The organism is Bradyrhizobium sp. ORS 278 (assembly GCF_000026145.1).
Taxonomy (GTDB): domain Bacteria; phylum Pseudomonadota; class Alphaproteobacteria; order Rhizobiales; family Xanthobacteraceae; genus Bradyrhizobium.
Genome location: NC_009445.1, coordinates 6,416,843 through 6,647,528, shown reverse-complemented (window position 1 = coordinate 6,647,528; position 230,686 = coordinate 6,416,843). Strand labels below are relative to the sequence as shown.

At 64.9% G+C, this 230,686-nt stretch carries 182 protein-coding genes, 1 tRNA gene and 3 pseudogenes (2 of these 186 cut by a window edge); 93 read left to right on the top strand and 93 right to left on the bottom strand.

Features of this window, described 5'->3' with window-relative positions; all coding sequences use genetic code 11:
* On the bottom strand, positions 1-1,113 hold the 5' portion of the coding sequence (locus BRADO_RS29680; protein ID WP_012029904.1) for an ImmA/IrrE family metallo-endopeptidase. 60 nt of this gene lie to the left of the window's left edge; 1,113 of the gene's 1,173 nt are visible here — the first part of the coding sequence; its start codon is at positions 1,111-1,113; the stop codon falls past the left edge of the window.
* Positions 1,114-1,626: 513 nt separating this feature from the next.
* Here BRADO_RS29680 and BRADO_RS29675 point away from each other — a divergent pair.
* A complete protein-coding gene (locus BRADO_RS29675) occupies positions 1,627-2,517 on the top strand; it encodes an ArdC family protein (protein ID WP_041757831.1) in 891 nt (296 codons plus the stop codon).
* A 49-nt stretch (positions 2,518-2,566) separates the two neighbouring features.
* Here the strand turns inward: BRADO_RS29675 and BRADO_RS29670 are convergent, their stop codons facing one another.
* Together BRADO_RS29670 and BRADO_RS29665 are read right to left on the bottom strand one after the other, a co-directional pair.
* Complete coding sequence (locus BRADO_RS29670) at positions 2,567-3,346, bottom strand: carbon-nitrogen hydrolase family protein (RefSeq protein WP_083794987.1); 780 nt, start codon at positions 3,344-3,346, stop codon at positions 2,567-2,569.
* A 313-nt stretch (positions 3,347-3,659) separates the two neighbouring features.
* A complete protein-coding gene (locus BRADO_RS29665; protein ID WP_050781054.1) occupies positions 3,660-4,238 on the bottom strand; it encodes an ankyrin repeat domain-containing protein in 579 nt (192 codons plus the stop codon).
* 342 nt (positions 4,239-4,580) lie between these two features.
* Between BRADO_RS29665 and BRADO_RS29660 the strand changes: the two genes are divergently transcribed.
* A complete protein-coding gene (locus BRADO_RS29660; RefSeq protein ID WP_012029900.1) occupies positions 4,581-5,057 on the top strand; it encodes a hypothetical protein in 477 nt (158 codons plus the stop codon).
* Positions 5,058-5,142: 85 nt separating this feature from the next.
* Here BRADO_RS29660 and BRADO_RS29655 read toward each other — a convergent pair whose 3' ends face one another.
* The 6 genes from BRADO_RS29655 to BRADO_RS35210 form a co-directional block, all read right to left on the bottom strand.
* The gene (locus tag BRADO_RS29655) at positions 5,143-6,615 is read right to left on the bottom strand and encodes an FtsK/SpoIIIE domain-containing protein (RefSeq protein WP_012029899.1); all 1,473 of its coding nucleotides are present in this window, start codon (positions 6,613-6,615) and stop codon (positions 5,143-5,145) included.
* The gene (locus BRADO_RS29650; RefSeq protein WP_012029898.1) at positions 6,612-6,848 is read right to left on the bottom strand and encodes a hypothetical protein; all 237 of its coding nucleotides are present in this window, start codon (positions 6,846-6,848) and stop codon (positions 6,612-6,614) included. The genes BRADO_RS29655 and BRADO_RS29650 overlap by 4 nt, the downstream gene beginning before the upstream one ends.
* A gap of 57 nt (positions 6,849-6,905) precedes the next feature.
* On the bottom strand, positions 6,906-7,130 hold the full coding sequence (locus BRADO_RS29645; RefSeq protein WP_041757130.1) for a hypothetical protein: 225 nt from the start codon (positions 7,128-7,130) through the stop codon (positions 6,906-6,908).
* 63 nt (positions 7,131-7,193) lie between these two features.
* Positions 7,194-7,529, bottom strand: coding sequence for a hypothetical protein (locus BRADO_RS29640; protein ID WP_157872631.1), 336 nt, complete (start codon positions 7,527-7,529; stop codon positions 7,194-7,196).
* A 69-nt stretch (positions 7,530-7,598) separates the two neighbouring features.
* Entirely contained in the window at positions 7,599-8,816 is a 1,218-nt protein-coding gene (locus BRADO_RS34510) for a protein rep (protein ID WP_012029895.1), read from the bottom strand.
* Between the two features lie 12 nt (positions 8,817-8,828).
* Entirely contained in the window at positions 8,829-9,206 is a 378-nt protein-coding gene (locus BRADO_RS35210) for a hypothetical protein (RefSeq protein WP_157872630.1), read from the bottom strand.
* A gap of 282 nt (positions 9,207-9,488) precedes the next feature.
* On the opposite strand from BRADO_RS35210, the gene BRADO_RS29620 reads away from it, so the two are divergent.
* Complete coding sequence (locus tag BRADO_RS29620) at positions 9,489-10,208, top strand: hypothetical protein (RefSeq protein WP_041757126.1); 720 nt, start codon at positions 9,489-9,491, stop codon at positions 10,206-10,208.
* A gap of 33 nt (positions 10,209-10,241) precedes the next feature.
* Here BRADO_RS29620 and BRADO_RS29615 read toward each other — a convergent pair whose 3' ends face one another.
* From BRADO_RS29615 to BRADO_RS29605, 3 genes are all read right to left on the bottom strand, one after another.
* Positions 10,242-10,529, bottom strand: a complete 288-nt coding sequence (locus BRADO_RS29615) for a hypothetical protein (protein ID WP_157872629.1) — start codon at positions 10,527-10,529, stop codon at positions 10,242-10,244.
* Positions 10,530-10,856: 327 nt separating this feature from the next.
* Complete coding sequence (locus BRADO_RS33390; RefSeq protein WP_012029891.1) at positions 10,857-12,134, bottom strand: M48 family metalloprotease; 1,278 nt, start codon at positions 12,132-12,134, stop codon at positions 10,857-10,859.
* A 9-nt stretch (positions 12,135-12,143) separates the two neighbouring features.
* Positions 12,144-13,760, bottom strand: a complete 1,617-nt coding sequence (locus BRADO_RS29605) for a type IV secretory system conjugative DNA transfer family protein (protein ID WP_012029890.1) — start codon at positions 13,758-13,760, stop codon at positions 12,144-12,146.
* Positions 13,761-13,892: 132 nt separating this feature from the next.
* On the opposite strand from BRADO_RS29605, the gene BRADO_RS29600 reads away from it, so the two are divergent.
* A complete protein-coding gene (locus tag BRADO_RS29600) occupies positions 13,893-14,207 on the top strand; it encodes a hypothetical protein (protein ID WP_157872628.1) in 315 nt (104 codons plus the stop codon).
* A gap of 21 nt (positions 14,208-14,228) precedes the next feature.
* Positions 14,229-14,753 carry a hypothetical protein gene (locus tag BRADO_RS35205; RefSeq protein WP_157872627.1) on the top strand — a complete coding sequence of 175 codons (525 nt, stop codon included), beginning with the start codon at positions 14,229-14,231 and terminating at the stop codon, positions 14,751-14,753.
* Positions 14,754-15,372: 619 nt separating this feature from the next.
* Here the strand turns inward: BRADO_RS35205 and BRADO_RS29590 are convergent.
* Positions 15,373-16,461: a phosphatase PAP2 family protein gene (locus BRADO_RS29590; protein ID WP_041757825.1), complete on the bottom strand. Its 1,089-nt coding sequence runs from the start codon at positions 16,459-16,461 to the stop codon at positions 15,373-15,375.
* 791 nt (positions 16,462-17,252) lie between these two features.
* Between BRADO_RS29590 and BRADO_RS29585 the strand changes: the two genes are divergently transcribed.
* On the top strand, positions 17,253-18,785 hold the full coding sequence (locus tag BRADO_RS29585) for a hypothetical protein (protein WP_012029886.1): 1,533 nt from the start codon (positions 17,253-17,255) through the stop codon (positions 18,783-18,785).
* Positions 18,786-19,015: 230 nt separating this feature from the next.
* Here the strand turns inward: BRADO_RS29585 and BRADO_RS29580 are convergent, their stop codons facing one another.
* The 6 genes from BRADO_RS29580 to BRADO_RS29555 form a co-directional block, all read right to left on the bottom strand.
* Complete coding sequence (locus tag BRADO_RS29580; RefSeq protein ID WP_012029885.1) at positions 19,016-20,296, bottom strand: acyltransferase; 1,281 nt, start codon at positions 20,294-20,296, stop codon at positions 19,016-19,018.
* A gap of 433 nt (positions 20,297-20,729) precedes the next feature.
* Positions 20,730-22,196 carry a serine hydrolase gene (locus tag BRADO_RS29575; RefSeq protein WP_012029883.1) on the bottom strand — a complete coding sequence of 489 codons (1,467 nt, stop codon included), beginning with the start codon at positions 22,194-22,196 and terminating at the stop codon, positions 20,730-20,732.
* Positions 22,197-22,344: 148 nt separating this feature from the next.
* Positions 22,345-23,166: an enoyl-ACP reductase FabI gene (gene fabI, locus BRADO_RS29570; RefSeq protein ID WP_012029882.1), complete on the bottom strand. Its 822-nt coding sequence runs from the start codon at positions 23,164-23,166 to the stop codon at positions 22,345-22,347.
* A gap of 12 nt (positions 23,167-23,178) precedes the next feature.
* The gene (locus tag BRADO_RS29565) at positions 23,179-25,533 is read right to left on the bottom strand and encodes a DUF3141 domain-containing protein (RefSeq protein WP_012029881.1); all 2,355 of its coding nucleotides are present in this window, start codon (positions 25,531-25,533) and stop codon (positions 23,179-23,181) included.
* Positions 25,534-25,548: 15 nt separating this feature from the next.
* The gene (locus tag BRADO_RS29560; RefSeq protein ID WP_012029880.1) at positions 25,549-26,772 is read right to left on the bottom strand and encodes an acetate/propionate family kinase; all 1,224 of its coding nucleotides are present in this window, start codon (positions 26,770-26,772) and stop codon (positions 25,549-25,551) included.
* Positions 26,773-26,775: 3 nt separating this feature from the next.
* A complete protein-coding gene (locus tag BRADO_RS29555) occupies positions 26,776-28,197 on the bottom strand; it encodes a bifunctional enoyl-CoA hydratase/phosphate acetyltransferase (RefSeq protein ID WP_012029879.1) in 1,422 nt (473 codons plus the stop codon).
* Positions 28,198-28,419: 222 nt separating this feature from the next.
* On the opposite strand from BRADO_RS29555, the gene BRADO_RS29550 reads away from it, so the two are divergent.
* From BRADO_RS29550 to BRADO_RS29540, 3 genes are read left to right on the top strand one after another with little or no spacing between them, the layout of a single operon-like run.
* Positions 28,420-30,048 carry an inorganic phosphate transporter gene (locus BRADO_RS29550; protein ID WP_012029878.1) on the top strand — a complete coding sequence of 543 codons (1,629 nt, stop codon included), beginning with the start codon at positions 28,420-28,422 and terminating at the stop codon, positions 30,046-30,048.
* A 2-nt stretch (positions 30,049-30,050) separates the two neighbouring features.
* Entirely contained in the window at positions 30,051-31,058 is a 1,008-nt protein-coding gene (locus tag BRADO_RS29545) for a transporter (RefSeq protein ID WP_012029877.1), read from the top strand.
* Positions 31,059-31,086: 28 nt separating this feature from the next.
* Positions 31,087-32,427 (top strand): carbohydrate porin, encoded by a 1,341-nt coding sequence (locus BRADO_RS29540; RefSeq protein ID WP_041757123.1) that lies wholly within the window; start codon positions 31,087-31,089, stop codon positions 32,425-32,427.
* Between the two features lie 124 nt (positions 32,428-32,551).
* On the opposite strand, the gene BRADO_RS29535 is transcribed toward BRADO_RS29540, so the two are convergent.
* On the bottom strand, positions 32,552-34,168 hold the full coding sequence (locus tag BRADO_RS29535) for an NAD(P)/FAD-dependent oxidoreductase (protein WP_012029875.1): 1,617 nt from the start codon (positions 34,166-34,168) through the stop codon (positions 32,552-32,554).
* A gap of 184 nt (positions 34,169-34,352) precedes the next feature.
* On the opposite strand from BRADO_RS29535, the pseudogene BRADO_RS35545 reads away from it, so the two are divergent.
* The 3 genes and pseudogenes from BRADO_RS35545 to BRADO_RS29520 all read left to right on the top strand — a co-directional run.
* A pseudogene (locus BRADO_RS35545) lies at positions 34,353-34,579 on the top strand (IS5/IS1182 family transposase); the annotation flags it as partial.
* Between the two features lie 713 nt (positions 34,580-35,292).
* Complete coding sequence (locus BRADO_RS29525) at positions 35,293-37,218, top strand: hypothetical protein (RefSeq protein WP_012029873.1); 1,926 nt, start codon at positions 35,293-35,295, stop codon at positions 37,216-37,218.
* A gap of 11 nt (positions 37,219-37,229) precedes the next feature.
* A complete protein-coding gene (locus BRADO_RS29520) occupies positions 37,230-38,810 on the top strand; it encodes a PEP/pyruvate-binding domain-containing protein (RefSeq protein ID WP_041757121.1) in 1,581 nt (526 codons plus the stop codon).
* Positions 38,811-38,862: 52 nt separating this feature from the next.
* Here BRADO_RS29520 and BRADO_RS35320 read toward each other — a convergent pair whose 3' ends face one another.
* The 4 genes from BRADO_RS35320 to gspD form a co-directional block, all read right to left on the bottom strand.
* On the bottom strand, positions 38,863-39,981 hold the full coding sequence (locus tag BRADO_RS35320) for a hypothetical protein (RefSeq protein ID WP_041757119.1): 1,119 nt from the start codon (positions 39,979-39,981) through the stop codon (positions 38,863-38,865).
* Between the two features lie 235 nt (positions 39,982-40,216).
* Complete coding sequence (locus BRADO_RS29510; RefSeq protein WP_012029870.1) at positions 40,217-42,082, bottom strand: alkaline phosphatase family protein; 1,866 nt, start codon at positions 42,080-42,082, stop codon at positions 40,217-40,219.
* Positions 42,083-42,343: 261 nt separating this feature from the next.
* Positions 42,344-42,889, bottom strand: coding sequence for a tetratricopeptide repeat protein (locus BRADO_RS29505; protein ID WP_050781053.1), 546 nt, complete (start codon positions 42,887-42,889; stop codon positions 42,344-42,346).
* On the bottom strand, positions 42,861-45,167 hold the full coding sequence (gspD, locus tag BRADO_RS29500; RefSeq protein WP_012029868.1) for a type II secretion system secretin GspD: 2,307 nt from the start codon (positions 45,165-45,167) through the stop codon (positions 42,861-42,863). Before gspD ends, BRADO_RS29505 begins: the two co-directional genes overlap by 29 nt.
* A 251-nt stretch (positions 45,168-45,418) precedes the next feature.
* Here gspD and BRADO_RS29495 point away from each other — a divergent pair, with 251 nt between their 5' ends.
* The 10 genes from BRADO_RS29495 to BRADO_RS29450 are packed head-to-tail and all read left to right on the top strand — an operon-like array spanning position 45,419 to position 53,561.
* On the top strand, positions 45,419-47,071 hold the full coding sequence (locus BRADO_RS29495; RefSeq protein WP_012029867.1) for a GspE/PulE family protein: 1,653 nt from the start codon (positions 45,419-45,421) through the stop codon (positions 47,069-47,071).
* 8 nt (positions 47,072-47,079) lie between these two features.
* Complete coding sequence (locus tag BRADO_RS29490) at positions 47,080-48,288, top strand: type II secretion system F family protein (RefSeq protein WP_012029866.1); 1,209 nt, start codon at positions 47,080-47,082, stop codon at positions 48,286-48,288.
* A gap of 20 nt (positions 48,289-48,308) precedes the next feature.
* Complete coding sequence (gene gspG / locus BRADO_RS29485) at positions 48,309-48,785, top strand: type II secretion system major pseudopilin GspG (protein ID WP_012029865.1); 477 nt, start codon at positions 48,309-48,311, stop codon at positions 48,783-48,785.
* Positions 48,778-49,239 (top strand): prepilin-type N-terminal cleavage/methylation domain-containing protein, encoded by a 462-nt coding sequence (locus BRADO_RS29480; protein WP_012029864.1) that lies wholly within the window; start codon positions 48,778-48,780, stop codon positions 49,237-49,239. Before gspG ends, BRADO_RS29480 begins: the two co-directional genes overlap by 8 nt.
* A 4-nt stretch (positions 49,240-49,243) precedes the next feature.
* Complete coding sequence (locus BRADO_RS29475) at positions 49,244-49,651, top strand: prepilin-type N-terminal cleavage/methylation domain-containing protein (RefSeq protein WP_012029863.1); 408 nt, start codon at positions 49,244-49,246, stop codon at positions 49,649-49,651.
* Positions 49,648-50,367: a type II secretion system protein J gene (locus tag BRADO_RS29470; protein ID WP_012029862.1), complete on the top strand. Its 720-nt coding sequence runs from the start codon at positions 49,648-49,650 to the stop codon at positions 50,365-50,367. Before BRADO_RS29475 ends, BRADO_RS29470 begins: the two co-directional genes overlap by 4 nt.
* On the top strand, positions 50,367-51,311 hold the full coding sequence (locus BRADO_RS29465; protein ID WP_012029861.1) for a general secretion pathway protein GspK: 945 nt from the start codon (positions 50,367-50,369) through the stop codon (positions 51,309-51,311). The genes BRADO_RS29470 and BRADO_RS29465 overlap by 1 nt, the downstream gene beginning before the upstream one ends.
* On the top strand, positions 51,308-52,384 hold the full coding sequence (locus BRADO_RS29460; RefSeq protein ID WP_012029860.1) for a PilN domain-containing protein: 1,077 nt from the start codon (positions 51,308-51,310) through the stop codon (positions 52,382-52,384). The genes BRADO_RS29465 and BRADO_RS29460 overlap by 4 nt, the downstream gene beginning before the upstream one ends.
* Positions 52,381-52,938 carry a type II secretion system protein GspM gene (gene gspM, locus BRADO_RS29455; RefSeq protein WP_012029859.1) on the top strand — a complete coding sequence of 186 codons (558 nt, stop codon included), beginning with the start codon at positions 52,381-52,383 and terminating at the stop codon, positions 52,936-52,938. The genes BRADO_RS29460 and gspM overlap by 4 nt, the downstream gene beginning before the upstream one ends.
* Complete coding sequence (locus BRADO_RS29450) at positions 52,938-53,561, top strand: hypothetical protein (RefSeq protein ID WP_041757118.1); 624 nt, start codon at positions 52,938-52,940, stop codon at positions 53,559-53,561. The genes gspM and BRADO_RS29450 overlap by 1 nt, the downstream gene beginning before the upstream one ends.
* Positions 53,562-53,576: 15 nt before the next feature.
* On the opposite strand, the gene BRADO_RS29445 is transcribed toward BRADO_RS29450, so the two are convergent.
* From BRADO_RS29445 to BRADO_RS29425, 5 genes are read right to left on the bottom strand one after another with little or no spacing between them, the layout of a single operon-like run.
* Positions 53,577-54,068 (bottom strand): A24 family peptidase, encoded by a 492-nt coding sequence (locus BRADO_RS29445; protein WP_050781052.1) that lies wholly within the window; start codon positions 54,066-54,068, stop codon positions 53,577-53,579.
* 44 nt (positions 54,069-54,112) lie between these two features.
* A complete protein-coding gene (locus BRADO_RS29440) occupies positions 54,113-54,733 on the bottom strand; it encodes a HupE/UreJ family protein (RefSeq protein ID WP_012029856.1) in 621 nt (206 codons plus the stop codon).
* Positions 54,730-55,341 (bottom strand): HupE/UreJ family protein, encoded by a 612-nt coding sequence (locus BRADO_RS29435; RefSeq protein WP_012029855.1) that lies wholly within the window; start codon positions 55,339-55,341, stop codon positions 54,730-54,732. Before BRADO_RS29435 ends, BRADO_RS29440 begins: the two co-directional genes overlap by 4 nt.
* Before the next feature lie 17 nt (positions 55,342-55,358).
* Positions 55,359-56,339 carry a HupE/UreJ family protein gene (locus BRADO_RS29430; protein WP_012029854.1) on the bottom strand — a complete coding sequence of 327 codons (981 nt, stop codon included), beginning with the start codon at positions 56,337-56,339 and terminating at the stop codon, positions 55,359-55,361.
* A complete protein-coding gene (locus BRADO_RS29425; protein ID WP_041757117.1) occupies positions 56,336-57,229 on the bottom strand; it encodes a peptidyl-prolyl cis-trans isomerase in 894 nt (297 codons plus the stop codon). Before BRADO_RS29425 ends, BRADO_RS29430 begins: the two co-directional genes overlap by 4 nt.
* Before the next feature lie 277 nt (positions 57,230-57,506).
* On the opposite strand from BRADO_RS29425, the gene BRADO_RS29420 reads away from it, so the two are divergent.
* The 3 genes from BRADO_RS29420 (at position 57,507) to BRADO_RS29410 (ending at position 60,669) form a co-directional block, all read left to right on the top strand.
* On the top strand, positions 57,507-59,528 hold the full coding sequence (locus BRADO_RS29420; RefSeq protein WP_012029852.1) for a hypothetical protein: 2,022 nt from the start codon (positions 57,507-57,509) through the stop codon (positions 59,526-59,528).
* A gap of 111 nt (positions 59,529-59,639) precedes the next feature.
* On the top strand, positions 59,640-59,969 hold the full coding sequence (locus tag BRADO_RS29415) for a hypothetical protein (protein ID WP_012029851.1): 330 nt from the start codon (positions 59,640-59,642) through the stop codon (positions 59,967-59,969).
* 76 nt (positions 59,970-60,045) lie between these two features.
* Positions 60,046-60,669 (top strand): 2OG-Fe(II) oxygenase family protein, encoded by a 624-nt coding sequence (locus BRADO_RS29410; protein ID WP_041757815.1) that lies wholly within the window; start codon positions 60,046-60,048, stop codon positions 60,667-60,669.
* Between the two features lie 6 nt (positions 60,670-60,675).
* On the opposite strand, the gene BRADO_RS29405 is transcribed toward BRADO_RS29410, so the two are convergent.
* From BRADO_RS29405 to BRADO_RS29360, 10 genes are all read right to left on the bottom strand, one after another.
* Complete coding sequence (locus tag BRADO_RS29405) at positions 60,676-63,291, bottom strand: spermidine synthase (RefSeq protein ID WP_012029849.1); 2,616 nt, start codon at positions 63,289-63,291, stop codon at positions 60,676-60,678.
* 228 nt (positions 63,292-63,519) lie between these two features.
* Positions 63,520-65,232: a jacalin-like lectin gene (locus BRADO_RS29400; protein WP_012029848.1), complete on the bottom strand. Its 1,713-nt coding sequence runs from the start codon at positions 65,230-65,232 to the stop codon at positions 63,520-63,522.
* 670 nt (positions 65,233-65,902) lie between these two features.
* Positions 65,903-67,600 (bottom strand): GMC family oxidoreductase, encoded by a 1,698-nt coding sequence (locus tag BRADO_RS29395; protein ID WP_012029847.1) that lies wholly within the window; start codon positions 67,598-67,600, stop codon positions 65,903-65,905.
* On the bottom strand, positions 67,590-68,255 hold the full coding sequence (locus BRADO_RS29390; RefSeq protein WP_012029846.1) for a gluconate 2-dehydrogenase subunit 3 family protein: 666 nt from the start codon (positions 68,253-68,255) through the stop codon (positions 67,590-67,592). The genes BRADO_RS29395 and BRADO_RS29390 overlap by 11 nt, the downstream gene beginning before the upstream one ends.
* Positions 68,248-69,213: a hypothetical protein gene (locus BRADO_RS29385; protein ID WP_012029845.1), complete on the bottom strand. Its 966-nt coding sequence runs from the start codon at positions 69,211-69,213 to the stop codon at positions 68,248-68,250. The genes BRADO_RS29390 and BRADO_RS29385 overlap by 8 nt, the downstream gene beginning before the upstream one ends.
* Positions 69,210-70,316: an enolase C-terminal domain-like protein gene (locus tag BRADO_RS29380; protein WP_012029844.1), complete on the bottom strand. Its 1,107-nt coding sequence runs from the start codon at positions 70,314-70,316 to the stop codon at positions 69,210-69,212. The genes BRADO_RS29385 and BRADO_RS29380 overlap by 4 nt, the downstream gene beginning before the upstream one ends.
* Positions 70,316-72,091 carry a thiamine pyrophosphate-requiring protein gene (locus BRADO_RS29375; protein ID WP_012029843.1) on the bottom strand — a complete coding sequence of 592 codons (1,776 nt, stop codon included), beginning with the start codon at positions 72,089-72,091 and terminating at the stop codon, positions 70,316-70,318. Before BRADO_RS29375 ends, BRADO_RS29380 begins: the two co-directional genes overlap by 1 nt.
* Positions 72,092-72,322: 231 nt before the next feature.
* A complete protein-coding gene (locus tag BRADO_RS29370) occupies positions 72,323-72,805 on the bottom strand; it encodes a hypothetical protein (protein ID WP_012029842.1) in 483 nt (160 codons plus the stop codon).
* A 149-nt stretch (positions 72,806-72,954) separates the two neighbouring features.
* Entirely contained in the window at positions 72,955-73,443 is a 489-nt protein-coding gene (locus BRADO_RS29365; RefSeq protein WP_012029841.1) for a DUF427 domain-containing protein, read from the bottom strand.
* Between the two features lie 321 nt (positions 73,444-73,764).
* Complete coding sequence (locus tag BRADO_RS29360) at positions 73,765-74,568, bottom strand: hypothetical protein (protein ID WP_012029840.1); 804 nt, start codon at positions 74,566-74,568, stop codon at positions 73,765-73,767.
* A 125-nt stretch (positions 74,569-74,693) separates the two neighbouring features.
* Between BRADO_RS29360 and BRADO_RS29355 the strand changes: the two genes are divergently transcribed.
* From BRADO_RS29355 to BRADO_RS29325, 7 genes are all read left to right on the top strand, one after another.
* The gene (locus tag BRADO_RS29355; protein ID WP_012029839.1) at positions 74,694-75,806 is read left to right on the top strand and encodes a ring-opening amidohydrolase; all 1,113 of its coding nucleotides are present in this window, start codon (positions 74,694-74,696) and stop codon (positions 75,804-75,806) included.
* A 215-nt stretch (positions 75,807-76,021) separates the two neighbouring features.
* Positions 76,022-78,415 carry a TonB-dependent siderophore receptor gene (locus tag BRADO_RS29350; RefSeq protein WP_012029838.1) on the top strand — a complete coding sequence of 798 codons (2,394 nt, stop codon included), beginning with the start codon at positions 76,022-76,024 and terminating at the stop codon, positions 78,413-78,415.
* Positions 78,416-78,815: 400 nt separating this feature from the next.
* Positions 78,816-81,356, top strand: coding sequence for a TonB-dependent siderophore receptor (locus BRADO_RS29345; RefSeq protein WP_012029837.1), 2,541 nt, complete (start codon positions 78,816-78,818; stop codon positions 81,354-81,356).
* 52 nt (positions 81,357-81,408) lie between these two features.
* Entirely contained in the window at positions 81,409-82,098 is a 690-nt protein-coding gene (locus tag BRADO_RS29340; RefSeq protein WP_012029836.1) for a Fe2+-dependent dioxygenase, read from the top strand.
* A gap of 467 nt (positions 82,099-82,565) precedes the next feature.
* Positions 82,566-83,783, top strand: a complete 1,218-nt coding sequence (gene exbB, locus BRADO_RS29335) for a tonB-system energizer ExbB (protein ID WP_041757115.1) — start codon at positions 82,566-82,568, stop codon at positions 83,781-83,783.
* Between the two features lie 6 nt (positions 83,784-83,789).
* Positions 83,790-84,239, top strand: coding sequence for a TonB system transport protein ExbD (exbD, locus tag BRADO_RS29330; protein ID WP_012029834.1), 450 nt, complete (start codon positions 83,790-83,792; stop codon positions 84,237-84,239).
* A gap of 26 nt (positions 84,240-84,265) precedes the next feature.
* The gene (locus BRADO_RS29325) at positions 84,266-85,054 is read left to right on the top strand and encodes an energy transducer TonB (RefSeq protein WP_012029833.1); all 789 of its coding nucleotides are present in this window, start codon (positions 84,266-84,268) and stop codon (positions 85,052-85,054) included.
* A 260-nt stretch (positions 85,055-85,314) separates the two neighbouring features.
* Here BRADO_RS29325 and BRADO_RS29320 read toward each other — a convergent pair whose 3' ends face one another.
* The 7 genes from BRADO_RS29320 to BRADO_RS29290 all read right to left on the bottom strand — a co-directional run bounded on the left by BRADO_RS29320 (position 85,315) and on the right by BRADO_RS29290 (position 97,706).
* On the bottom strand, positions 85,315-87,180 hold the full coding sequence (locus BRADO_RS29320; protein ID WP_012029832.1) for an outer membrane beta-barrel protein: 1,866 nt from the start codon (positions 87,178-87,180) through the stop codon (positions 85,315-85,317).
* 85 nt (positions 87,181-87,265) lie between these two features.
* Positions 87,266-87,607: a cupredoxin domain-containing protein gene (locus BRADO_RS29315; protein WP_012029831.1), complete on the bottom strand. Its 342-nt coding sequence runs from the start codon at positions 87,605-87,607 to the stop codon at positions 87,266-87,268.
* A 688-nt stretch (positions 87,608-88,295) separates the two neighbouring features.
* Positions 88,296-89,066, bottom strand: coding sequence for a cytochrome b/b6 domain-containing protein (locus BRADO_RS29310; protein ID WP_012029830.1), 771 nt, complete (start codon positions 89,064-89,066; stop codon positions 88,296-88,298).
* Between the two features lie 43 nt (positions 89,067-89,109).
* Positions 89,110-89,394: a PepSY domain-containing protein gene (locus tag BRADO_RS29305; RefSeq protein WP_012029829.1), complete on the bottom strand. Its 285-nt coding sequence runs from the start codon at positions 89,392-89,394 to the stop codon at positions 89,110-89,112.
* Positions 89,395-90,378: 984 nt separating this feature from the next.
* Entirely contained in the window at positions 90,379-90,990 is a 612-nt protein-coding gene (locus BRADO_RS29300; RefSeq protein WP_012029828.1) for a DUF4399 domain-containing protein, read from the bottom strand.
* A gap of 9 nt (positions 90,991-90,999) precedes the next feature.
* A complete protein-coding gene (locus BRADO_RS29295; RefSeq protein WP_012029827.1) occupies positions 91,000-92,457 on the bottom strand; it encodes a formylglycine-generating enzyme family protein in 1,458 nt (485 codons plus the stop codon).
* Positions 92,458-92,489: 32 nt separating this feature from the next.
* Positions 92,490-97,706, bottom strand: coding sequence for an ATPase AAA (locus BRADO_RS29290; RefSeq protein ID WP_012029826.1), 5,217 nt, complete (start codon positions 97,704-97,706; stop codon positions 92,490-92,492).
* Positions 97,707-98,491: 785 nt separating this feature from the next.
* On the opposite strand from BRADO_RS29290, the gene BRADO_RS29285 reads away from it, so the two are divergent.
* Together BRADO_RS29285 and BRADO_RS29280 are read left to right on the top strand one after the other, a co-directional pair.
* Positions 98,492-99,493: a multidrug transporter gene (locus tag BRADO_RS29285; protein WP_041757111.1), complete on the top strand. Its 1,002-nt coding sequence runs from the start codon at positions 98,492-98,494 to the stop codon at positions 99,491-99,493.
* A complete protein-coding gene (locus BRADO_RS29280) occupies positions 99,486-102,659 on the top strand; it encodes an efflux RND transporter permease subunit (protein ID WP_012029824.1) in 3,174 nt (1,057 codons plus the stop codon). The genes BRADO_RS29285 and BRADO_RS29280 overlap by 8 nt, the downstream gene beginning before the upstream one ends.
* A 655-nt stretch (positions 102,660-103,314) precedes the next feature.
* On the opposite strand, the gene BRADO_RS29275 is transcribed toward BRADO_RS29280, so the two are convergent.
* The 5 genes from BRADO_RS29275 to BRADO_RS29255 all read right to left on the bottom strand — a co-directional run bounded on the left by BRADO_RS29275 (position 103,315) and on the right by BRADO_RS29255 (position 107,264).
* Positions 103,315-103,725, bottom strand: coding sequence for a hypothetical protein (locus BRADO_RS29275; RefSeq protein ID WP_012029823.1), 411 nt, complete (start codon positions 103,723-103,725; stop codon positions 103,315-103,317).
* A 128-nt stretch (positions 103,726-103,853) separates the two neighbouring features.
* Positions 103,854-104,507: a membrane protein gene (locus BRADO_RS29270; RefSeq protein ID WP_012029822.1), complete on the bottom strand. Its 654-nt coding sequence runs from the start codon at positions 104,505-104,507 to the stop codon at positions 103,854-103,856.
* 346 nt (positions 104,508-104,853) lie between these two features.
* Positions 104,854-105,048 (bottom strand): DUF2783 domain-containing protein, encoded by a 195-nt coding sequence (locus BRADO_RS29265; RefSeq protein ID WP_012029821.1) that lies wholly within the window; start codon positions 105,046-105,048, stop codon positions 104,854-104,856.
* Positions 105,045-106,682 (bottom strand): FAD-dependent oxidoreductase, encoded by a 1,638-nt coding sequence (locus BRADO_RS29260; RefSeq protein WP_012029820.1) that lies wholly within the window; start codon positions 106,680-106,682, stop codon positions 105,045-105,047. Before BRADO_RS29260 ends, BRADO_RS29265 begins: the two co-directional genes overlap by 4 nt.
* A gap of 39 nt (positions 106,683-106,721) precedes the next feature.
* Positions 106,722-107,264 carry a VOC family protein gene (locus BRADO_RS29255; protein WP_012029819.1) on the bottom strand — a complete coding sequence of 181 codons (543 nt, stop codon included), beginning with the start codon at positions 107,262-107,264 and terminating at the stop codon, positions 106,722-106,724.
* A 130-nt stretch (positions 107,265-107,394) separates the two neighbouring features.
* On the opposite strand from BRADO_RS29255, the gene BRADO_RS29250 reads away from it, so the two are divergent.
* Both BRADO_RS29250 and htpG read left to right on the top strand, forming a co-directional pair.
* Positions 107,395-107,889, top strand: coding sequence for a MarR family winged helix-turn-helix transcriptional regulator (locus BRADO_RS29250; protein WP_012029818.1), 495 nt, complete (start codon positions 107,395-107,397; stop codon positions 107,887-107,889).
* Positions 107,890-108,169: 280 nt separating this feature from the next.
* On the top strand, positions 108,170-110,038 hold the full coding sequence (htpG, locus tag BRADO_RS29245; RefSeq protein ID WP_012029817.1) for a molecular chaperone HtpG: 1,869 nt from the start codon (positions 108,170-108,172) through the stop codon (positions 110,036-110,038).
* Positions 110,039-110,062: 24 nt separating this feature from the next.
* Here htpG and BRADO_RS29240 read toward each other — a convergent pair whose 3' ends face one another.
* Entirely contained in the window at positions 110,063-111,052 is a 990-nt protein-coding gene (locus tag BRADO_RS29240; RefSeq protein WP_012029816.1) for a tripartite tricarboxylate transporter substrate binding protein, read from the bottom strand.
* A 177-nt stretch (positions 111,053-111,229) separates the two neighbouring features.
* Here BRADO_RS29240 and BRADO_RS29235 point away from each other — a divergent pair, with 177 nt between their 5' ends.
* The 6 genes from BRADO_RS29235 to BRADO_RS29210 all read left to right on the top strand — a co-directional run bounded on the left by BRADO_RS29235 (position 111,230) and on the right by BRADO_RS29210 (position 118,663).
* Entirely contained in the window at positions 111,230-113,032 is a 1,803-nt protein-coding gene (locus tag BRADO_RS29235; RefSeq protein WP_012029815.1) for a long-chain-acyl-CoA synthetase, read from the top strand.
* A 126-nt stretch (positions 113,033-113,158) separates the two neighbouring features.
* Positions 113,159-113,404, top strand: a complete 246-nt coding sequence (locus tag BRADO_RS29230; RefSeq protein ID WP_006611415.1) for an acyl carrier protein — start codon at positions 113,159-113,161, stop codon at positions 113,402-113,404.
* On the top strand, positions 113,391-114,779 hold the full coding sequence (locus BRADO_RS29225; RefSeq protein ID WP_012029814.1) for a class I adenylate-forming enzyme family protein: 1,389 nt from the start codon (positions 113,391-113,393) through the stop codon (positions 114,777-114,779). The genes BRADO_RS29230 and BRADO_RS29225 overlap by 14 nt, the downstream gene beginning before the upstream one ends.
* A complete protein-coding gene (locus BRADO_RS29220; protein WP_012029813.1) occupies positions 114,772-115,503 on the top strand; it encodes an SDR family NAD(P)-dependent oxidoreductase in 732 nt (243 codons plus the stop codon). The genes BRADO_RS29225 and BRADO_RS29220 overlap by 8 nt, the downstream gene beginning before the upstream one ends.
* A 91-nt stretch (positions 115,504-115,594) precedes the next feature.
* Positions 115,595-117,889: a heavy metal translocating P-type ATPase gene (locus BRADO_RS29215; protein ID WP_012029812.1), complete on the top strand. Its 2,295-nt coding sequence runs from the start codon at positions 115,595-115,597 to the stop codon at positions 117,887-117,889.
* Positions 117,890-118,003: 114 nt separating this feature from the next.
* Positions 118,004-118,663, top strand: a complete 660-nt coding sequence (locus BRADO_RS29210) for a Crp/Fnr family transcriptional regulator (protein WP_012029811.1) — start codon at positions 118,004-118,006, stop codon at positions 118,661-118,663.
* A 50-nt stretch (positions 118,664-118,713) separates the two neighbouring features.
* Here BRADO_RS29210 and BRADO_RS29205 read toward each other — a convergent pair whose 3' ends face one another.
* A complete protein-coding gene (locus tag BRADO_RS29205; RefSeq protein ID WP_012029810.1) occupies positions 118,714-119,355 on the bottom strand; it encodes a c-type cytochrome in 642 nt (213 codons plus the stop codon).
* Between the two features lie 56 nt (positions 119,356-119,411).
* Between BRADO_RS29205 and BRADO_RS29200 the strand changes: the two genes are divergently transcribed.
* The 4 genes from BRADO_RS29200 to BRADO_RS29185 all read left to right on the top strand — a co-directional run bounded on the left by BRADO_RS29200 (position 119,412) and on the right by BRADO_RS29185 (position 123,319).
* Positions 119,412-121,142, top strand: a complete 1,731-nt coding sequence (locus tag BRADO_RS29200) for a cytochrome C (protein ID WP_244422917.1) — start codon at positions 119,412-119,414, stop codon at positions 121,140-121,142.
* 30 nt (positions 121,143-121,172) lie between these two features.
* Entirely contained in the window at positions 121,173-121,976 is an 804-nt protein-coding gene (locus BRADO_RS29195; RefSeq protein ID WP_012029808.1) for an outer membrane protein, read from the top strand.
* 51 nt (positions 121,977-122,027) lie between these two features.
* Positions 122,028-122,666, top strand: a complete 639-nt coding sequence (locus BRADO_RS29190; protein WP_012029807.1) for a c-type cytochrome — start codon at positions 122,028-122,030, stop codon at positions 122,664-122,666.
* 89 nt (positions 122,667-122,755) lie between these two features.
* A complete protein-coding gene (locus BRADO_RS29185; RefSeq protein ID WP_244422916.1) occupies positions 122,756-123,319 on the top strand; it encodes a cytochrome c in 564 nt (187 codons plus the stop codon).
* A gap of 81 nt (positions 123,320-123,400) precedes the next feature.
* On the opposite strand, the gene BRADO_RS29180 is transcribed toward BRADO_RS29185, so the two are convergent.
* Complete coding sequence (locus BRADO_RS29180; protein WP_012029805.1) at positions 123,401-123,808, bottom strand: hypothetical protein; 408 nt, start codon at positions 123,806-123,808, stop codon at positions 123,401-123,403.
* Positions 123,809-123,963: 155 nt separating this feature from the next.
* On the opposite strand from BRADO_RS29180, the gene BRADO_RS29175 reads away from it, so the two are divergent.
* Positions 123,964-124,680 (top strand): MgtC/SapB family protein, encoded by a 717-nt coding sequence (locus BRADO_RS29175; RefSeq protein ID WP_012029804.1) that lies wholly within the window; start codon positions 123,964-123,966, stop codon positions 124,678-124,680.
* Positions 124,681-124,696: 16 nt separating this feature from the next.
* Here BRADO_RS29175 and BRADO_RS29170 read toward each other — a convergent pair whose 3' ends face one another.
* Entirely contained in the window at positions 124,697-125,497 is an 801-nt protein-coding gene (locus BRADO_RS29170) for a hypothetical protein (protein WP_244422915.1), read from the bottom strand.
* Between the two features lie 145 nt (positions 125,498-125,642).
* Positions 125,643-126,446, bottom strand: a complete 804-nt coding sequence (locus BRADO_RS29165; protein ID WP_012029802.1) for an RMD1 family protein — start codon at positions 126,444-126,446, stop codon at positions 125,643-125,645.
* Between the two features lie 148 nt (positions 126,447-126,594).
* Between BRADO_RS29165 and BRADO_RS29160 the strand changes: the two genes are divergently transcribed.
* Complete coding sequence (locus tag BRADO_RS29160; RefSeq protein ID WP_012029801.1) at positions 126,595-127,743, top strand: DUF3095 domain-containing protein; 1,149 nt, start codon at positions 126,595-126,597, stop codon at positions 127,741-127,743.
* Between the two features lie 8 nt (positions 127,744-127,751).
* Here BRADO_RS29160 and BRADO_RS29155 read toward each other — a convergent pair whose 3' ends face one another.
* Both BRADO_RS29155 and BRADO_RS29150 read right to left on the bottom strand, forming a co-directional pair.
* Positions 127,752-128,186, bottom strand: a complete 435-nt coding sequence (locus BRADO_RS29155; protein ID WP_012029800.1) for a DUF2147 domain-containing protein — start codon at positions 128,184-128,186, stop codon at positions 127,752-127,754.
* 1,009 nt (positions 128,187-129,195) lie between these two features.
* Positions 129,196-129,729, bottom strand: coding sequence for a GNAT family N-acetyltransferase (locus tag BRADO_RS29150; protein WP_012029799.1), 534 nt, complete (start codon positions 129,727-129,729; stop codon positions 129,196-129,198).
* A 105-nt stretch (positions 129,730-129,834) separates the two neighbouring features.
* Between BRADO_RS29150 and BRADO_RS29145 the strand changes: the two genes are divergently transcribed.
* From BRADO_RS29145 to BRADO_RS29105, 9 genes are all read left to right on the top strand, one after another.
* Positions 129,835-130,434 (top strand): superoxide dismutase, encoded by a 600-nt coding sequence (locus tag BRADO_RS29145; protein WP_008961504.1) that lies wholly within the window; start codon positions 129,835-129,837, stop codon positions 130,432-130,434.
* A gap of 206 nt (positions 130,435-130,640) precedes the next feature.
* Positions 130,641-131,027, top strand: a complete 387-nt coding sequence (gene crcB / locus BRADO_RS29140) for a fluoride efflux transporter CrcB (protein WP_041757109.1) — start codon at positions 130,641-130,643, stop codon at positions 131,025-131,027.
* A 289-nt stretch (positions 131,028-131,316) separates the two neighbouring features.
* A complete protein-coding gene (locus BRADO_RS29135) occupies positions 131,317-131,538 on the top strand; it encodes a hypothetical protein (RefSeq protein ID WP_041757107.1) in 222 nt (73 codons plus the stop codon).
* Positions 131,538-132,296, top strand: a complete 759-nt coding sequence (locus BRADO_RS29130; protein WP_012029797.1) for a metal ABC transporter ATP-binding protein — start codon at positions 131,538-131,540, stop codon at positions 132,294-132,296. The genes BRADO_RS29135 and BRADO_RS29130 overlap by 1 nt, the downstream gene beginning before the upstream one ends.
* Positions 132,296-133,165 carry a metal ABC transporter permease gene (locus BRADO_RS29125; protein ID WP_041757105.1) on the top strand — a complete coding sequence of 290 codons (870 nt, stop codon included), beginning with the start codon at positions 132,296-132,298 and terminating at the stop codon, positions 133,163-133,165. The genes BRADO_RS29130 and BRADO_RS29125 overlap by 1 nt, the downstream gene beginning before the upstream one ends.
* Positions 133,166-133,173: 8 nt before the next feature.
* Positions 133,174-134,043 (top strand): metal ABC transporter substrate-binding protein, encoded by an 870-nt coding sequence (locus tag BRADO_RS29120; RefSeq protein WP_012029795.1) that lies wholly within the window; start codon positions 133,174-133,176, stop codon positions 134,041-134,043.
* Between the two features lie 70 nt (positions 134,044-134,113).
* Positions 134,114-135,154 (top strand): GTP-binding protein, encoded by a 1,041-nt coding sequence (locus BRADO_RS29115; RefSeq protein WP_173363519.1) that lies wholly within the window; start codon positions 134,114-134,116, stop codon positions 135,152-135,154.
* Positions 135,154-136,173, top strand: coding sequence for a WD40 repeat domain-containing protein (locus BRADO_RS29110; protein ID WP_012029793.1), 1,020 nt, complete (start codon positions 135,154-135,156; stop codon positions 136,171-136,173). The genes BRADO_RS29115 and BRADO_RS29110 overlap by 1 nt, the downstream gene beginning before the upstream one ends.
* 146 nt (positions 136,174-136,319) lie before the next feature.
* Entirely contained in the window at positions 136,320-136,628 is a 309-nt protein-coding gene (locus tag BRADO_RS29105; RefSeq protein ID WP_012029792.1) for a hypothetical protein, read from the top strand.
* A gap of 339 nt (positions 136,629-136,967) precedes the next feature.
* On the opposite strand, the gene BRADO_RS29100 is transcribed toward BRADO_RS29105, so the two are convergent.
* The 6 genes from BRADO_RS29100 to BRADO_RS29080 all read right to left on the bottom strand — a co-directional run bounded on the left by BRADO_RS29100 (position 136,968) and on the right by BRADO_RS29080 (position 141,943).
* Positions 136,968-138,392, bottom strand: a complete 1,425-nt coding sequence (locus BRADO_RS29100; RefSeq protein ID WP_012029791.1) for a homospermidine synthase — start codon at positions 138,390-138,392, stop codon at positions 136,968-136,970.
* 68 nt (positions 138,393-138,460) lie between these two features.
* Positions 138,461-138,850: a RidA family protein gene (locus BRADO_RS29095; protein WP_012029790.1), complete on the bottom strand. Its 390-nt coding sequence runs from the start codon at positions 138,848-138,850 to the stop codon at positions 138,461-138,463.
* Positions 138,851-138,946: 96 nt separating this feature from the next.
* Positions 138,947-139,108 carry a hypothetical protein gene (locus tag BRADO_RS35540; RefSeq protein ID WP_173363518.1) on the bottom strand — a complete coding sequence of 54 codons (162 nt, stop codon included), beginning with the start codon at positions 139,106-139,108 and terminating at the stop codon, positions 138,947-138,949.
* A complete protein-coding gene (locus BRADO_RS29090) occupies positions 139,096-139,686 on the bottom strand; it encodes a GNAT family N-acetyltransferase (RefSeq protein ID WP_012029788.1) in 591 nt (196 codons plus the stop codon). The genes BRADO_RS35540 and BRADO_RS29090 overlap by 13 nt, the downstream gene beginning before the upstream one ends.
* A 177-nt stretch (positions 139,687-139,863) precedes the next feature.
* Positions 139,864-141,006, bottom strand: a complete 1,143-nt coding sequence (locus tag BRADO_RS29085; protein ID WP_012029787.1) for a type III PLP-dependent enzyme — start codon at positions 141,004-141,006, stop codon at positions 139,864-139,866.
* A 676-nt stretch (positions 141,007-141,682) separates the two neighbouring features.
* Entirely contained in the window at positions 141,683-141,943 is a 261-nt protein-coding gene (locus BRADO_RS29080; protein WP_012029786.1) for a hypothetical protein, read from the bottom strand.
* Between the two features lie 125 nt (positions 141,944-142,068).
* On the opposite strand from BRADO_RS29080, the gene BRADO_RS29075 reads away from it, so the two are divergent.
* The 3 genes from BRADO_RS29075 to BRADO_RS29065 are packed head-to-tail and all read left to right on the top strand — an operon-like array spanning position 142,069 to position 145,995.
* A complete protein-coding gene (locus BRADO_RS29075; RefSeq protein ID WP_012029785.1) occupies positions 142,069-144,150 on the top strand; it encodes a M3 family metallopeptidase in 2,082 nt (693 codons plus the stop codon).
* Between the two features lie 10 nt (positions 144,151-144,160).
* Positions 144,161-144,790, top strand: a complete 630-nt coding sequence (locus tag BRADO_RS29070; RefSeq protein WP_012029784.1) for a DUF1007 family protein — start codon at positions 144,161-144,163, stop codon at positions 144,788-144,790.
* Positions 144,787-145,995, top strand: a complete 1,209-nt coding sequence (locus BRADO_RS29065) for a nickel/cobalt transporter (protein ID WP_012029783.1) — start codon at positions 144,787-144,789, stop codon at positions 145,993-145,995. Before BRADO_RS29070 ends, BRADO_RS29065 begins: the two co-directional genes overlap by 4 nt.
* A 374-nt stretch (positions 145,996-146,369) precedes the next feature.
* On the opposite strand, the gene BRADO_RS29060 is transcribed toward BRADO_RS29065, so the two are convergent.
* A complete protein-coding gene (locus tag BRADO_RS29060; protein WP_244422914.1) occupies positions 146,370-147,296 on the bottom strand; it encodes a LysR family transcriptional regulator in 927 nt (308 codons plus the stop codon).
* Between the two features lie 102 nt (positions 147,297-147,398).
* Here BRADO_RS29060 and BRADO_RS29055 point away from each other — a divergent pair, with 102 nt between their 5' ends.
* Positions 147,399-147,860 (top strand): nuclear transport factor 2 family protein, encoded by a 462-nt coding sequence (locus BRADO_RS29055; protein WP_012029781.1) that lies wholly within the window; start codon positions 147,399-147,401, stop codon positions 147,858-147,860.
* Positions 147,861-147,885: 25 nt separating this feature from the next.
* The gene (locus BRADO_RS29050) at positions 147,886-148,563 is read left to right on the top strand and encodes an SDR family oxidoreductase (protein WP_012029780.1); all 678 of its coding nucleotides are present in this window, start codon (positions 147,886-147,888) and stop codon (positions 148,561-148,563) included.
* Positions 148,564-148,919: 356 nt separating this feature from the next.
* On the opposite strand, the gene shc is transcribed toward BRADO_RS29050, so the two are convergent.
* Positions 148,920-150,974: a squalene--hopene cyclase gene (shc, locus tag BRADO_RS29045; protein ID WP_012029779.1), complete on the bottom strand. Its 2,055-nt coding sequence runs from the start codon at positions 150,972-150,974 to the stop codon at positions 148,920-148,922.
* Between the two features lie 209 nt (positions 150,975-151,183).
* Entirely contained in the window at positions 151,184-151,591 is a 408-nt protein-coding gene (locus BRADO_RS29040; RefSeq protein ID WP_012029778.1) for an MAPEG family protein, read from the bottom strand.
* Between the two features lie 95 nt (positions 151,592-151,686).
* Here BRADO_RS29040 and hemH point away from each other — a divergent pair, with 95 nt between their 5' ends.
* The 3 genes from hemH (at position 151,687) to BRADO_RS29025 (ending at position 154,440) form a co-directional block, all read left to right on the top strand.
* Complete coding sequence (gene hemH, locus BRADO_RS29035) at positions 151,687-152,784, top strand: ferrochelatase (RefSeq protein WP_012029777.1); 1,098 nt, start codon at positions 151,687-151,689, stop codon at positions 152,782-152,784.
* 188 nt (positions 152,785-152,972) lie between these two features.
* Positions 152,973-153,977: an SPFH domain-containing protein gene (locus BRADO_RS29030; protein ID WP_012029776.1), complete on the top strand. Its 1,005-nt coding sequence runs from the start codon at positions 152,973-152,975 to the stop codon at positions 153,975-153,977.
* A gap of 16 nt (positions 153,978-153,993) precedes the next feature.
* Positions 153,994-154,440, top strand: a complete 447-nt coding sequence (locus BRADO_RS29025; protein WP_012029775.1) for an NfeD family protein — start codon at positions 153,994-153,996, stop codon at positions 154,438-154,440.
* A 140-nt stretch (positions 154,441-154,580) separates the two neighbouring features.
* Here the strand turns inward: BRADO_RS29025 and BRADO_RS29020 are convergent, their stop codons facing one another.
* Positions 154,581-156,287, bottom strand: coding sequence for an outer membrane beta-barrel protein (locus BRADO_RS29020; protein WP_012029774.1), 1,707 nt, complete (start codon positions 156,285-156,287; stop codon positions 154,581-154,583).
* A gap of 186 nt (positions 156,288-156,473) precedes the next feature.
* On the opposite strand from BRADO_RS29020, the gene BRADO_RS29015 reads away from it, so the two are divergent.
* Positions 156,474-157,475 carry an SIS domain-containing protein gene (locus BRADO_RS29015; RefSeq protein ID WP_012029773.1) on the top strand — a complete coding sequence of 334 codons (1,002 nt, stop codon included), beginning with the start codon at positions 156,474-156,476 and terminating at the stop codon, positions 157,473-157,475.
* A 5-nt stretch (positions 157,476-157,480) separates the two neighbouring features.
* Here the strand turns inward: BRADO_RS29015 and BRADO_RS29010 are convergent, their stop codons facing one another.
* Positions 157,481-158,035 carry a carboxymuconolactone decarboxylase family protein gene (locus BRADO_RS29010; protein ID WP_012029772.1) on the bottom strand — a complete coding sequence of 185 codons (555 nt, stop codon included), beginning with the start codon at positions 158,033-158,035 and terminating at the stop codon, positions 157,481-157,483.
* A gap of 89 nt (positions 158,036-158,124) precedes the next feature.
* Between BRADO_RS29010 and BRADO_RS29005 the strand changes: the two genes are divergently transcribed.
* From BRADO_RS29005 to BRADO_RS28995, 3 genes are all read left to right on the top strand, one after another.
* Entirely contained in the window at positions 158,125-158,451 is a 327-nt protein-coding gene (locus BRADO_RS29005; protein WP_012029771.1) for a helix-turn-helix domain-containing protein, read from the top strand.
* 89 nt (positions 158,452-158,540) lie between these two features.
* Positions 158,541-159,356 (top strand): arylamine N-acetyltransferase, encoded by an 816-nt coding sequence (locus tag BRADO_RS29000; RefSeq protein ID WP_012029770.1) that lies wholly within the window; start codon positions 158,541-158,543, stop codon positions 159,354-159,356.
* 17 nt (positions 159,357-159,373) lie between these two features.
* A complete protein-coding gene (locus BRADO_RS28995; RefSeq protein ID WP_012029769.1) occupies positions 159,374-160,189 on the top strand; it encodes an arylamine N-acetyltransferase in 816 nt (271 codons plus the stop codon).
* A gap of 468 nt (positions 160,190-160,657) precedes the next feature.
* Here the strand turns inward: BRADO_RS28995 and BRADO_RS28990 are convergent, their stop codons facing one another.
* From BRADO_RS28990 to gltB, 3 genes are all read right to left on the bottom strand, one after another.
* The gene (locus BRADO_RS28990) at positions 160,658-162,106 is read right to left on the bottom strand and encodes a glutamate synthase subunit beta (RefSeq protein WP_012029768.1); all 1,449 of its coding nucleotides are present in this window, start codon (positions 162,104-162,106) and stop codon (positions 160,658-160,660) included.
* Between the two features lie 6 nt (positions 162,107-162,112).
* Complete coding sequence (locus BRADO_RS28985; RefSeq protein ID WP_041757102.1) at positions 162,113-162,418, bottom strand: hypothetical protein; 306 nt, start codon at positions 162,416-162,418, stop codon at positions 162,113-162,115.
* Between the two features lie 109 nt (positions 162,419-162,527).
* Positions 162,528-167,264, bottom strand: coding sequence for a glutamate synthase large subunit (gene gltB / locus BRADO_RS28980; RefSeq protein WP_012029767.1), 4,737 nt, complete (start codon positions 167,262-167,264; stop codon positions 162,528-162,530).
* A 573-nt stretch (positions 167,265-167,837) separates the two neighbouring features.
* Here gltB and BRADO_RS28975 point away from each other — a divergent pair.
* Positions 167,838-168,866 carry a hypothetical protein gene (locus BRADO_RS28975; protein ID WP_012029766.1) on the top strand — a complete coding sequence of 343 codons (1,029 nt, stop codon included), beginning with the start codon at positions 167,838-167,840 and terminating at the stop codon, positions 168,864-168,866.
* A 312-nt stretch (positions 168,867-169,178) separates the two neighbouring features.
* Here the strand turns inward: BRADO_RS28975 and BRADO_RS28970 are convergent, their stop codons facing one another.
* A complete protein-coding gene (locus tag BRADO_RS28970; RefSeq protein ID WP_012029765.1) occupies positions 169,179-169,655 on the bottom strand; it encodes an Hsp20 family protein in 477 nt (158 codons plus the stop codon).
* 192 nt (positions 169,656-169,847) lie between these two features.
* Between BRADO_RS28970 and BRADO_RS28965 the strand changes: the two genes are divergently transcribed.
* Positions 169,848-170,795, top strand: coding sequence for an alpha/beta fold hydrolase (locus tag BRADO_RS28965; protein ID WP_012029764.1), 948 nt, complete (start codon positions 169,848-169,850; stop codon positions 170,793-170,795).
* Between the two features lie 30 nt (positions 170,796-170,825).
* On the opposite strand, the gene BRADO_RS28960 is transcribed toward BRADO_RS28965, so the two are convergent.
* Positions 170,826-172,028, bottom strand: a complete 1,203-nt coding sequence (locus tag BRADO_RS28960) for an ABC transporter substrate-binding protein (RefSeq protein ID WP_012029763.1) — start codon at positions 172,026-172,028, stop codon at positions 170,826-170,828.
* Between the two features lie 148 nt (positions 172,029-172,176).
* Here BRADO_RS28960 and BRADO_RS28955 point away from each other — a divergent pair, with 148 nt between their 5' ends.
* The 3 genes from BRADO_RS28955 to BRADO_RS28945 all read left to right on the top strand — a co-directional run bounded on the left by BRADO_RS28955 (position 172,177) and on the right by BRADO_RS28945 (position 174,357).
* A complete protein-coding gene (locus BRADO_RS28955) occupies positions 172,177-172,851 on the top strand; it encodes a GntR family transcriptional regulator (RefSeq protein WP_041757806.1) in 675 nt (224 codons plus the stop codon).
* Positions 172,852-172,920: 69 nt separating this feature from the next.
* On the top strand, positions 172,921-173,334 hold the full coding sequence (locus BRADO_RS28950; RefSeq protein ID WP_244422912.1) for an immunity 53 family protein: 414 nt from the start codon (positions 172,921-172,923) through the stop codon (positions 173,332-173,334).
* Between the two features lie 147 nt (positions 173,335-173,481).
* A complete protein-coding gene (locus BRADO_RS28945) occupies positions 173,482-174,357 on the top strand; it encodes a protein-L-isoaspartate O-methyltransferase (protein ID WP_012029760.1) in 876 nt (291 codons plus the stop codon).
* 69 nt (positions 174,358-174,426) lie between these two features.
* On the opposite strand, the gene BRADO_RS28940 is transcribed toward BRADO_RS28945, so the two are convergent.
* Together BRADO_RS28940 and BRADO_RS28935 are read right to left on the bottom strand one after the other, a co-directional pair.
* Positions 174,427-175,986, bottom strand: a complete 1,560-nt coding sequence (locus tag BRADO_RS28940) for a TadE/TadG family type IV pilus assembly protein (RefSeq protein WP_012029759.1) — start codon at positions 175,984-175,986, stop codon at positions 174,427-174,429.
* A 273-nt stretch (positions 175,987-176,259) separates the two neighbouring features.
* The gene (locus tag BRADO_RS28935) at positions 176,260-177,945 is read right to left on the bottom strand and encodes a sensor histidine kinase (RefSeq protein ID WP_371259374.1); all 1,686 of its coding nucleotides are present in this window, start codon (positions 177,943-177,945) and stop codon (positions 176,260-176,262) included.
* A gap of 803 nt (positions 177,946-178,748) precedes the next feature.
* Between BRADO_RS28935 and BRADO_RS35535 the strand changes: the two genes are divergently transcribed.
* Entirely contained in the window at positions 178,749-178,898 is a 150-nt protein-coding gene (locus tag BRADO_RS35535) for a hypothetical protein (RefSeq protein ID WP_012029757.1), read from the top strand.
* 394 nt (positions 178,899-179,292) lie between these two features.
* Here BRADO_RS35535 and BRADO_RS28930 read toward each other — a convergent pair whose 3' ends face one another.
* Positions 179,293-180,180 carry a LysR family transcriptional regulator gene (locus BRADO_RS28930; RefSeq protein WP_012029756.1) on the bottom strand — a complete coding sequence of 296 codons (888 nt, stop codon included), beginning with the start codon at positions 180,178-180,180 and terminating at the stop codon, positions 179,293-179,295.
* A gap of 115 nt (positions 180,181-180,295) precedes the next feature.
* Between BRADO_RS28930 and BRADO_RS28925 the strand changes: the two genes are divergently transcribed.
* On the top strand, positions 180,296-181,882 hold the full coding sequence (locus BRADO_RS28925) for an NADH-quinone oxidoreductase subunit L (protein WP_012029755.1): 1,587 nt from the start codon (positions 180,296-180,298) through the stop codon (positions 181,880-181,882).
* A gap of 13 nt (positions 181,883-181,895) precedes the next feature.
* Complete coding sequence (locus BRADO_RS28920) at positions 181,896-184,418, top strand: YbcC family protein (protein ID WP_012029754.1); 2,523 nt, start codon at positions 181,896-181,898, stop codon at positions 184,416-184,418.
* Between the two features lie 47 nt (positions 184,419-184,465).
* On the opposite strand, the gene BRADO_RS28915 is transcribed toward BRADO_RS28920, so the two are convergent.
* The 3 genes from BRADO_RS28915 to BRADO_RS28905 form a co-directional block, all read right to left on the bottom strand.
* Positions 184,466-187,273: a di-heme-cytochrome C peroxidase gene (locus tag BRADO_RS28915; RefSeq protein ID WP_012029753.1), complete on the bottom strand. Its 2,808-nt coding sequence runs from the start codon at positions 187,271-187,273 to the stop codon at positions 184,466-184,468.
* 157 nt (positions 187,274-187,430) lie between these two features.
* Positions 187,431-189,239, bottom strand: a complete 1,809-nt coding sequence (locus tag BRADO_RS28910) for an adenylate/guanylate cyclase domain-containing protein (protein ID WP_012029752.1) — start codon at positions 189,237-189,239, stop codon at positions 187,431-187,433.
* 115 nt (positions 189,240-189,354) lie between these two features.
* Positions 189,355-191,100, bottom strand: coding sequence for an adenylate/guanylate cyclase domain-containing protein (locus BRADO_RS28905; protein WP_012029751.1), 1,746 nt, complete (start codon positions 191,098-191,100; stop codon positions 189,355-189,357).
* A gap of 163 nt (positions 191,101-191,263) precedes the next feature.
* Between BRADO_RS28905 and BRADO_RS28900 the strand changes: the two genes are divergently transcribed.
* The gene (locus tag BRADO_RS28900) at positions 191,264-191,899 is read left to right on the top strand and encodes a LysE family translocator (RefSeq protein WP_012029750.1); all 636 of its coding nucleotides are present in this window, start codon (positions 191,264-191,266) and stop codon (positions 191,897-191,899) included.
* Here the strand turns inward: BRADO_RS28900 and BRADO_RS28895 are convergent.
* Positions 191,885-192,658, bottom strand: a complete 774-nt coding sequence (locus BRADO_RS28895; RefSeq protein WP_012029749.1) for a sulfite exporter TauE/SafE family protein — start codon at positions 192,656-192,658, stop codon at positions 191,885-191,887. The two genes, BRADO_RS28900 and BRADO_RS28895, sit on opposite strands and share 15 nt — an antisense overlap.
* Before the next feature lie 85 nt (positions 192,659-192,743).
* Between BRADO_RS28895 and BRADO_RS28890 the strand changes: the two genes are divergently transcribed.
* Positions 192,744-193,634, top strand: a complete 891-nt coding sequence (locus BRADO_RS28890) for a LysR substrate-binding domain-containing protein (RefSeq protein WP_012029748.1) — start codon at positions 192,744-192,746, stop codon at positions 193,632-193,634.
* 4 nt (positions 193,635-193,638) lie between these two features.
* Here BRADO_RS28890 and BRADO_RS28885 read toward each other — a convergent pair whose 3' ends face one another.
* From BRADO_RS28885 to BRADO_RS28875, 3 genes are all read right to left on the bottom strand, one after another.
* Positions 193,639-195,609: a HAMP domain-containing methyl-accepting chemotaxis protein gene (locus BRADO_RS28885; RefSeq protein WP_041757802.1), complete on the bottom strand. Its 1,971-nt coding sequence runs from the start codon at positions 195,607-195,609 to the stop codon at positions 193,639-193,641.
* Between the two features lie 130 nt (positions 195,610-195,739).
* Positions 195,740-196,522 carry a histidinol-phosphatase gene (hisN, locus tag BRADO_RS28880; protein ID WP_012029746.1) on the bottom strand — a complete coding sequence of 261 codons (783 nt, stop codon included), beginning with the start codon at positions 196,520-196,522 and terminating at the stop codon, positions 195,740-195,742.
* A gap of 487 nt (positions 196,523-197,009) precedes the next feature.
* Complete coding sequence (locus tag BRADO_RS28875) at positions 197,010-197,894, bottom strand: N-formylglutamate amidohydrolase (protein WP_012029745.1); 885 nt, start codon at positions 197,892-197,894, stop codon at positions 197,010-197,012.
* A 361-nt stretch (positions 197,895-198,255) separates the two neighbouring features.
* On the opposite strand from BRADO_RS28875, the gene cpdR reads away from it, so the two are divergent.
* Both cpdR and BRADO_RS28865 read left to right on the top strand, forming a co-directional pair.
* The gene (gene cpdR / locus BRADO_RS28870; RefSeq protein ID WP_006610087.1) at positions 198,256-198,615 is read left to right on the top strand and encodes a cell cycle two-component system response regulator CpdR; all 360 of its coding nucleotides are present in this window, start codon (positions 198,256-198,258) and stop codon (positions 198,613-198,615) included.
* Between the two features lie 164 nt (positions 198,616-198,779).
* Positions 198,780-198,854: transfer RNA gene (locus tag BRADO_RS28865), tRNA-Val, on the top strand.
* A 209-nt stretch (positions 198,855-199,063) separates the two neighbouring features.
* On the opposite strand, the pseudogene BRADO_RS36045 reads toward BRADO_RS28865, so the two are convergent.
* A pseudogene (locus BRADO_RS36045) lies at positions 199,064-199,462 on the bottom strand (integrase); the annotation flags it as partial.
* On the opposite strand from BRADO_RS36045, the gene BRADO_RS35840 reads away from it, so the two are divergent.
* A complete protein-coding gene (locus tag BRADO_RS35840; protein WP_244422911.1) occupies positions 199,346-199,831 on the top strand; it encodes a hypothetical protein in 486 nt (161 codons plus the stop codon). The pseudogene BRADO_RS36045 and the gene BRADO_RS35840 overlap by 117 nt on opposite strands.
* A gap of 245 nt (positions 199,832-200,076) precedes the next feature.
* Here BRADO_RS35840 and BRADO_RS28860 read toward each other — a convergent pair whose 3' ends face one another.
* From BRADO_RS28860 to traA, 3 genes are all read right to left on the bottom strand, one after another.
* Entirely contained in the window at positions 200,077-200,262 is a 186-nt protein-coding gene (locus tag BRADO_RS28860; protein ID WP_157872624.1) for a hypothetical protein, read from the bottom strand.
* Positions 200,263-200,560: 298 nt separating this feature from the next.
* A complete protein-coding gene (locus BRADO_RS34485; protein WP_012029743.1) occupies positions 200,561-200,776 on the bottom strand; it encodes an AlpA family transcriptional regulator in 216 nt (71 codons plus the stop codon).
* Positions 200,777-200,903: 127 nt separating this feature from the next.
* The gene (gene traA / locus BRADO_RS28850; RefSeq protein ID WP_012029742.1) at positions 200,904-203,915 is read right to left on the bottom strand and encodes a Ti-type conjugative transfer relaxase TraA; all 3,012 of its coding nucleotides are present in this window, start codon (positions 203,913-203,915) and stop codon (positions 200,904-200,906) included.
* A 171-nt stretch (positions 203,916-204,086) separates the two neighbouring features.
* Here traA and BRADO_RS28845 point away from each other — a divergent pair, with 171 nt between their 5' ends.
* The 9 genes and pseudogenes from BRADO_RS28845 to BRADO_RS34470 all read left to right on the top strand — a co-directional run bounded on the left by BRADO_RS28845 (position 204,087) and on the right by BRADO_RS34470 (position 222,902).
* Positions 204,087-204,413: a conjugal transfer protein TraD gene (locus tag BRADO_RS28845; RefSeq protein WP_041757801.1), complete on the top strand. Its 327-nt coding sequence runs from the start codon at positions 204,087-204,089 to the stop codon at positions 204,411-204,413.
* Position 204,414: 1 nt separating this feature from the next.
* A complete protein-coding gene (locus tag BRADO_RS28840; RefSeq protein WP_012029740.1) occupies positions 204,415-204,678 on the top strand; it encodes a conjugal transfer protein TraD in 264 nt (87 codons plus the stop codon).
* A 102-nt stretch (positions 204,679-204,780) separates the two neighbouring features.
* Positions 204,781-205,941 (top strand): annotated as a pseudogene (locus BRADO_RS34480) (transposase).
* A 375-nt stretch (positions 205,942-206,316) separates the two neighbouring features.
* On the top strand, positions 206,317-208,443 hold the full coding sequence (locus BRADO_RS28830) for a type I secretion system permease/ATPase (RefSeq protein ID WP_012029736.1): 2,127 nt from the start codon (positions 206,317-206,319) through the stop codon (positions 208,441-208,443).
* Positions 208,430-209,884 carry an HlyD family type I secretion periplasmic adaptor subunit gene (locus BRADO_RS28825; protein WP_041757094.1) on the top strand — a complete coding sequence of 485 codons (1,455 nt, stop codon included), beginning with the start codon at positions 208,430-208,432 and terminating at the stop codon, positions 209,882-209,884. The genes BRADO_RS28830 and BRADO_RS28825 overlap by 14 nt, the downstream gene beginning before the upstream one ends.
* A gap of 105 nt (positions 209,885-209,989) precedes the next feature.
* Positions 209,990-210,283 carry a helix-turn-helix transcriptional regulator gene (locus tag BRADO_RS34475; RefSeq protein WP_083794985.1) on the top strand — a complete coding sequence of 98 codons (294 nt, stop codon included), beginning with the start codon at positions 209,990-209,992 and terminating at the stop codon, positions 210,281-210,283.
* Positions 210,284-211,221: 938 nt separating this feature from the next.
* On the top strand, positions 211,222-211,998 hold the full coding sequence (locus tag BRADO_RS35195) for a hypothetical protein (protein ID WP_157872623.1): 777 nt from the start codon (positions 211,222-211,224) through the stop codon (positions 211,996-211,998).
* On the top strand, positions 211,995-221,582 hold the full coding sequence (locus BRADO_RS28820; RefSeq protein ID WP_162093067.1) for an AIDA repeat-containing protein: 9,588 nt from the start codon (positions 211,995-211,997) through the stop codon (positions 221,580-221,582). The genes BRADO_RS35195 and BRADO_RS28820 overlap by 4 nt, the downstream gene beginning before the upstream one ends.
* Before the next feature lie 12 nt (positions 221,583-221,594).
* On the top strand, positions 221,595-222,902 hold the full coding sequence (locus BRADO_RS34470; RefSeq protein ID WP_012029731.1) for an autotransporter strand-loop-strand O-heptosyltransferase: 1,308 nt from the start codon (positions 221,595-221,597) through the stop codon (positions 222,900-222,902).
* 1,556 nt (positions 222,903-224,458) lie between these two features.
* Here the strand turns inward: BRADO_RS34470 and BRADO_RS28815 are convergent.
* From BRADO_RS28815 to BRADO_RS28795, 5 genes are all read right to left on the bottom strand, one after another.
* Positions 224,459-224,929: a GNAT family N-acetyltransferase gene (locus BRADO_RS28815; RefSeq protein WP_012029729.1), complete on the bottom strand. Its 471-nt coding sequence runs from the start codon at positions 224,927-224,929 to the stop codon at positions 224,459-224,461.
* 151 nt (positions 224,930-225,080) lie between these two features.
* Positions 225,081-226,274: a LanC-like protein gene (locus BRADO_RS28810; RefSeq protein ID WP_012029728.1), complete on the bottom strand. Its 1,194-nt coding sequence runs from the start codon at positions 226,272-226,274 to the stop codon at positions 225,081-225,083.
* Positions 226,275-226,419: 145 nt separating this feature from the next.
* Positions 226,420-226,899 (bottom strand): N-acetyltransferase, encoded by a 480-nt coding sequence (locus BRADO_RS28805; protein WP_012029727.1) that lies wholly within the window; start codon positions 226,897-226,899, stop codon positions 226,420-226,422.
* 75 nt (positions 226,900-226,974) lie between these two features.
* Complete coding sequence (locus tag BRADO_RS28800) at positions 226,975-227,871, bottom strand: NAD(P)-dependent oxidoreductase (RefSeq protein WP_012029726.1); 897 nt, start codon at positions 227,869-227,871, stop codon at positions 226,975-226,977.
* A gap of 64 nt (positions 227,872-227,935) precedes the next feature.
* Positions 227,936-228,580, bottom strand: a complete 645-nt coding sequence (locus BRADO_RS28795) for an FMN-dependent NADH-azoreductase (RefSeq protein ID WP_012029725.1) — start codon at positions 228,578-228,580, stop codon at positions 227,936-227,938.
* A gap of 2 nt (positions 228,581-228,582) precedes the next feature.
* Here BRADO_RS28795 and BRADO_RS28790 point away from each other — a divergent pair, with 2 nt between their 5' ends.
* On the top strand, positions 228,583-229,605 hold the full coding sequence (locus BRADO_RS28790; RefSeq protein ID WP_244422910.1) for a LysR family transcriptional regulator: 1,023 nt from the start codon (positions 228,583-228,585) through the stop codon (positions 229,603-229,605).
* Between the two features lie 312 nt (positions 229,606-229,917).
* On the top strand, positions 229,918-230,686 hold the 5' portion of the coding sequence (locus tag BRADO_RS28785) for a TAXI family TRAP transporter solute-binding subunit (protein ID WP_012029723.1). Its footprint extends 635 nt past the window's final position; the window shows 769 of its 1,404 coding nt (coding positions 1-769); it begins with the start codon at positions 229,918-229,920; its stop codon lies off the right edge, out of view.

Genomic DNA, 230,686 nt, shown 5'->3' with positions numbered 1-230,686 from the left:
CAGAAGACCTGCGACATCGCGCAGCGTAAAGTAGCGATCGTGATAGCCTTGAAAGATAAGCTGGGTGAACGTCCTGCCGAGCTGACTAAGCACAACATGGTGGTACTTTGGCCCACCTTCGGAAGGCTCCTTCTGCTCATCGAGTTGCGCATAGATCTTCTGGAAATCGACGCGCTTGCTGTCATAGAAGGCCTGGGTCGTTCGCCCCAGCGTCAGCAGCCGTCGCAGTACAGCTTCCTGACTGACGCCGAAGCGCAGAGCTAAAGCGTCCAATTCGTCGTCCCGCCAACTCTTCTGGCTGCCTTTCTGCGCAACTAGTTGTTCTCGAAGCAGCCAGTCGCGCGGCATAAGGGCAGCGGCCGCGACCGCGTTGCAGAATTTCTCGACGTCGGGGTGAGGCGCGTCGTTTCTGTCGCCGCCCATGTTGCTCACGCCGCTTTGCCTTAGGGCCAAGTGACAGAACTCGTGCAGAAGCGTGAACACGCGGCCATTGCTCCGATCCTTGCCATTGATAAGGATCACCGGCATTTTCTGTTCGGCCAGAGCCGTGCCACGCATCTCACGGATCTTTAGCCGGGGCACCACGAACACGAGAATGTCCTTGGCTTCTATAGCCGTTCGCCAGCCATCGAACGCCTTGCGGCCGAAACGCTGTTGCTTGGCTTCGGTCACGCCAACGTATTCTCGGATCTCCTGGCCGAGCATTTCAACATCGGTCTTCAGCGTGGCCTTCAACTCGAAGGGCCGGGCCGGCTCGCCAAGTTCGTCGCGGACGGTGAGCGCGATTTCACGGCGCTCCCGAGCCTGTCGAATGGCGTAAGTAAGCTGCGGAGAAAAGCCGCTGTCGACGCCAGGTAGCCGCCGAAAGTCCTGTATCGGCTGCCAACCCTTAGGGGGGGTTTTTAGGTAGAACAGGCTGACCGGGCGCTTATAGAGATCCGCAATCTCCAGCAGCTTGGCGAAGGTCGGTGTCTCATCCCCTTTTTCAAGGGCGCTCAGGCGGTCTTCTTCGATGTGAAGACGACGAGCGGCTTCGTCCGGGCTGATCCCGGCTTGTTCCCGCGCCCATGCGAGCATGGCCGGGTTGATCAAGGCCTTCGCGCTCTTAGCCATCTTCTACGTCCCCCGAAGGAGATTCTAACCCGGCCGTCAACCGATCGGCACAACTTTCAGCAAAGTCGGCCTAAAAATTCGTTCAGGTGATGCGAAGGGTCCACGGCCGGAAAAATGCGAAAGGCCCCGATCTTCACCGAGGCCCAGCGCCTAATCGAGCATTCCCGATCCGGGGCTCAAGATAAGCCATCGGATGCGCAGGTCAATGGCTGTAAGATGGCCTCGGTCCCGATCCGAAAGCGTTTGCAACGCATAGTCCACAGCACTGGCTATAGCCACAGTTGCCGTTGCAATCTCAGCTGATCATGGGGCATTACCCGGCAAAGCGGGGCCTGCGGCCCCCAGGCTGTCAAGGCCAGGCCCTGCGGGCGGAATACGCCGGCCGGGTAGTCGGTCGCTTCGCGTCCTCCGGCCCGCACCAACCCGGCGCATTCCGGCCTGTGACAGCCAACCCCCGCTCATCGGCGCTCGCCTAGTTCCGGTTGCATGCGCAACCGGACAGGAGAAGCGAAGGTGAAGAAGGACGTTTATCAAAAGATCACCGATACGATCGTCACATTCTTAGAGCAGGGCGTGCGGCCCTGGCAGAAGCCCTGGAGTGCGCCTCATGGCGAGGGGCGGATCACCCGTCCCCTGCGAGCCAACGGCCTGCCGTACCAGGGGATCAACGTGCTGATGCTGTGGTCTGCCGCGTTGGAAATGGGCTACGGCTCGGCAACCTGGATGACGTTCCGCCAAGCGCTGGCGGTGGGTGGCAACGTCCGCAAGGGCGAAACCGGCACCTTGGTGGTCTACGCCGACCGCATCATCCGGACGGAAACCAACGAGCAGGGCGAAGAAGCCGAGCACGCCATTCCCTTCATGAACGGCTACACCGTGTTCAACGTCGAGCAGATTGATGGTTTGCCCGACCAGTACCGCGACGCTCCGCAAGCGCCCCTGCGCCCGGTTGAGCGGATCGAGCTTGCCGAGGCGTTCTTCAAGGCTGCGGCTGTTGACGTGGTGCATGGCGGCGGTAAGGCGTTCTACAGCCCGTTGGTCGACCGCGTGCACATGCCTGCCATTGAGTTCTTCCGCGATGCGTTGAGCTATTACGCGGTGCTCGGACACGAGAGCATCCACTGGACCCGGCATCCCTCGCGGCTCGCCCGGGAATTCGGGCGCAAACGGTTCGGCGATGAAGGATACGCCATGGAGGAGCTCGTCGCCGAGCTTGGCGCGGCGTTCCTGCTGGCGGATCTCGGCCTCACCCCGGAAGTCCGGGAGGATCACGCCGCCTACGTCGCCAGCTGGATCAAGGTGCTCAAGGACGACAAGCGCGCGATCTTCACGGCAGCTTCGCACGCCCAGCGCGCGGCGGACTTCCTGCATGGGCTTCAACCGAACGAGGCCAGGGCCGCTTAGCGGGCCTTTGAAAGAGGATTTTACGATTTTGGAAAGACAGATACTGGTCCTACGGTCCTTTCTTGTTCTCGCGGACAGAAGCCCGCCAAGGACGGGCCTTTGTCAAAGCAATTTCGTATTTCGAACGGTCCAGCGTCCCGTAGACAAGATCCTGCTCCAGCGTTGATTGGCCGAACACGTAGCCGTCTGGCCCGATCAAGCTGCAAGGTAGTCTAGGGCGACAGGCGGCAGGAGTGGATACGCTCATCCAGATGTTATTGGTTGCTGCGTGGGCCTGGGCAGTCACTGCGAAGATCGGGTCCTCGGCGTAGGCTGAGAAAAGTACGCCATCGACCCCCAGCCTTCCATATTCCATGAACAGTTCCGGAAAATGGATTTCGATGCAGAGCGCACAACCGAATCGGAAGCCATCGACCTCGAACACGATTGGGTCCGAACCGGGCGTGTACCAGCTGATTGATTCTGCGTGGGAGATTAGCCGCTTATCATAGCGACCGATAATGATGCCATTTTCGGAAATAACATACAAAGAGTTATGCGGCCACAGTGGTGCTATGCGCTGGTGGTTGGCTCCGACAACGACCCAGATCCCGAGCTTTCTTGCATTCGCGGCGATTGCGTCCAACTCGGCCTGGAGGATAGACCAGTCCACCTGATCCCAATGTTGGATTTGAGCCTTTACGTAGCCGGACAAAGCACCTTCGGGAAAATGTACAAGGCGCGCGCCTAGATCTGCCGCCTTCGTCATGCAATCGCGTATATGAGCGCCATTGACTCTGACGTCGGACGTGATGGCGCTTGATACAGCGGCGATCGTGAGCGTTGTCATGGAATTATTGGGGATCGTTTGCGTTGTTCTCAGAGAGGATGATGAGTCATCGCCCGCAGATCGGCAAGTTTATTGTCGGGAACCTTCCCTATGCTCCGAATCGGGACGTTAGGTTCTAGCGTCGAGTTCCTGTGGCCGACGCTACTTTAGGTCTCAGTGAGCGGCCGGTCAAATTGTCTACGAATCTGTTCTCGCAGAGGAATTGCGGACTGCGCCGCCTATCTTCTGCATGATTTTACGATTTTGTGAGTTTGCGATTTTACGACGAAAGAACGGCCCCGCGAGGGGCCGTCCAGGTGTTCGAGCGGAAGAGTCAGGCCGTAGGCTGCTTCGCCGCCTTGAGCAGGTTGACGATGTCGGTGTGACCCACGAAGGCCGCCAACGTCAGCGCGGTTCTGCCGTCGCTGTCCTGGAGGTCGATCGCCGCTCCCTTGGCGAGCAGCGCCTCCGCGATCGCGATGTGTCCGCGATAAGCCGCCCAGATCAGCGCGGTGAAGCCGTCGCTGTCCTGGAGATTGATCGCCGCACCCTTGGCGAGCAGAGCTTCCACGGTGGCGGTGTGTTTGTAGTAAGCCGCCCAGATCAGCGCGGTGAAGCCGTTGTTGCTCTGGAGGTCGATCGCCGCTCCCTTGGCAAGTAGGGCTTCCACAACGGCGGTGTGGCCATTGTGCGTGGCCAGCATCAGCGCGGTTTCGCCGTACTTGTCTTGGAGATCGATTGCGGCGCCCTTGGCGAGCAGAGCTTCCACGGTGGCGGTGCGGCCGTTAAGGGCCGCCAGCATCAGCGCGGTGGTGCCGTACTTGTCTTGGAGATCGATCGCCACACCCTCGCTGAGCAAGGATTCGACCATGGCTGTGTCGCCCTCGCGAGCGGCATTGAGTAGCTCGTTCATAGTAAATTCCCCGTGGATAGGCCTCCGTCACGCCCGGAGGCGGTGACGAGAGACCGATCGCCCAGGGGCGAAACGGCAGGTGTGGATGAATCTATTGTGGGACGGTTGGGGTCTTTTACAAGCACTAACGATGAAAAAGCCCCGCATCCAATCGGGGCTCTCGACTTCGGTTGCTCGCAATCGAAGCCGTGCCTGCATACTAGCTTGAGCGGAAACGGCCGCCAAGTCCCAGTCAAAAACGCCGAGGTATCAAGGAAATTGCAGCTCCGCCCGTGCGCTTGCGCGCCCGGTCGGTCGCTGCATTGGCCAACCAAGAAGAACCAATGACAGAAAGTGTGACCCATGGACATCCAAACATGGAAAACGACCCTCATCATCAAGACCGATGAGCAGACCATTCAAGACCTGCGCGAATGGTTTGCCGAGCGTGACGCCGACAACCCGCAACCCCGCAGAAACGATGACCTGCTGGCCAAGTACCTGCGCAATGTGCTGACCAGTAACAACGACTGGGACGGCGTGAGCCTCGGCATCGACGTTCGCCGTCCTCATCCCCTGCGCTTGCCCTGGCAGCGGGGCTATGAACCTGACCCACCATCCCCCGAGGCCGTACGGGCTGGCCGAGACGCTGCACGCCGCCGACAATTCGCGGTCGATTGCTTCGCGCTCTTAGTGTTGCTCATTGTCGGGGCTACCGCCTTTGCTGCCTACCACTCGCGCACCCCTGAGACCGCCGCGTTGCCTTCCAGCTATATTGCCCGGGACGGTTCGACCCCCGTTCACCGGACCAGCCTTGCCCTTGGGGGACAAATCCCATGATTTGTTTCTTAGGTATGTACGAAAGGGGCGTCGGCTGCGCGCGGCGCGCTGGCGCGCGCCGTGCTCACCTCCGCCCTCGACGATGTCAGAAAAGATCCGCGAGATCGACGCCAGGCGCAATTTGGGCCTTGAGCAGCCGGGTCAGACCCCGGCTGGCGTCATAGTAGTAGAATTCGCCGGTCGGCAGCTCGGTGGGCCGTACGGGCAGCCGCTCCAGGTCGTCCAGCATCGAGGCCGCGAGTTGGCTCGTCGCCGCCCGCAGGCAGATCCGGCAGCTCAGGTTGTTTCTCACGGCCGCGTCCATGGCGTCCGTCGTCGGCCGTTGCAGGGCACAGACCATGACGATTCCCAGCGCCCTCGCTCGCCGGGAAATGCTCGCCAGGTTCGCCGCAAGGCGTCTGGCTTCTGCCTTGGCTTCCTTGGTGTCGGCCGCGTCGATCTCGGTCTGGATTTCCGCATATTCGTCGATCACCAGGAACGTACGGCGTTGCCGCCAGAACTCGATGCCGTTCTCGCGCATATAGTTCTGCCGCTGCACCATCAGTGCCATCACCTGGTCAATGACCCTGATGACGTCGGCCATCTCATAGATCACCTCGACCTTGGGGCTGATGCGATACCTGTTGAACGATACGCCCCCCTTGAGATCGATCAGCACCAGCCGTTCAACCTGGTCGGACTGCACCAGTTGATGGAGCAGCGCATGGAGCAGCACGGTCTTGCCGGCGCCCGAGACGCCACTGAGCAAGATGTGCTGGAGGTGCGCCAGCGGCACCACGAAATCGACGCCATCCTTGATGCGCGTGCCGAAGACAATTCCGCCAGGCTGCGGTGCCAGCGGAATCGGCCGGGAGAGCTTCAGGACACGCGCCTGCTCGGCAGCCTCCCGTGCCTGGCTTTCTCGATCGCGTGCAGCGCTCTCGATCGCCCATTGCGCCTCGCGTGCAGCTTTCTCGCGCGCTTGCTGCGCGGCCGCGATCTCCTGCTCTGCTTTGCGCAGCGCCTGGAGGCGAGACTTATCGGCCTGGCCGATCTCCCGTTCGGCCGTCGTCAGCGCCTCCTTGCGCTTGGCGGCATCGGCATCTGGTTGAGATGCTTCTTTAGCCCAGTCGCGGGACAGCTTCGCCTCGCGGCCGGCGCGCAGCTCGCGGAGAACGCGCTCCTTGTCGGCCTCCAGGTCACCAAACCACTTGGTCTCGGCCAACGTCGCCGCCTCGCGCAGAATCGTCTGCTTTCTCTCATGCTCGGTCACGCCGGCGTACGCTTTCACGGCGAAGGTCCTCGTCGCCTCGCGCGCGAAGCGGCCGAGCATGAGCTTCATGGCGAAATCGGCGTAAACCTCGCTGTGCCCGGATCGCACCAGGTACGCCTGCCGCGACCCCTTCGGAATATAATATTCGAAAGGCACGCCCCACATCTCGAAGGGCTCCGGCCCGAAGGCGAACTCCGCTGGGCGGGGTGGCGGGTCCCAATACACGGTAGGCACCCCGAATCCCCATCTCGCGACATCGTAAATCCTACTGTCGTACACCTGCTCGCCGCGGCTGAAGGCGCTCATTCTGCGGCCCTCCTTAACGCCGCAAGGCGCTCTTGCCGCGCGGCCACATGCATGTCGTGTTGTTCGTGGCCGGCTGCGTCGCCGTCATCGCCGGATCGGTCGGCGAGCGGTTGCCTGGGCAATTCGGCAACCGCTCGCGCCCAGATCAGCACGTCATCCAACGCCACGAACGCGGGGCCGCACATATAGCCGGTCTCGTACGCCGCCAGCCTTTTCTCCGCATTGTCGTTCATGATTTTGTCTCCCCTGCCAATGAGGCCAAGGCCGCGCGGCATTGCGCGGCCTTGCATTCACGCCCCGCATGTCGGACAGGCACGGACCTGCATGGCCGAAAGATCGGCGATACACCGCCGCTTCCAGGCGTCGCGCTTCGCTGGGTCGATCGGCGCCACTAGGAGAGCGCGCTCCCCCGGCGGTCGACCGATCTGGTCGTAGAACGCGCACACCGCGCTGACGTCGAGGGTCTCCCAGTTGATCGCGGCGAACTTCGCCGCCGCAACATCCGCATCACTCATGGTTTCATCTCCTGAGATCGAGAGAACCGGGCCGGGCGCCATTGCCCGACCCGCTGTATGCGCTTAGCTCAGAGCGGTCGCGGTCGACGGCTTGCGCGCCGGCTCAGCCGTGCGGCTGTCGACCGGCTTGGCGTGCAGGATCTCCCGGGTGGCGCGGTAGTACATCGTGCCCTCGTACGAGGAGATATCCGCCACCAGCTCGACCGGCTTACCGTCGGCGTAGTTGGCGGGATCGGCGCCCTCAGGCAGGCGCACCTGCAAGACCTCAATGCCATTCTTGGCATTGCGCTTGACCAGCTGCACCGAGTGGCCGACAATCTGGCCCCGCTCGTTGCGGCTCTCGCGGACGCCACGGCTCGTGCCGCGGACGACGATATCAGCATCAGTAAAGTCAGACATGTCAGTCTCCATGTGGATGGTGAGAGGGAAACGCAACGCAACTAACGCAACCGAACTCGAGATCCATGCTCACGGCCCCATTGCGAATCCCTCCTTGCGTTTGTGTTGACCGGGCTCGTCGAACGAGCGACCGACGAGAAAGTAATCGCCGTGCCGCCCGCGACCGCGCCACTCGTAGAACTCGGTGCAGATGAAGGCGCCGAGATCTTCGGTGGTCTGATCAAGCTCGTCGCCGCGAGGGTCGTCCGTGAAATCCAGCTCTTCGTCGGTTTCGAGATTGCGCGACAGAGCGACCAGGCGGCGGCCTTTGACGGCGTCTGCCAGCGCCATCACCGGCACGTTGAACATCGGCTCTAGCGGCGCGCCCTTGGCTTTGCGATACAGCTCAGGCCGTTGCCGGCCGACCGCGTACGGCATGCCGTTGTCCCAGTAGACCAGCGTGCCGGGCTTGGTGGTGTACTTGGCGATCTCACGGAGGGGCTTGAGTCCCGCCTCGGAAAGCGGGGACGACACCCCTTTCGCGACACGGACATCAACGATAGGCGTGTACGCGCAGCGCAGCGCTTTGCGGAACAGCTTGCTCCATCGGTCATGGTCGATGAAGGTCTTGCTGCCCTTGGCAAAGTAGGACTTCGGCACCAGCAGAAGCCAATGGGCATGAGGGTGCCACAGCTGTGTCACCGCGTTGCGGGTGAATTCAATGACCCTGACGTAGGCGGCGACCGCCCGCTTGACCGGGGCAAAGGTCATGAGCCGTGAACAGGCTGCGATCAGCTGGCCCGTGCGGTAGCGCAGTTCATGCGACGGGCAGCTCTCCATGGTGGTGGTAAGCATGATGCCCACCATTCCCTCTTTGCGTCGCAGGTAGCGCTCCAATGCCTGTGCGACGCGTCGATAGGTCCGCCGCTGGCGTGCCAATTGCGCGGTCGGGCACAGAGGGTGCTTGCATTCATTGGGGCCGCGTACCCGGCGACCCTTCTCGTACTTATCGATGATGAGGTTGGTGCAGCAGTTTCGGAGCAGGCCGGCGTCTTCGTCGCGGCCGGCTTCCTTCAGGCTCTCGGCGATTGCGAGCTTTTCCTGCTGAAGGCGTTGGAAGTCGCGCCGTCCGACCTTGCCAAGTCGTTTGCCGACGTCGGGCAGATTGTCCCGATCCCGTAAATCTACGGGCGGGTCGATCTGCTCACAGATGAAATCCGGTCGAGCATCGAGGCCGAGCAGAACTTGGCTGCTCGCAGCTCCCATCCATTCGTGCTGGAGCGGGTCGATGCTGGGCTCGGAGAGCATCGCTCGGCTCCCCTATCTGGCGGCCCGTGCGCTCCTTGATTCTCGTTTCTCGTAATCCTTGTTCAGGACAGGGAATGTCTTGTGCAGGATCAGCTGGCCGTTTGACAGCATGTAGCGCCAGCCATACCGCTCGAATTTTCCGGTCTCCGGGTTACGGCAGAACGCCTGATAGTAGGCGACGGGGTTGCCGTTGCTCCACTTCTCCATTCGCTGAAACCGGCCTTCACGCGGACCAGCGGATGATTGATGGATGGGACGAAATTCCCTTAGCAAGGCTTCTTCGGTGGGATCGATCGCGGTATCTGGAGTAGAGACCGCGGGCCACTCAAGGATTTCGCTTTTGATTTCAAGGGCGAGGAAATGCAGCAGCAAATGGCTGAAGTCTGTCATGGAGGGCTCCGCGTCAGGCGCTTTTCATGGGCTTCGAGAGGGTCGAGCCTCGAAGGTTTGCGGAGAAAGCCATTTGATGCGGGTAGAAGTGAAGATGCCACAAGGTGTTACAGCTGGCGTCCTGCTGCGTGCCTCAGGTAGTGCCGTGGTTAGTGCAGTAGGGTGTGCGTGGTGGTGACATAGAGGTATTACAACGTGGCTTTTGGTGCTGTAATCGATGGCGTGGCAGGTCAGGGGGGCTTAATGGCAGAAGGGAAAGGTAGACGTTCGGACGAGAACAGAATGGTCATTTACGCAAAGCAGCCGTACCGCAAGAAAGTCGACGAGCTGGCGGAGCCGCTTGGCATCCCCATAGACCCCGTCAAAATGGGCCACCGAAGCGAAGTAGTTCGGACGGCGGTAGATCATCTCTACGAGAAGCTATTCCCAGCTCAGGGAAAGTCGTCGCTTCCGTACGGCTTATCCGGATTGCTGTATCCGGCGAACGGCCGAAACTACAATCCCGAACTTGCAAGTGCGGAACATCTCACACTTGTATTTAACGACATGAAAATGTGGTTGCCCAGACACCTGGAAACTCTTCGTGGCCGACTGCAAGAGGGGCGTCGCACGGACATTTTCGTGCTTCACCCGCAGAATCCATTCATCAAACCGATTGCGGACGTGAGCACGAAGAACACTGAGGTCCAACAAGCCGAGATCGGAGATTCCATTCGGCTTCTATGTGACGGGATATGGGACAACTTGAAGAATCTCCGCATCTACGGACATCGACGCTTCAATACCTATTCGGCAGTGATGACCGAGAAGAAGGTCATGGCCATCTACTACCCGATTGAAAAGCGCTACAACGCCGGTTTCGTTCATGTGTATGAAAGGGGCGTCGGGGAAGATGAGTCGTTGTACATCTATAAGCAGTTCGAGGAAGACCTCGCAGAACTTGCCCGTGACTGCGAAAAGAACGTTGAATCATTCAATTTGATAGAGCTTTTCAGGCCATAGAAACGACGAGTGCCCCGCAAAGCGGGGCATCCGTCATGTTTCGACGATGGTAGGTTCCTCCTCGCTCATCAGATCCCGCAGAGCAGGCGGGATACGAGCTGCCGCCTTTCCATCGGCAGAGAACTCCAGAACCCTGAAGTGCTGTGCGAACACCGCACGGACCGAAGCGATGACCGCCTCGCAGCACGCGATCTCGCTGGCAAGGAAAGTCTGCTCTCCGTTCGGAAAGTGTTGCGCACCGTCGGCAACGGCCTGCTTGAGTTCGGCTGCCTGGCGATGAGCAAGTCCGGCAATCGCCAGATACGACGACAGTTCTCCCATGGTCATCTCTCTGATTGTGCCTTCCGTCACGCCGGAAGGCGTGAACGGGGGCCGTACCTCAGAGGAGGAAACGGGATGCGTGATGATGCCAGTATGGGCCAACAAACGTGTTTTACAAGTCGACCGACGTCGGCGGTACCGATTCGAATCTGGCGCGACAAACCGGAATTCGCCGGCACTTCGGCTTAACGGCCGTGGTTCTAGCCCCGAATGGTATACCCGCCCCGAGCTCCGCGGCGAGCGGAACATGGCGGCCCGCCGTTAGTCGACAACCTGCTTGACGCGCAGCATCGGCATCCAGAACGTCCTGGGCGCGGGGTGCGACCTTTAGCCTGTAGGCAGTTTCTTGAGTGGCATTGCCCTCAAGTGTGTTCCGGCCTCCAGTGCCGCACACCGCCTGTCCATCGTAGGATGGGTCGAGAACAGGCTGGAGAATTTCAGGCCGTTCCTGAACATCATGTAGGCGTACTCGTTCTCGACCGCCGTCGGCACATCCTCGATCTTGCTGAGCCTGCGCAAGGCGCTGATCATCGCCTCGGGTGACGAGACCGAAGCGCCTATCGCGTCTGCATAGTACTCGCGGGACCGAGATAGTCCCTTGACCATCACCTCTGAACCTATCGCGAAGGTGAACCTCGCGAGGTTGCTGAACAGGTGCACGAGCGGTGCTGCCCTCGCATTCTGGCGCGCCGCAATGGATACCCCGATTGTTCCAATCATGCCCAGGATGGTACCAAACATACGTTGATAGCCTTCCGCAAACTGCATCCGGCGCATGTCGCCGGATGCAATGTGGCCGAGTTCATGCCCGATGACGGCGTCCAGCTCTTCAGGTGATAGTTTCTTCACGAGGGGAACGCCAAGGACCACCGCTGCGTCTTCTGGCTTCGAGCCAGCCGCGTAGGCGTTCACTGCGTTCATCACGCCCACGGTTGGAGGCGGCAGGTCGAGCTTGGCCGCCAACGCGTGGACGCGCTGCGTCAACCAGTGGTCATTTGCCAGGTGTTGGACGCCAGCCGTCTTCCCGACCATGGCGCGTGCGGAAGCATTGAACCGGCTTCCCCACAATAGCCCGAGAAAGCCAAGTGCGAGCCCGATATAGAGGGGGATGGATCCTGCACTGTAGAACGCATAACCCAAACGGGGCGTTTGCATTTTAGGGCCCTGGAAGACCAGCAGTGCGACCCAGACGAGTATGTAAGCCGAGATGATAAGTGAGAATGTCATCGCGATCGGGGTTAGCCACCACGGCCGCCGTAGCTTGCGACCATCGACCTCAGCCACAGAAGCCCCGCTGGCGTTCTCGCCTTGGCCGGTAAACATTCTTACGATCAGTCGTATTGCTCCGGCAGCAATGCCGGCCTGCATCAATGCCAGCACCAAGTTGAACAGCGCCGGCAAGAACCTGCCATCGATCAAGAGTAAGGGATTGACGCTTATTCGCTGCAGCACGACCAGAACTTGAGGGTTGGGGTACAAGACGCTAGCAGATGCCCAAAAATCAAACGAGAAAGACAAAATCCAAATGTAACGGATGGCGCTGACCACGAGATAGCGCTTGGCCAACGTCGCCCAATCATTGGGAAAAAAATATTCGAAACGCATGGTTCGATCCTATTTATTGAGGAATGCCCCGGTTCGTGCCCGGCATGTCTCGCTCTTATCGAATGCGGTGAGATGAACCTTGAACGGGCGAGGCCCACGCGCATGGACAATCCCGATGCGCTCACCCTTCCCGCTCCAGTCAGACAGCAGCGCCATGACTTCGTCCGGCGTCAGCAAAGGGCGCCCGACAAATTGCACGGACTCGCCTGAAGAGTAGCTCGTGTTGCCATCGTTTTCAAAGTAGCTGCCGCGACCGGCAGAGGTATTGTTGCCGGCATTGGTCGATCGGTAGGCTACTGTCGTGGTGCCAAGATATTTCCCGACGAGTTCAGCCGTAAACGGGTCGTCGATGCCGAAGAATTGCTTGATCGAGGTGTTCAAGAACGGCCGCCAGCTATTCCTTGGGTAGTGTTCCTCAAGCGAGGCAACGTCCTGCAGGAAGAACCAGAGCCGTACGCCTGCCCCTGCGTGGGTACGGATTGCGTCCCGGAATTCTGGAAAAGGCCCGAGCTGCAGAAATTCGTCGAGCGCGAACAGCACTGGAATGTCTGGGGTCCGCGTGTTGCGGAGCATGGCATCCAGCGCCGACTTGAGGACGACGCGCAACCATGGTGAGTAGGGACCAATGAGGTCAAACGGTACATCCAGGTAAACCGTCGCTGGACTGTCCTTCAGGTCCTCAAAATTGAAGTCGTGCAATTTCAGGCAGGCAAGAAGCTCTTCGTCATCCCACAGCGAAAGCTTGCTATGCAGCGTATCGCGGATGTTCGGCAGCCCCCGATCCTCGGACTTGCCAAGCACATTGGTTGCAGCGGCGGCAATGCTGCTGCGCTTGGAATTGGCCATGCGCTCGGCCAGATGCTTGAATTGACCGATCGGCAGGTTGCAGGCCTGGATTACTGCCGCAAGCGTGCGGCGTTCAGGTGGCGCTTCGTCCAGCACGTACATGATGAGTGCAGTCAGGAAGGCCACTGCGTCCTCAATAAAGAACTCCGCTGCGTTCGCATCGCGTGGGAACATCAGTTGCGCCAGCGCTCTCGCGTCCGCTTGTGTCCGGATACGGGTCAGCGGATTGAAACCATGCTGCGGGAAATTGGCTGTTTTCGGATTGTCGCCCCTGTCGAACGGAGCGATCCGGTAAACCGGTCCGACGTTCGCCGCCCGCCATGCGGATGTCTGCTCGTAGAGCTCCGACTTGGGGTCTATGACAACGACGCTGCCCTTGTATCGCAGCAGGTTTGGAATGAGCGTCGTTACCGCTTTACCCGAGCGGGTAGGCGCGACCGTGAGGAGATGGCCTGCGTCGTCCCAGTGTACGAAACGCACCACGCCAGTCTCGTCCTTCATAGCACCCAGCAAGATCGATGATGGATTGTCGAATGCCTCTCGTCCTTTCAGGAACTTCGTAAGCTCACTCGGTGAGGCCCAAGCTGCGGATCCGTGTAACGGTGGTGGATTGCGCAGCAGTTCTTCCTGCTCTTCGCGCTGCCGTCGATGATGCTCTTCCGCTTCCCTACGCTGTTGACGCTGATGATGAGCGTTGATGGCCTTGTTGACCGCTTTTTGCGTGCTCGAAAAGACGCTCCACGCTCGCTTCATGTCCCCGAAGGGATCGAAACTACTCATGAAATGCCCCCGCTGAAAGCCAATAAACTAGAGGTGGAATCGTTCGAAAACAATCGCTTTGAAGGTATGAGCCACGCAAAAATCTTGGACTACACACTTGCGGTTGTAGCATTCCCGCACCAGACTAGCTGTATGACCAAGGTCTTGCTCGGTCCGGTTTTCAAAGTCCAACAACTGGACGCGGCGGGCATTGACGAATTGATGGCCGAAATCAAAGAGATTGAGGCCGACATGCCCCGTCGTCGTGCGCTGTACGAAAAATGGAAGCGACGCTTCGAGAATATGGACAGGTACTCCGATATGCCAGCCGATGTCCGTTCTGGTACCGTCAAGGCATATGAGGGGTATCGGAGACTGCTTTTCACCGGTGAGCGCCTGAGGGCCACGCTCTACGCCGAATTGTTGAACCAAGAGAGCTATCAGCCCACCTATCACCACAAGAACTAGCCCCGCTCATTGGAGCTACAAATGACGCTGGATCAGCAAGTCAAGGCACTTGAAGAGCGGCTGCAGCAGCTATCAGCCTCAGACTCGCGGCTGAAAGGCGATATCGCCGCAGCAGAAATGGCTCTCTTGAAGAATGATCCCGAGCGGCGCCGGCTCCTTGAATACATTGGTGACCTCCAAGATGAGCGGGTCGATATCTCGTACGAAATGGGACGGGTAGCCGTGCGCCTGGAGGACCTGCGCGCCCGCCAGGTCGACCAGGAGCCGGAGGTTGAGGTGGAGAAGTCTGGCCGTTGGCACGATGAGAAGGAAGCGATAAGCGCCGCTCGCGTACCAGAGGAAGTCAGAACTCGTAGCCAACCGCAGCTGAACCGTACCAGCGAACTCGATTGGCTTTCCCAAAAGCCTGGCACTCGTGAAGCTGAGCCAGCCAAGACCCCTAAATTTGGCGATCGCGTCAGAGACGACGATTTGGATTGGCTACGCGAAGACCTAGAAGCGACCCCAGAGCGGGTATCCGAAAAGGTACGCGACAGAAGCAGATAGAATTAGAAGTGAATAGCGCACTTTTTCACTGGAGCGTCGACCGCCGACGCAAATCACCTACATTCCGGTCAAACTAGGCTGCGCGATGCCATGGCTACTTAGACATGACCGAAATCACCAGCGGCGGCAGTCTCTGGGAGTGGCTGTTGCGGGTCCCCGCAACCACTGAGACCGACACTCCCGCAGCCGCCTCGGCTGTGGGAGTTTTGGTTCTTGCCCCCTTGTCCTTTCGAGCCGCTGTGCACTGGAAGGGGATGCCGAGTTCCCCGAGGCATCGATCAGCCGTCGCTTGCTCCTCGGCGGAGCACGAGACGATCGATCAGCTACGGGAGAACATGTGGCTTCTGCTCAGTCATCCGGACGGTTCAAAGCGTCTGTGAGATAGACGACCTTCTTCGCGGAAAGTTGCGAAGCCCTCGGCCGCTTGCCATGCGTATCAGCGGGAGCATTGACATTCACGCAACGCTAACGTCTCGCCAGGTTGATCGACGCGGTCGCCCGATCGACGAGGACTTAGGCCTTGTCGCCGTCGCGCCTGCAGGCCGACCAGTCTCGACCAACTCATCGAGATGAGACTGGCATACGGGAGCACGCATCTCCGATAGCTCCGGGCTGCGCGTCAAGCTCGCTGATGCTGGTGAAAGCCGCGCAGTGTCTTCAGAAACGCACTGCACCCTTCGGCGGGGCGCTGATCCAACGCTTTGAGTGTATCCGCACGTTGTGCGACGAAGCGGGCGACGAGAATTGACACGAGCGCGATTACAATACCTGCGATGATGTCTATGAGGAAATGCCCGCCGCCGACCGGCGTCGAAAGTAACATGGTCCCGTTGAGTATGACATTGAAAGGGCGAAGCCAGCGCAGTGGCCATAGTGCCCATCCGTATAGGACGACGGCTGCCGCGTGAAAGCTTGGAAAGGTGACGATACCCACAAGTTGGCTGATGTCGAGCAGACGCAACGTCCCATCGCGAACAAGAGGCATGTCGCGCGCGGTATCGTAATAGGCCTGTGGAAGAAGATTGGGGTAGTCGGAAGGGGTCAGTCCCAACGCGTAATAGACGCCGACTGCTGGAACGATCAGCGTCATACAGCAGGTCAGCGCGGCTGTGAGGCTGATTGCAAGATTGAATTCGGCAATTCTGCGACAGTGGCCCAACAAAGGGAGTGCCACAACGATGACCACGATCGACCATGCGATCGATCGATAGCCGAAGCCGAGAACCGTGATCAACCAGGGGCGATCGTTGACAAAGGACAGGTAGTGGCGGAAGTCGAAACCGAGTGACTGGTCAATCGCGAGCAGATTTGCGTCCTGCAGCGGCAGGCCGGCCGCGGTGACGATGTAAGACAACGAGGCGAGCACGCTGAATGCGAGGACTGTCTGAGCCAGCCCAGTGAGGAACGAGAAGAGCCAGGGCTTGGCGCGGGCGCCTGAGTGTGCCTTCGCGTATCCGATGCAACCATATACGAGCGTCACGCACAGAAGCGCAATGTAACCCTGCGATCGAACGCGGAAATCCGTCAGCAGCAAGCAGAGCCCAAAAGTCATCCATAGGCCGGCCAGGACCAACCAGTTGAGACGAAAAACGCTCCATGCCGCTGCAGTCTCGCTGCTGTTCTGAGGCTTGACCGGGATGGCCCTGGCCAAGACCAGCCAGAAGCTTCCGAAATCGGGCAACAGTCCACCTTTGGCGGTTTCCGACATGGTCGTCCGCTCTCGCATTTCCACGTATTTCTACTGGTTTCTGTCGGTGCCTTGTTACGGCGTTCAGCGTTCGAAAATCAACCTCGGCGAGCGAAATACATAGATACCGTGAGATGATGCTTAAGCAAATATAACGCGGGCGGCGTCGAGGGTTTCGGCTCGACTTGTTGAAGCGTGGTGTCCACTGACGTTCGACGTCGTTCTCGGAACGCCATCTCATCGTATGCCGCGGTCTTCGCTGGGTAATCTGACGCGTAATCGCGAACGAGAGTTTTTGGAAGCTGGTCTGTACCGATCGCTGTTGAGGTGTTCGGTGCGCGAGCGCGGCGCGATTCCAGAGAGCGGTGGCATTCGGATGAATTAGGGCGGCCGATCGGCGAAACGATGGACAGGCCGGATAGACTGCGATTCGCGGGGTTTGTGATGCGCGAAATCAGGCTTGGCTGTCAGCAATAGGAAGCCGCTGTCCGACTTTCTTCTACCGACGGATGATCACGCGGTGGGAGTGTGTTCGTTGAACATCACAGATCCAATTGAAGCTGTCTCGTAGGCGCGTGATCGGGGCATATCTAGCAGATCTGACAGTGTACCAAACTCGACGGAGAGTTGTGCAGCTTTCTACGGCTGGACGGCCTCGCAATCAGCAAAAAGGAGCGAGAACCCGAACTCCTACAGTTGCCGTCCGCACCTGATCGTCAGCTGCCCGCGTAAACCAGAGATTGTCACGGACATCATAAGCAATCTGTTAATGGTGTCCAGGTAAGGTCCCGTAGATTTACGGGATAGCATCAATGACCCTGCACCTGGCTGAAGAACACGCGGGCCTTCGAACGCTCCGGGCCGTCGCATATCCACAAATGTCGTGCTGGATATTGGTCATCGTCGTTTTCGGCACGGGCATCATCCTCCGCCATCTCACGGCAGGTAATAGCGATGTGAGCTGGCTGCTGATCGCCGGTGAACGCTGGCTCGACGGTCAGCGCCTCTATTCGGAAATACTGGAGACCAACCCGCCGATGGCGGTTTTGGTCTATGTGCCTGCTCTCCTCATCGCTCGCCAGCTGGGTCTCTCGCCGGAGATCGTTCTCGACAGTCTGGTGTTCTTCGCAATCGCGGCCTCGCTCGCTGCCAGTCTACTGATCCTGCGCCCGTCGATCGAGCTATCCCGCTATCAGGCATGGGGGCTGGCGATCGCAGCGATCATGGCACTCGCCTTGTTGCCGCTGCAGTCCTTCGGGCAGCGCGAGCATATCGCCGTGATCGAGCTGATGCCGTTCATCGCACTCCTGGCCGTGCGGCTCCATCGTGAGTTGCCGCCCCGATGGGCGACCTGGGTTGCCGGTGCCGGTCTTGGCTTGGCCCTGTGCTTCAAGCCTCACTTCGCTTTGGTCGCTGCTGGTGGCGTGGGTTTCGTTGCAGCTTACCTGAGATCCCCGCGTACGCTGCTGTCACCCGAGAACCTCGTGGCAGCTGCCGTCGTGTCAATCTATGGCGTCTGCACCGTACTGCTCTTCCCCGAATACATCACGGACATGCTGCCGCTGGTCCGCGATGTGTATTCGATCGGATTGCCGCTCAGCCTGATGCTGATGAAACCGGCACCTGCGCTCTGGGGCCTGATCCTGACTTTGACACTCGTCCGGAAGCGCGGCCGGGAGCTCGATCCCGTGCTTCTGCTGCTGATCACGACATCGGTCGCCTTTTTCGTCGTCTACCTCCTGCAGCGTAAAGGCTGGCCCTACCATTCTTACCCGATGCTCGCCTTTGCCTGGCTGAGTCTTGGCTTTGCCATGAGCTCGCCGGCTGCGGCCTCGTTGGTCTCGCCCTTGGGATTCGCGAGAGGCATCCTGGCGATGGCGCTCGTTGTACCGACGGTCTCCTGGTTCAATCACGCACTCGATGCCAGCTTCCTGCAACCGGCCATCGCCAGGATCGGAATCGAACACCCGACAGTGCTGGCCATCTCCGGCAATGGCGGTCTCGCCCACCCCCTCACTCGAAGAGTTGGCGGCATCTGGGCCTCTCGCCAGCAGAGCTTGCTGGTTGCGAGCTATGAGGACTATGCACGCGAAAGCGGCATGTTCAGTTCGCAGTCGCTTACGATCGTCGATGATTACGCGCAGCGGGAACGAAGATGGATGATCGAGGACTTTCGACGGGTGCGTCCCGACATCGTGCTCGTCGACAATATGACAGGTCCGTGGAGAAAATGGCTGCATGAAAGTCCCGAACTCGACGCGCTGCTGATGGATTATCGCCTGACGGAGACGATCCGGGACGTCGAAGTCTATGTCAGGCAAGTCAAGATCGATCCGCATGAGTAGTTTGGAGACATCCGCGCTGCGGGTCGACCGTCGGCTCCGTCTCTGGTGACGCCATCTGCTGAGTCGGAAGGACCGCCGAAGTCAGCTTCGATGCTGCCATATGAGAATCTTGGCTATTTAACGGTTTCGGGTCACCTGCGATGACGGTCGAACTGCGATCTACTCTGTCGCCGCCATGGCATGGGTGAATGCAAAGCTCAGGTCATGTCCGGTGAGATTTGAGGTTCCGGCTAGGCCCGTGCCTCACTGATCGGCAAACTCAATTGCTGTTGTAGGCGTGAGATACGTATCCGGGACGATAGCCAAATCGCGCACCGATCGACCGGCCGGAATGCATAGCTGACTGCGGCACTCGCTGCTAGGCCTAGCAAGATGGCAGGGATCCTTGCCGACTCGGTGCTCCAGATCTCGCTCAATGCCACGAAGGCTGTCGATGAAAGGCCACATAAAACAGGCCAATGAACAAGATAGAGCGGGAACGAGAATTTCGACAGCCCGACGAGTCGCGGATGGCCCAGGAAATCCCGGCAGGCTTGATGATCCATGATGCCGATCAGGATCAATATGGCGCCGAACGCCTTGTGCTGCATCGGAGGAAACTGCCCTGGAAACAACCATACCGTATCCAGAGAGCACAAACGAATAAGCCAGGCCGGCTGCCACACCTCGGCGATCACGCATAAGAATAATCCAGTGAGGATAAAGATGGTCGCTATTGGCCTTCGTTGAGACGCCGGCCTGTCGGCGTAACGGACCGAAGCGAGCAGATGCCCGACGAAAAAGCATATATAGGCGCTCCGTATCGTGTAGAGCGTTCCCAGGATCGCAATCGCAAGCCAAATCCGTGGCGCCTGCCGGGCGCACCGGCAGAGGACGAGAATCATGACTGATCCATAAAACTCAGTGCTGAGCGTCCAGAACGGTGCAACAAAAGACTCGTTCAACCTGTTCTGCCATGGAGCGAGAAGCCCGATGCCCGGGACATCGCGATAGCCCAGAAAAAGCGCGTTGAAGACTCCGTCTTTCAAGAGAGACAACATTGAGACATCGATATTCCATTGTTTGCTCAGCCAAGCGTTGTCGGTGAGCAAACCGGCTTGCACATTGGCCTTGCCAAACAGCAGGATGACGCTCGCGGCAAACACCGTGGCGGCCAATGCTGGCAATCCGAGGCGGACGGCTCGCGCAGCCATCTGCCGCGGCATGGAGCAGGGATCGCGCTGGAACGATCGGGTCAAGACGTAGCCGCTCAAGCAGAAGAAAATGTAGACTGCCGAAGTGCCGTCGTAGAGGAAACTGAGCGGGGAGCCGTGAATAGCAGCTGCCAAGCGCGAGGCGGGTGAGGGCGCGACCAGGTCCGGCAAGAACCCCGAAGCGAAGTGCAGCAGCAGGACCTGAATAGCAGCAAATGCCCGTATGGAGTCGAGATAAGCGGTTCTCTCACCGATGATCACCTGGGAGAAAGGCGTGACGGCTCGCAAGCGGCTTTTTTCGCGCAGGGATTCATGCATGCGGCCAATTTAGCGATGAACACTTAAGATAGTGATTGTGTCGAGTGTTCAATTAAAGATGCAACTATGGCGAGCACTTCTGACTGATGCAAAAATTCGGAATGATAGTCGATTGGACCGCGCAGAAGTCGGTGCAAAGCTCGGATGGAGGGTGGGCTGACGACGTAGTCGGCGTCAGTATGCGAAACCTGATTGTGCAGCAGAAGAGATGGTCAACATGCGTCCTTGTCACTTGCGGAACGCTGCCGCGGAAGGTCCGACGCACCGATTTCGTTGCTGACTTGCCGTTTGCCTTGTGTCTGGCCCCGGCAAGATGGGCGTAGATCGGTATCGCAGACAATGTCGGTATCGGGGTTACGACTCACCGGCCGATCGCTCCGGAGATCCAAACCGGAATGCCTGCGCGTTCTGGTTTGGTTGGTGACGCGGCGATCTACTCCACCCGCATATCGAATTCCATCAGCCCATCGGGGCCGAACAACTGGACTGCGGCATCCTTGAGCACGACGTCGTAACAACGCTCGCGGGCGAGTTGCGCGTCGCCATCATCGAGGGAACGACAGAACCGGGCCCCATCGTCGACTCTCCAATTGCCATGCCAGCGCTCATGACGGTCGGCGCCGGTGACCATGGACAATGTGCCGTCGGCATGGAGCTCCCAGGCATAAGCGCCATCTTTCAAGGATGAGCCTGTACGCAGGCTCTTGCCGGACATCGCCGTCTTCAGCCCGGAAACATCTGGTCGTGCCCCATCGGCGCGCGCGATGCTGGCGTCCGGACCGACGTCTCGGTCGCCGGCCGCCGAAAGGATCAGCCAAAGCAACCGGGCGATTTGTCGGAACGTCGGCTCCCGCTTGCGCGGCCCGACCGGTTCGAGCGCGGGATCGCTGTTGATCCGGTGCACGATGACGAGATCGAGGCTCGGGATGACGAAGGCATATTGCCCTTCAGCGCCCATCGCCGCGTAGGTGCCGGCCGGCACCTGGACCGCCGGAGCGCCGGAGAGGTGATGCGGAAATCCGACCCACCACAGATAACCGTATCCGAGGCCGCGCGCGAACTCCGTATACGCGTCCGAATAGGCGCGCGTGCTCTCACGCACCCAGGCCGCGGGAATGACCTGGCGGTCCCCCCATCTGCCGTCATGCAGATAGAGCAGCGCAAAACGGGCCAGATCACGCGCGCTCATCCGGATCGGATAGGCCGCATGGTTGGATGCGGCGCCGCGAACGTAGCTGCCGTCGCTGGGCTGATAGTCCTGCATCCCGATGGGGCGCGCGATCTGCAGGTTGAACGCATCGAAGATCGACTGCGCGGTGGCCTTCTCGTAGATCGTGCCGAGCGCATTGAAGTCCCAATTATTGTAGTACCAGAAGGTGCCCGGCGCATGGCTGAAGCGCGGTGGCCGCCGCCGTGCCATGCCCGGCGTCTCGTAAAGCGCCGCGTGATAGACGCCGGAACGTGCCTTGATCAGGTCCGCGACCGTGGCTGACTTCTCCTCCTCGCTCAGGCCAGGCGAGTTGTCGTCGATGCCGAGGGTCGCCAACGTCGCATTGAGGTCGATCCGGTGGTCGCTGACGGCGATACCGATCAGCGCGCTGAGCAGGCTCTTGCGCGCCGAATGCAGATTGCTCTTGGTGGCGATATCGCCCCATTCGGCGACGATGCGGCCATGCTGGATGATCATCACGGCGGCGGTCGGCGCGATCTTCAACGACCACGCCTTGGCCGCCGTAAGCTGATCGACGGACCAGCCCGCATCCTCCGGCGTCGTGGTCTCGAAATGGGCTGCCGGAAACCGCGCGACAATGGCACCGGGTCCCTCCGCCCGGCTCGTGGCCGGAGCAGCCATTGCAATCGCAACGAACAGCCAGGGAGCTGTCTTCACCCAGCGCCACATCGAATCCCCCCTGACAGTGATGCTACCTCATTACCGCAATCGCGGCTTGTTCGGGAGACCTGAAATCGCAAGCCGATCGAATGACCGGCAGCCGGACCGGAGAGATCGGTTGGAGACGGTCGCGCGGCGTTCCGTCCGAGCGACTTTCTCACGCCATGTTGTGCAGCCCGGCATCGACATAGATCGTGTCGCCGGTCATGCCGGAGGCGCCGCCGCCGACCAGGAACGCGACGACACGGCCGATCTCGGCGATGTCGACCAGGCGTCGTCCCGGACTGCGGTTGACGGCGGCTTCGACCAGTTCGTCGAAATGCGCGATGCCGCTGGCGGCGCGGGTCTTCAGCGGCCCGGGCGACACGGCATAGACGCGGATGTTCTTGCCGCCGAGCTCCGCCGCGAGATAGCGCACGGACGCTTCGAGCGACGCCTTTGCGAGGCCCATGATATTGTAGTTGTTCACGACCTTGTCGGCGCCGTAATAGCTCATCGTCAGCAGCGTGCCGCCCTGGGTCATCAGCTGCTCCGCGGCGCGCGAGAGCTCCAGGAAGGAATAGACCGAGATGCGCATCGCGCGGGTAAAGCCGTCGGCCGAGCAGTCGATGACGCGGCCGTGCAAGTCGTCCTTCGGCGCGAAGGCGATGGAGTGGACGACGAAATCGAGCCGGCCCCAGTCCTGTCTGAGGCGCGCGAACACGGCATCGAGCTCGCCCGGCTGCTCGACATTGAGCGGCAGCAGCAGGCTGGCGCCGATCTGCGCGGCGAGCGGCGCGACGAAATCGCGGGTGCGCTCATCGGCATAGGTGAGCGCCACCTCGGCGCCGAAGGCGCGCAGCTTGGCCGCGCAGCCGAAGGCGATCGAGCTCTCATTGGCGACGCCGACCACGAGGCCGCGCAGGCCCTTCAGCATGTCGCCGATGCGGTCGTCCGGATTCCAGACGGTCGGCAGCGGATCGTGAGCGCTCTCGGACATCGTCCTCTTCCGTCAGGCGACGTCGCGGATCGCGCCGTTCTCCTTGAGCGGATCGGCCGACACCGCGGCCAACGCCAGCGGCGGCAAGCCGAGCGCCTCGCGCAGCCGCTGCAGGGTGCGGATCGTGTTCGGCTCCATGTCCTCGACCGAGCCGGCGATGAACTCGACGACGTCGATGGCGCGGTTGCGGTCGTCGACCTCGGGCAACAGCTCGGCCAACGTCTTGACCGACTGCTCCGGTTCGAACTTGACGATGATCGACTGCTCGCGGATCAGCGCGGCGCGGCGCTCGGCGCCGAGCGAGGCGAACGGCTCGTCCTTGGTCAGCACCCTGGCGGAGCGCTCCAGCCGGTCGCGGCGCACCGAGCCGCGCGACTCCGCCAGCAGGATCAGCATCCGGATCACCGCCTCCTCGAAGCCGCCGCGATCGATCCCGAGCAGGATCGCCTGCACCTCGGGCAGGAAGCGCAGCTCCTTCGGCTCGCGATGCACGCGCTGAAAGGCGTGCGTCGAGGCGATCGCATCCATCAGCGGCGAGCTGTAGATCGACAGGAAGGCGGCTTCGTAAAGCGTGTCGCGGACGTCGCGAAACACGTCGAACGCCTGGGTGATGCTCTTAGCCCAGAGCTGCTCCAGCGCGAGGAACGGATTGTCCGGCGCCGCCAGCGCCCGCTCGGCGCGGGCCTGCTCGGCCGCCTTGCGGATCGCCTGGGCGCCGGCGCTGTTGCCGCCGAACGCGCGCCGAGTCACGCGCGCCGGATGCGCATCGCGCATCAGCTTCGCCACTTCGTCGGTCACCATCGACTGCACCAGCGGGCGCGCGGTGAGATCATAGAGCTCGGCACCGAGCTCGGACAGCCGCGCCACCGCGGCGAAGCCACGCTCCTCACTGCGGTCATTGTCGTCGATCGCCAGAATATCCGAGATTTTGCGCTCGTGGAACGAGACGTGGAAGCGCGCGTCGACGCCGTCGCCGATCTGCTCGTCGATCGTCATCTCGTAGAGGCCGGGCGCCAGCGCCTCGATCGTCTTCATCGTCGAGGCGACCTCGGTGTGCTCCTTCTTCGCGATGGACGACGACACGAAGATGCCGAGATGGCCGACCTTGTCGTGCACCATGTAGATGATGCGCTGGCCGCGGATGCGGATCTCGTGCTCGTCGGCATAGGTGTCGACGATCCAGTTCAGCGCCTGCTGCGGCGGGGTGATGTTGTCGCCCCAGCTCGCGAACACGATGATCGGCGAGCGGATCGCCTTGAGATCGAGCTGGCGGCCGCGCTCGATGCGCGCCTCGCCGCGTGACAGCCGGTTGCCGATGAACAGCTGCTCGACGATCCAGCGGATCTCCTGCTCGTTCATGAAATGGAAGCCGCCCCACCAGCGCTCGAATTCGAGGAAGCTGGCGCGGCCCTTTTCCGGGCTGGTGTACAGATCGAAATATTTGCCGAAATAGTTGCGGCCGGGATTGAGCATCTCGAAGTTCGAGACGAGATGCACGCCGTCGAACTCGCCGCCGCCGAGATCGGAGAGCAGCAGCGCCGGCAGGATGCCGCCGAGCAGGCCGCCATTGTAGCGCATCGGATTCTCGCCGAGCCTTCCCGACCAGTAGGCCACCGGCGCCCCGTTGACGACCAACGGCCCGGTGATGTCGGGATTGGCCGCGGCCAGGATCAGGGTCGCCCAGCCGCCCTGGCAGTTGCCGACGATGATCGGCTTCGGCGCCTCGGGATGGCGGCGATGCACCTCGGCGATGAACTCCGCTTCGGCGCGCATCACGTCGGCCAGCGTCTGCGTCGGCTCGGGATGCGGCCGGAACACGACGAAATACACCTGATGGCCGTCATGCAAGGCGACGCCGACCTGGCTGTCCTGCTTGAAGCCGCCGATCCCCGCGCCGTGGCCGGCGCGCGGATCGATGATGACATAGGGCCGCTTCCACTCATAGGTGACGACTCCCGCCGGCGGCAGGATCTTCAGCAGCATGTAGTTGACCGGGCGAGGCAGGCTGCGGCCGTCGAGCGCGACCTCATGATCGTAGATCAGCACCGGCGGCGTCCCGGCGGCCTCGTGCTGGGCGTCATTGTCGGCGCGCTCGCGCAGCACGTCGAGCGTCAAGGCCATGCGCTGGCCGGCATCGATCCAATAGGCATTGACGTGGTCGAGCAGATGGGCCTGCGCGGCGCTGAACGCCTGCACGAGGCCGGCGCCTTCGCTGATCAGCTCCTGCACGCGCTTGCCGTGCTCGCGGGCGAACTTGTCGAGATGCCGGCTGAGGCTCTGCGAGACGCGCTGCGTCTGGGTCGTCGTGATGTTGGCGGCGCCGAACGCGCGAGCACCGGCGGTGGCGGGGCTATACGGGGAAGACATGTGCGGTCCCTTCGGTCAGGCGGTCAGGCGCGTGAGCGGCATCGAATCCGCGGGCTGCATCAGGCCCAGGATCTCGGCCGTGTGCTCGGCGATCATGCGGTCTTCGTCGGTCGGAATGACGAGCACGGCGACGCGTGAATCGGAAAGGCTCACCGTCTGCGCATTCCCGGCATTGGCCGCGCGATCGAGGGCGATGCCGAGCCAGCCCATGTCAGCGAGGATCTGCTCGCGCACGCGCCAGGCATGCTCGCCGATCCCGCCCGCGAACACGACGGCGTCGACGCCGCCGATGGTCGCGGCGAGCCCGGCGATCTCGCGGCGGACCCGCGCGACGAAGTAGTCGATCGCCTCGCGCGCTTCCGGCGCATCGGACGCCTCGAGCTCGCGCATGTCATTGGAGAGGCCGGACAGGCCCTTGAGGCCGGAATCGTGATAGAGCAGGTGCGTGATCTCATCGGCGCTCATGCCCTTCTCGGTGAGCAGATACAGCACGACGCCGGGATCGAGCTGACCGCACCGGGTGCCCATCGGCAGGCCGTCGAGCGCGGTGAAGCCCATCGTCGACGCGATCGAGCGACCGTCGCGTAGCGCGCAGACCGAGGCGCCGTTGCCGAGATGCGCGATGATCACGCGCCCCGATGCGAGGTCCGGCGCGAGGCTGCGCAGCCGCCGCGAGACATATTCGTAGGACAGGCCGTGAAAGCCGTAGCGGCGCACGCCTTCGTCGTAGAGCCGCCGTGGCAGGGCGAACGCATCGGCGACGAACGGATGCTGGCGGTGGAACGCCGTGTCGAAACAGGCGACCTGCGCCGCGTCGGGAAACGCCTGCAGCGCCGCTTCGACGCCGGCGAGATTGTGCGGCTGGTGCAGCGGCGCCAGCGGAATGAGGCGACGCAGCGTCTGCAGCGTGCCGGTATCGATCACCACCGGCTCGGCATGATCGGGCCCGCCATGCACGACGCGGTGACCGATCGCCACGACGTGGCAGCCTTCCTCGTGCCGGCGCAGCCAGTCGATCGCGAGCCGCAGCGCCGCGCCATGATCGACCGTGCCCCTGGCCGCATCGATCGGCTGCCGCTCGACCGGGCCATCCGCCGAGCCTGCCGCGAAAATGGTGTCGTCACCGATGTCGTCGACATGGCCTCGGGCGACCGCGCGCAACGCGCCGGCGCCGACCTCATAGGCCGCGAACTTGATCGAGGATGAGCCGGCATTGACCGTGAGAATGACGTCCGTCATCGGCTACTCCGCCGCCAGGGCTTGCGCGGCACCGGAGAAGGCGCGGCCCTCGCGCCGCCAATGATCGTAGAGCTGCGCCAGCGCGCAGGAGGCGAGCCGGGCGCGATCATTGTCGGCGCGGCTGGTGAGCATCACCGGCACGCGGGCGCCGACGACCAGGCCGGCGGCTTCGGCGCGCGCGACGAAGGTCAGCTCCTTCGCCAGCATGTTGCCGGCCTCGAGGTTCGGCACGATCAGCACGTTGGCATGTCCGGCGACCAGCGAGGCGATGCCCTTGGTCTTCGCCGCCTCCATGTCGATCGCATTGTCCATCGCCAGCGGGCCGTCGACGATGCCGCCCTTGATCTGGCCGCGCTCGGCCATTTTGGACAGCACCGCAGCGTCCAAGGTCGAGGGAATGTTCGGATTGATGGTCTCGACCGCCGAGAGCACGCCGACGCGCGGCCGGTCGAGCCCGCAGGCGCGGGCGAGATCGATCGCGTTCTGGATGATGTCGACCTTGGCGAGCAGATCGGGCGCGATGTTGATCGCGGCATCGGAGATGAACAGGATCTCGTCGAGCGTCGGCACGTCCAGCGCGAAGACGTGGCTGATCCGATGGGCCGTGCGCAGGCCGCCATCCTTCTTCACCACCGCGGCGAGCAGTTCGTCGGAATGGATCGCACCCTTCATCACGGCGCCGGCCTCGCCGTCGAGCACCATCGCGACCGCGCGCGCTGCGGCGGCGCGATGATCGGTCTCCGGCACCAGCGCCCAGCCGCTGATGTCGGCGTCGATCTCGCGCGCGGCGGCCGAGATGCGGTCGGGGTTGCCGATCAGCACCGGATGGATCAGGCCGCGCTCGGTCGAGAGCAGGGCGCCGCCGAGCGAGTTGTGATCCTCCGGGCAGACGATCACGGTCTTCAGCGGTGGCAGCTGCGCGGCAAGATCGACCAGCCTGGCGAAATGATCGGCATGATCGACGATCAGCGCCGGCAGCTCGCGCACCGGCGTCTCGATTGCGACCATCGGCGCGTCGACCTCGGCAAGTCCCGCGCAGACGAGCTCGCCAGCCTGGTCGGTGATCTCGGCGCGAAACACCGCGACCGGCTGCTCACGCTTCTCGCTGCAGGTCACGGTGATGCATAGGCGGTCGCCGACATGCACGCGCTTCTTGAACTCGAGCGATTGCGAGCGATACAACGTGCCGGGGCCGGGCATGACGTTGCCGAGCACGGCCGAGATCAGCGACCCCACCCACATCGAGGGCGCGACGACATCCTTGCTGCCATGATTGGCGCTGCCGTCCGGCAGCATCAGCGGGTTGGTGTTGCCTGAAACATGTGCAAACAGGATCAGATCCTGGACCGCGCATGTGCGCTCGATGGCCGCGCTGTCCCCGACTTTCAATTCCGCCCAGGTCTTGTTGCGAATGGTCGGGATCATTTCGCGCTCCATTGCCGAAATACGCATCATCTCGCTGCGCCCGCCGATCGAACGAGCCAACGCGTGCTGCGGTGCATCAGCTATACGGCTCCAGCGTGACGCTTGATTGACTTCTTCGCTTGACAGCTGTTTTCGGCAGGGGTGCGAGCGCTTGTCATCTGCGCTTCGCATCTGCGCTCCAAAATCAGATCTCCGAGTACTGGGGTCTACGGGGAGAGCCACATGGCCGAAATCACAGTCAACCAAGCCGTCGGCGACGAGCGGCCGATTCAGCCGGCCGGACGGCCGAATCTCGACAAGGGGTTCAACCCGCTGACGATGATCCTCTTCCTCGGCATCCTCGCCGCCGGCCTGATGTTCGTGGCCTACAGCATCTATGTCGATGTCGACGCCACCGGCGTGAAGGTGACGACCTATCTGCCCTACATGCTGCTGTTCGTCGCGCTGCTGATCGCGCTCGGCTTCGAATTCGTCAACGGCTTCCACGACACCGCCAACGCGGTGGCGACGGTGATCTATACGCACTCGCTGCCGGCGGAATTCGCCGTGATGTGGTCCGGCTTCTTCAACTTCCTCGGCGTGCTGCTCTCCTCCGGCGCGGTCGCCTTTGGCATCGTCTCGCTGCTGCCGGTCGAGCTGATCCTGCAGGTCGGCTCCAGCGCCGGCTTCGCGATGGTGTTCGCGCTGCTGATCGCCGCGATCATCTGGAATCTCGGCACCTGGTATTTCGGCCTGCCGGCCTCGTCCTCGCACACGCTGATCGGCTCGATCATCGGCGTCGGCGTCGCCAATGCGCTGCTGCGCGGCCGCGACGGCACCTCCGGCGTGGACTGGAGCAAGGCGACCGAGATCGGCTACGCGCTCCTGCTGTCGCCGCTGGTCGGCTTCATCTGCGCCGCCGCGCTGCTCTACATCCTCAAATTCCTGGTCCGCAACCCCGCGCTCTACGCCGCGCCGGAAGGCGTCAAGGCGCCGCCGTGGTGGATCCGTGGCCTCTTGATCCTGACTTGCACCGGCGTGTCCTTCGCGCATGGTTCGAACGACGGCCAGAAGGGCATGGGCCTGATCATGCTGATCCTGATCGGCACCGTGCCGACGGCCTATGCGCTGAACCGCACGCTGCCGGAATCGCACATCGCGAAATTCCAGGAGACCTCACAGGCGGCCTCCAAGGTGATCGCCGCCAAGGCCGCCGGCTACAACGTGATCGGCGACCCGCGTCCGGCCGTCACGCTCTATGTTTCGCAGCACAAGATCAACGAGGGCACCTATCCCTCGCTCGCCGTGCTTGTGAAGGACGTCGGCGATCAGGTGCGCAACTATGGCTCGCTCAACAAGGTGCCGGCCGAGGCGGTCGGCAATACTCGTAACGACATGTACCTGACCTCGGAGGCGATCCGCTTCCTGATGAAGGACAAGGAGAGCGATCTCAACAAGGACGAGATCGCGACCCTGAACGCCTACAAGGCCTCGCTCGACAGCGCCACCAAGTTCATCCCGACATGGGTCAAGATCGCTGTCGCGATCGCGCTCGGCCTCGGCACGATGATCGGCTGGAAGCGCATCGTGGTGACGGTCGGCGAGAAGATCGGCAAGTCGCATCTGACCTATGCGCAGGGTGCATCGGCCGAGCTGGTCGCCGCCGCCACGATCGGCGCTGCAGACGTGTTCGGTCTGCCGGTGTCGACCACCCACGTGCTGTCCTCGGGCGTCGCCGGCACGATGGCGGCCAACGGCTCCGGGCTGCAGATGTCGACGGTCCGCAACCTGCTGATGGCCTGGGTGCTGACCTTGCCAGCCGCGATCCTGCTGTCGGGCTCGCTCTACGTGATCTTCAGCCGGATCTTCTGACGATGCGCGCTGACCGGGCGGTCCTCGCAGCCGTGACGGCGCCGCCTCTGGAGGGGCTGGTGTGGGCCTTCCGCTTCACGGCGGACGGCACGCCCCAGCCGCTCGCCAGCGACCAGCCGTTCCATCTCGATCACGACGGCTGGTACTGGCTGCACTTCAATCTGGCCGATGCGCGCGCCGTGCAGTGGCTCAGCAATTCCGACCTGCCCCCGGCGGCGCGGGCCCTGCTGCTGTCCAAGGACAGCTTTCAGCAGCTGCACGGCACTGAGAACTGTGTGCACGGCGTGATCGCCGATCTCGCGCGCGACATTGGCGGATCGACCGAGGAGGCGGGGCGGCTGCGCTTCGTCATGACCGAGCGTCTCTTGGTCAGCGGCCGTCATCACGCCTTGCATGCGGTCGACGTGACGCGGCGGTCGCTCGAATCCGGTCTGCGCGTCCCGAGCGCGGCCGTGCTGTTCGAGCGCATCGTGGAGAACGTCGCCGAGGCGATGGAGCACGTCGTCGACGGCTTCGAGCAGCAGCTCGACGATATCGAGGAGAAGCTGCTGTCGGACGAGGGCGACAATCAGCTTCCCGCTCTTGGCCGTCTGCGCCGTACCTGTGTGAGGCTGCACCGGCATCTGTCCGAGCTGCGCGTCGTGCTGCATCGGTTCGACCGCAACGCACCGTCCGACATCAAGCCGGCCCTGCAGCTGCGCGCCCGCGATCTGGCGGAGCGGCTCGACGGCCTCGACCACATGGTCGTCGAGCTGCGCGACCGCAGCCGCCTCCTTCAGGAAGAGCTCCATCTGCAGATGGAGGAGCAGACCAACAACAGTCTCCGCGTGCTGTCGGTGTTGACGGCCCTGCTGCTGCCGCCGACGCTGGTCACCGGCATCTTCGGCATGAACACCAAGGGATTGCCGCTGACCGATACGGAGGACGGTTTCCTTTGGGCCGCTCTGCTGATGGTGTTGACGGCCGGCGGCGCGTTCCTGCTGATGAAGCGCATTGGCCTGATCAGATAGCGAGTGTTGCGTGATAATTCGAGCGTCGATGGCAGGGCGGATCTCTTCGGCCGCGCTTGCGCTTCTGATCACGATGACGCTGTCCTCGGAAACACGCGCCGACGATCGCGCCGCGGCGGGCGGGCAGACGGAGGTTCAAAAGCAGCTCGCCGACTGGGGCATCCAGTTCAACCTGACCTATATCGGCGAGACCTTCGCCAACCCGGTCGGCGGTGTCCGCAACGGCGCCATCTACACGGGGCGCCTCGATGTCGGTACGACGATCGACCTCGAGAAGCTGGTCGGGTGGAGCGGAGCGACCTTCCACGCCAACGCTTACCAGATCCATGGCGACGGGCTGTCGCGCAGCTATGTCGGCAATCTGATGCTGGTCAGCGGCGTCGAGGCTTTGCCCGCCAGCCGGCTCTACGAGTTCTGGGTCGAGCAGGCGCTGCTTGGCGGCAAGCTTCTGGTCCGTGTCGGCCAGCAGCCGTCCGACGTCGAGTTCATCGACAGCAAATATGACGATCTGTTCGCCAATTCCGCGCTGGGATGGCCGGGCATCACCGGCATCATCCTCCCGAGCGGGGGACCATCGCCGCCGCTCGCGGTGCCTGGCATCCGGCTGAAGGCGCAGTTCACCGATCAGCTCGTCGGCTATCTCGCCGTGTTCGACGGCGACGCCGCGCCCCCAGGGCCGGGCGATCCCCAGCTCAAGAACCCGCATGGCATCCTGTTCCGCGTGCAGGACCCGCCCTGGGTGATCGGGCAGCTCCGATACGGCTTCGACCTGGGCTCGACGGCCTTGCCCGGCACGATCGCCGCCGGCGCCTGGTATCATTTCGGCTCATTCGACAACCAGCGCTTCGACAGCGACGGACGCGCACTGGCCGATCCGCTCAGCTCCGGGCAGCCGGCACGCATGCGCCGCAACCAGGGTGTGTTCGCGGTGTTCGAGCAGCTGCTGATGCGCAGCCCGTTGGATGCCGCCAAGGGGGCGGGCCTGTTCGTCAGGACCTCCGTCAGCCCGTCGGATCGCAACCTCATCAGCTTCTATCTCGACGGCGGCATCCAGTTCACCGGCTTCAGCGCGGCGCGTCCCGACGACAAGTTCGGCATCGCCGCCACCTATGCAAGGATCTCGCGCGATGTCCGCCGCTACGACCAGGATCTGCAGCTGTTCACCGGGATCGCGACGCCGGTGCGTGATTTCGAGGCCATCTTCGAGGCGAGCTACTCGTTCCAGGTCACGCCGAACGTCGCCGTGCAGCCGATCGTCGAATATGTCATCCATCCCGGTGGCGGCGCCGTCGACCCCAACGATCCGACCCAGACCCGCCGCATCCGCGACGCCATCGTCTTCGGCGTCCGCACCACCGCCGCGTTCTGAGAGGGGCAAGCCTCAAGAGGCCGCGTAGAGTCGAGCGTGCGGACGCATCAAATATGCCGCTGAGAGTAGGCGCACCTGATCTCCGCTTGCCACCCAGCCAGTCGTCGGACCGGCTCTCCTGGAGTCAGTCGACGACGATGCTCTTCGCCACCGCTTCCGCGATCTTGATGCCGTCGATGCCGGCGGAGAGAATTCCGCCGGCATAGCCAGCGCCCTCGCCGGCGGGAAACAGCCCTTTGGTGTTAAGGCTCTGGAACGTGTCGTCGCGCGTGATGCGAATGGGGGAGGACGTGCGTGTCTCCACGCCGGTAAGAACCGCATCCCCCATATCGAAACCGCGGATCTTGCGGCCGAACACAACCAGCGCTTCGCGGATCGCCGCGATCGCATAGTCGGGCAAGCACGCAGAAAGGTCAGCCGGTGTGACGCCTGGCTTGTAGGACGGGATAACGCTGCCGAGCGACGTTGACGGTACGCCGGCAAGGAAATCGCCGACACGCTGCCCCGGCGCCGCGTAAGTGCCGCCCCCCGCAACAAACGCCGCCGACTCCCAGCGCCGTTGGAAATCGACCCCCGCCAGCGGCCCGCCCGGAAAATCGCGCGGGGTAATCCCGACCACGATACCCGCGTTGGCGTTGCGCTCGGCGCGTGAATACTGGCTCATGCCATTGGTGACCACGCGTCCAGGCTCGGACGTTGCTGCGACCACTGTGCCGCCCGGACACATACAGAAACTGTAGACGGCGCGATCATTGGAGGCATGATGGACAAGCTTGTAATCCGCAGCGCCCAGAACAGGATGCCCCGCGCGAGCGCCGAACCGCGCCGTATCGATAACAGATTGCGGATGCTCGATCCGGAAGCCGATTGAGAACGGCTTCGCCTCCACGTGGACCCCGCGATCCGCTAGAACCTGGAAAGTATCACGCGACGAGTGGCCGATCGCGAGCACGACATGGCTTGCTGCGATGCGCTCACCGTCAGACAGTACTACGCCACGGATGCGCCGCTCACCGTTGCTGGACGTCTCGATATCGAAATCCGCAACGCGGCTCTTGAAACGGTATTCCCCACCAAGCCCTTCGATCGTGGCCCGCATGTTCTCCACCATCTTCACGAGGCGGAACGTGCCGATATGGGGGTGAGCTTCGGTGAGAATTTCAGATGGCGCGTCCGCCTTGACAAACTCCGTCAGCACCTTGCGGCCGAGGTGGCGCGGATCCTTGACCTGGCTGTAGAGCTTGCCATCGGAAAACGTTCCCGCGCCACCCTCGCCATATTGCACGTTCGATTCTGGATCAAGCACAGAGCGGCGCCATAGCGCCCAAGTGTCCCTGGTGCGCTCCCGCACCACTTTGCCGCGCTCCAGAATGAGCGGCCGAAAGCCCATCTGGGCAAGCACAAGCGCCGCGAACAGTCCACAAGGCCCAGCACCGATCACGAGCGGCCGCACGCGCAGGTTCTCGGGCGCGCGAGCGACAAACCGGTAAGTCATATCTGGAGCGGGAACAACATCCTTGTCCTTTGCGAAGCGCTTCAGCACGGCCGCTTCGTCCCTCACCTTGACATCGAGCGAATAGACCAGCGCGATGTCGGACTTTTTACGTGCGTCATGGGCGCGCCTGAATATCGCGCACGAGAGCAGATGCTCCACCGGTATGCGCAACCGAGCGGCGGCCGCCTTCTTGATTGCTTCAGCCGGATGATCCAGCGGTAACTTGATTTCGGTCAGGCGAATCACTTGCACTCGCTACGAATAGGTTAGAATTGCCGTCTTGTAGCACAACAAAAGCACGGCGTATGACGCCATCAGCATCCGCAAGGCGACATGTCCGCCCTGGGTCATGAATGACAAAACTCACGGTGAGCATAATAGGTCCGCTTTCGGGTGCATAGCGACCGTTGAGCCCGACAGCCGAGCCAGTGCCGGAAATCCGCGCTCTCGTCTCAAATCCGGATCAATGCTGCTGGCCAACCGTGGCCATGACGCGGACTGGATTAGAGAGCGTGTCATCAAGAATGGCCTGGGCCAACTCCTGCCGAAAAGCAACCGCAGCGATCCGATCTGCTTCAGCTCCTATCTTGATCGTGCTCGCAATCAGTCGAGCGGTTCTTCAACAGGATCAAACCATGTCGTCGGGTGACGACGCGCGATGTCGATGCGCTCTCTCTCGCCGTAAGAACCGGAAGAGGGAGCAGACTGCCGGTGCGGGGGACACCCGCGCGCTCCGCAAAATTCTGAAGAGCAAAAAATAGTGATTGCGATTTTCCCGAATTCATGATTATCTCCGCTCATCCCGCCTCACTCGAAGGGGCGTTGCGCGCGATCGTCACGACACGCGAGGCGGGGATGCGATGGCCGCGAGAGCTCGCAGCATGTCCTTGTCGGGCGTGCGGACGAACGAGCTGTCACGGACGGTCAAGTCGCGTGGTCCTGGCCTCCCGAAGCTGAGGTCAAGTTCGCGCCGCTGCTGACGCGCGGCGCTGACGACGGTGGCCAACAAGCCGGCGCACCGGGGAGATCGCGAAGCAGCCGGAAGCCCGTCGCGCAGGGAATGCCGGATGCTCGGCTGAACCTGTGGTACCTGCCGCCTGCATTTTCTTTCGCAGGCGGGCCATGGGTGAGGCCTTCACCCGGCATTCCCTGCACCCTCCTGTCTGTCGTGGAGGGCCGTCGAGATGCACAGCTCGGGCGACATCTGCCGCGAGACCGCAGCGTCGTGTTCCGGTGCCATGGAGGTCCTCCGCGCATTCAGGATCGGCGTTCCAGCGCGATGCGCATGTGACAATTCCATGACTGATCCAGCGCAAATACTCTTCATGTGCGGCTGCTACCACCGGGCCGAGCAACCGTGACAGGGGTCCATGAAGACTGAAATCGTCAAAGAGCTGGGACAGGCCGACATCCTGCTGCCGCGGCTGGTGGCCGAGGGATTGGCGGCCAACGACCGCATCAAGCTCCGCCTCAGCGCGCTGCAGGCCGCCGTCCAGCACGCGCGCGATCCGCGCGGCGATGTGCCTGATCTCACCATGGAGAGCCGCGCGGCGGGGCTCGCGCCCGCGGCGCTGGTGACGTTGATCGGCGGCGCGCAACTCGCCGGCGACGACAAGGTGGTCGCTCCCGGCCTCGCGCCACATCTGAAGGGCATCGAGAGCGACATCCTGGCGATGATCAGCGCCGTCACCGTGGGCGATGCCGCGAGTGGCCAGCAGTTCGACAGGCGCCTCGCGTCGATCCGCGGCGCAGGGCATCTGGACGCAACGCCTGAGATCGAGATCGCCCGCATCGGCCGCCTGACAGGCGTCGACCATGAAGGGCCGGACAGCCTGCACCGCCTGGTGATGGATCTGCACAAGGCGCTGAACCGCCTGGCCGCGAGCCATTCCGAGCAGGTCATCGCCGGCGCCCACGTCTTCGGCGTGCAGGAGAGCGACCGCGCGCCGATCGAAAGCTTCATGCGCGGCCTCGGCGAGACACGGCCGCTCAAGTTCAACCATCCCGGGCTCGATGCGACCGCGATCCGTGCCGGCGATCGTCTCGTCATTCAGAACGACATCGGCACCACCGACGCCCATGTCATCGTCATCGTCGTCACCGCCAGCACGGTGACGATCACCTACACCGACGTGCATCTGGCGCGCGCGAAATTCTTCGTGTCGCTGTTCGATGGCCGTGCGCTGAAATGGAGCGGTCTCGACAAGCATGCCGCCGCCGGACTGGAGGACGAGGGCACCTTCTATCTCGTCACCGGATCCTATGAGTATGGCAGTCCCGACGACCGCGACGATCTGCTCGCGGCGATCGGCGCGTCGCTGGTGTTCCTGATCGACTGGAACAAGGCGCGCAAGCTGCTGCGCAGCTGGGTTGCCAAGACCGATGCGGTGCGCATTCTCGAATGGGCGGCGCGCCAGCGCATCGGCCATCGCGGCTTCCTGGAGCTCGGCGGCAACGAGCTGCTCGGCGCCGCCGTGCGCAGCGCCGCGCCGACGCGCATCGGCTTCGGCGAGCGGCTCGACCAGGTGCTGGGCCGCGAGGCCGCGATCAGCTTCCTCAAGGCCTGCCTGCAGATCTCGACCGAGGCGCTGCTGGAGGGTCAGTCGTCGCGGCTGGCGCGCGACCGCATCGGCGCCGATCTCGTCAGGCATCTCGACCGCGTCGACAGCGGCCTGCTCGCCATGGTGCTGCGGCAGATCGGCCTGGCACGCGATGTGGCGGCGCTGGTGCAGCAATCGGTGGCGAGCAACGAACCTGATCCGGCGGCGGCCAAACGGCTTGCGGAGCGGGCCGCCCGGATTGAGCAGAAGGCCGACAGGATCGCCATCGAAGCGCGTGCGGAGATCACCCGGCTCAATGCGCGGCTCGTCATCGGCGATCTGGTCGACCGGATCGAGCAGGCCATCGACGAGCTGGAGCAGGCCGCGTTCGTCGCATCGCTGATACAGGTTCCGATGAAGACGGAGATCAGGTCCGCGCTTCAGGCGCTCGCCGCCATCGGAGTGACTGCGACCGAGCATGCTGCAGTCGGCCTCGCCGCCGCGGCCGAGGTGCAGGAGGGGCGCCGCGCCGATTCGGAAGACGCGTTGGCGGCGGTCGCGCGGCTGATGGATGCGGAGCATCACGCCGATACGAGGGAGCGCGAGATCACCGCGATCGTGTTTTCCGGCGGGCTTGATCTGGCGGCCGCTTTGGGCGCGCTCGAGCTGGCGCGCGCGATCGAGCGCGCCACCGACTGCCTGGCGAGCTTTGGACACCTGCTGCGGCGCTACACGATGAGTGATCTTTCGGCGTGAGGACCAAGAGCATGATCGTCAGAATTGGGGATGGCCGCCGCGAGCTGCCAAGCGCGGACGAGGTCGGCGCCAAGGCGGCCAATCTTGCGCGCATGGCCGCGCTGGATCTGCCGGTGCCGCCCGCCTTCGTGCTGCCCGTGCAGCTCTGCGCCGATGTCGTCGCCGGCAAGGGCCAGGCGACACGCCAGCTCGCCGAGGGACTGAAAGAGGGGATTGCCTATCTCGAGCAGGCCACCGGAAAAACCTTCGGCTGCTCGCGCAACCCGCTGCTCGTGTCCGTGAGATCCGGCGCTGCGCGCTCGATGCCGGGCATGCTCGACACTGTCCTCAATGTCGGCTGCACGTCGCGCGCGGTGCGTGGCCTGGTGCGCGCCACCGGCCGGCCGCGACTGGCGTGGGACTGCCGCCGGCGGCTGCTCGAGAGCTACGCCGAGACGGTGATCGGCCTCGAGGCCGCTGCGCTGGCGGAGCGTTTGAACCAGTTGATTGCCGCTGAAGGCGTGAGCAACGAGCGCGAGCTGGACAGCGAGGCGCTCGAGCGGCTGGCTGCCGAGGAACGCAGGCTGCTGGAGGATAACGACGATGACGGCTGGCTCGAGGATGCCGCGGTCCAGCTCGAGCGCGCAGCGTTCGCCGTCTATCGCTCCTGGACCAGCGAGCGGGCGAAGACCTATCGGCGGCTCGAAGCTCTGGAGCATCTGACAGGCACAGCGGTCACGGTGCAGGCCATGGTGTTCGGCAATGGCGGCACGTCGTCCGGGGCGGGCGTCGCGTTCTCGCGCGATCCCTCGACGGGCGTCGACGAGCCGGTGATCGACGTGCTGTTCGATTCGCAGGGCGAGGACGTCGTCTCGGGAAGACGGACGCCTGAGACCGAGGCCGCGTTGTCCCGATCATTGCCGCGTGTCGCGCAGCAGCTGCGGGCAACGCTGAAGCGGCTCGAAGCCGAGTTTCGCGATGTGCAGGACATCGAGTTCACGATCGAGGAAGGCCGTTTGTGGATTCTGCAGACACGCGCGGCCAAGCGCACGCCGCGCGCGGCGCTGCGCATCGCGGTCGGTCTGGTGCATGAGGGGGTGATCTCCCAGGACGAGGCGCTTGCAAGACTGCAGGGAATCGACCTGGAGGCGCTGACGGAAACGTCGCTCGTCGCGGTCGGCGAGCCTGCGGCGGTGGGAGTTGCCGCATCCGGCGGCGTCGCGGCCGGGCGCGCGGCGTTCGACAGCGCGTCGGCGGAGCGGCTCGCGGCAGCCGGAGATCCAGTGATTTTGATCCGCCCTGACACCAGCACCGCCGATGTCGCAGGCTTTGCCGCGGCCGTTGGCATCGCCACGGCGGTGGGAGCTCGCACGGCGCATGCGTCGCTCGTTGCGCGGCAGATGGGCAAGCCCTGCGTGGTCGGCTGCGCCGCCATCCGCTTCGACGAGGACGGCCATCAGGCGTGCATCGGTGACACGATCATTGCTCCGGGTGACTGGATCACGATCGATGGCAATGCCGGCCGGGTCTATCTGGGGCGCGGCGAGATCGTGGCGCGTCGGCCGGAAGCCGAGCTTGCGGAGCTTTCGACCTGGCGCTCCGCCGCCGCTTGAGACGCCGGCACGGTCGCCCAGCCGGGGCTGGACGACCGGAGGACCCGGGGTGTCAGTTGCGGGTTGGCGCCGGCACGGCCGTACGGTTCGCCGGCACCGTGACGGGCTGGTAGGAGAACACGTCGCGCGAGCGCGGGTCGACGGTCACCTTGAGCCAGCGGACGTCGTTGTTGCCGTTGGCCTGGTTGTCGCCGAAGGTTTCGACGCGAACGAAGTTTTCCAGCCGCTGGCCGGCGCTGTTGAGGAACGGCTGATCGATGCGGAAGTAATGCGAATCGCCATGGACATAAGCGACGGGCTTGCGGAACGCCTCGACCTCGGTGCGCAGCGCGGTGAGAAAGCTCGCGAAGCCGTCGGGCTGTCCGTCGGTCTCCGCAAGCGTCTTGGGATCGCGCAACGGCGCACGGGTGCTATCGGAGAGATCCCAGCCGGGATCGGCCTGCGAGATGAACATCACGGCCGCCGAATTGCGCTTCTTGGCCTCGGCGAAAGTCTGCTGCATCCACAGAATCACCGCCGCGTTGCGGGCATTGTATTCGTCGGGATCAGGATTGGTGTCGCAGAGATTGTTGCAGGAGCCCTGCACGTTCAGCGTCGCATAGGTGACGCGGCCGACGGTCCAGCGGCGGTTCTCGACGCAGCCGACCTTGGTGCCGTTGGCGCCCAGGCAGAGCGCGTCGGTCTGCACCTCCTGGCGCAGCTTGCGCTGCCCGAGCGAGAACGGGGTGGAGAAGAACACCTTGCGCTCATAGTCGAGCCGGTCGCGCGAGTTGAAGCCGCCGTTCGACGGCCGGTCGCAGTCGACCCAGTCGTTATCGCCCGGCGTGAACATCGCCGGCGCCTCGAGGCTGTTGAAGAAGGCCAGCGCCTGTGCATAGAGGCCGGCATCGCAGGCCGAGTTCGAGCCCTGCTTGAGGTCGCCGTCATGAACGGTGAATTTCAGCCGGTGGGCATTCATGTCGGCGATCAGGTTCGGCACGCCGACGGTGGCCTGCAGCGTCGAATAGGGCAAATCGCCCCACAGACCGATTGTATAGCTGTCGTCATCGTCGCCCCAGTCGTGATCATGCGCGAGGCTTGGCGCCGCCGCGGCAAAGGACAGCAACGAAACGGTCACAGACAGCGTGAGCAGTTCATGGAAAGCAGATTTGAATGATGATCGAAATGACATTCTGCAAGATCCCCCAAGATCCCGTTTGCACAACGCCGCTTGCATCCAAGCGGCCGTGCAACGATGCGGAGCATCGATAACGGAGGCGTGACGAATGGCTGACAATCGGCTGACGGATCGATGATGTTGCGGATCGGTACGTCGCTCCGCCGGTCCCGAAGTAAGAGGCCCGCCGCAACAGAGTGCGGCGGGCCTGTCCTGCTCGTACCGTCGCTACGCTGACGGAAGCGATCAATCAGCGATCGTCGTCCCGATCGTGGTCGTGGTGATGGTGCCAGCCGCCGTCGTGGTCGTCGTCATCGCCGGCGAACACGAACAGGTTCATCAGGTCGCCGATCGCCGGCCGGTTCTTCGGCACGTAGCGATTGTCGTCCCGATCATGGATCGGGTTCGGCAGCCGGTCGCGGCTGACGGCGGAGATGGCGGGCAGCCGCCAGTTGCGCTCGATGAACTTCAAGAGCGAGACGTGGTCGTAATAGGTGTGGTCGACATGACCCTTCTTGGCCAGCGGCGAGACCAGAATGAAGGGAATGCGGGTGCCGTCGCCGAGGAAGTCGACGGGCTGGACGTAGCCGGAGTCGTAATAGCCGCCGCCTTCATCGGTGGTGATGAAGATCGCCGTCTTCGCCCAGAGTTGCGGGTTGGCCTTGACGCGGTTGATCAGGGCCTCGAGGAACTTCTCGTAGAGGTCCGTGGTCGAGTCGGCGGGATGTCCGGCCAGCGCCTCGAACGGACGCACGAACGACACCGCCGGCAGCGTGTTGTTCTGCACGTCCTTCACGAAGGCGCCGTAGTTCTGCAGCTTGGCTTCCTCGGTCGGGTTCGTCATGACCTTGATGAAACCGGTCAGCGGGTCGCAGATGCCGCAATAGGAGTGGAACAGCAGCGGCACGCCGTCGACGCTGGTGGCGAAAGTGGTGGCGTCGTCGCCGCGGTCGGCGCTGTAGTATTTCCAGGACACGCCCTTGGCGGTCATGACGTCGGCGATCGTCGGCGCGCTCTGCGGCGGCAGCACGAACTTGTCCGAGCCCAGCGCGTTCGGCTTGGCGCTGGTCTGGTTCCAGAACATGCTGTAATTGTTGACCAGATAATAGTGGTTCGGCGCGCAATTGTTGTTGTGGACGCCGTTCTTGAACAGCTGCTCGTTGATGGCGGAGACACCCGGCGCGCTCGGATCCGAGCAGTTGACGTAGGAGCCGCCGCTGTAGCCGTCCTGCTTGTAGTAGTTGTTGGTGCCGGGAACGGGGTCGGGGTTTTCGATCTGGTTGGCGTAGGGCACGGCAGGCGCGCCATTCAGCGTCTCGGGATTGGTGAAGAACGCCGCGTGGCCGGTCACGAGGGCCTGGAAGTTGGCACCCGTGCCGCCCATGACCGCCTGGTGGTAGTTGTCGCTGATCGCGTAGTCGTCAGCCAGCTTCTTGAAAAACGGCGCGTCGCCGGGCTGGGCCTTGCCGCTCGCATCGGTGAACGGGTTCATGTTGTAGAAGCCCATCGAAATGGCGCCTTCCATCGGATTGAAGCCGCCGGCGGGGTACGGCTTGCCGTTCGAGCCGGTGCCGATGGACTGCTCGACCCACACGAACTTGTCGTGCTTGCCGCCGTCGATGTCCTGCCACATCTGAAAGAAGCGATGCACCGGATCGCCGGTGTAGGCGGCGTAGGGCACGTATTTGGAGATCTGATACGGCCCGTTGGGGAGATTGGCGGGGAAACGCGTGTCGAGCACGTTCTGCGGCAGGCCGATGCCGTAGGTGGTGTAGGGTTGTGGCAGCGTGGCGTAGGCGCCGCTCGATGCGGTCTCGGCGCTATAGCGCACCTCGTCACGGCCGATGCGCTGCTCGGCCTTCTTGAAATGCGGACCGGGCGTGCCGTCCTCGTTGACGATGCCCTTGCTGAGCAGGTTGTCGATGCTCTGGTCGGCCTTGGGCTTGTAGGTGCCGAACAGGTTGTCGAAGGTGTGGTTCTCGCCGACGATGATGATGACGTGCTCGATCGGCGTGGTGGTCGCCGCGCCGGCGAACGCGGGCGCGAGGCTGGTCGCGGTGAAGACGGCAGTGGTCGCAAGCGCGATCGCCTTGGACCGTATGACTGTTCTGGTCATGACATCTCCGGACGGAGTGGGTGTGGCTGGCGCGTGCCGCTGCTGAGCGGGCGCCTGCGTCAAAACATCGCAGCAACAAATTGCAATGCGGTGTCGGTCATGCTTCGGATTTGTGAATTGCGCAGAGCCGATGTTACTCGTGGTGCTATCAAGTGCGCGAGCTGGTGCGCAGTCGATCAGCCCGCGACGCATCCCCTGCGTCGTTCGTCGAGCGGCTTCAAAGGTCCCGCGCGTATCCGCTCGAACGAGCCGGTGCGGTGCCTAAAACTGGCCCGGCGCCCAGTTCAGCGCGAGCGCCTGCCCTTGCGCGATCTGGCTGGTGGACATCTTCGAAGCGACGGCGTTGCGCAGGCGCAGATAATAGCTGCGCTGCGCTGGGCTGGCACGACCGGCGGCGAGGTTCAGCCATTTATAGGCGAGCACGACGTCCTGCGGAACGCCATGACCCTTGTCGTACATCAGGCCGAGCATGGCCTGGCCAAACGGATTGCCGGCGGTCGCGGCCTGGCAATACAGGTCGCTGGCTACCTCGTAGGCCTGCGGCGTGCCGAAGCCGTTCTCATACATGAAGCCGAGCATCGCCTGGGCCCTGGGATCGCCATGCAGCGCCAGTGGTGTGAGTACGCGAACCGCGCGCACGAAATCCCCGCGCGCATAGGCGCTGCGGGCCACGCTGACGGAATCCGCTCGCACGGGAGACGCCGCCGCTCCGACCAGCAGACCGGTTGCGGCCAGGACCACGGCGAGCGCACGGGTCGATCGGATGAGTGAGACGGTTTCAGCGAGTGGTGCGGACACGCAAATCATCCGTGATGCTGGCTCCGACCGATCCGCGGAGCTTGGAGCGGAGTTCCTCGGCCACCTGATGGGCATCGCTGCCGTCGCGGATGATCTGCGGCCGGATGAAGATGATGAGCTCGGTCCGCGTGCCCTTCTTGTCCTGGTGCGAGAACGTGTCACCGAGAATGGGAATCTCGTCGAAGCCGGGAATGCCGTTGCGGTTGCCGGTCTGCTGCTCACTGATCAAGCCTGCCAGCAGCACCGTCTGCCCGTTGGCGACGGAGATAGCGCTCTTGACCTTGCGCTGCGACACCGTCGGCGTAAGGCTCGCGGCGGTCTGCGCCGCGACGTTGCTGATCTCCTGCTCGACCTCCAGCCGGACGTTGCCGTTGGCGGCGATGCGCGGCACGACGCGCAGGATGATGCCGGTGTTGCGATAGTCGATGGTGTTGACGACGGTGTTGCTCGACGACAGCACGGTTGCGCTGCCGGTCGATACCGGCACGACGTCGCCGACCTGCAGCGTGGCGGTCTGATTGTTGATCACGACCAGCGAGGGATTGGAGAGCACCTTGACGCTGGTCACGGTGTGGAGCGCATCGAGTATCATGTTGGGCGACGCCTCGTGCCCGATCAGGAAGTTGAAGCCGGGAAGGGCGCGGTTGATGAGTGCGGTGGTCGCAGCCGCCGTCGTCGCTGTGGCCACCGATGTCGTCTGCGTGTTCGTGATCGAGCCCCTGTCGGTGCCGAGGCCGAGCACCTTGCTCGAGAGATAGGCCTGTACGCCGTAGGACAGCTCGTTGGTGAGCGTCACCTCGGCGATCGTGGCGTCGATGCCGACCTGCAGCACCGGCTGGTCGAGCTGCTGCAGCGTGCTGGAGATGATTCGGTAGCTCTCGCGGTCGGCGTAGATCACCAGCGAGTTGTTCACCGTGTCCGGGGTGATGCGGACATTGGGCATCAGCGGCTGGCCGCCCCCCGCGCCGCCGCTGCGTGGCTCCAGCCCGGTCGAGGAAGGGGTGCTGGAGGACGACGATGGGCTCGACGATTGCATGCCGGAGAGACCGCCGGCGCCTTGCGTCCGACTCAACGGATTGGCGCTCGAATTCGTCGAGTTGCCTGCGTTGGTGTTGAACGACAGCCGGTCGGCGACCGAGGTCGTCGTGCCGTCGGAGCCCGGCGCAGTCTGGTTGTCGGTGCTGTCTGTGGAGGACGAGCCGGCGCCGCCGAACATGTCGGTGAGCAGCTTCGCCAATTGGCGGGCGTCGCCGTAACGGATACGGTAGACATGAACGCTGTTGCGCCCGGAGTCGGCCTGATCGAGCCGCCGGATCCAGGTTGCCGCGCTCTGCAGCAGCGCCGGCTTGCGCGTCACCACCATGATCGCGTTGAGACGGTTCACGACCTGCAGCTTGACCAGGTTCTGGCTGAGCCCGTTCTCGCCGGTGTCCATGATCTTCTCGAGCTCGGCGACAATCGGCTCCGGGGCGGAATTGCTGACCGGGAAGACACCGACCGATTGGCCGCGCATCCAGTCGACATCGAAGCTGAGCGCGGTTTCGATCGCCGAACGGCGCTCGGGACCCGTTCCCTGGATCAGCAGCAGGTTGCGCGTCGGATCCGCGCGTACACTGCCGGCGCGGGTGGCGAAGCTATCCATCAGTTTCAGGATCGTCTGCGCGCCGACATATTGCAGCGGCACCACCGAGACGCCGTAGCCGGGCTCGGCCCGGGCCGCCTCGCCATCCACGCGCCCGGCGCCGATGGCGTCGCCCAGCGGCGTCAGCTTGTAGCCGCCGCCTTCGCGAACCAGGACCACGCCCGACAGGCGCAGCGCGCTCTCCAGCACGAACAGGATGTCGGACTTCGGCACCGGCCGGGCCGACACCAGGCTGACGCTGCCCTGCACACGCGGATCGATGGAGTAGCCGGCGCCGAGAATGTCGCCGATCACGACCTTTGCGACCTGCGCGATCGGCGTGTTTTCGAAATTGAGATCGTAACCCCGGCCGTCGCCTGCGGGTTGCGGCCGGATCTCGGCGACCTCCTGGACCATCGTGCCCGGATAGGTCCGCGCGCTGGCGCGCTCCGCCTCCGGGCGTCCCTGGATGGAGGCCACCGGCACGTTGTCTCGCGGCAGGATATCGAGCGACCGGACCTTGTCGATCACGTCGACATCCGCCGGCGCGCTGGCCTGCGAGTTGAGCGTGGCCATGTTGCACGAGGCAAGCATCACCGCGATCGCGAGCAACGACGCCTGCCGGGCAACCGCAGCAAAGAGGCTTCGATTGCCGATACAAAACATGGACTTGCCGACCTACTCATGTTGACCGGCCGAGACGTGAGCGCGTCCCGTCCGGGCCTTGCAATCTGCATAGCGGTCCAATGTGACACTTATGTATATCCGCCGCGAGCCGCCGGCCTTTGCGCGTCGTGTGTGTCCGAAATGTCGGCGCCCCGATTTCGTACAGCCGTCATGTTCGCGATCGATAACGGCGGCAGCCAGGAGCGGGGTGCCGAGACCAGGGGCCGGCACGGGCGCCACCGGATCACGCCATGAGCGGTATGCTGTCGACCCAGTTTCACGACTATCTCTCCCAGCGCCACCCGCAGGCGGCTGACAGCGGAGCTGCGGGCGAGGCACAGGTCGCGCTCTGGGACAAGTTCGGCCTGAGCGCCGAGGCGTTCGCCGAGGAGGCGGCTCGCTTCACCGGGTTGGAGCGCGTCTCGTTGCGCGAGCTGCTCGCGGCCGTTCCGGCAACGGCAGAGTTCTCCGATCGCTTCCTGCGCGAGGTGGCCGGTTATCCCTATCAGACGCCCGAACGCGTCGCCGTGTTCGCAGTCGCCGATCCGACCGATCAGGCGGTCCGCAGAGCGGCCGAGCTCGTGCTCGGTCCGGCGACGGTCTTCAAGGTCGCCTCGTACGAGGATGTCGCCGTCGTCCTCGACCAGCGCCTCGGCGGCACCGACGATTCGGAAATCTCCCCTCAGCAGGAGCTGCGCGACGACGACGTCGAAAGCCTGCGCGATCTCGCCAGCGGCGCGCCGGTCGTCCGCGCCGTCAACGATCTGATCGAGAAGGCGGTCGAGATGCGCGCCAGCGACATCCACATCGAGCCGTTCTCGACCGGTCTCGTGGTCAGACTGCGCGTCGACGGCCTGCTGCGCCCGATCGCGGCGCCGGCGGGCGTGCTGCCGCAGGCCGTAATCTCGCGCATCAAGATCGTTGCCGGATTGAACATTGCCGAGCGTCGGCTGCCACAGGATGGTGCCGCGCGCATTCGCGCCGGCCGTACCGAGATCGATGTCCGCGTCGCCATCATGCCGACGCAGGCCGGCGAGTCGGCGGTGCTGCGCATCTTGCCCAAGGATCGGTCGCAACTGGTCGCGAATCGTCTGGGGCTGTCCGCGCGGGACGACGCCGCGCTGCGGCGCCTGATCACGCTGCCGCACGGCATGATCGTGATCACCGGACCGACTGGCAGCGGCAAGACCACGACGCTGGCGACGATCCTGTCGATGCTCAACACCCCCGAGCGCAAGATTCTCACCGTCGAGGATCCCGTGGAATACGAGATCCCCGGCATCAACCAGTCGCAGATCAAGCCGGCGATCGGACTGACCTTCGCCAGCGCGCTGCGCTCCTTCGTGCGTCAGGACCCCGATGTCATCATGGTCGGCGAGATCCGAGACAGCGAGACGGCGCATGTCGCCATCCATGCGGCGCTGACCGGCCATCTCGTGCTGACCACGCTGCACACCGAGACGGCGGCAGCCGCGGTGCCGCGGCTGCTCGATCTCGGCGTCGAGGGCTATCTGTTGCGATCGACCCTGCGCGCGGTCATTGCCCAGCGCCTCGTGCGTCAGCTGTGCGAGCACTGCAAGACGGCGCGTCCGCTGGATGAGGCGACGTGCCGGGATGATCCCCGCTACAGCCATGTCGGCCTCGTGCCCGGCGACATCGTCTGGTATCCGGCGGGATGCGAGCGCTGCGGCCACAGCGGCTACCGTGGCCGGGTCGGCGTGTTCGAGCTGCTTGAGCTGACCTCCGGCCTGCGCGAGCTGATCGCCGACAGCGCCGATGGTCTCGCGATCGACCGGCGGGCGATCCAGGAGGGCATGACGACGATGCTCGACGACGGGGTCGCCAAATGCCGCGCCGGCGTCACCTCGGCGTCCGAACTGTTCCGTGTCCTCGTCGTGCGTTGAGGTGGATCGTGCCGAGCTACCGCTATCGCGCTTTGACACAGTCCGGCGAGATCGTCGTCGGATCGCTCGATGCGCCGTCGCGCGGCGAGGTCGAGCGCCGCATCTCCTATCTCCAGCTGCTTCCGATCGAGACGGTCGAAGAGAAGGCCAGGACCGCGTCATCAGCCGGACTGTCGTTCGGCGGTCCGTCCGCAGTCGATGTGACCACCTTCACCCGCGATCTCGCATTGCTGCTCAAGGCCGGCGCGCGGCTCGACGATGCCCTCGATCTGCTTTCGAACGATTCCGACATCGGCCGGCTCCGGCCGGTGGTCGCGCGGCTGCGGGCGGCCATCATGAGCGGCGAGAGCTTTGCCGACGCCGCGGCCGCTCAGCCCTTGTTGTTCTCACCGATGTATGTCGCGCTGATGCGCGTGGGCGAGGCCTCGGGAACGCTCGATCAGGTGCTGACCGCACTTGCCGGCGAACGCGAGCGCTCCGAGGCGACGCGCCGCAAGCTGACCGACGCGATGCAGTACCCCGCTTTCGTATTCCTGGCTGCGATCGGCGTGATGCTGTTCTTCCTCGTGGCCGTGCTGCCGAATTTCTCCGCCGTGCTGCGCGATTTCGGCGGCCGCGCCGACACCGCGCTGGGCTTCTTCATGTCGCTATCCGATATCCTGCGCGACAACGCCGCCGTGATCACGCTTGGTTGTGCGGCGCTGCTGGTGGCCGGCTGGTGGCTGCTGCGCCAGGCCAACGTTCGCGCTGCTCTGACCAGTGGCCTTGCGGTGCTGCCCGGCATCGGCGGCATTCTCACCTTCTATCGAACGAGCCTGTTCTGCCGCAATCTCGGTTTGCTGCTCGGCTGCGGAGTGACGCTGAGCGCGGCCTTGCGCATCCTGGTCGATGTGATGGCGGTGACCTCGTCGCGCGCGCCCTGGTCGGCCGCCGCCGATCGCGTGCGCCACGGCGGCAAGCTGTCCCAGGCGCTGTCGGCCGACGACATGCTGCCGCCGATGGCGCTGCGCATGCTGCGGCTCGGCGAGGAGACCGGCCAGCTTCCGACGCTCTCGACCCGCATCGCCGAGTTCTACGAGGCCAAGCTGCAGCGCGCGCTCGACCGCGTCGTCGGCATCGTCGGCCCTGCCGCCATCCTGCTGATCAGCGTCGTCGTCGGCGGCCTGATCGTGTCGATCATGACGGCGCTGCTCTCGGTCACACAACTCGTCGGCTGACCTGGTCCAAGGAGAATGAGATGAGCTCGATGACGCAAACCACGCCGGCAAAGCATCCACGCCGGGAGAGCGAGCGCGGCTTCACGCTGGTCGAGATGCTGGTGGTGATCACCATCATCGGCTTGATCATGGGGCTGATCGGCCCGCGCGTCCTCAATTATCTCAGCGAGTCCAAGACCAAGGCCGCGCGGATCCAGTTGCAGAGCTTCTCCAGCGCGCTCGATCTGTTCTATCTCGACGTCGGCCGCTATCCCTCGACCTCGGAGGGTCTCGCCGCGCTTGCGCAGCGTCCGGCCGGCTTGAACACGTGGAACGGGCCATATCTGAAGGGCGGAGCGGTGCCGAAGGATCCGTGGAACGCGGCCTATGTGTATCGTGCACCGGGCGACCACGGCCCCTTTGACATCCTGTCCTACGGGGCCGACGGCCAGGAAGGCGGCACCGGCACCGCGGCCGATATCGTTCTGGGAACACAGACGAGCGCGCGCGGTGAGTGACGGGCGGCAGCGCGGCTTCACGCTTCTCGAGATGGTTTGCGTGCTTGCAATCATCGCGATGCTGGCGTCCGTCGCGCTGCCCTATCTGCCACGGCAGACGTCGCGGCCGCGGCTGCAGGCCTATGCGCTGCAGGCGGTCACGCTGCTCAAATCCGACCGCGCCGCATCGATGCGTAGCGGAATGCGGATCGACACGCAGATCGATACGTCGCGACGGCTGATCCGCGCCGGAACGGGTCCCGCGCTGAAGCTGCCGGACGACGTTGCCTTCCAGGCGACGCTGCCGCGCAGCTGTCAGCAACGTCCGGTGCGAGCCACGATCAGCTTCTTTCCCGACGGCCTATCCTGCGGCGGCGCGATCACGATGTCCCGGGCCGATCTCAGCCTGGAGATCCGCGTCAACTGGCTCACGGGTCACATCGACATTGTTTCGCGCGGACTTGCGCATGGTTGATCGCATGGCTGATCGATCCGGACATCGATTGAGAGAGGCCGGCTTCACGCTGATCGAGGTGCTGGTCGCGCTCGCCGTCGTGAGCGTATCGATCGTTGCGATCGGAGCCGTCGTCGCGCGCAATGTGACCAGCGTCCGCAAGCTCGAGCAGCACGTCACCCTCGTCAGCGATGCGAGACTGGCGCTGGCGACATTGCTGTCGGATCGCAGCCGCCTGCAGCCAGGGAGCGCCGATCAGCGATCAGGCTCAGGCTCGGTCGCGCTGCAGATCAGCCCGCTCGGTGGCGATTGGAGCGAGCCGGCGGGACAACAGGGCTGGATTCCGGAGATGGTCACCTTGCGTGTGAGGACCGCCTCCGGTGCGATTGCCAATATGCAGACGGTCCGTCTGGTGCAGGGGCCGCGCAGATGAGCAATCGATCGGGGCGTGCGTATGAGGCTGGCTTTGCGCTGATCGAGGCGCTCGGCGCGCTCGCCATCGCAGGAATCGTGCTGTCGGCGTTGCTGGCGGTGACCTCGCAATGGCTGCCGGCCTGGAAGCGCGGGCTCGATCGCGTGCAGCGGGCCGAAATGCTGGCCGCTGCGTTGCGCCGGGTCGGTGATGATTTCGCCGCCGCGCAATTCGTCTCCGCCAATCGCGAGCAGAAGGCGCCCTTGTTCATCGGCCAGGAGTTCTCCGCGATGTTCGTGCGCAGTGAGCTTGGCCCGAACGCTGGACGCGGCCTCGACATCGTGAGGATCGGCGAGAGTGGTGCGCGTAGCGAGCGCGTGGTGCTGCGCTTGCGTGCGCCGTTCGAGCCGATGCCTGTCGGCCAGTCTGTCCCGGACCAATCTCGCTTCGGCGATTCGGTACTGCTGCTTTCCGCCCCGTTCCGCATGTCTTTCGCCTATGCCGATCGGACCATGGCCTGGGCGAGCGAATGGCGCGATGCGGCCAAACTGCCGTTTGCGGTCCGGATGACGGTCCGTGACGAAAGCCGCGGTGGTGAGCCTGTTCTTGTCAGCGCGGTGCAGATCGCCGTCGATTCGGCCGGCGGCGGCTCGGTCGACGGCGTTGCCGCTGCTACGAACGGCGCGCCGGCTACGGCCGAGCCGAAGCAAGCGCCCAAGATCGAGCCGATCGACTGATGCCGGGACATTGTTCAAGCCACGGATCGGATCGAAAGCGCGGCGCACAGGACGGCTTTATCCTGATCGCGGCGCTGTGGATGCTGGCCATGCTCGCGGCGCTCGTCGTGATCGTGTCGCAGCAGATGGGCAGCTCGGCGCGTCTGCTCAGGTTCGAGGACGACGCGGTCGAAGCCGACGCACTGATCTCGGCCGGCATCGAGTTGTCCGCCTACCGCTTGCTGCAGGCAAAGGATGAGGATCGGCCGAAGCAGGGCAGCTTTCGCCTCATGCTCGGCGGCAACGACATCGCCGTGACCTATGTGAACGAGGCGGCGCGGGTCGATCTCAATACTGCGCCGAGGGACATGCTCGAAAATCTCTTCGTCGCGGTCGGCAGTGAGCGGGACGCCGCGACCGAATATGCCGAGCGGGTGATGGCCTGGCGCTCCAAGCCGGCTGACGCGGCAAAGGCGCAGGCGGAGGAGGCACGCTACGCTGCGGCCGGGCTCAAGCGGGTGCCGAGACTGGCACCGTTCGCCCATGTCGGCGAGCTCACGCTCGTGCTCGGCCTACCCGCGTTCCTGGTCGAACGCGTGCTGCCGTTCGTCACCGTCTTCAACGGCTCACCGGGCATCGACCCGACGATTGCACCGACCGAGGTGGTCGCGGCGTTGCCGGGCATGACGCCGCTCATTCTGAAGGACTTCCTCAACTCGCGCGCCTCGTCATCGCAGGATGCGGACGGCTTGGCGAAGATCCTCGGTCCGGCCGCGAAGGACGCGGCGAAGGGCAAGAGCAAGTCCGTGCGCCTGCACATCGTCGTCGGTCCGGCGGGCGGGCTGCATCATGCGGCGACGGCGGTGATCGTCCCTGGCGGCGGCGAGCAACCCTATCGGCTGCTGGCGCGGCAGGATGAGGGACCGCAACCGAGGGGCGCGCGACAGGCGCGATGGGTGCCATGAAGCTCACCGAGAGCATTGAACACGGGCTGACGGCGTGGACCGCGTCGGCTGCGACTGCGATCGAGTCGGCGGCCGACCGACAGCTCAGACGGCCGCTCGTCATCATTCGATATGATGCGCCGGACAACGTCGTCCTGACGGTGCAGGCGCCGCCGAAAGGCAAGCCGTCGCTGCCGCCAGCGACGATCAGTCTCGCAGGGCAGGATGCACGCGGCCAGCTCTCGGCCGAGTGGCTGCGCCTGCTGCGCGGCTGCGCGATGGAAGTTCGTCTGGCCGCCGCGACGGTCCTGGTGCGGCCACTCGATTTTCCCAAGCAGGCGGAGCCATTTCTCGAGGGCATGATCCGCACCCAGATCGGCAGGTTCACGCCCTGGACCCTCGATCAGGTACTTTACGGCTACAGTCCTCCGCGCGCGGCTGCGGGTGACCGGATTTCGCTCATGCTCGCGGCGACGCCGCGCGCGTTGGTCCAGCCACTGCTGGCGTTTGCCGACGCGGCGGGCGCGGCGAAGGTCGTCGTACTTGTAGCCGACGGAGCCCCGGATGGAGTGCCAATTCAGGTCTTCAAGGCATCACTGCGGTCGTCCCTTGCGGGTGGGCGCGATCTCGGGCGCGTTCTCAAGCTCGGCTGGATTTCGGTGGCTGCGATCACGGCCGTGATGCTGGTGGTGTCGACGCTGATCGGCGGCTATCTCGATCGTGAGATCGATGATACGCAGGCCGAGGTCGCGCGGCTGCGCGCCGCGCTGCGGCCGGTGATCGGTGCCGCTGTGGCCGCTGACGGGCTTCTTGCCAAGCGCAAACAGACCAGCCCGGCCAGCGTCATCGTTCTCGACACGCTGTCGAAGGTCCTGCCGGATGGCACCTATGTGACCGAGCTGCACATCGAGAATGATCGCCTCCAGATCTCCGGCCTCACGCAGGACGCGCCGGCGCTGATCCGTCTGATCGAGCAATCGCCGCAGTTCAGCCGCGCTACCTTCTACGCGCCGACCACGCGGTCGGCCGGCGAAGCGGGCGAGCGCTTCCACATCGAGGCGCGGATCAACGCCTATTTTGGAGACCGGGCATGAGCTTCATGGCATCGCTGCGCCGGATCTTCGTCGGCACGCCGGCCGTGGCGGCGCTCATCTACGCCTTGACCACGGTTGCGTTGATCTGGCTCGGCGCATCGGCCGTGATCGATCTCGCGGCGAAACGTGACCAGCTCGGCGATAGCAGCGCGCAACTGGCGCAGTTCTCGGGGCGCAAGCGGCCGGGTGCAGCGGGTGGCAGTCTCGCGACGCCGGGAGGATCCGTCTTCGTCGAAGGCCGGACGGTGACGATTGCGGGCGCGACGCTGGTCCAGCGTCTCACCGAGGCGGTCGCCAAGGTCGGCGGCAATGTGTTGTCGACCCAGGTCGATCTGCCCGCGGCGCGCGCGACGAGCAACATGATCAGCGTGGTCGCCAGTTGCGAGCTCGAGCAGCCGGCCCTGCAGCAGCTGCTCTATGATCTCGAGGCCGGGCTGCCGTTCCTGTTCGTCGATCAGCTTCATGTGCAGCAGTCGCTGGCGGAGGCGGCGAGCGGGGCAGGGCGGCTGCGCGTGCTGGTCACCGTGTCGGGACAATGGCAAGGACAGATGTGATGCGGTCATTCGTCGGATCACGCCTCGTGGCGCTGGTGCTCGCCTCCGTTCTCGGCAGCTCCGTCGACCTCGCCTGGTCGGAGGACGGCGATGCGCCCGAGACTGCCGCGTCCGCAAGCCATGATGTCGAGCCACAGGCAGTTGGTTCGCTGCCCGCGCCGCATGCCCCAGGCGCGGCACCGACGGCGCGAAGCATCAATCCGCTGTGGGACCTTCCCCTCACGGTGCTGTCGGCGACGCGCGATCGTCCGATCTTCTCGCCGTCGCGCCGCCCGCCGCCTGTGATGGCTGCCCCTGTGATGGCGACGCGCGAGCCGCCGCCGCCTCCACCGCGGGAGCCGGAGCGGCCGAATCTGCAGCTCGTCGGCACGGTGGTCAGCGATGAGGAGAGTTTCGGCATCTTCCTCGATCCGTCCTCCCAGGCCTCCCTCCGTCTGCGGCTCGGGGCCGAGCACGATGGCTGGCTGCTGCAATCCGTGAGGTCGCGACAGGTGACCTTGCAGAAGGACGCGGAAATGGTGACCTTGCCGATGCCGCAGGCCGGAGAGGGCGATGTGCAGACCGGCGGCGTGACGCCGGCCTCACCTGCGCCACGCGAGCGGATGGCGCGCCGTGCGCGTTGAGCGACGCCGCCGACGTCACGACGCAATGATCCAATCGCCTCCCCATGTCTGCAGGACAAGCACGCTGAGAAGGCCGATGACCAGGAACGGGCCGAACGGCAACGCGGTCTCGCCCGTCATGCTTTGGCCGCGCATCCTAAGAAAGAGCACAGCGACAAGCGCCGTCATCGTGGCGATCAGCAGCAGGATCGGAAGACCGGGCAGGCCGGCCCAGAGCGTCGCGGCCATCAGAAATTTGACGTCGCCGAGACCCAGCCCCTGGCGGCCTCGTGCGATCAGGTAAAGACGGCGCAGCAACAGCAGTGCGGCGCCGACGGCCAGGGCCGCGGCGATATCCCACAAGGCCTGCGGGAGATCGGTGAGCACGACGGTCCGGACCAACCCGCTCGCCGCCACCAGCGCATTCATCCAGTCCGGCAGCAGGCCCTCGCGCAGATCGGTCCAGATCAGTCCGGCGCAGGCCAGAAGCAGGACGATGATGCAGATGCTGGCGATGGAGTCGGTCACGCGATCTCGAACTTCGATCCTCGATGGCCGCAGCATTGCCATGCTCAGGCCGCCAGCGATAGTCCAGCCATCATCAGGCCGATCGCGGCGACCCAGCCGCCGACGGCGCGGACCGCGATGCCGCGCCAGCTCGATACAGGTGCGGTATCGGGACGCCGGAACGTCAACGCCAGCGCCATCACCAGCGTGATCACGACATAGCCCGCGCTGGCGAGGCCGGCGGCATAGAGCAGCCGGTCGGTCTGCGGCAGAAGCTCGCCGGCATTGACCGCGCCACGCATGACGCCAAGCGCAAACGCAATCAGACAGAGCAGGGCGGCTGGAATGCGCAACGCGGCGACCAGCAGCAGGCCGAGAACGAGAATCGTCGCCGCATCGATCAGCGGGGACGACGGGCCGAGGCCCGCCGTCGTCGCGAGCGCAAGCCCGCTGCAGAGGCCGAGCGGAAACACGAGCACGAGCCATCGGCCGCTCGCCGCGCTGATCGAGCCCGCCAGCAGTCCGAGCGCCGCCCAGATCAGCACGTCCTGCAAGGTGAGAAGCGGATGCAGCGCGCCGGCATAGAAGTCGCCCAACCGGGCGGAGACGATATGCGCGTCGGCGATCTGGCTCTGCATCAGCAGCGCCAGCGAAGCCAGCAGAGCGGTTCTCAAACGCGCAGTCATGCCGCCACTCCAAGGCTCGCGACCAGGAAATAGCCGCCAAGCGCGGCGATCGCGGCGCCGATGCCCTGGATGATCCGCTCGCCACCCGGCCAGCGCGCGAGCGCGCCGATCGTGATGCCGCAGGCATGGAGCAAACCGGTCGCGACCACGAAGCCGCAGCCATAGGCCAGCGGATTGGCCGAGCCCGGAAGCTCGGCGCCATGCGCATGACCATGGAAGATGGCGAAGATCGCTATGATCGCCGCCGCCACCGCGAAGGGCACGCGAACGCGCAGGGCGACGGCGAGGCCCAGGATCAGCCCGGACAGCGCAATCACCAGCTCGGGAACTGGAAGGCCGATGTGGAGGATGCCCAGCACCGCGCCGAACGCCATCACCAGCGGAAACACGATCGGCAGCACCCAGATCGCGACGCCGCCGAGCTGCGCGCCCCAGATGCCCACAGCCACCATGGCCACGAGGTGATCCAGCCCGGTCAACGGATGCAGCAATCCGCTGGCAAGGCCGCCGCCGACCCCGCTCTGCTCATGGGCCAGTGATGGGCTCGCGCTCAGCGCCGTGACCAGCGCGAGGGTAGCGACGCTTTGCACAATTTTACGGCCGTTCATGCCAGCTCTCTGTGTTGTCATGCGGCGGCCAGTACGCGCACGAGGCGGCCCAGGAACCAGAACATCGACACCGAGCCGATCGCATAGGCCGGCAGCTCCGCGCCCCAGCTCGGAATGACGGCGCCGAGCCGACGGTGCGCCCAGATCAGCGCGAGCACCAGCGTCACGAACAGGATCTGTCCGATCTCGACGCCGACATTGAAGAACAGCAGCGCCGCCGGCAGGATGCGCCGCTCGAGACCAAGGCCGGCCAGCGCGCTCGCAAAGCCGATGCCGTGCACCAGCCCGAATCCAGCGGCAACAGCCCACGGATAGCGGGCGGTGAGCCCAATCTCGCCACGCTGCTGCTTCACGATCTCGACGCCGACGAACACGATGCTCAGCGCGATGCAGGCGTTCAACGGACCTTCCGGCACGCCGATCCATCCGAACGCGGTTGCCGCCAGCGAGACGCTGTGTCCGATCGTGAACGCCGTGATTGTCTGGAATAGCCGCCAGCCGCCCTGTACGATCCAGATCAGGCCGAGCACGAACAACAAGTGATCGGCACCGAGCAGGATGTGGTCGATACCGAGATTCACATAGGTCTTGGCGAGTTCGAGCCAGGTCTCCAAGGTCGGCGCGCCGGTTCCGAGCACGGTGACGACCGGGTTGGCCGCCGAGATCGTGTAGCTCTTGGTATCGCCGTCCAGCGAGGTGACTCGGATGATGGCCGCCGACAAGTCCTCGCCGAGATTGGTGATGGTCATCTGCCCGACCAGGCCCTTGCCGCCGCAATTGAGCTCGGGCAGCCGCAGGAAGCAATGCGCGGGCATCTTGAGCTCGATGCGGTTCTCGCCGTCCTTCGGCAAGGTCGTCCAGCGTCCGATATAGATGCCGGGACGCATCTCGCGGAATTCCAGCACGGCGAGGGTCGCCTGATGCGCGGCGGCAGGCCGCGACAGCAGAGGTGCGGCGAGCGCGAGCAATACGAGGATAAGCGCGCGCCAGCCGCTCACGGCTCGTACCTGATCGTGTAGTTGGCCTTGAGCCGGTTCACCGCCTCCCAGGCCTGTTTGCGCGTTTCCTCCGTGGTCCAGATCTTGGCGGCCTCGGCGCGGATGTCCTCGAACTTGGCCAGCGCGCCGGGCTTGCGGGCGTCGAGACGCACCACATGCCAGCCGTCCTTAGACTGCAGCAGCGTCCATTCCTGCAGCGGCAGCTTGAGGAGGTTGTCACGGAAGCTCTGACCGAAGCCGTCGGCAAGGCTCGGGACGGGGCGATCGAGAATGGCGCGGGTCTGGTCGCGCAGCTCCTCCGTTTCGCGCTGTTCGCGGATGTCGTCGAGAGCACGTCGCGCCGTGGCCTCGTCGCTCGGCGGCGTCATGAAGAAGCTGACGCGCTCGGGCTCGTCGAACCGCGCGTGATTCTCCGCGAACCAGGCCTGGAGCTGCTCGTCGGTCGGCTGCGGGACGCGGACCTGATCGAAGATCAGATATTGCAGCTTGAAGGCGACGCGGTCGCGGATCATCTCGTCGCCGCGATCGACGCCGAGCAGCTTGCCCTCTCTATAAAGGATCTCGCTGGCTACCCAGGCCTCGGTCATCTTCTGCAGCTCGGCCTCGCTCGGCACCCGCTGCTTGTCTTCGTCGAAGGTGTCGATGAAGGACTGGCGCAGCGCCTTGGTCACGGTGATGACCTTCTCGTCCTTGGCCGGCGGATGCATGATCGCGTCAGCTGCAAAAATGAGGCCGCCGAGAACGAGGAAGTGCAGCAGCGGCTCCCTGAGCAGTCCGCGCACGACGCCGGATTTCGGCCGTGACGAATCGCTGAGATCGTGAAGCTCGCGATGGCCATCTTGCGGATTGGCGCCTGCGGAGGCGCTCTCGAAAGTCGCCGCGTTCGACATGACAGGAGCTGACATCAAATCTTTACAATTCGGACCGCGCTCATTGGCGCGGCGGGGTTATGCAACGCCGCACTCGCCGTTGTCACCGGACAATCCGCGCTGTCACAAAAATTTCGCAAGTGCTACGGCGCGCGAACATCGTGGAGCAGCATCGGTAAAAATAAATCCTTCAACAAACTGTCTCCGAGTTTTGGTTTGGTCGCCACGCGAAAAGACAGCGCATTACTCGCGTTGTCATCAACATTTTGACTCGATCGAATTCTTCAGGGGCAACGACATGGTTCCATCTGCCAAGAAAATCCTGCTGACAGCGGCCTCGGTATCGCTGGCTCTGTCGCAGAGCGCCGACGCGGGCGAACGTTGGGGGGAGACGAGCAAGAACAATCCGTATGTCGCTGGCGACATGCACAACCACAACACCTGCACCGACGGCTCGGTGGCGGCGGGCTATTCGATCGATCGCGCAGTCGGCAAGGGCACGGCGGCGGCCGGCGGCAATAATTTTGACCTCGACTGGTTCACGCTCGGCAACCACGGCGGCTCCGGCAACCGCGACTGCCGCTTCAGCGATACGAGCGCCAACATCCCGGGTGACACCACCACCTATTGGAGCCAGACGCTCGGCAAGACCATCGACGGCATCACCATCACCAGCCTGAAGGGCACGCCGAACGGCACCGACACGGGCGCCACGATGTGGCGTTGGCAGTCGATCCAGGAGATCGAGTATCCGACCATCGTCGCGCGTACCGCCACCTATAACAAGGTGCTGGTCGAAGGTCTGGAATGGATCGTTCCGGGTCACGAGCACACCGACGTTGCAGTCATCGCCGGTCAGAATCCCCGCGGCTACGGCAATGCCGACAAGATGGCCGAGTTCGAATACCGCTACGACCGCGCCGACACCGACGCGATTGGTCCGGTCGATGCCAGCAACAACCCGATCTGGACCGGCAAGGACAATGTGAACAACTCCGGCACCGCCGGTCACGGGAAGGCGCTCGCCGGCATCACCTGGCTGCAGGCGAAGTATCCGCTGCAGTCCTACGCGATCCCGACCCACACCGAGCGTCAGGGACCGTTCAACGCGACCGGCACCGCCGGCTACAACATCGAGCACTTCCGCGACTTCAACAATGCCGGCCCGACGGTGGCGTTCGGCATCGAGGCTCCGGGCCACATGGCCGAAGGCGGCCTCACCGGCGGCTCCGGATCGTACAAGTCGGGCGCGGTCGGCGGCGGCACCTACGGCATGCATGGCGTCTACACCGCCAAGGTCGGCGGCCTGTGGGACGGCCTGCTCGGCGAGGGACGCAACATCTTCGTGTTCCAGAGCTCCGACTGGCACAGCCGCGGCGTCTATGGTGCACGCGATGCCAGCACCACGGCGGACTTCATCCCTGGCGAATACACCCGCCTCTACGTTCCGAACGAGCGGCGCTTCGACCAGCAGTCGATCATCGACGGCATGCGTTCGGGCAATTCCTACTCGGTGAACGCCCAGATCATCGGCTCGGACATGGTGTTCCGCGCCAAGGGCGAGTGGGATGACGACTGGAAGACGATGGGCGAGACGCTGGTGGTTCGTCCGGGCGAGAAGATCGTGCTCGAGATGGAGATGACCGTCCCGGCCACGAACAACAGCCCGTACACCTTCAACAACCCGCTGCTGCTGCCGGTCGGCGTCAAGCAGCCGCTCAACAAGCCCTCTCTCGACCACGTCGATCTGATCACCGGTGACATCACCGGCCCGATCGCGCCGGGAGCTCCGGGCTATGCGGTCGCCAATGCCGCCGGCACCGCCGGTGCGGCCATCGTCTACAATCCGTCGGCGAAGATCGCGAAGCAGATCCAGGCGACCAAGATGCAGAGCTACAGACTGCGCGATGGTTCGACCCGCCTCAGCTTCCGGACCACCTTCACCGCGGGCAGCACCCCGTTCTACATCCGCGCCCGCGGCACCAACATCCCGCCGGCCACGCCGAACGTGTCCGACAGCGCCGGCAATCCGCTGCTCGACCTCAACAACGTCAATGTCAGCTGCACCGACGCGGCGTGCCCGTCGCACCTCGGTGTTGTCAACGGCGTGAAGAAGGTCACCAACGACGTGCAGGCCTGGTCGAACGTCTGGTTCTATGCGAACCCGGTCTTCGTCCGCACCCGCGGCACGCCGGAACTGCTTGTCGAGAAGAATGCGGAGCTGGCGCGCAAGCTGGCTTGGGATCATCATCACTGGCACGACTGGGATCATTGGGGTCACTGGGGCCACTGGGGTCGCTGGGCCTTCAACCGCGACTGATTGATCCGCAACGATCCGGCGGGCGTCGCCCCGCCGGATCTGCTAATCGTGATTGGCGCCGGTTCGCGAACCGGCGCCTTGACTTTGGAATAGCCGTGTTCGGATGCTCCCATGTGCCGCATGCTCTGCTTTGTCATCGCCGCGCTCGCTCTCTCGGCAGCTGGCGCGTTGGCGCATGACGATGAGCCGACCAAGGAGAGCTGTGAAGCCGCAGTGGCAGAAGCGCGGGCTCTGGCCGCAAGCCTCCCGGCCGATGACGTGTCGCGCTATTTCGCCGAGCGGGACATTCAGCAGGCCCTGGTCGAGGCCGGCAATGGCGAGTTCGACGACTGCGTCGAGAAGGCCGAGCAGGCGATGCTCGAGGTACGCGAGCGGCCGCACAGCCTGAAGCCGGGCGAGCGGCTGAACATTCTGCGCGCCGACGAGATCCCGTCGCGCTGACGTCTGCCGTCATCGCTCTGTCATGCAATTCGGCACATTGTCCGCGCGGTTGCGAGGCGTGCAAGGCAGTCAAGGCATGGACCAGATCGAAGCTCTCTTCCCGATACCGCTGATGCGCTCGCCCGCGCTGTTGAGTGCGGAGTTGAAGGACGCGGCCGTCGCGGCGATCCGCAGCGCCAAGACCGAGACCAACCTGCGCTCGGGACAGCTGTTTCATACCGAGGTCGCCGATCCCCGCGCCAACAACCTGTTCCAGACCATCGCCGAACTCGCCGTGCCCAAGCTGGTCGATTTCGGCGAGCTCCTGTTCGGCGAGAAGCTGAACTGGACGGTCAAGGAAATGTGGACGAATATGCTGGAGACGGGCGGCAACCAGACTTTGCATGCCCACGCCAACAGCTTCATCTCCGGCATCTTCTATCTGACGCCCTCGCATCCCGGCAGCCGCACGGTGTTCGTGCGTCCGCCCGGCGGCAGCGACTTCTCGTTCCGCCATCATACGCGCAGCGCCGCGGTCGGCCCGTTCAACGCCGGCAAATATGTTCTGCCGCAGGCGGAGCCCGGCGACCTGGTACTGTTCCCGAGCTACCTCTATCACGAGGTGCCGCGCAATCAGGGCGATCAGCGCATCACCATCGCGTTCAACGCGATCCCGGATCACCTGGATTGCTGGGGCTACCGCGTCAGCTTCGGCACCTGATCCCATCTATCTCCCGAACTCTCGTGACAGCAGATCGCGTGCGTCGCGGCGCGACGGCGCCGCGGCATCGATCGCTTCAAGCAGGCGCTCGGCGCCGGCCCTGTCGGATGCGAGCAGCGACCTGGCCATGCTGATGAGCGGCGTATAGGCCGGCTCGAACTCGGCGCTGAGGCGGACCGCGTCGAGCAGGCCGGGTGCGGCGGCTGCGATCAACGCCGCGCCGCGCGGCTCGCCGGACAGCGATGCGCCGGCCCGAATGAAACGGTCGCGCGCCTGCCAATAGGCTGCGAGGCGCTGCTGCCAGGCGGCGCGCTGCGTCGAATCGAGCAATTCGGTTGCGTCGGTCCCGGCTTGACCGATCACGGTCAGCAGCAGCTCCCACGGCGGCGCGGTCAGCGCGGTGACGTTGCGCCGGGCATCGAAGGTCACGAACGGAAAATCGTCGGTGTTGAGGGCCCCGGGACCTGCAAAGCGCGCAAGCGATGCCGGACCGGCGACATATTGGCCGAGCAGGTCGATCGGCTGGTCGAGGCCGAGCGGACCGAGCAGCGGACGCAGCCGCGGATCCGAGAGACGGACAGCGAGACGGTCGGGATCGAGCGCTTTCGGAGCGCGCGACCCGATCAGCGCGAGCATCGGCGTGCGCACGCTGTAATGGTTCAGCCACGCGGCGCCGTCCGGGAAGACGTCAAGGAAGCTTCTGATGATGACTCGTAGCGACGGCGCATCGAGCTGATAGAGCGGCAGCCATTGGCAGAACACGCCGTCGTCGCTGAGGCGCCGCCGCACGGCATCGAAATGCTCGCGCGTATACAGCGCGCCGCTGCCGTCCAGCGCGGGATGGAACAGGTCGGCGACGATGACGTCGTAATGTGCGTCATCCGCGACGACGAAGCGCCGCGCGTCGGCCACGGCGACAGGGGGCATCGGCTGCTTCGCCGCGGGATTGGGGAACCACGGCAGCAGCGCCACCACCTCGGCCGACAGCTCGACGGCCTTGATGTCGACCTCCGGCATCTGCGCGCCGCCGAGCACGGTGGCGCCGGTGCCGACGCCGAGAAACAGCGCGTTGCGCGGTGACGGATGCAGCAGCAGCGGCAGCGCGGCCTGGCGGAAATCGGAGCGCGCGGAGCTGGTGCCGCCCATCCTGAAATGGCCGTTGACCTCGAGATAGCGGGCGCCCGAGGCATCGTCGACGACGCTGGCCGTCGCCATCGGTCCTTCGCGCAATGCGAGGAGCTTGCCGCCCGGCGGTACCTTGACCAGCGTCGGCGCCGGCCGCCAGACGAGCGCGAGCCCGAGCAGCGCCGGCACCACGGCCAAGCGCAGCGCGGCCCGGTTGGGCTGCAGCAGGAGCAGATAGGCAAGTGCGACCAGCACCAGCGCCAGCCAGCTGCCGCATGTCGGAATGAGCAGTTGCGCCGCGACGAGCGGCGCAATCGCCGCGCCCACGCTGTTGATGCCGACCGCCCGGCCGACCGACCCGTTGATGTCGCGCACCTGCTGCATCAGCTCGCCGAACAGCGCGCCCATTGCCATGGACGGCAGCAGAAACAGCAGCAATGCGATGCCGAGTTCGCCGGTGACACCATAATCGGTGATCTGGTCGGCAACACCAGCCATCACCGGCGCGAGCAGCGCCGTGCCGAGACAGGCGAGAGCGACCGCGGCGAGCAATCCCGGCGTGCCCACGTCCAATCTGAGGCGGACGCGCTGCCAGATGAGGCCGCCGAGGGCGGTGCCGAGCAGATAGGCCGCCAGCAGGCAGGCGAAGCTATAGACAGTGTCCTGCATCATCTGCGCGGCCAAGCGCACCACCAGCACTTCGAACGCGATGCCGAGGATGCCGGTGACGAACAGCGTCACGGTGACGCGCAAGCCGGGCATCCTGCGACGCTGATCGGGCTCGGGGTCCGCTGCGTTCGCGGAGCGGCCGAGCCGCAGCGCTATCAACGCACAGGCTGCGTTGACAGCCGCGAGCACGAGCAGCGTCGTCGCGAGCCCAAGCGTCGGGATCAGCACGAAGGTCGACAGCAGCGTGCCGGCTACGGCGCCGGCGGTGTTCGCGCCATAAACGCCCGCGCTGACCGTGCCGTCGCCACGCGCGGCCGACATCATCCGCTCGAGCGCCGTGAGCGTACCGCCCATCGCCACCGTCGCCGGCAGCAGCACCAGCGTCGGCAGCAGGAAGCTTGCAGTCCACAGCAGCACCGGTGAGGGGGAAGTGCCCAGCAGCGGCGCGAGCGCGCGAGCGCTCGCCGGCAGCAGCCAGATCGCGCACACACCCCAGACGCCAATGACCGCCTCCAGAATGGCGTAGACCCGATGCGCCTGCGGCGCCTGGCGAATGTGGCGATCGAGGACGAAAGCCCCGAGCGCGAGGCCGGCGAAGAAGCCGGCGATCGCGCCGAGCACCGCCATCATCTCCGTGCCCAGCGCGAGCGCTAGCTGCCGGGTCCAGACGATCTCGTAGCCCAGGCCGGCGAGGCCGGAGGCGGCGGTGAGCAGCTGCAAGGCCTTGAGCGGCGGTTGGCCGATGGTGCTCGCCTGCGAGGTCCGCAGGTCTGGCGTCCTCTTGATCAGCTCGGCAGCGCGCGGATTTGCATCAAGGGCTTCGGTCAAGAGACGATCTCTGTGGTCTGCGTGATCTGTCGTCGAGCGCGGCTCGCCGGGCCGGCTTCAGGACCGCGCGCGACGTCAAGTTTCGTGGCACCACGATCGCTCCGAGACGGCTTCCTTCTGTTGAAGTTTCGTGACGGTGGTTTGACAGCCGTCGCGGCCGACTTTGCGCCAGCGCGCGGCGAAGACCCGGGCGGCGCGGCGCCGTCCGGGTCCTGGTTGCGGCGCTGGTCAGGGCGTCAAGGTCCATGCTTGCGTGCCTGCGGCCGAGGCAGTGGCCGTCAACAGCTGGTTGCCGACGGAGGTGCCGTTCTGGCTGATGATCTCGACCGGATAGCTGCGCACCGCGATCGTGCCGGCGGCGGCATCGTAGCGGAAACGCTGGTTGTTGTTGCCGGTACAGGTCCAGATGATCAGCTGCGCGCCATCGCCATACGTCCCGTTGTTGTCGAGGCAATAATGCGGATCCTGCATGCTGCGGATCATGCCGCTGGTCTCGTCATAGCTCCAGGTCTGGTTGGCGCCGCCGTTGCAGTACCACTGGATCACGGCGGTGCCGTTCGCCGCCGTCCCACCGTTGATGTCCATGCACAGCGCCGAGGTGCGGTTGACGATGCGAACCGGCTGTCGCGCCGGCACAGCACCGGTCGACACTGGCGCATAGACGACGCCGAGCTTGTCGACCCCGTCGCCGGAGCGGCCGTGAAAGCCAGTGATCTGCCAGCCGCCCGGCGCAGTGTAGCTGGTGCAGCTCGATGTCGTGGCGCCGCCCGCAAGCATGCGACCCGTGCTGGTGGCGAACGAGACCCAGAAGATGCGGGTGTGGCCCTGATACTGCGCGCTGCACAGATTGACCGAGGTGAGATATTCGCCGCTGGCGAGCGTCAGGCTCTGCGCCGTGCCGCCGGTGCCGCCATGGCTGAACACGTAGCCGTTGGACAGCGTCAGCTCGACCTGATCGACGCGGCTGCCGGTGCGGATGGTCAGCTTGCTCGGCACCGGATTGGCCGGCAGCGCCGAGACATCGTTGTAGCTCGTCCCGTGCGGACCGCCGAACTGATCACTGAGGCGGCGGTTCGCCGCCGTCGAGAAGCTCCAATTCACTTCGATCGGATGATGGTCGGAGAGCTGCGCGCCGCTGGCATCCAGCGCGTCCTGCCGGTCGACATAGGACGAGGCCTGCAGATTGAGGAAGCCATTGTTGCGCCACAGCACCTTGTCGACGATCTCGCAATCGGGCCGCGCCGTCTGCGTGCTGCCGCAGACCAGCGCGTCGCCAACCGGCGGGACGCTGCCGCCCCGCACCGCCTCGATCCAGGCGTCGCTGAAGCCGTGATGCAGGAACTCCCACATGTTCTGGCCCGCGCGCGTGTAGCGCGTGTTGGTGTCGCCCATCACCATCACGGTATTGCCGGCGGAATTCGCCTCGATGTAGGTCAGCAACTGCTGGACGTCGTTCTCGCTATAGGCGAGATCGGTCGACGAGGTGCCGGACTGGGCATGGAGATTGTAGAAGTCGAGATAGACGCCCTCGGCGAGGCGGGTGCGCACCAGCGAAAAGCCCTTCGGCGTGAGCGCGTCGGAGTCTGCGCGCTTGTCCCAGGTCACGCGGTCGAGATCGTCGAACCCATAGCGGCTCAGCGTGTTGAGGCCATCGCCGATGCCGGCGGTGCCCGAGGTCGGCGTGCGATAGGGATGGTCGTCGCAGGTGTCGTATAGCGCAGCGTGCCAGAGAAAATCCTCCTGCACGTTGACGATGCCGAACTGGCGCAGATAGCAGCTGATCAGCTTCGAATGCGCATCGCTGCCGCCGTTATAAGCGGTCGGCGTCTCCGCGACGTTGTAGGTCAGCGTGTTGAACGTGCCGCTTGCCGCCTGTAACGGACTGCCGAGCAGCGCGGAGCAGCCGAAGGCCAATGCGCTCGCTAGAAAACGAATCTTCATGGATCGATCCTCCTCGATCGTGTTCGAAGAGGCGGGGCGATAGCACCGGCTGATTGTCGTCGTGATGACGGATTGATTGATCTTCTGTGCGGGGCGTGTCGTCGCATGACGTGCGATCTGGGGTTGTGGTCGACCTCGCGCCGACACGACATGGCTCCTCAGCCTCGCGGCGCGTTTGCGCGTCCGAGCTTTGCTCTCAGGCACGCCCTTCGAGAAGAAGGGCGCAGGGAAGGCCGGGTGCAGGCCGCACCCATGGCCCGCCTGCAACAAAAAAAGCAGGCGGCAGTCACCACAGGATTGGCCGAACAACCGGCCTTCCCTGCGCGATGGGTTTTACGGCTGCTCCGTGCTCTCCCAGGGGACCGGGCTTGCTTGCCCCCGTCATCGGGATGTCGCCAACCAAGACACCAGCGTCGGGGTGTCGGGACCACACGGCTTGACCGCCCGCGAAGGGCTCGTTCGTCCGCACGCGAAACGCGCACGCCGACCCCACGCGGCCACCGCATCTCCCGCTCCACGGTCCGTGACGATCGCGAAACGCCCCTTCTGTGAGCGGAAGACGCCGGGGAGCATCGATCTGATTTGCCCGACGACACAAGGCCGGATTTGCCCGACGGAATGCGGCAAAGTAACACGACGGGCGTTTTGCGCGGGCAAGAGCGCGCAGCAGTCAGGAGACTGCTGCAGTCGTTGTCATTCTCGCGCTTGACGAAGGCTTTCCGGCAAGCTCGCCGCGCCGCGCCATGGCGCGGATGCGGTCCGCAGTGCGGCAGGCGATGGCCTGGATGGTCAGCGAGGGATTGACGCCGCCGACGGTCGGAAACACCGAGCCGTCGCAGATCCAGAGATTGGGAATGTCCCAGCTGCGGCAATCGGCGTCGACGACGCTCGAGCGCGGGTCGTCGCCCATCCGTGCCGTGCCGTTGAGATGGCAGGTGTCGTCGTCCTGGGTCCAGATGTCCTTGGCGCCCGCCGCCTGCAGCGCGCGCGTCATGAAGGCCAGCGAGTGCTCGATCAGCCGCCGGTCGTTGTCGCACCAGGAGTAGGTGACGCGCGGGATGCGCAGGCCGTACTGATCGACCTCGTCGGCCAGGGTGACGCGATTGCGCTCCTGCGGCAGCATCTCGCCGACGATCTTGAGGCCCGCGACGTGATTGTAGTTGGTCATCTCCTCGACCAGGCGCGCGCCCCACAGCCCGCGCGCCTGCGCGAGCGTGTTGGCCCACAGCTGCGGCAGCGGGCCCTGGCTCATATAGGCGTAGCCGCCGAAGAAATCCTTGCCCTTGTCTTCGTAGTTCCAGTGCTCGGTGATGGCGAGCGAGGGCGGCCCCTTGTAGGAGCGGATCTCGTCATCCATCGTGCCCCACACCGCCTGGTTGGATTGCGTCATGAGATATCGTCCGACCAGGCCCGAGCTGTTGGCGAGGCCGTCGCGATGGTGATCGGTGGCCGAGTTGAGCAGCAGCCGCGGCGTCTCGATCGCGTAGCCGGCGACGACGACGTTGCGGGCGCGCTGGAAGTGCCAGCGACCCTGGCGGTGATAGTGGACGCCGGTCACGAGGTCATGGCCGTCGACCTCGATGCGTCCGACCATCGCAAGATCGCGGATCTCGGCGCCGGCGGCGAGCGCGCGCGGAAGCCAGGTCACGAGCGCGCTCTGCTTGGCGTTGGTCGAGCAGCCGGCGACGCAGAAGCCGCGATAGACGCAGGGGTGCGCGAGGCCGCGCGGAGCGGACAACGTTGCGAGCGGGGTCTCGGTCCAGGAGACACCGAGCGCCTCGCAACCTCTGGCGAGCACGCGGGCGGCGGCGTTGAGCGGATGGGCGCGATAGGGATAGCGCGGCCGCTTCGGTCCCCAGGGATAGGTGATGGGACCTGAGATCTTCAGCGCCTGCTCGACCTCGGTGTAGTAGCGCCACATCTCGCGCCAATCGATCGGCCAGTCGGCGCCGTAGCCGAGCAGGGTGCGCGACTTGAACCATTCGGGCCGGAAGCGCAGCGACACCATCGCGAAGTGCACGGTCGAGCCGCCCACCGCCTTGCCGCTGTTGTTGCTGCCGAGCTGCAGCGGATTGGCGCCGTCGCTGATGCGATCGTCGGTCCAGTACAACTTGGTCTGCTCGGACTCGTCGGAGGCGAAATCCTCGAGCGGCCGGAAGTAGGGGCCGGCGTCGAGCGCGACGACGGAGAAGCCGTATTCGGCGAGCTTGCAGGCGAGCGTGCCGCCGCCGGCGCCGGTGCCGACGATGACGAAATCGACGTCGTCCTCGTCGCGGTGGCAGCGCATCGGCACCCAACCGCCGGGGCGGAACACGTCGGGCGCGCGGCCTTCGATGGCGCGGGGCGTTGTTTGCGGATCATCGGACATGTCGGTTGATCCTTGCGGCGTCTTGCTCGCGGCCAAGCTCCGCCTCGGCGGGCTCCCACGGATCACGGTCGTTGACATCGAGGCGCACATAGCCGCGTGGGCTGGCGGGGCCGCCCCAGCCGATCTCGCTCCACGCGGTCGGGTGGGCGTAATAGGCCAGCACGATATCGTGCAGCAGCCGACGCTTGAAGAAACCGTCGCAGCGCATGTCGCCCCAGTCGGCGGCCTTCAACGCGCCGGCTTCGGCGTGGCGAAGCAATTCGTCCTGCGTCGCTTCGGACAGCTCGACGAAGGGCCGCTGGAACGCTGCGAGCGCCTCCGCCTCGAGCGCGTGAAGGCCGCGCCGCCATGCCTCGCGGTGGCGGGGCATGCCATCGGTCCGATAGCCGTCGGCGATGTCGCCGTGCAGCTTGCGATCGACCAGCGCGGCCACAGGGATCGGCGGCCGTGTCGATGGCTGCGGAACGATTCGCGCCGCGATCGCTTCGAGCAGCAGGAATTCGCTGGTCGAGAAGAACAGCGGCGTTGCCGTGACCGACAGGCGTTCGGCGATCACCTCGCGCGTCTTGTCGTTCCACGACGCTCCGTTGCGCTTGGCGAGCACGTCGTAGTGCGGATAGCGGTTCGGAAGGGCGGGGTGCGAACGGTCATGCATCGGGATGCTCCCGCATCAGTCCCAGCGCGGCGAGGCCGGCGAGCGCCAGCCCGGTGAAGCTCGGCGGCGCCGGCAATGGCGGGCCCGCCAGGATGTTCTGGCTCCAATTGCGCCATCCGCCCATATTGCGCGACACGCCATAGGCGTGGAAGCCGACGCCGATGAACCCCATGGCGGCCAGCAGCCACATCCAGGCGCGCGTCAGCGGATGTCTTCGATCCTGCTCATCGTGCGGGTCGCGCGCCGCGGCGTTGAACAGCAGCGCGGCGCCGATCGGCGGCAGGGTCACGGGCGCGGCCATGAACGGGTTGTGAAACGCGCCGCGGAAATGCAGCAGACCGGCTTCGCCCGACGTGCCGAGCAGTCCGGCCGCGGTGACGGCTGCGATGGTGCGCGCGGCCGGCAGGCCGAACACATGCGGCCGCTGCGCGCGGCTGGTGTCGCGCACGCGCTCGGAGCAGAAGCCGAGCAGACCGGACAGCAGGATGGCCATCGGAGCGCCGAGCGGCGCGCCGTAGAACAGGTTCTGCCAGCTGAAGCCGCCGACCTTCCTGGTCACGTTGTAGACATGGAAGCCGGTGCCGGCGAGACCGGTGGCGGCGGCGAGCACATAGCTGCCGTCGCGCAGCCGGTGCGCCCAGGGCCGCCTGTCGGCGGTGCCGTGCGCGCTTATCGCCAGCGTCAAAGCTGCCACGGCGAGCGGCGTGACCATCGCCTTGTTCTTGAACGAGCCGCGATAATGCTCGACGCCGCTGTCGGCCAGCACCGAGGCGGCCAGCATGCCCGCGGCGCGGTTCAGCCGGCGCGCGGCGCGGACGGAGGCGCGTGGATGCGGGCCTGTGCGTGGCGGCAGACTCGCTGTCGGCCGTGCGAGTGTGGTCCGACGCCGCGGTTGCAGCATCGCCGTCGCGGCGATGGCGAGGCCGGCTCCCACCAGCCAATTGGTGTCGTTGCTCATGTCGCACTCACGGCGTAGCGCGCCGCATCGGCGTGCTTGAATGTCAGGCCATGGCCGGGACGGCTGAGGTCGGGACGGATCCTGCCGTCCTTCGGCTGCGGCGCGCCGTCGAACAGCATGTGCTCGATGCGGACATGGTCGTGAAACCATTCGAGGTGGCGCAGCCGCGGCGCGGCGCAGGCGGCGTGCAGATGCAAGGACGGCGCGCAATGGCCGGAGAGATCGGTGTGGAAGGCATCGCACAGCGCGGCGATCTGCCGGAAGCCGGTGACGCCGCCGCAGCGGGTGATGTCGGCCTGCTGGACATCGACCGCGCCCGCCTGCAGCATCATCCGCACCTGGTCCGTCGTGTAGCTGTATTCGCCGGCGGCCACGTCCATGCCCGCGGGAGCGCGCTCGCGCACCAGGCGCAGTCCAGGCAGATCATCCGACGACACCGGCTCCTCGAGCCAGCTCACGCCGAGATCCGCTAACGGCTGCGCGAGTCCCAACGCCTGCTTGGGCGAATAGGCGCCGTTGGCATCGACGAACAGCGCGGCGCGCTCGCCGATCGCCAGCCGCGCCACCTCGACTCGATGCGGATCGCGCGCGGGCTCGGAGCCGACCTTCATCTTGACCCAGGCGCAGCGCTCTTCGAACACCCATCCGGCCAGCTGGCGGCGCAGCTCTTCGTCCGAATAGCTGGTGAAGCCGCCGCTGCCGTAGATCGGGATCTCCTGGCGAAAGCTGCCGAGCAGCGCGCAGAGCGGCAGATCCAGCAGCCGCGCCTTGAGATCGTGGAGCGCGGTATCGACAGCCGAGATCGCGGTGGCCACAAGACCTTGCCGGCCGAGGTTGCGGATCGCGCGCTGCATCACGGCCCAGGTGTGTTCAGGCGCCAGCGCGTCGCTGCCTTCGACCAGCGGCGCGAGCGTGTCGGAGATCAGCCGGCCGATGCAGGCATGGGCATAGGTGTAGCCGATGCCGATCTTGCCGCGGGCGAACACTTCGACCAGCACCAGCGTCGTCGACGTCCAGCTGATCGTTCCGTCGGCCTCCGGCCGGTCGGTCGGAATCTCGAAGGCGCCGACAGCGACGCTCTCGATCGGAACGGTCGCGCGCATCAGTCTTTCCCCGGCAGGATGCTGGTGACGAGCTCCTTGGCGCTGTTCTTCAGCACGCTGCCGAGCTCCGGCTCCGACGGAATCATGCTGATGAAGTTCTTGGCATCCTTCAGCGTGATATGTGGCGGCAGCGGCGGCACGTTCGGATCGGTGTAGGCTTCGAGGATGACGGGCCGGTCGGCCGCGAGCGCTTCGTCCCAGGCGGCGCCGACGTGCTCGGGATCGTCGACGAAGATGCCCTTGAGGCCGATCAGCTCGGCATAGCGATGGTAGGAGAAGTCCGGGATGCTCTGCGTCGAGAGCGTCTTGCCGGTGCCGAGCTGGATGCGCTCCTCCCAGGTGACCTGGTTGAGATCGCGGTTGTTGAGCACGAGCACGATGAGGCGCGGGTTGCTCCACTCGCGCCAATATTTGCCGATCGTGATCATCACGTTCAGCCCGTTCATCTGCATCGCGCCGTCACCCATGCAGGCGATCACGGTGCGCTCGGGATAGGCCATCTTGGCGGCGAGCGCGTAGGGCGTGCCGGCGCCGAGCGAGGCGAGGCCGCCGGACAGCGACGCCTTCATGCCGCGCCGGATCTTCAGGTCGCGCGCGTACCAGTTGGCGGCCGAGCCGGAATCGGCGGTGATGATCGCATTATCGGGCAGGCGAGGCGACAGCTCCCAGAACACGCGCTGCGGATTGAGTGGATCGGCCGAATCCATCGCGCGGCGCTCCAGCGTCGACCACCAGTCGCGAACGCCGTCCTCGATGCCGCTGCGCCAGCCGTCCTTCGGCTTCTGCTCCAAGAGCGGCAGCAGCGCGCGCAACGTCGCCGCGCTGTCGCCGACGAGATTGACCTCCATCGGATAGCGCAGGCTGAGCCGCGTGCCGTCGATGTCGATCTGCACGCCGCGCGCATCGCCCGGCTTCGGCAGGAACTCGCTATAGGGGAACGCCGAGCCGACCATCAGGAAGGTGTCGCAGGACTTCATCATGTCCCAGCTCGGCTTGGAGCCGAGCAGGCCGATCGAGCCGGTGACGAACGGCAGATCGTCGGGCACCGCGGCCTTGCCGAGCAGCGCTTTCGCGACACCGGCCTGCAGCCGCTCGGCCACGGCGATCACCTCGTCCGTCGCGTCGAGCGCGCCGGCGCCAATGAGCATCGCGACCTTGCGGCCGCTGTTCAGCACCTCCGCGGCCGCGCGCAGCTGCGCATCCTCCGGAACCTGCGCCGGCCCGGCATAGCCGAGGCCGGTGTGCGTCGTGCCGTGGGTGAGCGGCGGATCCTCATAGTCCATCTCCTGCAGATCCTTCGGCAGGATGATGCAGGTCACCGTTCGTCGCGTATGAGCGATGCGGACCGCGCGGTCGACGAGATGGCGGACCTGCTCCGGCACGCTTGCCTGTTCCACATATTCCGCGACATCCTTGAACAGCGTCTTGAGGTCGACCTCCTGCTGATAGTTCGCGCCGATCGAGGCCCGCGCCGCCTGGCCGACCAGAGCGACCACGGGGACGTGATCCATCTTCGCATCGTACAGCCCGTTCAGGAGATGGATCGCGCCGGGCCCGGAGGTGGCGTAGCAGAGCCCGACCTGGCCGGTGAACTTGGCATGTGCGGAAGCCATGAACGCGGCCATCTCCTCGTGCCGCACCTGGACGTAGCTCATCACGTCCTTTGCCTTGTCGAGCGCAACGTCCAGCCCGCCGACCCCGTCGCCGGGATATCCATAGACACGGTGGAGACCCCATTCGGACAGGCGATGCCAAACGAATTCGCTGACGTTCATGGACGTGATCCTCGATCGGAAGTTTGCGGAGAGCGGCGCTGCTGGTGTCCATCAAACGTGCCGTCGCGGCAAACGTTGCCGCTTTAACGAGAATTCATGTTGGTGGTTGAACTAACAATGCTCGCTGCGCGGGGGGATAGTTCCAAACAGCTCGTGCCGGTGCGCGCCGACGGCCGCGCCGCGGGATCACATCAAGGTCGGATGGCGCGGTTCGGAGCGTGCAGAGGCTGTTCAATCCGGCAGGTTGGTAAACCGCGGGCGCCAGACGCCGAGGATGACATTCACCGTGGCGACGCCGAGCATGACCCAGATGGCGCCCTGCTCGGTGCCGAAATTGGGGGCGAGCGTCGCCGGGTCGATCTGGCCGGCGACGGCCCGGGCCGCTTCTTCGGCGGCTTCCTGCATCGGACCCTGTACGGCGGCAAAGCCCCATTCGAACACGAGAATGCCGGAGGCGAGCTTGGCGAGCGCCCAGCCGGCGCTGTGCAGCGCGCGGTTGACGGCGATGGCGAGCAGACCCGCGATCAAGGTGAGACCGAGCGAGGGGAAGAACACGTAGCGCACGATGGCGCCCATGGCCGCGCGCATTTCGGCGTAATGCGCCAGGGACACCGAAGGCTGCGGGATGAGGCCGAGCAGGACCACAAGGCAGGCCATTGCGCCCATCATGCCGATTGCGCCCATCGTATGCAGGAACTTCATCAGCCGTCGCATGGCGTGCCCTCGGACGTCGCGGACAGGGAGGTCGGACGGGACATCTGGACATTTCGCCAGTCCCGCCCGTGATCGCGGTGCAAAATGGACCGCCGACCACACTGTACTATACGATCAATCCGTCGCCGCGGTTCATCCGATCTCGCCGTCTACCAGTACCGTGTCCCTGGTGCGCCCTTGAACGGTCCGACCACGCGCGAGGTGATCCAGCCGCCGTAGAAATCGCCCTCTTGCGCCGCAACACGCTCGTCGCCGACGAAGCAGGCATCGACGCGCGAAGCGTAGAAGGCGAGATGCCCGGCGATCGGCGCAAACGGCGGCGTTGGCTGCTGATAGCTCCAGGCGGCCTGCTCGGCGACGCGGCCCTCGACCTCGATCGTCCAGTAGCTGGCAAAACCCTTGAACTCGCAGAACGAGCGGCCCGCGGCGGGCCGCAGCCATTGCATCGCAATATGCCGCTGAGGGATGTAGTAGACCGGGGGATGGCTGGTCTCCAGGACGCGAAAGCCCGCGTCGGTGTCGGCGATCGTGACACCAGCGAACATCACGTGCAGGCGCGCCACGCAGCGCTCCAGCCGTGGCGGCCGCGGATAGTCCCAGACTGATTCCTGTCCCGGCCCTGGCGCGATGCGTTGCATGACGATGTCTCCTGCACGATGTCTCCCGGGCGACGGCTAGGTCGCCTTCAGCGGGATAACGTGGTCGGCATGCTCAGGGATCAGTGCGAGCAGTGAGAGTGTTCCCGGCACATCGGACCGCTCCCAATCCTCACCTTTGAGGAGCTTGGCGCAGTCAAGCGTCGCGAAGGACACGGCGCCAGTGGGCGAGGGCTATCGCATTTGAAGAGACGCGTCGCAAGGGCGACGCTCCTTACCATGAGGGTCAAGAGCCGGACTCGACGCTGCGCGCGGCTCAGCGACAGCGTTACCACCGGGAGGACATGCAACGGCCCGTCGAGCTTATGCGATGGCGGCGAGATAGCGCGTCACGGAGCGGTCGAATGCGCGCTTCGCATCCTCGGCGATGTTCTTCTGCCACCACGCGCCGTAGATGCGATCGAACGCCAGCGGCGCGACGACATCGGCGATGCGGCGCACCGCGGCGGAGCCGAGCGGGATGTAGTTCGGATAGGAATACATGAAGCTGACATGGCGGCGGTCCATGGCGACCATCGCGATATCACCGGTGAACAGCGCGCCCTTGCCGTCGACGCCCTTGCGCCAGTGCAGGATGGTCGCGCCGGCGAAATGTCCGCCGGTCCGCAGCAGCACAACGTCGTCCGAAATGGCGAGACGATCGCCGCTCCAGGGCACGACGGCGGAATGCGGCCGGGTGACGAAGGCGGCGTCATCGCCATGCAGATAGATCGGAGCGTCGCCGAAGGCCGCGCTCCAATCGGCCACCGCGCCATAGTAATGAGGATGTGACACGGAGATCGCCTTGAGCCCGCCGAGCGCGCGGACATGAGCAATCGCTGCCTCCGTCGCCAAGGGGATGCAATCCCACATCACGCAGCCGTCCGGCACGGGAATCAGCAGCGCGCGCTGACCGATTGCGAAGGAGGGCTCGAGCGCGAGACCAATAAGGCCGAGATCCTCGCGCCAGACCACCGGATGCCGCTCCGCCAGTTCCTCGCGGCTGAGAAAGCGCTGGCCGCTCCAGTTCACATATTGCCGCTCGTCCTCGCAGACGACGCAATGGGCAGGCGGCGCGGGCGTGTCGGGAAACTGCGCGCCGCATTGAAAGCAGGTCCAGAGAGGCATGGGGCACCGGGTGAATTCACGAGACGACAAGGCTGGACGATAACACGCCGTGCGGCTGGCGGCAGCGTCGCGCAGAGCGTCGTGATCGCCTAGGGTGGCAGGCCAGAACTTTTCGGAGTCCGTCCATGCCGACCCCCTTGCGCCGCGCTCATGTTCACCGCCTGCCGATGCGAAGCCCCGATGATGTCGGCGCGCTCGAGGCCGCGATCGTCAGCGGCGCGATCGACCCGGCCGGCATCGTCGCCATCCTTGGCAAGACCGAGGGCAATGGCTGCGTCAACGACTTCACCCGCGCCTTCGCGGTGCGCTCGCTCGAAACACTGCTCGGCCGCCATCTTCAAGCCGACGCCGTCCGGCAGATCGCGATGGTGATGTCCGGCGGCACCGAGGGCGCGTTGTCGCCGCACATGATCGTGTTCGAGGCGCGAACCGGCGACGACGGGCCGCGCGCCTTCGGCACCTCGCTGGCTCTCGGCCGGGCGCGAACGCCGACGCTTCCCGGCGAGCATCTCGGCCGCATGCAGCAGGTCGCGCAGGTCGCCGCCGGCGTGCGTGCGGCGATGGCCGATGCCGGCATCGAGGATCCCGCCGACGTGCACTATGTCCAGGTGAAATGCCCGCTGCTGACGATGGAGCGGATCGAGGCGGCGGAGGCGCGGGGTGCGCGCACCGCCGTGCGTGACACGCTGAAATCGATGGGATTTTCCCGTGGGGCCTCGGCGCTCGGCGTTGCGGTCGCGCTCGGCGAGCTGGCCTTCGATGAGCTGTCCGATGCTGATATCTGCGCTGATTACAGCCGCTACAGCGAGCGTGCGGCGACCTCGGGCGGCGTCGAACTGCTCGACCATGAGATTATGGTCGCCGGCATGTCGGCACGGTGGACCGGCCCGCTCGCGATCGATCACGGCGTGATGCGGGATGCGATCGACATCGAGCCGGCCCGCGCCGCGCTCAGCCGGCTCGGCCTCGATGGCCCCGGCCAGCTGCCGGCGGCGTCGCGCGGCCGGATCGCCGCGGTGCTGGCCAAGGCGGAGGCGGCGCAGAGCGGGAAGGTGCGGGGGCTCAGGCACACGATGCTGGACGACAGCGACGTCTCCTCCACACGGCATGCCCGTGCGTTCGTCGGCGGGGCGCTGGCGGGGCTGTTCGGCTTCACCGATCTGTTCGTGTCCGGCGGGGCCGAGCACCAGGGACCGGACGGTGGCGGACCGGTCGCGATCATTGTCGAGCGACGCTGATCGCGCGGGTATGTCCCGCCGGAAAACTGCGGCAACATTTCAGATGCGACTCATTATCACATGCATTAGGTAATATATTCCTAGTCTGGCCATCGACCGACCGACGTTTCGACCCAATTCAAGGACTTTTTGAGAGCCATTCGCGATTGGAACAGTCCAGTTGTCGATGTGACGAACAGAATTCAGTCCTTGAATAGACATTGGGGTGGTCGAGCATGGGTCGAGCTGTCTTTCCAGCAAGCTTGCGCGGGCGTGTCGCGCAGTCATCGGATGCGGGGTCCGAGATTTCCGGGGCGACGGTGTCTGCCGTCGCGGGCCTGATCGCGGTGGCGTCGTTCTCGGGCGCTGAAGCTCAGCAAGCGCCTCTGCCCTCCGTCACCGTCGAAGCGCCGGCCGCGCGAGCCAAGCCATCGGCCTCGCGGCCGTCGGCCGATCAGGTGCGTGCCCGCAGCGCCCTGCGGCGCGCCGCGCGCCAGCCACAACAGCAGAAGCCGCCGGCCGGCCCGCAGACGCCGCCCGACGCCAACCCCTATGCCGACGCCGCCGCGCCCTACAAGGTCGACCGCGTCGCGTCCGGCAAGTTCACCGAGAAGCTGGTCAACACGCCGAAGACGATCACCGTGATGAGCAAGGAGGTGATGGAGGACAAGCACATCACCACGCTGAAAGAGGTCGGCCGCTCCACGGCGGGCGTCACGCTCGGCTCCGGCGAGGGCGGCAACGCGTTCGGCGACCGCTTCTTCATCCGCGGCTTCGATGCGCGCAACGACATCTTCATCGACGGCATCCGCGATCCCGCCGTGTCTGTGCGCGAGAACTTCTTCACCGAGCAGGTCGAGATCCTGCGCGGTCCGGCCTCGGCCTATGCCGGCCGCGGCACCGCCGGGGGCGCCATCAACATCATCACCAAGCAGGCCGGCGACCGCAATTTCTACAACGCGGAATCGACCATCGGCACGGACCAGACCAAGCGCGTCACGCTCGACGTCAACCAGAAGATCTCGCCGACCTTCTCCGTGCGCACCGGCGGCCTGTTCCAGGACGCCAATGTCGCGGGCCGAGACCACGTCACCGACGACCGCTGGGGCGGCTTCATCTCGACGAAGTGGACGCCGAACGATTCGCTGAAGGTGACGACCAACTACGTCCACACCGATCTGTCCGGCTATCCCGATTTCGGCGTGCCGTTCTACAAGCAGGGCAACATCCCGGTCACCTCGGCCGGCATCCCGCGCAACACCTGGTACGGCTTTCTCAACCGCGACTTCCAGGCGGCGCGGCAGGATTTCGGCACGCTGGTCGGCGAGCTCAAGCTCAGCGACTCCGTCACCTTCTCAAGCAAGCTGCGCGGCGAGCATTCCGAGCTGAACTACATCGGCACTCTGCCGAACACCACCGCGGCGCAGACGGCAAGCCCAGATCCGACCAAATGGACATTCACGGCAAGCCCGCAGAGCCGCTATCAGCTCGTCGACAACTGGAGCAACCAGAACGATCTGACGTTCAAATACGACACCGGGCCGGTTAAGCATACGACCGTGGTGGGCACGGAGTTCTCGAAGGAGAATATCTCCATCGACCGCTACGCCGGCCTGACATCGGAGGCCTTCGGCGCGCAGGGCACGAGCAGCGGCGCGCTGACGCTGCAGAACATGTACAGCCCGGGCTACACCAACCTGCCGTTCACGACCGTGGGCTATCTGACCGGAAACCCGACGCGCTACGACGTCGACAGCAAGAGTGCCTATGTCATCGACACCGCGAACTGGCGTGACACGCTGATCCTCTCCACCGGCCTGCGCTATGACGGCTATGCCATGCGCTCGTCGAATAACACGGCCTCGGCGACCGTCGATTCCGACCTGATCAACTACAATGTCGGTCTCGTCTACAAGCCGATGCCGATCGGCAGCCTCTACGCCGCCTATGCGACCTCGGCCAACCCGTTCGGCTCCGAGCTCGACGGCACCGCGACCGACTACGGCGGTATTCCGCCGAACAGCACCATCATTCTCGGGCCGGAGCGCAACAAGGGTGCCGAGGTCGGCACCAAATGGGAGCTGTTCGACCGCCATCTGCTGCTGACCGGCGCGCTGTTCCAGACCACCAAGGACAATGCCCGCGAGACCGTCAACGGCCTGCTCACCTCCGGCGCCGCCTATCGCATCCAGGGCTTCGATCTCGAAGCCGAAGGCAAGATCACCGATCGCTGGAGCGTGTTCGGCGGGCTGGTGCTGATGCAGTCCAAGGTCACCGAGAGCGGCGTCGCCTCCAATGTCGGCCTGCAACTCGCCAATATCGCGCACCAGTCGCTGAGCGTGCTGTCCAAATACAAGTTCGACGACGGCTGGGAGATCGGCGGCCAGGCGGTGTACCGCTCGAAAGTGTACGGAGGCACCTTCGCGGCCAATACCGGCAACGAGCTGCCGAGCTATTGGCGGTTCGATGCCTTCATCGAGAAGCAGTTCGACAAGAACTGGAGCGCGAAGCTCTACGCCCAGAACCTCACCAACCAGCTTTATTATGACACCTTCTACCGCAGCAACGTGCCATTCACCGCGGTCGCTCCGGGGCGCGCCTTCTATGTGATCACCACAGCGAAGTTCTGAGCGGGTCGATCCCAGACAGGCGACAGTATCGCCGAATTCCCGCCGCAGCTCACGGCTGCGGCGGGTGCGAGAACGAGACGATACGCCGCAGCCTGGGACATTCCGACGCAGGTATCCCGGTCTACGAGCGGTATGAAAGGCCGGTTTTCTGGTGATCAAGGATTGAAGCACACGACGATCAACAACCAGAACGGTCTAGCTGTTGCGGCAATGCGACGTTTTGCGATCAATTGTCATTAGCAGAAATCGTTGGAAACTTTTCGCATTCCGGCCATGAGCGGAACCCGATTTGGACCGTTTTACCCCTCCTCTTGACTTGCATTCGCAACTGGCATCCGCCGGCTGCGGGCGTTCAACGAACACAAGCCTCGCGTTTGCGTAAAGAATGGGGTGGTCGAGCATGGGTAAGGCAGTCTTTCCGAGGAGCTTGCGGGGAGCGACCTGGCAGGGATCCTGGCAAGAGGCGGAGCCCTCCGCCGACATGTCCGGCGTCAAGGTTTCGGCGGTCGCGAGCCTGATCGCGGTCGCATCATTCTCCAGTGCCGAAGCCCAGCAGGCGCCGCTGCCCTCGGTCACGGTCGAAGCGCCGGTGGCGCGCCCGAAGCCGCAGGCCTCGCGTCCGACGGCCGATCAGACCCGCGCCCGCGACGCGATGCGCCGTGCCGCGCGCCAGCAGCAGCAACAGCAGGCCGCCGCGCCGAAGCCCAGCCTGCCGCCCGACCGCAACCCGTACTCAAGCCCTGCATCGGACTACAAGGGCGAGCGGCTGCAGGCGTCGGGCAAGTTTCCCGAGAAGCTCCTGAACACGCCGAAGACCGTCACGGTTCTGAGCAAGGAAATCCTGGCGGACAAGAACTCCACCAGCCTGAAGTCCGCCGTGCTCTCCACCGCCGGCGTGACGCTCGGCACTGGCGAGGGCGGCAACGCGTTCGGCGACCGCTTCTTCATCCGTGGCTTCGACGCCCGCAACGATGTCTTCATCGACGGCGTGCGTGACGCCGGCGTCTCGGTGCGCGAGAACTTCTTCACCGAGCAGGTCGAGATCCTGCGCGGACCGGCGTCGTCCTTCGCCGGCCGCGGCACCACCGGCGGCGCGATCAACATCGTGACCAAGCAGGCCACGACCGAGAACAGCTTCTACAACATGGACACGACGCTCGGCACCGACCAGACCAAGCGCGTGGTGATCGACGTCAATCAGAAGATCACGCCGACCTTCGCCGCGCGCGTCGGCGGCCTGTTCCAGGATGCCGGCGTCGCCGGCCGTGACTACGTTACCGACAACCGCAATGGCGGCTTCATCGCCACCAAATGGACGCCGCTCGACACGGTGACGCTCGCCACCAACTACATCCACACCGAGGTCTCCGGCCGTCCTGACTTCGGCGTGCCTTACTACCGGCCGAACAATCTCGTGGCCGGCGCGCCATTCCCGGAGGTCGGCTCGCCGCGCAACGCCTGGTACGGCTTCGCCAACCGCGACTTCCAGCGCATCGGCCAGGACATCGGCACGGTCAACGCCGAGGTGAAGGTCACCCCGGACCTGACGATCTCGGACAAGATCCGGGTGTCGCGTTCTACCTTGAACTACATCGGCACGCTGCCGGAGGGTGCGACGATCACCGACCCGATCCAGAACTCGGTGATCCGCGCCAATCCGCAGAGCCGCTTCCAGCAGACCGACGTGCTCGCCAATCAGCTCGATGCGACCTACAAGTTCGATACCGGCGCTTTCAAGCACACGCTGGTCGCCGGCCTCGAAGTGTCGCAGGAAAAGGCCATCATCAACAGCTACACCGGCCTGACCTCGGAGCAGCAGGGCCTGACCTTCTCGGGCAACGGCTCGCTCTCGGGGGTGAGCGTGTTCAATCCGCAGTACACCAACTTGCCGTTCGGCATTCCGTCGCTGAGCCAGTTTCCGACCAACCTGAGGGTCGACACGGTGAGCGTCTATGCGCTCGACAGCGTCAACTATCGCGACCTGGTGATCCTCAACGGCGGCGTCCGCTACGACAAATATGACGTCCGGGTCGATGGCTTCGGCACCGTCAACGGCGTCGCCAACACGCCGGGCTCCACGGCCGCCTCCAGCGGCCTGCCAAACTTCAATCTCGGCCTGACCTTGAAGCCCGTACCCTATGCCAGCGTCTACGCGGCCTATGCGACGTCGTCGAATCCGGTCGGCGCGGAGTTCGACGGTCTCAGCGCCGCCTATGGCGGCCTGACGGCGGTCACCAATGGCGGCGCCAACCAGGTGTTCGGGCCTGAGAAAAACACGTCGATCGAGATCGGCACCAAATGGGAGCTGCTCGATGGGCGCCTGCTGGTCACCGGCGCGCTGTTCCAGACCGAGAAGGAGAATGCCCGCGAATCCTTCAATGTCACCAGCGCCAAGACTGCGACGGCGGCGTGCCCCTACACGGCGACCTCGGGCAACGTTCCATGCATCTCGGCCGGCGCCGCCTACCGCATCCGCGGCATCGATCTCCAGGCCGGCGGCAAGCTGACCGACAAATGGAGCATCTTCGGCGGCCTCGTGCTGATGGAGTCGGAGGTCACCAAGTCGAACATCCTGCCGGCCAACACGGCGCTGTTCAGAAGCAATGTCGGCCTGCAGCTCGCCAACACCGCACACCAGTCGTTCAGCCTTTTGACGAAGTACGAGATCAACGACACTTGGGAGATCGGCGGCCAGGCCGTCTACCGCTCCAAGATCTACGGCGGCACCTGGCTCGCGGCTAACCAGGGCACAGAGTTGCCGAGCTACTGGCGCTTCGACGCCTTTGCGGAAGCCAAGCTCGACAAGCATTGGACCGCCAAGGTGTTCGTCGCCAACATCTTCGACAAGCTCTACTACGACGCCTTCTATCAGAGCTCCGCGCCGTTCACCTTCGTCGGCCCGGGCAGAAGCGCGTCGATCGTCCTGTCGGGCCGCTTCTGATGGCGCGATCCGACGGGTCACAACCGGTGGCACCTATCGAGTCGACGCGTTCATGCTGATCTGTGTCCCCGGTATCCTGAGCAAAGACGATGTGGCGGAGTTCCGCCACATCATGGCCGAAAGCGATTGGGAGGACGGCCGCTCGACGGCCGGCGCCCAGTCGGCCATGGTCAAGCGCAACGAGCAGCTGCCGCCCGACAGCGAGGTCGCGCGCAGGCTCGGCCACCGCATCATCTCGGCGATGACCGCCAATCCGCGCTTCCTCGCCGCCGCGATTCCGCAGCAGATCTTTCCGCCGCTGTTCAACCGCTACGCCGCCGACGCCGGCCATCAATTCGGCATTCACGTCGACAACGCGGTGCGCGGCGACAAGCTGACCGGGCTGCGCATCCGAACAGATCTCTCCGTCACGCTGTTTCTGTCCGAGCCCGACGAATATGACGGCGGCGAGCTCGTGATCGAGGACCTCTACGGATCGCACGAGGTCAAGCTGCCCGCCGGCGATCTCGTGCTGTATCCGGCCTCGAGCCTGCACATGGTGACGCCGGTGACGCGCGGCGTCCGGGTCGCCTCGTTCTTCTGGTTGCAGAGCATGATCCGTGATCCGCTCGCGCGCAGCATGATCTTCGATCTCGACACGACGATCCAGGGATTGTCGCAGCGCATGGGCCGGGACGATCCGGAGATGGTGCGGTTGACCGGCCTCTACCACAATCTGATCCGCTACTGGGCGGAGACCTGAGGGGCAGGTCCGATCCGGACGCGGCGGGCGCCCTTGCGACCGCTGACGGCGGCAGTGTCGCACCAGAGCCGTGCGTGACATCATCACCTCGGATGTCGAATCGCCTGCGATTTTTTCGAGACGCGTGCACGCGATCCAAGCGCATGCTCGTTCCACCGATCGCCAGGCCGAAGGCAACTCATTAGAATTGATGCAAGTCCGAACCACGGCAATTGCGTGACCGCACTGGTTGCCAACGTAACGCGCCGCGTGCGCTGCATCCTGTCGGTTCAAGGCTTTCAGATAGTTAGCCGCCGGCGAATCAATCCGTGCCGATAAGTCACGTCGGCGCGCATCGATCTGATACATCGCATAGCCCGCGCCGTCGCATCGACGTTTCAGCATTGAGCCGACGCGCGGTCTCAAATCAGCCCCGTTGAGATTAGAAGCATGACAGGCAAATTAACTACCAAGGGGTGTGCAGCAACATGTTCAGGAACGTTCTCTCCGTAGGAGCGGTGATCGCAGCCGTCTCGGTCGGCGCCGTGGCGCATGCCGAGCAGGCCGCCACCTCGCCGAGACCTGGCCAGGCTGCCACCGCGCCGCAGGGCGCGTCACAAGGTCCGACGAGCCAGACCGCAGCCAGAAGCGCGCAAGGACCGGCTGCCCTGGCTCAGCAGACAGCCGCGCCCGCGCCTTCCGCACCGGCGGCAGCCACGTCGAAGCAGGTGACCACCGGCCAGGCCGCGCCCGCAGCGGCTCAGGCTGCGCCGGCTGCCGCGGCAACTAATTCGGCGGCGACCGCTCCATCGGCAACCGCGCCCGCCGCGAACCAGGCGCCCACGTCCGCCTCTACCGACGCGCAGGCCTCCAGTGCAACCGAGGCCGTGACCGACGCGGCCACCGACAAGGCAAGGGACCAGGCGGAGAAGCCAGGTCAGGCCGCGGCGCAGGCGGCCTCTCACGTGCCGCATGATCTGTCGCCATGGTCGATGTTCCTCGCCGCCGACATCCTGGTGAAATCGGTGATGATGGGGCTCGCCCTGGCCTCGCTCGCGACCTGGACCGTGTTCATTGCGAAGACCGTCGAGTTCGCGATCCTTCGCCGCAAGCTGCGCAGCGCGTTGCGCAAGGTCGACGACGTGCGCTGGCTGTCGGAGGCCAAGCTCGCTTTGGGCTCGAAGCAGAGCGTGCTGACCGTGCTGATCGACGCGGCCATGCACGAGATCAGAATGTCCTCGGAATTGCCGCCGCACGGCGTCAATGAGCGCGCGGCCTCGAGTTTTGCCGAGATCGTGCGCGCCGAGGGCCGGCGCTGCCGCACCGGCATGGGCCTGCTCGCCACCATCGGCTCGATCTCGCCGTTCGTCGGCCTGTTCGGCACCGTCTGGGGCATCATGAACAGCTTCATCGGCATCTCGAAGTCGCAGACCACGAACCTCGCGGTCGTCGCGCCCGGCATTGCCGAGGCGCTGCTCGCCACCGCCATAGGCCTCGTCGCCGCGATCCCCGCCGTGATCATCTACAATCACTTCACGCGCGTGACCAAGGGCTACATGGAACTCGTCAACCGCTCCTCCGGCGCCACCGCCCGCATGCTGTCGCGCGATCTCGATCGCGGCCAGAGCCACCACACGCCGCAGGGCCGCGGCTTCGAGCCGATCCACGTCCACTCGTCGCCGCCGATGGCGCTGGCCGCGGAGTAGAGCGACATGGCCGTCTCCCTCTCGGAAGCCGATGGTGACGATGATCCCGGCGAATCCGCCGACATCAACGTCACGCCGTTCATCGACGTGATCCTGGTGCTGCTGATCATCTTCATGGTCGCAGCGCCGCTGTCGACGGTCGACGTGCCGGTCGATCTGCCGACGTCGACCGCCACGCCGCAGAAGAAACCGGACAAGCCGATCTATGTCAGCATCAAGCCGGACCTCACGCTCTATGTCGGCGAGGAGCAGGTCAAGCGGGCGAATCTGGTCAGCACGCTCGAGCACATTCCGGAGGCCGCCAAGGACAAGTTCGTGTTCCTCCGCGCCGACCGCGGCGTGGCCTATGGCGAACTGATGGACGTGATGGAGCTGCTGCGCACCGGAGGCTATCCCAAGATCAAGCTCGTCACGGTCGAGGGCGTCTCGCAGTCCGCCGCACAGGCGGCCCATTGAAACCAGTGCAACGACGGAAGTGAAGAATGGTCGAACACAAGTATCAAGGAGCGACGCGCCGCTTGTGGATCTCCGCCGCCATCGGGGCGCTGATGCTGCACGGTGGCGGCGCGGCGCTGGCGGTCGCTCATCTCAGCAGCGACGATGCCGACGGCGGGCTTGGCGCCGCCGGTGCGGAGTTCGCGCTCGAGATGGCCTCGCCCCAGGTGGAGGACAATGATCTGCCGCCCGGACCGGACAGCGATGCCGCCGAGGCCGCGCCGGAGCAGATGCAGCAGACCGCTGAAGTCAAGGAGTCCGACGCCGTCAAGGACAAGCCGACCGAGACCGAGGAGGAGGCCGACCGCGTCGTCACGCAGAACGAGCCGAAGAAGCCCGAGAAGGAGGAGCAGCAGCAGGCTCAGCAGCAGGCCGAGGCCTCGGTGGCGTCGGCTGCGCAGCAGGAATCCGCGCGCAAGGCGCTCGACGAGGCCGCGCCGCCGGCCGAGACCGCGAAGGCGCCGAATGTCGGGCTCGGCAAGGACAGGCAGAAACTGACCGACAATTGGGGCCGCAAGATCAGCGCCTATTTCGAGCTGCACAAGCGCTATCCGGAGGGCAAGAAGCACAACGGCACGGTCAAGGTCGCGCTGGTGCTGAGCCGCGCCGGCAAGGTGATGTCGGCCTCGGTGATGCAGTCATGCGGCGATCCGATGTTCGACGACGCCGCGCTGGCGATGATCCGCCGCTCCGACCCGGTACCGGCGCCGCCCGCCGGCCTGACCGACGACCAGTTCAGCTTCAGCCTCGACGTGAACTTCAATCAGAAGAAGTAGATCGCGTCGTTCGACTACAACCTCGGCAGACATGGCAGCGTCAGCGAATTCGCCGACGCTGCTTTTGCGTCTGCGCGAGATGTTCGCGTGGACGAAGGAACGGCATCGTCCGCGCAGGCGGAAGATCCAGTCTGCGGTGACGTTTCGGTCCGAAAACTGCTGCCACGGAGTACTGGAGCCCCGCTTTCGCGGAGCATGACAGCGGTGGAGGAGGCGAGACCTCGACTCGCCGCCCGATGGCCGATCGAAGGGGGCGCCGTCTAGTACTGCACCCGAGCCCCGACCTGCACCACGGTTGCGGAGAGGTTGTTCTCTTTGAAGTTCGAGCGCGTCTCCTCGCGCCGGACGCTGGCCCTGAACTGCAGCAGGCGGGAGAATTTGTAGAGCATGCCGAGCTCGACGAGATAGCGGTCGTCGACCCGCGTCGTGCCGGTGAACGCGTCCTGGCCGTAGCCGGCAAGGAGGGTGCCGACCAGCCACGGTTCGAACTGATGCTCGACGCCGACCGTGAGGTCGCGCTTGAGCACGCCGGAGATGCCGACCTCGGTGCTCTCGACCACCTGCGACTTCGCGGCCAGCATGATCGCGGTCTCCTTGGCATATTGCCAAGTGAGATTGGCATCGGCGATGAAGCCGTTGACCGGCTTGAGCGCGGGGTCCTGAAACCGGCGGGTGAGATAGCCGACGGCGACGTCACCGGTCAGCTTGTCGGTGTAACCGAGGGTCACGCCGGCCTCGACCGCGGTGCCGGTGGAGTCGCGGCGGAAGCCCTCGGCATCGACCGCGATGTCGTGAACGCGGCGATCGACGGCGACATCGACGAAGGGACGGATCTCCGGCGTCAGATTATAGGTGACACGGCTCTGCGAGCCGTACTGAACGAAGTTGCGGTCCGCGTTGCTGACGATCTGGCCGTCGACGAGCGGCGCGTTCTGGAACGCCACGCGGTCGATGGCAGCCTTGGTCGAGACCTCGAAATCGTCGAACCGCTTGGTGACGCCGGCCGAGCCGCCGACGGTGGAAGCCAGCGGAATCTTGGCGAACCGGCCGGTGAAGCGCGGCGTACCGGGATCATCGGCATCGACGGCAACGTGGCCCTCGCCGTTGAGCGCAAACGTATCGGTGATGTCGTAGCGACCATTCACCTTCGCGTCGACGGTGGGCCTCGAGAGCTGCCGGAGCTTGGCATAGTCGATATAGCCGACGCGCACATCGGCGTTGAGCAGATGCCGCTCGAACTGAGAGCGTACCAGCAGAACCGGCGCAACGCTGACGAATCCGGAGCCCGCGCCTTTCGGCACACGCCCGGGATTGCTGTCGAAGCCGGAGGACATTTCGAACGCAGGCTTCAGGATGAAGTTTCCCACCGTGATGCCCTTGGGCTCGTACGGATCCTCCTCCATCATCGGCGGCGTCTGAGGCTGTTGCTCCTGTGGCTTCTGCCCCTTGTTCACGGGCGGCAGCCGCATCTTCGGCTTGTCGGCGAGAACCGGCGGAATCGGCTGCGCATCCTGGCGCGGGATCGGCGGCAGATTGTTCGGTAGCACGCCGCGCGTCGCCGGCGGCGGACTGACGGCGAAGGCGAGCGCGTCGAGACAGCGGTTGGGAACATTGGTCATCGACAGCCGGCCTGGCGTCGACAGGCAGCCTCCGACGAGCAGCCCGGCGGACGGCGCGCCGAAGAAGCCGTTGCGCACCGGAGCCAGACGCGGCGCCGGCTCACGACGGGCGGCTTGAGGCAATGCGCCAGCTCCGGCATCGATGGGCGATCGCGGCCGCGGCGGCGGACGCTCATCGACTTGCGCCGGTTCTTTCGGCTCGGGCTCAGTGCCGCCCGGTGCCAGGATGACTTGCGGAATCACGACCGGCCCATTGCCGCCGGCCGGCCGGACCGGCTGGCGACGGCGATTCGGCACGACGACAACCGGCCCGCCGCCTTCAACCGTCGCGGGATCTGCGTAGGCCCGCGCTTGCGTGCCCTGGGTGACGGTCTGGCCATGCGACGGTACGGCCCCGAACAGCGTCACGAGCAGCACGGTCAGGGCAACCGACTCCTCCTGGTGCCGCAAGACATCGCGACCGATGCGACGTCCGAGACTCCCTGCCTGTCGTCCTGCCCGTTCCAAAAATCACGGTCTCCGTCGCGTTCGGCAGCATGCCGGAATGAGGCCCCGGCGGCGCCGTCCACGCCGCCAAGGACCGGACATCAGCTCACTCGACCACCAGCGTGCCTTTGTTGTTCTGATGCAGATCGTCGAAGAACTCATAGCGGCCGGGCTTCTGCGCCTTGACCTTCACGACACCTTCCATGTTCGGCTTGACGATCGTCTCGAACTGCAGCGGATCGCTCTCGAATTCGATCGGTGCGGCGTCCAGATTCTTGATCTTGAACACGATGGGCGTATCGGCCGGCACCTTCAGCTCGGCCGGCTGAAACTTGTTGTCCTTGACCGAGATCTCGATGGTGGTCTCGGCTGCGCCCGCAGGCAGCGCCCAGCCGGCCATCACCAGTGCCGCTGCCCCGACAAACCCGACTTTTCCGAATGGCGTCATGATGTATGTCCCTGTCCCGAATTCACCCGTGCGCCGGATGTCTTCTACGCTCGCGCTTTCGACGAGCCTCCGACACTGCGTAGAACATCTATAAAGTCTTCGAATGCGGCAAATTACCGTGTCGAAGTTTGGCAAAGTCGCTTCATGTGAAAAAGCGCACGAAATAATTAGTTCATCGGCTTCGTGAGCCGGCGGAATAATTCATGAGCGCGCAACAATGTTCTCTTTCATGCGATCAGTCCGATCGGATGTCTTGATATGAGACACTTAGCTGAGCGGCGGCTTGGCCGACGAATCATCCGTGTGGCTTCGGGGCGACGCGCACGGCTCATCGAGTGCAGATTGATCGTTCGCTGGGCGACCTGATAGTTCAGCAACAGGTTCGGCGAAGCCGGCGCAGGCCCGGCGAACGTGACCAATATATCACGCGTCGATCTGCGCTCGATCCGCCCACGAGACGAGCGTTTCCGATGTCCTGGCACATCGATCATGTACCCTGGCTGTCGTCGTTCGCGAAAGCGGACGATCCAGCACGCCGTGACACCTTGGTGAATCTCTTCCACCGCGGAGTACTGGATGTCCCGCTTTCGCGGAGCATGACGGCGGTGAAAATGGCGAGAACTTGCCCCGGCAACGACCGGTTCTAAGGAAACGCTCGTCTAGCGCACGCGCCCGGCTCAAAAGCGCCTCACCGGCCGACGCCGAGGCGTTTGTCGTGACTGCTGAGCGCCCGCGGCATGGGCGCCGGTGCTGCCGGCTTGGGAGCGACGGGGGGAGCCGCGCGCAGCGGCGGAAAATCCGGGACCACCGAGACGTTCTCGTCCGCCGTCACCGGCGCGGGCTGCGGCTTGATCTTCGCTGCGTCAGCCGGCCGCGATGCCGGCGTTGTCGGTTGCGGAAGACGTTGTGCGCGCCCCGGGACGCGCTTGCGCCCCGTGATCATCGCACGGACGAGATTCTCCCGCTGCAATATGCTCATCCACACCGTCCCGAGCAGATGGACCGCGATCAGCGCGATGATCGCATTGGAGGACAGCGCATGCGCCTGCTCGATCCAGCCGACGCCGAAGAACCGCACCGACACCTGCATGACGCCGGTCACGGTCGAGACGATCAGCAGCGCGAGCATCACCACCAGCATGGCCGCGCCCGCGGGATTGAGACCGAGATAACGTCCGGTCTCGCCGCGCAACAGGCCGAGGATGTAGCGAGGCGCCGCGCGCAGCTTGAGGCCGATGCGGGCGAACAGGGAATGACGGCTGCCGATGAGTCCCCAGATCAGCCGGAAGGCAAGCAGTCCGATGACGGCATAGCCCGCCAGCCGATGCAACGGGTCGAACGTGTTGGGCGTGACGCAGGCAATGAGCACGAAGGCCACGAGCGCCCAGTGCCAGACGCGCAGCGGGAGATCCCAGATCGCAACCGTGCCCGAACGCGCCTCCGGCGGCGTCTCGGACATGTCGCTCCGGCGGGATTGTCCTGCGTCACGCATGATGGTCGGATCACTTCGCCTTGGTATGCTTCAGTGCAAGGTCCTCGGGGCTGTAGAACAACTCGAACAGCTTGCCGCCCTTGACGCCATAGACCTCGTAGCAGGTGCCCTCGATCTTGGTCTGGCGAACCTCGTAGCCCGCGGCCTTCGCCTTGGCTTCGGCGTCCGCCGTCGGCTTCCACGATGCCTTGTCGAGCTTGGTGCAATCCTTGTAGCCGTCGGCGAATGCAACCGAACCGGACGCGAGACCCGCGCCAAGCGCGACAGCCGTGATCTTGATGAGCTTCACTATCAATTCCTCCTCGAACTCTGCGCAGCGGCGCCTGAAGCGCGCGTAGCGCGAGAGACAAAGGGGCGATTAATTTCAACGAAACTTGGACGTCGCGTTTGACGACCGACGCGGTACGAGACGCGTATTGAGCCGCACCCGTCCTACTTGCGGCCGCAATGTCGCTGGCTCGCGGACCCAAATGCGGTCCCGTTGCGTTCAAACGAGATCGATCGGCTGCTGATGTTTTCTGCGAGCACCGTCCGCATGTCGTGGCCACGCTTGCAATTGATATTGATTCGCAAGGCGTATCGCGAACCGCACGTGGTGCGCTGGGTCCGAGCACTGCGGATGCGTCGCCTCGGTCGCGCCGATGACCACACTCCTGCCCGAATGCGGCTGTGACGACGATGCGGCGAGAACCGTTCCGTCAGCGACAAGATGCGACGTTAGGTCTCAGAAATTTTTTTTCAGCTCATTGTTTGGTTGCACGTGTCGGTGATGAGAGCAGCCGTGTGCAAGCGCCGCGATCGAGCGCTGATTACGTCAGCGGTCGATATACGCACGGTCGTGCGTTCGCGTGTCGTCAGAGGCGGATTGCTGCGTGCAGTCAGTCGCGGTCAATGCCGTTGCCGATACGAACCGTCGACCGGACGGTGGATCGCTGCAGGGGAAGGACTCGCCGGACGCTTCGACGACGAGATCCCGATGTGCATCGGGATCGGTCGTGCCTCGTCCTGAGCTGTGGCCATTGCCACCCGAGCTCCTCCGAGCGCGGCAGACCGGCGCCTCGCGGAGCGTGCAGCGATTGTGGACATGCGTCCATGCTGTCTTGCCGCAGACGAGGATGGTGTCGGAGCGGCCTCGCTGTCGAGCAGCGACAGGCCCGTGCGCCGATCGTTCGAGAAGCGACCTCAGGCGAAGCGATGCCGGCTCACGGGCACGTGCGCGCGATGGAGCGGGCCGCGTAACGGGACGATCCTGCGTCCGTTTCTTGGACGATGTTCGGAGCTACTTCGAGCCGGTGAAGACCCGGCTGATGAAATCGGAGCTTTCGGGAGATTTCGTCATCTCCGGCGTCAGCGCGGGCTGCAGCTGGAGCGGCTCTGGCGCCGCGGCGCGCTCGAGGGGCTTGCGCCGCTCGTTGGTGCTCCGCGTTGCGCGCGCCTCATCCGATCCGTTCGGCTTGGTGACCGTGATCATGATCTTCTCGGAGATCAGCGGCGGATCGAAGTTGAGGTGCTTGGTGTCGCCCAGCACGAGCTGCAGCGTGTGCTTGCCCGGCGGCAGTTCGACCCGCGCCTCGGTCTCGCCCGCGGCGTAATGGATGTGCTTCTTGTCGCGAGAGATCGGCTCGCCGGCCTGCATCGTCTCGTCGACGTCGATCAGCAGATGGTGATGGCCGCTGCCGGCGAAATCGTCGCCCGCATGAGTGACGCCCATGTTGCGCAGGCCGAACCGGCAGATGAAAGGCCCGCTCACCGTCTCGCCGTCGGCCGGCGAGATGAAATAGACGCGGGCATCCTTCGCAGCCTTGGTGCCCTTGGACCAGGAGAGCGAGGGCACGAGCGCGAGCGACAAGGTCAGGATCAGGCAGAGACGTCGAGATGTGGTCCGCTTCATTCAGATCCCCTATGATGACGATGCGACGCGGAAGCCCAAGGTCGGATGCCGGATGCGCCCATCGTAGCGGTCGCGGCTTCCGGCGCGCGCATCCGACGGACCATTCTTCCAGGATCCGGAGCGGATGACGCGGGCGTAGCTGCCGTCCTCGAGCCAGGCCGATCCATCGGCAGGCGCGCCCTTGTAGTTCTTGTGCCAGGAGTCGGCGACCCACTGGCCGACCCCGCCGCCCATGTCATGAAGACCGAACGGATTGACCTGCGTGCTGGCAATCTTCGGCGGCAGATCCAACTCCGCGTCGCCGTTGCAGCCCCTGCAGCTGGCCATGCCCTGGCGCATGCGATCGCCCCACCAGTAGCGGGTGCGCTGACCGGCGCGCGCTGCATATTCCCACTCGGCCTCGGTCGGCAGGCGGAACGTCTTGCCGGTCGCCCGCGAGAGCCAGGCCAGATAGGCCTGCGTATCGTCATAGCTGACATTCACGACCGGCCGATCGTCGGGGCCGATGGCGATGTCGGGACAGCTGGCCGCGGCCACGCAACTCTTCCACTCGCCGACGGTCACCGGATGCTTGCCGAGCGAGAACGGCTTGATGCTGACCTGGTGCACCGGCTGCTCGGACTCGTCGTCGCCGCCCATCGCGAAGTTGCCGCCGGCGACCGCGATCAGTTCGGGCACGCGCAGCTTCGGCTCCGGCTCCGGGGCGGGACGCGGCGCCGCGACGGGCTCAGCGGGCACTGACGCCATGTCAGCGCCGGCCGCCGGACGCGGCGGAACGAAGGTGCTTTGCACTTGCTGGCCGCCAGGCGGTGTGGCTGCACTTTCCGAAAGGATGCGGCGCGGCGAGGTCGGCGGCGCGGAGAGCGCGTCGCGCGGTGCGCTCGACGACGCGGCCAGGCCGCCGGGCGGCGTCTGGATCAGCAGCCTGATCTCGCGCAGCGGCAGCAGCACCCCGCCGAGAAAGACCACGCCGAGGATCGAGACCGCCACGACGGCGCGCACCGCTCCCTTGCGCAACCGCGCGGATCCTGCACGCAGCTTGGCCAGCCGGCCGGTCGAGGATACGACCTGCCGATCATCGTCATGATCGTCGTTCCATCTGTCCTGCAGGGCATCGATCAGCTCTGGCGCCGCGTGCGGCGGGGTCGGAGCAACGATCGGCGGCGGCTCATGCGCGGTCGCCGCCTCGACCTCCGCCATCTCCCATTCGGCGTCGAGCGACTGCTCGAGCGCGCCGCACATCATCAGCAGCAAACCGCCCTGGTCCTTGCCCGTCCAGCGCTCCTGCACCTCGGGGCATTCGACCTGGTCCTCGATGCGAAGGAAGCCGGGCGGGCGCATCGGGCTGAGCGACACCTCCACGGTGCGGCCGCAGCGCCGGCAGGCGACCGTGCGCGAGTCCATCGGCAGCGTATCCTCCGCGAGCTTCGGCGCCCGCAGCCATTGCAATGCTGAACTCTCGCTCATGCCGTCCTCGCCTCGCGACGCTGCAAATCCGCTCACTGACCCCAGCTGGCGAAGGCGTCCTTGAACACGCGCTCGCCCTCGCTGCCCTTCTCGATCGACAGCAGCGCCCGGCTGCCGCCCTCGTAGACGATCGGGATATCGAACCACTGCTTGCCCTTCAGCAGCATCATGTTGCGCTTGGCATCGACCTCGTTGGCGGACAGCGCGACCATGAAGTATTTCGGCGTGACCTTGGCGGTCTGGGTGACCAGCGCCGTGCCGCGCTCCGCCTCCTCGCCCTTCAGGCCGATACCTCGCATGCTGGAGAGCCCCGTGACGCTCGGATCCGCCCAGTTGAACGACAGCTCCATGACGTGGCTGGCCGGCAGCTCCAGCTCGGTGTTCCGCCGCAGCGCGATCGTGACCTTGGCGCCATTCTCGATCTCGATCTCACCCTTGATCGCGGCCGACGCATCGGCGCGCGGCCCCTTGCTCGGCTCCAGCGACCACGTGACCTTGCCGGGGAAGCGCTTGCCCTTCGGATCCTGCGGGTCCTCGTGATAGAGATAGGCCTGTGCCGGCGTGCTGACCGGCACGCTCATGCCGACCGTTGCATGCTCATCCGCAGCAGCGGACGCAACTGGCTTGCCATCCGGCATGATCCGTTCGGCATTCACCTTGCGCGGTGCGGGCTCGCTCGGCAGCGTCGACGCGGCGGTCGCATCGCTCAACGGCACCTGCACCCATTGCGAGGCGCGCTCCCAGGAGACGGCGACGATTGCGAGCAGGCCGGCCGCGGCCACCGTCATCACGCGCCGGCTCGGCAGCCGGCGGCGCGGCAGCGTGGGCGTCTCCGCCGCCTTGAAGGCCATCTCGATCAGCGATGCATGAATCTTGATCTCCTCGGCTGCGACGGTGGAAGGGGCGGGCGTCATCGCCGCAATCGGCTTGGCCGGTTCGGCGTTCGCGGACGACGCGTTGGCCCGATCGGCTTGCTCTGCGACCAGGACGCTCTTCTCCTCAGTGCCGACGGGCGCAATCTGCGCCGGCTTCTCGATGACGATCGGTGGCACCTCGACCGGGGCGATCGGGCCAGCCGCGAGCTGATCAGCTCCGACAGGCGCTACGACCGCCGGTTGCTCGGGCAGCGCGGGTGGAACAACGAGAGCCGCGACGACTTCGGGCTCCGGCTTGGGCTCGGCCATGGGCTTGGGCGCAGGCGCAGGACGCCGGCGCAGCAGGCGAAGCTCCGGCGACGGCTTGGGCGCTGCTGTGCGGCTGTCGGAACGCGTCTGATCGCGCGTTGCGATCGCGCCGACGTCTGCGCCGGAGCGGCGGGCCATCGAGAGATATTTCGCGACCGTGGCAATCTCCTCCTCGAGCGTGTGCGTCGCGTTCCGGGATGCCGGCCGCTTCGGCGTCGCCACCACAGCCTGCGGTGGCACTTTCGGTTCGGCAGACCTGGTGGTCTCAAACAGGACCGGGGCCGCGACCGACACCGCCGCGCCGGCGACGGGGCGCGCACGGAGTGCGATGATGCGCTCCGGGAACAGGATTTCGGCGAGATCGCGCAGCGAGGCGTCGGGCTGCAGCAGGGAGCGCAGCGCCGGCGGAAGGCCGCGCGCAGTCTTGTTATGAGCCTTGTTGGGGGCCTTGTCGGGAGCCTTGTTGGGAGTCTTGGCATCGCTACGGGATCGATGGTTGCCGTCGGCGCGGGTCGCCGGATTGCGATGGGCGTCGCTGATCACGACCTTGCGGGCACGCAGCATCGCGGCCAGATCGCGCAGATCGGAGCGCGCGGCGGCATCAACGACCAGCAGATCGAACGTGCCGATCCGCGCCGGCAGGAGCTCGGCCACTCGCCACGCCGGCATGATGTGACAAGGCACCTCCTCGAGCCAGCCCTCGAGCGATTTGCGGGCCGTGGACCGAAGGCGGCGCGCGGTCGGACCGGCGCAGGCCGATGCCATCTTCTGCATCGTGTCGCTGAAGCGCTTCAGCGATTGCCGGACGGCGCCGCTCGCATTCTGCGCGATGCCCAGCGACATGCGGGCGCCGATCACGGCTTCGAACAGCGCCAGCGAGCGCGTCTCGAGCCGCGCGCGCTGTCCGGCGAGATCAAGCAGCAATTGCCGCTGCTCGGGATTCTCGATGCGCTTCAGCACGGCCTGATTCCAGGCCGTCACCCAATCGGCGAGATCCGCGTCCTTGTCCGCCTTGAGCTCGGATCGCAGCCGGTTCGCCAGGTTCGGCGCGCCTGCGGCGATCGCGAGTCGGCATGCCGTCTTGATCAGCTCGTAGTCCGCACGGGCGACGCGAACCGCGTCCATGGTGGCGACGATCTCGCGCCAGCGCGCTGCGAGCTGCTGCGGCTCCGCGTCGGCATCGCCGACCTGCGACAGCACCTCGGCCTGAACGGTGGTGGCAAAGTCGGCTGCGCCAGCAAACAGCTCGCCGATCCTGGCGAGCTCGACCAGCGGTCCGGAAACGCGCTTGATGACGCTGCGAATGGCGGCGCCGAATGCCGTCGGCCGCTGCTGGCCTGACAGCATCGCGGTGATATCGCTCTCCGTCATCGACAGTTTGCGACAAGCGTCGGACACGTTGCGGACCGCGAGCGCAGCGGTCACGATGGCAGCCTCGACGCCGTTGACGATGCGTTCGAGATCGTCGAACGCCCGCGCCGACCCGAGCTGAATCGCCGGCACGTCGATCTTGCTGGCGATCGCCGCCCAGCGCGCGCGCAGCGACTGCAGCTCGTGGCGCCACAGCAGGAATCGTCCGACATATTGCCAATCGGCCAGCGTCGAGGGCGCGACCCCGTCGACGGTGATGGCTTCGACCGCAGCCTTCAAGCCGCGCCGCGAGGGTGAGAACCGCGCGAACGGTGCCTCGCCGGCGGCCAGCCGCTCGACCACGCGAATGGCATCGCGCCGGGTGAAAGCCTCGACCGGCACCTGCACCGGCCGCTTGGTGAATTCAGCGCTGCGCGACAGCTGGAAAGAGGCATCGCGTGCCCAGACCACGACCTTGTCGAGCGCTGAGGGAGCGTCAGCCTTGCTGGTTCCGAGCGGCGACAGCCTGGCGAGCCACGTCTCATCGGCGATGGCCTGATGGCCCGCGATCAGGGCGTCGAGATCGGAGGCGAGGCGGCTGGTCGCATCGAGCCCGAAGGTCGCGATGGCGTCGAGCGCCAGATCCTCGTCGCGGCTGGCGCCCGAGGCCAGCCCCGCCTGCTGTCGCAGCTCGTCGTGCAGGCGCATGATCGCGGCGGCATCGGGCAGCGCCGCGGCGTCTGGCAGCTCGTCATCGATATGCTTGATGCGTTCGCCGAGGCGCAGCCGCGCCGCGCGCGCCTTGTCGACCGCGGCGACCAGCGGGTCCGCGCTGTCGAGCAGACGTTTCGGACGATCGGTGAACCAGGCGTGGGCTTCACCGAGCCATCCATCGAACAGTTCGAACGGCAGCTCGGGCAGCCGCCCGGTCAGCCTCAGGTGACGGCGGATGATGTCGACGATCTCATCGTCGAGCGACGCGATCTGCGCCCGTTTCGAGATGATGTCTCGCTCGAGCCGGCCGATCTGTCCGATATTGTCGCGCGAACTCGCCGTGTCGACGATCGCTTGCAGCCGGCCAGCCAGCGCCTCGGCCTTCCTGAGCACGTCCTTGTCCGAGCCGGTCGAACTCATGGTCAGTTCGCGGACGCTGGAGGGCAGCCGGGCGTGCAGCAGCGACAGCGCCGTCTCGTCCCTCGACACGACGAGCACGCGCGCGCCGAGCGCGAGATGGTGGCAGACCACGTTGATGAGCGCCGCCACCCGATCGTCGCCCGACCGCGCGTCGACCACGACGCCGTCCGCGCGGGACAGCTCGCGCACGATCTCCGCATCCTCGGCGGCCGCGGGAAGCGGGAAGAACAGATCGCCGGGCTCCGCCACGACGGGCCTCGACTCAGGCGCGACGTCGACCGAACCGCCGACGACGCTGGAAAGCTGCCGCCGCGCATTGCCGGGGGCTCGTCCATCGGCCTGCGCGACCAGCGCGCTCACCGCGGCCGACAGGCAGCTCTCGGTCTGTGGCGCATGCGCGATCGCGGTCCTGAGGCATTCGATGTCGCGCAGCGCGCGGCTCTCCGGCCGTCGCCGCGCTGCCAGCAGCCAGCGCCCTGTGGCGATCTCCGGATTGACAGCGTCCGCGGCGTCCGGATCGCGCGGTGGCTGCATGCCGGCGGCGCTCAGGATCTGCGCGAGGCCGAGCGGCGCGAACGGCGACAGCTCGCCGCGCTGCTCGAGCGCCTCGATCAGGCGGTCGGATGTGTCGCGCATGGCGGACGCTGCGTCCGGTGCGATCGCCTCGAGCGCCCGCATGTTGACGGTCGCGCCGGCGAAACGCGGCCGGACCCGGATCTCGGCGTCCGGCCGGTCGATGATCTCGATCTCGACCGGGCGCTCGAACAACGGCAGTTCGGCATCACGCACGCCGTGCCGGGACGAGGGCAGCGCGATGCCCCACATGATCTCGGTCGCGTTATCGGCGCGCGCCGAGGCGGCCATGTCGCGCAGGCAATGATGGATCGCCATGGTGCGCCGGCGCAGGCGCTCGGCGTCGGCCCAGGCCGTCCACGCGCCGCCGACATAGCGCTCGATCCGCTGGACGAGGTCGGGGCGCTGCTCGAGGCGGAGCCGCCCGGTCCAGGCGCCGGGCGTTGCCGCGGGCGAAAAATCCTCAGGCCGCGCATGGCGCGCGAAAGTGAGGCGGTTCTTCTCGATCTCGTCGACCGTGACCTGAATGCTGTCGCGGGGCGAGGGGCGCCGCTCCGGATCCGACGAGGCTTCGACCCAGACGTCGAGATCGGCATCGATCGCCGGCGGCTCGCTCGCGGCAAGCGCCTCGACGGCGAGCCATACCGGGCCGTCGATGTCGAACGTGTTCAGCACCATGCCCGGAAGACCCTCCAGCTCCGCCTGGTCGAGTACGACGCCATGATCCTCGACCGCGAAATGATCGGGCTGCCGGTTCGCGCGGATGATCTCTGTCAGGCCGCCGAGCACCGCCTGCAACGGCTCGACAGCCGCTCCGCTGCCGAGAGCGTCGCCCGCCTGAGCGTCCCAAGGGTCCAGCGCCGCGGAGTCCGGCGCCGCCTCGCTGTCCGTCACTGAGACGCCGGCGGGCGGGCCGAGCCGCCGCACGCCCTCGTTGCCGGATGCGTGCGAGGCACCGCGATCGGTGGCCTTGGCCTCGTTCGGGCGAATGTGCACCGGATGGCTCATCGTGCAGATCCCTCTCTTGGCTCAGCCGCAACTCCGGCTCGCGCATGGCGGGAGGCTGACCGACGAGGATGGCCGTGCACGCGATCACGGCGCGCCGGGCGATCGAACAGTGGGTTCAGTCTGGACAAGCTTTCCTCGCTGCGACGTCGATGGAACAATCGACTCGTCGCGGAGGCGTATGGCGAAGGTAGGTCACATCAATGACCCGACAGGTAGAGCATTGTGACGATTCTCGATCTCGTCGCGATTTCGGGAAAAAGTCCCGGGCGGCCCGATCGCGAAATCACCTGTAACCAGCGGCGCGCCTTGGTTTTTTGTCGAGCGCCGGCGCCGTCGGGTGCGGCCCGCGCCGCGCCGGCGCGAATACGGTAGAAGATGTCTAAGAATACTTCTAACGCTCAAGAAGAAACATGCCGACGCGTATTGGACATCCGATCTCCACCGTGAGGCGAGGCTTTGGCCGCGCTTCGGCCACAGCGGTGCCGCCGGTCGGACTGAACCCCGAACCCGGCGCGCCACAACCAACCGCAGCGCTCTCGGCCGCGGAGCTCGACCGCAATGTTCGCCATTGCGAGGCGCGAAGCGACGAAGCAATCCGGGGTTTCTTGCATGGCCCCTGGATCGCTTCGCTTCGCTCGCAACGACGGCAGAGAGAGCCCTCTCGCCGCGTCCGCGGGTTGCCTCCGAAAAGCGGCCTGCTTGAAACCCCGGAAAAGCTGAAGTAGCTGTTGTTACAATGACAACAACGTCGTCCAGACGTTCCTCGGGCGATGGGGCCGCACGGCATGGTTTGGCATCCGATGAGAGCTGCGGCCGCGTGCGGTGCAATTCTGCTGACGCTGATCGGCTCGTCATGGACGGGTGTCGCGCGGGCGGAAACGGCCGGCCGTGAGCCCGCCACCGTCAAGCTTTCCGCGACGCAACAGAAGCAGATCGGACTTCAGACGGCCGTGCTGTCGGCGGAATCGCATCCCGAACAGTTTCGCGCCTACGGCACGGTGCTCGATGTCGCCAGGCTGACCGAGCTCACCAACAACTACGCCAACGCCCAGGCTCAATTGCAGACGGCGCAGGCGAAGCTGGATGTCGCCAGGCTCGCCTTCGAGCGTGCCCGCGACCTGGTGCAGTCGGCGGCGATGCCGCGCAAGGAAGCCGAGGCCGCCGAGGGAACGTTCCGCACCGACCAGGCGGCGTTGGCGGCCGCAGAGTCGCAGGTGAAGACCTTGATGGCCACCGCGCGGCAGGAATGGGGCGCGGTGATCGGACGCGGCATCATCGAGCGCTCGCCGCAGGTGGTGCAGCTGATCGAGCGCGAGCAGTTGCTGGTTCAGGTCACGCTGCCGCCGGGCGTGACGCTCGCCGAGCCGCCGCGCGCGGCGTTGGCGCAGGCGCCGACGCGCAATGCGAATATCGACCTGCGCTATCTGTCGCCGGCGACGCGAACGGACCCGCGCATCCAGGGCGTGAGCTATTACTTCGTGGCGTCCGGCGACAGCGGACTGCTGCCCGGCATGAACACGACCGCCTATGTGCCCTCGGGCAAATCGTTCGACGGCGTGTTCGTCGAGGACACCGCCATCGTGCAATGGCAGGGCCGCGCCTGGGTCTATCTGCGCGCCGGCCCGGAGACGTTTAAGCGGCATCCGATCCGCACCGACCAGCCGGTGTCCGACGACGACTATGTCGTGCAGGACATCCCGGCCGGCTCCGAGATCGTCCTGCGCGGCGCGCAGGTGCTGTTGTCGGAGGAAGCCAAGAGCGAGCTGCGCGGCGGCGACGATGATTGAGGGACTTCGTCGTGAGGGCTTCGGCGCGGCCGTGACCGGGCCGCAGGCGGCGCTGATCGCGTTTGCGATCCGCTTCCGCGGCGTGGTGCTGGCGCTCGCCTGCACGATCCTCGGTTATGGCGTGGTCTCGCTCGGCAGCGCCCGGTACGGCGTTTTCCCCGACTTCGCGCCGCCCCAGGTCTCGATCCAGACCGAGGCACCGGGCCTGAGCCCTGAACAGGTCGAGGTGCTGGTCACGCAGGCGATCGAGACGTCGATCAACGGCCTGCCCGGCATCGAGAGCATGCGCTCGTCATCGATCCAGGGCCTCTCGGTGATCTCCGTGATCTTCCAGGCCGGCACCGATGTGTTCACGGCGCGCCAGCTCGTGACGGAGCGGCTCGCGGTAATCGCCTCCAACCTGCCGCAGGGCGTGCGCGCGCCGTCGATGACGCCGCTGGTGCCGGCGGCCGGAACCGTGCTCGCGATCGGGCTGACCTCCGAGCAGCGCTCGCTGATGGACCTGCGTACCATCGCCGACTGGACCGTGAGCCGGCGGCTGCTCGCGGTGCCGGGCGTCGCGCAGGTCACGACCTACGGCCGCGACATCCGCTCGCTGCAGGTGCAGGTGCGCAGCGACGACCTGGTGCGGTTCGGGCTCGGCATGAACGACGTGCTCGCGGCGGCCCGCAAGGCCACCGGCGTGCGCGGCGCCGGCTTCGTCGACACCGCCAACCAGCGTGTCATCCTGCAGACGCAAGGGCAGTCGCTGACGCCCGAGCAGCTGGCGCGCACCGTGCTGCTGCACCAGGCCGGCGCCAGCGTCGTGCTCGGCGACGTCGCCACCGTCGTCAATGCGCCGGAGCCGCCGATCGGCGGCGCGCTGATCAATGGCCAGCCCGGCGTGATGATGATGATCAGCCAGCAATATGGCGCCAACACCCGCAACGTCGCCGCCCGGGTGGAGGCCGCGCTGCAGGAGCTGCGGCCGGCGCTGGAGAGCGACAAGGTCCGGCTGCACGCCGATCTGTTCCGGCCGGCGACCTTCATCGACACCGCGATCGAGAACGTGCTGTTCGCTCTCTCGATCGGCGCCGCGCTGGTCGTGATCGTGCTGTTCCTGTTCCTCTACGACTGGCGAACCTCGGTGATCAGCTGCACCGCGATTCCGCTGTCGCTGTTCTCGGCCGTGCTGGTGCTGCAATGGATGGGACAGAGCCTGGACACGATGACGCTCGGCGGCCTTGCGATCGCGATCGGCGAGGTGGTCGACGATGCCGTGATCGGGGTCGAGAACGTGGTGCGCCGGCTGCGCGAGAACCGCGCTCTGCCGTTACCGCGCCCCGAGGCGCGCGTCGTCTATGACGCCATGCTCGAGGTGCGCAGCGCGGTGGCCTATGCGACCTTCGCGGTGCTGCTGGTATTCGTTCCCATCCTGGCGCTGCCGGGGCTCGCCGGCCGTCTGTTCGGCCCGCTCGGCATCGCCTACATCCTGGCCGTCGTGGCGTCGCTGATCGTGGCGCTGACGGTGACGCCCGCATTGTCGATGATGCTGCTCGCCGGCCGCAAGCCGCGCGCCAGCCGCGAGCCGCCGCTGGTGCGTTGGTCGCGTCGGTATTACGAGCGCCTGCTGCGCGGCTTGAGCCGCTTCCCCAAGCTGGTGACGACGGCTGCGCTGCTGGTAACGATCGGCGGCGCCGCGCTGGTGCCGCTGTTCGGCGGCACCTTCCTGCCCGACCTCAAGGAGGGCCATCTGATCCTCCACGTCTCGACCCTGCCGGGCACCTCGCTCGATGAATCGCTGCGGCTCGGCACCCTGATCGCAGCCGCCCTGCGCGAGGTGCCGGAGGTGCGCAGCGTCGCCCAGCATGCCGGTCGCGCCGAGGCGGGCGTCGACACCGCGGGCACGCATTCCAGCGAGATCGAGGTCGACCTGAAGCCCGGCCTGTCCGGCGACGCCCAGGAGCGCGCCGAGCAGAACATCCGTGCCGCGCTCGCCAACTTCGCCGGCATCAACCTGTCGATTAAGACGTATCTTACCGAGCGCATCGAGGAGACCTTGTCGGGCTTCAATGCCGCGGTCGTCATCAACGTGTTCGGTCCCGACCTCGACGATCTCGAGCGCGCGGCCAACGACATCGCGCGCGAACTCGGCGAGGTCTGGGGCGCGATCGACATCCAGCAGCAGTCGCCGCCCGGCATGCCGCAGGTCAACGTGACCCTGCGCCCGACCGATCTGCAGTCCTGGGGCCTCGACGCGGTGGAAGTGCTGGAGCTGATCCGCACCGCCTATCAGGGCGACGTCGTCGGCCAGGCCTATGAGGGCAACGTCGTCTTCAACGTCATCGTCAAGCTCGATCCCGACGCCAGCGCGCGCCCGACCGAGATCGGCAACATGCCGATCCGGACGCCCAGCGGCGCCTACATCCTGCTGAAGCAGGTCGCCGACGTCTACGGCACGGCCGGACGCTACGTCGTGCTCCATCGCAACGGCCAGCGTGTGCAGACGGTGACGGCGAATGTCGGCGAGCGCGACCTCGAATCCTTCGTGGCGGCCGCCAAACGCAAGATCGCCAAGGAGGTCAAGCTGCCGGCGGGCGCGCATGTCGAGTTCACCGGCGCCGCCGAGGCGCAAGCCAAGTCGCGGCGCGACCTGCTGGTGAACGCGCTGCTGGCGACGATCGGCATCGTGCTCTTGCTGTCGCTGGTCACCGGGCACTGGCGCAACCTCGTGCTGGTGCTGATCAACCTGCCATTTGCCTTCGTCGGCGGCGTGATTGCGGTCGCGCTGACAGGAAGCGTGCTCTCGCTTGGATCGATGGTCGGCTTCGTCACGCTGTTCGGCATCGCGCTGCGCAACTCGATCCTGATGATCTCGCACTACGAGCATCTCGTCAGCAAGGAAGGGCGCTGCTGGGGGCTCGAGACGGCGATCGCCGGTGCCGCCGATCGTCTCGTGCCGATCCTGATGACCTCGCTCGTCACCGGCCTCGGCCTGCTGCCGCTTGCGCTCGGCGCCGGCGAGCCGGGCCGCGAGATCGAAGGGCCGATGGCCATCGTCATCTTGGGCGGTCTGCTGACCTCGATGGTCCTGAACCTGCTGGTGCTGCCGACGCTCGCCCTGCGCTTCGGGCGCTTCGTCGCCGATGTTCCATCGGCGCGCGAGGCAGGCGTTCCGATCACCTGATTCGATCGAAACGCGCAGGCTTGAGCGGCCATTCCGTCTCGCCCATCCGCGCGCCAGGGACGATGTTCTGAAAAAAATAAATGCATTGCGCGTGAACAGAAAGTGTGGTTCTCTTCCACCCATCCCGCCTCGAGCAGAGGGACGGACGCGTCGTCACGAACGTGGGGTGGGGTGCGATGGACGTGGGGGCTGTGCCAGACGAGCACAGGCCGGCACGGACGGAGAAGTCGTGTGGTCCTGATCTCTCGACGCTGAGGTCAAGTCCGCGATCGGTTGCTTGACGGCACGCGCGGGCGATGGGGGCAAGAACGCCGATCCCCAGGGAGAGCACGAAGGACACCGTAACACCATTGCGCGGGGGAGGCCGCTTGGTGGCCCGACCTGTGGTGACTGCCGCCTGCTTTCTTGTCTGCAGGCGGGCCATAGGCCGTGGTCAGCACCCGGCCTTCCCCGCGCCCTCTCGCTTCATGAGGGCTGACGGCCGTAACACCCGGGCACATGCTGCCGCGGGATCGCGAGCGCACGCATGCCGGATCGCAGCGTCACCACATCATCGTTCGGCGGCGGAAAGAGCGAGAACCTCCGTCGCGCTCATCACGCGATGACGAACGACGGCAGCGCCGATAGGGCGCCGTCGCCGTCCTGGTCGAGGGTCTCAGAGTTGCGTCGCGCGCAGCTCGATGGTCACCGGGGTCGAGGTGCGCTTGGTCGCCGGATCGGCCGGCATCTGCAGCACGCGGGCGCGCTGGCCGGCGGCGAGGTCTGTGACCTTGACGATGCGGCCGTTGGAGAATTCGAGCGCGTCGTGGTGCTCGGTCGGCTTGTTGGTGTCGACCTGGCGGAAGCGGGCGAGATGGGCGCCGACCTTGCGGCGGAAGAACAGGCCCTTGATGCGGACGTCGCCCTCGAAGGCGAGCTCGGTGCCCGGACGCAGGCACACCGCGGTCAAGGGATCGTCCTTCGTCGAGAAGCCGCGGGTCTCCGTGCCGGGGAAGCGACAGGAGACCAGCACGTCGTCGATCTTGGCATCACGGGAGGAGACAGTATGGAGGCTGTAGTCACACATGGAAAGCTCCTGAAGGCACCACCAGCACTGAGGCCGCAACGGCGCAGCAGGGAAGTCGTTCCATGATGTTGAACGTCCAGCGCAGTTCCACCGCCCGCGCGACGGGCAGTGGCAGCGCGCGCGGCGCATCAGCTGAGATGCGCGGCCTCTTCGGCGTCTTCTTCCTCGGCGGCGCCCCACTGCGCGGCGTCCTTGATGGTCGGGTCGATCAGCTCCCCGCGCAGCAGCGCCAGCGGCGATGTCCAGTACAGCGCGATGTTGTGAAACGGATCGGTCAACACCTTGAACGCCCAGATCAGGCCGGTCGCGACATCCTGCGTCGCAAACAGCTGGATGACGCGGAAAAGCCCGCCGCCGACGCCGACCGTAAGCCAGAGCACGCCGACGTGACGGACGAACTCCATCCGGCTCGCCGGCACGTCGAACAGCCCGAACATGGTCGGGAAGGCGAACAGCGCCACCGGCACCAGGCCCCACACCGTGAGCAGCACGATCTTGCGGGTCTGATTGTAGCCGACCTTGACCGCTTCCTTGTAGTCGTTGGTGACGTCGTTGACGTGGTCATAGCCGTTCGGCTCGAAGAAGAAGTGCCCGGTCTGCCGCGTCAGCATCGCCAGCCAGCCCACGAGGCCGGCCATCGCCGGATCCTTGAACAGCAGCGCGTAGCAGACCAGGAAGATCACGGCGCTGACCAGGTGCAGCGTCTGATTGACCCGGCTCTGATGATAGTAGCGATAGTCGTCGAAGCGCTGCGTCTGCAGGACCTTGTAGTAGCGCGGCATGCGAATCCCCGTTCGTGTGTGGAACGAGGCGGAGACGTAGAGAGCCTCAGTGAAGGTGGCGTGACATTATGATGTTGTCACAATGAAAGAGGCCGGCTTCAGAGATTATTTGTTGCAGATGCAACAAACTGGCAATTCGTCGCGCCAGACGCATCCGTTCAGCCTCCTCGGCGGCAGGGTCCCGGTCATTGATCCATGTCAAATGCGCGCCATTCTTCCCGATCTGCAACCCTGCACCGCCCATGCAGCCCGCGAATACTTCGCGTTCGCGCCACAAGCACGCCGCGCCCCCTGTCCCCGTTCTTCACACGGGGACAGGGGGCGGGGTGCCTTGTTGTCGCCTGCGTCACCCGCCCGGCGTCCGCGCCAGCCGGATCGCCTCGCTCAACGTCGCGCGGTCGCCGACATGGTTGGCGAGCAGCAGCACCAGCCTCGCGTTCATGCGCAGCGCCTCGTCCTCGCTCAGCTCGCGCTGGCTGCCGATCAGCTCGGCATAGAAGTCGTCGGGATCGCTGATGTTCGGCGTGAGGGTCAGACTCATGCGGCAAGCTCCTGCTGGGCCACGCCGGACCTGCCGCAGGCGCGCCGGACTGCCGCGGCGATCTTGGCCTCCTCGAACTGCGGGAAGCGGGCGGTGACGTATTGATCCGGGCGGAACACATAGGTCGTGCCGGGTGCCGCGCCGTAGCGCTGCGCGAGCAGCCCCTTGGTGTCGGCGATGTCGCGGCCTGCGACGAGCACGCGCGCCACGAGGCCATCAATGCTGGTCTCGTTGGCGGTTACGGTCTCGTCGAACGTCAGCACGGTGAAGCCGGCGCCGAGGCTGTTCAGCAACCAGCCTGGCTGTCCCGCGATCCGCACCGGCGCGTCGGCCGCGTTGGTGCCCGGCGTCATCGCGCCGCTGTCCGGCGCACCGTCGGGCGTGTTCAGCGACGATGCGACATAGGGCGTCGGCGTCGACAGCCGGCCGCTGTTGACCAGCGGCCGCGCAAAGGCGTGATGCTGCGCGAGGTCGAGCACGGCGTCGCGGAAATGCCGACTGACCTGCGTCTTCGGCGTGATGAAGTCGGTGGCGCGGGTCGAGTTCAGGATGTTGTCGTCGGCCGCGTAGGCCCGCTCCTCGTGATAGCTGTCGATCAGGCTTTCCGGCGCCTCGCCGCGCAGCACCAGCGACAGCTTCCAGGCGAGATTGTCGATATCCTGCACGCCGGTGTTGGCGCCGCGGGCGCCGAACGGCGATACCTGATGCGCCGCATCGCCGGCGAACAGCACGCGGCCGTGGCGGAAATTGTCGATGCGCCGGCAGGCGAACTGATAGATCGAGACCCATTCGAGCTCGAACTCCGCGCCGTCGCCGAGCATCGCGCGGATCCGCGGGAGCACGCGCTCGGGCTTCTTCTCCTCGTCGGGATCGGCCTCCCAGCCGAGCTGGAAGTCGATCCGCCAGATGTTGTCGGACTGGCGATGCAGCAGCACCGACTGTCCCCGATGAAACGGCGGATCGAACCAGAACCACCGCTCGGTCGGAAACTCCGCCGTCATCCGGACGTCGGCGATCAGGAAGCGGTCCTGGAAGAACTGGCCCTTGAACTCGGCGCCGACCATCCGGCGGGTGTCGGAATTGGCGCCGTCGCAGGCGATCACCCATTGCGCTTCCATGCTGAAGATGCCGTCCGGCGTCTCCAACGCGAGCACAGCGTGGTCGTCGGTCTGCTTGAGGCTGACCAGCCGGTGCTTCCAGCGCAGGTCGACCAGCGGGCTCCTGCTGCAGGCATCGACCAATATTTCCTCGAGATAGTATTGCTGCAGGTTGATCATCGCCGGCCAGCGATGGTCGGGCTCGGGCAGCAGGTCGAACTGGTAGGACAGCCGGTCGCGGAAAAACACCTTGCCGATGTTCCAGCTCACGCCCTTGTCGACCATCGGCGCGGCGCAGCCGAGCCGGTCCCAGATCTCCAGCGGGCGCTTGGCGTAGCACACGGCGCGGGAGCCGATGCTGACGGTGTCGTTGTCGTCGAGCACCACCACCTTCTGGCCGCGCGCGGCGAGATCGAGCGCGGCGGTGAGGCCGATCGGCCCGGCGCCGATCACGACGACCGGATGGCGGCGGGTCTCGCCGCTCGCCTGCTCGGTCGAGCGGATGTAGGGAAATCTCGGATAGACATAGTTGCTCATGGCGGCCTCGTCTGGCGCGTGACGGGAAGGAACGCTCGTTCAGTCGGCGCTCGCGAATTCCTTCTCGTGCATCCAGGCGGTGTGCCGCGGCGGCTTCTTGGTGGTGGCCCATTCGTCGACCATGGCGTGGGCGACCGACTTCATCCGCGTGATCTGCTCGGGCGTGGCGGTCCACGTCGCGATCTCCAGGCGGTGGCCGCTCGGGTCATGGAAATAGATCGACTTGAAGATGGTGTGGTCGGTGATCCCGACGACCTCGAGCCCGGCGGCCTCTGCGCGCGCCTTGGCTTCTTCCAGCTCGTCCATGTCCTTGACCTGGAAGGCGATGTGCTGGGTCCATTCCGGCGTGTTCGGATCGCGGCCCATCGGCGGCGAGTTCGGCAGTTCGAAGAAGGCGAGGATGTTGCCGTTTCCGGCATCGAGGAAGATGTGCATGTAGGGATCGGGCGCCTTGGTCGAGGGCACCTTGTCCTCGGCGATGGCGCCGAGCAGGTCCATGTTCAGGACCTTCTTGTAGAACTCCACAGTGGCCTTGGCGTCGACGCATCGATAGGCGACGTGATGGATCTTCTCGATCTGCATGATGGTCCTCCCATGATCGTTGTTGGCATGATAGTAACAGATGATACGATCTGGCGGCTTTGATCCAGATCAACCCGGGCGGGGTCGGATTGGCGGTCGCGAGAGACGAGCGGAGAGGGCAGGGGGAGCGATGACGAAGGCGGCCAACGAGACCAGCGACCGGAGGGACGGCGAGGGCGTGCCCGCGCGCGAGCTTCGGCTGCAGCGCTATTTCCCCTATCGGCTGGCGCGGCTCGCCGAGCAGGTGTCGCTGGCGGTGGCGGAGGTCTATGCCGACCGGTTCGCGCTGTCGCGGCAGGAATGGCGGATCCTCGCGGCGCTTGGCGAGCAGCCGCGGCTGCCGACCAAGCAGATCGGCCGGCTGACGACGCTCGACAAGATGAACGTCAGCCGCGCCATGCAGAGCCTGGAGGCCCGCGGCATCGTCAGCCGCAGCCGCGACCCGGAGGATGGCCGCGAGCGGATCGTGACGCTGACGGCCGCGGGGCGGGCGCTGTATCGCAAGATCGTCCCCCATGCGCTGGCGCGAGAGGCCGATCTGCTGGACGCGCTGACCCGGGAGGAAGTCGCCACCCTCAATGCCGTCATCGACAAGCTGCTGGACGCCACGGAGCGGCCGGCATGATGGAGCGCCGCTTCCCGGGGACCTGTGACCGTCAAATACGCGCAAGTCGCGATCCGGCAGCCGCCCGCGCAGCAGCTGGGGTTGGGAACAGGCAAGCCGGCTTTCCAACCCCAGCCGTCATGCCCGCCTTCGCGGGCGATGACAGCGGAGCCCAGGTGACAGCTTGGCCAATACGGACGGAACGAGCATTGGCAGGGGGCGATCGAAGGCTTGATCGACGCCGTCGCCGCGCTATATCGACGGTCTCACCTTCATTGCAAGCACGGGCCAACGCACGACGATGACCGACACCGCCACCGTTAGCCATTCCTTCCAGGCCGAAGTCTCCGAGTTGCTGCACCTGATGGTGCACTCGGTCTACTCCGAGACCGACATCTTTTTACGCGAATTGATTTCGAACGCCTCCGACGCCTGTGACAAGCTGCGCTACGAGGCGATCGCCAGGCCGGAGCTGATCGGCGACGGCGAGCCGCCGCAGATCCGCATCATTCCCGACAAGGCAGCCACCACCCTGACCATCGCCGACAGCGGCATCGGCATGGACCGCCATGAGCTGATCGACCATCTCGGCACCATTGCCCGCTCCGGGACCAAGGCGTTCGTGCAGAAGCTCGCCGAGGCCAAGGACGGCACCGGCCTGATCGGCCAGTTCGGCGTTGGCTTCTACTCCGCCTTCATGGTCGCCGACCGCATCACCGTGATCAGCCGCCGCGCCGGCGGCAGCGAAGTCTGGACCTGGACCTCGTCGGGCGGCGCCGGCTTCGAGGTCGCACCGGCCTCCGAGGAGGACGCCCAGCGGGTCACGCGTGGCACCGAGATCGTGCTGCACCTCAAGGACGACGCCAAGAAATATCTCGAGACTTATGAGATCGAGCGCATCGTCACCGCCTATTCCGACAACATCCAGTTCCCGATCATGCTAGTGCAGGCCGAGGGCGAGCCGCGCCAGATCAACTCGGCGAGCGCGCTGTGGCAGCGGTCGAAGTCGGAGCTGTCGGCCGAAGACTACGCCAAGGCCTACAAGTCGATCGCCAACGCCTTCGACGAACCGGCGATGACGCTGCACTATCGCGCCGAGGGCCGCTACTCCTACGCTGTGCTGCTGTTTGCGCCCTCGACCAAGCCGTTCGACCTGTTCGAGCCGGCGCGCAAGGGCAAGGTCAAGCTCTATGTCCGTCGCGTCTTCATCACTGACGACGCCGATCTGATGCCGGCGTACTTGCGCTTCATCCGCGGCGTGATCGACAGCGAGGATCTTCCGCTGAATCTGTCGCGCGAGATGCTGCAGAACAATCCGCAGCTGGCGCAGATCCGCAAGGCGGTGACGACGCGCGTGATCAGCGAGCTGGAGCAGCTTGCCGAGAAGGACGCGGCCAACTTCGACAAGATCTGGGACGCGTTCGGCGCTGTCATCAAGGAAGGCCTCTACGAGGATTTCGAGCGCCGTGACAAGCTGCTGGCGCTGTCGCGCTTCACGACCACCTCGGGCGAGCGGCGCCCGCTGAAGCAGTATGTCGAGGGGCTCAAGGAGAACCAGACCGAGATCTACTTCCTGGTCGGCGACAGCATCGAGCGGTTGAAGTCCAATCCGCGGCTGGAGGCCGCAAAGGCGCGCGGCGTCGAGGTGCTCTTGCTGACGGATCCGGTCGATGCGTTCTGGACCTCGGCGCGGCTGGAGTTCGACGGCAAGCCGCTGAAGTCGCTGAGCCAGGGCGACATCAATTTCGATCCGATCCCGGTCACCGAGAAAGAGGCCGAGGACGAGGCCAAGCCGGCTGCCGACGAGGCCAACACGATCGCGCTGATCAAGGCGAGCCTCGGTGACCACGTCACCGACGTGAAGGTCTCGACCCGGCTGACCACCAGCGCCTCGTGCCTGGTGGCCGGCAGCCATGGGCCGGACCGCGAGCTGGAGCGCATTCTCTCGCAGCAGGCACGCGGCGCCCGCACCAAGCCGATCCTAGAGATCAACCTGCGCCATCCGCTGGTGGTCGCCGTCGCCAAGGCGGCGGCCGACAAGGCCAAGGTCGACGATCTCTCGTTCCTGCTGCTCGAGCAGGCGCAGATCCTCGACGGCGAACTGCCGGAGGATCCGGCGGCGTTCGCGGCGCGGCTCAACCGGCTCGTGCTGCAGGGCGTGGCCGCGTGAGACGGACTACGGCAGGCGCCGCCGCTATCGGGTGGCGCTCGCCTGCGCGGCGACGATCTTGCGCCAGCGCATCACCTCGGCCCGGTAGGTCGAGGCATAGATCTGACTGTCGCCGGTGATCGGCGTGGCGCCGGCCTCGGTGAATTCCCTGGCGATCGCCGGATCGGCCAGCGCCGCATTGATCTCGCGGTTGAGCAGATCGACGATGGCCTGCGGTGTCCCGCGCGGCGCCGCGACGCCGTAGAAGCCGGAGGTCTCGAACCCCGGCAGAACGTCGGCGACCGGCGGCAGCTGCGGAAAGTTGTCGAGGCGCTCGCGCGTGGAGACGGCCAGGGCGCGGATCTTCCCGCTGCGCAAGAGATCGGTCGCGGAGGCGGTGTTGTCGAACATCGCGTGGATGTGCCCGGAGGCGAGGTCGGTCAGCGCCGGGCCCGAGCCGCGGTAATGGACGACCGACCAGCTGATGCCGCCGAGCATGCGGAACAGCTCGGCCGACAGCTGCTGGACGGTGCCGGGACCGGCGGAGCCGACGCTGAGCTTGCCCGGGTTGGCCTTCGCATAGGCCAGGAACTCGGGCAGCGACTTGACCGGCAGCTCCTTGTTGACGAGGAGCAAGAGCGGCATCCGCGCCATGCCGGCGACGGGCACGAGCTCGCCGTCCGCGTCGGGCGCGGCGCCGGAAGAGGCGTGGATGATGTTGGCGGTCGAGGTCGCCAGTAGCGTGTAGCCGTCAGGCGCGGCATTGGCGACGCTGCGGGTCGCGACGTTGCCGCCGGCACCGGGGCGGTGGTCGAGCACGAAGGACTGGCCGAGCCGCCGGGTCAGCCGGTCGCAGATCAGGAGGGACAGGCGGCCGGTCGCGCCGCCGGGCGCAAAGGGGATGACCCAGGTGACGGGGCGGGCAGGATAGGGAGCTTCGGCTTCCGCCGCCGCAGCCGGTTCCACCGCGGCGATGGCGCTCCAGGCGGCACATTGCAGCAATGCACGTCGGGTGATCGTCGTGTCGTCGGGCATGCCGGCCTTCGCGTTGGCACGTTCAGGGAGATGCAACCTAACCGGTATTTGCGATTACTTCGTAAAAGGCCATATTCGCATGAATCCCGCCAGGCTCTCAGGCGGTTAACCGTTCCGGTTAACCGTCAGTCAGGCGCCGCCGCCTATAACCACGCCGAACTCGAGGCGGTAGCAGTGATGAACATCGAGCGCGCGGATCGGTCTGCGGAACTCATGAGGCCCGCTCCGCGGCCATCCGCAGCAAAGATCTGGCTGAGGGCCATCGAGCTGACCGCGCGCATCGAGGCCGAGCCGACGCGGCTGTTCGCCGATGAGATCGAGGAGTGGGCGGCGAAGCAGCCGGAGCGACCGGCGCTGATCGCCGATCGCGGGACGCTCAGCTATTCCGCGCTGTCCGCGCGCATCAATCAATATGCCCGCTGGGCGCTCGCCCAAGGCATCGGCTCAGGCGAAACCGTTGCGCTGATCATGCCGAGCCGGCCGGACTATCTGGCCGCGTGGCTCGGGATCAGCCGCGTGGGCGGCGTTGTCGCGCTGATCAACACCAACCTCGTCGGCGCCTCGCTCGCGCATTGCATCGACGTGGCCAAGCCGGCGCATGTCATCTTGTCGGATGAGTTGCGGGAGACCTATGCGACTGCCCAAGCGCTGATTTCAGGCACGCCCCCAGTCTGGATACATGGCGGCGATCTCGACGCCGCGCTGGCTCCGATGCACACGCATGCGCTTGATCAGAGCGAGCGATCCGGCGTGACGATCAACGACCGCGCACTTCTAATCTATACGTCCGGCACCACCGGCCTGCCCAAGGCAGCGAGCATCAGCCACCGCCGCATCCTGAACTGGGGCGGCTGGTTTGCGGGGCTTACCGGGGCCAGTCCCGACGATCGCCTTTACGATTGCCTGCCGGTCTATCATTCCGTCGGCGGTATCGTCGCGCCCTGCAGCATGCTGCGCGCCGGCGGAACCGCGGTTCTGGCTGAGAAGTTCTCGGTGCGTCAGTTCTGGCGCGATATCGTCCGCCATGATTGCACGCTGGTGCAATATATCGGCGAGCTTTGCCGCTATCTGCTGGCGGCACCTGCGTCGGATCTCGATCGAGCACATCACTTGCGGCTGGCTTGCGGCAATGGCCTGCGCGGCGACGTCTGGAAGGCGTTCCAGACGCGCTTTGCGATCCCGCAGGTGCTGGAATTCTATGCGGCCACCGAGGGCAACTTCTCGCTTTACAATGTCGAAGGGAAAGTGGGCTCGGTCGGTCGCGTGCCGTCGCTGCTCGCGCATCGCTTTCCGGCGTCGCTCATCCGGCTCGACGAGGACCGTCGCGCGCCTCTGCGCGGGCCCGATGGACTATGCCTGCCATGTTCGCGCGGCGAGATCGGCGAGGCCATCGGGCGCATCGGCAAGGCCGACGACGGCGGCGGTCGCTTCGAGGGCTACACGGATAGCGCGGAGACCGAGAAGAAGATCTTGCGCAATGTCTTCGCCCCGGGCGACGCGTGGTTCCGCACCGGCGATCTGATGCGCCAGGACGAGCAGGGCTTCTTCTACTTCGTCGACCGCGTCGGCGACACCTTCCGCTGGAAAGGCGAAAACGTCGCGACCAGCGAGGTCAACGAAGCCATTTTGCAATGCCCGGGGGTCGCGGAAGCCTCGACCTACGGTGTCGCAGTGCCGGGCACCGATGGTCGGGCCGGCATGGCGGCGCTCGTCGTCACGGAGGATTTCGATCTTGCAAGGTTGTCGTCCGAGCTTGCGCGCCGATTGCCGGCCTATGCGCAGCCGGTCGCGCTGCGCATCACGCCCTCGCTGCAGTCCACCGAAACGTTCAAGCAGAAGAAACAGCAGCTGATGCACGACGGCTTCGATCCCTCGGTCGTTTCAGCGCCAATGTACATGCGCGATGCCGCTACTGGAGCCTACCGCCCGCTCGACGCCGCCCTCTATGCGCAGATCGCGACCGGAGAGATCCGCTTGTAGATGATTTTAATCATAGGCGACGCGGTGCATTTACCAGTGGTCTCGAAACGTATCGCGAAGGTCCGGGTTCCTTCACCATCTCGCTCTAGGGTCGAGTTTATCGTTTGAACAATGACGGAATTCGCCATGTCGGTACGGTTAAGAATCATTGCAGCGATCAAGCAGATTGCCGAGGAGCAGAAGGTCAAGCTGCCGCCGCTCACCGATGAGCTCACCCTGCACGAGACCGGATTCGACTCGCTCGCCTTCGCGATCCTGGTCGCCCGTCTCGAGGACGATCTCGGCGTCGATCCGTTCACCCTGTCTGAAGAGGTCACGTTCCCCAACACGATCGGCGACTTCATCAGGGCTTATGAGAATGTCCCCGCGTGAGGTCTTTGCGCTGCGCGACCATCTCGGCACTGACCTGACCGAGCGGACCATTTCGGATCCGCGTCACGTCGTCGGGCTGGCCGAGCTGTCGCGCAAAAGCTGTCTCGGCGGCCGCATCGGCGAGCTCGACGGCCGCTCGGTGCTGGTCGCAACCTCCGGCCAGCTGCTGGCGGGCTTGGCCTTGGTCGAGATCGACGGCGTGGCCCGGCGCATGCTGCTGTGCCCGCCGGATCTGAAGAGCGAGCATCTGACCAGCATCATCGCGGACGCCGGAATTGATGCTGTGGTCACCGACGAGCCGGAACGCTTCGCAGATTGCGGGATCGATCGCGTGGTCCTGGTCGGGCTGCCGCAGCCCGTCGCATGCATGGCGCAGACGGTGCGGGCGACCGAATGGCTGATGCTGACGTCGGGAACGTCGGGCGTTCCGAAGATCGTCGGCCACACGCTGGATGGCCTATGCGGCGCCATCATCGGCGATCGACCGGCCCCTGGCGATGCGCTTCCGGTGTGGGCGACGTTCTACGACATCCGCCGCTATGGCGGACTGCAGATCTTTCTCCGCGCGATCGTCGGCGGCGGCTCCATGGTGCTGTCCGATCCGGGCGAGGCGCTGTCCGATCACGTCGCGCGTCTGAATGCGAGCGGAGTCTCGCACATCTCTGGCACGCCGTCGCATTGGCGCAAGCTGCTGATGAGCGGCTCGGCCGAGCAATTCGCTCCGCGTTATGTGCGGCTGTCGGGCGAGATCGCCGACCAAGCCGTGCTCGACGGTCTGAAGCAGGCGTTCCCGAATTCCTCGATCGGACACGCCTATGCCTCGACGGAAGCGGGAGTCGGCTTTGCTGTCAATGACGGACTGGAGGGCTTTCCCGCCACGCTGCTCGGCGAGGGCCTCGGTGCCGTTGACATGAAGATCGTCGACGGATCGTTGCGCATCCGCTCCAAGCGTGCGGCGCATGCCTATGTCGGGCGCGCCGCGGCGGCGCTGACCGACGCCGACGGCTATGTCGACACCGGCGACATGGTTGAGCTGCGTGGCGATCGCTACTACTTCGTCGGACGGCGCAACGGCATCATCAATGTCGGCGGCCTGAAGGTGCATCCCGAGGAGATCGAGGCCGTGATCAATGGCCATCCGGCCGTCCGGATGTCGCGCGCGAAATCGCGCCGCAGCCCGATCACCGGCGGCATCGTCGTAGCCGAGGTCGTCCTGACGGCGGACGGCGATCCGGCGCGCGCCGACGCTGTTCGCAACGAGATCCTCGCCGAGTGCCGCGCGCGTCTCGCGGCCCACAAGGTGCCGGCGATGCTCCGCTTCGTGCCGGCGCTCGACGTCACTCCGGCCGGCAAGCTGGCGCGCACCGATGCGTAACGTCCTGGTCACCGGTGGAAGCCGCGGCATCGGACTTGCGATCGCCCGCAGGCTCGCCGGCGCGGGCTTTGATGTGATCGCGGTCGCCCGACGCGAGAGCGAGGAACTGCGCGCGGCCGTCGCCGAATTCAGCGCGAGCAGCGCCGGCATCCATTTCCGCGCCTGCGACCTCAGCGCGGTCGATGCGATCCCGGCCTTCGTGAAGTCGGTACGCGACGAGTTCGGCCCGCTCTATGGCCTCGTCAACAATGCCGGCATCGGGACCGAGGGCCTGCTCGCGACCATGCACAATTCGGAGATCGAGGGCCTCGTGCGCCTCAATGTGCTGGCGCCGATGATCCTGACCAAATACGTCGTGCGGCACATGATGGCCGCGGGCGAGGGGCGTATCGTCAACATCTCCTCGATCATCGCGAGCACCGGCTATAACGGCCTGTCCGTCTACGGCGCCACCAAGGCGGCGGCCAACGGCTTCACCCGATCGCTGGCGCGCGAGGTCGGCAAGGTCGGCATCACCGTGAACGCGATCGCGCCGGGCTTCATCGCCACCGAGTTGACGCAAAGCATGGACGAGTCGCAGCAGCAGCGCATCGCCGGCCGCAGCGCGCTGCGTAGGTTGCCCGAGACCTCGGACGTCGCCGCGATGGTCGAGTTCCTGCTCGGCGAGGGCGGGCGCAACGTCACCGGCGCGGTGCTGACCGTCGATGCGGGCAATACCGCCTGACGCGATGATCCGCCGCATCAGCGTTGATTTCGCTCAAGCGTCCGAGGCGCGGTCGCGGCGATAGTGCCGGCGCAATCCGGATCTGATCGCCATGTTCGAACGCATCCTGCGATGGACCCTCGTCGCAATCGCCGTCGCGGGCCTCGCCGCGGGCGGCCTTGCGTATGCGGTCGGCCGATCCGAGCTTGCCGGGATCGCCTTCACCGCCTCCACCGTTCCGGTCATCGCCGGCCTGATCGTCTCGATCGTCCGCGATGTCCTGGCCGGCCGTGTCGGCGTCGACGCGATCGCGCTGGTGTCGATGAGCGCGGCCATCGTGCTCGGCGAGCCGCTGGCGGGCGCCGTGGTGGCGCTGATGTATTCCGGCGGGAACGTGCTCGAGGACATCGCGGTCGCGCGTGCCGAGCACGATCTGCGCGCACTGGTCGACCGGGCGCCACGCCTGGCGCACCGCTGGCGGGATGATCGCATCGAGGATGTCGAGGTCGCCGACGTCGCCGTTGGCGACCGGCTGATGGTCCGGGCCGGCGAGATCGTACCGGTGGACGGCGTGGTCGAGACGGTCCTGGCGGTGATCGATGAATCGGCGCTGACGGGCGAGCCGATCCCAGTGTCGAAGACGCGGGGCATGGCGATCCTGTCGGGCTCGCTGAACACCGGTGAGACGTTCGAGCTGTCGGTTACCGCGACCGCGGGGGAGAGCACCTATGCCGGCATCGTCAAGCTGGTGACCGCGGCGCAGACCGCGAAGGCGCCGTTCGTGCGACTCGCCGATCGCTATGCGCTGATCTTCCTGCCGGTGAGCCTGGCGATCGCAGCCGCGGCCTGGTTTGCCTCCGGCGATTTGATCCGGGCCCTTGCGGTGATGGTCGCTGCGACGCCGTGTCCGCTGATCCTGGCGGCGCCGGTTGCCTTTATCGCCGGGGTGGCGCAGGCCGCGCGCAGCGGCATCCTGGTGAAGGGCGGCGGCAAGCTGGAAGCGCTCGCGCGGGCGCATACCGTGCTGTTCGACAAGACCGGCACGTTGACCGTCGGCGGTGCGCGGTTGCTCTCTGTGGAGGCGGCGCCCGGCGAGGATGCTGACAGCGTGCTGCTGCTCGGCGCCTCGCTGGAGCAGGCCTCCCACCATGTCCTGGCGCATGCCATTGTCGAGGCCGGCCAGGCCCGAGGGCTCAAGCTCAAGGTCCCGGAGCGTGTCAGGGAGGCGATGGGCTCGGGCCTCGAGGGCGTCATCGACGGCCGCCGCATCAGCGCCGGTTCGCCTGACCTGATCCTCGGCAATCACGCCCCGCCGCCGTGGGCCGGACGCGCCATCCGCCGCGCGTCCTGGCGCTCGGCGCTGATCGTGCTCGTCGCCGTCGATGGCAAACCGATCGGCGCGCTGTTGCTGGCAGATGAATTGCGCGCCGACACGCCGCGCGCGATCCGCTGGCTGCGCGAGGCCGGTATCGCCCGCATGGTCATGGTGACCGGCGACCGCGCCGCTGCAGCGCAGGCGATCGGCGCGGCGCTCGATCTCGATGCGGTTCTGGCCGATCGCGTGCCATCGGATAAGGTCGATGCCGTCAGGAGCGAGCAGCGGCTTCACCCGACCATCATGGTTGGCGACGGCATCAACGATGCGCCGGCGCTCGCCTCGGCCGATGTCGGCATCGCGCTCGGCGCCCGCGGCGCCAGCGCCTCGTCGGAGGCGGCTGATGTGGTCATTCTCGCCGACCGGCTCGATCGCGTCGGTGAGGCGATCGTGATCGCGCAGCGTGCGCGGAGGATCGCGCTGGAGAGCATCATCGCCGGCATGGCGCTGTCATTCATCGCGATGGGCGCCGCGGCATTCGGCTTGCTGCAGCCGGTGCCTGCTGCGCTGGTGCAGGAGGCGATCGATGTCGCCGTGATCCTCAACGCGCTGCGGGCGCTGCTGCCGGCCGGCCGGGCGCGGACGGGCCGGATCACGGTGGAGGACGGTCAGGGCCTGCGGCACGATCATCAGGCGCTGCTGCGCGGACTGGATCGGCTGCGCGCGATCGTCGATACGCTCGATGAGGCCCCGCCGGAGCGAGCGGTGTCGCTGATCGTCGAAGCCAATGCCGTTGTGCAAGACCAGGTCGTCGCACATGAGCGCGATGACGAAGGCTCGGTCTATCCGCGGCTGGCTCGGCTGCTGCAGGACAGCCACGGCCTGTCCGCGATGAGCCGGGCGCATCGCGAGATCCTGCATCTGGCGCGCCTGCTTGGGCGGGTGGTCGAGGACCTGCCGTCCGAGAAGGTCGACCGCTATCTGATCCGCGATGCCCAGCGGGTGATCGAGGCAATCGAGACGCTGGTGCGCATGCATACCGCGCAGGAGGACGACATCTACGAGGCCGTGGCGGCGCGCTCGGCCGCTTGATTTGGCGCAAGTCGGACCACAATGATCGGTATCATAATCATTCTAAAGAATGAAGCCTGATGGTGTGGGACGGGGGCTGCTGGACCAAGCGGCGATTGCGCCTCCGATAGTATCATGCGCGACGAGAGTGCGAGATACGAATTCAATCCCAACGCTCTCCTGGGACAGCCGAGCAACGGTATCGTACTCGAGCGATACCAGAAGGGGAGCCGGATCTTTGTTCAGGGTGACTCTGCTGACTCGATCGGCTTCCTACGAGCGGGAACGGCAAAGGCTACGACACTATCTGCGGTCGGCAAGGAAGCGATTGTCGCGATCCTGAGGCCGGGCCAGTTCTTTGGCGAGGCTTGCCTGCGGGGATCAACCCTGCGAACCTCAACGGTGGTCGCGTTAGAGGACTGCCAAGTCACGTTGATCACCAGGCAAAGAATGCTGGCGCTGCTACATGACGAGCCGAGCTTCTTGGACTTCTTCCTCGCATATCTGCTGTCGCGCAACGATCGGCTGGAAGGAGATCTGATCAATCAGCTACTCCACTCGGCCGAGCAGCGGCTGGCGCGCGTGTTACTATTGCTCGCCGGGTTCGCCCAAGAAGATGATCAACCGATTACTGTTTCTCTCAGTCAAGAGTCTCTCGCGGAGATGGTCGGCACGACCCGGTCGCGGGTTTCGACCTTCATGAACAGGTTTCGCGAAAAGGGGTTCATCAGCTACGACAGCCGCGGGCGCCTCCAGGTCTATACGGCGCTGCTGCTATCGGTGCTCGCAGGCTAGAGCAGCCGGTAGCAATGGATCATCGATGGGACGGCGCCTCATGGCGTCAGCTATTCGAGAGTGCTGACATAGGCAGCGACCTGCTTGATCTGGACCTCGGTCAGATTGTGGGCGATCGGCGCCATGATCTCCGAGCTGTCGGGCTTGGTCTTGTCCAGGCCGCGCTCCTTGCTCCAGTTGGTCAGCTTTGTCAGGATATAGTCGGGCAACTGGCCGGCCAGACGCGGGACGGCGCCAGATCCCTTGCCGTCCGCGCCATGGCAGGTCGCGCAAGCGGGAACTTCCGCGCTGAGCACGCCATCAGTGAAGATCTGTCGCCCCGCGGCAATTCTCGTCTTGTCACCTCCGCCGAGTGGCTTCGGGTTCAAATTCAGAAAATAGGAGGTCAAGGCCTTCAAAATGTCCGGGCTCAAACTGTGCGCGACGTTGAACATGATGGGATTGGTTCGCCGCCGCTCGTTGAAGGCCCGCAACTGGTTCTCGATATATTCTGGCTGCTGTCCGGCAAGGCGCGGCATCGGATAGCTTCCTCGAAATCCTTCGGCCTGCAAGCCATGGCAGGTCTTGCAGTAGGTGACCTTGGCGTCCAACTCCGCCTTAGAGACGCTCCCCCCCTCCGCAGCCTGTCCTGATCCGCAGCCGATGACGAGGACAACGGCCGGAGCCGTTCGCTTCAACCAATTCGCCAGCATAACGCCATCCCCTCGAAGATATCTCGCGCGCGTCTTACACCCGCTTGCATCTCTTGTTGCAGGAACACCTCACATCAAAGCAATCCGATTTGCTGTTCTGTTTTGAACAGTCGCCGTTCCATTGCGCATCTATCTCAACCCTCAAGTTCATTGTGAGTGCTCGCCTCGCTTCGGGGCGGGAAGGGGGCTCGATGCAAATGCGGTGGATTCGCATCTCGCAGTTGCAACGTCACTCGGGACGTCTGTCGCTCATCGCCGCGAAAATCGTTGCGCTTGCCATCGCGCTGATGGTCGTCGATGGCAACTCACCAGCCCTGTCCCTGCCGAGCTTCGCACGCCAGACCGGCCAGCCCTGCGGGACATGTCACACCGATTTTCCGGCGCTCACGCCATTCGGCCGACGCTTCAAGCTGATGGGCTATACCACCGGCGGCGGTGAGTATCAGACCACGCCGTTCTCCTCGAAGGGAGCGCGCGACGCACGCGCAGAGTTGGACAAGCTGCGCGGCTACGCGCAGTCGACCTTGAGTCAAGACTCTGCAGAGCAGCCCAAGGGATGGGTTCCGCCGATCTCCTTCATGGCCGTTACCGGCTTCACGCACACGCAAGTGCCGTCCGTCGCTCCGCCGACTGATCCGTACAGTGCGAACGACAATTTCGTGCTGTCGCAGTTCAGCGGCTTCTGGGGCGGCGCGATCACCGATCATGTCGGAGCCTTCGTGCAAGTGACGCGTTCGGCGCCAGATCCGGCGTCGGCCTTCAGCGGGACGCCGTCCGATCAGTTCAAGCACACCTGGTCCTGGGACAACGCCGACTTTCGCTACGCAAGGACTGCGAGCGTCGGGCCTCTTGATCTCGTGTTCGGTATCACCGCCAACAACAATCCATCGGTCCAGGATCTCTGGAATACGACGCCGGCGTGGTCGTTTCCCTATGTCAGTTCATCGCTCGCTAACACCCCGGGCGCCAGTACTGTGCTGGAGGGAACGTTTGCCCAGCGTGTCGGCGGCATCGGCACGTACGCGATGATCAATGATCTGCTCTATCTCGAACTGACGGCCTACAAGACGCTTGGCTTCAATGCGCAGAACTCGCTCGGCCTGAATCCCTTCGACGGGCCGGGACTGGTGGGACGCGTCGCGCCTTACTGGCGCGTTGCACTCGAACCGCATTGGGGACGGCATTCGCTGATGGTCGGGACATTCGGAATGTATTCCGAGATACACCCGTGGCTGGACCCGACTTTCGCTGCCGGATCGACCGCGGTCGATACGCTGGCCGATAGGTTCACCGATATCGGATTCGACAGCCAATATCAGTACCAGGGCGACAATTTCTGGTTCACCCTGCGCGGCAGCTTCATTCGAGAGTATCAGCGGCTTGACTCGACGTGGGCCAGCACGACCGCCGCATTCAACGCCGATCCTGTCAACAATCCGCTGCCGTCGAACCCGACCAACGTGTTGAACAGCCTGAAGCTGCAGAGCTCGCTGGCATTTGGTGCCGACAATCGCGTCGTGCTCACTGGACAGTACTTCAACGTCTGGGGGACCGCCGACCCGAACAGATACGGGGTCGATGCGAACGGCCTGGCGCTCACGCCGAACAGCAACGGCTGGATTGCGGAGATCGCCTACATTCCGTTCGGCGCGAGCAAGTCGCCGCTATGGCCCTGGTCCAACGCGCGAATCGGTTTGCAGTACACGTACTACAACAAGTTCAACGGCACCACGGTCGGCGCCCAGGACAACAACACCCTTTTCCTGCACGCATGGTTCGCGTTCTAGGCGGGAACGAGAGCGTATGGAGAGCCTGTCATGAGCAAACGTCTGGTCTGCCTCGGAGGAGTCGTGGCCGTCTTGATCCCGGGCGGTTCTGTGTTTGCCGCCGATCTTCCGGTGAAGGCGCCGACGTTTGCCGAGCGGTTCGCTTGGTCGGGCTGCCATCTCGGTCTGCATCTCGGAGGTGCTTGGGCGAGCAATTCCATCACCGATCCAGTGCTGCTGGTGCAGGACAATGGAAATCTTGGCGGACCGGGATTCACGACCGTGGGGACGACGGTCAAGACGGGCCAGAGCGGCGGCATTGCCGGGGGCCAGATCGGCTGTGACTATCAGTTCCCGTCCAGCGTCGTCGTTGGCGCGGAGTTCTCTGCCTCTGGTGCTGCCCTGAATGGATCCCGGACCTTTGCGCTGCCCGACAGTCCTCCGGACATCGCGCAAGCGAAGATCAAGACCGATTTCATCACCGACCTGACCGCGAGAGCCGGTTACGCAGTCGATCACTGGCTGTTTTACGCCAAGGGCGGCGTTGCCTGGGCCAGCACGAAATACAGCGTGACCGGTGGCTTCACCAACGCGGGCGCGAATCCTGCAATTGCATTCGACTTCGAGGGGCTGAGCGTCCGTACCGGATGGACGGCCGGGGCGGGCGTCGAATGGGCCTTCGCGCAGGATTGGTCGGCGAGGTTCGAGTACGACTATTACGATTTCGGCACCCGCGCGGTGAACATGGTCGATGTTCTGAACGGCAATGCCGCAGCCGGCCCATTGAGCTTCAAGACGTCGGTTCAGACGGTCAAAGTCGGAGTCAATTTCCATGTCGGAGGGGCTGGTCTCTAGGCGGCGGCGAACGGGCGGGTGTGACGATCAGGCGACGCAGAGGCGAGAGCGATGAGGTTTACCGATCCATGGCGGCTGGTGGGATGCGTCACGTTGCTGATCGTGGTCGGCGGCGGTGCCAGCCGAGCCGCGGACACGATCGACCGAAACGGCTTTGAAGCGAAGCTGCTGTACTGCAAGACCTGTCATGGACAGTCCGGGCAGGGCTATCACGGCTTTTTCCCAATTCCGCGTCTCGCCGGACAGCCGTCGCAATATGTCGAGAACCAGTTACGTGCTTTCATCGAGCATCGGCGCAGCAATCCGGTCATGTTCAACGTAGCCCACGCGCTGAGCCCGGCGATGGTGACGGCGCTCGCCAGCCATTTCAAGGCGCTCGATCCAAAGCCCCTCGGCGGGGCGCCGCGCGGATCGGTTGCCGCCGGCAGGCAGATCTATGAGTCCGGTCTTCCGGACAGCAACGTTCCCGCCTGCTCCGCCTGTCACGGTGATGACGGCAAGGGCCAGCGTGACATTCCGCGCCTTGCGGGTCAGCTCTATGCCTACACAGTCGGGCAGCTCACGGGATGGCGAAGTGAGCGCGGGCAGGGTGCCGCGGCCGACAGCTCCGCCATCATGACGCAGACGGCGCACAATCTGACCAGGGCGCAGGTCGAAGCCGTCGCTGCCTATGTTGCCAACCTGCAATGAGCGTCCGCGTTTTGGTGGCTTTGGCCGGTCGGGACCATGAGCGAGGGTCTGCAAGCATGAAGCGCTCGATTCGGAAGATAGCAGTCGTTGTGATCTTGGCTATCACTGCACCGGCCCAGGCAGACGAGGCCCGAAGCGCCCGAAACTGCACCTGGTGCCACGGCACGGCTGGTCAGGGCTTCACGGTCGCACCGCGTCTGGCCGGACAGCAGCCGCAATACATCGAGAGCCAGATCAGGAGCTTCCACGACCATACCCGGGACAATCCGTTCTCCAAACAATACATGTGGGGCGCGGTGGCGTCGCTCGATCCGGGCACGGCTCAAGAGCTGGCGCGCTATTTCGCGTCGATCGCGCCAAAGCCGGCCAATGACGGCGACCCAGCGCTGATCGCCAGGGGGCGGAAGATCTATCAGGAAGGCGTTCCGGAAGCGAATATCGTCTCCTGCTATGCCTGCCATGGCCCCGACGCGCAGGGTGTGCGCGACATTCCGAGGCTCGGAGGTCTCAGCTTTTCCTACCTCAAGGGACGGCTCGACCAATGGGGCAGGGGCTATCATTCGACCCCCGCCTCGCCGATGCCGTTGGTCGCCGGATCGCTGGGGCCCGCGGAGATCGACGCCCTTGCGTCCTATCTCAGCTTCGTCAGATAGGGGCAATACGCCGGCAGGGCCGGTCGACGTCGCGTGGAACGACCCCGGTTCTCGATGCGCCGGACCTTTGGGTCATGCCGTTCAGCTCTGCCTGGAAGGCTTCGGCAAATCGATACGCTCGCCGACAAACTCGGCCGGCCCCTCGATCAGGCGGCGGATGCGCCGCTCGCGTTCCTCGGCCGGAAGGTTCGGATCGAGCATCTGATCGATCAGCTGAATGGCAGTCTGCTCGATCGCCAACGGATCGCGGAGCTTCGGGGGCGCCGCCTGCGCCGGCGGTGAGGCGTGCAGTCCGATCGCAAGCAGTTGGCTGATGGCGTCGGATCGCGTCACCTGATGGGTCTCGGCCCACGCGTCGATGTCGGCAGTGAGCTCCTGCGACAGCTTCACCGCGCTCACCGCGTCTTGTCCCAGCCGGACAGCGGGGCTGTGATCCCTTCGAAGGTCGGACGAGGACGTCATTTTGGGCGTCATCTGCCTGTTGATCATGTCAGCCTAGAAGATGCTGGAGGGATCGGGATTTGATTTCGATCAAGGACGGCCTAAGAAGACGGCGTTCTCGCGGCAATCCGGCCGTCGGAGGACATTTGTGTGTCTGCTGCCGGGCAGACGGTCCGGCATAGGACCGGAGACAGCTCCTGCTCATGCGATTCCTGCATACCTTCCAGCTTTTTGATTTCCTCGACACCCTGGTCAGCCTGTTCGCGGCCTTCGTGCTGGGCACCTTGATCGGCGCCGAGCGGCAATTCCGGCAGCGCAGCGCCGGCCTGCGCACCAACGTCCTGGTGGCGGTGGGCGCCGCCGCCTTCGTCGATATCGGTAATCGCCTCACGGGCGCGGACGGTGCCGTGCGCATCATCGCCTACGTCGTCTCGGGCATCGGCTTTCTCGGCGCCGGCACGATCATGAAGGAGGGCATGAACGTCCGGGGCCTCAACACCGCGGCGACCTTGTGGGCCTCCGCGGCCGTCGGCGCCTGTGCAGGCGCGGATCTCGTCGCCCAATCGGTGGCGCTGACGCTGTTCGTGCTCGCCGGCAACACGCTGCTGCGGCCGCTGGTCAACGCGATCGACCGCATCCCGCTCAACGCGGCGACCTCCGAGGCCAACTACGAGATCGTGGTCACCACCGACGTTCTGCATGCCGCGCAATTGCGCGAGGCGCTGGATGAACGGCTGGAGGCCGCCAAATACCCGGTGCGCGAGACCGAGGTGGCCTACCGATCCGATGACATCGCGGAGATCACCGCAACCCTGGTGCCGCTCGCGGCCGAGACCGCCGATCTGGACCGGGTCACCGCGGAACTGGCGAAGCTGCCCGGCGTGCGGCACGCGACCTGGAACATCAGCGCGCTCGAGTGATGTACCGCGTGATCTGCTACTTGATGCAGCGGCCGACATCGCCGGCGGCGGTCGGCGATTCATAGCCTCCGGGGGACGTCGGCTGGCCGTTGAAGAACACCGCAAGCTGGTTGGCGATGCCATAGTCCGTCGCACCCCGGCGCCGATCATTGATCATGCGCGCAATGTTCCATTCGTCGTGTGAACCATAGCTGAATGCGACGGAGGCGCGCAGGCCGTAGTAGTTGCGGAAGCCGTTGCGGGTCAGGCCGCCGTTGGCGATGGCGTCCTTGAACTTCGGATCGGGCGCGATCTTGTCGTCGAACCAGGCTTCGAGCTTCTCGAAATCATGCGTCCCGGTGAGCTCGAAGTATCTGCCGAAGTCGTTCGGGCCGGAGAAGTAAACGAAGTCGAACGCCTCGCCGAGGCCCTTGTCGCCTTCGAGAATTTGCGTCCACATGTACATGTAGTCGGCGCCGCTCGCGCCCTGCAGGCCGTCGCCCCCCTCGGCGCCGGGGTTCAGCACGAATACCGCGCGCGGGCCGAACCGCTCCGTGACGCGCTCGGTTATTTTGGCCGCGATGGCGGTGTTGACGACGAAGGAGCCGCCGCCGGCGGCGGAGAGCGGCACGCTGAGATAGCCGATCGCCTTGCCCTGCGCGCGCTGATCGGCGAGCAGCGCCCGCACGCGCGCGACATTCGCGGCGATCGCATCCTTGAACTCGGGATGGACACAATAGCAGATGTCAAGCGCGGTGCAGGCGGTCACCGGCTCGGACGCGGCCCGCGCTGGCGCGCTGATTGTCATCACGGCCGCGGTCGCGAGCGTGGCTGCCACGGCGGCTCCGATTGCTGGCCTCGAACGTGCAGCGCGGCTCGTCATGGTACCTCCGTGATCCCCGGCAGGACTGCGGCGAATGATAGAATGCCGGCAAGGAAATACAACCAGAGATCCATGACACGTCCGTGGCAGGCCGGTGTGCTCAATGCCCGCCGCGGGCGAAGATCTCGTAGAAGCCGAGCACGATCTCGCAGGCGATCAGGATCACGACGATGATCTCGAGCCGCAGCGAGCGCTTGGTGTCGATGATGTCGGCGACTGCGGTCGCCGTCTCGGCGATCACGACGAGTTTGCGATTGAGCGTGTCCTCGCGCTCCTTCAGCTCGTACTCGTCCTCCAGCCGGGCGTAGAGCCGCTCGAGATCGGGCCGGTCCCACAGCACATCGGGCTTTTCGCTGACGGCGACGCGGCCGGAGACGCGGTGCTGCACCAGCAGCGCGGCGCCGAGCAGCCTGACCATCGCGACCCGGCTGCGCGATGTGCGTCCGAGCGAGGCGAGCTCGCGCGCGAACGGCTCGATCGTGTCGAACACGTTGGCGATCTCGCGCTCGCTGCGGCCGAGCACGACGCTCTTGGCCAGCGCATCGGCAACGATGAGCAGGCGCTCCAGCGACAATTCCTTGACCTGGATCGGCCCACCCACGGGAATCGGCTCGTCGGACTCGCCCGCGACCTGGACCCTGGCCGTCTCTTCCTCGTGCGGGGTGATCGCGCCGAACAGCCGCGAGCTCAGCTGGTCGAGGAAGTTGAGCTCCTCGGCGACGGTGAGGCCGATGAAGACGACGACGCCGTAGCGAAAAACCACCGCGATGCCGGTCTCGCCGATGCGGACGGCGAGCGGGGTGGCCGACAGAACCTGGCCCTCGAAGCCGGCGGTATTGATGCGGTCTGCGATCTGCAGGGCGCGGGCGGCGAGTTGGGGGACAGGCGGGGTGTCGGCACTCATGAGCCAAGGCTAGCATGTCGAATCCGACGAAACGATAACATGGCGCGGGCGTGGCAGCCGATGTCCCTGCTGTCCCGAAGCCGAACCCGCTTGACAGGGATATCCGTAGCTCCGCATTGAAGGCGCTCTCCGGATGGATGACTTGGCGATGTCGAACATCACCGCTGCAGACTTCTACGCCTCGATCCCCGTGTTTCGCGGCTTCTCGCGGCTGATGGACCCTGGGCTGTACAAGCCGTTGCCGGATGATTGGTTGATCGGAACGGCCGACATCGTCGAGTCGACCAAGGCGATCGCGGACAGGCGCTACAAGGCGGTCAACATGGCCGGGGCGGCGGTCATCGCGGCCGTCACCAATGCGCTGGAAGGCCGCGAATTCCCGTTCGTGTTCGGCGGCGACGGCGCGAGCTTCGCGGTCGGGCCGGACGATGCTGCGGCGGCCCGCGAGGCCCTGGCCGCGACGGCGCGCTGGGTCAGCGAGGATCTCGAGCTTTCGATGCGCGTGGCGCTCGTGCCGGTCGGTGCGATCCGCGCCGCAGGCCATGACGTGCGGGTGGCGCGCTACGGCCCCTCGGCCAATCTGTCCTACGCGATGTTCGCCGGCGGCGGACTTGGCTGGGCCGAGGCGGCGATGAAGCGCGGCGAGTTCGCCATTGCGCCGGCGCCGCCCGGCACGCTGCCTGATCTGTCCGGGCTGTCCTGCCGGTTCGAGGAGATGCCGTCGGCGCGCGGTCTCATCCTGTCGGTGCTGGTGCTGCCGGCCGTGGGCGCCGACCCGCAGGCCTATCGCCGCGTCATCGAGGACATCATCACGCTGACCGAGCGCAGCCCCGAGGCCGGGCGGCCGGTGCCGCCAGGCGGGCCGGCGCTGCAATGGCCGCCGCAAGGCCTGGGCTACGAGGTCCGCGCATCACGCGGCCCGGGCATCGTGCGTTGGGTCCGCGTGCTCGGGCGCACGCTGTTCGTCTACGCCATCATGCGCTTCGGCATCAGCATCGGCGGCTTCGTGCCGGATCTCTACCGCCAGCAGGTGGTGGAAAATTCCGACTTCCGGAAATACGACGATGCCCTGCGCATGATCCTCGACTGCACCGAGCAACTTGCCCAGGAGCTGGAGCGGCGGCTCGGCGCGGCGGCGTCACAGGGCATCGTCCGCCACGGGCTGCACCGGCAGGCTTCGGCCATGATGACCTGCTTCACGCCCTCGGCGATCCGCCCCGACCACGTCCATTTCATCGATGGGGCGCAGGGCGGCTACGCGTCGGCGGCCACCGCGCTGAAGGCGGCGGTCGCCTGACGAGGCGATCAGCGCGCGCGCGTCCAGGTCTCGCCGCCGCACAGCGCGCCGACGCAGCCTTCGACCTTCAGCGTATCGGGGCCGGAGACCGAGATGTGGCTGGTGTAGCTCTGACCGTCATCGGCGTTGTAGATCTTGCCGGACCATTTGTTCGGCCCGTCGGGATGCACGCCGTCGAACAGCTGCAGGCCGATGATCGGACGGTTGGCGAGCGCGCGATTGGGATTCTTGTTGTCGATCGCCGGCTTGCCGGTGTCGGTGTCCATGGGTTCCTTCAGCCACACCACCGTGCCGCACAGATTGGCGCCGCATTTGGCGACCTTGATCTTGGCGTCACCGGCCTGGGTGAGCCAGGTGCCGCTCGGATCGTCCGCCGCCATGGCTGGCTGCGCGATCACGAGAGCCCCGAATGCCAGACCGACCAGACGCAATTTCCAGATCATTTGACCCCCCGTTCAAGCCGCGCTTCCATAACAGCAAACTGCGGAGTTGCAACCTTCGAGGTGCGGTTGTCCCAAGTGTCGTCATCACGATCAGGTGCATTGGTCGCTGTCGTCTCAATCCCTTGCGCCGTTGCCTCATGGCATGCGTGGGGAGAAGGTTTCCACTGCCGCCACACTCCGCTGTCGTCCCGGCCTTGAGCCGGGACCATACCCCAGGGAGCAATTGGATGCACGGTGGCGATTGGCTTTTTCGCGGATCATGCTTGTCACGGAGTATGGATCCCGGATCTGCGCCATGCCGCGCTACGCGCGTCAGGCTTGTCCGGGACGACAGCGGTGGTGAAGCGCGATGCACGTTTCAAACAGCCAGCGGAGAAACGAGGGACACGTCGTCGCCATCTCGCGGCACATGATGCCCGAGGCCTGCGATCAGTTTGTCCCTCTCATATGCAGAGGGCGCAGGGAATGCCGGGTGAGGGCCTCACCCATGGCCCGCCTGCGTAAGAAAATGCAGGCGGCAGATACCACAGGCAAAGCCGAACACGCCGGCAATCCCTGCGCGATGGGTTTCACGCTTATACGCAGTCTCCCTGGTGCGCCGGCTTGTTGGCCACCATTCGCGACGAGGCTTGCGCCTTGCGCGGGACACCAGCTTCGGGGTGTCAGGACGCTGCGACTTCACGTCCGCGCCAGATCGTTCGTCCGCGCCCTCGAAGAGAAGACGCTGCGATCTCTCGCGGCCACCGCATCCCCGCCTCGCGTGTCGTGACGATCGCGCGCAACGCCCCTTCTGCAGTGAGGCGGGATGCGCGGAGGTAATCATGAATTTTGAAAAATAGCAAGGTGATTATTTTTATCGGAAGTCAGGCCATGCACTTCGCTGTCGTCCCGGCCTTGGGACCCATACTCCGCGGCGAATGTGTGAGGCAAAAGGCCAACGGCCAGTGTGCCTCGAACATCTCCCTGGGGGTATTGGTCCCGGCTCGAGGCCGGGACGACAGCTGAGCCCTCACCACGGCAAACCGCACAGGTCGATGGTGCCGCGGGTCGGCGCGGTGCGTTTGACGTCGTGGACCATGGCGGACAGCGTGTCGAAGCGGATGCGGCCCTTGTCGGGCTGCTCGGCATAGACCTCGCCGTCGAACGGAATAAAGCCGCGCGCGCCGTAGAAGGCGACGCGATCGGCTGCGCAGAACAGCAGGGCGTAGTTGACGGAGTCCTCGTGCCGCAGCGTCTGAATCGCGGCGTTCAGTCCGAGCGTGGCCAGGCCGCGATTGCGCCTGTCGGCGCGCGTCAAAACGCCGCCGATGCCGGCGATGTTGACGTTCTGCCCGTTCCACTTGACGAGACGGCGATAGATGCTGACATGGCATAGCGCGTCGCCGCTCTCGTCCTGTACGAAAACGCGCAGGTCGGCATGCGCAAATGCGATACCGGCCCAGGGTAGTGTGGCGACCACCTCGGGCGGCCAGATCGCATCATAGAGCGGCTTGGCCTGCGGCCAGGACGCGTCGCCATTCAGGACCTCGATTTCGATGCTCATCAAAACGGCTCGCTTTTTCCAGAATCACAGTGTTTAGGAGTTCGGAACCTTCTATAAGGAGGTCCCGTTAAATCCCGTCTTCCCACAAGTTGCGGAACCGACCCCATGACCTTTACGCTTCCCCCCCTGCCTTACGCCTATGACGCCCTCGGCGCCTACATGTCCAAGGAGACGCTGGAGTATCATCACGACAAGCATCACCAGGCCTATGTGACCAACGGCAACAATCTGATCAAGGGGACCGAATTCGAAGGCAAGTCCCTCGAGGAGATCGTCAAGGGCTCGTTCGGCAAGAACGCACCGATCTTCAACAATGCCGGCCAGCACTACAATCACATCCACTTCTGGTCGTGGATGAAGCCGAATGGCGGCGGCACCAAGCTGCCGGGCGCGTTGGAGAAGAAGATCAACGAGGACCTCGGCGGCTACGAGAAGTTCAAGACGGACTTCATCGCCGCCGGCGTCGGCCAGTTCGGCTCGGGCTGGGCCTGGCTCTCGGTCAAGAACGGCAAGCTGGAGATCTCCAAGACCGCCAATGGCGAGAGCCCGCTGGTGCATGGCGCGACCCCGATCCTCGGCGTCGACGTCTGGGAGCACTCCTATTACATCGACTACCGCAACCGCCGTCCCGACTACCTGAAGGCCTTCGTCGAAAACCTCATCAACTGGGAATACGTCGAAGAGCTGTACAGCAAGGCTGTCTGATCCGGTGTGATCGTCAGGGAAGGGCGGCGGGCTCGGGCTCGCCGCCCTTTTTCTTTGTCGCCCCTTTTCTCTGCCGCGCCTGTTCTCTGACGCCGATATGGCGGGCGCGATCTTGCAAGGGTGCGGTCGCTGCGGCAAAACTCTTGCATCATTTGAGATGAAGGCAGGGTATTCGTTCTGTCGATGCCGTGCGAGATGGGGCTTTCGTGAATCAGCTGTTCGGTTATCTCCTCGTCTTCTTCGGCGGCGGTTGCGGCGCCTCGATCCGGCATGCAGTCAACATGGCGAGCGCGCGGGTGCTCGGCACCGACTTTCCGTGGGGCACCTTCATCATCAACATCACCGGCTCGACCGTAATGGGCCTGATCGCCGGCTATCTCACCTTCAAGGGCGGCGCCACCCAGCACTGGCGGCTGTTCCTGATGACCGGCATCCTTGGCGGCTACACGACCTTCTCGGCGTTCTCGCTGGACACGGCCCTGCTGTATGAGCGCGGCGCGCTAGGGCTGGCGGCGGCCTATGTGCTGGGCTCGGTGGGAATCTCGATTGCGGGCCTGTTCGCAGGTCTGGCACTGGTGCGGATTTTGAGCTGAGGCGGCGACCGTCGGGAGCAAAGGGCAGAAGCGGCACCGTTTGCTTGGCCCCTGGATCGCTTCGCTGCGCTCGCGATGACGGAGGTTGTGGCACCGCTCGGTGCCCGCCTCATTCGTGATTGCGGCACGGCTCCCGAACCTTGCTCCGTCATCGCGAGCGCAGCGAAGCGATCCAGGGGCCAAGCACGAAAGTGCCGCCGGAACCCAGCTGGCCCTCTCAATCGCGGAGGCAAGTCGCCGCTTACCTGCGGTGGACAGAGGTGATGTTATAATGTAACATCACCACGAAATGACCAAGTCCGCGCTCCAAAGCCACGATCACAGCCATGCGCATGGCGCGCACGGGCATGGCCACGGCCACAATCACGTTCATGCCCATGGTCCAGGCGCGCCGCATCCGGCGCAGCCGGCGTCCTGGTCGATCCTGCGGATGCCCGTGACGACCCGGCTGGGGGCCGCGATCGCGGCCAGCGCGGTGCTGTGGGTGATCGTTATCCTGGCGATGCGGTGATGGCGATGGCGCAGCTGCAGTTTCGCGACGTCACCCTGGGCTATGACCGCCATCCGGCCGTGCACCACCTCTCCGGCGAGGTCTCCGAGGGCGCGCTGCTGGCGGTGATCGGGCCCAACGGCGCCGGCAAGTCGACGCTGTTTCGCGGCATCGTCGGCCTGCTCAAGCCGCTCGCCGGCAGCATCTCCGCCATCGGCGTGATGCCGCGCGAGATTGCCTATCTGCCTCAGATCGCCGACATCGATCGCACTTTCCCGATTTCGGTATTCGACTTCGTCAGCACCGGGCTGTGGCGCAGCACCGGCATCTTCGGGGGCATCGGCGCTGCCGCGCGCGACAAGATCGCCCACGCCATTGCCGCCGTCGGCCTCACCGGTTTCGAGGGCCGCGGCATCGGCACGCTCTCCGGCGGGCAGATGCAGCGCATGCTGTTCGCGCGCGTGCTGCTGCACGATGCCCGGGTGATCGTGCTCGACGAGCCGTTCAATGCCATGGACTCCAAGACCTCGGCCGACCTGCTGCAACTGATCGAGCACTGGCACGGTGAGCGGCGTACTGTGCTGGCGGCGCTGCACGACATGGATATGGTGCGCGCGCATTTTCCGCAAACCCTGCTGTTGGCGCGCGAGGCGGTGGCGTGGGGCCCGACGGCCGACGTGCTGACCACGGACAATCTCCTGGCGGCGCGGCGGATGTGCGAGGCCTTCGACGATGCCGCCGCGCCCTGCGTGCCCGCGCCAGCCACGCGGGCGGCGTGATGCTGCGCGAGGTGCTGTTCGCTCCATTCTCGGATTTCGAGTTCATGCGCCGCGCGCTCGCGGCCGTGATCGCGCTGGCGCTCGGCTCGGGCCCGATCGGCGTGTTCCTGATGCTTCGGCGCATGAGCCTGGTCGGCGACGCCATGGCGCATGCGATCCTGCCGGGGGCGGCGATCGGCTTTCTGCTCTCCGGCCTCAATCTGTTCGCGATGACCACCGGCGGCCTCGTGGCCGGCTTCGCCGTGGCGCTGCTGTCCGGCCTGGTGTCGCGCTCGACCGGGCTCAAGGAGGACGCATCGCTTGCGACCTTCTATCTGGCCTCGCTGGCGCTCGGCGTCACCATCGTCTCGGTCAAGGGCACCAACATTGACCTCTTGCACGTGCTGTTCGGCAACATCCTGGCGATGGATGATCCGACGCTGCTGATGGTCGCGACCAACGCGACGATCACGCTGATCGTGCTGGCGGTGATTTACCGCCCGCTGGTCGTCGAGAGCGTCGATCCCTTGTTTCTGCGGACTGTGAGCCGCGCCGGCGCACCGGCGCATCTGATCTTCCTCGGCCTGATCGTCGTCAATCTCGTCAACGGTTTTCAGGCGCTCGGAACCTTGCTCGCGGTCGGCCTGATGATCCTGCCTGCGGGCATCGCGCGATTCTGGTCGCGCGACGTCACGCCGATGATCTGCATCGCGGTCGGAGCCGCGATCGTGTCCGGCTACATCGGGCTGGTGCTGTCGTTCCAGACCCGCATTCCCTCGGGCCCCGCGATCATCCTGGTTGCATCCCTGATCTATCTCGGCTCGGTTCTGTTCGGACGGGTGGGCGGCGTGCTTCCGCAATTGTTTCCAGGACGCCATCTCGAAGCTTGAGCCTCATCATGACACGTCTGCTGCCCGTCCTCGGCTTGCTGCTTGCTCTCACGATCCCCGCCTCTGCCGAAACCAAGCTGAGCGTCATCACCAGCTTCTCGATCCCAGCCGATTTCGTCCGCCAGGTTGGCGGCGACAAGGTCGCCGTCACCTCGCTGGTCGGGCCGGACAGCGACGTGCACGTCTACACGCCGACGCCGCATGACGCGAAGGAGGTCGGGGCTGCGAAGCTCCTCATCGTCAACGGCCTCGGGCTGGAAGGCTGGCTGCCGCGCCTGCAGCAGGCGTCCGGCAGCAAGGCGCCGATCATTGTCGCCACGGCCGGCATCACGCCGCGCAAGCGCGGCTCCGATGCCGATCCGCATGCCTGGCAGTCAGTCAGCAATGCCAAGGTCTATGTGAAGAACATCCGCGACGCCCTGGTCGCAGCCGACCCGGCCGATGCCGAGACGTTCAACGCCAATGCCGAGCGCTATCTCGGCGAGCTCGATGCGCTCGACCGCGAGGTCCGCACCGAGATCGACAAGATCCCGGCCGACCGGCGCAAGGTGATCTCCACCCACGACGCCTTCGGCTATTTCGCCGATGCCTATGGCATCGCCTTCGTCGCCCCGCTCGGCGTCTCGACCGAGACCGAACCGTCGGCCCGCGACGTCGCCGAGATCATCCGCCAGGTGAAAAAAGCCGGGATTCCGGCCGTCTTCCTGGAGAATTTCAACGATGACCGGCTGATCGGCCGGATCGCGGCCGAGACCGGCGCCAAGGTCGGGGGCACGCTGTATTCGGATGCCCTGAGCGACGAAAAGGGCCCCGTTCCCACTTACATTGCCCTGGTCAGGCACAATATAAGGGCCCTGAAGAGCGCGCTGGTCCGTTAGGGTTTTGGCCCTCGCGGGCCGCAGCGCTTTTGAGCCATTTTCGACGCGACCTTAAGTTTTCGGAGTGAGCATGTCCGACGCGAGCAAGACCCCCGTGACGGTGCTGACCGGCTATCTCGGCGCCGGCAAGACCACGCTTCTCAACCGCATCCTCTCCGAAGACCACGGCAAGAAGTACGCCGTCATCGTCAACGAGTTCGGCGAGATCGGCATCGACAACGACCTCATCGTCGGCGCCGATGAGGAAGTGTTCGAGATGAACAATGGCTGCATCTGCTGCACCGTGCGCGGCGACCTCGTCCGCATCATCTCCGGCCTGATGCGCCGCAAGGGCAAGTTCGACGCCATCATCGTCGAGACCACCGGCCTCGCCGATCCGGCGCCGGTGGCGCAGACCTTCTTCGTCGACGAGGACGTGCAGAAGAACGCGCGGCTCGATGCCGTCGTCACCGTGGCCGACGCCAAGTGGCTGTCGGACCGGCTCAAGGACGCGCCGGAAGCGAAGAACCAGATCGCGTTTGCCGACGTCATCGTGCTCAACAAGACCGATCTCGTCACCAAGCCGGAGCTCGCCGAAGTCGAGGCGCGGATCCGCGCGATCAACCCTTACGCCCGGCTGCATCGCACCGAGCGCTGCCAGGTGGCGATCGCTGACGTGCTGGAGCGCGGCGCGTTCGATCTCGATCGTATTCTTGAAATCGAGCCGGAATTTTTGAACGCGGGCGATGATCACGATCATCACCACCATGATCACGACCACGGCCATGATCATCACCATCATCACGATCACGGCCTGAAGCACTATCACGACGAGGAGATGCAATCGCTGTCGCTGCGCTCCGACAAGCCGCTCGATCCGTCGAAGTTCATGCCGTGGCTGCAGAACCTGGTGCAGACCGAGGGCGGCAAGATCCTGCGCTCGAAGGGCATCCTGGCGTTCCAGGACGATGACGACCGCTACGTCTTCCAGGGCGTGCACATGATGCTGGAGGGCGATCACCAGCGGAAGTGGAAGCCGGACGAGTCGCGGCAGAGCCGCGTCGTCTTCATCGGCCGCGAGCTGCCGGAAGACGCCATCCGCGAAGGTTTTGAGCGCTGCATCGTATCCTGATGAGCTCGTTCGATCAGAGCGGCGAGGCCGCATCCATCGTCTCCGTCACCGACAAGGTGAAGCCGATCTCGCTCGGCATGGCGGTCACATCCGTGCACTATCTCGGCGACCGCGCCGCCTTCGTCGGCACCGAGGAGAGCGTCGCCGTCGTCGATGCTGATGGCGAGATCAGCAAGGTCGAGGTCACCAGTGGCGGAATCCTGTCGGCGGTGTCGGACGGATCGCGCATCCTGTTCGGCGGCGATGATGGCAAGGTGTCGTCGTTGGACAAGGCAGGCAGCGTGAGCGTGCTCGCGACCGATCCGAAGCGGCGCTGGATCGACAACGTCGCGATGCATCCGGACGGCGCCATCGCCTGGTCGGTCGGCAAGACCGCGTTCGTGCGCGCGCCGAAGGGCGAGGAGAAGTCGCTCGAGGTGCCCTCGACCGCCGGCGGGCTGGCGTTCGCCCCGAAGGGCCTGCGGCTGGCGATCGCGCATTACAACGGCGCGACCTTGTGGTTTCCGAACATGGCCGGCGAGCCGGAGTTTCTCGGCTGGGCTGGATCGCATCACGCCGTCACCTTCAGCCCGGACAACAAGTTCCTGGTCACCGCGATGCACGAGCCGGCGCTGCACGGCTGGCGGCTGGCCGACTCCCGGCACATGCGCATGACCGGCTACCCGTCACGGGTGAAGTCGATGTCGTGGGGCAGCGGCGGGCGGTTCCTCGCCACCTCCGGCGCCGACATGGTCATCCTCTGGCCGTTCGTCGGCAAGGACGGGCCGATGGGCAAAGAGCCGGCGATGCTGGCGCCGATGAAGGCCAAGGTCACCGCGGTCGCCTGCCATCCCAAGCAGGACATTCTCGCCTGCGGCTATGAGGACGGCACCGTGCTGATGGTGCGGATGCAGGACGGCGCCGAAATCCTGGTGCGCCGGAACGAGACGCCGCCGGTGGTGGCGCTGGGCTGGAATGCCGCGGGAACCTGGCTCGCGTTCTCCGACGAGAGCGGCGAGGCGGGGCTGCTGCGGCTCTGAGAGGCCGTTCCAGTGGTTCATGGGGCATAGCGGCGCAGGCCCAAATGGGAACCTCGCCGCTATCAGTCCGTTGTTCCCGCGCATGATCCGATGCAAGCGCCACATGTGGTGGCGCGATGTGCGTCGGACGATGCGGAGGACAGACGATGGCCCCGATCAACAGCAAACGCACTCTGCGCCGCGACCTCTGGCTTGCAGCCGGCCTGCTCGGCCTCGGCGCGCTGGTCGCGATCGTCTCCTTCACCGAGATCAAGGCCGGCCATCTCGACCAGATGGCGCAGGCGACGCCCGAGCCGTCGGCGACTCCCGCCGAAGCCAAGCCCGGCGGCACCCGCCCGACCACGCCGGCGCCCGAGCCGGCACGGCCTGATATCGAAGCGCAGAAGGAAGGTGCCAAGCCGGCCTTGCCGCCAGCGCCCGCCGAAAAGGTCGCGCCGCCGATGGAGAAGAAGTAGTTCGGTGAGCCCTAGCGGCGCCGCACACTCCGCCGTCGTCCCGGCGAACGCCGGGACCCATAGCCACCGGCCGTCATGAGGCTGGCCGCTGACAGCCACGTTCCTCGATAGCATCCGCGGTATGGGTCCCTGCGTTCGCAGGGACGACACCTGTTATGAGGGCACGCTTTGGCAAAACACTCCGCTGTCGTCCCTGCGGACGCAGGGACCCATAACCACAGGGAGAAGTTCGAGGCAGGCTGGTCGCTCCAGCGCGGCCATATGGCTGCTGCGGAGTAGGGGTCCCAGGTCGGCGCCGCGCTGGTGCGCGGCGCAGTTCGCCGGGACGACAGCTCAGGCTTACCGCACCAGGATGTTGCGGAACTGCCAGGGATCTGACGTGTCGATGTCCTCCGGGAACAGGCCGGGCCGGTCGTTCAGCGGGGTCCAATCCGTGTAGTAGCCCTTGACCGGGCCGAGATACGGCGTCTGGATCTCCAGGCAGCGGCGGAAGTCCATTTCGTCGGCTTCGACGATGCCGGCGTTCGGGTTTTCCAGCGCCCAGACCATGCCGGCGAGCACGGCGGAGGACACCTGCATGCCGGTCGCGTTCTGGTACGGCGCGATGCGGCGGGTTTCCTCGATCGAGAGCTGCGAGCCGTACCAATAGGCGTTCTTGCCGTGGCCGTAGAGCAGCACGCCGAGCTCGTCGATGCCGTCGACGATCTCGTTCTCATCTAGGATGTGCCACTTCTCCTGCATCTTGCCGGTGGCGCCGAAGATCTCGTGCAGCGACAGCACCGCGTCATTGGCCGGGTGATAGGCGTAGTGGCAGGTCGGGCGGTAGACGACCTTGTCGCCGTCGCGCACCGTGTAGTAGTCGGCGATCGAGATTGACTCGTTGTGCGTCACCAGGAAGCCGTATTGCGCGCCCGGCGTCGGGCACCACGAGCGGACGCGGGTGTTGGCGCCCGGCTGCAGCAGATAGATCGCCGCGCCACAGCCCTCGGTGTGGCGGCGGCCGTTGTCCGGCATCCAGGTCTCATGCGTGCCCCAGCCCAGCTCGGCCGGCTGCATGCCCTCGGAGACAAAGCCCTCGACCGACCAGGTGTTGACGAACACGTCCATCGGCTTCGGGTTCTTGGAGCGCTGGGTGTCGCGCTCGGCGATGTGCACGCCCTTGACGCCGAGCTTCTGCATCAGCTGCGCCCAGCCTTCGCGGCTCTTCGGCTCGACGATCGCGGTCTTGGTGTCCCGGGCGATGTCGAGCAGCGCCTGCTTGACGAACCAGGACACCATGCCGGGGTTGGCGCCGCAGGTCGACACGGCGGTGGTGCCGCCCGGGCTCTTGCGGCGCGCGGCGAGCAGCGTCTCGCGCAGCGCGTAGTTCGAGCGCTTCTCCGGGCCCATCTGCTTGTCGAAGTAGAAGCCCGCCCACGGCTCGACGACGGTGTCGATGTAGAGCGCGCCGATCTCGCGGCACAAGGTCATGATGTCGACCGAGGAGGTGTCGACCGAGAGGTTGACGCAGAAACCCTGGCCGCCGCCTTCGGTGAGCAGCGGCACCAGCAGGTCGCGGTAATTGTCGCGGGTCACACCCTGCTGGATGAAGCGCACGCCGTGCTTCTTCGCGAGCTCGCCGTCATCATGGGGATCGATGATAACGAAGCGGCTCTTGTCGTAATCGAAATGGCGTTCGATCAAAGGCAGGGTGCCCTTGCCGATCGAGCCGAAGCCGATCATGACGATGGGGCCGGTGATTTTGGCGTGGATCTGCGAGCTCATGAGGGGATGGTCTCCGGACAGGTGCTTTCGCGTTCGTGGAATGGATGCCTCAGGCGCTGCGCCACTCTCTAGGAGCCGCGGCGCTTGGCGGTGACTTCGATCTCGACCTTCATCTCGGGCTTCAACAGCGCCGCGACGACCACCAGCGTGGCGGCCGGGCGGATGTCGCCGAGGACCTCGCCGCAGACCGCGAAATGCGCGTCGGCATCGTTGACGTCGGTCAGGTAGTAGGTCGCGCGGACGATGTCGGCCATCTCGAATCCGCCCTCCTGCAGGGCGGCCGCGATGGTCTTGAAGCAGTTGCGTGACTGGCTCGTGACATCGGCCGGCATCGTCATCGTGCTGTAGTCGTAGCCGGTGGTCCCGGCGACGAAGGCGAAGTCGCCGTCGACCACCGCGCGGCTGTAGCCGGCGGTCTTCTCGAACGGTGATCCGGTAGAGATCAAGCGGCGCGCCATGGGACACCTCGTCGGGGGATTTCCGGGGGTTAAAGAGCTTTTGCTGCACCTGCGCAACCCCTGGCGGGGCGCAGGAACCAAGGCTTGCCGGCATGCCTAACGCAGGCGCGTGACGTCGGGTCCGGCGGCCGGGGAACTGCTCCAGCGCCTGACCACGATGTCGCGGACGATCATGATGCCGAGCAGGATCAGCACCAGCGTGGGGAGCCACGTCCGCCGCGGCGGCTGGGCCGCCGCCTCGGGCCTCACGCCGCGCATGGCAGCGGCCGCTCCTTGCGGCGGCGGGCTTTTCGTTCGGCAGAGCCGGTGGCGACGATCATGCCGGATGCGCCGTCCAGGGCGCCATCGACCAGCTCGAGGCCGAGCAGGCGCGCGCGTTCGAACGCGCCGGGCAGCTCCAGCGCGGCCGCCTTGGCCGCATCGAAGCCGAAGCGGGCGTAGTAGGGCGCATCCCCGAGCAGAATCACCGCGCCATGGCCGCGCGACGCCGCGATCATCAGCGCGGCATTCATCAGCGCAGCGCCCACGCCAAGGCTGCGCGCCTCCTGGGCGACCGCCAGCGGCCCGAGCATCAGCGCATCGCGTCCGCCGGCGCTGACGTGCCACAACCGCAGCGTTCCCACGAGGACGCCGCCGCGCATCGCCGACAGGGCAAGGCCTGCGGCTGGCGCGCGTCCGTCGCGCAGGCGCTGGCAGGTGCGCTCATGGCGGTTGTCGCCAAAGCAGGCATCGAGCAGCGTCTCGCGCGCCGCCACGTCGGAGGCACGTTCCGCACGGATCACGAACGGAGCGGCAGTCCGAAGGGGCGTCGTCATTTGGGAGCGGAAAGCAGTCATGGCACGTCAGTCCCCGGCCTGCGCCGCAGGCTGTCGCCCGCGCGCAAACACGTGATGTCAGGTTGAAGGTGACGGTCTCTCGCTCCCTCCCCCGCTTGCGGGGGAGGGTCGGGGTGGGGGAACGCCCCACCCAGGGCTCTTGCCTATCTCACCCGCGCACGGGCGAGGGCAGCCAGATCAGATGTGATACGTCTTCAGCGGCGGGATGCCGTTGAAGGCCACCGACGAGTAGGTCGAGGTATACGCCCCGGTCCCCTCGATCAGCACCTTGTCGCCGATCGAGAGCGTCACCGGCAGCGGATACGGCAGCTTCTCGTACATCACGTCGGCCGAATCGCAGGTCGGGCCGGCGAGCACGCACGGGGTCGTCTCCGCGCCCTCATGCGGGGTGCGGATGGCGTAGCGGATCGACTCGTCCATCGTCTCGGCGAGGCCGCCGAACTTGCCGATGTCGAGATAGACCCAGCGCAGCTCGTCCTCGTCGCTCTTCTTCGAGATCAGCACCACTTCCGACTCGATGATCCCGGCATTGCCGACCATGCCGCGGCCCGGCTCGATGATCGTCTCCGGGATCTGGTTGCCGAAATGCTTGCGCAGCGCGCGGAAGATCGAGCGGCCGTACTGCACGACCGGCGGCACGTCCTTCAGGTACTTAGTCGGGAAGCCGCCGCCCATGTTGACCATGGAGAGGTTGATGCCGCGCTCGGCGCAGTCGCGGAACACCGTCGAGGCCATCGCCAGCGCGCGGTCCCACGCCTTCACCTTGCGCTGCTGCGAGCCGACATGGAACGAGATGCCGCACGGCTCCAGGCCGAGGCGCTTCGCCAGGTCCAGCACTTCGACGGCCATCTCCGGATCGCAGCCGAACTTGCGCGACAGCGGCCACTCGGCGCCGGCGCAATCGTACAGGATGCGGCAGAACACCTTCGCGCCCGGTGCGGCGCGCGAGATCTTCTCGACCTCGGCGGCGCAGTCCACGGCAAAGAGACGGATGCCGAGCGCATAGGCGCGCGCGATATCCCGCTCCTTCTTGATGGTGTTGCCATAGGAGATGCGGTCCGGCGTCGCACCGGCGGCCAGCGCCATCTCGATCTCGGCGACGGTCGCCGTGTCGAAGGAGGAGCCGAGCGAGGCGAGCAGCGACAGCACTTCCGGCGCCGGGTTGGCCTTGACCGCGTAGAACACGCGGCTGTCCGGCAAGGCGCGAGCGAAGTTCATGTAGTTGTCGCGCACGATGTCGAGGTCGACGACGAGACAGGGCTCGTGGTCCAGACCTTCCTCGCGGCGGTTGCGCAGGAATTCCCGGATACGTTCGGTCATAGCACCCTCCAAACGGCCCGTTTGCGACGTGGCCCGTTCAAAATGATCCCGACACGGGTGCCTTGGCCTCGACGCCCGATGGAAAGGCGCAGAAACCTCGAACCCGAAGCCGAATTGTGCTGCCGTGGATTGGTTGGGAATTTCCCGCCCGCACACCTGGCAATGAAGGACAAGCCTTTTCAGTAGCCCGCGCCGGCGTTGGACCGCCGGTAGAGACCAAAAAAGCCCGATCCGTCGTTGCTTTAAGTCGCGTCCCCCGTTGAGAGCGGGGTGCGCCGGTTCGCCTCCGGCTGCCAGTCACGGTTGCAAGAGGTGAGGTGACCTTCAGCGGCATCTCTTGAGAGAGATGCTGGGCTCCTGGAGCATGACGATCTCGATCGAACTGATCTTGATCGCAACGATCCGAGCGCCCCTCGGTTCCTCATCCCTTGGCGGCTGTCCGGCCTCTTGTCCGGATACCTACCGACTGACACACGACCACAGGCACGTGCGAAATTGGGCAGAACCGGAAATATGCGTTTTGAATTTCGTTCGCAAGGAATTTTTGAGCGCCGCGAAAGATTTCCCTAATCTGTGCTTACGCGACACAGGGAGCGACGCTTTGTCTGAACGCGCGTTAAGCGAGTTTAAAGTTTCGTAACGCGTTCACCCTTGCAGGACAGTGTTTTTGCTGATCTCACGCGCGTTCGGTGAACGGCTCGATGCGCTGTGCGCCGCGGACGAAGCCGATCATCACGAACACGCCGATCGCGAACAGCACGGCCTGCAGGATGTGCGCGCCCTGGTCGCCGAGCCCGAACAGAATGGCGAGCGCCCAGCCGCCGGCAAAGGCCGCGCCGAACACTTCCGCACCGATCAGGATCGCCGCCGAGATGACGGTGATCACGCTCTGCCAGGCGATCTGGCGGGCGGGCTTCGAGGTGCTGTCTGCGCTCATGGTCGATGGTCCTTCTGAGGGGCGCAATCTCTCCGAAATGGTCCCGGCCTTCAAGGGGAAATGACCCAAAAAGGACCGGCTCCGTGGTAAGAGGGGCGCCTGTTTGATCCGGAGAGCAAGAGCCGATGTCCGACACGACCGCCTCGATCGACGCCGCAAGCAATCCGCTGCTCGTGGCCTGGGACACCCCGCACCAGACACCGCCCTTCGACGCGATCAGGCCCGAGCACTTCCTGCCGGCCTTCGAGCGCGCCTTCGCCGACCACACCGCTGAAATCACCGCGATCACCCACGATCCGGCGGAGCCCGACTTCGCCAACACCATCACGGCGCTGGAGCGCTCGGGCAAGCTGCTGTCGAAGGTCGCCGCCGTCTTCTATGATCTTGTCTCGGCGCACTCCAACCCGGCGATTCTGGAGATCGACAAGGAAGTGTCGCTGCGGATGGCGCGGCACTGGAACCCGATCATGATGAACGCCGTGCTGTTTGGTCGCATCGCGCTGCTCTACGACAACCGCAAGACGCTGACGCTCACCGGCGAGGAGCAGCGGCTGCTGGAGCGCACCTACACCCGCTTCCGCCGCGCCGGCGCAGGCCTCAAGGACGAGGCCAAGGCGCGCATGGCCGAGATCAACGAGCAGCTCGCCCAGCTCGGCACCACCTTCAGCCACCACGTGCTCGGCGACGAGCAGGACTGGTTCCTGGAGCTCGGCGAGGATGACCGCGCCGGCCTCTCCGACAGCTTCGTCGCCGCCGCCAAGGCTGCGGCGGAGGAGCGCGGCATGCCCGGCAAGGCGATCGTGACCCTGTCGCGCTCCTCGGTCGAGCCGTTCCTGCAGAGCTCCTCCCGCCGCGACCTGCGCGAGAAGGTGTTCAAGGCCTTCACCGCGCGCGGCGACAACGGGAATACCAACGACAACAACGCGGTCATCGGCCAGATCCTGGCGCTGCGCGAGGAGTCCGCCAAGATCATGGGCTTCCCGAACTTCGCGGTCTATCGCCTCGAGGATTCCATGGCGAAGACCCCGGAGGCGGTGCGCGGCCTGTTGGAGCGGGTCTGGAAGCCAGCGCGCGCCAAGGCGCTGGCCGATCGCGACCAGCTGCAACAGCTGATCACGGAAGAGGGCGGCAACTTCAAGCTCGAGGCCTGGGACTGGCGCTATTACGCCGAGAAGCTGCGCCAGGCGAAGGCGAACTTCGACGACGCCGCGATCAAGCCGTATCTCGCGCTCGACAACATGGTCGCGGCGGCCTTCGACTGCGCGACGCGGCTGTTCGGGATCACCTTCGCCGAGCGCAAGGACATCCCGGTCTGGCACCCGGACGTCCGGGTGTGGGAGATCAAGGAAGCCGACGGCCGCCACAAGGCGCTGTTCTATGGCGACTACTTCGCCCGGCCGTCGAAGCGCTCCGGCGCCTGGATGACCTCGCTGCGCGACCAGCAGAAGCTCGACGGCGACACCGCGCCGCTGATCATCAACGTCTGCAATTTCGCCAAGGGCGCCGACGGCCAGCCCTCGCTGCTGTCGCCGGACGATGCCCGCACGCTGTTCCACGAGTTCGGCCACGGCCTGCATGGCATCCTCTCCAACGTGACCTATCCGTCGCTGTCGGGCACGTCTGTCTTCACCGACTTCGTCGAGCTGCCGTCGCAGCTCTACGAGCACTGGCAGGAGCGCCCCGAGGTGCTGCAGACCTTCGCGAAGCACTACCAGACCGGCGAGCCGCTGCCGCAGGACCTGCTGGAGCGCTTCCTCGCCGCGCGCCGTTTCAACCAGGGTTTTGCCACCGTCGAGTTCGTCTCGTCGGCGCTGATCGATCTGGAGTTCCACACCCAGCCGGCCGCGGCATCGAAGGATGTGCGCGCGTTCGAGACGGCCGAGATGGAGAAGATCGGCATGCCCAAGGAGATCGCGCTGCGCCACCGGCCGACCCAATTCGGCCATATCTTCTCGGGAGACCACTACGCGGCGGGCTATTACAGCTACATGTGGTCGGAGGTGATGGATGCGGATGCCTTCGGGGCCTTCGAGGAAGCCGGCAACATCTTCGATCCCGCCGTCGCCAAGCGGCTTCACGACAACGTCTACTCCTCTGGAGGCTCGCTCGATCCCGAGGCGGCTTACGTCGCGTTCCGCGGCCGCGAGCCCGAGCCCGACGCGCTGCTCCGCCGGCGCGGCCTGCTCGACATTCCCGCAGCGGCTTGAGGTGAGGGCGATGATCCGTGCCGTTATGGCGGCGCTGCTGCTCATGCTGGGGGCGGGCGCGGCGAGCGCTCATCCCCATGTCTGGGTCACCGCGACCAGCGAGCTGCTCTATGCGGCCGATGGCACGCTGACCGGCGTGCGCCACGCCTGGACCTTCGACGACATGTTCGCGACCTATGCGCTGCAGGGGCTCGAGACCAAGCAGAAGGGCGTCTACACCCGGGAGGAGCTGGCGCCGCTGGCGCAGACCAATGCCGAGTCGCTGAAGGAATATGCCTACTTCACTTTCATCAAGGCGGATGGCCGCAAGCAGAAGCTCCTCGATCCCGTCGACTATTACCTCGAATACAAGGACACCAAGCTGACGCTGCACTTCACCCTGCCGCTGAAGGCGCCGGTGAAGTCCGGCCAGCTCCAGGTCGAGGTTTACGATCCCAGCTATTTCATCGATTTCCAGATGGCGGAGAAGGATCCCGTCAAGCTGGTCAGCGCTCCCGCGGGCTGCAAGTTCGGCCTGGTGAGACCGAGCGACGGCGGCTCCGTCGCGCAGACCATGAACGAACAGACATTCCTGAGCGGCGGGGCGAACGCCAATTTCGGAATGAACTTCGCCAACAAGATCTCAGTGGAATGTCCATGACACCTCGCCCCAGCTCCGTCCGACCGTTTCTGATTTGCGCCGCGATCCTCGCGGCGCTTTTGTCTGCCGACGCCGCCTCGCATGTGCTGCTTGCCAAATCGCCGTTCGGCGCGCCCGCGGGCGAGCCGCAGGTCGGCGGCATCGTCGGTTGGCTTCTCGCGAAGCAGTCGGAGTTCTACCGGCAGATGTCGGGCGCGATCCGCTCCGCCAAAGAGGACGGCTCGGCGGTGTGGTGGCTGCTCGCGATCTCCTTTGCCTACGGCATCTTCCATGCGGCTGGCCCCGGCCATGGCAAGGCGGTCATCGCCTCCTATCTCGTCGCCAACCAGGAGACGGCGAAGCGCGGCATCGTGCTTTCATTTGCTTCGGGCCTGATGCAGGCGCTGGTGGCAGTGGCGATCGTCGGCATCGGCGCGGTGCTGCTCAACGCGACGGCGGCCACCATGTGCAGCGCCGAGAAGGTGGTGGAGATCGCGAGCTACGGCCTGATCGCGCTGCTCGGCGCGCGGCTGGTGTGGGTCAAGGGCGCGGCGTTCCTGCGCACGTGGCAGCCGGCGACGCCGGCGCTGGCGCTGGCTGGTGGGCCGGCGGCTGCGGTGGTGTCGTCGGGGCATGATCACGGCCACGCGCATGATCATCAGCATCGCGCGCCTCAAGATCACCATGGGCATGACCACCATCACGGCCACGACCATCATGGACATGATCATCACCACGGTCATGCTCACACGCAGGCGGCCGCGGCCCATGGTCACGCCGCTCACGATCACGTCCATCACGATCACGTGCATCATGATCACGTCCATGGCGACGATTGCGGTTGCGGCCATTCGCACGGACCCGCGCCGAGCGAGCTCGCCGGTCCCGGCGGCTGGCAGCGCGGCTTCCAGGCGATCTTCGCGGCCGGCATCCGTCCTTGCTCGGGTGCGATCCTGGTGCTGGTGTTCGCGCTGGCGCAGGGAATGTTCTGGGCCGGCGTCGCCGCCACCATCGTGATGGGCATGGGCACCGCGATCACCGTCGCCACCATCGCGGTCATTGCGGTGGCCGCCAAGGACATCGCCCGCCGCCTCAGCGCCGGCCGCGACGGCGGCGGCGCGCTGATCATGCGGGGACTGGAGTTCGGCGCGGCCGGGCTGGTGCTGCTGTTCGGCGTCGGCCTGCTGTTCGGCTACATGGCGGCGGAACGCACGACCTGCTTCTGAGCGGGCTTCGTTCAGCGGCTACGCTTCTGCCCAACACGTCCGCCGCGGCATACTGGATGCCCCGCCTGCGCGGGGCATGACAGCGACTGCGAGGGCCCGGCTGTCGCATCAACCAGCAGCGTCGTCCCGGCCTTGAGCCGGGACCCATGCTCCGCGGCGGTCGTGAGTGAGCGAGTTGCCAACGACGCGCCTGCCTCAAGCCGCGTCCTGGGGGTATGGGTCCCGGGTCAAGCCCGGGACGACAACGGAGTGTGTGGCGCGAGGGTGCCCTACAGAAGATGTCGGCGCCGCGAACGCGGGGACCCATCGCGCGGGTGATCGAGGGGCGTTGCCGGCAGCGAACCCGGCAACCGCGCCGCGGAGCAGAGGCCGCCTCAAGCGCGGAACGCCGGGGGCAGGCGTTGCGTTTCGCCTGCGCTGCGGATCAGTTGCAGCCCCCACGCGATCATCGGCTCGCGTTCGGCGCCGGCGCGCCAGACGAGTTGCTCGGTCCAGCGCGGCAAGGCCAGTGGCGGCTCATGCAGGCGGCAGTTCGGCGCGCTCGCCGCGGCAAAGCGCGACGGCACCGTGGCGATCGCGTCGCTGAATGCGAGCACGGGGGGCAGCGCCAGAAAGCGCGTCAGCGTCGCGGCCACGCGGCGGTGCAGTCCTATCGCTTCGAGCGCGTCGTCGACAGCGCCCTTGCGGTCGTCGCGCAGCGTGACCAGCAGATGCGGCAGCTCCACATAGGTCTCGAGCGTCAGACCCGTCGCCAGGCGCGGATGGTCGGCGCGCGCCAGGCAGACGAAGCGTTCCTCGAACAGCGGTGCTGAGCGAAAGCGCTTGGGCAGTTCGCGGAAGACGCCGACCACGGCGTCAAGCCGTCCCTCGTCGAGCTCGGCGAACACCCGGTCCTTGTCGAGCGGCCGCGCCTGCAGGGTCACACCTGGCGCGGTGCCGGCCAGTTGCGCCACCAAACCCGGCAGCAGCACGAACTCGGCCGCATCCGACATCGCCAGCCGCAGGCTGCCGCGCGCCGTCGCCGGATCGAACGGAAGTTCGGCCGCGACCAGCGCCCGCACCCGCTCGAGCACCAAGGCGATCTCCGGCGCCAATTCCAGCGCCCGCGGCGTCGGGCGCATGCCGCCGGGCGCCCGCAGGAACAGCGGGTCGCCGAACAGGTGCCGCAGTCGGTCGAGCGCCTTGCTGGCGGACGGTTGCGCCAGGCCGACCCGCACGGCCGCGCGGGTCACGTTGCGCTCGGACAGGAGCGCCTCGAACAGCACCAGAAGGTTGAGGTCGACATGGGCAAGGCTCGGCATCTGATCATTCTTCAAGGGAATGATCAGAATTGCCAGATGTCATTTTCGGAATGACAGGACGTCGGGCAAAACAGCGGCAGTCCCAGCCATGGAGCCCGTCCCATGTCCTCCCCCACGCCCCGCGACATTGCCGAGACCTTCATTCGCTACGGCCTCGGCAAAGCCGACGCCGCCGTCTTCGATGCCCTGACCGCCGCCGACATCGTGGTCGAGACCGGCCTCAGTCCAGTGGAGCCGATCCGCGGCCGCGACGCCTACAAGGCGGTGTTCATGGAGTTCGCCGCGTCCTGGCCGGTGCGCGACCTCACCATCCACCGCATCGACGTTGCCGGCGACACGGTCATGGTCGAGTTCACGGCGACCGCCGAATTCGCTCGCGACTATTACGGCGTCGCCGCGACCCATCAGCTGGTGCCGATGCGCGAGATCCATCGCCTCGACATGTCCGATGCCCGCATCGTGCGCAGCGTCGTCGCGGCAGTGAACCTGCCGTTCGAGTTCATCATGTACCCGGCGCTCAAGGATGCGGTGCTCGGGCCGCTGCAGAGCGTGGCAAAGGCTTAAGCCGCCCAGCAAAAGGAGACGTCAGATGTCCCAGAACAAGCCCGTCGCACTCATCATCGGCATGGGCCCCGGTCTGTCGGCCGCGCTCGCCGAGCGCTTCGCCGCCGGCTGCTGCGCCGTGGTCGGCTTCGCCCGCCGGCCGGAGAGCTCCGCGGATCTCGTCCGCGCGCTGGCCGCGAAGGGGCTGCATCTCGAGATGCGCGCAGCCGATGCCGGCGATGCCGCATTCCTCGCCCAGGCGATCGCGCAGGTCGAAGCCGAGATCGGCCCGGTCGAGGTCCTGATCTACAACGCCTATCGCGCCACCTATGCGCTGCCGTCTTCCGTGCCGGTGGAGGAGCTGGTCGCGGACTTCCGCGTCAACGTCGCCGGCGCGCTGGCCGCCGTGCAGGCGGTGTTGCCGGGCATGCGCGCGCGCAAGCGCGGCACCATTCTGCTGACTGGCGGCGGCCTCGCGCTCGATCCGACCGGCTGGCTGCAGGCCGCCTCGCTCGCGGTCGGCAAGGCCGGCATCCGCAACCTCGCCGCCACGCTGCACAAGGAGCTCGCCGGCGACGGCATCCGCGTCGCGACCGTCACGATCAAGGGCCAGATCGCTGCCGGCACGGCGTTCGCGCCTGAGTTGATCGCCGAGCAGTATTGGCGCCAGCACGCCGCGACGGAGGCCAGTCCGGCGGAGGTGATTTATGGAGGGCGGTCCTGAAGCAGCGAGGGATCTCGCCGCGCATCAACCACCAGCGTCGTCCCGGCCTTGAGCCGGGACCCAAACTCCGCGGCGGTCATGTTGGACGAAGTGCCAACAACGTGCCTGCCTCAAACCGCTCGCTGGGGGTGTGGGTCCCTGCGTTCGCAGTGACGACAGTGTACTGTGGCCACAGTGTGCGTCACACGTCCGGTGTCGTCCCCGCGAACGCGGGACCCACACCGCGGATGCTATCGGGTGACGTTGCTGCCAGCGATCCACCTCATCAAGGCCGGTGGTTATGGGTCCCGGCTCAAGGCCGGGACGACACCGAGGGGAGGGATGCAGTGTACCGGACGGCGGAGAGCCGACAGTGCCTAACCATGCCCCTGCGGCCGCAGCGCGCGGCCGAGCGCCATCAGCGGGAAGTAGTGGCGGTACATGCCGTAGCGGAGCATGAAGGCGCGGGAGAGCTCCGGGCCCTGCATCAGGCGCTCCTGCAACGACGGATCGGTCAGCTTGATGGTCTGGCCGACGCCGTAGCCCGGGAAGCCGGTGCCGGTGAACTCCGGCTCGTCCCAGGTGCCGGCGGACTGGCGCTCGACCAGCCACATGCAGCCGCGCTCGATGGCGTCCTTGTCCTGGGGACGGTTGGCGGCGAGCAGGGCCATCAGGGCCCACGCCGTCTGCGACGCCGTGGTGGTGCCGCGGCCGACCGCCGAGATGTCCATGTAGGAGGCGCAGCTCTCGCCCCAGCCGCCGTCAGGCTGCTGGTGGGCGACCAGCCAGTCGCAGGCGCGGCCGATATAGGGCTGGGTCATGTCTTCGCCGATCGCCGCCAGCGCCGGCAGCACCGCGCCGGTGCCGTAGACGTAGTTGACGCCCCAGCGGCCGAACCACGGACCGCTCGGCTCCTGCTCTTTGCGGATATAATCGAGCGCCTGCACCATCGACGGATGGTTGCGCGAGATGCCGAGCTTGCCGAACGCCTCGACGATGTGGGCGGTGACGTCCACCGACGGCGGATCGAGCGCCTCGCCGTAATCGCAGAATGGGATCTTGGTCAGGATCTGCTGGTTGTTGTCCTTGTCGAACGCTCCCCAGCCGCCGCCCTGGCTCTGCATCCCGATCAGCCAGTCGACGCCGAGCTGAATCGCCTCGTCGATGCCCTTGGCCTTCCATTTGGGATCATGGCGCAGCGGGGCCAGCGCGATCAGCGCCACCGCGGTGTCGTCCGTGTCGGGATAATGGTTGTTGGCGTATTCGAACGCCCAGCCGCCGGGCTTGACGTGCGGCAGCTTCATCGACCAGTCGCCGGGCACGCGCACCTGGCGCGCGAGCACCCAGTTCACCGCCTTGTCGACCGCGTCGGGATAGTCGCCGAGCACGCCGGCATCGTCGAAGGCGAGCAATGTGAGGATCGTGTCCCACACCGGGCTGTTGGTCGCCTGGATATAGGTGGCCTCGCCGACATCGACGCGCCAGCCGGGATCGTTCAGCGCATCGAGTCCCTTGGCGAGCACGGGATGATTGAGCGGATAGCCCTCGGCGTAGAGCGCCATCAGGCCGTAGATCCAGGGCGGCTGGATGCCGCCCCAGGCGCCGTCGAAATCCTGGTGGCGGATCATCCACTCCAGCACGCGGCTGGTCGCGGCCGGGCGGAACAGGCCGAGATTGAGCCTGTTGCCGAAGTTCTGCAGCGCATGCAGCACCTTGTCGGCGCCGCGGAAGAACTTGTCCCAGCCGCCGGCATTGGCCTTCACCGGCAGCTCGTAGTCGAACGCGTCGCGCCCGCGCGGAAACAGCGTGTCGAGCCGGTTCTCCGGCGGCAGCGGCCGGCTCGGCCGCCGCGCCGACAGCAGCGCGATCGGCATCAGTGTGGCGCGCGCCCATTGTGCGAAATTGTAGATCGAGAACGGAAACCAGAGCGGAAACCAGATCACCTCGGGGGGGATGTTCGGGGTCTTCTCCCACGGCCATTCGCCGATCAGCGCCAGCCAGTAGCGGGTGAACACCCGGATGTTGCGCAGGCCGCCCTTGGCCTCGATCCACTCGCGCGCGCGGCGCACCGCCGGCTCGCTGTCCGGATAGCCCAGCGAGCGGAGCGCGGCATAGGCCTCGACCGTGGCATTGATGTCGCCATTGGGCGCGTTGAAATAGACCTGCCAGGCGCCGTCCGGGCGCTGGGTGTCGAGCAGCGATTGGCCCAGGCGCTTGCGCAGCGGATGATCCTCGAGGCCCATGAACCACAGCGCGAGGCACCATTGCGCCTCCATGCAGGCGTTGGATTCGGCGCGGCCGACCCAGTGCCCGTCAGGCTTCTGGTTTGCGATCAGCCAGTCCGCGGCCGCTCGGACCGTGGATTGCAAGGCGGTCTGATAATTCCCCGGGTCGCGCGGCGCGCGCGCGGAGGCCGAGCTGGTCAAGGTCATCACAATTCCTCTGGCGGCCTGACAGCGCCGCGACAGCCGTCGAATTCACCCCGCCCTATAGGGAATTTCGCCGCCAAATCCAATCAACTGGCTGTAGCAGGCCAGATCAAAAGGGAAACGAAACACGTACAGATAGAGGTCTTCGACGGTCGTGGTTAGCACCCGGGCGGGGACGGCGATGTGACGCCGCTCACAGGAAAGCGCTCCGCTCAAATCGGCAGGTAGTGGCGGAGCAGGGGGAGGAAGAAGATGGCGACCGTGATCAAAAAGCCGATCGTCCAGAGAATCGTGCGCAGCGAGGGCCGGTTGCCGATATAGGTCAGAACATAGGCGGTGCGCACGATCAGGAACAGCACCGAGAGCTCGTTGATCAGGTTCTGCGGCGCTGATCGGAACTCGGCCAGCAGCACGGCAGCGGCAAAGAACGGGAAGGCCTCGATGCCGTTCTGATGGGCACCGAGCGCCCGCTCGCGGATGCCTCCGTCATAAAAGGCGGGATCCCGAGGCCTTGCATTGTCGTAGCGCCCCGCGCCATCGACGCTGATCCATTTCGCCGGCACGATCGTTAAGAGGTAGAGCATTACGCTGGCAAAAATGCATAACTCGGCAATCGTCATGGCTCCTCCAGCCGGATGACATCGGTGAAATGGCCCTTATCTTGACAACGTTGAAACAAGCCGCCAAGCCACGCCCTTCACCAGTCACGGGCATCATGACCGCCGCCATCTCTCTCGACAATGCCAGGTCTGTCGAAGCCAAGCCGGTTGAAGCAAAGCCGGTTGAAGCAAAGCCTGTCGATTTGAAGCCGTCCTCCGCCGCGAAGACGGAGCGGGTCGGCGTGCTGCTGGTCAATCTCGGTACGCCCGACACGGCCGATGCCGCCGGCGTGCGCGTCTATCTCAAGGAATTCCTGTCCGATCGCCGCGTGATCGAGGACCAGGGCCTGCTGTGGAAGATCATTCTCAACGGCATCATCCTGAACGTCCGGCCGCGCAAGAAGGCGAAAGATTACCAGTCGATCTGGAACAATGAGAAGAACGAATCGCCGCTGAAGACGATCACGCGCGCGCAGAGCGAGAAGCTCGCGGCCGCCATGGCCGACCGCAGCCATGTCATCGTCGACTGGGCGATGCGCTACGGCAATCCGTCGATGAAGGCGGGCATCGACGGGCTGAAGGCCAAAGGGTGCGATCGCATCCTGGTGGTGCCGCTCTATCCGCAATATTCGGCGGCGACCTCGGCAACGGTGTGCGACGAGGCCTTTCGCGTGCTGACGGAGATGCGCGCGCAGCCGACCATCCGGGTGACGCCGCCCTATTACAACGATGATTTCTACATCGAGGCGCTCGCCGTCTCGATCGAGGAGCACCTCAAGACGCTGTCGTACACGCCCGAGCTGATCGTGGCCTCGTTCCACGGCATGCCCAAGGAATATGTCGACAAGGGCGATCCCTATCGCGAGCAATGCATCGCCACGACCGAGCTGCTGCGCAAGCGGCTCGGCATGGACGAAACCAAGCTGTTGCTGACCTTTCAATCGCGCTTCGGCTTCTCGGAATGGCTGCAGCCCTACACCGACAAGACCATCGAGAAGCTCGCCAAGGACGGCGTCAAGCGCATGGCCGTTGTGATGCCGGGCTTTTCCGCCGATTGCCTGGAAACGCTGGAAGAGATCTCCGGCGAGAACTGCGAGATCTTCAAGCACAATGGCGGCGAGGAATTTTCCGCTGTGCCATGCCTGAACGACAGTGAACCGGGCATGGAGGTCCTGCGGCAATTGGTGCTGCGCGAGCTGCAGGGCTGGCTCTGAGCATCCTCGGCCGTTGCCGACCGCTAGGTCGGCTTCACGCGGGAACAAGGTTAACGGCCGCGCGGCCGCCGAAATATCTTTCCTGAACCGCGCCCATCGGACCCCCGACAAAATCATGCAGCAATCCCTAGATTGTGATTGCTGCAGAGGTCGGTGAGGAGGCGGCTGTCTCCTCCCTTGGAGGATCCATGAGCGGTTTCGACATTTTCGCCATAGCGCTGGTGCTGCTGGTCGTCTTCACCCTGTACTCCGGCGTGAAGACGGTGCCCCAGGGGTTCGACTGGACCGTCGAGCGGTTCGGCAAATACACCCGCACCCTGTCGCCGGGCCTCAACATCATCGTCCCGTTCTTCGACCGCATCGGACGCAAGATCAACATGATGGAGCAGGTGATCGACATCCCCGAGCAGGAGGTCATCACCAAGGACAACGCCACCGTGACGGTGGACGGCGTGGCCTTCTACCAGGTGTTCGATGCGGCAAAGGCGAGCTACGAGGTCGCCAACCTGAACCAGGCGATCATCACCTTGACCATGACCAACATCCGTTCGGTGATGGGCTCGATGGATCTCGACCAGGTGCTGTCGCATCGCGACGAGATCAACGAGCGGCTGCTGCGCGTCGTCGACGCCGCGGTGTCGCCCTGGGGCCTCAAGGTCAACCGCATCGAGATCAAGGACATCGTGCCGCCGGCCGATCTGGTCGAGGCGATGGGCCGGCAGATGAAGGCCGAGCGCGTCAAGCGCGCCGACATTCTCCAGGCCGAGGGCCAGCGGCAGTCGGAGATTTTGCGCGCGGAAGGCGCCAAGCAGAGCCAGATCCTGCAGGCCGAGGGCCGCCGCCAATCGGCGTTCCTCGACGCCGAGGCGCGCGAGCGCGCCGCGGAAGCCGAGGCCAAGGCGACGCAGATGGTGTCGGATGCGATCGGCAAGGGCGACGTCGCGGCGCTGAACTACTTCATCGCCGACAAATACATCAAGGCGTTCGGTCAGCTCGCCGACTCGCCGAATCAGAAGGTGATCATGCTGCCGATCGAGGCGACCGGCATGCTCGGCGCACTGGCCGGCATCGGCGAGATCGCCAAGGCGACGTTCGGCGAGAGCGCGGCCTCGGCGGTGGCCGCCGCGCGCCGCGGCGGCTCGGTGCCGCCGGCGGGCACGCCGCCGAAGCCGCCATCACCGCCGCAGTCGTGAGGCAGGAGGTCATCTCATGAGCGACATGTTCGTGACGCTCGGTACCTGGAACTGGCTGATCTTCGGTGTCATCCTGATGGCGATGGAGCTGCTCGCGCCGGGCGTGTTTCTGTTCTGGCTCGGCCTCGCCGCGCTGCTGGTCGGCCTGCTGTCATTTGCCGTCGCGCCGGGATGGCAGCTGCAGATCCTGCTGTTCGCATTGTTCTCGATCGCCGCGGTGCCGCTGTGGCGGCGCCTGGCGCGCGCCAATGCGGCGGCGTCAGAGGACAATCCGTTCCTCAACCGCCGCTCGGCCGCGCTCGTCGGCCGCGAGTTCACGTTGGAGAAGCCGATCGTCAACGGCAACGGCACGGTGCGCATCGACGACACGGTTTGGCGCGTGGCGGGCCCGGATATCCCTGCCGGCAGCCGCGTGCGGATCGTGCAGGCGGATGGCGCGCAGCTGACGGTGACGGCGGCGTAGCGCTGCGGGTGACGTCGCTCGATTGATGCGATGGCCTCACCGCGTCATTGCGAGCGCAGCGAAGCAATCCAGGGCCGAGTGCGCAGCCCCTGGATTGCGTCGTCGCTGCGCTCCTCGCAATGACGAGGAGAGAGCTGGGCTCAATTCTGCAATCGCACGCCCAGCATCACGACGGTGCCCGACGATCCCGCACCCGTGATGTTCGAGTCGAGCTTGTCATATCGCAGTGACCCTTTGACCCACAGGCTGCGCGTCATCTTGTAGATGAGATTGCCCTCGGCCGAATACGTGCGATCGTTGCGGCCGTAGCCCTGATAGTCCAGCGTGCCGAAGGTGAACTTGCCGATGCCGGTCAGCCAGCGGCGGAAGTCGTGATCGACCTGCACCGTGTAGGTGCGCACCAGCACACCCGAGGCGCCGGCGACGGTGGTCTCGGCGACCTGCGTGTCGGAGAGGAAGCGCGCCGTCGTCAGCGGTGTCGCCGACCACACCAGCGAGGCCGAGGTCAGAAAGCCCTGCAGCCGGTTGAGGCGCGGATCGGTATAGCTGCGCGTGGCGTAGCCGAGCGAGAGCTCGCCGGTCAGAAGCCGGGTGAATTCGAAGGAGCTGCCGGCCTTGGCGTAGCCGCCGGCGGAATCGCGCTGATAGCCGGAGCGGTCGAACTGCAGGTCGTAGGTCCGGGTGTTGCCCTGCACCTCGGCGAACGGCTTGAGACCGGGCGTAACCTCGTAGGACACCCGGCCGATGCCGCCGAACTGGTTGTAGTTGCGGTCGTCGTTCGACGTCATCGTGCCGTCGGTCAGCTTGCTCTCTTGATAGCTGGTGCGGTCGGCGGTGGCGCCGGCCGAGATCTGCAGCCGGTTGAAGCGCTGGTCGAAGCCGACTGTCGTGCCGAGCGTGGTGTAGACCGGATAGCGGGCGAGGCCTGCCTGCACGCTCGGGCTGCCGGGATTGTCGGTCGCGGCGCGCAGGCGGAGCTGGGCGCCGACCGAGGTGTCGCGGCTGATGTCGAGGCGGCCATCGACATGGCCGGTGAAGTCGGGGCGGTCGAGCGTGGTCGGCGCCGAATTGATGCCGCCGTCCATGAGGGCGGGCAGGGTGCCGCCATAGCCGGTGAACGAGCCGCGCAAATCGGCGACCAGCGCGTGGCGCTCCCAGTTCGACACGGCGAGGAATTCCGGCGCGATCATCCAGGCGGGCATGCCGCGCGCGTTGGCGAGCCGGGCCGGATTGCTGTCGTAGCCGGCCGACAGCTCGACCGCACCCTTGATCAGAAAGGGACCGACATAGTCGCCGACAGCGCCGAACGGGTCGTCGTCGAGCTTGAGCCGCTTGCGCGGCGGCTGGCCGGGCACGGTGCCCGCCATGGCGGCCGGGACAGGCTGCCGGTTGGCGGAGGCCGATGGCGGCAGAGTTGGGCGCAACTGCCCGGTCAGTTCGCCCGAGGGGCGCGTGCCGGGTCCCGGCGCCGGCTGCGGGCGGGGCTGCGCGGGATAGTATTTCGGCTTCTTGCGGGTGCGGTTCAGCGAATCATAGCCGACATCGGCGGCGCCGCTGGCGGCGGGCACGCCGGGGAGCGGGACGCGGCTGGCGCCCGGGGCGGAGCTCGCCGGAGGCGAGGTGGTCGGGACGCCCGGCGTTGGCACGGGGTCGGAGAGGCCGCTCACCGCCGTCCGCCGCAGCGGCGAATCCTGCGGGGCGAGAAAGCCGTCGCGGACGGGGCGGAGCACGTCGAGGGTCTGGGACCGGGCCGCGTCGGGGCCGAGCACGCCGAGCAGCAGGCATGCGAAAGAGGCGCCGCGCAACATCGCGCGCCCCCCGCGGCCGCTGTCAGGCCTCCACCCCACGATGAAAATACTCCAACAAAATCAACTGCGTCGTCGGGGGAGTCCCGCGCCGCCGGCCAACACCGTCGTTAAGGGAGTAAAAACAAATATGGTTAATGGGCTGTTGATGGCGCCTTGCCGCCTTACCCATGCTAAAGAGCGGCGCCTGACTGTGTCAGCCTGAGTGTCTCAGCCCTGGAAGCGCGAATGCCGAGATCGAAGCCGTTGACCGACGCCACTCCCGCCAACGCGGACGTTCAATCGGCGCTGCGCACGCTCGACGCCGGCAGCAACGGTATTGCCGCGATCGCCGCGGCGCTGCGGGGCCCGTTGGGGGCGGCCTTTGCTGCCGCCGTCGGGCTGATCCGCCAGGCCAAGGGCCGCGCGATTCTCACCGGTCTCGGCAAGTCCGGCCACGTTGCCCGCAAAATGGCGGCCACGCTGGCCTCGACCGGCACGCCGGCGTTCTTCGTCCATTCCGCCGAAGCCGGCCACGGCGATCTCGGCATGATCACCTCCGATGACGTCGTCGTCGCGTTGTCCTGGTCCGGCGAGCAGCCGGAGATGAAGACGTTGGTGAACTACACCAAGCGCTTCGCGATTCCGATGATCGCGATCACCTCGAACGCGCAGTCGTCGCTGGGGCAGGCGGCGCGGATCGTGCTGGAGCTGCCGAAGGCGCGCGAGGCCTGTCCGCACAATCTCGCGCCGACCACCTCGACCCTGATGCAGGCCGCGATCGGCGACGCGCTCGCGATCGCGCTACTCGAGGGCCGCGGCTTCACCGCGCTCGAATTCGCCAATTTCCATCCGGGCGGCAAGCTCGGCGCCATGCTCAAGCACATCTCCGATCTGATGCGCTCCGGCGACGCGGTGCCGCTGAAGCCGCTGGGTACCGGCATGGCCGATGCGCTGGCGGAGATGTCGGCCAAGGGCCTCGGCTGCGTGGTCATCGTCGACGGCCGCGGCCATGTCGCCGGCATCATCACCGACGGCGATCTGCGCCGTAAGATGCGCGCCGATCTCTTGTCCGTCTCCGTCGACGAGATCATGACCGCCAACCCGCGCACCGTCCGCCGCGAGGCGCTGGCGTCGGAGGCGCTGGAGATCCTCAACTCCGCCAAGATCACCACGCTCATCGTGACCGACGGCGCCAGGCCCGTCGGCATCCTGCACATGCACGATCTCTTGCGCGCCGGGGTGGCGTGATCGTCTCAGACGGCCTCCGCTGCTCGCGGGAAGCGCGCCGCGCCACGCTCGAGCGGCAGTCCGAGCGCGTTCGCCAGGTATGAGACCGTGCGGTAGAAGCCGCAGAGCAGGATGATCTCGAGCACCTGGTCTTCCGCATAGCAGGCTCTCAAGCCTGCAAATTCGGCCTCGGTCAGGGTCGCGCGCGCATGCAGCGCGTCCACGGCTGCGATCAGCGCCTGCTCCTGCCCCGACCAGCATGGCGCATCCGCCGTGCCCAGAACCGTGGCGTCGGTCTGTTGCGGCGTCAGCCTCGCTGCGGCCGCAAAGGTTGCGACATGGACCCCCCATTCATATTCGCAGGCATTGAGCGCGCAGGTGCGATCGATGACGATCTCGCGGTCGCGCAGCGACAACGGGCCGCGATCCAGAACGCTCCCACCGCGGAATTTGTCCCAGGCGCGCGCGTGGCCGGCCATGACGCGGAACAGCATCAAGGGCGGCGCGCCGCGCATGATCTGATCGAACTGGATCTGGATGTCTGGCGGATAAGGCGGCTGCAGGGCGCTGATGCGGGGCATGATGACGTCCTCCTGCTCCTTTGCTACATTAAACGTAGCAATATGCTACATTTTTCATAGCGAATGGCAAGACCGGGGGAGATCACATCATGTCTCGCGCCATCAAGCCGGATCGCGTGCGCGGTTCGCGGAGCGGCCGTCCGATCATGGCACTGCTCGATCTGCTCGGCCGCCGCTGGTCGCTGCGCATCCTGTGGGAGCTGCGCGAGACCGAGCTTACGTCGCGTGCGCTGCGCGCGGCCTGCGACGATGCGTCCCCGACCGTGCTGCAGAGCCGCCTGGACGAGCTGCGCAAGGCCGGCTTCCTTCAGCTTGGGGAGGACGGCTATGGGCTGACGCCGCTCGGGCGGGAGCTGCTCGAAAATTTCCTGCCCCTGAACCGCTTCGCCGACCGCTGGCGCAAGCAGATGGAATGAGCGGCGGGGCAGGGCGACCATGCCCGCGTCCGGCTGTCTGCCCGCAGCGCCTCGTGCTATGGCTCCGGCTGTCACAAAAAGGCGGGGCAATGCCTGACCATTTCGATCTCGACAAATATCTTGCCCGCATCGGCTATCGCGGAGCGCTGACGGTAAGCTTCGAGACGCTCGCCGGATTGCAGGCGGCGCATGTCGATGCGATCGCGTTCGAGGGCATCGATCCCCTGCTCGGCCGTCCCGTGAATATCGATCTCGCTGCGGTGCAGGCCAAGATCGTCGACGGCCGCCGCGGCGGCTATTGCTTCGAGCAGAATGCGCTGCTGAAGGCCGCGCTGGAGGCGATCGGCTTCGCGGTGACGCCGCTGTCGGCGCGGGTGCGCTGGCGGCTCGACGCGTCCGCGCCGCTGACGCCGCGCACGCACATGATGCTCAAGGTCGACCTGCCGCAGGGACCGCACATCGCCGATGTCGGCTTCGGCTCCTGCCTGCTCGATACGCCTTTGCGGATGGTGCCGGACGTCGAGCAGGCGACCGCGATGGGCACGTTCCGACTGACCGTCTCCGATGGGCTGCATTGGCTTGCGGCCAGGCAGCCGGCGGGCTGGCGAATGATGTATGTGTTCGATCTGACGCCGCAGATCCACGCCGACTACATGCTGTCCAACTGGTTCACCTCGACCAGCCCGCTCACGCCGTTCACCTCGATGCTGATCCTGGAGCGGCTGACGTCGGAGGTTCGCTACAAGCTGGTCAACCGCCGGCTGGTGATCGAGGCGCGTGACGGCGAGATCAGGAGCGAACAGATCATCGAGACGCCCGAGGCGTTGCAGCGCGTCGTCGAGGAGGTGTTCGGGCTCACGCTCCCGGTCGCCGTCGAAACGATCTGGGCACGGATCGAGACGTGACGGGGTAGGGCGCCGCGATGGCCGATGAGTTTCGACTGGACTCCTATCTCGCCCGCATCGCCTGCCGCGGGCCGTTCGCACCCGATCTGCCGACGCTCAGCGCGGTGCAGGCCGCGCATGTCGATGCCATCACATTCGAGGCGCTCGATCCGTTGCTGGGGCGACCGGTCCATGTCGATCTGCCTTCGGTGCAGCGGAAGCTCGTGCATGGCCGTCGTGGCGGCTATTGTTTCGAGCAGAACGTGCTGTTTCAGGCTGCGCTGGAGGCGATCGGCTTCAAGGTCACCGGTCTCACCGGGCGGGTGCGCTGGCGCTCGCAGCCGACGGATCCGCTCGGGCCGCGCCAGCACATGATGCTGCTGGTGGAGGTCGAAGACCGGCCATACCTCGTCGATGTCGGCTTCGGCATCTGCCTGATGGATGCCCCGATCGCGCTGGAGGTCGGGCCCGAGCAGACCACGCCGATGGGCACGTTCCGCATCGGCACCTCGGATGAGCTTTACACGATCAGCGCCAAGCAGCCGACCGGCTGGCGCATGATGTACGCCTTTGATCTCGCGCCGCAGATCCATGCCGATTACGTGCTCGGCAGCTGGTACACGTCGACCAACGCAAATGTCCCGGCCACGCATACGCTGATGATGGAGCGGGTGGAGCCCGGCGTGCGGCACAAGCTGGTCAGCCGCCGTTATGAGCGTCAGGCGCGGGATGGCGAGCTGATCGAGGAGCGGGCGGTCGAGAGCGCTGAAGAACTCGGCCGGCTCATCGACGAGGTGTTTCGCGTGACACCGCCCGTGGCTGTCGAAGACATCTGGGCGCGGACGACGGCGTGATTTGTCAGTCACTCGATAGTCGGTGATCGATCCGCCGTCTTCCTGCAACGACGGTGCGCTCCCCTCCCCCCTTGCGGGGAGGGCTTGGGGTTGGGGGTACTTCGAGTCCACCTCGATATGAGGAGAGCTGAATTCTCTGACAGCAAGCGGGGACGCCTGCTGAGTCCCGATCATCCCACCGCGTCATTGCGAGCGAAGCGAAGCAATCCAGAGTCGCATGCGCGGCTCTGGATTGCTTCGTCGCTGCGCTCCTCGCAATGACGGAGAGAGTTGAGCTGAGTTGAGAAGAAGAGCGGGCGACAGTGAATGTCTGGCGCACGTTGAAACATACCTGAACTCAACGCTGTTCAGCGCCCGGAGACCCCCACCCCCGACCCCTCCCCGCAAGGGGGAGGGGAGCGCACCGGCTTCGGGGTAGGCAGTCCGGAAAATCTATTAAAGGCAATTATCTACGCGCTGACACGCAGCTCAGCGCGGCAGCTCGGTCTTGCCCATCAAGAACTTGTCGACGGCCTGGGCGCAAAGGCGGCCTTCGCGGATCGCCCAGACGACCAGGGACTGGCCGCGGCGCATGTCGCCGGCGGAGAACACCTTCGGCAGCGAGGTCTGGTAGTCCGACAGGTTCGCCTTGACGTTGCCGCGCGGGTCGAGGTCGACGCCGAGGCTCTTGAGCAGGCCCTCGTGCACCGGATGGACGAAGCCCATCGCCAGCAGCACGAGGTCGGCAGCGAGCTCGAACTCGGTGCCGGGGATCGGCTTGAACTGCGCATCGACCCGGACGCAGTGCATCTTCTTGACCGCGCCGTTCTCGCCTTCGAAGGTCTGCGTCAGCACTGCGAATTCGCGCGCCGCGCCTTCGGCCTGGCTCGACGAGGTCCGCATCTTCAAGGGCCAGTTCGGCCAAGTGAGCGCCTTGTTCTCACGCTCCGGCGGCGCCGGCATGATCTCGAGCTGGGTGACGGAGAGGGCGCCCTGGCGCAGCGAGGTGCCGATGCAGTCAGAGCCCGTGTCGCCGCCGCCGATCACGACGACATGCTTTCCGCCCGCGAGGATCTCGGTGGCGTTGACCGGCTCGTTGCCGACGCGGCGGTTCTGCTGCGGCAGGAAATCCATCGCGTAGTGGATGCCGGAAAGGTCGCGGCCGGGGATCGGCAGGTCGCGTGGCGCCTCGGCGCCGCCGGTCAGCGCCACGGCGTCATAATCCTTCAGCAGCGACTTCGGATCGATGCCGTCCTTGCCGCCGACATGGGCGCCGTAGTGGAAGACGACGCCTTCGCCTTCCATCTGAGCGATGCGGCGGTCGATGATGCCCTTCTCCATCTTAAAGTCGGGAATGCCGTAACGAAGAAGGCCGCCGGCCTTGGCGTGCTTCTCATAGACATGCACCTCGTGACCGGCGCGGGCGAGCTGCTGCGCAGCGGCGAGGCCGGCAGGGCCGGCGCCGACGATCGCGACCTTCTTGCCGGTCTTGACCGCGGCCGGCTCCGGCTTGAGCCAGCCGTTCTCCCAGGCCTTGTCGACGATGGCGCATTCGATCGTCTTGATGGTCACCGGGTTGTCGTCGATGTTCAAGGTGCACGACGCCTCGCACGGAGCGGGGCAGATGCGGCCGGTGAACTCCGGGAAGTTGTTGGTCGAGTGCAGGTTGCGCGACGCCTCTTCCCAGTTGCCGTTGTAGATCAGGTCGTTCCAGTCCGGGATCTGGTTGTTGACCGGGCAGCCGGTGGTGCCCGGCGCGGCCGAGCCGGTGCCGTGGCAAAAGGGGATGCCGCAATTCATGCAGCGCGCCGCCTGGTCGCGCAGCTCCTTCTCGGAGAGCGGCACCACGAATTCCTGGAAATGCTTCAGCCGCTCGGCAACCGGCGCGTATTTGCGATCGTGCCGCTCGATTTCGAGAAAACCTGTGACCTTGCCCATCTGCGTCTAATCCTCACCACCCACGAGATCGAAAATACCGTCCGGCCTTTGACTGATGACCAGCGTCCGATCTGTATCGTACGAAAAATTGCGCGGTACGTATCTTTCGCATGGCGACGGAGGTTGCCGAATCAGGAGGCTTTTTCCCGGCTTCAGAGAACCGTCCGTCGTGCCATTCATCACAGCGCTCAACTTCACCTCGTAGATCACGCCGAATTCCGTGCCCATGATCGTCGGCTGGCGCTCTTCATCCTTGTAGGATCGCACCAGCCGCGCCCGTACAACAAACTCACCTTGTCCGAGCTTGGACATGTCATCGCCTCTCGGCCACCCGTTCCAACCCCTACAGGCGTAAGCGGGATCCGACGACAGGATCGCCAACGCAAAGGCGAGATATGCCCAGTTGCGTCGGCGCACCGCCTTAAGCCCCGATCGCGATCTTCGGCTCGGCGTCGGCGTTGGCCGCCATTTCCTTCAGCGCGCGGCGGTACTCGACCGGCATGACCTTGCGGAACTTCGGCGCAAAGTCCTTCCAGTTTGCCAGGATGTCGGCGGCGCGCTTGGAGCCGGTGGCCTTGGCGTGACGCGAGATCAGGACGTGCAGGCGCTCGACGTCGGACGCCAGCAGGTTCTTGAACACGTCGACCCGGCCATGCGCCTCGAGGTCGCCCATCTGGTGATAGGTGTCCTCGGCGATCATCTCCTCCGACAGCACCGGCTCGAGCTCGACCATCGCCATGTTGCAATGCTTGTCGAAGTCGCCGGCCTCGTCGAGCACGTAGGCGATGCCGCCCGACATGCCGGCTGCGAAGTTGCGCCCGGTCTTGCCGAGCACCACCACGATGCCGCCGGTCATGTACTCGCAGCAATGATCGCCCGCGCCCTCGACGACGGCGACCGCGCCGGAGTTACGCACAGCGAAGCGCTCGCCGGCAATGCCGCGGAAGAAGCACTCGCCGGAGATGGCGCCGTACATCACGGTGTTGCCGACGATGATCGATTCCTCCGGCACGATACCGGAGTTGCGCGGCGGCTTGACGATGATGCGGCCGCCCGACAGGCCCTTGCCGACATAGTCATTGCCTTCGCCTTCGAGCTCGAAGGTGACGCCGTTGGCGAGCCAGGCGCCGAAGGCCTGACCGGCGGTCCCCTTCAGGCTGACATGGATCGTGTCCTGCGGCAGGCCGGCATGGCCGTAGATCTTGGCCACCGCGCCGGAGAGCATCGCGCCCGCCGAACGGTCGGTGTTGTTGATCTCGGCTTCGATCTTGACCGGCGCGCCGCGGTCGAGCGCGGGCCTGGCCTGCTCGATCAGCCTGCGGTCGAGCACGGCGTCGAGGTGATGATCCTGCTTCTCCGAGTGGAAGATCTTCTGGCCCGGCGCTTCCTTCTGCTTCACGAACAGCTTTGAGAAGTCGAGGCCCTTGGCCTTCCAATGCGCCACCAGCTTGGACTGGTCGAGCATCTGCACCTGGCCGACCATCTCGTTGAACGAGCGGTAGCCGAGCGAAGCCATGATCTCGCGGACCTCTTCGGCCACGAAGAAGAAGTAGTTGATGACGTGCTCGGGCTGGCCGGTGAAGCGCTTGCGCAGCACCGGGTCCTGGGTGGCGACGCCGACCGGGCAGGTGTTGAGGTGGCACTTGCGCATCATGATGCAGCCGGCCGCGATCAGCGGCGCGGTGGCGAAGCCGAACTCGTCGGCGCCGAGCAGGGCGCCGATCACGACGTCGCGCCCGGTCCGGAAACCGCCGTCGACCTGGACCACGATGCGGCTGCGCAGCCGCTCGCGCACCAGGGTCTGGTGGGTTTCGGCGAGGCCGATCTCCCACGGCGAGCCGGCATGCTTGATCGAGGTGAGGGGCGAGGCACCGGTGCCGCCCTCGAAGCCCGCGATCGTCACATGGTCGGCGCGCGCCTTGGCAACGCCGGCGGCAACCGTGCCGACGCCGACCTCGGAGACCAGCTTGACCGAAACCTGGCCGTCCGGATTGACGTTCTTCAGGTCGTAGATCAGCTGCGCCAGGTCCTCGATCGAGTAGATGTCGTGGTGGGGCGGCGGCGAGATCAGGCCGACACCCGGGGTCGAGTGGCGTACCTTGGCGATGGTGGCGTCGACCTTGTGGCCGGGCAGCTGACCGCCTTCGCCGGGCTTGGCGCCCTGCGCCATCTTGATCTGCATCATGTCGGAGTTGACGAGATACTCCGTCGTCACGCCGAAACGTCCAGACGCGACCTGCTTGATCGCCGAGCGCATGGAGTCGCCGTTCGGCAGCGGCTTGAAGCGGTCGGCTTCCTCGCCGCCTTCGCCGGTGTTCGACTTGCCGCCGATCCGGTTCATCGCGATCGCCAAGGTCGTGTGCGCCTCGCGCGAGATCGAGCCGAAGCTCATCGCGCCGGTGGCGAAGCGCTTGACGATCTCCTTGGCCGGCTCGACCTCGTCGATCGGGACGGGCTTGCGCTTGTCGTCCTCGGCGGACTTGATCCGGAACAGGCCGCGCAGGGTCAAGAGCCGCTCGGACTGCTCATTGAGCAGCTTTGCGAACGCCTGATAGCGGTCCTTGGAGTTGCCGCGCACCGCGTGCTGCAGGGTCGCGACGGACTCGGCGGTCCACGCATGATCCTCGCCGCGGGTGCGGTAGGCGTACTCGCCGCCGACATCGAGCGCCGACTTGTAGACCAGCGCATCGCCGAACGCGTCGCGGTGGCGGCGGGTGGTCTCCTCGGCGATCTCGGCGAGGCCGACGCCTTCGACGCGGGTGTGGGTGCCGTAGAAGAACTTCTGCACGAACTCGGCCTTGAGGCCGACCGCGTCGAAGATCTGCGCGCCGCAATAGGACTGGTAGGTCGAGATGCCCATCTTCGACATGACCTTGAGCAGGCCCTTGCCGATCGACTTGATGTAGCGCTTGACGACCTCGTAGTCGCTCAGCGCGCCCGGCAACTTGTCCTTCAGCGCGATGATGGTCTCGAAGGCGAGGTACGGATTGATCGCCTCGGCGCCATAGCCTGCCAGGCACGCGAAGTGATGCACCTCGCGCGGCTCGCCGCTCTCGACGACCAGACCGACCGACGTGCGCAGGCCGGTGCGGATCAGATGATGATGCACGGCGGCGCAAGCCAAGAGTGACGGGATCGGGATCCTGTCGTTCGAGACCATGCGGTCCGACAGGATGATGATGTTGACGCCCTCGCGGACGGCCGCTTCCGCGCGGCCGCAGAGATCCTCGAGCACCTGCTCGAAGCCAGCGGCGCCAAGGCTCGCATCGAAGGTGGTGTCGAGCGTGCGCGAGACGAAGTGGCTGTCGGAAACTTCAGAGATCGAGCGGATTTTCTCGAGGTCCGCGTCCGTCAGGATCGGCTGATGCACCTCGAGCCGCTTGGTCGAGGCGACGCCTTCGAGGTCGAACAGGTTCGGCCGCGGTCCGATGATCGACACCAGGCTCATCACCAGCTCCTCGCGGATCGGGTCGATCGGCGGGTTGGTGACCTGGGCGAAGTTCTGCTTGAAGTAGGTGAACAGCAGCTTGGGCTTGTCCGACAGCGCCGAGATCGGCGCGTCGTTGCCCATCGAGCCCGTCGCCTCCTCGCCGGTGGCGGCCATCGGCGTCATCAGGATGTTGATGTCCTCGGCCGTGTAGCCGAACGCCTGCTGCCGATCGAGGAGCGGCAAATTGGTGCGCGCGCCCTTGGTCGGCGCGTCCGGCAGCTTCTCGACCTGGATCTGCGTACGCGTCAGCCATTCCTGATAAGGGTGGCTGGCGGCGAGTTGCGCCTTGATCTCGTCGTCGGGAATGAGGCGCCCCTCTTCGAGATCGACGAGCAGCATCTTCCCGGGCTGCAGCCGCCACTTGGTGACGATCTGGTCCTCCGGAATCTTCAAGACGCCCATCTCGGACGCCATCACGATGCGGTCGTCCTTGGTCACGAGATAGCGCGCCGGCCGCAGGCCGTTGCGGTCGAGCGTGGCGCCGATCTGGCGGCCGTCGGTGAAGGCGATCGCGGCGGGGCCGTCCCACGGCTCCATCAGCGCGGCGTGATATTCGTAGAACGAGCGGCGCTCCTCGCTCATCAAGGGATTGCCGGCCCACGCCTCCGGGATCATCATCATGACCGCGTGCGGCAGCGAGTAGCCGCCCTGCACCAGGAATTCGAGCGCGTTGTCGAAGCAGGCTGTGTCCGACTGGCCCTCATAGGAAATCGGCCAGAGCCGGCTGATGTCCTTGCCGAACAGCTCGGATGACACCGACGCCTGGCGCGCCGCCATCCAGTTGACGTTGCCGCGCAGCGTGTTGATCTCGCCGTTATGCGCGATCATCCGGTAGGGATGCGCCAGCGACCAGGTCGGGAAGGTGTTGGTCGAGAACCGCTGATGCACCAGCGCCAGCGCGCTCTCGAAGTCCGGCTCGTGCAGATCGGCGTAGTACTTGCCGAGCTGGTCGGCCAGGAACATGCCCTTGTAGATCACGGTCCGGCACGACATCGAGCACGGGTAGTAGCCCGACATGCCGCGGTCGCGGCGCTGATAGATCGCCTGCGAGATCGACTTGCGGAGAATGTAGAGCTTGCGCTCGAACTCGTCCTCAGTCTTGGCGGCGCCGTTGCGGCCGATGAACACCTGCATGCTGCGCGGCTCGGTCGGCTTGACCGTCACGCCCAGCGAGGAGTTGTCGGTCGGCACGTCGCGCCAGCCGAGCAGCACGAGGCCTTCATCTTCGATCTGGTCGGCGATGATGCTCTTGATGACGTTCCGCCAGGAATCGTCGCGCGGCATGAACAGCGCGCCGATGGCGTATTCGCCCGGAGCGGGCAGCGTGAAGCCGAGCTCCCCAGCCTTGCGCGAGAAGAAGGCGTGCGGAATCTGCACCAGGATGCCGGCGCCGTCGCCGAAGCGCGGGTCGGCACCGACGGCACCGCGATGCTCGAGGTTGCACAGGATGTTCAGCGCATCCGAAACGATCTGATGCGACTTCTGGCCCTTGATGTTGGCGATGAACCCGACACCGCAGGAATCCTTCTCCTGCGAAGGGTCATACAGGCCCTCGGCCTCTGGGCGCCACGTGTGCAATTCGCGCGTGATCTCGGCCGGTTTTTCATGCGAATCCACAGCCAGCACCGCGCCGCCCAACTTTCCGTGCTCGACCTTCGATCCGCTCATATCCGTCCCCATCAGTTATTGGTCAGGGCCTTCACCACAGTCCGGTACACAGTCCAGCGCACCCCGGGCGCTGCGCGGGCCCCTCTCAGGAGCCAACGCTCGTCCTTCTCAGCGAGCCGCATTTGCAGAATTCAGGCCAGCCGCCGGGGGACGAAGTCCCCGCTGAACGCATGGCCTGTTCATGTCGCAGCGCCCATGTCTCGACGTCACCGTCTCAACGTCATTCGGCGCCGTAACATCATTGCAAAGTCTCGGTCACCTTTGCAACGAAATTTTAGACAGCAATTCTGTCCTAAACCGCAAGATGCCAAACTTTAACCTATCACACAAGCGCGTCAGAGTCCTGCCGTTCGAGCCCCGCGGGACCTGCACGGCCCGGCAAATCTTCCGGTTTTCGAAGCATCGAACGACGGGAACCGCCGGACCGATCACGCGCTGCGCGCAATTTTGAAATCCTTCGCCCCGTTCCCGCCAAGTCTCCGACCCAGGACCGCCGGAATCACGGCGGAACGTCAGCGCTCTTGAGAAGAAGCGAACAGCTTCACGTGCGGGGGCATGCAGGAGCTTTGAGCCATGAAGTTGCTAGTTGGAGCCGTCTCAGCCGCGTTGATCGCGACCATTGCCGCCGCGCAGGCCGAGCCGCTGCCACCGTACAATGGGCGCGGTCCGTATCGGGCAGTCTCCGATTTCGAGGCGCCTTATAGCGAGGCGCCGCCACCGGCCGTGGTCCCGGCGCCGCCGCGCTACGGCTACGGACCCGGCGCGGACTACGGCTACCGCGAGCCGCGCTACGCGCCGCCGGCGCCGGTCTACCGCCAGGACGGTTATCGTGACGGCTATCAGCAGGACTATGGCTATGCGCCGGCGTTCCTGCCGGTGCACGAGGTCTATGCCGTGCTGCGCGACAACGGCTTCTCGCCGCTGGGCGCGCCACGCCAGCGCGGGAATGTCTATATCGTCGCGGTGCTCGACCGTGAGGGCGAGGACGGAAAGCTCGTCATCGATGCCCGTTCCGGCCGCATCATCCGCTTCGTGCCCGCGTTCCAATGGGGCGAGGATTACGAGCGCATGCGTTTCGAGCCGCGCGGCGGCCTCGACCGCCTGCCGGCGCCGACCGTGATCCGCGCCGACCCGCGCGTGACGCCGCCCGCCGCGCCACGGGTCGCCAATGCGATGCCAGCGCAAGTGCCGAAGGTGCCGACGCCGGTTGCCCGCCCGGCGCCCGCGCCGCAGACGGCCGCGCTGAACCCGAAGCCCGCCGAGGCGGCCAAGCCAGTCGCGCCGACGCTCGCCGACATCAAGCCGGCCGAAGCCAAGCCGGCGGACGTTAAGCCGGTGGAGATCAGGCCGAGCGAAGCAAAGGCCGACGTCGCAAAGCCGGCTGAATCCAAGGCTGCTGAATCCAAGGCTGCTGATTCCAAGCCTGCCGACGCCACATCTGCCGATACCAAGGTATCCGAGGTGAAGCCGGCGGTCGCCAAACCGGTCCAGTCGGCCGCGGCGGCGCCGCAGACCACCGGATCGATCGCGCCCGCCGCCACCAAGCCGGCGCCGCAGATCCTGCCGACCGCGAAGATGCCGCCGGCCCAGGGGCTGGAATAACAGCAGCCTGCCAGCGGTTTGCCCCGCCGCCGGCCGCCACCAAAACTGTCATCGCCCGGCTTGACCGGGCGATCCAGTAATCACCGGCATTTCGGTCGATCACGACCGCCGCGGCGTACTGGATGCCCGCCTTCGCGGGCATGACGGCCGGGTGCGGGACATGTAGTCGGGCACCTCAAGGCGATTGCTTCAACAAGCCAGAACGGGGGGGGACGCGGCGAAGCCTCGGAGGATCTCGGCGCCACCCTTCCACGAAAAAAAAACGCCCCGGTATCCCGGGGCGTTCGTATTTCTCACTAGCGGTCTCGCTGATTACGCTGCGGCCTTGTCGGCCGAACCTTCGATCGCCGGCTGCTCGGCCTTGGCATTGGTCGAGATCGGGATCGACCGCGGCTTCTTGGCCTCGGGAATCTCGCGGACGAGATCGACATGGAGCAAGCCGTTCTCGAGGCTGGCGTTCTTCACCACCACGTGGTCGGCGAGCTGGAACGAGCGCTCGAAGGCGCGGGCGGCGATGCCGCGATAGAGCACCTCGCTCGTCTTGCCGTTCTCGTTGGCGGCCTTCTCGCCCTTGATCGTCAGCGTGTTTTCCTTCGCGACGAGGGAGAGCTCATCCTTGGCGAAGCCGGAGACCGCGACGGTGATGCGATAGGCGTTCTCACCGGTGCGCTCGATATTGTAGGGCGGATAGCCGGGGCTGGGCTCGGCGGTGGCCTGGTCGAGCAGCGAGAACAGACGGTCGAAACCGACGGTGGAACGGTAGAAGGGGGTGAGGTCGTACGTACGCATGGTCAAAGTCCTCCATTGAGCGACTGTTGGGCAAACCCGCCCGCCATCGGGCCGGGCTGTCGTGCAGCCGTGACGGCCTGCACGATTTCGATATGGTTCAGGCGTTTGCACCTTCAAGGGTCCCAAAGCGGGCTCTTTTTGCCATTCCACCCCTTGATTCCCCGAGCTTTTCACCTATTCGATGGGCGCCTCATGACGCTCGTCTCGATTCCCGCCAATCCCGTGCCCGAGAACGCCACCGCCGGCACCATCAAGACCCCTGATGGCGCCGAGCTGCGCTTTGCGCGCTGGGCGCCGCCCGCGGGGCGCAAGGGCACCGTTTGCGTCTTCACCGGCCGCAGCGAGATGATCGAGAAGTATTTCGAGACGGTGCGCGATTTGCGCGATCGCGGCTTCGCGGTCGCCATCATCGACTGGCGCGGCCAGGGCCACTCGTCGCGGCGGCTGCGCGACTCCCGCAAGGGCTACGTCCGCTCGTTCTCCGACTACGAGCTCGACGTCGAGACCTTCGTCACCGAGGTCGTGCTGCCCGATTGTCCGCCGCCTTACTTCGCGCTGGCGCATTCGATGGGCGGCACGGTGCTGCTGCGGCTCGCGCATTCCGGCAAGCGCTGGTTCGACCGCGTGGTGCTGTCGGCGCCGATGATCGACCTGCCGGGCAAGCGCACGTCGCTGCCGGCTCGGCTCCTGCTCCGCGCGATGCGCATCGCGGGGCAGGGCGGCCGCACCGTGCCGGGTGGCAACGACGAGATCAGCGGGCTGGCGCCGTTCGTCAACAATCCGCTGACGTCCGATCCCGTCCGCTATGCCCGCAACGCCGCGATCCTCGAGGAGGATCCGACGCTCGGCATCGCCTCGCCGACGGTCGCCTGGGCCGACGCGGCGTTCTCGGCGATGGCGACCTTCCGCGGCATGACCTATCCGTCGCAGATCCGCCAGCCGATCCTGATGCTCGCGGCCTCGAGCGACACCGTGGTGTCGACCGCGGCCATCGAGGAATTCGCCTATCATCTGCGCGCCGGCTCGCACCTCGTCATCGCCGGCGCCAAGCACGAGATCCTGCAGGAGCAGGACCGCTACCGTTCGCAGTTCTGGGCCGCCTTCGACGCCTTTGTGCCGGGCACGCCGCTGTTCGGCTGAACCGCAGACCCGTGCGCCGCAGAGCCCTGCTTATTTCGTCGACAGCACCTCGCCGAAGCGCTCCCACTGCTTGCCGGTGAAGCGCATGAACTGCACCTGCTCGACCGGCAGGTGGTCGCTCTCGGACGTGTTGACCGTGATGCCCGGCAGCAGCATCGGCAGCTCCAGATCCTTGATCGACAGCGCCTGCCTGAGGATGTTTTCGCGCGAGAGATCGTCGCCGGCCGCCTTCAGCACGTGCTCCAGCACCATGCCATTGTTGTAGCCGTTGACGTAGTTGGAATCGCGGACGTCGCCGTCGGGCACGTATCTGGCCATGAACTCGCGCCAGCCCTTGACGCCGGCATCGTCGGCCCAGGCCGGATCGAGCGGGTCCTTGACATAGGCGGTCGAGATGATGCCCGTGCCGGCCTCCAGGCCAGCCGGCTCCATCACCGACGACATCCAAACCGAGACATTGGTCAGGAAGGTCATCGGCCGCCAGTTGATCTCATAGGTCTTGCGGATCGCCTGCGCGGCGAATTTCGGCGTCGCGGCGATGATCAGCGCATCGGCGCCGGTCGATTTCAACTTCACGATCTGCGAGTCGATGGTCGGCTCGGTAGCCTCGTAGCTCGCTACCGTCACCGCCGTGTCGAAGCGCTCGCCGAGCACGTCCTTCAGGCCGGCGAGATAGTCGCGGCCGAAATCGTCGTTCTGGGCCAGCACGGCGAACGTCGCCTCCGGTTTCTTCTGCAGCGCGTAGCGCGCATACATCCGCGCCTCGTTGCGGAATGGCGCCATCACACCCATCAGAGTGAGCGGAAACTGCGCGGCATCGCCGAACTTCGAGGCGCCGGAGGCCACGAACAGTTGCGGCACCTTCTTCCCCTGCAGATATCTTGCGATTGCGGTGTTGTGCGCGGTGCCCATCGTCGAAAAGATGAAGGAGACTTCGTCGCTTTCCACCAGCCGGCGAGTCTGCTCCACGGTCTTCGGCGGCACGTAGCTGTCGTCGAGCGAGAGCAGGTTGACCTTGCGGCCGTTGATGCCGCCGCGGTCGTTGACCATCTTGAAATAAGCCACCTCGCCCTTGCCGAGGATGCCGAACGCCGACACGGGCCCGCTATAGGGCATGGTCTGGCCGATGCGGATCTCGGTGGCGGTGACGCCGGGCTGCTCGGCGGCGCGTGCGGCAGACATCGGCATCGATGACACTGCGATGAACCCCGCGGCTGCAATGGCGCTTCGCATGGAGACCTCCCTGTGCGCCGCGCTGTCGGCGGCGTTCTGTCGGGCAGCATAGGGCGCGGGTCAACGTATCATCAATAAAAATATATTTTTTGCTGAAAATGTATTTTCGATCTCTGTTATGGTGCTTCAAATCTCGGCCGAGTTCGCCATGTCCGGAAGCGCTACCCAGACCGTCTATGAGAAACTGCGCGCCAGCCTGCTCGCCGGCCTCTACCAGCCGGAGGAGAAGCTGAAGATCAGCGAGCTCGGGGCCGCGTTCGCGGTCAGCCCCGGAGCGATCCGCGAGGCGCTGGCGCGGCTGACGGCGGAAGGACTGGTGACGGCGCTGCCGCAGCGCGGCTTCCGTGTCGCGCCGGTGTCGGTCGCCGATCTGCGTGATCTCACCGACATGCGTATCGAGATCGAGACCAAGTGCCTGCGCCGCGCCATCGCCAATGGCGATCTGGGTTGGGAAACCGCGGTCATCGCCGCGCATCATCGCATGGCGGCAACACCGATCGCCGCCGACGACGGCAGCTTCTCGCCGGCCTGGACCATCGCGCATGGTGAGTTTCACGCCGCGCTTGCGCAGGCCTGCGGCAGCTTCTGGATGTTGCGGGTGCGCGATCTCCTGTTCGTCCACAACGAGCGCTATCTCGACCTCGCCCGCAAGGCCGATCGCGGCCGGCGCGACGCCGCGCGCGAGCACCGCGAACTGATGGAGGCGGCACTGGCGCGCGACGCGGAGCGCGCGGCCGCGGTTATGGCCGCGCATCTCGGCAAGACCCGGGACACGATCGAAGCGGTGCTGCTCGCCTCTGCTGCGCTCAGCGCGCAGAGGTAACGGCCATGACAGCATGGCGGCAGACTGTGCTCTGGCCGCTCTCGCGCAGTCCCGCGGCTTGCGTCATCTTTGCCCGCCCGCGCCGTCTCAGGGAGCGCGCCATTGATGCTTTCGACCCGATTCATCACGGGCCGCAGGCTGCCAACCGATGAGAAGCAGATGCAGGAACAGCGCGAGCCTCTGAAGGCCCTGCAGGCGTGGTACGCCTCGCATTGCGACGGCGAGTGGGAGCATCGGTATGGGATCAGGATCGGGACTCTGGATAATCCGGGATGGATCCTGAGGATCGACCTCTCCTCAACGGAATTGGCCGAACGCCCATTCACGGACGTGAAGGTGCAGGGCGACGATGATGATGATTGGTGCCATTGCCGGGTTCGCGACGGCGTTTTCGAGGCCTTCTGCGGTCCCCATCATCTCGAGGACGTCATCTCGATCTTCCTCGCCTGGGCCATCGCGGCCGTGCGCGAGGCAGAGCATTGAGCCTGATGAAACAGAGGCCGTTCGCCACTTTGAGGGGCTCTCTGCCATGACGACGAAGCAGATGTTTAAGAGGTATTATTGTACAACGATGCGGTGAGCGGTGTAAGGTCGGGGCTTGCTTGTCAGCATCACCCGCGAGGCCCCGTCGTGGATCAATCAGAGAAATACCGCACGTTCTACGCCAAGCTGATCTGCGCCGCCGCCAAGCTCGAGGATCCCCGGATCGAGGAGGCGTTCCGCAGCATCCCGCGCGAGCCATTCGCGGGGCCGGGGCCCTGGTGGATGATCCTCGGCGGCGGTCATCCTTATGTGCAGACGCCCGATGACGATCCTGCCTTCCTCTATCAGAACCTGCTGCTCGCGCTGGACTACGAACGCGGCATCAATATCGGCCAGCCTGGCGCACATGCGATGTGGCTGGGCGCCTGCGGCATCAAGCCGGCCGACACCGTGGTGCATGTCGGGGTCGGCAGCGGCTACTACACGGCGATCCTCGCGCATCTGGTCGGTCCGCACGGGCGGGTCCATGCCTATGAGATCGACGAGGCGATGGCCGCGCGAGCGCGCGAGAACCTCGAGCATGTGCCGCAGGTGGAGCTGCGGCTGCAATCCGGCGCCGGGGCGGACCTGCCGCCGGCCGACGTGATCTATGTCTGTGCCGGCGCGGCGCAGCCGAGCCGGTCCTGGCTCGATGGCTTGCGGCCGGGCGGACGGCTATTGTTTCCCTTGGCGCCGCAGGACGTCTTCGGCGGCATGTTGCTGATCACGCGTCCCGGTCAAGGCACGGTCTGGCCGGCGAAATTCGTCAGTCGCGCCGGGTTTATCGGATGCGTCGGCCTGCAGGACGAGAACGCGGGCCGCCGCTTGAGCGCGGCGTTCTCGACGGATTGGGCCGCCGTGCGCTCGTTGCGTCTCGACGGAGCGCCGGACGAGAGCTGCTGGTTCGCCGGCGACGGCTGGTGGCTATCGACGGCGGAGGCTTTGGGGTCCTCTGATCCATCCGAGCACGATCCGCGACGCTGACCTTGCGTCGACCGGATTCGCGCGGCGATCGTGATCGCGCGATCACGACGGCATCGTCCAGCCTTGCGGTCACCTCGTCAGGTGCGCCTCGGAGACCGCATGATTGAACATCGCGTTCAGCGCCGACGTGATATCCGCCGGCGTGTTCGCAGTGTAGAAGAATCCAGGCGATGCGCAGGCCTGCAGGCTCGGCGGAATGTTGGGGATGTTGTTGTTGGCATAGTCGTCCTCGTCGCCGGCGAACGACGCATTGACCGGGTTGATCGTCTGATAGGGGATGTAGAGGACGGAAATGATGATCCCGCGATTCTTCAGCGGCGTGCATGACGTGGTGGGGTTGATCGTGGTGGCATGATTGCTGCCGGACCACGAGCCGTTCGGCACACCCTTCACCTGCGGATCCTGCGCGCCGTCGGTGACCAGGAAGACATAGGGAAGCGTGTTGGTCGTGGCGCTGCCATCGCCGACGCTGGTGATCAGGCTGTTGACGCTCGAGAGCGCCGTGTCGATGTGCGTGCCGCCCGAGCCCAGCGAGGCGTTGGTGTTGGTGTCGAGCAGCGTCGCCAGGTTCGCCGCGGCATAGTTGATCGTCGAAGAATCGCTCGTCGAGCCGCTGATGTTGGTGGTCAGCGGATAATAGGAATAGAGGTAGCGGATGAACGGGTACAGCCCGATCCGGAACTGATTGGCGACCTTCTTGGTGGTATTGGCCGTCGTGAACAGCTGATTGACGGCGTAGCCGACGGCGTCCAGGCGCAACTGGATACAGTCATCCGTTCCGTCTGTCGGGCAGTTCGCCACCGTCGGCAGCTTGTTGTAAAGGGAGTTCGGCAATCCCGAGACGATCGACGACGGGAGCTGGACGCCCTTCGGATTGTTCTTGTTGGTGGTCAGCAGGCTCTTGTAGCCGCTCTGACTGACGCGCGAGATCGCATAGCCCAGGCAATAATTGTTGGTTGGATAGCCCTGGGTTCCAGAGTCGGTGCAGGCGCTGTTCTGCGGCGAGAAGTGGCACGCGAGCGTGCAGCCGGTCGGATATTGCCGGTAGTTGTCCGGGCTGATGGCCTGCATGCGCTGTGCTTCGGCCGATGTCGAGGGCAGACCCATCGATCCCGACACATCCAGGGTCAGATAGAAATCGAGATAGAGCGGCAAGGTAACCGACGAGGACGAGCTGCCGCTGACGGTGATCGACTGATAGCCGATCACGGTGAGGAACGTGGTCGGAACCGCCGCGGTGAACTGGACTTGCGATGAGAGCGTCGACCGCGTCTTGGTGACGGTGCTGGTTTCGGACGTCAGCGTATAGCCTCCGAACGTCGACGCGTTGCCCTTGAAAATGTTGTCGGCTTCGTTGACACCCGCGGTGACGGACCCGTCCGACGTCATCGCCATGGCCGCGGCATAGCCGGCCGAGTTGACGGAGATGGAGGCGATGCTGGCCGCATCCGCCGCGGACTGCAGCTTGACCTTCAATCGCATGGCCATGGAGTAGTCGGTTCCACAGCCAATCGCTGTCAGGATCGGCAACAGCGCCAGCGCGAACGTCGTGGCGATGTTGGCCTTGCTGTCCCCGACGAAGCGCGCAACGAGCGCGGTCGCCCGGCTCTTGGGTCCGTTGATACCCACGCTCGACCTCCATGATCCGGACTCGTTGGAGCCGGTCGTTGTTCTTGTTGGCCGTCCTGCCTTCGGATCGGCGGAGGCTGTTTGCCGCGCTGATCCAGCTGCGGCAAAACATCGCGCGCGTGTATTGCATTTCGGTTTATGTCACTGAGGAGTTGCGCGGTCCCGAGATACCACTTCACGGCTCAAGCTGAGCCGTCGAATAGTTCCAAGCAGGGAACTTCCGATCACCAGGGTGAGTCCAACGGAACGACGCCCGCCGGATCGCTGCGGAACTTAGCCGGTCAATCGCGTTTCGCTCTCGCTCTCGTCGTGGATGCGAAACTGCATCGTGCAGCGCAGGCCACCGGGATCGAAATCCAGCGTCACCGACCATCCGGTCTCGGAGCCGAAGATGCCCGTGATCATCTTCGTACCGAAGCCGCGTCGCGTCGGCTTGCGGACCAGCGGCCCATCGCGTTCGACCCAGATCAGTCGGACGATCCCGCTCTCCTGGCCGGTCCACGCAATATCGAGCTTCCCCGAGGGCGTCGAGAAGGCGCCGTATTTGGCGGCGTTGGTGCTCAGCTCCTGGATCGCCGCCGACAGTGCGAGCGCGAGCTTGGGCGGCAGCAGCAGGCTCGGACCGCTGATGGTCAGGCGGTCGGGGCCGGCATAGGGCGCCAAGGTGCGGTCGACGATAGCCCCGACGTCCGCGCCCACCCAGTTGTTCTCCGTCAGCAGATTGTAGGCCTCGGAAAGGGCGAGGATGCGTCCTTCTAAGGCAGCTACGTAGTCATTCACATCGCTGGCGCTCGAGCGTGATAGGCGTGCGATGGATTGAACCGTACCCAGCGTGTTCTTGACGCGGTGATTGATCTCGTCGAGCAGTTCACGCTGCTGGCGGAGGGCGCTCGCCAGTTCGCCGCCGACGCGGTGAAGCACCTGCTTCATGCGATTGACCTCGGCGATCCGCCCCATGGTGGGCGCGGCGACGCCGGCCTGAAGACCCGACACGTAGCGTTCCAGATCGGCAAATCCGGCCAGGAAGCGTTGTGCGAGCAGCCGCGCCAGCGCCATGCTCAGCGTGAAGGTGAAGACCGTGAGGGCGACGATCCACTCGACGGTCCGGTGCAGCGGTCCATCGATGGCATCGCGCGGCACGGCCAGATTGATCGTCCAGCCGCTCTGGTCGGAGCGCAGCAGCGATGTGTAGGTCGCGACCCCGGACCGCGACACGGCCTTGATCCACCACGCCGCGGCCTGGCCGATATGCGATCTCACCGCCGGGATGGTTAGCTGGCCGATCAGGTCGTCGTCGCCTAGCAGCGGCCGCCGCGCCAGCAGCAGGCCCTGCTGGTCGATGATGCTGCCGACGAGTCCTGGGGACACGTAGTCATCCATCAGCGTCGACAGATATTTCGGCGACAGCCCGACATTGAGCGCGTAGCGGATCTGGCCCGCGATCCGCACCGGGACGGCGATCGTGACGATCGGCTGGCCGTCGACAACCGCCTTCTGCAGGCCTGACATCTGCGGTCGTCCCGTCTCGATCGCCCGGCGCTCGGCCTCGAAGGCGGTGCGTCTGGGCAGCGGCGTTCCCGGATCGAGCCGGGTGTTGACGAGCTGCTGTCCATCGGGCGCATACAGCGCGATCGCCACCCCGCCGATCAGCTTGACCGCGTCGATCGCATGATCCCTGAACTCGGTGAAGCGCCCGGTCGCGAGTTGCGGCGACAGCGCGAGGATCTGCAGATCCTCGATGATGTTGGCGACCCGCAACTCGGTCGCGTTGCGCATCAGCCGCAGCCGATCCTCGTACTCGACCTTTCGGTATTGCGAGGACTCCGAGACGAAGTGATAGGCGAGGAACGCCGCGCAAGCGGTGATGGGTATCGACGTCGCCAGCGCCAGGATGAGGAGATAGGCCGAGATCGGCCAGGTGCCGGAGTTCCCGGCGATCCGCAATCTCCCACGAAACACCACGTCTTCTCCCCTCGCGCCGTTCACCGCATCGGCCGCACGTCGCCGGATCAGCTCTCAAGGGAAGCCTGTGCCCGCACGGAACTCGAACTAACATGTGGAACTTTTGTTCCAGCGAGTCTGACGCGCTTCAGCCGCCGTTGACAGATCGCGTCGTTAGGCTCGTCTGTCAACCAGAACCGCAGCCTCATCGTTCGCCCGTCGCATCGATCCGATTGTGCATCGATGAAGATTCGGGTGCGGCGCTCCGCGCGGAGTGTGGAGATCTTTGATTTCGACTTTTCAGATTCGGCGACCATGCGTTAGACCTCGATGTGGTCGGATGCGCATTCGCCATGGATGCTTGGCGCGCCGATTTGTTTCTTCGGCTCCATCAGGCGATGAGCCCCGCCGCCGGCTGTGAGTTGGAAGGTATCGCTCCTGGTCGGGTCTCAGGAGCCATGGGCTCGGTGGTCATGCATGACCGATCCGGCCGAAGGGCAGGCTGTGCCACGGTGCTCGCATTGATACCTGCTAATAGTCGTTAACGCGCAAAGGGCGTGCTCTGTCGCTGGGATCGTCGGTCGCAGGACGAGAGTCTGTCTGATCGCACAACCTTGTCGTGCCGAAATTCGTGCGCCAGTGTCGAACGACATGCCCGCGGAGCGAGCGTTAAGACGGCTTCATGCTGGCCCTGCAGCGCGTTCAAGGAGGCGTTCACCACGCATCATTTGATCTGTTCGTTTCTGTGATCCCGGAAACCCGCTGGTAACGCGCCGTCTCGCTTAGTTCGGCCCGTTGATAAGTTTCAGGAGGAAGCATTTATGATGAAGATGATCGCACGAAAGCTTGTTGGCCCCCATGCCCTCAATTCCGGCTTCGGTCTGGTGAGCATGTTTGCACTCACGGGCGTTGTCGCGTCACTCGTGCTGGTTCAGCACGGCGTGAACATCAGCCCGCCCGCAATGTTCTGATCAACTGTCAAGACGACAACACCTGCCTCCCGGCTAACGTGAACTGCGAGCTTTTCCGCCGAAAATCGCCAGCCCCTGCGGATCGCTCAACCTCAGAAGCTGCCCATCATCTGCCGCCGCGCCGAGCCGCCCGGGTCGACCCCGGTGTTTCGGCGCGTCCGCAGGATTCCTCGAACCCGGCGATCGGCCTCTGGTGGACCTGATAGCGTTCGCCTGACCGGCCGATCTGATTTGCCCAACGGGCACGCATTTGCAAAGCCTGTCCAGCCCTCCGGCGACCATCCTGATCTCGCATCGGCGGTGGGCACGGCGCGGGCGGGAATTGCGCACGGCAACGGCTGTCGGGCGCGCCTTTGCCCACTCTACGTTCTGTGCTGCGTGACGTGCGCGAGACTCACTCCGCCTTCTTGGACCGCGGTCCGATCAGCTCGGCGACCAGCGGGTTGGGGTAGCGGCGCTGCTGGCTGACGGCGAAGAACTGCTCCTTCAGGGCGCCGAGCCGCGCGCGCTCGACTAGCGCGCCTGAGCGCAATTCGTCGATCACGACGATTGACGGCACCAGTGTCATCGCGCCGCTCTCGCGGGCCATCAGCCGCAGCATCGCCATGTCGTCGACCTCGGCGGCGATGATCGGACGGATGCCGCTCGAGCCGACCAGGGCGTCGAAGGCGGAGCGCAGCGCGCTGCCGCGGCCGGGCAGGATCACCGGCGTCGTCGCCAGGTCCTGGGGAAACCGGAAGCGCGCCGGCCTGGGCGGCTTGCGGCTGACCAGGCTGACACGCTGCTCATCGATCAGCGTGTTCTCGAAATTGCTGCGCATATCGGGCGCCGCCGGGTGGTTGGCGAGCACGAGGTCGAGCTTGTGCGCATCGAGCTGCTCCAGCAGATCCGCGAACTGGCCGGTGCGGATGATCAGCTCGACATCGCCGCGGCCGATCAACGGCTTCAGGAAGGCGATCTGGAAGTTGCGCGACAGATTGGCGGCGGCGCCGACCCGCAGCAGCTGCCGTCCGGGCCGCAGGCCCGACAGCGTCTCGATCAGCTCATGGCCGGACTTGAACACGCTGCCGGCATAATCGAGTGCGATGCGTCCGGCTTCGGTCAGCTGCAGGGTGCGGCCGGTGCGCTCGAACAGCTTCTGGCCCAGCTGGTCCTCCAGCGCCTTGACCTGCACCGACAGCGAGGAGGGCGAGACGTTGAGCCGCTGCGCCGCGCGGCTCATGCTGCCTTCGCTGGCGATGATCCAGAAATAGCGCAGGTGGTGGTAGTTCAGATGCGGCATGGCGATCGTTCTATATTTTCTAACGATCATGTTCAATGATTGAAATTTTAAGAAGGCTTCGGGGCCGTTAAAGACAAGCAGCAACCGTCTCATTTGATCAAACCTCCGAGCCGCCATGACCCAGCTCCTTCCCTGCCTCGCGGCGCTTGCGCCGCTGACCCTTGCCCTGGTCGCCCTCCTCGGCGCGGAGGCCGGCGCCCGGGCGGTGGCCTCCCGCGCCATCGGCGCAGCCGCGATCGCCTTCGCCATCGCCACGACGGCGAGCCTCGCCGCAGCCGTGCTCGGGGCAGGGCGCACGCCGCTGCTCGGCGCCTCGGGGCTCGGCCTGTCCCTGCAGCTCGATGCGCTCGGCGCGATTCTCTCCATGCTGGTCAGCTTCATCGGCCTGGTCGTGGTTCGCTACAGCCGCAACTATCTCGATGGCGATCCCGGCCAGGTCCGGTTCACGCGCTGGCTGCTGCTGACGCTTGCCGCGGTGTTGATGCTGCCGATCGCGGGCAATGTGGTGCTGCTGTTCGCCGCCTGGGTCGCGACCAGCCTGGCGCTCGGCAAGCTGCTCTTGTTCTACGAGACCCGGCCGGCCGCGATCCGCGCCTCGCGCAAGAAGTTCGTGGCGAGCCGGCTCGGCGACGCCTTCCTCGCCCTCGCGGCGCTGCTGCTCTACATCCGGTTCGGCACGCTGGAGATCGCGGGCCTCGCGGCTCACGCCCGGGCGGGCGAGGGCGCCGGCTCGGCGATGGTGACGGTCGCGGCGCTCCTGATCGTCGCGACGGCAATGCTGAAATCGGCGCAGCTGCCGCTGCATGGCTGGCTGATCGAGGTGATGGAGACGCCGACGCCGGTGTCGGCGCTGCTGCATGCCGGCATCATCAATGCCGGCGGCTTCCTGGTGCTCCGGCTCAGCGATGTGCTGCTGCTGGCGACGCCCGCGCTCGACGTGCTCGCCGTGGTCGGCGGCGCCACCGCGCTGTTCGGCTCGCTTGTGATGCTGACGCAGACCTCGGTGAAGGTGCAGCTGGCCTATTCGACGGTGGCCCAGATGGGCTTCATGCTGCTGCAATGCGGGCTCGGCGCATTCTCGGCGGCGCTGCTGCACATCGTGGCGCACTCGCTCTACAAGGCGCACGCCTTCCTGTCCTCGGGCAGCATCATCGACCTCGCCCGGGCCTCCTGGACGCCGAGCCCCGGCGGCCAGCCGCATGCGGCACGGCTGATCCTGGCGCTGGTCGCAGTCATCGGCCTGGCGCTGCTGACCGGCCTCGCCTTCGGCATGACGCTCAGGAGCAACCCGGCGCAGATCGCGCTCGGTTCGGTGCTGCTGATGGGGCTGGTGCACCTGATGGCCAATGCCATCGACGAGCGGCCGAATGCCTTCGTCATCGCCCGTGCCGCGGTCACTGCAGCCGGCGTTGCAATCGTGTACTTCGCCCTGCAGGCCGGCACGGCCTGGCTGGTCGGCGGCAGCATCCCCGCCGCGCGGCCGGTCGACGGCGTCGTGCCGATGCTGATCGCGGCGGCGGTGGTGATCTCGTTCGCCGCGGTGACCGTGTTCCAGAACCAGATGATGCGCCGCGCCGACGCGCCGTTCTGGATCGCGGCCTATGTCCACCTACGCAACGGCCTCTACCTCAACACGCTTGCCAACCGCCTCGTCCTGACCGTGTGGCCGCGCAATTCCGCGACGTCTTCCTCCAACCCGTGATCCGAGACCTCACATGACCCAGGCCGCCCTCGCCATGTCCATGACCGACCCGATCGACACCACCGCCGATGCCGGGCTGATGGCCCGCATCGACAGCGCCTGTCAACGCATCGCGCCGCTGTGGCCGCTGAAGCACTTCGTCGCCGTCAACCCGTTCCTCGGCTTCACAGGCCAGAGCTTCGCGGCGACGGCGGCCACCTTCGAACGCGTGGTGCGAACGCGGATGCTGATGCCGCGGGCGTTCTACCGGCAGGCGCTCGACGATGGGCGGATCGACGACGCCGCGCTGGCGCAGGCGCTCGGCGCTCATCCCTCGACCGGGCTCGAGCTCAACGAGCTCAAGCAGAAGGCGCGGGCCGAGGCCGGGACGTCATCGCCGCCCGCCGTGGTGGCGACCGTCGCCGAGGTGCTCGACCGGCTCGCCGAGGGCGATCGCTATGTCTCGCTGGTCGCCTTCATGATCGACGAGATCTCGGCATTCTGCGCCACCTATTTCGACGAGGGCCAGGCGAGCTGGCCGAGCCCCGTGCGCAAGCTGAAGCCCTACGCCGCGTGGCGGACGATCGCGGCCTATGATCGCAATCCCGAGGTGATGGGGCTGACGGGATTCCGCAAAGCCATCGCCGAGCTGCCCGCCGATCCGGTCCAGGCGATCGGCGTGATCGTCGACCGTCTCGGCATCCCCGAGCGCGCCGTCGAGGACTATCTGGTGCGGGCACTGTTCGATCTCGGCGGCTGGTCGGCCTACGCGCGCTACATCGGCTGGAGCGCCGGGCTCGACGGCCAGCGGGATGATACGCTGCTGGAGCTGCTCGCGATCCGGCTGGCCTGGGGCTACGCGCTCTACCAGGCGCGCACCGACGATGCGTTCAAGGCGGCGTGGGCACAAGCGATGGCGGAAGCCGCCAAGCTGCCGGCCGACCAGCGGCTCGAGGAGACGCCGGAGCTCGCGATCGACCTCGTTCTGCACGAGGCCTATGAGATCGCGCTCCGGAGCAAGCTCGTCGCCAGGCTCGCGGGACACGGCGCCCAGGCCGTGACGCGGCTGCCGGCGCGGCCGCCGGTGCAGGCGGCGTTCTGCATCGACGTCCGCTCGGAGATCTTCCGGCGTGCGCTGGAGACCGCCTATCCGGACGCCGAGACGATCGGCTTCGCCGGATTCTTTGGCTTCCCGATCGAGTACGTCCCGATTGGCCACAGCAAGGGCGGCGCGCAATGCCCCGTGCTGCTCAAGCCGGCCTTCATCGTCTGCGAGGCGGTGAAAGACGCTGACGACGTCGAACAGTCGGAGGTGCTCGGCCTTCGGCTGCTGCGGCGGCGCGCGGCCAAGGCGTTAAAATCGTTCAAGGTCTCGGCCGTCTCGTCGTTCTCCTTCGTCGAGACCGCTGGCCTCGGCTTTGCCGCCAAGATCGCCACCGACAGCGCCGGGGTGACGCGGCCAGTGCCGTCACCGGTCGTCGACGGTCTGGATCCTGAGATCGCGGCGCGGGTCCAGCCACGGCTGACGCCTGGCGAACTCGCGGGGCGGGCGACCGGCTTCACCGATCCGCAGCGCGTCGCGATGGCCGAGGCGGTGCTCAAGGCGATGTCGCTGACCGGGCCGTTCGCGCGGCTGGTGCTGCTCGCCGGTCACGGCAGCACCACGGTCAATAATCCGCACGCCTCCGGGCTCGATTGCGGCGCCTGCGGCGGCCACACCGGTGAAGCGAATGCACGGGTTGCGGCGGCCGTGCTCAATGATTGGCAGGTGCGCGAAGGCCTGCGCGCCAAGGGCATCGACATCCCCGCCGACTGCTGGTTCATCGGCGCGCTGCACGACACCACGACCGACGACGTGACCCTGTTCGACGAGGACGACGTCCCCGCCACGCTTGCTCAGGATCTCGCGCGGCTGAAGGCGCGGCTGACAGAGGCGGCGCGGCTGGCGCGGCTCGAGCGCAGCGCGCTGCTCGGCATCAGCAACAAGGCCGCTGTGGATGAAGCCGTGATCGCCCGCAGCCGCGACTGGTCGCAGGTCCGGCCGGAATGGGGGCTCGCCGGCAACACCGCCTTCATCGCAGCACCGCGCAGCTTCACCCGCGGCCTCAATCTCGGCGGGCGCGCCTTCCTGCACTCCTACGAGGCCGCGCGGGACGACGGCCATCGCACGCTCGAGCTGATCATGACGGCGCCGATGGTGGTCGCGAGCTGGATCAATCTGCAGTACTACGGCTCGACCGTGAACAACGCCGCCTTCGGCAGCGGCAACAAGGTGCTGCACAACATCGTGGGCCAGCTCGGCGTGCTCGAAGGCAATGCCGGGGATCTCAGGGTCGGGCTGCCCTGGCAGTCCGTGCATGACGGCAGCCGCTTGATCCACGAGCCGGTGCGCCTCAACGTCTTCATCGCGGCGCCGGAGGCTGCGATGGACGAAATCATGCAGCGCCACCAGGGCGTGCGCGATCTCGTGGTCAATGGCTGGGTCATGCTGCATTCGCTGAGCGACCAGGGAACGATACGCCGCTGCGTCCGTCCCGGCGAATGGAGGAGCGCATGACGACGCCGGCGCGCCTCGCCGCCCGCGAGGCGCGCCGGATGATCGGCTCACAGCGTCTTCAGATACGCGATCAGGTCCCAGCGCTCCTCCTCGGAGAAGGCGCCGCCGATGATGCCATTCGGATAATCCTTGTTGGGCCGGGTCGGACCCTCGAAGGAATGGCCCAACGTACTGTTGCCCTTGATCGGCTTGCCGCTGGGATCCGTGGCCATGAACCGCGACTGCCCGACCTTGCACGCCGCCTCCCCGCCCTTCGGCACGTCGAAGCCGACATGGACGGGATCATAGTCACGGGCACCCTGGCAGAACGAGCTCGGCCGCTCCGCCGCCGGCGTCAGCAGCCAGTACAGCGAGGGCACCGAGCCGTTGTGAAGATAAGGTGCGGTCGCCCAGACCCCGTTCAGCGGACGGGCGCGATAGGTGTTGCTGGCCGGATTCGGGCAATTCGGCCGGTCACCCCACAGCGCGGCCTGGTCGGCGGGAGAGAGCTTGCGGTCCTCCATCCATTTGTCGCTCGCCTTCTGCACGACGGCCATCAGTGCCAGCGCGTAGGACATGTCGGTGGTCGAGCCCTCGGACAGCTTGCAGCCCTTCAGGTCCTTGGCCGGATCGACGTCGAGGAAGCCCGGCACCCTGACCTTGCGATTGGCAAGAATGCTGGCCTGTCCGGGATCGGTCTGCATCACCTCGACCGGCTTCTGCACGAGATTCAGGATCGGTCCCTTGGCATTCCAGCCATGGCGCTCCCAGTCGTCGGCCGACTTGATCTTCCAGAAGCTCTTGTCCGGATAGGTCTTGTCGAACACGGGGTCGGCGACGGGGCCGAGATGGCACTCGACGCAGACGCTTGCATAGAGCTTGCGGCCGCGCTCGACGCGGGCCGGATCGATCTTCCAGGCCTCGTCGTCGGCGAACAGTTTCTCCGGCCATTTCGGCGAGATGAGGCCACCGAAGGCCGGTGTCGTCGTCGCGAAGGGATCGGGACCGCGCAGCATGTCCTCGATATGCGCGAGGTTCTCGATCGCCATCGACGAGCGCCACAGCCTGTCGCGCGCCGTCTCGGGGGAGAAGTTGATCTGCGCCGAGACGCCGAGCGCCTCGCCTGCATTGCGGATCAAAGGCTGCGAGATCGAGCCGTCATACTGCGCCCAGGAAAACCACGGCACAGTCCAGATCGGCGGATAGGACACCGGCGCGTCGATGGCCTCCTGATTGCCGACCATGTTCGGCAGCCCGCTGATGGCCATGTCGAGATAAAACACCTGATTGCCGATGCGGTTCAGCGCATCGAGCCGGCCGAAGCCTTCGTCGGTCTCGGTCTGGCCCTTGGCCTCGATCGCCTCCGCGTAATTCTTCAACTGCATGGTCAATGCGAAGTCGCTCGCCGCCTTCAGCCCTTTCCGCAGCGTGTCACGATCGGCGTCGGTGGCGTTCGGCCCGAGCACGCGATCGGCGAACCGCGAAAAGCGTGTCGGCACGTATTGCGTCAAGAGCATCGCGAAGCCCATCGCCTTTTCGAGCTTGCGCAGGTCCACCATGCCGGGGCCGCCATCGAAGCGTACGCTGACGCCCTTGTAGTGGATGCTGCCGGTGTGACAGGCGGCGCAGGTCAGGCCGATCTTGTCCGGTTGCGGCGCGCCGGTGGCCGGATCGGCGGCACCGGAGAGCCGAGCGAAGCCGACCGGCAGACCGCCTTCATTGCCGGCTGGCATAGGCTTCAGACCGGCGGGCAATGTCGGGGCGATGTCCGTCTTGGCGGTGGCGTTGGCGGCGTAGCCAAAGGGTCTGAGAGCGCTTGGTTCGCCCTCGACGCTCTTCGGGCTTGGGATGAAGCCGAAGCGTTCGAGATAGGCGCTGTCGGAGATCAGGCCGGGCGTCCCAAACAGCGACACGTAAGGCTGCTCCATGGCCATGAACCAGGCATAGGGAATCGGGAAAGTCGCCGTACCCTGCGTGACGTGGTGGAACCAGTGTCGGTCCTTGGTGGTCCAGCCTTGGTCAAGCCAATACGCGGCCTTGGTCGGCTCGACCTGCGGCAGCGCCGGCGGAATGCTGGCGGCGACCTTCGCCGGCAGGATCGCGATGAGCTTGTCATTGACCGCGTCGGGAGCGGCGATCCAGGCGGCAAGCAGCCCCGAGGCGCCAAGCACCGCGGTGCCCAAAACGGCCTTGCCGATACGCCAGATGATGCTTGCCGGCTTCGGCTTGGCCATCAGACGCGCCACGATACGTTGCGGGAAGCGGCGTTCGACGAACAGCGTATGGACATCGGCGACCGCGAGATAGCGGTCCTCGCCCTCGCCCTTGCCAAGGATGTTCAGCAGCACCGGCCACTCGCCCTGCATCAGAATCGGGAAGTACCAGCGCGCGTGGTCGCCGTCGCGCTGCAGATTGGCCTTCATGAACGCCTGGATCTGCGCCGCATTGAGGCCACGCTCCGTGCCGCCGTTGGGATCGGGATAATCGCTGCCAAAGCTCGCGAAGCGATCGATCTCCTGCGGGTGCACCGTGGCTTGCACATCGAGAATGCGCGAGCCGCCGCCATGCTTGTCGAGCGGCCCGTTGCGCAACTGGTCCAGATCGGCGCCGGAGAACAGGCTTTTCAACAGCCGGAATGGAGAGAAGCCGTTGGCGATCAGTGCGACCCCAAACGTCTCGATGCCGACGAGCCTCTTCTTGAGCCCGGTCTCGCCGCTTGCCGCCTCGACCTGATGAGCAATTGTCTTCAGCGGAACGCTGTGGCCGTCGACGAACCCGCCGGCGACGAGCGCGCGCAGGAAAGGGCAGGGGTTGTCGGGCGAGACGGGGGTCTGTCCGGGAAGGGCGTCACGGACGCGGGCGCTGTCTTCTTGCATCGAACGACATCCTTGCAAAGCACCTGTGATGAAAATCGAAGATCACGCAAACAAACAATGGCGGCGCCGAATTGCGCCGAAGGGCGTGCGAGGCGCACGCCGTCTGAACGTTACAATGCAATCGTGAATGATGGCGTACCCCGCCGCCGTGTCAACCTCAAGTCGAGATTGCGTTATTCGCCCGCGCATTCGGCTTGCTGTCGACCAAGGTCAGCTTGGTCAGAGGCAAGCCGGCCTTGGCCAGTCCGTCGCGATAATGAGCAATGTCCGCCGGATTGCGCCAGCGGATGTTGCTCAGAAGCCGCTCGATCGTCATCCACGGATGCTGACTCAACAGCGCGGCGACGGCCTCACCGGCTTCGACCGAGCGCCCGAGCTGCGCAAGTGCCGCCGCACGAATGGCGAGGCACTGCAGATGGTTGGGGTTCTGATAGTGCGACTCCCGCGCCCAGGATAGCGAGGCATCATATTGGCCGAGCATGTAGTGACTGAAGGCGCTGAGCACCGACCACTGATAGCGCGGATCGCTGTTGCCGCGTTGCGCCGCCACGGAGAACAGCTCGATGGCCTCGCGGTGCTCGCCGCCGACGAGATGGCACACGCCGAGCACGCCGCGCGCGCCCATGTCGTAAGGGTTGAGCTGCAGCGCCTTGCGCGCCCCGTCGATGCCCGCCTCGACTCGTCCCTGCATGGCATGGACATAGGCCAGCAGCGAATAGGAGAAGGAGGAGCGGGGGTCGAGCCGCACGCTCGCCTCGGCGAGTGTCATCGCCTCGTCCCACAGCTCCCGAGAGTTTCTGATCCAGCCGAAATGGATGCCCTGCAGCAGGATGGTGCCGAGATAGGTGTGGGCGATCGCCAGTCCAGGGTCGATCTTGATGGCCTCGCGGAACAGCGCGATCGAGCTCTCATAGTCGGCCTTGGTCGGCTGATAGTAGTGCGACAAGCCGCGCAGGAAGCGGTCCCAGGCGGTGAGGTCGGTGGTCATCGACCGGACCGGCACCGCCGCCTCGGCGCGGTAGATCTCGGGGATCAGCGCGGTGCACAGATTGGCGGTGATGTCGTCCTGCACGGCAAACAGGTCGCCGATGTCACGGTCATAGCGGCCGGCCCACAGCTGCTCGCCATTCTCCGGCGCGACCAGCTCGGCCGTGACTCTGATCTTGTTCCCGGAGCGCCGAACCGATCCCTGAATCAGATAGGTCGCGTCGATCTCGCGGGCGATCAGCCTGGCGCTCATGCCCGCATGCTTGAAGGCGAAGGTCGAGTTGCGGCTCAGCACCCGGAAGAAGGATTGTAGCGACAGCGCGTGAATGAGGTCTTCGGCCAAGCCGTCCGAGAAGTACTCGTCGGTCTCGCTACTGAGGTTGGCGAAGGGCAGAACACCGACGATGGCCGTCCGGTATTGCGCCGGCAAGGACGTGGTCTGCCGCGGCTCACGGCTCTGCTCCGGCGAGGAGGGGTCCCAGGTCCAGACGTTGATGGTCTCTTCAATGTTCTTGAAACGGAAGGGGCCGCGATCGACGAACGTGACGGTCAGATGTTTGCTGGCTTCCTGGTAGGCCTTGTTCGACAGTGCGATCCCTCCGGGAGGAGCTGCGGCTTCAAGTCGCACCGCGGTGTTGACGCCGTCGCCGAACACCTCGTCCTCGTCGAAGATGACATCGCCCATGTTCACGCCGAGGCGGAACTGCATCATCCGGTCGGCTGGCAGATGCGCGTTGCGCTCGGCCATCAGCTTCTGCACCTCGACAGCAGCCGCGATCGCGCCGACGACGCTTGGAAACTCCAGCAGAAAACCGTCTCCGGTGTATTTTACGATGCGGCCACCGTGATTGAGAATGACCGGGTGAATGGCGCCGCGATGAGCCTTGAAGGCGGCATGGGTTCCCGCCTCGTCGGCGCCCATCATCCGCGAGTAACCGACCACATCGGCACAGACAATGGCGGCCAGCCGTCTCTCCATCCGTTCCTCACTCTGATAGAGGGCGATACCACGGCAGCATCGTTTGAATCCAATCAATTTGCGGAAGCAATGTGCGGGCCATGTGGCGGGTCAAGGGATCTACCTTGTAATTGGTTTAAATCAGCCCGGCCTTGATCAGCCCGTCGCGGTAGTGATCGAGGTCGGCCCTGTTTTTCCACCGGATGTTCTTCACGTGACGGTCAAGCGTCAGCCAGGGATATTGCTCGCGCATGCCTCGGATGGCGGCGCGCGCTTGATCGGTGTCGCCGAGCTGCGCCAGCGTTGCCGCCCGGACCATCAGGGCCTGCAGGTGGTTGGGATAGAGCAGCAGCTCCTCCCGGGCCCAGGACAGTGCCGCCTCGTACCGGCCGATCAGGTAATGGCTGTAGGCGTTCAGTGCCGGCCATTGGTAGCGCGGATCGCTGTTGCCGCGTTGGGCCGCGATCGAGAACTGGTCGATGGCCAGCTGGTGTTCGCCGCTGACCATGTGGCAGAGGCCCAGCACGCCCCGCGCGCCCATGTCATAGGCGTTGAGCTCGGTCGCCTTCCGCGCGGCCTTCATGCCGTCATCATGCGCCCCTTGCATGGCTTGGACGAAGGCGAGAATCGCGTAAGCGAACGAGGAGCGCGGGTCGAGGCGGACGCTGTCGAGCGCCAGGCTTTTTGCCTCGTCCCAGAGCTCGCGCGAGCCTTTGATCCAGCCGAAGCTGATCCCCTGCATCAGAATGGTCGCAAGGTAGGCATGCGCAATGCCAAGCGATGGATCGAGCGAGATGGCCTCGCGGAACAGCGCAATCGCGACCTCGTAGTCGGCCTTGGTTGGCCGGTAATAGTGCGACAGCCCCCGCAGAAAACGGTCCCAGGCGGTCGGGTTGGTCGCAGGCGAGCGGAACGGCACCGAAGCTTCGACGCGGTAGATCTCAGGCATGAGCGCCGCGCAGAGGCTCGTGGTAATTTCATCCTGCATGGCGAAGAGATCGCCGAGGTCCCGATCATAGCGGCCAGTCCACAATTGGGCGCCGCTTTCCGGGACGATCAACTCCGCTGTCACCCGAATCTTGTCGTGCGAGCGCCGGACCGTCCCTTGAATCAGATAGGTCGCGTCGATCTCGCGCGCGATCAGGCGAAGGTTCAGATCGCGGTCCCTGAAGCGGAAGGTCGACGTCCGGCTCAGCACCCGAAAGAACGATTGCAGCGACAGCGCGTGGATCAGATCATCGGCGAGTCCGTCGGCGAGATATTCGTCCGGGCCGTCGGACAGGTTCGCGAACGGCAGCACGCCGACGATCGCCGTGCGGTATTGGGCGGGCAGGCTCGTTGCGTTCTTCTGCGACCCGAACGCGCCGTCGCTGTCAGGTTCCCAGGTCCACGCCTGAACCGGCTCTTGGAAGTTCCCGAATTGGAAGCTCCCGGCGAGGGTCAGATTGACAGGAAGCTGCAGGCTGGCTTCCTCGTAAGCCCGTCCCGAGACGGCAACTCCACCAGGCGTTGCAATCGATTCGAGATTGACGGCGACATTGATGCCGTCTCCGAACGCCTCGCCATCGTCGATCGTGACCTCGCCCCTGTGAATGCCGAGGCGGAAACGCATGTTTCGGTCGGCAGGCAGATGCGCATTGCGCTCTGCCATGAGGCATTGCATCTCGACACCGAACTGGATCGCGCTGGCGGCGTTCGCGAACTCCAGCAGGAAGCCATCGCCGGTGTGTTTGACGATCCGGCCAGCATGATTGAGGATGATCGGATGAATGGCGCTACGGTGCGCCTTGAAGGCGGCGTGCGTCCCGGCCTCGTCGATTCCCATCATGCGCGAATAGCCGGCAACGTCGGCGCAAAGGATGGCGGCGAGGCGTCTTTCCATCACGTCGTGCTCCCGCCTCGCGCTTAACATGGCCCGGGCGGCTGAATCCAATGCTTTCCGGAGCCGCACACGTGACCTTCGACGAGGCATTCTGGATACGTCGACCCGCACCAGCTCACGGTCGCTAAAAGTTTAGATCGATATCGTTAGGAAACGTTCAATCATGCTCGGAATTCACGATCTGCCGCTTTTCCTGGTTTCCGGACTGCTGCTCAATATCATGCCCGGTCCAGATACGGCCTACATCGTCGGCCGCAGTGCGCAGATCGGCTGGCGGGGCGGCGCGGCCGCCGCCTTCGGGATCAGCGCGGGCTGCCTGGTGCATGTGCTCGGAAGCGCGATCGGGCTGTCGGCGTTGCTTACCGCATCGGCGACGGCCTTCGCCGCCGTGAAATGGGCAGGGGCCGCCTATCTGGTGTATCTCGGCTTGAAGCAGATCCTGGCTCGCAGCCAAGACACGAACGCGACCGCACCCGCTGCGCTCGCCATTGGGTTGCGCCAGGTGTTCTGGCAAGGCGCGCTCACGAATGTTCTCAATCCCAAGGTCGCGATGTTCTTTCTCGCCTTCCTGCCGCAATTCGTCGCAGCTGACGCGCCGAATCAGGCATTGGCCTTTCTGCTGCTCGGGACGATCTTCGTGTTCAACAGCACACTCTGGTGCCTGGGCGTCGCCATTGCGGCGGCCCGCGCCGCCCGCGGCGTGCGGAGTTCGCGCGTGGCGATGCTCTGGCTGAATCGCGCGATCGGTGGTCTGCTGATCTGTCTCGGCGTCCGCATCGCGCTTTCACACGCGCGCTGATCCCCAGGACAGTTCGATCGCGGCGCTGCCCGCGAGATAGACCCCGAGCAGGATCATCCCGATCAAGAACACGCGGCGGAAGGCTTCGGCAGGCAGTCTCGACCGCGCCGCCTGGCCCGCGAACATGCCAAGAAAGGCGCAAGCCATCGCGACCGCGCCCGGCAGGGCGGTGGCCGTGCCGAGCAGGCCGGAGCTCGTCAGGTTCACGGCGAGGGTGACGGTGGCGACTGTGAAGAACACGCCCAGCGCCTGGACCAGTTCGTCCTTCTCGAGCCCGATCGCCTGCATATAGGGCACGGAGGGAACGACCTGCACGCCGGTCGCGGCCGAGATCAAGCCGGTGACGAGCCCGACGATGCCGCCGACCCACTTCTCGTGGCGCGGTGCGACCTTGAAGGCAAAACGTGTGAGGCCAAGCACGGCATAGATCATCAGCAGCACGCCGAGCGCGATGTTGCCATAGCGCGTGGATGCATGGCTGAGGGCGCCGGCGTTGAGACAAATTCCGATCGCGGTGCCCGCCATCAAGGGCCAGAGCCGTTTCGCGATGTCACGCAGATAGGGGCCAGCAAAAGTCTGCCAGATGTTGGTGATCACGGCCGGCACGATGACGATGGCAAGCGCCCGCCCCGGTGGCATGGCGACCGCGAGCAGGCCCACCGAGATGGTTGGGAGGCCAAGGCCCAGCGCGCCCTTGACGAAACCCGCAAGGGTCAGAGCGCAGGCGACGAAGACGAGGAGAGATGCGGTATCGATCATGGCAATGACATTGACCCGAAGTTCGACCTCGTCACAATCTGAAGGTTACGGAGCGAGCCTTCGTCCAGGACAGAGGCAAGAGACCATGCGGTTCGATCTCGTCGATCTCAGGCTGTTCATCGCCGTCGCCGAAGCACGCAGCATCACCGGCGGCGCCGATCGGGCCCATCTGGCGCTGGCGTCGGCCAGCGCGCGCATCAAGGGCCTCGAGGAAACGTTCGGCGTGGCGCTGTTCAAGCGCGGTCGTCGCGGCGTCGACCTGACCGCAGCGGGCGAAAGCCTGCTCGAGCACGCCCGCATCGTCATGGCGCATGTCGAGACCATGCAGGGCGACTTGTCCGGTTTCGCATCCGGCCAGCGGGCCAATGTGCAGTTGCTCGCCAACACCGTCGGCCTTGCCGAGCATCTGCCGAAGGCGCTCGCGGCGTTTTTGCGTGCTCATCCCGAGATCAATGTCGACGTGGAGGAGCGCGAGAGCACCGAGATCGCGGAGGCGGTTGCGTCCGGTCGCGCCGATCTCGGCTTTGCCGCCGAGCATGCGCTGCCCGAGACGATCGAGCGCTTCGCGTTCGGCGAGGACCGGCTGGTGCTGGTGGCTGGAAAACGCAGCGGCTTCGCAGGGCGCAGGCAGATCGATTTCAGCGAAACCGCGGGGCAGGACTTCATCGGTCTCACCCAGGGGACCGCGCTCAACGTCCATATCGGTCGGCATGCGGCGCGGCTCGGCATCCGCCAGCATGTCCGGGCCCGGCTGCGCGACTTCGACGCGATCTGCCAGATGGTGGCGGCCGGCATCGGCATCGCCGTCGTGCCGGAAGCTGCGGCCCGGCGCTGCGCACGGACGATGCCGATCAGCCTCATTCCGTTGCGCGACGCCTGGGCGGACCGCAGGCTCGTGATGTGCGCCCGCAGCTTCAAGGCGCTGCCGCGCCCGGCCAAGCTGCTGGTCGAGCATCTGCGCGGCGCGGCCGCGTGAGCCGTCAGGCTGCGCGGACGTTCTCGAGGAAATGGCCGACCTCGAGCTTCAGGCGGCTACTCTCCTCCGCCAGCGACTGCGCCGCCGACAGCACCTGGGCCGAGGCCGATCCCGTCTCGGCGGTGCCTTGCTGCACCTCCACGATGTTGTCGGAGACGCGCTGCGTGCCCTGCGCCGTATGCTGCACGTTGCGGGAGATTTCCTGGGTGGCGGCGCCCTGCTGCTCGATCGCCGCTGCGATGGTCGCGGAGATATGAGACAGCCGCTCGATCGTCCCGGAGACCTCCCTGATGACGTCGACGGACTCGGCTGTGGCTGACTGGATGCTGGCGATCTGCTGGCCGATTTCTCCGGTCGCCTTCGCCGTCTGCTCGGCCAACGCCTTGACCTCGGATGCGACCACGGCGAAGCCTCGGCCGGCGTCGCCGGCGCGAGCCGCCTCGATGGTTGCGTTCAGCGCCAGCAGGTTGGTCTGACCGGCGATCGTGTTGATCAGCTCGACGACGTCGCCGATCCGCGTGGCCGCCTTCGACAGCTCGCTGACGCGCTCATTGGTGCGCCGCGCCTGGCCGACCGCCTCGCCGGCGATTCGCGCGGATTCCTGCACCTGGCGGCTGATCTCGCCGACGGAGACCGAGAGTTCCTCGGTCGCTGAGGCCACCGATTGGACGCCGGCGGCGGCTTCCTCGGAGGCCGACGCCACAGCCGTCGCGAGCGACTGGCCATGCTGGGCATTGCGCGTCAGCGTCGTCGCCGACGCTTCGAGTTCGGTGGAGGCCGACGACACGGTCTCGATGATCCGGCCCACCGCCATTTCGAAACTGTTCGCCAGTGCCGCCATCTCCGCCTTGCGCTGCTGCGTCTGGCGCTTGTCGATGTCAGCCTGCTCGGCGCGCAACCGCTCGGTCTCGATCATGTTGGTCTTGAACACTTCGACCGCGCCGGCCATCTCGCCGATCTCGTCACGCCGGCCGACGCCGGGAATCCGGATCGACGCATCGCCCGCCGCCAGGCGCGTCATGGCCTGTACCATGTGCCGGATCGCGTTGGAGATGCCGCGGCCGATCACAAACGACACGCAGCTGACGAGGATGAGCGAGAGGCCGAGCGTCCACAGCATGCCGCGCTTGACGGCCTCTTCGGCCTGAGCGTTGGCCGTTTGCGCGACAGCATATTGCTGGGCGACCGCCTTGCCAATCTCGGCGATCAACGGTTCGATCTCGGCGAATGTCCTGGACATCGCGGCGCTATGGCGGGCTGCCTCCTGGAATCCGTCGGACCAGGCGAGGAAGTCCTTCTGGTACTTGTCGAGCTTCTGTCCGATGTCCGCCTTCATCTCGGACGAGAGATCGCCTGACGCGAGCGCCTTGGAGAAATCGGTGACGGCGCTCTTCAGCTGGGCGACATATTTCGCGTCGCCACGCAGCATGAAATCCTTCTCGTGCCGCCGCAGCATCAGCATGCCGCTCATCAGCCTGGGTTCGTCGATCTCCTTGAGCTTGGCCTCGATGTCGTGCACGGCGTTGCGCAACGAGCCGGACAGCCCGAGCGTCTCGTTCAATCCGAGCCGGACCTGCGCGCGCTCGACCTCCGCAAACTCCTGGCGATAGGCGGCGAACCCCTTGCTGACGGCGTCGACCTTGTCGACCATCGCACGCTCGCCGGCTGTGCGGCTCTTGCTGCCGAGCTGTTCGAGGTCGCGCTGGATCGCGGCGCTCAGCTCGGTGTGGCGGGCGGCGTATTTCGGGTCGCGGCGGAGCAGGAAATCCTTCTCGGCGCGCCGCGCCTCGAGAAGGTCGGTTGCGAGCTTATTGTTGATGTCGTCGATGTCACGGGCCTGGGCGGCGAGGGCGCGTGACACGTCCTGGGTTCTGCTTCCCGTCCAATAGATCGCGCCGAAGGTGATCAGTGCGAACAGGCCGATCAGACCGATGGCCATGATCTTGTGCGTGAGGCGGAGCGAGAGACCCTTCATGGCGAGCATTCCCAGTTCAGCAGCATTCGATGTGTATTTTAGTCGCATGTGCTGAAAAGCTAGGCAGTGGCTCTCAATGAGGGGTTAAGATCGCACGGTAAAGTGCTTATTACGTAGTTCTACGGCCAGCCTAGCCCCCGAGCCGTTTGACCGCCGCCTCATGAACGCGCCTGTCGCCCGCGGCAATGATGCGCCCGCCGTTCTGCGCCGGCCCGCCGTTCCAGTCGGTGACGATGCCGCCGGCGCCGTTGATGATCGGGATCAGCGCCGCGATGTCGTAGGGCTTGAGCTCGGTCTCGATGACGAGATCGAGATGGCCCGCGGCCAGCATGCAATAGGAGTAGCAGTCACCACCATAGCGCGACAGCCGCGTCTCGGCTTCGACCTTCGCGAAGATCGCGCGATCGCTCTCGTTCATCAGCAGCGGGCTGGTCGTATAACAGACCGCGTCCTCGAGCCGCTCGCAACGCCGTACCGACAGCCGGCGCTCGCCGGCCGCGTTCTTGTAGTTGGCCGAGCCGTTGTCGCCGGCGAAGCGCTCGGCGATGAACGGCTGGTGCATCATGCCGAACACCGGCGTGCCCTTGTGCAAGAGCGCGATCAGCGTGCCCCAGGTCGGAAAGCCCGCGATGAACGACTTGGTGCCGTCGATCGGATCGAGCACCCAGACGTAGTCGGCGTCCTCGCGCTCGTTGCCGAACTCCTCGCCGACGATGCCGTGCTGCGGGAAGTTCGCCTTGATCAGCCGGCGCATCACCGCCTCGGCGGCGCGGTCGGCTTCGGTGACCGGATCGAAATCGTGCCGGTTGCTCTTGTTGTCGACCAGGAGCGAGGTCCGGAAGAACGGCAGGATGGTTTCGCCCGAGGCGGTCGCCAGGCGACCGATGAAGGCGGAAAAGTCGATGACCGTCACAACACGTCCTTCGCTGAGGGAATCGGATGGCGCCCAGGCCATCCCATGCGTAGCTCAAAGCGCTCGGGCGCGCATCCGGAGATGGAACGCCGACTTGGCATCTTGGATATCGTCAGGTGACTGCCGGGTTCGGATCGCGCGGGTTTTCTGTCCCGACCGGGCAATCGAAAGCCAAAACGAAATCCACAAGCCGCCTGGCATTGATCAGACTTTTTGATCAACCCATTGAGAGATCGAATAAAATGCCGTCGAGGGTGCGCTGCGTGCAAACCGGGCCTGTGTTTTTTGCATGGAGTCTGGCCGAAAAACCCTTGCACTTTGTGCACCGCATCTGCATATTGTTGCGGTGCGGTAGCGCTTCGCGTTATCGCTGCCCTCCTTGGGCGTTTCCTCCCTAGACTTGGGCCGCTTGTCATTCAAGCGGCCCTTTTTTTTGCGCCAACGTTTTCGGCGCCAATCCTCCGCGCGCGCAGAGACGACGAGCCCGCTATTCCGCAGCGGCCTGGAATGGACCGAGATCGCCGAGCGGCACGGTCGCCAGCACCTCGGCGAGCACCGCGAGATCGGAGGCCACCTGGGCGAAGCGCGGCCCGCGCTCGCGCTTGCGCTCGTCCATGTAGATCGCGCGGTTGAGCTCGATCTGGATCGCATGCAGGCCCGAGGCCGGGTTGCCGTAATGCTCGGTGATGAAGCCGCCGGCATAGGGCTTGTTTCGGCCCACCGAATAGCCGAGCCGCCCGAGCACGTCCTCGAACAGGTCGGGCAGCAGCGACGCGCAACTCGTGCCGTAGCGATCGCCGATCACCATGTCCGGCCGCCGCGGCTCGTCGCGCGACACACCGACCGAGGGCATCGAATGGCAGTCGACCAGCACGACCGTGCCGAACTGCTGGTGCACGCGGTTGATCAGCCGGCGCAGCGCGCGGTGATAGGGCTTGTAGAGCGTCTCGATGCGGTGCAGCGCCTCGTCGACGCTGAGCCGGTCGCGATAGATCTCCTGGCCGTCGCCGACCACGCGCGGAATCGTGCCGAGACCGCCGGCCACCCGCATCGAGCGGGTGTTGGCGAAGCTCGGCAGCCGGCCGGTGAACATGCGCGGGTCGAGCTCATAGGGTTCGCGATTGACGTCGACATAGCAGCGCGGGAAATGCACCCGCACGACCGGGAAGCCGCGCGTCAGCAGGTCGGCGATCAGTTCGTCCATGAACGAATCTTCCGAGCGCCGCAGCGACGGCAGATCGATTCGCGACGCCCTGAGGAAATCGTCGGGATAGGCCGAGCCGGAGTGTGGCGAATTGAAGATGATGGGCGCGCGCCACGTGGCCGGCTCCATGATCTCGAACGGCGGCAATCCGCCTTCAAAGTCCGTCATCGCTGGGCGCCGTCCCCTTGGTCACGTGCTTCGTGTCACGTGCGTCGATGTCACGTTCGTTGGTGCGCCGGTATCCTCCGGCCGTAAAGCGCTGGACAACGCAGACACTTCTCATTCGCCACCCGGCATCTTCGATAATCCGGGCCGTTCTGCCAAGCGAAAAGCAATGAAAAAGTTCATGGCCGGTTTGGAACAACTCTGAGCATGCCTGCGGCTTTTGGGCGAACGGCGCCCATTCGGCCCTCAAATTGCCTTGCCAATGTCGGATCAAAGCTTCCAAGTTTTCACCCGAAATTTACCGCCCGTCAGGCTTAGTGGCGGCAACGCTCCGCCTCTCACCCGGACCAGACTGCTCCCCGCCATGCACAAGATCCTGCTCGCCGAAGACGACAACGACATGCGCCGCTTCCTGGTCAAGGCATTGGAAAATGCCGGGTTCCAGGTCTCTCCTCACGACAACGGCATGTCGGCCTATCAGCGGCTGCGCGAGGAGCCGTTCGAGATGCTCCTGACCGACATCGTGATGCCGGAGATGGACGGCATCGAGCTGGCGCGCCGCGCCTCCGAGCTCGACCCCGACATCAAGATCATGTTCATCACCGGCTTCGCCGCCGTCGCGCTTAACTCCGATTCGGAGGCGCCCAAGAACGCAAAGGTGCTGTCCAAGCCGGTGCACCTCCGCGAGCTCGTGAGCGAAGTCAACAAGATGCTGGCGGCCTGAGCCGCAAGGCGCCGGTGCTGCGGCGCCTGGCAGCCTGGATTCCCGCCCCAGGGACCGGCCGCTCCGCGGCCGCCGGATTATTCCCAATTTCGGCATTTTGCGTCCTTGCCTGCCTGCGTGGGAGCCGATATAGGGACGCCCACCCGAACGGACTTGACGGATTAGGGCACGTAGCTCAGCGGGAGAGCACTACCTTGACATGGTAGGGGTCACAGGTTCGATCCCTGTCGTGCCCACCATCCTTCCGGACGTCGGCTGATTTCATTGAGCTTTTCGTTCGATTTCCCGCACCTAGCTTATCGGTGAGGGAATAGACGTTCGCTCTATGGTCCTCGGAGCCGATCTTTCTCTCTAGCTTGGCGACGCCGCCATAGGCCAACTTCTTGCGGTTGGCGTTCCGCGTGTAATGGCTCGCCATTCGACGATCGGTCCAACCGAAGATCGCGTCCAGCTCGGCTTCCGTCGCACCGTTTTCCGCGGCGACCGTCGCAGCCGCCTTGCGGAGGCCGTGCGCTGATCGATTTGCCAATCCAGCGGCGACGCACTTCTCCTTGAACACGTTGCCGAGGCTCTCCTTGGTCATCGGCTTGCCCTGCCGGGTCGCGATGTAGGTCTCGGTTCCGACCGGACCTGCCTCCAACGTCCGGCGCAGGACATCGAGCATCGGAAAGGTGACCTCAATGGTCTCGCTCCCCTTTTCGAGGCGCTTCGTGATGATCGGAACGGAGATTTGCTCGAGTTTTCCGTCGGGGCCAATCCGCTCTTGCACCTGTTCGGTCACGTCGGCAGGGCCGAACGATGCTGCGTCACCCCGCCGAAAACCGGTGAAGAGGTAGACGTCGATCATCACGCGCTCGCGTGTGCCCAGCGGCCAGCGCTTGTAGTAACGCCGAACGTCGGCATCAGACCAGGTAACGAAGCCTTCGGTTTTCGCCGGCTTGGGTGTCTTGATCCCTTCGGTTGGATCTACCGCAAGAATCTTTTGCGCGACCGCCCAGATGAACATCCGCCTCATGGTGGTGAGAAAGTGCCGGGCTGCGGAGGGGTTCTGAGCGCGACGCCCAAGCCCGTCCAGGATATGCTGCTTCTGGATGGCGGCTGCTCTTTTATTGCCGTTGGCCTCCAGAACATGAATCATCAGGCTGTTGCGCTGCTTGTGCGTGCTCGCCTTCATCTCGCGCCAATCAGGCGCCTTTGCCTTGTATTCTTCCCATAGCCATTTGAGGCTACCATCAAAGACCTTCGCCCTGGCCTCGCTGGGATCGATTGCGAGGCGTGGCCGATTGAACATGCCGGCTAGAGCGATGTCGTAGTTGCGGTTGAATTCTGTGGATCCGTACTCGCCGCGAATGCGAGTGCGTTTGCCGCCGACGTCCTTGTTGCGAACGTACCAGACCGTCCTGCCGTGACGGTTGATTTCCTTGTGAAGGTAAGGCTTGCGAGGACGGGGCATGAAGCGAATCAAAGCACGAAATGCTCTTCGGGCTCAACAGTCTCGTCGAGATCCTGCTCGTCATTGTATTTGACCAGGTCGACGATGATCGTGCCGTCCGGCTTGATTCTAATAGATGAAGCGCCGGCCGCTTTTGCAGCGCGGATCGCTCGTGCCACTTCGCCTTGAGTAAATCGGGCGGGGCGCCGACTCATGAAACGCCTTCGGTTGACCATCGCGCTCTGCCATGAGCGCATTTCCAGCGTGGAGATTCTATACCTCGGTCGAAGCTACCCGTCCGCGCCTCGCGGGCCGTCTAGCTGAAGGAGGATGCTGTGGCGTGGAAAAGGATGCGTTTGGTTGGCTCAGGCGTGTGCCTCCAGACACCGCGCCAGTTCCACGACCAAATCGATGCGGATCTGCCCGTTCACCTCGACCGCAGCCGCAAGTCTGGCCTCAGACGACGTATTCTGCGGCTGCGGAGTTCGCATCCCGATCATTGCGCTATAGACCTCACCGGACCTCATCGAGGTCGCGACGCGGACGCCATCCAACTGGATCCGCTATCCAGCTGTTGATTTCGGAGTCGTGCCAGCCCGAGCCGTTGGTGCTGATTTTGAGCGGGGCCGGGAACGTGCCTTCGGCGATCTTGCGGTAGATGGTAGATCGAGACAGTCCGGTCCTGGCGAGGACGGTTCTCAAGCGGATGATACGATCTGGTTCGCGCATGGACCCGCTGACTCTGGTTGAATGTTTGTGACGCCTTCTGAGACAGACAGGCAAAGCAGCTGGATGCAGACAAGAGGGTCCTCGTACGCTGCCAAGTGTGGCGTAGAGCCGGCGGCAAAAAGGATGGTCAAAATCCGATGCCCCGCCCTCTGCCGAGATCGATTCCATGGGCAAGGGCCAGTTGCTGGCCGAGCCGGCGGCCTGATTCGAAGGCGATGCCGAGATCGTTCTTTCGGTCGGCGAGGATGGATTCCAATTGCGGATCGCGTTCGAGGCTTTTGGCCATGTCGCCCATCGCTGAGCGCGTGGCCTTGTAGCCGGAAATGTCGCCGACCTGATATTGGCGCCGGCTAGCTTGGTCGAGTTTCTGCCATCGCTCCACGAAGCGGTCGGCGCGACGGCTCGGATCGGTGCGGAGTTCGGTCTCGAGCTGGAGCGCGCGGACCGCGCGGCTGACTTGGCCGCTAGCGGCTTCGCGAGCCAGTTCCGGGTCCTTCCTGTAGGCGGCTTCGGCATCGTGCGAACCAAAGGGCCGCACTTCGTTGAGGGCCTGGCGAGCCGTCTGCAGCTGTTCGACTCGCGCAGGGTCGACCCCGCCGCTCGTCTCTTGCGCAGCGAAGATCGCATCCACGGCGCGGGCATGGCGCACCAGAGCTCGAGTCCGCACGCGACGCGCTTCCTCTTCGATATCTTGCGCCAAGCTCCTTGCCGGCACTTCGGCTGCGCGCCGGTCTGCTGCCGGACCGCCTGTTTCCCTTTCCCGTGCTGCCTGCTCCGGCCGGTGTTCGCGAGCCGGTGCGGGGGCATCTGCAGGCGAGCGCAGGCCGTCGAACATCTCGCGAAGCTTCTCAGGCACGATCTTGCGCACGATCTCGACCACCCGCTCGCGGAACGTGATCCCGCGCCGCTCGGCGAAGCTCTGGACGGGATCAGCGCGCTCGTAATCCGAGGCCATGTCCTTGGCCCGATCGCGGGACAGGGTGCGGGTGAGCTGGTCCGCATTGGCAAAATCATCGCGACCATAATGCAGGTTCACCTCGTCGCGATGCCGCGACAAGGCGACATAGCTGCTGTGGGCATCCATGCCGGACGTCGCGAGCACATGGACGCGGTCGACCGTCATGCCCTGGGCCTTGTGGATCGTCGCCGCATAGCCATGGTCGATCCGGCTGTAGTCCTTGAGGTCGAAGCGCACGTGTCGGCCATCGTCGGTCTCGACAGTCATGGATTGCGCGCTCACCTGTTCGATGGTCCCGAGCGTGCCGTTCTTCACGCCAAGGCCGCGCTCGTTCTGTAGGAACATGACGCGATCGCCGCTAGCGAAGGTTCTCGCGCCGCGCTCGACCGTCACATGCACCTCGTCTCCGAGATCGCCGGCAGCCCGCATCCGCTCGCGCGCTGCCTCGTTCAGTATGCGGACCTCGTCATTGGTGTGGGTGAGAATGATCCGGCTGCGATCGGGCGATGCTTGCCGATCACGCTCCCAGCGCCCGATCAGATCGCCGCGCGCCTGCTCGCGACTCCCGGCCTCATTCACCATGCCGTGGGCGCGGTACGCTCTAAGCGCATGGCCCACTTTGCCGGTCGCCAGATCGCGCGTGGCGTCGCGCTGCCAGTCCTCCCTCTGACGGCGCACGTCGCCGATTTCCGCGCCGCCGTGACGCTCATGGATCGATCGGAAGGCCGCGCCCGCCTCGATGGCCTGAAGTTGCTGCGGATCGCCGACGAGCACCACCTTGGCACCAGCCTCGGCCGCATGCGACAGCACGCGCTCCAGCTGACGCGTGCCGACCATGCCGACTTCGTCGATCACCAGCACATCGCTCGATTTGAGCAGATCACGGCCTTGCTCCCAGCCATGCTCCATGCTGGCGATCGTGCGTGACGCAATGCCCGATCCGCGCTCGAGGTTTTCCGCGGCAATACCGGATAGCGCCGCTCCACGGACCTCAAACCCTGCCGCCTCCCAGGCCTCCCGCGCCACCCCCAGCATTGCGCTCTTTCCCGTCCCGGCATGGCCCACCACGACGCTGAGATCGCGTCTATTCGTGACATGCGCCAATGCTTCAGCCTGCTCGGGCGAAAGCACCAAGCCGCGGGCTTCCGCGCGCACCAAAGCTGCCCTGCGCTCCGCACTTCGCACCTCATGGCGTTCCCGTTCCGCCATCAGTTCGGCGGCCCGATGCAGGCGCTGTTCGGCCTCGATCATTCCGCGGGTGGTGAACCGATCCTCGCCGCGGGTGTCCTTGCCGAGTTCGACCAGATCTGGCGCTCCCTGCATCGCGCCCACCACTTCGTTGAACTGGTCGAGCCCGTCACTGTGACGGTGCGCAAACTTTGCCAAGTCGCGGCGCGTGAAAGTCGATTGCTGCTGGGTGATAGCGTCCAGTCCGAGGACGGGATCGGCGACGATCCGCGTGCCGTTGTTACGAGCGATCTCGCGGTGCATCTCGGCGCGGTCGGCCTCAAACCGTTCGCCTGCGATGTCCCGGACCTCGATCCGTTTGGCGGGCGCGCCGATCTGGCTTTGCGGCTCCAGCGCAATGCCTTGGGCTTCGAGACTGCGATGGTCGATCCGCGCGTCGATGTCGAGTTCGGCGAGCCGCTCATTGACGAGCGCGGCCCAGCGTTCGCGCCAGCGCTCGACCATCTCGGTGCGGTTCCAGTCCCGCACCTTTTGACCAAACCCGTTCTCGTCGACCGCGCGCATCGCCAGCATGACATGGGCGTGGGGCTTGGGCATCCCGTCCTCACCCCTGTCCCAATGCACATTGAGATCGGCGATCATGCCCAGACCGACGAACTCACCGCGAACGAAGTCCTGGGCTAGCTCGATGCCCTGCGCCTGACTCAGCTCGCGCGGAAGAGCGAACTCGACCTCGCGGGCCAGCTGTGCATCCTTCCGGACTTCAAACGCTTCGACATCGTTCCAAAGCCGCTCCCGGTCGCTCCATGCCTCCGGCGCATTCTCCGGCAGCATCACCTTAGAATGAACGACGCCTCGCTTCGCGGAAAAATCTTGCTCACGGCCAAGGCGCTCATCGCGAAGCCGCGAGCCCGAGCGGTAAGCCGCCGATGCCACCGCGCTGCTCCCGGCCTTCCGGCCAATGACCTTGACGTGAAGATGATAGATCGCCATCGCGATCCAATCACTGGCATAGCGAAGCGCACGTCGGAACGACGTATAAGCGCGCCCTCCCTCGAAAAAATCTCGGGAGGGATCGCACCGTCCCAGGCCGTCCCTATGACCTTACAGCATTCTGCTGAGTACTCGCCTATCATTTCTCCATCGAAACTGATGGAGACAACGATGCGCAAACCACGCGACTTTGACGCGGACCTGAAGGCACTCGAAGACAAAGCGCGCGGGCTGAAAACCCGCAAAGTGCGCCAGCTCGGCGAATTGGTTATCGCGACCGGAGCTGACGCACTCAGCGCCGACGAGCTGGCCGGCGCGCTGATCGTGTTGGCCGAGACGAAAGAGGCCGGGAAGAGGGAGGCATGGGCCAAGCGCGGCGCTTCGTTCTTTCAGAGCCGCGCGCGGCGAAATGCGTCAGCGACTGACCGCAATTTGGACGGCCCTTCTGCGCAACCGAGCGGCGCGCAATCGGCACCGAGCCGCAAGGGCGCGACATGACATGCGCAAATGGCAGGTCGAGCGCCGTAAACGCACGCGTCAACTCATCGAGCTCGGCGGTCTCATCGTAAAAGCGGGTCTCTTGGACCTGACCTGCGATGACCGCGCGATCATCCTAGGCGCGCTGCTCTGGATCGCCGAGAAACTCAAAAGCGAGCAGAGGCCATTGGTGAGTGAGCTATGGATGGCGAAGGGAAAGCAAGCGTTTGAGGCGGACCAGATGCCAAAAGGATCAGATCGAAATGTTCCAGCAGCTCGTCGTTGATGCGCCACGGTCCTCGGCTAGCGAGCAAGTCTTGGCAAGACATTGGACGTCCGATCGCGCTGGAATCAAAAAATGCCGAAGGTGTTCCGCGAGGAGCTGTAGCTGGTTGAGAGGGTCTCAGACGCCGATCTTTTGCGCGAGATGATTGGCCTTGCAGCCCAGTGATTAATAGATATGGAGCAAGCCGGATTGACCGGAGCGTTCTATCGCGAGAAGAGTTCCGAACGTCTGGTATAGCCGCAACGGCTATCGTGACCGGACCTAGGAGAAGCGCGCCGGTGCGGTCCTCAAGCTGCGAAAGGGAAGCTACTGCCCAGGCTCCCTGGAGCCGCGCCGGATGGACGAGAAGGCTCTGACGGCCGTAGTATGGGGGGATGCGCGGCGACAATCAAGGTGGACTACGTACAGAGGTGTCTCGACCCGATCGGTCGACGGTCTCGTGCAGGAATAGGGATGAATAGTATCTCCAAGAGGCCGTGTCGCGCCTGTGTGGCCGAGATCGGCGACCAGTTGAAGCCGCCGATCGAGGCGACTGGCTGTACCTGTGGATCGACGCTACCTACGCGAAGTTGTGCCAGAACGGGCGGATCGTCTCGGTCGGGGTGATCATCACAGCCGGGGTCAATAGCGATGGCCGGAGCGGGATGCTCGGCATGGATATTTGTTCCTCCGAGACCGAGACGTTCTTGGCGGCGTTCCTACACCAGTTCGCCTGGCGCGGCCTGCACGAATCAAGCACGTCGTCTCTGACGCACATGAAGGGATCAAGGCGCGAGTCGCGAAGATTCTCGACGCGTCCTGGCTGCGCTGACACGTGCGCTGGATGTGAACGCCCTGGCGCATGCCAGCAAGAGCGGGCGGCGCGTCGTCTAGGCCTCCATCGCCACGGCGATTGCCCAATACGATGCCGAAGCTACAAGTACGCAATGGCGGCACATCGCCGATCAGTTGGGCCCCAAATTGCCGAAGCTGGCGGTGTTCCTAGATGAAGCCGATACCAACGTGCTGGCCTTATGAGATTCCTCTCCGCGCATTGGGACAAATTGCACTCGACTGATCCGCTTGAACGCCTCAACCAAGAGATCAGGCCGCACCGAGGTCGTTGGCATCTCCCCAAACGAGGAGGCATCGTCTGACTCGTCGGTGCCATTTTGCTCGAAGAGAACGACGAGTGGACGGTCCAGGGCAGCCGCTACATGACGCTGGAAACCATCGCGCTCTTGCGATGATCCCGCCGTTAGCTTTCCGCTAATAGCCAACTGACCGATCCGACCCGTTCCGGGGAATGCGGTAACCCGCAATCAGTTGCGCCAAGTCTGGGAACACGATCCAGGATCTCGCCTGGCCAGAAAGGCCGAGCGGGTGCACCACTTGAACCGAACTCCCCAAACCGCGCAACTCTATGTCGACCGCCCACTCGATTGGCGAACAAAAGCGAAGCGAAGCCTGGACCGGCACAACTCGGCTCTACAGCAGACCCGTTCGCGAGTGTCGACGAAATACAATCGTAAAGATTGTATATTGTTGCTGGATGGAAACACCCGTAAAATTACGGACACGTGATCCCGCGGAAACTTGCCAGTCAAGACCTCCGCATGCATCATATGGTCGCACCACTTAAGGTAGTGCGGGGAGGCTATGACCGCGAGGCAGAACGATACGGGGCTCGACTGCCTGACATTGCTGTTGCGGTTCCATCAGGTCGCGGTTGATCCGGCGCAGATTGCCCACCAGCTGGCGGGCGCGAAGGTCAGCGTCAACGAGATGCTGCGCTGTTCGCGTCAGCTGAAGCTCAAGGCGCGCGCTGTTCGGCAGACATGGGATGGCCTTGCCAAGCTGCCGCTTCCGGCCATCGCAGCGCGGGCCGACGGCTCGTTCGTCATTCTCGGCCAAGTCACGGCCGAGACGGCGCTAGTCCAAGATCCGCTCGTCAATCGGCCGCAGAGTCTCAAGCGCGCCGAGTTCGAGGCCAACTGGACTGGCACGATCGTGCTGATGGCCCGCCGGGCGTCGCTGACGGATCTGGCGCGGCGTTTCGACGTCACCTGGTTCCTGCAGGCGATGCACAAATATCGCCGGCTGCTCGGCGAGGTGCTGCTGGCCTCGTTCTTCCTGCAGCTGTTCGGCCTGGTGACGCCGCTGTTCTTCCAGGTCGTCACCGACAAGGTGCTGACCCATCGCGGCTACACCACGCTCGATGTGCTGGTGTTCGGCTTGGTTACCGTAACGATTTTCGAGACCGCGTTGGGCGGTCTTCGAACGTATGTGTTCTCGCACACCACGAATCGCATCGATGTCGAGCTGGGCGCGCGGCTGTTCCGGCATCTGGTGGCGCTGCCGATCGCCTATTTCGAGGCGCGGCGCGCCGGCGATTCGGTGGCACGGGTGCGCGAGCTGGAGCATATCCGCAACTTCATCACCAGCTCGGCGCTCACTCTGGTGATCGACCTCGCCTTCACCTTCGTGTTCCTGGGCGTGATGTTCTACTATTCGCCGTACCTCACTTGGATCGTGGTCGGCTCGTTCCCGTTCTACATCGCGCTGTCGGCCGGTGTGACGCCGATCTTCAAGAGGCGGCTCGACGTCAAGTTCGACCGCGGCGCCGAGAACCAAGCCTTCCTGGTCGAGACCGTCACCGCTATCCAGACCTTAAAGGCGATGGCGATCGAGCCGCAGATGCAGCGGCGCTGGGAGGAGCAGCTCGCCGGCTACGTCGGCGCCAGCTTCGAGGTGCTGTCGCTCGGCAACTGGGCCAGCCAGTTGGTGCAGTTCATCAGCAAGATCGTCACCGCGCTGACGCTGTATTTTGGCGCGCATCTGGTGATCGAGGGCAGTCTGAGTGTCGGCGAGCTGATCGCCTTCAACATGCTGGCCGGGCGGGTGGCGCAGCCGGTGCTGCGGCTGGCGCAGCTGTGGCAGGATTTCCACCAGGCGCGGCTGTCGGTGGCGCGGCTCGGCGACATCCTCAACACCACACCCGAGCCGGCGTTCAACCCCGGCCGCGCGGCGCTGCCACCGGTGCGCGGCGAGGTGGTGTTCGATCACGTCCACTTCCGCTACCGCATCGACGCGCCTCTGGCGCTGCACGATATCAGCCTCAAGGTGCCGGTCGGGCAGGTCGTCGGCATCGTCGGCCCCTCCGGCTCCGGCAAGTCGACCCTGACCAAGCTGATCCAGCGGCTGTACGTCCCCGAGGGCGGCCGCATCCTGATCGACGGCATCGATCTCACGGTGGCCGACGTCACCTGGCTGCGGCGGCAGATCGGCGCGGTGCTGCAGGAGAACGTGCTGTTCAACCGCTCGATCCGCGACAACATCGCGCTGGCTGATCCCGGCATGGCCATGGAGCGGGTGATCCAGGCGGCCGAGCTCGCCGGCGCCCATGAGTTCATTCTCGGTCTGCCCGACGGCTACGACACGGTGGTGGGCGAGCGCGGCGCCAGCCTGTCCGGCGGCCAGCGCCAGCGCATCGCGATCGCGCGTGCGCTGGTCACCAATCCGCGCATCCTGATCTTCGACGAGGCGACCTCGGCGCTCGACTATGAGAGCGAGAACATCATCCAGCGCAACATGCGCAGGATCTGCGCCGGGCGCACCGTGTTCATCATCGCCCACCGGCTGTCGGCGGTGCGCAACGCCGACCGCATCATCACCATCGAGAACGGTCGCTTGGTCGAGGACGGCACCCATGACGAGCTGATCAAGCGTGCCGGGCGCTACGCCACCCTGCATCAGATCCAGGCGGGCCTGCATGTCGTCGGCTGAGGCACACCGGCAGGACAACGCGCCGGTTTCGTTGGACGCGCATCGCCGCAGGCGAAACGACGCGCGCGAATTCCTGCCCGCGGCGCTGGAAATCGTTGAGACACCAGCCTCGCCTGCGGGCCGCGCCGTGGCTGGAACCATCATGCTGTTCTTCGCGATCGCGGTCGGCTGGTCGATCATCGGCCATGTCGACATCATCGCCGCGGCACAGGGCAAGATCGTGCCGACCGGCCGCACCAAGACGATCCAGCCGCTGGAGGCGGGCGTGGTCGCCGCGATCCATGTCCAGGACGGCGACAAGGTCCGTGCCGGCGACGTGCTGGTCGAGCTCGACCGCACCGTCACCGAGGCCGAGCGCCACCGCGTGGCGCAGGGCCTGATGCAGGCGAGGCTCGATGTGGCCCGGCTGAGCGTGCTTCGTGATAGCTTTGCCGATCTCGCCGCGTTGCGGCCGCTCAGCGTGCCCGAGGGCGCGCCGCCGACCGACATCGCGCGCACCCGCGCCGCGCTGCAGGCGCAGGCCGCCGAGCAGCTGTCCAAGCTCGCCTCCAACCAGCAGCAGATCGCGCAGAAACGCGCCGAGGTGCAGTCGATCGAGGCCGCGATTGCCAAGATCGACGCCGCTCTGCCGTTCCTGCGGGAGACCGCCGATATCCGCCGCAACGCCAAGGAGATCCAGTATGGCAACCAGATCGCCTTCATCGACGCGCAGTCGCGGCTGATCGACCAGCAGAGCGAGCGCGTCGTGCAGACAAGGCGCCTGGTCGAGATCGAGGCCGCGCGAATGGCGCTGGAGCAGCAGCTGGCACAGACCCGCTCCGGCTTCGAGCGGCAGGTGCTGTCCGATCTCACTGACGCCGAGAAGAAGGCCGACGAGCTGACACAGGACCTCGTCAAGGCCGAGCGCAAGACGTCTGAGCAGCTGCTGCGCGCGCCGATCGACGGCACCGTGCAGCAGCTCGCACTGCACACCGTCGGCGGCGTCGTCACACCGGCGCAACAACTGATGCTCATCGTGCCCGCCGACAGCCAGCTCGAGACCGAGGTCATGATCTCCAACCGCGACATCGGCTTCGTCAATGTCGGCCAGCCGGCCGAGATCAAGATCGACACCTTCAACTTCACCCGCTACGGCCTCGTCCACGGCAAGGTGCTGAGCGTCTCCCAGGATTCGATCGTACGGGAGAAGCCGGCGGACAAGCAGGCCGGCGGCAAGGCGGCCGGCGCCCTGGCTGAGACCAGCGAGCCGGCGGGGCAGGAGTTCATCTACTCGGCGAGGGTGTCGCTGGACGAGAAGCAGATGCAGGTGGAGGACAAGATGGTCGCACTGTCGCCGGGCATGGCGGTGACAGTGGAGATCAAGACAGGGACGAGACGGATCATCGAGTACATTATGTCGCCCCTGCTGCGATACAAGCACGAGAGCTTGCGCGATCGATGAAGCCTGTCAGGACGAGCGAGTTATTTGGAGCGATTGGAATAGATAGGGCGGATCGCGCAGCGTACGCCGATGCTCCAAAAACCAGATATTGCTGGAGGCTAGAAAATGTTCGGCGAACTCTCTGATCGGGAGAAAGCATGCCTAGAATGGGCAGCGTTAGGAAAGTCGTCGTGGGAAGTTGACCGGATCCTCGCTATCAGTGAGCACACTGTGGTTTTCCACATCAAAAACGCAATGCGTAAGCTTGGCGTAGCTAGTCGCACGCTAGCAGCAGTCAGAGCCATGGAACTCGGTCTCATTCAGCCATCAACCGAACAGTCCTCGCCGCATCCACTAGAACGCGAAATTAAAGAAGCTCCCAAAAATCCGGTTATTGCAACTATCAAAGATGATAGGTGACGCCTGGTCAAAAATCCTGTGATATTTAGTCGATTGACTGCCCGGGCACTATGGCGGCAATCGCCATGCGAGGCAGATCGGTGATTGCACGTGAGGGTCAGATCGATCGATGAAGGCGTCTGATAGAAGCCTTTTTTCATATGATGTCTATCGGTATTCGCCACTTGGAGCTTTACGGTTCCGCGTGGCGCATTAAAACTAGTCGTGGGGCAGCTCTGTTGATGCCGCGGTCGTGGAAGGGAGTGGCGAGCCTTTTGGATCGAGCGGTAATGCCAGAAAAAGTTGGACTAGGCACACGGACAGGAGCGTTGGTGTATTGCTTCAGGGCGCTTATGGTGCGTGATCTGCGACGAAGTACACTCGGCTCGCTGTGCATGCTCTTGCTTGTGCAGTCCTCCAACGCACAGAATTACCCAGCTCCACAATGTCTACCAATTGTCACTTCTAACATCTCCCCCCAGCTCGAGTTTTTCGAAGGCAGTATGTTTCCGTCAGGTCTTGCCTTATCTGCTCGACGCAACGCTGAATATCTCCTTGAGAAGTTGGCGGCTGTAGATAGCGGCTCATCGCTTGCTCAAGCTTATGTCCTGAATTTCGGGCCGGTATCAATTTTCTTTCCAGCCAAGGAGTGTCCAAACGGGTGCACGGCTTACCTCGTCCGAAATGACGAACATGTGCGTCTGATTAGACCGATTTCGTTCTTTTCTCACATGATAATAGTGTCTCATCCAATGTTTTCTTGGGTTTTCCTCGCCGAGGACGGCAATCGATTCGTTGAAATCCGATCCAGTAAGGCAGGAGTAGAAGTCCATGAGTGGAGCGAATTACCAATGAGATTGTATCCGTCGCTAGCAAAGTCCTGTTTAGTTAGTGGAGCGTTTGGTAAGCTCGCACCGGCGTCAAACGAAGATCGTCAGTAGAAGAGGTGGACATTTCTCATGGCAGATACAGAGTGGAATCTCCCATTTGCCCCGACGATGGTTATCGGGAAGGTCTCTGTCGATTACAGCAGCTTTTCGAGTTTGCCGAGTTCTCGGGCAATCTCTCAATATAACGCGACCGTGCCGGCCGTAGATTATCTGGTAAAGTCCCCGGAAGGCAGCGCTGCGCTGGCCAATGTAAGTTCGCCCACAATCCAGTTTGGAACGAAATACTCGGGGGCGTATGCCTGGACTGATCCAGCATCAGGAAGCGTGACGTTCAATTTAAATGCGCAGTACTCTGCGGCCAACGTACAAGTGAACGGACAGTCGGTGCCAATCGGCTCGATGACGCTTACGTTGACGAATCCTGATACCGGCAGGAGTTCTACCTACACAGAGCCGTTCGGTGTTGTCGGTATGCACGAATTCGACCACATACAGTTTCCTCAGCTATCGGGAGAAACTGGAGAACGCGGTGGGCACAATAATCTGGTCGGCGACTATCTTTTTCGTACGATTGTAGGAGATCAGGTCAAGCAATTGTATGGTCCGGTTGAAACGCAGGAAACATTTGAGAGACTGAATGACCTGGCAGCGCTGCAGAAATGGAATAGACAGATCGACTGGGCGTCGATCACTAACGCAGCGCAGGCCAAGAACGCAATGGACAACAATCCCGCGATTCAGTCTTGGCTACCATCGATGGCGCAAGACCACATCAAAGCAGGTCTCTATGATGCTCCTGCAGGTGGTGGCTCACCCGACCCAACGACATGGGCTCTTCAGGCTTGACCACGACGCCAAGCGACATCGTCAATAGAGACTTTGCAGATCTGCAGCAGCCCTGGATGGCGTCGTTTCCGCAATACGCCTATGACGCGGCAACCAACTATGTCTCACCTCCAGCAACTGACTATGGTTCAAGCTCGGCGACAACGCCTAACGGCGTCGTCAATCAGGACTTTGCGGCTGTCAATCAGCCGTTGACGACCTCCTTTCCGCAATACGGTTATGACGCGGCAACAAACTATGTGTCACCTCCAGTAACTGACTATGGTTCAAGCTCGGCGACGGCGACACCGAACGACGTTGTCAATCAGGACTTTGCGGCTCTCAACCAGTCGTCGACTTCCTCGTTTCCGCAATACGCCTATGACACGGCGACAAATTACGTCTCGCCTCCAACGAACAACTACGCTTCGAATGATACGTCAGGGTATTCGCCGGGCTATGACACATCCACCTATGCCTCGAATTACAACTCAGGGTCTAGTTATGATTATTCATACAACTATGACTACTCTTACAGCTACTCCGATTTTGGCGGCGGTGATTTCGGCTTCGCCCCGGTGGTCCTGGATCTGACCGGCCAGGGCATCAACATCACTCAGCTCTCGCAGTCGAATACGTTCTTCGACGCCACCGGATCCGGCGTCCAGAACCAGATGGCTTGGGCAGGCGCGGGCAACGGCGTGCTGTTCTTCGACCCGACTGGAACCGGGCAGCTGACCCAGGCCAACCAGGTGATTTTCACGGACTGGGACCCTAGTGCCAAATCGGACATGCAGGCGCTGCTCGACGTGTTCGACACGAACCACGATGGCGCGCTCAACGCCGGCGACGCGAACTTCTCGAAATTCTACGTCATGGTCACCAATGCCGACGGCACGCAGACTGCAAGGTCGCTTGCCAGCCTCGGCATCACCTCGATCAACCTGGTCGAGGACGCAACCCAGGTGGCGCTGCCGGACGGATCATCGATCGACGGGCAGACGAGCTATACGACGAGCGGCGGCACGTCAGGAACGGTTGCGACGGTCACGTTCGCGACCAGTGCCAACGGCTACGTGGTAACCACGACAACCGGCACGAATGCGGATGGATCGGTTACCATTGCGACCTCTGAAACCAATAGCGATGGCAGTCTCGATCACAAGCGCATCCTGAATACGCTGGTCAGCTCCTCGACGACGAGCGGCGTCGCGACGACCACCACCAACCGTGAGCTGACGACCGTCAATAATGGCGGCGTGGTGCTGACCCTTCAGACCGACAGCATTTCCGCCGCGAGCAATGGCGCCACGACGGAGGTGCTGACCAACTATTCCGCCGGCACCATCACATCGACGGGCGAGCTGACCAGTGCCGGCACGGCCGGCTCGGAGAAGCTGAACTCGACCACCACCGCGACGACGGTGACCTCGGGCGGCAAGGTCGTTACCATCCAGCGCGACCTTCTGGGCGGCGGCTGGACTACGCAACAGGAGGTGGATACGACGCCGAGCTCGGGCGCCGCAACCTATGTGGTCAGTGATCTGAATTTTGACGGAACCGCCAGCCATGTGACATCGAGCACGGTGACGAGCGGCGGCCTGGTCCGAACCACGATCGGCCTGATCGACGGCAACAGCGCCATGGCGACGACCTCGGTCGATGCCACCGTGATTGGCTCCGGCGGTGTTCGAACGGAGACGATCACGACATCGTCCGGGACCACCGTGACAAGCCTGGTCCAGGCGGTCACGTCGACGACGTCTAACACGGTGACGCGCACGACCTCCAGCTATCTTACCGACGGTACGACGCTCGATCGGGTCTCGGTGGCGCAGACGGTGACCACCTCAAGCGGCTCGGTGACCACCCAGACTGATCGCAGCGCCGATGGTACGCTGCTGGACCAGGTGGTCACCACGCAGACGCCGCAAAGCAGCGGCGGGCTGGTGACTTCGGCGGTCACATCGGCGCTCGACAACGGAGCCTTCATCGGCACCGGCGCCCAGGTCACGGCAATTTCCAACGCGGGTGGAACGGCGACCACGACCGTCACGAATTATAGCGCCAATGGAACGCTCCAGTCCCAGCGCATCACATCGGCAACGCTCGGCAGCGCGGCGCGCACGGTCACCATCTATGGCAATGGCGATGGAAGGATCTCGCAATACGAGACCGTGACGGTCAGCTCGGGAACCACGACCGATACCGTCCAGCTGCTGAATGGCGATGGCTCGATCCGGGACGAGACGGTGACCAGCACCGCGAGCGGCGGCCTCTCGAAGACGCTGCAGATCGACTCGACTGGAGCCGGCACCGCCGCGGCACCCGTATTCGATCACATCACGACGGACAACACCATCACCTCGGCTGGCACCTCGACGGAAACGGTCACCAACTATGGTGCCAGCACCAGCTACAAGATCGATCAATCGCAGACAATCGTCACCTCGGGTGGACTCCAAACCATCGTATCAAGTGCGTTCACCTCCTCATCGCTGATCAGCGGTCTGTGGGATCAAGTCACCACAGATCTGACCACGATCAGCGCCGGCGGTGCCTTGACCGAGACGCTCACCGTCACCGATGGCGTGAGTCACGCTCTGAAGACGGCTCAGACGAACACATCTGCCGATCGGCGGACCAGGACCACGACGACGACGTTGGGCTCAACGAATCTCGTCAAGCAGGTCGAGACCGTCACGATTGCGAATAGCGGCACTGTCCGTGACCAAGTTGTCAGTTTTGACCAGTTGGGAGATGTTCTCGGTGCCACGGTCACGACCTCGACAGCCGATGGTCTGGTGAAAACGGTCCAGAAGGACATCCAGGGGCAGTCTGCGGCAGCATTTGCCTCAGGCGGACTTGCTTTCGACGTCACGGCTACCGATACGACCGTCATCAACGCCGACGGCAGCCGGACCGATACCGTCAATACGACGGCGCAGAACGGCGCTTTGTTGTCGCAGACGTCGGTGGCATCGAGTGCCAATGGTCTTTCGACCACGACGACCGTCAATCCCTATGCGACAGCGCATTACGCCACCAGGACTGCACGGACGACCACGTTGAATGGTGATGGAAGCAGCACAGTTGCATCCGCCACCTACAGCTATAATCAGGTTCTGATCGGCAGCACGCAAACCGTCACTGCCGCCGGTGGGTTGGGCACCACCACCTCCCAGGACCTCGACGGCGACGGTGTCACCGACCTTTCGACCGTCGATCTCGTCACCATCAACGCGGATGGTAGCCGGACAGAGACCGTTACCGATTACACCGGAACGACCGCTGGCGCCGTGCGTGACGTGACGACGGCGCATACTGGCATCATTGTTGCCGGCGCGGGGCTCGAGTCCATCACCACGCGGCAATCATTGGGGTCGGTGCCGAGCTACCAGGTCGAGACCGTACTGCCCGCCGCCAACGGCAGCGTCACCGATACGACGGATTATTTCGCGAGCCCCGGAGGCGCGCTGCTACTAAGGACGATCGCTACGACGAGTGCCAATGGTCTGGTCAGGACCACTGCTACGGCGGTCAAGGGCGATACGACAACGGACTTTTCCACCACCGACGCCATTACGCTCAATACGGACGGAAGCCGGACGGAGACCGTCAGTACGTCCAATAAGACGGGCCTGCTTGCCGAGACGGTGACGGTCGTCTCAGGCAATGGCCTCTCCAGGACCACGGAGGTTGACGCCAACGGCGCGGTCAACGGTTCCGGTGCAGCTGTTTTCAACCGAGTCATAACTGACAATACTGTTCTGAACAGAACCGACGGCAGCAGAACCGAAACGGTGACGACGCTGAATGGCGTTGGAACGGCGATCACGCAGAGCGTGACGACGGTGAGCGCGGATCAGCAGACCACGACGACCAACCGCTACCTCGGCGAGACCGGCTCCATCACGGTCGTCGACCAGACCGAAACCAGGCAGACCCAGACGAACGGATCGGTCATCGATACCGTGACGAGCTACAATGCGTTCAATTCGCTGCTTGGATCTATCACGCGAACGACCAGTGGAAACGGCCTGTCGGTGCAGACGGTTTACAAGAATGCCGCAGGAACTGCGACGGATACCCAAAGTAAGACGACGACATACAACGCAAATGGCGATGGCGGCTATCTCGTCGACGCCGAGGATGCCGACGTCGTTACCGGCAGCACCACACTCAGGAGCTCGGTCCGGACGCAGGTCACCGGTAATGGCCAGCAGCGAACCACCACGATGACATTGTCCGGAGCGGTGGCCGCGCAGCTGGCCGCAAGCTCGAGCGTTACAACCCAGGACGTCGTGGTCATCGACGACTCGGGAAATACGACTGAGACCACGACCGACACGCTCGGCAGCGCGACGGTCCCGACCGATACGACGGTGGTGGTGACGTCGGCCAATGGGCTGAGCACGACATCATCCACCGCGATCGGAAACGGGACGCCTTCCATCGTCGAAACCAAATCGATCAATCTCGACGGCTCGAAGTCGGATACGACGACCTACTACAATTCGTTTGCGCCATCGGTGATCGTCGCTCAGACGGTTGTGAATACCAGCTTTGACGGCCGGACGGTATCGGCGACCACCTATTCGGACTTCGACGGCACGCAGTACAACGCGGTGACCGATACGTTCGTCGCAAATGCGGACAACACGACGACGGAAACCCGTAGCGGTTCGGGCTCGTTCGGGGCCGGCGCGTTCGGGCAAATTGTGACGACCTTGACAAATGCCGATGCCAGCAAGACGACGACCACTCTGAACTATGACGCAACCAACCTCTTGATCGGTCAGACCGTCGCAAGCGTATCGGGCAACGGGCTCGCGAAGAGCTTCGTTTACGATACCACCGGGCAAGAGTCGCAGGCCGGCCTCAATGCGGCGGCGAGTGCGATACTGACCGGCGCGAGCGTTCCGGCTTCGCTGTTGGCTACGGATATCATCGCGTCGGACATCACCACGCTCAATCCGGATGGCAGTCAGACTGAGATTATCAAGACGGCCTATGGCAACAGCTTCTCGAACCTGAGGTCGCAGACGATCACCACGACCAGTGCGAACGGTTTGGTGACCGTGACCCGGATCGACAATAACGGCAACGGCATATTCAACCAGGTCGACACGACGACGGTTGCGCCCGATGGCTCGAAGACTGTCGTATGCGCCTATTACGGTGATACGGCTGCGACCGCCAGCACGTTGCTGGGGACCAATACTTATACGGTCAGCGCGAATGGGTTGGTTACGACCCTGGCGACGTCCACCGGCGTGACCGATACAACCGTGACGTTTGCCAATGCCAATGGCAGTTATCAATGGTCCCGTGCGGTCGCGGCCAACAGCCCGGCGGTCACAAATGCGGCGATGCCTCACAACGAGAGCGCTTCGCACGTCATCGACGCCAACGGTGTCGACACCTGGACTTTGAACGACGGGTATAACCTGCCTCACACGATCACGATCGACCTCGCGAGCGAAAAGCGTGACACCGCGATCGCAAATGAGATCTTTCAGACTCTGCTTGGCAGGACAATGGACAATGCAGAGTCGCAAAGTCTGCTGAACTTCATCAATAACGGTACGCTCGACCGTTACGGTCTGGCATTGGGGATTCTGCAGACCGCGGGATATCTCTCCAATTATGCGGTGCCTGGGCCGACTGCAGGAACCTATTACTACTACGGGTTTGACGTCACGGCGGCTTTCCAGAACGCATTTGGACGGCCCCCGACTGCCGAAGAAATGGCGACGTTCGGCCAGTACATGCATGATGCCGCGCCGAGTGCCCAGGAGCTCGCCAACCTTGCGGTGGCAGTCGCCCAGTACGCCACTGACCAGGGAGCCAAAAATAATCGCACGGCGGTGGATCCCAACCAGGACCTGGTGACCACTGCGCCGCAATGGATCAGCCCGGCCGGATCTGCCGTCGCCATCACGGCCGCCGGTACTTACACCTATTCAGGGCAATGGCTTGAGGATGGCAACAGGGTCGCAGGTGTCGGCGGCGTTGCGCTCACCATCAACGGGAATAACGACGCCATTCTCGCATTGGACGGCAGCGTCCTCACTCTGAACGGCTACAACAATTCAGTCGACATCCCCGGTGTCACCGCGTGGGTGAATGCCTCGAACACGGCGATCACCATCGAAGATTCCGGCATCGGAGTCGTGTCCGGCAACAACAATCAGATTGCGCAGGTCGGCGCGACCGAGTTGATCGTGAGCTCGGGGACCGGCAATCAGATCTATGTCGGAGCGGGAGCGCTCCTGGGAGGATTCGCCTACACCACCGCCTATCCGATTACGGAAGCCTCGAATGCCACCATTACGATCGGAGCAGGGGTCGGAACGTTCGACAATGCGGCCCAGGTGTTCGGTGACAACGACATCGTCTATGTCGACAATGGAGCCTATGTCTCGGTCGTCGGCAACAATGACCGGATTGATGTGATCGGGTCCGGAACTGCCTTTGTCTACGGAACCGCGAGCGGAAGCCAGATTTCCTATGGCGGAGTGATCGAGGTCGTTTCGGGTAACACCGTCAACAATACGACGGTGTCGTCGGGCGGGGTTCTCGCGCTTTACGGCGGGGCTACCGCTTCCGGCACGACCTTGTTGGCGGGAGGGCTGCTCGAAATAGGATCGGGCTATACGCAGAGTGGATTCTCGGTCGGGAGTGGCGCCTTCCTCCAGGTCGACTCGGGGGGCGCGGCGGTCGGAACGGTGGTCGCGAGCGGCGGGACCATGATCCTGGTCGGCGGTGAGAGCGATACGGGCACGACGTATGCCGCGGGCAGCTTCAAGGAGATCATCGGAGGCTATGTGCTTGGAGCGTACACCGTGAACAACGGCGTGACGCTCGAAGTTGCGTCGGGAGCAACTGTCGCGAGTGCGGCGGTAGCGGCTGGCAACGCGGCTGCCGTCTACGCCGGAGGTGTCGTCAGCGCCGTGACAGTAAGCAGCGGCGGGAGCTTCACCGACTACGGTTCAGTCTACGGCGCCAACGTGGCGCTCGGTGCGTCCGTTACGGTTGGCTGGGGCGGTCTTCTCGATGTGATGACGGGGCAGTCGGTCAGCGGCGTCGTCGTCCAGAATGGCGGCGTACTCGTGGTCGGATCCGGCGGAAGCGCAAGTGGGACCGTGGTGACAAGTGGCGGGTTGCTCGAGCTGCTGGGGGGAGCGACCGCCGTAGGAACCGTCCTGCAGCAGGGGGCCATACTCGACGTCGGATCCGGGTTCACAGAAACCGGCTACATTGTCGGCAGTGGAATGATCCTGGCCGTCGAAGCAGGAGGCGCGGCGAGCGGGACGGTCGTGCAGAGCGGCGGGACGCTCGAACTGGCGGGCGGAAGCTGGACGAATACCACAATCAGTGCTGGCGGAACGCTCTATGCGACGAGCGGAGCTTCGCTGTCCAACTACACCGTGAGCAGCGGTGTTACTTTGGAGGTGGGGGCGGGTGCGGCGGTCAGCAATGTGACCGTGAGCAGCGGCGGCGAATTGGCAATCTACGGCGGCTCGGTCACCGGCGTCGTTACCGCAGGCGGTTCTGTTGTCGTCAACAATACAGGATCGGCGACGGCAAGCACCGGCCAGACGGTAAGTGGGCTGACCGTATCGAGCGGTGGTGTCCTGACCGTCGCGGCAGGTGCGACCGCTCGAAACATCGCGGTCGCAAGCGGGGGCCAGCTGACGAATTTTGGGACAACCAGCGGTGCGGTCGTTTCCAGCGGGGGGGCCGCCACCGTGTCTGCCGGTTCTCTGAGCATTCTGGCCGGTCAGACCGCATGGAATGTCTCGGTTAACAGCGGAGCGAACCTCGTCGTCTCCTCAGGTGGGACTGCTGACAACGCCTCGATTGCAAGTGGCGGCCATTTGGTCGTCAACGGAACGGTGGTGGGAGCTACGATTTCGAACGGAGGCGCGGTTGTCTCGAGCGGCGGTGTGCTGGAGCTTGACGGGCAGAGCGCAAACGGGGTGACCGTGAGCAGTGGGGGAGCGCTGATCGTCGACTTCTCGGCCAGCGCCAGCAACGTCACCGTGGCAAGCGGTGGTAGTCTCTCTGTCGTCGGATACAACAGCAACCTGGTAGGGGCCTCCATCGCAACTGGCGCGTCAGCCGTTGTGTCGGGCTTCGCACAACTCCGTGTTCAATCAGGTCAGACGGTCAATGGTGTGACTGTCGCGGCCGACGGTCTGCTCTATGTCACCTCTGGTGGTCGAGCGAGCGGCACGGTCGTCAGCAGTGGCGGCACGCTGGAGGTTTTCGCCGGCGGGGTCGCCAGTGCCACCACGGTGCTCAACGGCGGCACGTACGAAGTCGGTTCGGGCTTGACGCAGACCGGCTATGTGGTCGCCAGCGGCACTATTCTGGAGGTCGCATCCGGTGGTGTCGTCAGCGGCACGTCCGTCTCCAGTGGTGGAACTCTCGAGCTGTTAGGCGGTGCGGCGGCGAACGGCACAACCTACGCGTCCGGTAGCTTCCTGGAAATCGTAAGCGGTACCACCCTCAGCAGCTACGTAACCAGCGCCAACGTGACGCTGGAGATCGGCGCGGGTGGGACAGTCAATGGCGCGACCGTCAATGGCAGCACGGCGCTAGCCGTGCTCTACGGAGGTACGCTGAACAACGCTACCGTGAACAGCGGCGGCAGTCTGGTGGTCGACGGAACGGTCAATGGCGCGACTGTTGCCGCGGGCGGTAGCGTCACGGTGGGCGCTTGGGGCAAGCTCAACGTCTCCTCCGGCCAGACCGTTCGCAGCGTGTCGGTCACCAGCGGCGGCTCGCTGTCGATTGCTGCAGGCGCGACTGCCAGCGGGACAGTAGTCAGCAATGCCGGACAGATCGTCGTCAGGGGTACGGCCAGTGGCTCGACAATCAGTAGCGGTGGTGCTGAGGTCGTCACCTCAGGCGGCACGCTATCGAGCGCCGTGGTCGCTGGTGGAATGCTCGAGGTCATGAGCGGAGGATCGGCAAGCGGCATTACGTTGTCGAGTGGCGGAACCCTCAAGTTGGATACATCGGTGAGCTATGGCGCAACGATCTCCGGCTTTGGGTTGCCTGACCACCTCGATTTGGCCGACATCAGCTTCGGATCGAGCACAACGCTGAGCTTCGCCGAAGCCGCCAACAATCAAAGCGGGACGTTGACTGTCAGCGATGGTGTTCACACGGCTCATCTCGTCCTCGCGGGGCAATACACGACCAGCCGCTTCACGATGGCCTCTGACGGCCAGGGAGGCACGCTTGTAAGCGACCCACCAGCGGAACCAGCAATCGCTTCGGATGAGCAGCATTCCTCGGATGCGGCAACTCAAGATGCCTTTGTTGACCTCCAAAAGCTCCTGGGCTTCACGGACGATTGGGGCAGCTTCATCCATGTCGTAGACAATTGGCGTCAATCTGATGTCCCGGCCAATGTCTTGCCCGGCGTCAGTACCGGAAATATGGAAACGGACGCGCAACTTTCACGATTGATCGATGCGATGGCCAGCTTCTCGGTGGACGACCGCGGCTTCGTTTCTGCGGCGCTCACGCAAGAAGCTAGCCATGATCAACGGACGCCGGCACAGATCGCCGCCTCGTGGAATGGATAAATTGGTCCAAACATGGCAACGGAATTGAGTTTGGCCACAAGCTGGGACTCGAAACAGCAGCTCGCCCCTGCGGCGGAGCAGCATGCGGTCGATGAAGCGGTCCACGAAAAGACGGCGGAGGAGATCAATACCGTCCCGGGGACCGCAAAGCGACCCTATCCTGCGCCGGCGGAATTGCCGACGCAGAAGGGCCCGAAAGGAATCCAGTTCGATTTCAACGATGGCTGTCGCGTTCTCGTTCCCGAAGCGAGACAGCCTTGGCGCGTTCGTCTCAGTGATCTCGAAACGGGAAACATTCTGTTCAATGCCGAACTCAAAGCAGGCCGAATCAATAGCACCAAGCGTTATTTTGTGCCGATCCGTATCGAGGTCTGGTCCGGTAGCGCCCAGGTTTTCATTCACGAATATTCAGCAGAGGGACGAGATGTCCTGATTCAATTCCCCGTAGGTACTCTCGGAGACTCATTGGGCTGGTTTCCGTATGCCGCGAAGTTCAAGGAAAAACACAGCTGCCGACTCACCTGTGCGATCGGCGAAAAGCTCATTCCTCTGCTGAAGCCAGCCTATCCTGACATCACGTTTCTGACGCACGAAGAGGTCAAGCCCGAACGCTATTACGCGACATATTCGATGGGATTGTTCTTCGACGACAACGAGTGCGTGCACCAGCCGTGTGACTTCCGGCTTGTTGGCTTGCATCGTACGTCAGGCTACATCCTCGGGGTCGACCCAGAGGAGACGCCACCATCGATTCGCTTGGAAGACGCTAGTCGACCAATTCCCGAACGGTACGTCTGTATTGCAGTTCAGAGTACTACACAGTGTAAATATTGGAATAATCCATATGGTTGGAACGAAATTGTCTCCTTCTTGAAAGCTGCAGGGTATCGTGTCATCTGCATCGACCAAAAGCCGATACATGGCAACGGACTGATATGGAACTACATTCCTCATGGTGCCGAGGATCAAACTGGAGATCGGAGCCTCCAGGAGCGCGCCCGCTGGCTCAAGCATGCTGATTTCTTCATTGGCTTGTCAAGCGGACTTTCTTGGCTAGCGTGGGCCTGCGAGGTCCCTGTCGTGCTCATCTCCGGATTTACTCATCCAACGAATGAGTTTTATACGCCGCATCGGGTAATAAACTATCACGCATGCAACTCCTGCTGGAACGATGTGCGTGTTCGCTTCGATCATAACGATTTTATGTGGTGTCCCCGTCATAAGGACACACCCCGCCAGTTCGAATGTACGCGGCTCATTACCGCTGATCAGGTGATGGCCGCCATACGTCGAATTCCGAGCTTCACGTCACGACGCTAATTGAGTGGCTCGATAGTTTGTTGGCAGAGGAGGAGACCGATATCGGCTTGACTGTCTGAAGCCTCCGGCGACGTGTGGGCTGGCTATGGATCATAATACGCATCGCTCAACGTGGAGCCGAGATGGTCAACCCTAGGATGGTGCGGGCATCAGCAGAAATTCACTTTTGAAATCAAGAGCCCTGGAAAGCTGGTGCGGGTGCCTAAATCATTGATCTTGATCCGTGTTTTCGCCCCTGTCGTGCCCACCATCGGCGCAAATCGCCGGTGACCCAGCCTGGTCCGATTTCTTGATCATTAAAGATCCTCCGTCATGAACGCGCGGTGACCGGTGCGGTGCTGCGGACGTGCGCAAGGCGATGGCTATGTCGACGCGAGCGCAGTTCGTCTTGCCGCCGGGTCGCCGTGACCGGGTCAGGCCTAGCCTGAACCGGCAATCCGTGCTGACCGCTTCGGTCGCTTCTGGCCTTCTCCGTCATTGCGAGGAGGACTTGCGACAAAGCAATCCCAGCGTCGCATGCATGCTCCTGGATTGCTTCGTCGCAAATGCTCCTCGCAATGACGACCGTGGCGAAGCTGGCCGCACCACCAGAGCTGTCATCGCCTGGCTTGATATACACTTGACCGGGCGATCCAGCATTTCGAGACCGCGATGCGTCCTCGAGAGGCCGCGGCGTACTGGATGCCCGCCTGCGGGGGCATGACAGCGGAGGTTGCCGCCGTTCCGGTCATCGCGAGCGCCGGCGATGTGTCCGCCGAAGCCCGGGCGGGCGTAGGTGGACGCGATCCAGGGGCCCACCGAAGGACGTCACGCGTAGCTCTCGGATTGCTTCGCTTCGCCGCTTCGCTCGCAATGACGGCGGCCAGAGTGTGAACATGGAGTCGGTGCATGGCTTCGCTGCCTCGCGGCGCGCTTTCGCGTCCGAGCGTTGCTGATCGATGTCCCTCCTTGGAAGAGGGCACGGGGAATGCCGGGCGCTGGCCGCACCCATGGCCCGCCTGCAGAAAAAAGCAGGCGGCAGTCACCACAGGTTCAGCCGAGAACACCCGGCATTCCCCGCGCGATGGTTTTGACGGCTGCTTCGCGCTCTTCCCGGTGCGCCGGACTTTCTGGCCACCGTTTCGCAACACCGCGCTTGCGCGCGTTGCGCGGGACACCAGCGTCGGGGTGTCAGGACCACGCGACTTGACCGTGCGCATGTCTGTCGTTCGTCGGCATGGCAAGCCACGCTGCGACAGCCACACGCCCACCGCATCCCGCCTCGACGTTCGTGACGACCGCGAAGCGCCCCTCGTGTGAAACGGGACGGTGACAATAGAGCATAATTTCTGGAAAAAAGAAAGAAGAATTTCGTCGGCGGCACGGCTATCGGGTCCGATGGGCGGCATCACCGCATCAAGCGTCCGTTTCGGGGCGCCGAGTGCTGCTGCACCGGGGGCAGGAGACGCCAAATAGTCCGCGCTCAGGCTGGCTTCCTGGCGCTGGCTGGTCCTCGTTTTTCAGGGACATCGTGGCCGCTCGGCGGACGACGCGCCGCTATCCGAAGGATGGGATCGTCAGAGCAACGACTTGCTCATCAGAAAGGTCGATCCGTCCGGACGGTCTTCGAACCGGACGAGCGCGTAGCCGAGCTTGGCATAGAACGGCCGTGCCGTGATCGATGACGACAGCGAGAGCTGGGACAATCCCTTGCTGGCGGCGTGCCGCTCCAGGTGTTGGACCAGACGGCGTCCGATGCCTCCGCCCTGATGTCGGGGCGCAACAAACATGGAGTGCAGTCTCCCGGCATCGGGGCTGATCGTCGCAAGGCTGACCGTTCCGAGAACGCTCGCCTCGCTGGCGGCCACGAACACGTCCCGCTGCGACATTTTTTCGATGACCTTGTCGCGGGTGAAATTCGCACAGATGGCGTCGATGATCGCCGGACCGTAGTCGCGCGAATTTGTCGTGCGCACCGCGTCCTGAATCAGCGCGCTCAGCGCGTGCGCATCGTCTGTCGTCGCCGCGCGGATGAGGGGATGGATCATCGGCAGAGGTTAGACCTGGATTGCCGAGGCTGTCACGACGGCAGGGGACCGCGGGCAGAGCATGTCTCGAGAGACGGTGCGCACCGCGCACGATGCAACCGAGCGAGACCAGACCGTGTGTCGCGCATCTCAGCCCATCTTGCGGACAGCGTCAGAACACATCGATCGTCGGAAACCGGCCGTCGCCGGTGATGCAGTGCCACAGATAGATGGCGAGGCCGACGTCGCCAGTCCACAGTGAATAGCGGCCGCGGCCGGCAGCCATCCGGGCGCCGCGACATTGGACGATGGCCGTCATGGCGAACTGGCGTGCGCGATCGAGCCACATCGGATCCGTCGTGCGGCGATAGAGCTTGAGGAAGGCGTAGCCGTTTCCGGCGGTGCCATGGCAGAGGCCGGGGCCCTTGCTCAGCGGGCCGGCGGTCCAGGTGAAGCGGCCGCCATCGAGCAGCAGCGCCTCGAACTCCGGGCTCGTGAACGGCGCGTCGGCAAAGGTCGTTACCATGCCCGGCGCGCCGTGACAGTGCTGGCAGATGAACAGCCGCTTCTCGCGCTTGCTGCGGTGGCCCCAGGTCGTTCCGATGTCGTAGCGCCAGGCATTCGCCTCCAGCGCCTTCGGCACGAAGTCGGCGACGTGAGCCTGCTGCGCTCCGGTCAGCCAGTCCCATCCGAGCAGCAGCGGGATGACGTTGCCGGCGAAGCCGTGGACGGGGCCGAGAAAGCGGTCCTTCGCGCCATAGAGGTCCTGGGTCCATAACGGGCCCTGCGGCGTGTCCTCCAGTTCCGACAGCAGGCGCGCCGCCTGCACGTCGAACAGGCGGCGCCAGCGGTCGTCCTCCGTCATGCGGGCCATGTGGACCGCCGCGATCATCGAGCCCGGCAGACCCCACATCAGCTCCCGGATCGGCAGTGCGTTGTTCTTCTCGGCGTGCCAATGGACGAGATCGGCCAGGGGCGACGCCGGCGCAAGCCGCATGGCGAGAAGTGCCGCGCCCATCTCGCCGCGCAGCAGCGAGCCGTGCTTGTCGTAGTCGGCCGGCGCATGGGTGGCGTGGTCGATCACTGTCCGCTCCATCAGCCGGAGGAGCACCGGACGAAAATCCGCCCTCGCGTCGGTCGCGCCGATGCGATGCAAGTAGTCCAGGGCCCAGATCACGCCCGCGGCGCCAGTGTAGAAGCTGGGATCGCCGTCGGTCTTGCCGTCGTCGCTGGGATGGGCCGGCCAGAACTGATCGGGATCGAACCGGGCGATCGCGTCGGCGACGATCTCGTCGATTGCGGCGCGGACGGCTCGCTCGCCCCAGGCGCTGTGTACCAGCGGCCGATGGCGGCCCGGGGTGATCATTGCGAGGCTTCCGGTTGCGCGGACATCCATCGGCGAGAGATAGCATGATGCCGGGCGTCCGCCGAGCCCGGCGGCGGCTCGCACTCAGCGGAGTCCAGTCAACGAGCTCATCGCCCGTCAGCCAGATGGTCGTTACGCCTCGCAATCAAGCGCCGATGGCACGGACCTTGTCGTCGGGCGGGGTCGCTTCCAAGCGCCTCCAGAACACGATCTTGTCGTCGCCGTCGCGATAAAAGTCGCGGATGCAGGCCTCGCGCGTGAAGCCGCATCGGCGGTAGAACGCATGCGTGCCGCCGAACTTGGGCAGGCCGGAGGTTTCGACGATCAGGACGCGCTGATGTTGTGCCGCGAGCTCGCGCACGATGAGATCGATCAACGCAGCGCCGTAGCCGCGCCGCTGACGATCGGAACGGACGGCAATGAGGCAGAGATTCCAGGTCTCGGACGTCATCCGCTCCGGTGCATAACAGGCGACGCAGGCGGGCGTCGCATCGTCCAGCACGACCCATCGGTCGGCGCTGGTGCCTGCGAGATAGCTCCCGGTCAACTCGTCCAGCATCTCCGGCGGAAACAGCGCCGTCGATGCAATGACCGCCTTCAGGTCCTCCACGTCGTGCCGGGTCATCGCGCGGATCCGCGCGTTGGTGGTCTCGACGGCCGTCTGATCGGGTCCATGCGTGACATCCGTCGGTTCAAAACGCTAAGCGCGGGTGTCCGAAGGCTGCGCCGTCCCGGGCCTGAACAGCCTGACGATTCCGGTGAGATTGTCGCCGCCGAATCCGTGCGCGAGGGCGGATTGCATCACACCGGCGGCGGCTGTCGTCATGGGCATGCCGGCAGCGACCGGCGTGCCGAGCTGGCGCACATAAGCGAGATCCTTGGCCACGAGCTCGACGGGAAACAGCGGGGCGAAGCGGCCCGACAGCATCGCGCTGGCGGCGCCTTTGGCCGCCGCGCTCGCAACCGGCGTTGCGCCGATGATCTCGATGGCCCCCGCGATGTCGGCGCCCGCGGCGTCGAGCGCGCCGATCAGCTCGGCCATGGCCGTCACCTGGACGGCGAACAGCGCGTTGATGGCGAGCTTGAGCAGGGCGCCGCTGCCGACCGGGCCGGTGCGGTGAACGGCACTGCCCATGCATTCCAGGACGGGCGCGGCGAGCGCAACGTCTGCCGCGTCGCCTCCCGCCAGGAAGATCAGCTGACCGGCATCGGCCTGAGGGCGCGACCCGACAACGGGCGCATCGACGAAGCGGATGGCGCGCGCGGCTGCGTGGCGGGCGAGATCCTGCACCCAGGCGGGCGACAGAGTCGAGCTCTCGACGGCGATCGCTCCCTCGCGCATGCCGTCCAGCGCACCGGTGGCCGGGTCGAGCCAGATCTCGCGCGACGTGTTGTCGTCGCGCGTCATGGCCATCACGACATCGGCCTGGCGCACGGCCGCGCGCGGCGTGTCCGCCACCACGGCGCCGGCCGCGACCAGCGCTGCGGCACGCTCGGCCGAGCGATTCCAGACCGTGACGCGATGGCCTGTCTTGAGCAGGCTGGCCGCCATGCGCGAGCCCATGGCGCCCAGGCCGAGGCAGGTGATGTTGCTCATCGTCGATTCCTTGTTGGTCGATCGTGGTCGATCTCTCGTACGGTGGGACGTGGTTGCGGTTCGGTCAGGCGGGCTGCTGGGCGCCGACGGCGCCGGCAACGAGCGTCCTGATCCGGCTGGCGGCTGCGGCGCGGCCGTCTGCGACTGCGGCTGCGTCCGCGGTGGTCTGCTCGATCGGCACGAACGTCACGTCGGCGATGCCGAGAAAGCCGAGCAGGAATTGCAGGTAGGGCTGCACGAAATTGGCCGGGGCGAGCGGTCCGTCACCGGTGTAGCCGCCGGCGCCGGCAGCGGTCACGACATAGGCGCGCTTGCCGGGCAGCAGTCCGGCGAACCGGGCGCCGTCGAAGCTGAAGGTCTCGTTGATGCGGACGATGTGATCGATCCAGGCCTTCAGCGCCGACGGGATCGAGAAATTGTACATCGGCGTCGACAGCAGCAGCACGTCGGCGCGGCGGATCTCGGCGATCAGCTGATCGGACAGCGCCGTCGCGGTCCGGAGTTGCGGCGTCATCTGCGCGGGCGGCGTGTAGTAGCCTTGGATCGTGAGCTCGGAAATGTGCGGGACCGGCGCGTCGACCAGGTCACGGACGACGATCTCGGCTTGCGGCTCGTGAGCGAGCCAGCCGGATACGAACAGATCGGCGAGATCGCGCGAGAACGAGCCGGTGTGGCGTGCGCTGGCGTCGATGCGAAGCAGGCGGGTCATGGATGGGCCTCCGATGTTGGACCGGCTGCATCCTGCGGCCAACGACCCAGGCGGAAAAATCGAGTATATTGCATTTTAATCATGCATCTTCCGCACGAATGGGGTCCGACATGGATCTGCAGGCGATCCGCATCTTCGTCGAGGTCTTGCGTCTCGGCAGCTTTGCCGCCGTGGCGCGGCAGCATGCGGTCGATCCATCGACCGTGTCGCGCACCGTCGCGGTGCTCGAGGAGCAACTGGGTTTCAGGCTGTTGCAGCGCTCGACGCGCCGGCTGACCGCCACCGAGGCCGGTGTCCGGTATTTCGAGCGCGTTCAACCGCTGCTCGACGAGCTCGACCGCGCCGAAAGCGAAGCGCGCGATATCGTCGCCGCGCCGTCCGGCCGTTTGCGCGTCACCGCGTCGGTGGCGTTCGGCGCGACCGTCGTCGTGCCCCGGCTCGCGCGACTGCGGGCGCTGCATCCGGCCCTCGACATCGAATTGATGTTGAGCGATCAGATCGTCGATGTGGTCGCGGAGCGGATCGATATCGCGATCAGGCTGGGCGCGCGGCTCGACACCGGCCTGGTGGGCACGCGGCTGATGCAGACGCGCTATCATGTCTGCGCCAGCCCGGACTACATTGCGCGGAACGGCAAGCCGGCGCGCCCCGAGCGTCTCGAAGACCATGACTGCCTGCTGTTTCCCTATCAGGGCTTCCGCACGCAATGGCGCTTTCGCAGCCGGGGCGGTGCGGTCACCGAGGTGCCGGTGAAGGGCGGGATCGTGATCTCGAATGCGCTCGCCCTGCACCGCGCGGCGCTGGAAGGGCTTGGACCGGTGCTGCTGGCGGACTGGCTGGTCGGCGCCGACCTGAAGCACGGCCGGCTGGTCAACCTGTTTCCGGGCTACGAGGTCACCGCCACCGCGTTCAGCACGGCCGCGTGGATCCTCTATCCGTCGCGCAGCTACGTCCCGCTCAAGGTACGCGCCTTCATCGACTTCATGAAGGCAGAAACCTCCGCGAAGGGGGCGCGCCGGGCTTGACGGTCGTGGCGGCGCACGCGCGCGGCCATCTCCGCGCGGAGCATTGATCGTCAGCGCCTCCAGACGAAGGGCCTTGAAACGGGTCGCCCGTTACGGCTTCGCTGGCTCGACCGTGACCTGCGGAACGCGGCCTTGCGGGCGCCCGGGTGATTTTCGACACGGCCACACGACTCGACGGATGCCAGCGCGGCAAGGCATCCGCCTTTCGTGAACTCTCTCGACCTGGCGGAACATTGCAGACGGCCATCGGTTCCCCCAAGTTCCCAGCATGCATGTCGCCCAACTGACGTTGCTCTTAAGAGGGGTCTGCCGATGTCACCGCCCGATTCCGTCAGGAGTGCTCACGACGGTCGCCAGCGCAGGCTGCTGATCGTGCTGGCTCTGGGATTTATCGCCTTTGGCGCTGCTGCGGCCGGGCTGTTCTACGTGTTGCAGCCGGATACTCTCCGGATCGCCGTTGGACCGGCCGGAAGCGACGACCACCGGGTGGTGCAGGCGATGGCCGACGCCTTCGCCGAGGAAAGCAGGACCGTCAGGCTCTCTCCGGTCACGACCGCGGGGGCCGCCGAATCTCTTGCCCTGCTGACTTCGGACAAGACCGACCTCGCCATCGGCCGCGGCGATCTCAGCATGCCGCCCGACGCGCAGACACTGGCGGTGCTGCGAAAGAACTATGTCGTGCTGTGGTCGTCTTCGGGACGTCGTGGCGACGAGCCCCGGAAGAAGGCCAACGGCAAGATCGGAGAGATTGCCCAACTGGCTGGTCACAAGGTCGGCATCGTCGGCAAGACGGGCGCGAACGTCGCCGTCCTCCAGGCCATTCTCGAGGGCTCAGGCGTGGCGCCAGACAAGGTCGCCACGGCGCAATTCGGGACGGACGAGATCGACAAGCTTGCGCAAGACCCGACCCTCGACGCGTATCTCGCCGTCGGTCCGCTCGACAGCAAGATCACGGCGGATGCCATCGCCGCGACCGCCCGGGCGCGCGGAGCTCCGACGTTCCTTCCCATCGATGCCTCCGAAGCCATTGCGCTGAAGCACCCGCGCTACGAGGCGGAGGAAATTCCGGCCAGCGTCTTCA

Excerpts from the sequence above, each read along its gene's own strand:
- BRADO_RS29670 (WP_083794987.1), bottom strand. The coding sequence starts at position 3,346 with ATGACAACGCTCACGATCGCCGCTGTATCAAGCGCCATCACGTCCGAC.
- BRADO_RS29665 (WP_050781054.1), bottom strand. The coding sequence starts at position 4,238 with ATGAACGAGCTACTCAATGCCGCTCGCGAGGGCGACACAGCCATGGTC.
- BRADO_RS29660 (WP_012029900.1), top strand. The coding sequence starts at position 4,581 with ATGGACATCCAAACATGGAAAACGACCCTCATCATCAAGACCGATGAG.
- BRADO_RS29655 (WP_012029899.1), bottom strand. The coding sequence starts at position 6,615 with ATGAGCGCCTTCAGCCGCGGCGAGCAGGTGTACGACAGTAGGATTTAC.
- BRADO_RS29650 (WP_012029898.1), bottom strand. The coding sequence starts at position 6,848 with ATGAACGACAATGCGGAGAAAAGGCTGGCGGCGTACGAGACCGGCTAT.
- BRADO_RS29645 (WP_041757130.1), bottom strand. The coding sequence starts at position 7,130 with ATGAGTGATGCGGATGTTGCGGCGGCGAAGTTCGCCGCGATCAACTGG.
- BRADO_RS29640 (WP_157872631.1), bottom strand. The coding sequence starts at position 7,529 with ATGTCTGACTTTACTGATGCTGATATCGTCGTCCGCGGCACGAGCCGT.
- BRADO_RS34510 (WP_012029895.1), bottom strand. The coding sequence starts at position 8,816 with ATGCTCTCCGAGCCCAGCATCGACCCGCTCCAGCACGAATGGATGGGA.
- BRADO_RS35210 (WP_157872630.1), bottom strand. The coding sequence starts at position 9,206 with ATGACAGACTTCAGCCATTTGCTGCTGCATTTCCTCGCCCTTGAAATC.
- BRADO_RS29620 (WP_041757126.1), top strand. The coding sequence starts at position 9,489 with ATGGTCATTTACGCAAAGCAGCCGTACCGCAAGAAAGTCGACGAGCTG.
- BRADO_RS29615 (WP_157872629.1), bottom strand. The coding sequence starts at position 10,529 with ATGGGAGAACTGTCGTCGTATCTGGCGATTGCCGGACTTGCTCATCGC.
- BRADO_RS33390 (WP_012029891.1), bottom strand. The coding sequence starts at position 12,134 with ATGCGTTTCGAATATTTTTTTCCCAATGATTGGGCGACGTTGGCCAAG.
- BRADO_RS29605 (WP_012029890.1), bottom strand. The coding sequence starts at position 13,760 with ATGAGTAGTTTCGATCCCTTCGGGGACATGAAGCGAGCGTGGAGCGTC.
- BRADO_RS29600 (WP_157872628.1), top strand. The coding sequence starts at position 13,893 with ATGACCAAGGTCTTGCTCGGTCCGGTTTTCAAAGTCCAACAACTGGAC.
- BRADO_RS35205 (WP_157872627.1), top strand. The coding sequence starts at position 14,229 with ATGACGCTGGATCAGCAAGTCAAGGCACTTGAAGAGCGGCTGCAGCAG.
- BRADO_RS29590 (WP_041757825.1), bottom strand. The coding sequence starts at position 16,461 with ATGTCGGAAACCGCCAAAGGTGGACTGTTGCCCGATTTCGGAAGCTTC.
- BRADO_RS29585 (WP_012029886.1), top strand. The coding sequence starts at position 17,253 with ATGACCCTGCACCTGGCTGAAGAACACGCGGGCCTTCGAACGCTCCGG.
- BRADO_RS29580 (WP_012029885.1), bottom strand. The coding sequence starts at position 20,296 with ATGCATGAATCCCTGCGCGAAAAAAGCCGCTTGCGAGCCGTCACGCCT.
- BRADO_RS29575 (WP_012029883.1), bottom strand. The coding sequence starts at position 22,196 with ATGTGGCGCTGGGTGAAGACAGCTCCCTGGCTGTTCGTTGCGATTGCA.
- fabI (WP_012029882.1), bottom strand. The coding sequence starts at position 23,166 with ATGTCCGAGAGCGCTCACGATCCGCTGCCGACCGTCTGGAATCCGGAC.
- BRADO_RS29565 (WP_012029881.1), bottom strand. The coding sequence starts at position 25,533 with ATGTCTTCCCCGTATAGCCCCGCCACCGCCGGTGCTCGCGCGTTCGGC.
- BRADO_RS29560 (WP_012029880.1), bottom strand. The coding sequence starts at position 26,772 with ATGACGGACGTCATTCTCACGGTCAATGCCGGCTCATCCTCGATCAAG.
- BRADO_RS29555 (WP_012029879.1), bottom strand. The coding sequence starts at position 28,197 with ATGATCCCGACCATTCGCAACAAGACCTGGGCGGAATTGAAAGTCGGG.
- BRADO_RS29550 (WP_012029878.1), top strand. The coding sequence starts at position 28,420 with ATGGCCGAAATCACAGTCAACCAAGCCGTCGGCGACGAGCGGCCGATT.
- BRADO_RS29545 (WP_012029877.1), top strand. The coding sequence starts at position 30,051 with ATGCGCGCTGACCGGGCGGTCCTCGCAGCCGTGACGGCGCCGCCTCTG.
- BRADO_RS29540 (WP_041757123.1), top strand. The coding sequence starts at position 31,087 with ATGGCAGGGCGGATCTCTTCGGCCGCGCTTGCGCTTCTGATCACGATG.
- BRADO_RS29525 (WP_012029873.1), top strand. The coding sequence starts at position 35,293 with ATGAAGACTGAAATCGTCAAAGAGCTGGGACAGGCCGACATCCTGCTG.
- BRADO_RS29520 (WP_041757121.1), top strand. The coding sequence starts at position 37,230 with ATGATCGTCAGAATTGGGGATGGCCGCCGCGAGCTGCCAAGCGCGGAC.
- BRADO_RS35320 (WP_041757119.1), bottom strand. The coding sequence starts at position 39,981 with ATGTCATTTCGATCATCATTCAAATCTGCTTTCCATGAACTGCTCACG.
- BRADO_RS29510 (WP_012029870.1), bottom strand. The coding sequence starts at position 42,082 with ATGACCAGAACAGTCATACGGTCCAAGGCGATCGCGCTTGCGACCACT.
- BRADO_RS29505 (WP_050781053.1), bottom strand. The coding sequence starts at position 42,889 with ATGATTTGCGTGTCCGCACCACTCGCTGAAACCGTCTCACTCATCCGA.
- gspD (WP_012029868.1), bottom strand. The coding sequence starts at position 45,167 with ATGTTTTGTATCGGCAATCGAAGCCTCTTTGCTGCGGTTGCCCGGCAG.
- BRADO_RS29495 (WP_012029867.1), top strand. The coding sequence starts at position 45,419 with ATGAGCGGTATGCTGTCGACCCAGTTTCACGACTATCTCTCCCAGCGC.
- gspG (WP_012029865.1), top strand. The coding sequence starts at position 48,309 with ATGAGCTCGATGACGCAAACCACGCCGGCAAAGCATCCACGCCGGGAG.
- BRADO_RS29475 (WP_012029863.1), top strand. The coding sequence starts at position 49,244 with ATGGCTGATCGATCCGGACATCGATTGAGAGAGGCCGGCTTCACGCTG.
- BRADO_RS29470 (WP_012029862.1), top strand. The coding sequence starts at position 49,648 with ATGAGCAATCGATCGGGGCGTGCGTATGAGGCTGGCTTTGCGCTGATC.
- BRADO_RS29465 (WP_012029861.1), top strand. The coding sequence starts at position 50,367 with ATGCCGGGACATTGTTCAAGCCACGGATCGGATCGAAAGCGCGGCGCA.
- BRADO_RS29460 (WP_012029860.1), top strand. The coding sequence starts at position 51,308 with ATGAAGCTCACCGAGAGCATTGAACACGGGCTGACGGCGTGGACCGCG.
- gspM (WP_012029859.1), top strand. The coding sequence starts at position 52,381 with ATGAGCTTCATGGCATCGCTGCGCCGGATCTTCGTCGGCACGCCGGCC.
- BRADO_RS29450 (WP_041757118.1), top strand. The coding sequence starts at position 52,938 with ATGCGGTCATTCGTCGGATCACGCCTCGTGGCGCTGGTGCTCGCCTCC.
- BRADO_RS29440 (WP_012029856.1), bottom strand. The coding sequence starts at position 54,733 with ATGACTGCGCGTTTGAGAACCGCTCTGCTGGCTTCGCTGGCGCTGCTG.
- BRADO_RS29435 (WP_012029855.1), bottom strand. The coding sequence starts at position 55,341 with ATGAACGGCCGTAAAATTGTGCAAAGCGTCGCTACCCTCGCGCTGGTC.
- BRADO_RS29425 (WP_041757117.1), bottom strand. The coding sequence starts at position 57,229 with ATGTCGAACGCGGCGACTTTCGAGAGCGCCTCCGCAGGCGCCAATCCG.
- BRADO_RS29420 (WP_012029852.1), top strand. The coding sequence starts at position 57,507 with ATGGTTCCATCTGCCAAGAAAATCCTGCTGACAGCGGCCTCGGTATCG.
- BRADO_RS29415 (WP_012029851.1), top strand. The coding sequence starts at position 59,640 with ATGTGCCGCATGCTCTGCTTTGTCATCGCCGCGCTCGCTCTCTCGGCA.
- BRADO_RS29410 (WP_041757815.1), top strand. The coding sequence starts at position 60,046 with ATGGACCAGATCGAAGCTCTCTTCCCGATACCGCTGATGCGCTCGCCC.
- BRADO_RS29400 (WP_012029848.1), bottom strand. The coding sequence starts at position 65,232 with ATGAAGATTCGTTTTCTAGCGAGCGCATTGGCCTTCGGCTGCTCCGCG.
- BRADO_RS29395 (WP_012029847.1), bottom strand. The coding sequence starts at position 67,600 with ATGTCCGATGATCCGCAAACAACGCCCCGCGCCATCGAAGGCCGCGCG.
- BRADO_RS29390 (WP_012029846.1), bottom strand. The coding sequence starts at position 68,255 with ATGCATGACCGTTCGCACCCCGCCCTTCCGAACCGCTATCCGCACTAC.
- BRADO_RS29385 (WP_012029845.1), bottom strand. The coding sequence starts at position 69,213 with ATGAGCAACGACACCAATTGGCTGGTGGGAGCCGGCCTCGCCATCGCC.
- BRADO_RS29380 (WP_012029844.1), bottom strand. The coding sequence starts at position 70,316 with ATGCGCGCGACCGTTCCGATCGAGAGCGTCGCTGTCGGCGCCTTCGAG.
- BRADO_RS29375 (WP_012029843.1), bottom strand. The coding sequence starts at position 72,091 with ATGAACGTCAGCGAATTCGTTTGGCATCGCCTGTCCGAATGGGGTCTC.
- BRADO_RS29370 (WP_012029842.1), bottom strand. The coding sequence starts at position 72,805 with ATGCGACGGCTGATGAAGTTCCTGCATACGATGGGCGCAATCGGCATG.
- BRADO_RS29365 (WP_012029841.1), bottom strand. The coding sequence starts at position 73,443 with ATGCAACGCATCGCGCCAGGGCCGGGACAGGAATCAGTCTGGGACTAT.
- BRADO_RS29360 (WP_012029840.1), bottom strand. The coding sequence starts at position 74,568 with ATGCCTCTCTGGACCTGCTTTCAATGCGGCGCGCAGTTTCCCGACACG.
- BRADO_RS29355 (WP_012029839.1), top strand. The coding sequence starts at position 74,694 with ATGCCGACCCCCTTGCGCCGCGCTCATGTTCACCGCCTGCCGATGCGA.
- BRADO_RS29350 (WP_012029838.1), top strand. The coding sequence starts at position 76,022 with ATGGGTCGAGCTGTCTTTCCAGCAAGCTTGCGCGGGCGTGTCGCGCAG.
- BRADO_RS29345 (WP_012029837.1), top strand. The coding sequence starts at position 78,816 with ATGGGTAAGGCAGTCTTTCCGAGGAGCTTGCGGGGAGCGACCTGGCAG.
- BRADO_RS29340 (WP_012029836.1), top strand. The coding sequence starts at position 81,409 with ATGCTGATCTGTGTCCCCGGTATCCTGAGCAAAGACGATGTGGCGGAG.
- exbB (WP_041757115.1), top strand. The coding sequence starts at position 82,566 with ATGTTCAGGAACGTTCTCTCCGTAGGAGCGGTGATCGCAGCCGTCTCG.
- exbD (WP_012029834.1), top strand. The coding sequence starts at position 83,790 with ATGGCCGTCTCCCTCTCGGAAGCCGATGGTGACGATGATCCCGGCGAA.
- BRADO_RS29325 (WP_012029833.1), top strand. The coding sequence starts at position 84,266 with ATGGTCGAACACAAGTATCAAGGAGCGACGCGCCGCTTGTGGATCTCC.
- BRADO_RS29315 (WP_012029831.1), bottom strand. The coding sequence starts at position 87,607 with ATGACGCCATTCGGAAAAGTCGGGTTTGTCGGGGCAGCGGCACTGGTG.
- BRADO_RS29310 (WP_012029830.1), bottom strand. The coding sequence starts at position 89,066 with ATGTCCGAGACGCCGCCGGAGGCGCGTTCGGGCACGGTTGCGATCTGG.
- BRADO_RS29300 (WP_012029828.1), bottom strand. The coding sequence starts at position 90,990 with ATGAAGCGGACCACATCTCGACGTCTCTGCCTGATCCTGACCTTGTCG.
- BRADO_RS29295 (WP_012029827.1), bottom strand. The coding sequence starts at position 92,457 with ATGAGCGAGAGTTCAGCATTGCAATGGCTGCGGGCGCCGAAGCTCGCG.
- BRADO_RS29290 (WP_012029826.1), bottom strand. The coding sequence starts at position 97,706 with ATGAGCCATCCGGTGCACATTCGCCCGAACGAGGCCAAGGCCACCGAT.
- BRADO_RS29285 (WP_041757111.1), top strand. The coding sequence starts at position 98,492 with ATGGTTTGGCATCCGATGAGAGCTGCGGCCGCGTGCGGTGCAATTCTG.
- BRADO_RS29280 (WP_012029824.1), top strand. The coding sequence starts at position 99,486 with ATGATTGAGGGACTTCGTCGTGAGGGCTTCGGCGCGGCCGTGACCGGG.
- BRADO_RS29275 (WP_012029823.1), bottom strand. The coding sequence starts at position 103,725 with ATGTGTGACTACAGCCTCCATACTGTCTCCTCCCGTGATGCCAAGATC.
- BRADO_RS29270 (WP_012029822.1), bottom strand. The coding sequence starts at position 104,507 with ATGCCGCGCTACTACAAGGTCCTGCAGACGCAGCGCTTCGACGACTAT.
- BRADO_RS29265 (WP_012029821.1), bottom strand. The coding sequence starts at position 105,048 with ATGAGTCTGACCCTCACGCCGAACATCAGCGATCCCGACGACTTCTAT.
- BRADO_RS29260 (WP_012029820.1), bottom strand. The coding sequence starts at position 106,682 with ATGAGCAACTATGTCTATCCGAGATTTCCCTACATCCGCTCGACCGAG.
- BRADO_RS29255 (WP_012029819.1), bottom strand. The coding sequence starts at position 107,264 with ATGCAGATCGAGAAGATCCATCACGTCGCCTATCGATGCGTCGACGCC.
- BRADO_RS29250 (WP_012029818.1), top strand. The coding sequence starts at position 107,395 with ATGACGAAGGCGGCCAACGAGACCAGCGACCGGAGGGACGGCGAGGGC.
- htpG (WP_012029817.1), top strand. The coding sequence starts at position 108,170 with ATGACCGACACCGCCACCGTTAGCCATTCCTTCCAGGCCGAAGTCTCC.
- BRADO_RS29240 (WP_012029816.1), bottom strand. The coding sequence starts at position 111,052 with ATGCCCGACGACACGACGATCACCCGACGTGCATTGCTGCAATGTGCC.
- BRADO_RS29235 (WP_012029815.1), top strand. The coding sequence starts at position 111,230 with ATGAACATCGAGCGCGCGGATCGGTCTGCGGAACTCATGAGGCCCGCT.
- BRADO_RS29230 (WP_006611415.1), top strand. The coding sequence starts at position 113,159 with ATGTCGGTACGGTTAAGAATCATTGCAGCGATCAAGCAGATTGCCGAG.
- BRADO_RS29225 (WP_012029814.1), top strand. The coding sequence starts at position 113,391 with ATGTCCCCGCGTGAGGTCTTTGCGCTGCGCGACCATCTCGGCACTGAC.
- BRADO_RS29220 (WP_012029813.1), top strand. The coding sequence starts at position 114,772 with ATGCGTAACGTCCTGGTCACCGGTGGAAGCCGCGGCATCGGACTTGCG.
- BRADO_RS29215 (WP_012029812.1), top strand. The coding sequence starts at position 115,595 with ATGTTCGAACGCATCCTGCGATGGACCCTCGTCGCAATCGCCGTCGCG.
- BRADO_RS29210 (WP_012029811.1), top strand. The coding sequence starts at position 118,004 with ATGCGCGACGAGAGTGCGAGATACGAATTCAATCCCAACGCTCTCCTG.
- BRADO_RS29205 (WP_012029810.1), bottom strand. The coding sequence starts at position 119,355 with ATGCTGGCGAATTGGTTGAAGCGAACGGCTCCGGCCGTTGTCCTCGTC.
- BRADO_RS29195 (WP_012029808.1), top strand. The coding sequence starts at position 121,173 with ATGAGCAAACGTCTGGTCTGCCTCGGAGGAGTCGTGGCCGTCTTGATC.
- BRADO_RS29190 (WP_012029807.1), top strand. The coding sequence starts at position 122,028 with ATGAGGTTTACCGATCCATGGCGGCTGGTGGGATGCGTCACGTTGCTG.
- BRADO_RS29180 (WP_012029805.1), bottom strand. The coding sequence starts at position 123,808 with ATGATCAACAGGCAGATGACGCCCAAAATGACGTCCTCGTCCGACCTT.
- BRADO_RS29175 (WP_012029804.1), top strand. The coding sequence starts at position 123,964 with ATGCGATTCCTGCATACCTTCCAGCTTTTTGATTTCCTCGACACCCTG.
- BRADO_RS29165 (WP_012029802.1), bottom strand. The coding sequence starts at position 126,446 with ATGAGTGCCGACACCCCGCCTGTCCCCCAACTCGCCGCCCGCGCCCTG.
- BRADO_RS29160 (WP_012029801.1), top strand. The coding sequence starts at position 126,595 with ATGTCGAACATCACCGCTGCAGACTTCTACGCCTCGATCCCCGTGTTT.
- BRADO_RS29155 (WP_012029800.1), bottom strand. The coding sequence starts at position 128,186 with ATGATCTGGAAATTGCGTCTGGTCGGTCTGGCATTCGGGGCTCTCGTG.
- BRADO_RS29150 (WP_012029799.1), bottom strand. The coding sequence starts at position 129,729 with ATGAGCATCGAAATCGAGGTCCTGAATGGCGACGCGTCCTGGCCGCAG.
- BRADO_RS29145 (WP_008961504.1), top strand. The coding sequence starts at position 129,835 with ATGACCTTTACGCTTCCCCCCCTGCCTTACGCCTATGACGCCCTCGGC.
- BRADO_RS29135 (WP_041757107.1), top strand. The coding sequence starts at position 131,317 with ATGACCAAGTCCGCGCTCCAAAGCCACGATCACAGCCATGCGCATGGC.
- BRADO_RS29130 (WP_012029797.1), top strand. The coding sequence starts at position 131,538 with ATGGCGATGGCGCAGCTGCAGTTTCGCGACGTCACCCTGGGCTATGAC.
- BRADO_RS29125 (WP_041757105.1), top strand. The coding sequence starts at position 132,296 with ATGCTGCGCGAGGTGCTGTTCGCTCCATTCTCGGATTTCGAGTTCATG.
- BRADO_RS29120 (WP_012029795.1), top strand. The coding sequence starts at position 133,174 with ATGACACGTCTGCTGCCCGTCCTCGGCTTGCTGCTTGCTCTCACGATC.
- BRADO_RS29115 (WP_173363519.1), top strand. The coding sequence starts at position 134,114 with ATGTCCGACGCGAGCAAGACCCCCGTGACGGTGCTGACCGGCTATCTC.
- BRADO_RS29110 (WP_012029793.1), top strand. The coding sequence starts at position 135,154 with ATGAGCTCGTTCGATCAGAGCGGCGAGGCCGCATCCATCGTCTCCGTC.
- BRADO_RS29105 (WP_012029792.1), top strand. The coding sequence starts at position 136,320 with ATGGCCCCGATCAACAGCAAACGCACTCTGCGCCGCGACCTCTGGCTT.
- BRADO_RS29100 (WP_012029791.1), bottom strand. The coding sequence starts at position 138,392 with ATGAGCTCGCAGATCCACGCCAAAATCACCGGCCCCATCGTCATGATC.
- BRADO_RS29095 (WP_012029790.1), bottom strand. The coding sequence starts at position 138,850 with ATGGCGCGCCGCTTGATCTCTACCGGATCACCGTTCGAGAAGACCGCC.
- BRADO_RS35540 (WP_173363518.1), bottom strand. The coding sequence starts at position 139,108 with ATGCGCGGCGTGAGGCCCGAGGCGGCGGCCCAGCCGCCGCGGCGGACG.
- BRADO_RS29090 (WP_012029788.1), bottom strand. The coding sequence starts at position 139,686 with ATGACTGCTTTCCGCTCCCAAATGACGACGCCCCTTCGGACTGCCGCT.
- BRADO_RS29085 (WP_012029787.1), bottom strand. The coding sequence starts at position 141,006 with ATGACCGAACGTATCCGGGAATTCCTGCGCAACCGCCGCGAGGAAGGT.
- BRADO_RS29080 (WP_012029786.1), bottom strand. The coding sequence starts at position 141,943 with ATGAGCGCAGACAGCACCTCGAAGCCCGCCCGCCAGATCGCCTGGCAG.
- BRADO_RS29075 (WP_012029785.1), top strand. The coding sequence starts at position 142,069 with ATGTCCGACACGACCGCCTCGATCGACGCCGCAAGCAATCCGCTGCTC.
- BRADO_RS29070 (WP_012029784.1), top strand. The coding sequence starts at position 144,161 with ATGATCCGTGCCGTTATGGCGGCGCTGCTGCTCATGCTGGGGGCGGGC.
- BRADO_RS29065 (WP_012029783.1), top strand. The coding sequence starts at position 144,787 with ATGACACCTCGCCCCAGCTCCGTCCGACCGTTTCTGATTTGCGCCGCG.
- BRADO_RS29060 (WP_244422914.1), bottom strand. The coding sequence starts at position 147,296 with ATGCCGAGCCTTGCCCATGTCGACCTCAACCTTCTGGTGCTGTTCGAG.
- BRADO_RS29055 (WP_012029781.1), top strand. The coding sequence starts at position 147,399 with ATGTCCTCCCCCACGCCCCGCGACATTGCCGAGACCTTCATTCGCTAC.
- BRADO_RS29050 (WP_012029780.1), top strand. The coding sequence starts at position 147,886 with ATGTCCCAGAACAAGCCCGTCGCACTCATCATCGGCATGGGCCCCGGT.
- shc (WP_012029779.1), bottom strand. The coding sequence starts at position 150,974 with ATGACCTTGACCAGCTCGGCCTCCGCGCGCGCGCCGCGCGACCCGGGG.
- BRADO_RS29040 (WP_012029778.1), bottom strand. The coding sequence starts at position 151,591 with ATGACGATTGCCGAGTTATGCATTTTTGCCAGCGTAATGCTCTACCTC.
- hemH (WP_012029777.1), top strand. The coding sequence starts at position 151,687 with ATGACCGCCGCCATCTCTCTCGACAATGCCAGGTCTGTCGAAGCCAAG.
- BRADO_RS29030 (WP_012029776.1), top strand. The coding sequence starts at position 152,973 with ATGAGCGGTTTCGACATTTTCGCCATAGCGCTGGTGCTGCTGGTCGTC.
- BRADO_RS29025 (WP_012029775.1), top strand. The coding sequence starts at position 153,994 with ATGAGCGACATGTTCGTGACGCTCGGTACCTGGAACTGGCTGATCTTC.
- BRADO_RS29015 (WP_012029773.1), top strand. The coding sequence starts at position 156,474 with ATGCCGAGATCGAAGCCGTTGACCGACGCCACTCCCGCCAACGCGGAC.
- BRADO_RS29010 (WP_012029772.1), bottom strand. The coding sequence starts at position 158,035 with ATGCCCCGCATCAGCGCCCTGCAGCCGCCTTATCCGCCAGACATCCAG.
- BRADO_RS29005 (WP_012029771.1), top strand. The coding sequence starts at position 158,125 with ATGTCTCGCGCCATCAAGCCGGATCGCGTGCGCGGTTCGCGGAGCGGC.
- BRADO_RS29000 (WP_012029770.1), top strand. The coding sequence starts at position 158,541 with ATGCCTGACCATTTCGATCTCGACAAATATCTTGCCCGCATCGGCTAT.
- BRADO_RS28995 (WP_012029769.1), top strand. The coding sequence starts at position 159,374 with ATGGCCGATGAGTTTCGACTGGACTCCTATCTCGCCCGCATCGCCTGC.
- BRADO_RS28990 (WP_012029768.1), bottom strand. The coding sequence starts at position 162,106 with ATGGGCAAGGTCACAGGTTTTCTCGAAATCGAGCGGCACGATCGCAAA.
- BRADO_RS28985 (WP_041757102.1), bottom strand. The coding sequence starts at position 162,418 with ATGTCCAAGCTCGGACAAGGTGAGTTTGTTGTACGGGCGCGGCTGGTG.
- gltB (WP_012029767.1), bottom strand. The coding sequence starts at position 167,264 with ATGAGCGGATCGAAGGTCGAGCACGGAAAGTTGGGCGGCGCGGTGCTG.
- BRADO_RS28975 (WP_012029766.1), top strand. The coding sequence starts at position 167,838 with ATGAAGTTGCTAGTTGGAGCCGTCTCAGCCGCGTTGATCGCGACCATT.
- BRADO_RS28970 (WP_012029765.1), bottom strand. The coding sequence starts at position 169,655 with ATGCGTACGTACGACCTCACCCCCTTCTACCGTTCCACCGTCGGTTTC.
- BRADO_RS28965 (WP_012029764.1), top strand. The coding sequence starts at position 169,848 with ATGACGCTCGTCTCGATTCCCGCCAATCCCGTGCCCGAGAACGCCACC.
- BRADO_RS28960 (WP_012029763.1), bottom strand. The coding sequence starts at position 172,028 with ATGCGAAGCGCCATTGCAGCCGCGGGGTTCATCGCAGTGTCATCGATG.
- BRADO_RS28955 (WP_041757806.1), top strand. The coding sequence starts at position 172,177 with ATGTCCGGAAGCGCTACCCAGACCGTCTATGAGAAACTGCGCGCCAGC.
- BRADO_RS35535 (WP_012029757.1), top strand. The coding sequence starts at position 178,749 with ATGATGAAGATGATCGCACGAAAGCTTGTTGGCCCCCATGCCCTCAAT.
- BRADO_RS28930 (WP_012029756.1), bottom strand. The coding sequence starts at position 180,180 with ATGCCGCATCTGAACTACCACCACCTGCGCTATTTCTGGATCATCGCC.
- BRADO_RS28925 (WP_012029755.1), top strand. The coding sequence starts at position 180,296 with ATGACCCAGCTCCTTCCCTGCCTCGCGGCGCTTGCGCCGCTGACCCTT.
- BRADO_RS28920 (WP_012029754.1), top strand. The coding sequence starts at position 181,896 with ATGACCCAGGCCGCCCTCGCCATGTCCATGACCGACCCGATCGACACC.
- BRADO_RS28915 (WP_012029753.1), bottom strand. The coding sequence starts at position 187,273 with ATGCAAGAAGACAGCGCCCGCGTCCGTGACGCCCTTCCCGGACAGACC.
- BRADO_RS28910 (WP_012029752.1), bottom strand. The coding sequence starts at position 189,239 with ATGGAGAGACGGCTGGCCGCCATTGTCTGTGCCGATGTGGTCGGTTAC.
- BRADO_RS28905 (WP_012029751.1), bottom strand. The coding sequence starts at position 191,100 with ATGGAAAGACGCCTCGCCGCCATCCTTTGCGCCGACGTTGCCGGCTAT.
- BRADO_RS28900 (WP_012029750.1), top strand. The coding sequence starts at position 191,264 with ATGCTCGGAATTCACGATCTGCCGCTTTTCCTGGTTTCCGGACTGCTG.
- BRADO_RS28895 (WP_012029749.1), bottom strand. The coding sequence starts at position 192,658 with ATGATCGATACCGCATCTCTCCTCGTCTTCGTCGCCTGCGCTCTGACC.
- BRADO_RS28890 (WP_012029748.1), top strand. The coding sequence starts at position 192,744 with ATGCGGTTCGATCTCGTCGATCTCAGGCTGTTCATCGCCGTCGCCGAA.
- BRADO_RS28885 (WP_041757802.1), bottom strand. The coding sequence starts at position 195,609 with ATGAAGGGTCTCTCGCTCCGCCTCACGCACAAGATCATGGCCATCGGT.
- BRADO_RS28875 (WP_012029745.1), bottom strand. The coding sequence starts at position 197,894 with ATGACGGACTTTGAAGGCGGATTGCCGCCGTTCGAGATCATGGAGCCG.
- cpdR (WP_006610087.1), top strand. The coding sequence starts at position 198,256 with ATGCACAAGATCCTGCTCGCCGAAGACGACAACGACATGCGCCGCTTC.
- BRADO_RS28860 (WP_157872624.1), bottom strand. The coding sequence starts at position 200,262 with ATGAGTCGGCGCCCCGCCCGATTTACTCAAGGCGAAGTGGCACGAGCG.
- BRADO_RS34485 (WP_012029743.1), bottom strand. The coding sequence starts at position 200,776 with ATGCGCGAACCAGATCGTATCATCCGCTTGAGAACCGTCCTCGCCAGG.
- traA (WP_012029742.1), bottom strand. The coding sequence starts at position 203,915 with ATGGCGATCTATCATCTTCACGTCAAGGTCATTGGCCGGAAGGCCGGG.
- BRADO_RS28845 (WP_041757801.1), top strand. The coding sequence starts at position 204,087 with ATGCGCAAACCACGCGACTTTGACGCGGACCTGAAGGCACTCGAAGAC.
- BRADO_RS28840 (WP_012029740.1), top strand. The coding sequence starts at position 204,415 with ATGCGCAAATGGCAGGTCGAGCGCCGTAAACGCACGCGTCAACTCATC.
- BRADO_RS28830 (WP_012029736.1), top strand. The coding sequence starts at position 206,317 with ATGACCGCGAGGCAGAACGATACGGGGCTCGACTGCCTGACATTGCTG.
- BRADO_RS28825 (WP_041757094.1), top strand. The coding sequence starts at position 208,430 with ATGTCGTCGGCTGAGGCACACCGGCAGGACAACGCGCCGGTTTCGTTG.
- BRADO_RS34475 (WP_083794985.1), top strand. The coding sequence starts at position 209,990 with ATGTTCGGCGAACTCTCTGATCGGGAGAAAGCATGCCTAGAATGGGCA.
- BRADO_RS35195 (WP_157872623.1), top strand. The coding sequence starts at position 211,222 with ATGGCAGATACAGAGTGGAATCTCCCATTTGCCCCGACGATGGTTATC.
- BRADO_RS34470 (WP_012029731.1), top strand. The coding sequence starts at position 221,595 with ATGGCAACGGAATTGAGTTTGGCCACAAGCTGGGACTCGAAACAGCAG.
- BRADO_RS28815 (WP_012029729.1), bottom strand. The coding sequence starts at position 224,929 with ATGATCCATCCCCTCATCCGCGCGGCGACGACAGACGATGCGCACGCG.
- BRADO_RS28810 (WP_012029728.1), bottom strand. The coding sequence starts at position 226,274 with ATGATCACCCCGGGCCGCCATCGGCCGCTGGTACACAGCGCCTGGGGC.
- BRADO_RS28805 (WP_012029727.1), bottom strand. The coding sequence starts at position 226,899 with ATGACCCGGCACGACGTGGAGGACCTGAAGGCGGTCATTGCATCGACG.
- BRADO_RS28800 (WP_012029726.1), bottom strand. The coding sequence starts at position 227,871 with ATGAGCAACATCACCTGCCTCGGCCTGGGCGCCATGGGCTCGCGCATG.
- BRADO_RS28795 (WP_012029725.1), bottom strand. The coding sequence starts at position 228,580 with ATGACCCGCCTGCTTCGCATCGACGCCAGCGCACGCCACACCGGCTCG.
- BRADO_RS28790 (WP_244422910.1), top strand. The coding sequence starts at position 228,583 with ATGGGCCTCCGATGTTGGACCGGCTGCATCCTGCGGCCAACGACCCAG.